Below are 227384 nucleotides of genomic sequence, written 5' to 3'. Positions count from 1 at the left end.
GGCGCCGCGCTCGGCCCAGGTCTCCAGATCGTCGACCGAATAGACGACGCGCCCGCCGAGTTTGTGATAGGCCGGACCAGTGCCGTAGGTGCGATGCTTTTCCAGGGTGCGCGCGGACAGGCTGAGAAATTCAGCGGCTTCCTTGGTCCGCAGGTAGCGTGGCGGGAGCGCGGCGGTATCGGGTCGCATTGGGCGGGCCTCCGTGGGGGTGCTGGGGGCCGCTGGCGATCAGCGGCTGTCAGCGACAACGGTGGCGGAGAACCTCCGGCGGGATGGATGGGGGACTTGGGATGGCTAAATTCCCCACCCCTCTTGTTGGAGCAGGCTAGGTGCGCCGACGATGCCGAAGCAGGTGTAGATAGCCGCCATCGATGAGGGCCAATCCGGCTTCGGCGAGGGCGATCACGGCATCCCGTAGCGGCGAGGTCTTCCAAGGGTCGGTATCGATGCGCGCCGCGCCATAGATTGCGATGGCGATGTCGCGATAGGTCGCGCCGTTCATGCGGCCGTCAGCAGCACGAAGTTTGAGGCGAAAGCGGCGGCGCTGCTCGGCGGTCATGCGCGTGTCGCGCAACGGCGGACGTTGGAGCCAGGCGCGCGCGAGGCGTGTCAGCGCATCAATGCGATCGAGGATGTCGTCATCGATGGGGACGACCGCTGCAAGCTGGTCGTGTGCGGATATGCCGGGTAGGAAGAGTAGCTGGAGGTCGTGCTCCGGAAGACCAGCATAGGCTCCTTCAGGGCCATCACGTCCCGCAGCGAACCTGTCGGCGAGGCTGTTTGAGCTGGACGGCAGAAAGTTCGGCCGCGCTGTCAGAAAGAGGACGGCGGGATCGCTCTGCGGCGACCACACCACCTGTTGCTGTAGGGCAGAACGACCTGGTCTTGCGGGGAAATCGCAACCCCCAGCGCCGCTGCCTGTCGTCAGGCAGCGGCTGAGTCTCGGCGCCAGCATCGACCAGACTGGCGTAATCGTCCTGATAAGGGCGGTATCTGCGAAGACACTCCCAGGCGAGACCTTCGATCGGCAGGGTATCGAAGAAATCGTAGCTGCGGTCGTCTCGCCAGTTCGATGTATCGGGCCTCATCGCATCAACTCTCCCGCGTGGTGCGCGTAAGTCGAGCGTGTGATTTTTCGGGGCGCGATGAGGGTGTTGGAAGCCCGGAGGAGGGCATTGCGTGATGTCGAAAGGGCATCACGCAGGTTCGCAAGCCTCTCAGCGGTGAGCCGGTCGCAGGAGATGCCGATAGCCGGTGTGGGTCATCCAGCGGGCGCGTTCGAGATGGCTGTCATGGATGCGTCGGCAGCGTTCGGGTTCACGGGCGGGATCGAGGTCGAACAGCACCCGCACGGCTTCCTCCCAATGCGCGCCGTCAGCGGCCGCATCCAGCAAGCGCATGTATAGTTTGGCATGCGAAATGTCGTAATCGGTGAGATCTTGCCCCGATGGCGCGAGGTCCTGGAATGGTGCGGTCATGGTGCAGACTCGGCGAATATTCGGTGCCCGTCTATTGTCCAAGTTTGATCCGAAATAGAGGCAGTGCGAATGATGAGGAGCCTGGCTGCCCACAGGTCAGCGTAAGCCTGTAGATCGGTTCTGCTTGTTTCCGCGATCATCGACCAGCAGCACTCCTTGCCCTCGGTCGGTCGACAGGAAGACGATTCCGGCAGCTTCCAAGGCCCTGCGTGCCTGATCGCGCGTCGTCTCGTACACATCGAGCCCGCTTTCGGATTCGAGGCGCTTGAGCGCGGTCAGCGATAGGCGGGCCTTGTCAGCGAGCGTCTCCTGTGTCCAACCCAGCAACGCGCGTGCGGCCCGTGATTGTCGGGCGGTGATCATGCATGATCACCTCCCATCGCAACCGGCGCGCGTTCCAGAACTACGGCTATTTTAGTCGTATTGGCCCTTTTCTGCCAGCTCAAAGAGGTTGCCGAAGGGCCGTGTTGTGCTGGCGCCGATTTGCTGATTCGGGCAATCGAGGCGTTGTCGTCAGTGAAGCGAAGGGTCTGCGGGCTGGCTTTTGCAGTAAAGCTGGAAGAGCGCGCCTTCGGTGTGACCCGACTATTTGGAACACGCATCTGCGTTTCGGTGCGATTTGAGCAGGAAGGCGGCCCCGACCTTTCGGCCGGGGCCTCGTGACGCCGCCTCAGTCTGCGCGGCGGCCGTTGGGGCGGGACCAGATCAGCGAGTAACCTTCGCCGTCCTCGTCATCGAAGAGGTTGGCGTAGATCGGAGCGTTGAAGCTCGGATCGTCGAGCTTGAGGCCCAGATAGTCGCGGCCCTCGTTGGAGCGTTTGGACCAGGCGGCGCCGATCTCGGCGCGGCCGACCAGGACCCGGTGGCTGGGGGCGTTCTCGCCACTGGCGCGCAGGTCGGGGACGATGCGCACGCCTTTGGCCTGGACGCTGAGGGTGACGATTTCGCCGCCGAATTCGTTCGAGCCGGTCTTCTTGAAGGTGCCGATGGTCGCCATTGTAAGTCTCCGTTTTCCGTTTCGAGCCCGCACCATTGCGGCCTCGATGGCGATCGACCGGACGGAGGCGAGCGACGACACATCGCTTGCGACCGTAGCAAAGCGGAGGATGGCGCAGGCGCGACTTTGTTGTTTCGCGAGGAATGACGGCGCAGCCGGCAGGGGAAGAAAGTCGGGACCAGCCGTTGTGGCTTAGGCGCTCGAGGCAAAGCCGTCCTTCGGCCAGATCAGGCCATTGAAGAGGCCGTTTTGGAGCGGCGGCTGGACGGATCGACGGCGGAGACGGCGGCGACCTTCGCATTGGCCCGGGAAGTCCGACCGGCGATCACAGGCGTAAACCTCCCTCGAACAGGCCTGCGCTGCGCATTTCGCCATTCCGCCAGCTCTGACGGAACGCCTCGACGCTGAGGGTCTGCCGGCCCCGATGTCGTTACCGCCCCGACGCGCTCCATCGTTCCGTGACAGGTGGGCGCAGCCGATGCTTCGCGATGCCGCTTCCCCATTGGGCGACCAGATGGCGTGGGGGACAAAGGCATGTGCTTCTGGATCCCGCCGCGATGGGCGCTGCGGGTTTAGGCGTGGGACACATGCCCGGCAGATGGGCCGGAGGCCGCCATCCCGGTGATGCGCGCGAAGGCGACGATGCCGACCGCGATCGCTCCGATGACCGAGAACACGGTCTGCCATGTCTCCGATGGCATGGTGTGTTTCACGATGCCATGGGTGGCATGGAAACCGGCGACGACGGCCGGGGCGACGAAGGCCGCTGCGATGAGCAGCCGTGCCCAGGTCGGACGGACGGTGGCGAGCAGGAATTGGCCGAAGCCGAAGGTCAGGCCGGCGGCGACAAAGCCGACGACAATCGCGCCGAGCCAGCCCGCGCCGGTGCCATAGGCCCATGTGCCGGCAGTCACGCCCGCGAAGAACGGAAGAGCGAACACCGCAAGCGTGAAGAGGAGCCAGCAGAGGAAGCCGATGGCGGCGATGCTGAGGAAAATGCCGATGAAGATCATGGTGGTGTCTTTCGTCAAATGTCAGACGGACGCGCCTCCACCACCACCACGGCGCACATGCGAGATTAGCAGAATTCGAGCCGCGGGGGGAGCAGAAGCGTGAAGCGTCCGCCGACGGCGCGACCCGGTTCGCCTCATGAGGCGAAGGGGTCGATTTCGCCGACGATGGCGTTTTCATCGCCATCATATTCCGAGGCCGGGGTGACGGAGAGCGTGCCGTCTCCGGCGCGATAGATGACGATGGCCGCCATCAGGGTGGTAGCGAGGCTGAAGGCGAAGGCGTGAGCGGTTTGGAAGGACATCGACCTGGCTCCTGTTTGAGCGGAGGTCCATCCCCCGCTGACAGGCGCCCGAAGAGTTCGGCCGGTGGCCGCAATCACCGCGTAGGCGAAGCCGGAGCGGCGGCACGCTATGCGTAGTCCGACCCTTTACGGGTTGATGGCGTCAGGCCATCGGCTGAACCCAAGGATCAGCGTCTTGAAGCGGGGGTGGTCGTCCGATCAGGAGACCGGATTGTCTGCATGCCGCGAGAACTGTTGCCGCCGGCTCGGCTGACCTCTCCTGCGCTGCCGGTGGCCGGATGTCAGCGCCCGGCCTTCCAGGGATCGATCACCGTGACATTCGCGGCCTCGAATGCGCTGCTGTCGCGCGTGGCGACGGCAAACCCCTTGGCGGCTGCAATCGCCGCGATGTAGCCGTCGGGAGTAGGGAAGCCTTTCCCGGCCGCTCGGGCTTTGACGGCGAGATCCGCATAGCGGCGCGCAGCATCGACATCGAACGGGAGGACGCGGTCTGCGAACAGTTCCATCACCCCATCCAGGGCTTCGGTGAGACGCTCCTTGCGCTTGCCGTCGGGGAGCGCGCCGATGCCGAACATCAGTTCGGCGATGGTGACGCTGGAGAGAAAGAGTGTTTCCGCCGCCTGCTCGTCGAGCCATGCGCGCACGGCCTCGTCGGGAGCGGGCTTCATCGCCTCCGATACGACATTGGTGTCGAGGAGGATCATTCGAAGCTCATCGGCTTGGCGGGCGCCTTGTCACGAGCCTGGTCGAGGGCCTCGACATCCTCATTGGTCAAGCCGAGGCGGCGGCTGCGTTCCGCGAGCGCCGTGCCGAGCCGGAGGCGCGTATCGGGGCGGACAGCCATTTCGAGGATGTCGCGCATTTCCGCTTCGGCGCTGCGGCCGTGCTGCGCCGCCCGCACCTTGAGGGCGCGATGCGTCGCGTCGGACAGATTCCTGATCGTAACTGCGGGCATGATAGCGCCTCCTGCAAGTTTGATGGCGGTGATAGCATAATACAAAAATTGCTATCATTTTTCAAGGCGGCGGGTCCCGGCGGCGCTTACGCGCCGCCCGAGCCGAACCGATAGACCGGGATGCCCATCTTGCGGGCCTTGTCGGCCAGGTTGTCCTGAATGCCCGTGCCGGGGAAGATCACGACCCCGATCGGCACGATGCTGAGCATCTGGTCATTGCGTTTGAACGGTGCGGCCTTGGCGTGCTTCGTCCAGTCCGGCTTGAAGGCGACCTGCGGCACCTTGCGGCTGTCGGCCCAGCGGGAAGCGATCTTTTCGGCGCCTTTCGGCGAGCCGCCATGCAGCAGCACCATGTCGGGGTGCTTGGTATGGATCTGATCGAGCTTGGCCCAGATCTGCTTGTGGTCGGCGGTGTCGCCGCCCGAGAAGGCGATCTTCGGGCCGGCGGGTACGAGTACATCGGTATCCGCACGCCTCCTGGCGGCGAGGAAATCCCGGCTGTCGATCAGCGACGCGGTGAGGTGGCGATGGTTGACCCGTGATCCGGTGCGTTGCGACCAGGGTGAGCCGGTGGCGACGAGGTAGCGGCCAGCGGCGGCTTCGCGGAAGGTTTCCATGCCGTCGCGGCGGTCGATCAGGTTCATGCCGATGTCTATGAGGCGCTCGAGCTGGAGGGACTTCACCTCGGAGCCATCCTGTTCGCGCTGAAGCTGCCTTTGCGCCTGCTCGTTGTCGTCGAGCTTCTGTTCGATGCGGTCCACGGCGCGGTGGAACATATTGACGGTGGACCAGAGGAGATCGGGGAGATCGAAGTCGAGGCTGGTGTCGGTGATCGTGGCGACCAGGGCGTCGAAGATATCGGCGACGGTGCCTTCGATGATGCGGTCTTCCGGTGGCGGGCGCTGGTCCAACTCGTCTTCGGAGGGACGGTAGCCATGGAGCTGCAAGTCCTGGATAAGATGGTCGGTCGGGGATGACTCGTGGTGTGGTTCGTAGTCGTCGTGTTCGCTCATGGGATGCTCCGTCGGCAAGGACCGCGACCGTCGCGGCCTTCATGGCGACGAAGCCGTCGGGCGGGACGGACCTGCACCCTGAGCGTGAGCCGAAGGGCCGAAGCGTCAGCGGAGGATGGCGAAGGCCGGCGATTTTGTTTCGCGATGGAAAGGCGCCGGTTCGGGGTCCCCGCGCGGCCTGCCGCGTGGGGTGGACATGCGCCGCCGGAAAATCGTCGGCCGCAGCCATTGCCTTGTCCGGCCCGGCTGATGGCCGATCGCCCTCTCGAAGGCCGAGGCGCGGTCCTTTTGCCGTCACTGGCGCATCGTTGCGGGCATGGCGGCTGTACGCCGCTCCCCAATCCTTTCCGGCTAAGCGGCCAGGTTCATGAAGCGTGCGACGTCGTCTGGAGCGAGCTGCACGCGAACGCCTGCCCGAAGCGCATCGATCCCGAGCCGCCGGAGATCCTCGTTGAAGTCCCCGAATGCCGGCGACAATGGGATGGCCTCGATTCCCTCGGCGTTCGCCCGTTCGATCAGCATGTCCCGCGCGCCGTCACCGGCCGGATCGTCGTCTCGGACGATATAGAGCCGCCGCAAAGTCGCCGGGAACAGGATGGCGGCCAGATGTGCTGCCGAAAGCGCCGGCGCCATCGCCATATCGGGCAGGACCTGCCGGAGCGACAGCATGGTCTCGATACCTTCGCCTGCCGCCATCACGCTGCCGGGCACACCGATGCGGACGGCATTGCCGAGGAGATCGCCCATCGCCTTGCGCGGTATGTCGATGGGGGCTTTGTCGGAGCCGTCCGGCGCGAGCCAGGTGCGGTGCGCGCCGGTGATCTTGCCAGCGAGGTCGGTGACGGCGGCGATCATGGCGGGCCAGGTCTCGGTCGGGCCATCGTCGGGCTTGTAGTAGCAGCGGGGGTGGAAGCGCAGGTTTCCGGTTCCGTGCAAAAGCGCAATGCCGCGTCTGCGCAGGTAGGTCTGCACAATGGTCCCGGTGATCGGCAGCGTCATGGCGATGAGACGGCGTGCCGCCTCGGGCGACCCCGATGGCGCTGGCGCCAGTCCACGGCGTGATGCCGGCTCGGGTTCGGGATGCGGCAGGCTGAGGAAGGTACGCGCCTCTTGAGCAACGTCTGCGAAGTCGATGAGGCCGAGCGATTCCCGGATGATGTCGAGAAGGTCGCCATGTTCGCCGGTGGCGGCGTCGGTCCATTTGCCCGCTGGTCCCTTCGGGGTGTCGCGCAGGCGCACGAACATGGAGCGACCTGCGGCATTGCGAGCATCGCCAACCTGCCAGTAGTTGCCCTGCCGGTCGCCGTTGGAGAGATAGTGACGGCACACCGCCTCGGCCTGTCGGCCGAGGCGGTGTTCCAATTCCGAAGCGTCCTGCCGAGCCATCACGCTGCCTCACGCTCGCTGATCCGCTCGACCGGATAGGTGGCGAGCAGCTTGCCGATGATGGCGGGACCAGAGGCATCGACCGGGACGAAGAAGCGCAGCTTCCACGAGATGATCTCGCTGAAGAGGCCATAGGCGCGCAGGCGATCCCGCATGGTGTCGGTGAAGCCGGACAGTTCGATCCGGTTCGCGCCCATGACGCGCGCGCGGCGAAGCTGGAGTCCGCTGGCCAGGTCGAGGATGGTGCGACCATCCACCAGAGCGGCATAGGCATCATCGCTGCTGAGGTTGGCCGTTCCCGTCGAGGCGGCATTCAGGGCCCAGGCGGACGAAACCCGCCGCCCGATGATGCGTTCGCCATCGTCGGTCTGGAGCCGATAGACGCGCGTCGACTCGTTCGGCAGGCGCTTCCACACCGGCAGGAGCAAACCGCTGACCATGTGGATGGCGCCATCGGTATAGGCCGGCACTTCGGCGACTTCCCGTTGCCAGACCGCTGCAAAGCTGTCGCGAGCGGCTTCCTGCCAATAGCTGTCTTCCATCATGGCGAGGCTTGCGTGGTGCTGTTCCATCGGCCGGATCAGGCGGACGCGACGTTCGATCTCGCCGTCGTCGAGCATGATGGACGGCGCCGGCACCTGGACAGCAGCGCGTCCCGACCGCGCGTTGATGAGCAGCCGGGCATGCGGATCGTCGAGCCAGTCGAGCGCCGTATCGAGCGTGGTTGGCTGGTTTCGGCGGCGCTCGGTGATCGTGAGCAGCCGCGTCTGTGCGCCCGTTGCCGGATGGGTGTAGATGGTCGTGCGCTCAGCGACGACGAAACTCTCCGCCGTCAGCGTTTCCAGCCCGACATCATAAACGCCGCTGGCGATGGCTCCGGCCACCTTGGCGTCGAGCAATTGCTCGAAGGCGGTGAAGAGGATGCCCTGAAGCTCGATGGTCAGCGCCAGCAGGCGGTTGAGGAACGTGGTGATCGGCGGCAACTCGTCCTTGATGCCGTTGTCATCGGTCAATTTCAGGCCGGTCGCGGACTCGAAGCGACCCAGCGAGCAACCCTCGACCTTGCCGCGCACGATCAGGAGATAGAGCTGCCGCAGCGCATCGCGGGCGTAGCTCGATTCCAGATTGTCCTCGGGCCGGAACAGGCCTTGGCCGCCGGTCTGGCGCTGACCGCGCGTGATCGCGCCCAGCGTATCGAGCCGGCGCGCGATCGTGGACAGGAAGCGTTTCTCGGCTTTGACGTTCGTGGCGATCGGGCGGAACAGCGGCGGCTGCGCCTGGTTGGTGCGATTGGTGCGGCCCAGACCCTGGATGGCGGCGTCGGCCTTCCATCCGGGTTCGAGCAGATAATGCACGCGCAGACGCCGGTTCTTCGCCGACAGTTCTGCGTGATAGCTGCGGCCGGTGCCGCCGGCGTCGCTGAACACGAGAACGCGCTTCAGATCGTCCATGAACGCGGCCGTCTCGGCAAGGTTGGCGGATGGCGCGCGGTTTTCGACGGCGAAGCGTTCCCCCTTGCGGACGATGCGCCGGGAGCGGCCCGTCACCTCGGAGACCATATCTGTGCCGAAGCGCTGTACGATCTGGTCGAGCGCCCCCGGAACGGGTGGTAAAGACGCAAGACGTTCGATCAGCTCGTCCCGGCGCGCGACAGCTTCGCGGCTCTCGACGGGGTGGCCATCGCGATAGACCGGGCGCGAGGACAGATTGCCCTCGCCATCCGTGAACGGCTCGTAGAGTTGGACCGGAAAGGAATGGGCCAGATAGTCCAGAACATATTCGCGGGGTGTGATGTCGACACGAATATCGTTCCATTCCTTGGTCGGGACTTCCGCCAGCCGGCGCTCCATCAGCGCTTCGCCGGTCGAGACGATCTGGACGACAGCGGCGTGGCCATCATCCAGGTCGCGTTCGATGGACCGGATCAGCGTGGGCGTTTTCATCGACGTGAGCAGATGGCCGAAGAAACGCTGCTTGGCGGACTCGAAGGCCGAGCGGGCGGCGGACTTGGCCTGGCGGTTCAGTGTGGCTCCCCCGCTATCTGGGTTGCCGGTGATGTTGGCCGCCTGCATCGCGGCGTCGAGATGATTGTGGATGACGGCGAAGGCGCTGGCGTAGGCATCGTAGATACGCCGCTGCTCGTCGGTCAGGTCGTGCTCGATCAGCTCGTATTCGACGCCATCGTAGGAGAGCGATCGGGCGGTATAGAGGCCCAGTGCACGCAGATCGCGGGCGAGCACTTCCATGGCCGCGACACCGCCGTCCTCGATCGCCTCGACAAATTCGGCGCGGGTGGCGAAGGGGAAATCCTCACCGCCCCACAGGCCGAGCCGCTGGGCATAGGCGAGATTGTGGACGGTGGTCGCGCCGGTAGCCGACACATAGACGACGCGCGCGTTGGCCAGGGCGTGCTGAAGCCGAAGGCCCGCGCGTCCCTGCTGTGAGGCGGAAACGTCGCCGCGTTCTCCCTTGCCGCCTGCGGCATTGGCCATGGCGTGGCTCTCGTCGAAAATGATCACTCCATCGAAATCGGAGCCCAACCATTCGACGATCTGCCGGACGCGGGAAACCTTCTCACCACGGTCGTCGGACCGTAGCGTGGCATAGGTTGCAAACAGGACGCCTTCCGACAGCGTGATCGGCCGCCCTTGCGCGAAGCGCGACAGCGGCGTGACCAGCAGGCGCTCCATGCCGAGCGCTGACCAATCGCGCTGCGCGTCCTCGATCAGCTTGTCGGATTTGGAGATCCAGACCGCCTTGCGGCGACCGCGCAGCCAGTTGTCGAGGATGATGCCGGCAGATTGACGGCCTTTGCCGGCTCCGGTGCCGTCGCCGAGCATAAAGCCGCGCCGGAAGCGCACGGCGTTTTCGGCATCGGGCTTGGCCGCCTGCACGAGATCGCAGGTCGCATCGACGGTCCAGGAGCCGGTGAGGAAGTCCGAATGGGCTTCGCCGGCATAGATGACGGTTTCGAGCTGGGCGTCCGACAGGAGATCGGTGATGTTCGCGGGCAGCATCGGCCGATAGGCGGGCTTGGGCGGTGCAACGCTCGCCATGGCCGCCGACTGCACGAGCTTGGTGGGGTGCGCCTGAGAACTGGCAATACGGATCGACTGCAATCCGTATTCTTCATAGATCGCATCCGTGAGGTGGGCGCCTTCCGGCGGCGTCCAGTCCATCGTGTCGTAGGCGAGTTCAACGCCCTGCGGATCCATGGTGGAGCGTGCGGCCGGACGCTCTGTGGCGGTGCGCGCGAGATAACCCCGCACGGTGCGGGGTGCCGAACCCGACACGGGCGGCGCGATGTCGGGCAGTGCGACCGGCAGGCGCGGTGGAATCCGCGCTTCGATCCATGCGAGCAGCGTGGCGACGTCGGGCGCAACGCCAGCGGACGCAGGGAACGTGGCCGGGTCTTCGGCCGGCAGCTTGTCGATGACGGTCAGCCGCGTTTCGATGCTCGTGCCATGCTTGGCATAGACCGAGCCGTGGATCGCCGCGGTGAAGACGACGCGGCCACGCACCTGAAGCCGGGCGAAGGTGTCGCGCCAGGCCGGTTGCTCGGGGCCGAAGTTTGCGCCGGTGATCGTCACCAGACGCCCACCATCGGCAAGCCGCGCCAGGGCCGAAGCAACATGACGCGCAGCGGCGTCGGCGACCCGGCCGGAGACGTGCTCCATCACCGAGAAGGGCGGGTTCATCACGATGACGGAAGGGACGGCGCACGCCGGAAGGTGGTCGTCGATCTGGGCGGCGTCGCATCGCGTGACGGCAAGGGCGGGAAAGAGCTGGCCAAGTAGATCGGCGCGGGTTTCCGCCAGTTCGTTGAGAAGCAGCGAGCCGCCGCTGATCTCGGCGAGGATGGCGAGAAGACCCGTGCCTGCCGACGGCTCCAGCACAATGTCGTGCGTTGTGATCGCGGCGGCCGCGATAGCGGCGAGGCCGAGCGGGACCGGCGTCGAGAATTGCTGAAGCGCCTGGGCTTCCTCGGAGCGACGGGTGTGCGTCGGCAGAAGGCCGGTGATTTTCGACAAAGCGGAAAGCCGTGCAGCCGGAGTGCCGGCTTTACGGAAAAGCGCACGTCCGTATTTGCGCAGGAACAGGACGGTCGCGCCTTCACAGGCTTCGTAGGCCGTCTTCCAGTCCCAAGCGCCGCTCGTGTCGGAAGCCTCGAAGGCCGTTTCCATGGCGATGCGGAGATCGGCGTTGTCCATCCGCTGGCCGCGTTCGAGCAGGGTGAGAAGCTGATGGGCGGCGGCGATGATGGCGGACGCGCGGGCAACGGGCGCAGCCGGACCGGCTACGGGGGACATGATGTTCATGGATCAGAACCTCGGGAGAGCGGGAACGGGAAGCCCGGACGGCGCTCTCTCTCGACCGCACGGACTCAAACCCGTCCCGGCGGCCCTCTCACTCTCCAACACGTCGCTGCCGACATGAAAAAAGCGCCTCGGCCGAGCGGCAGAGGCGCTTTGAGAGGTCAGGCCCAGTGTCCGTCGGTGATCTCGCGGGCGACGAGCCTGCGCGCCTTGCGGACTAGGTCATCGCCGCTGGTGTCGATGTGCCCGAAGAACCGAGCGCGCGCGCCGTTCGCAGTCCAATCGGCATAGGCGCAATATTCGCGAGCTTCGGCCCGGAAGGCCCGCATGTCGCTGGCCCAATGGGGCTTGGGCTCCACGATGACGGTGATCCCGTCTCTGGTTTCCAGCCAGGGGAGAGACCGCTCGGCTGGCGGCCGCTCGTGATCGGCGGCGAAGATGGCGTCGATGTCCATCATGACGCCTCTCCGGGCGTGCCCCGATGAATGAAGCCGCCAGGATCGCCGGGGTCGGGCGGTAGGTAGGCGTCATAGGGATTGCCGTCGGCGAGGTGGCCGAAGGGCGTGAAGACGAAATCACCATCGTTTCGTCCCACCGCGCAGATGACGTAACGCGGATCGCCGGTCACGGCATCGAGGCATTCCATGAGCGCAAGGTTGCCGTCACCGGCAGCGCGCAGCAGCGTCTGAAAATTGCTCTGGGCATGGGATGGAATGCTCATAGCGGGCCTCCCTCGTCGGAGAGGGTCTGGTCGAGCCAGCCATCGGTATAGATCCAGTCCACGGTCTCCCCGGTGGCGAGATCGAGGACATGCGCGCCGCCGCCGAAGCCGTCGAGCCGGGGCTTCGAGCAGGTGTTGGCATATTGGAACCCCCATCGGCCGCTCAGGCCGAACTCTGTGGCGCAGCGCTTCACGAACTGGATCAGGCGCTCGGGATCGCCAGTGACGTCGTCGTGCATCCAGAGCTGCGTGCCACCATGCTCGGGCTGGATCGACAGGAGGAAGCCCTCGGAAGGTGGTTCTTCCGATGCGCCGGCCTCGGAGAGGCGGTTGTAGAGGTCGAGCGCGCGGGCGGCGTTCTCGGGCGTGCCGACATCGAGCAGGCACGAGAAATGGGTGAAATAGTCGGCCATGACAGGCTCCTGAAACGAGACTGCCCGGCCCGCGCGTACAGCCGCGCAGGCTGTCGAGCGTGGGACCGGGCAGTGTGGAAGATCGGGGTGAGATGCGCGGGACGAACGGCGCCGACCCGCGCGATCCGCGCTATTCGGCGGCGACGGCGTGCTGGACTTCATCCTCGTCGGTGTCTTCGTCCTCGCCGTCCTCGGTGAGGAAGTCCGGCAAGGCGGTGTCTTCGCCGTTATCGGCCTGATCGTCGGGACCAGACTGATCGCCATCGATGGACGCGAGGCGCAGCGGCTCGGGCAGCCAGCCGCTGTCGGCCAGAAGGCGCTCGGCTTCCTTGGCCATGTCGCCCTTCTTCATGTGGTCGATGAGCTGCGCGGCCCGCTCTCCGGCACCTTCACGCACGGCTTCGAGAATGCGGGGCTTGGTCACGCGGCCGAGATAATTGCCGACAGTGGGCTTCCAGCCTGCGGCCACCATGTCCATGCCCGTAGCCCGTGCGAGCCGGTCGGCCTGCGCCAGACGCATATCGAGGCCATGCTGGCTGACGCCCGAGCCGGAATAGGGGTTCGGACGCTCGAATAGCGCATTGACGCCGTAGCTGACGCAAAGCGCCAGAAGTTCCAGGCGCGTGCCGTCATCGAGATCGGTCAGCCAGTCCCAGAGCGCCTCATTGTCAGCGGGGATGTGATCCCCCCAGCGTTCGTGGCGATCGTTGACCGCCTGCGCCGATGGGCTGTCCTTCAATTCCTCGGACTGGGCCGAGAAGAAGATGTGGCGGACATTGGCCTCGAGGCAACCGGACGGGTTGGTGTGGATGAAGGTGTCGCTCAGAAGCTTGTGCAGCAACATGGTCATGGCGACGTGCGGATGTTCCGCCAGCGCGTTGCGCAGCGCCAGGGTGCGATGGGCGGTCAACTCGATCACGAGACGCTCGGGCAACGGCTTGATGCCGTCTTCCTCATCGTCCTCGGGCTCGGCGGGCTGGCCACCGATGGTGATGACCGCGCGTTGGACGGCCGGCGTATCGGGCTGGTCGCCCCCGGACGCCTCGCCATCGGGCTCGGCCTGGGGCTCATCCTTGGCGCGGACATAACCGCGGTCGATCGACAGCGAACCGTCGGCGTCGAGGCTGACGAAGGCGCCGGCGATTGCGATGTCGGCCTGATCGTAGCTGACGGGGCGGTTCTCGAAGGCCTCCAGGGCCTGCTCGATCTCGCCGAGACGTTGATCGATCGCGTCGGGCAGCTCGTCGGCCTCGGAATATTCCGCTTCGATCCGGTCATATTCCTCGCGCAGCGCTTCGCGGGTCGCACGCTCCTCGTCGGTCAGATCGACCGCAACGCCGGCGAGTTCACGCAGGCCGTGGTCGTGGCCATAGGGGAAGCTCACCGCGACCTCGATCCACTTCCAGCCTTCCTCGGCGATCTGATCGGCGGTGGCTTTCAGCTTCTCCGCCACCATACGGTCGAGCAGGACGGGGTCTTGCAGCCAACCGCCGTCGTCGGACTGGAAGAGATCGCGCAGTACGATGCCGCCTGCGGCCTCGTAGGCATCGACACCGACGAAATTGGCCCGCTTGTCCGAGGCGCGAACCGCGGTCTCGGTCAGCATCCGCCGGATCTGGTAGGGCTCCTTCTGCCAGCTATCCTTGATCGCGTCCCAGACCTGCTCCTGACGGGCATGGTCGGGGCTGACGGTGAAGGCCATGAGCTGTTCGAGCGTCATGCCGTCATCGGCATAGGTTTCGAGCAGGGTCGGCGAAACGGAGGTGAGACGCAGGCGCTGCTTCACCACGGTGACGTTGACGAAGAAGGCGGCGGCGATGGCCTCCTCGGTCATGCCCTTGTCGCGCATGGCCTGAAAGGCGCGGAACTGGTCGAGTGGATGGAGTGGTGCGCGTTCCATGTTCTCGACTAGCGACACTTCGTCGACGAGGATGTCGCTGTTGGCGTCGCCGATGACGCAGGGCACCGTCGCCGTCTTGGCCAAACGCTTCTGCTTCACGAGCAGTTCGAGTGCGCGATAGCGGCGGCCGCCGGCCGGCACCTCGAACATGCCGGTCTCCGCGCCATCACCATCAAGGACCGGGCGGACATGGAGGCTCTGGATGAGGCCGCGCCGGCCGATGGACTCGGCCATTTCCTCGATCGAGACCCCGGCCTTGACGCGTCGGACGTTGGACTGGCTCAGCGCCAGCTTGTTGAAGGGGATGTCGCGCGCCGACGACAGGGTGATCTTCTGGATGGCAGTCGCCATGTTCGTTACTCCGCGACGGGCGGCCAGGAGACTCTCTCTCGACCTCCAACCCGTCACGAAGCGAAGCGCCGCCCTCTCACTCTAAGAAGGGCCGCGCCGCAGAAGCGGAAAGGCGTGAAGCCGGAGACCTGCTTTCCCGCCTTTCCGGTATTCATATTCGATCACGCCGCCTGCCGTTCGTCGCCGGCCATGGTGTCGTCCGGGCCGAGATCGGCGTCGGGCAGGAAGCCGAGCAGCCAATCGGCCGCCTTGCTCGCCTGGGAGGCGGCGCGGACGATGGCGCGATTGTCCTCGCGCAGCACCTCCAGCCAGGCGCCGATATAGTCGGCATGGCGGACGGTCGGCGCGATGCCGAGAGACGCGCAGCAGAAGGCGGCGTTGATTTCGGCCACCAACTCCTCGAAGGCGTATTTCTTCGTGCCGAAACCGCCGGTCAGATCGCGGCCGAGCCGGGAGGCATGGCCGCTGGCGTGCCCGAGTTCGTGCAGGGCCGTGCGGTGCCAGTTGATCGGCTCGAAATAGGCTTGCGGCGGCGGCACCTGCACATAGTCGTGCGCCGACACATAGAAGGCGCGATCGCCGCCGATGCGGAAATCGATGCCCGTCGCTTCGATCAGAGCCTCGACGCGCGGCTCGATGAGGCCAGGCGGCGGCGGTGGAGCGATGGCGGCGATGTTGTCCGGCAGGCCGTCGCATTGCGCGGCGTTGAAGACGGTGAAGCGCTTGAGGAACGGAATCGCGGCGGCGTCTTCGCCGGTCTCGCGGGCGCGACGCTTCTCGTCCTCCGGCGTGAAGCGGTCGGCATAGACGACGGTCGTGCCATGCTCACCCTTGCGGACATTGCTGCCCAGCGACAGCGCCTGGCGGAAGGTGAGCCAACTCTGGCCAGGGAAGCCGTGCTGGATCACCGCCCCCCAGAGGATGAGCACATTGATGCCGGAATAGTGCCGTCCGGTCGCAGCGTTGCGGGGCATGGCGAGCGGCGCCTTGGCCGCGGCCGATCCCCATGGCTGGACCCAGGGAGCACGGCCCGCCTCAAGCTCGGCGATGATCTTGTCGGTGATGTCGTCATAGAGGCTCGCCCGGCCTGAGCCGGCGCGGGCGCTGTGGTTTTTTCTGAACATCGCGGTTCTCCGCGACGGGCGCCGGAGACCTCTTCTCCAGCCCTCGACCCGTCACGGGAAACCCGTCCGCACTCTCACTCTAGGGGGGCGTTGCGGGGATCTCCCCGCAGAAGGGGTCGGGCGAGACCCTTTGGCTCGACCGCAGGGGAAGGCTTTCCCCCTTGTCCCAGCTTTCCGTCCCGGATGTGTTTCCTTGAAAACTGTCAGAAAACTGCGTATGTTCCTGACAGGAGAAAGACGATGACACGGCTGACCGAACAGATTCTGTCGCATATGACGGGTTTGCCCGAGGGCGCTTCTGTGTCCGCTAAGGGGCTGCTCCATCTCGGCAATCGCGCCGCAGTGGACCAGGCCTTGTCGCGTCTGGCCGAGCGCGAACAACTCATCCGGGCTGGGCGCGGTGTCTATCTCCGCCCCGTCGCCAGTCGATTCGGGACGCGCGCGCCGTCGGTGGAACAGGCTGTGGAAGCCCTTGCCAGCCAGCGTGGCGAGACCATCGTCTCGAACGGTGCGGCGGCCGCAAACGCCCTTGGCCTGACGACGCAGGTGCCGGTTCGCTCGGTCTATCTGACCTCCGGGCGCAGCCGGAAGATGAATCTCGGCAAGCAGGTCGTGGAATTGCGCCATGCCCCGCGCTGGCAACTGGCTCTGGCCAACCGGCCGGCGGGAGAGGCCGTCCGGGCCTTGGCTTGGCTCGGCCCGGAGAAAGCCGAAACTGCGCTCAGGACATTGAAGCGAAAGCTGCCGCCCGGCGCCTTTGGCGAATTGGTGGCGGCCGCGCCGCAGCTTCCGACATGGTTGGCGCAGAGTGTCGGGAAGGCGGCCTATGGCTGAAACCTTCCTGCTCCTCTCGGCTCAGGATCGCCGCGACGCCCTTGGCGTCGCGGCGGATCGTTCGGGGCGGCCCGCGCATCTGCTCGAAAAGGACGTCTGGGTGGTGTGGGCGTTGAGCACGCTCTACACGGCGCCGCTTGGTGAGCATCTGGTGTTCAAGGGCGGCACATCGCTGTCGAAAGCCTATCAGGTCATCCATCGGTTTTCGGAGGATGTGGATATGACCTACGACATTCGGGCCATCGCGCCCGACCTGGTCGGGGACAATGGCGAGGGCCTGCCGAAAACGCGAAGCGAGGAAAAGCGCTGGTCCAGCGAGGTTCGTCGCCGGCTACCGGAATGGGTTGGCGCTGTCGTGCAGCCGGTGATCTCCGACGCCCTGGCAACGGAAGGTTTGGCTGCGGCGATCCGCGTCGAAGGTGATCGGCTCTTTATCGACTACGAACCGACCGCAACCGGATCGGGCTATGTCGCCCCAAGTGTCATGCTGGAGTTCGGTGCGCGGTCGACGGGCGAGCCGGCCAGCTTGCGCGATGTTGCCTGCGATGCGTCCGGCCTGATCGATGGCCTGATATTTCCGACAGCACGTCCGCGCGTCATGCACGCCGAGCGGACGTTCTGGGAGAAGGCGACCGCCATCCATGTCTTCTGCCACCAGGACCGGCTGCGTGGGGACCGCTTCGCCCGGCACTGGCATGATGTCGCCCGGCTCGATGAAGCCGGTCTTGCGGACGCTGCCTTCGCGGATCGCGAACTGGCGAACGCGGTCGTTCGTCATAAGTCGATGTTCTTTGCGGAGAAAGCCGCTGATCGCTCGCCGATCGACTATGCAATGGCCGTCAACGGCGGCTTGCAGCTTGTGCCGGTCGGCGATGGCGCGAAAGCGCTGAAGGACGACTATATCCGCATGGTCGAGGATGGGCTGCTCTTCGATGACGCAGAACCGTTCGAGGCGCTCATGGCGCGATGCGCCGAGATGGCCGCGCGAGCCAACAACGCGGCCAGTTAAGAAACGACGATGAGGGGGCGTGTAGTGACGGTAATGGGTATGTCTGACATTCCGGCGAGCGTTGTAGTTCGGAGTGCAGCGAAATGATCGGAGATCACTCCGACAGCTTCAATTTCCTTCAGCGGTTCTGGCCAGATCTCCATGATCTCGGGAGAAAGGCGGAACAGGCTGGACCGCATGAGCCGGACCTCGTGGCCATCCGGCTGCGTGGGCTTACCGAGACGATGGTCGTCAAACTGTTTGGGCAACTGGGACTTCAGTACGACCCGGCGCATTCGCATTTCGACAGGTTGGTCCTGTTGGAGAATGCAGACCTGCTCGACGCCCGTCTCCTTTCCAAATTTCACGCTATCCGGAAGGTCGGCAACAATGCCGCACACAACGGGAAGGTTACGCCGGCACAAGCTGAAGCTCTTTTGGAAGATGCTTGGTCTCTTTCGTGCTGGTTCTGCCGCTTCATGCGTCCCGACATCGAATGGCTGACTCCAGCGAGGCAGAACGCCAATCCCCTCTCGGTTCCATCCATGGTGGAAACGCAGGACGTTTCTGCCGAGCGGCAGCCGACGGTCCCGGGTAAGTCATCGAACATACTCAAGTTTCCCGAGGAGCGCGTCCGGCGCATACGGGAGCAGGTCTCCCGCGCGATGGCGGAAGTCGATCCGAGGGTGCGCCAACTTCGGACCAGCATCACACTTCACGAGGCCTTTACGGAAAGTCTGTCGAGCGACCAAGCCGCCTGCCTCGACGCGCTTTCCACATTCCTCTCCAGTCCGACGCAGCATGTATTCCTGCTCAAGGGCTATGCGGGCACCGGCAAGACCTTCCTCGCCAAGGGCATCACCGAATATCTTTCGGCACAGGGTCGCGCTTTCCGCCTCGCAGCACCGACCGGGCGGGCGGCGAAGATTATCTCGGAGAAGACCGGGCGCGACGCGCGGACGGTGCATAGCCAAATCTACAACTTCAGCGACCTGAAGGAATATACGAAGGGGGATCAGGAGGTTGGGTCGGAGACGTTCAAGTTCTATGCGGAGATCGCGGCCAACCAAGATCAGGCCAATACGGTCTATATCGTGGACGAGGCGTCGCTTCTTTCGGACGTCTATTCGGAGAGCGAGTTCTTCCGATCGGGAACCGGATACCTGTTGCACGACCTGATTAGCTATGTCGGATTCAAGCATGGCGAGACCGACCGGAAGATTATCCTCGTAGGCGATCCCGCTCAGCTTCCCCCGGTGGGGATGTCCGTCTCCCCAGCGCTTGATACGGAGTACCTCCACAAGCACCTCGGGTTGGATGCGGCCGAATACGAGTTGAAGGAAGTACTGCGGCAGAAGGCGGATAGCGGGATTATCCGTAACGTCATGCCGCTTCGCGATAGCCTTTCAAAGGGCACATTTGGTAGCCTCAGCTTCGAATTCGACGAAGATGTCCTGCGTCTCCGCGCCGACGAGGTTCTCCCGTTATATATGGCGGCACGCTCTACCGGCGAAGCGAACATTCCGATTGTCATTACGCGGTCTAACAGCGAAGCGGCCAGTTACAACCGGGCGATCCGGGATGCACTTTTCCCCGGACGTGACTTCGTGGCGGCCGGTGATCGGCTGATCGTCACCGCCAACGCCGTTGTGAACGGCAGCTTCCTGGCTAACGGTGAGTTTGTCGATGTCGTCGATGCGGAAACCATGGTGGAGCGGCGGTCCGTCAATCTCCGATACCGTAACGAGGAGACCGGGGCAGTCGACGTCATCGAGGTGTCGTTAGTGTTCCGCGACATCCAGATAACCGTTTCGTCGCCAGATGGCGCCGAGACCGTTCTGACCGCGAAAATCCTCGACGATCATCTTCACGATAGCGGGGCCGGGCTCGACGCTGCGCAGCAGCGCGCGCTCTATGTGGACTTCCTCAAGCGTCACCCTGATTTGAAGCGCGGCCACGACCGAGAACGCCTCAGCCAGATCATACGCCAGGACCCGTACTTTAACGCGCTCCGCGTAAAGTTCGGCTACGCGGTGACTTGCCACAAGGCGCAGGGTGGCGAATGGGGGCATGTGTTCGTGAATTGCCCGTCTGGCCAGAATCCGAGATCGGCCGAGTATTTCCGTTGGCTCTATACGGCCATGACCCGCTCAAGCGGGAAGCTGTATATGATCGACCCGCCCGAAGTCAGGTTGAAGGTCGCCGGACCTGACTGGTGGTCGCCTTCGGAGGTATCGACGACATCGACGGATGGGCAGCTCTCGGCAGCTGCGCAGGCGGGAGGCACCGCCTCAATCATATCGCCCCAGGAGGCATTCCGCCTCGGTGTTCTGGCGCGCGTGCGGGACCTTCTCGGGGAGACGGGCATCGAGATCGACGATGTCGCGCATCACCAGTACCAGGAAGCCTTCTACCTGCGTCGTGACCTCGACACCGCCCGCGCTAACATCAGTTACAATGGCAAGTTCAAGGTTACAGCGGTGGCTGTTCCTCCCGCAGGCGCTTTCAGCGAGCAGCTAGGCGAGCTTCTTCGGCCGTTGGTCGGTCAGTCCATTGGCTCGGCACTGCCAGTCGCCGGCACGGGTGGCTCGTCGGGCCTGCAATCGCCAAGCCGCCCTTTCCTTGCACAGTTCCACGACCGCCTGTTGCCTCTTCTCAGGGAACGCCAAATCCACATTGTGGGATTGAAGGAACAGGCGTGGAGCCAGCGCTACACCTTCTCGCGTGGCGGTGATGCTGCCGTCGTCGATGTCTTCTACGACGGACGAGATCGGTTCACGAAATGCATGCCGATCAACGTCGGGGGAAGGCAGGGCGTCCCAGCGGGTACGTTGTTGCCCGAGGTGCTTGAGATACTCACCGCGCAGGTCATCCCGTGAAGCCGGGGCAGCAGGTCACGGCCTTGCGCAAGGGCGGCCAACTCGATGAAGCGTTCAAACTCGCCACGGAACTGGTTGCGGCGCCGGAGGCGAACGAATGGGAGGTCGGCGCCTACGGCTGGTGTCTGATCGATCTCGTGAAGCGGCATGCCGCCGACCGGGATCAGGCATCGCTGCATGGCTATCTGCGCCTGCTGACGAAGTTTGAGGTCCCTAGTGGAAATGAGCTTCTCGCCGAACACCGAGAGCGGGCGCTGGCATTGGTCGACGATGATCGTCGTGCCGTCATGGCAGCCCGAAAGCTCGGCAAGGATGGCCAGCACGACATGGCCGTTGGCGCGTTTGCGGCACTCATGGCGAAAGGCGGTCTGACCAAGGACGACAAGACTGCTTTCGGCTGGGAGCTCTACCGGGCCACCCAGGCGATCTTCCGAGCGGCTGGGGGGCAGGATTTGGCGCCGAGCGCCATCGATACCGTCAAGCGGCACCTCAACACCTATCTCAAGCTCGGCATCTCGGAGTCCGGTCTATTACATAGCTGCATGATGCAGCAGGCGGTCCGGTTGTCCCATGGCGACCATCTCCGCCTCGCCGCATTCGCACGCTTGTGGGGTCTGGATTCGTTCCGGCGCGAGGACTTCGAGGAGTCCCGACTCGACGACGGCAAGACCTTCCCCCCGCTTGCGGAAACGGTGCTGCAACGCGCATCCAAGGAAGCTGTGAAGGGCGGATCTCCAGCGGAGATGAACTATATCCTGCCCTACCTTGAGCGCGGGCTGGAGCTGTTCCCTGAGAACGTCTGGCTGAAGTTGAACATGGTAAAGTTGCTGCGCGGCCTCGAACGGCTAGATGAGGCTCGACTGCTCGCGACTGAGTTCGCCCGCAGCAAGGCAGGCGAATATTGGACCTGGGAGTTGATCGGCGACCTCGAGGTGGAGCCGGTTATGCGCCTTTCGTGCTATGCGAAGGCGCTGACTTGCTCGGAGGACGATACGTTCGTCAGCAAGCTGCGTCTCAAGTTCGCGGCCCTGGTCGCCGCCGATCATCCCGGTGAGGCGAGAGCCGAAGTGGAACGGGTGATCGAACATAGACGTCGCGAGGGCACCCGCATTCCCATCGACGCCCAGCGGATGGCGGAAAGCGCCTGGTTCCTTGCCGCGGCACCATCTACCCCGGGCCGTTCGTTCTACGATCGCTTCAAGTCGCGCGCCGAGGAGTTGCTCTTCGCCCATCTCCCTTGGACCGATGCATTAGTCGGCGACGAATTCGTGATCGAGGGGCAGGAAGGGCAGAAGGATCGGACACGCCGGCGGATATTCGTTAAGGCCAGCCCGCTGCCTTTAGAAATCAGCGTCTCTGCGGGGCACCCGGACGTGCGGGGCTGCCGGTCGGGCGCTCCGATCAGGGTGCAGATGGAGGTGTCGACCGCCGAACCATGGAAGGCGATGGTGCATCGGATTCAGCCACGGAACGGCGCCAGCGATGACGTTGTGCCGGAACTATGCGGCGTGATCGATCACATCAACCGGGCCAAGTCGCTCCTCCATTTTGTGGTGGCTAAGGGAATCGACGGCACGTTTCCATTGGCCGACTTTACCGGTTCAGCAACGATAGGACAGGCTGTCGCGGTTCGGGCGACCCGCTATCATAGCCGGAAAGGTGCGCGCACTCGGACGCTGTCGGTTTCCTCTACCACCCGATCGCCTGGAACGGATGTGCTGAAGCCTTTCAACGACGATGTCGAAGTCCGTAATGGCCTCGGCTTCACTTCCGCTGGCATCTTTATTCCGCCGGATATCGTTGCAGAATCCAGGGTCGTCGATGGCGATCGGGTGGAAGGCCTAGCCGTTATCAATTTCGACAAGAAGCGAAGCACATGGGGCTGGAAAGCTATCAGCGCGAAAAACGACTGACTTGGTGACGATGCGCGAGCCATTTGCGCTCCGGCCTCGCGTGACAATTAGCCGCTTTGATGATAGAGCTACATCGTGAAATCGGCGGAATGCATGGATCGAGTCGGATTGTTTCCTGCGTTCCTCGCTTGACGATAGATCCCGAAAGTACGGTTTTTCGGGGCATCCCGGAAAAATCCAATAATTTCAAAAGCCAGCCATTTTGCCGGGATAGCTGACGGTATATCGCCGTAAGAAATATTTTTAATGACGATATTTCAAGGCGTTATGCTGCCAATCAATAATCGAGTGGGAATAGCGGCTCGCGTCGCGTTGCCCAATCTCTGACGTCCGCTCTTGCGCAGCGAGAGCACCGCAACAGCAGCGATTGCCGTTAGTCCCGCAGTAGCGAAAGGGTGCATTTGCGCTTTCGCGGCAAGGCTGGTCTCGCGAATGTGGCCGCTCTGTTCGCCAAGTTTCCTCCCGCCGTCTCCCGGCTCATGCAACGCGGATTCGTCATGCTTCTTCTGCTTTTCGTCCCGCGCCGTCTTGAAAAAAGACCAGGCGAAAAGCCTGTCCGAGAGAGCAGGCGCAATGCCCGCCAGCATCGTCATCGCCAGACCGGCGCCACCCACAGTGATGTCGCGCATCGGATGCGTCGCAGCACGCAGAATGGCCTCCGCCACGACTTCTGGATGATAGACCGGCGGCGGCACGCGCGAAGCGGCATCCATGTAGTTCTTGGCATGATCACCGAACGGTGTCTGTATGCCACTTGGCTTGATCAGGGTAACCGACACCGGCGCCTTGTCGTGCAGCAATTCCAGCCGGAGTGAATCGGTAAAGCCTTTCACTGCATGCTTGGATGCCGTGTAGGCGCTGAGAATGGGCGCGGGCATGTCCGAACTGATGGAGCCGATATTGATAAGGGCGCCATGCTTGTACTTGAGGTGCTTCAGTGCCTCGAGGGACCCGTAGACGACACCCCAGTAATTGGTCTGGAAAATTTTCTGGTGATCCTCGTCGGATGTTTCCTCCAGTCGTGCGTAGATGCCGACGCCGGCACCGTTCACCCATGTATCGAAGCCGCCATGGCGCTCCACGACCGTATCGACGACATTCCTGACCTCATCGCGCACGCCCATGTCGGCGGCTACAAAATCCGCCTTGCCACCCGCTGAACGGATTTCATCGCGGATTTTCTTCAGTGCCATCTCATTCCGCGAGACAAGAACCACATTTGCACCGGCTCGCGCCGCCCGCTGCGCCGTCGTCAGGCCAATTCCTGAACTGGCGCCCGTAATCACGATAGTCTGCTCGGAAATAGGCTTGAGTTTCCTGGCCATGTTGCCTCCTTGCACGCGTCGCCCCTTGGGAAGCAACGGCTTGCCGGAAGGTTCTGTTCCGCGAAAATCGCACGCAATCCGGGCCCTGGGGTCGCGGGTGCGCCCGCATGGATTCTTGCCGGCCGTGTGAACCTCTTTGGCCTTCGGACGTTTCCTCACGGCATCCGAAGGAGTGGAGAAACTGTGCAGCACGCCGCATCTCCGATAGCCCCAAGCCTGAGCAGTGTTGCTGTCCCCTTCCTGCGGCGGACGGTAATTGAGCTGGGGCCGGCGCTCATTTTTTTCGCTGCCTTTTCCTGGCAGGGAATTATGGTGGGCACCGGGGCGTTCATGGCTGCCGCTCTCATATCCGTCGCCGTGACCTATGCCGAGCGGCGCACCTTTCCAATCACGCCGATCGTTACCGCCTTCCTTGTCCTTTGCTTCGGCGGGCTCACGCTCCTTTTCCATGAAAGCACCTACGTGAAGATGCAGCCTACGGCAGCAAACGCGCTTTACGCCGCGGTGCTGAGCGGGGCGCTACTGTCCGGCCACAATCTGTTGAAAAGAACCTTCTCGCCGGAACTCCACCTGGACGATGCCGGATGGGAAAAGCTGACTTGGCGTATTGTCGGCTATCTCGTCGCTCTCGCTCTTACCAATGAATTCGTTCGGATCGAATTTTCGACTGAAACATGGATCGCATTCAAAACCTTCGTTCTAGCCGGTTTGAACTTCGCGTTCCTGCTGCTTCAGTTTCCGTTGCTGCGTGCGCATTGGAGGCCCGCCCCATTTGTTGCCGTGCCGCGTTCTTGATGGATCAGCTTTTGCCTGCGGAACATATTTCGTGAGCATTCGTTGGATTATGGAGCGTCACATCACACCGCCTTGCTGGGAATCTCATGACACAACGCATCGCCATCGTGGGTAACGGCGTCGCCGGTCTGTCGTTGGCTTATCGCCTTGCCAACAGCGCACCCGCACCGAATGTAGTGATCTACGGACCGGGCGACCTTCAAGGCGCCTATGCAGGCAGTACCGCCGCGCCTGCAATGGTCAATGTCCTCGGTGAGGTCACCACAAGGGTCCGCACCTCCTGGGCCGCGCGTCATATGCTGGAGATCGGTGAGCAGGCGATGCGCTTGTGGCCGGAATTCGTCGAGAGGCTCAATCGCGATCTTGCGCCGCTCGGCGTCCCGCAAGTCAATCTCTACGGCGGAACCTACATACTCAGCCGCCGGGATGTTGAAGACGAGCGGCGCAATCTCCATGCGATATGCGAAACGCTGGCGGAGCGCGGCCACGCTTTCGAGGAAGTAAATCTGAAGAAGCCTTTGCGTCACCGCGTCGTGCGGCAGGATCGTTTCGAGCAGGGAATTTTCGTTCCTGGTGAAATGTTTCTGAATGCCGGCAAGCTGGTGAATGGCCTCCATGCCGCTCTGTCTGCACGTTCGAACGTCACCTTCCGTCTGGTGTTTGTGGAGAAGGTCGATGAACGGCGCGTCGTCCGCGACCGTGAGGGTGGTGAAGAGAGCTATGATGCCGTGGTGCTCGCCAACAGCTTTGGCTTCAACGATCTCACTGAAGGTCTAGGCGTAACAGATGTGCCGTTGATGATCCCGGTCTACGGTATCGGCTCCACCATGCCAGTGACATCCGACGAGCCGTTCACCGTCCGCACGCCGACCTTCGGCGCCAGCTGCGGCGACTATGCGGTCCATTATCCGGGACATCTTTATGTCGGTGCATCCGCCATCGCAAATACGCACCGGGTCGAAGTGACGACGCATCTGCAGCGCAGCCTCGATTTCTACGACCCCGATCTGAATCTCAACGAGCTGCAACTCACGGGGGGCATCCGTGCGATGTCGCAGGACACCTATCCCGTCCTCGGCTCGCTTGTCCCGGGCGTCTGGGCGGCCGCCGGTTTCTACAAAAGCGGGATCACGCTGGCGCCCTATGTCTCCGATCTTCTGGCGCGCGAGCTTCTCGGCGAGGAGCGCATCTACGGCAACCGCTTCCAGCCTTCCCGGCGCACCGAAGAAGAGCCCCCGTCCCTGGACGATCTGGTGGAAACGATCTGGGGCGAAATCGCCGCCAGTGGCACCAGTTCCGGCAGCCGTGCCTCCCTGAACAATTACCGCTGGCTCATCAAGCTTCTGGTGCGCCTCCGCACCCGCAAGGCGATCCGGTCTCTCGACGACGACGTCTACTACAACAGCGACATCATCCAGGCCTGCATCTACGACAGCTCTCTCAGCGAAAAGCTCAACCGCCATCGTCCGCGGCAGGCGGCTTGACAGCAGCCCGGTTTGGTAATATTAAACCAATTAGTTAAGTAACTAGTTGGTTTAATAATGGCCGCCGACCCCCTCAGCAACAAATTCGCTGCTCTCGCCGACCCGACGAGAAGGGCCATTCTCGCTCGCCTCGCACTTGGCGATGCCTCGGTGAAAGAGCTCGCCGAACCATTCGACATGAGCCTCCCGGCCGTTTCGAAGCATCTGAAGGTGCTGGAGCGGGCGGGCCTCATCGCGCGTGGCCGCGAGGCGCAATGGCGTCCCTGCCGGCTCGAGCCTGAGGCGATGAAGGAAGTGGATGCCTGGCTCGAGGAGTATCGACGCGTCTGGGCAGCGCGGCTCGACCGGCTGGAGGCCTTCCTGGCCCGCCCCCAGGAAGAGGCAGTGGCACCCGGCATCCGCAAGCCAAGGAAATAAATCACCGGGCGATGGTCGCATCGTCGCCCGAAGACCGCACCATCTTGGAAGGGCCGTATCATGCAGAAAATTTCCGCCTGCCTGTGGTTCGATACCCAGGCCGAAGAGGCAGTGAACTTCTACACCTCCATCTTCAGAAATTCGAAAAAGGGCAGGGTGCTGCACTACGGCGAAGAAGCGCCCATGAAGGCCGGAACGGTGCTCACCGTCGAATTTGAAATCGAAGGGCAGCAATTCACCGCCCTCAATGGCGGGCCGATCTTCCAGTTCAACGAAGCCGTCTCGTTCATGGTCGACTGCAAATCCCAGGACGAGGTTGACTACTACTGGAACAAGCTTCTGGAAGGCGGTCGGGAGCAGCAATGCGGCTGGCTCAAGGACAAGTTCGGCGTGTCGTGGCAGATCGTCCCCTCGGTCCTCATCGAGATGATGAACGATCCCAACGCTGAGAAAGCACAAAGGGTAACACAGGCGATGTTGCAGATGGTCAAGCTCGATATCGCGAAGCTTGAAGCCGCCTACGCTGCATAAAACACCGGACAAGGAACTGATCGATGAGCACCCCGAAGAATTTTCTCTGGTACGAACTGATGACGTCGGACACCGGCGCCGCCGCCGGCTTCTACTCGCATGTGGTGGGATGGAAAACCGGCGATGGCGGAACCCCGCGCAATCCCTACACGCTCTTCCTCGTCGAGGATCAGGGCATCGGCGGCATGATGGAACTCCCCAAGGAGGCCTGCGATCAAGGCGCGACGCCCGGCTGGGTCGGTTACATCGGCGTGGACGATGTGGACGAGGAAGTGAAAAATGTGCAGCAAGCAGGCGGGCGCCTTCTGCGGGAACCGGATGACGTCCCCGGCATTCTTCGCTTTGCCGTCGTTGCGGATCCGGCGGGTGCCGCTTTCGTCATTTTCAAGGGCGAGGGTGGACCGATGTCACAGCCGGCGCCGGGTACGCAAGGCACGGTCGGTTGGCATGAGCTGAATGGCGGCGATGTCGGCACCGCCTTTGCCTTTTACTCCCGCCTCTTCGGCTGGACGAAGGATCAGGCGATGGATATGGGCAATGGCGAGGTCTATCAGCTCTTCGCCGCAGGCGGCGAGGCCGTCGGCGCAATGATGAAAAGACAGGACAAGAACGCCGGTCCCCATTGGCTTTTTTACTTCTGTGTCGACGACATCGATGCCGCCATGGCGCGCATAGGCGAAAAGGGCGGCTCCGTCACGTCCGGCCCGCATCAGGTGCCCGGCGATGCATGGATCATCCAGGCACTTGACCCGCAGGGCGCATCCTTCGCACTTGTCGGCGCGCGCCGCTGATTTCAGCGAACCAGCAACTCGCCGATCTGCACCGCGTTGAGCGCCGCACCCTTGAGCAACTGGTCGCCCGCGACGAACATCGCGATCGACCGGCCCGAGGGGTCGGAAATATCCTGCCTTATGCGGCCAACGAGAATGTCGTCCTTGCCGGAAGCGTCTTTCGGCATCGGGAAATAATTCGCGCTCACATCGTCGACGATCTTCACACCCGGCGCCTTCGCGAGAATGTCGCGCACTTCCTTCGGCGTGATCGGGTTTTCGCACTCGAAATCGAGCGCTTCGGAATGTGCGCGCAAAACCGGCACGCGCACACAGGTCGCCGTCACGCGGATGTTGTCGTCGCCGAAAATCTTTTTCGTCTCCTTCACCATCTTCAGCTCTTCCTCGTTGTAGCCCGTTTCGGGGTCCACATTGGAATTGTGGCTGAAGACGTTGAAGGGATAGGGATGCGGAATGATCTTCTGCTCGAAGGGCTCGCCCGAGAGAAACGCACGCGTCGCCTGTTCGAGCTCTTCCATCGCCGCCGCGCCCGCGCCTGAGGCCGCCTGATAGGTCGCCGCGACGAGCCGCTTCACGCGGTTCACTTTGTGGATCGGCCAGAGCGGCGTGATCGCGATGATGGTCGAACAGTTCGGATTGGCGATGATGCCGTTGTGGTGAAGCGCCGCTTCCGGATTGATCTCCGGAATGACGAGCGGCACGTTCGGGTCCATGCGGTAGGCCGACGAATTGTCGATCATCACCGCGCCCGCCTCCTTCACTGCCTGTGCGAACTTCCGCGAAATGCCGCCCCCCGCCGAGAAGAAGGCGATGTCGACGCCCTTGAAGCTCGCTTCGGTCAGTTCCTCGACGACGATATCCTTGCCCCGGAATTTCATGGTCTTGCCCGCCGAACGCGCACTGGCAAGGAGCTTCAGCTCCTTCACCGGGAAGTTGCGCTCTTCGAGGCAGCGGATCATCTCGACGCCCACGGCGCCGGTCGCGCCCGCAATGGCGACGACGGGGTTCGGGTTCATGTCTCTCACTCCAGGCCGGGCCGGAAAAGGCCCATAAACAGCGCCGTGCCTATAACAGTGGCTGGGGGATGGAGCAAGAGGTTGGGGGCGGGGCGCGAGGTCGCAACCCCTCAGCGGAGCATTTCGACGATCTCCGAGACGCGCTTGAAAAAGTGCAGTCCCCGCTCGATTTCCTCATCGCTCATATGGTCGATGATCCGCTGCACATAGGCCTCGCCACCGGCGATCATCTTTCTCATATGGGCCTCGCCCTTCGGCGTCAGGATAACGATCTTCTCGCGGCCGGATTTCGGGTCCTCCACCAGCCGCACCAGCTCCAGCGGCGGCTGCGCCATGGCCCGGAGCGCCTTGGTAATAGCCGCGCCAGAGATTTCGAACCAGGTCTCCAGCGACCGTTCGATGGCCTTGCGGTTCATCTCCCGGCCGTTCGCCCCCTCCGAATGGATGAGCCACAGCATCGCCACCTGGTGACGGCTGAGCTGCCCCCCGCGCAACGCATCCTCGACGCCGATGCCGGCCTTGTAATGGATCGGATAGTAATATTCGAGAAAGCGCAGCGCCGCCTGCGGCACCGCTTCCTTGCCCTTGTTTCCCGCCTTTTTCGCCGCCACGCCGCCTCCTTGTTCGCGCGTCGAACGGCGCGAATCTCTCCCGCAGTCTATCGCGCCGGCCTTTTGGGAGGGAGCGCCTAAACTATTTACAAAAGAAACAATTTATGAAATGCATAATCCATGAGGCGCTGGGAGGCGTCCAAAAAGGGGAGGGAGTGAATGCAGGAAATCCGGAAATCCGACCGGGCGGACGATCTCGCGGCGCTTGTGGCGGCTTTGCCCGCAGGCGACACCATCGCCTCGCCTTATGCGCTCTATGACAGGCTCCGGCCCTATGGCCCCGTCTATGGCTACCGCGATTACCCGCCCGGCACCGTGCCGGATGCGGACGAGGCGGTAACGGCCTGGGTGCTTCTGAATTACGACCATGTCTCCGCCGCCGCGCGCGATCACCGCATATTTTCCTCGCGCGATCCGCTGCAGGAGCAGTCCTCAGCGCCGACGCTGATGCTCGTGAACCACGACAATCCCGAGCACGACCGCCTTCGCAGCATCGTCAATCTCGCCTTTTCCCGCCCTCGTATCGAGGCGCTCGATCCCTGGGTGCGCGAAATCGTCGGCGGCATGGTGGCAGGCCTTGGCGATGGCGATACCGAAGTGATGGAGGCGCTCGCCGCCCGCATCCCGGCCCGCATCATGGTCGGCCTGCTGGGTCTCCCCGAGGAAGTGGTAGACCGGTTTCGTCATTGGGCGACGGCCTTCATGCTGTCCGCCGATCTCGATCCCGCCGAACGTGAGGCGAGCAATGCCGAACTGGTCCGCTATTTCACCGAAACCGTGGATAGCCTCTATGGCGCTCTCGAGGCGGGCGATCCCGTTCCGGATGGCCTCATCGCCGCACTCCTGAAGGCGGAAGTCGATGGCGAGCAACTGACCCTCGATGAAGTGATCCGCTTCTGTATCACGCTCGTTGTCGCAGGCTCGGAAACGACAACCTTTCTCCTCGGCAACCTGCTGCACAATCTCGCTGTCATGCCGGACATTCGTGCGCAGCTTGCGGCGAACCGCGCTCTCATCGGTCCCTTCATCGACGAAAGCCTTCGCCATAGCGGTCCGCCGCAACGCCTCTTCCGCATCGCGACGCAGGATGTGGAGGTCGGCGGCGCCAGAATTTCGAAGGGCGATTGGGTGGCGCTCTTCTTCGCCGCCGCCAACCACGATCCCGCCATGTTCCCGGATCCGGAAAAGTTCGACATCTCTAGGCCTAACCTCAACAAGCAGCTCACCTTCGGCGTCGGCATCCACCACTGTCTGGGTTCGGCTCTCGCCCGCATGGAGGGCAGGGCCCTCATCGAGGCGATCCTCGACCGGATGGACGATGTCTCTCTCGGTGCGCTGCCGCCGGTGCCGCAGCGCGCCAGTCTTCTCAATCACGGCTTCGACAGTCTCACGCTCCGCTTCACCGCCCGGGAGGATGAAACGCAATGACAACGACGCAACTCGACGACACCGCGCGCAACATCGCCGTCACCAAGGCTCTCTTCCTCGCCTTCGGCGCAAAGGACATACCGGCTATTTTGGAGTTCCTTCACCCCGAAGCCGTGATCGAGTTTTACGGGCCGACCACCATTCCCTATGCAGGCATCTATCGCGGCAAGGATAAATGCGAGCGCTTCTTCGAGCGGGTGCTCAGTTCCGTCGACATTCATCAGTTCGACGCGGAGGAGTTCATTGCCGAGCGTGACAAGGTCGTGGTGACGGGACATCTGAACCTGACAGCCCGCTCGACAGGCCGCTCCATCGACTCCGATTTCGTGCATGTCATCACCCTGAAAGACCGGAAATGGCTCCGCTTCAGGGATTTCATGAACACATCCGTCGCGGTCGCCGCTTTCTCCTGAGCGCGGTAAGGGCTAGTCTCTCCCGAAACACAACTACCGGGTGGAGAGATGCGGGTAAGAGAGTACATGGCGGCATTGCTGGCGGCGCTCGCGTTCATGGCGCCTGCCGCTCTGCGCGCGGATGCGATAGACGACAACAATTTCTGCTACGCTCAATTCGCGACCGGCAACAATGAGGCCGCCATCGGCTACTGCACGAAGGCGATCGATTCCGGAGAGCTTTCGGAGCCGGACCTCATCTCCGCCCTCATCAATCGCGGCGTCGCCTACAAGAATGTCGGCAATCTCGAAGCCGCCATCGCCGATTACACCGCCGCGCTGCGTATCGCGCCGCGCGATGCGCTCGTCTACCGCAATCGAGCCAACGCATTGCGCGAGATGGGGGACTACGACGCCGCCACCGCCGATATCGAACAATCGATCTCTCTCGATCCGCAAAGTGCCGCCGCGTGGTATGTGCGCGGCGCCATCATGGAGGCGCGCGAAGACAAGGTGTCCGCGCGCAAGTTCTACATGACGGCCTTGGGCCTTGAGCCGGACAACGAGGCGTATAAAGACAAAATTCTGGGACTGGACGCGGAATGAACGCAAAGCTCGATGTCGTCGCCACTGTCAGGGAGGCCTACAAGGGCGCCTGGCAGCATTTCGGTGAAATGCTGCGCCTCATCTGGCTGCCGGGCCTGCTGTATCTCGTATTGTCGGTCGCCAGCGCCTTTGTCGACCGCGGGGAGCAGCTTTTCGTTGCCGTGCTGATCGACTTCATCTCGCTCTTCCTTTGGCCCATCATCGCCGTCGCCTGGCACCGCTTCATCCTGCTGGGCGATGCGCCTGCCGGAAGGTTCAATTTGTCCTTCGGCCGCCGAGAGGCGCGCTTTCTGCTGTTCTCGATATTCCTTGTCCTGCTCTTCATGCCCGGCGGCATCCTTATGGTCATCGCCGTCTCCATGCCGCAGACAATGACGACGTCGCTGTTGAGCTTTTTCGGTCTGCTTTTTCTTTTCGTCTCTCTCTACTTCTTTGTGCGGTTGTCGCTTCTCCTGCCGGCCGTCTCCGTGGACGACCCGGTCAATCCGCGTCTCGTGCTTGAGCGCACACGAGGGAACTTCTGGCGCCTCGCTGCGGTGCTCGTACTAGCGGTCCTGCCGGTCCTCGTCGTCGCGGGCCTCCTCGGCGGCCTCGTCACGCAAGGGCCCGCCGCCGCCATTGCCGCCCTGATCGCGATTGCGCTCGTCTCCATCTTCTTCGCCGTCGTCAACGTGGCGGTCCTCTCCATTGCCTATCGCGAACTGGTCGGGCCGCCCGGTACCCAGGCCCCGGATAGTGGCGACGAGGACTTCTGAGCCCTCTGATTGCGCTCCCGCCCCGTTTTTTGTAGGGTCCGCCTGTAAGGATCAGGAAAGGTGCCGGGAGGCACCTAAGGGCTTGTAACGTAAGCCCTTTTCGTCGCGGCATCCGGCCGCTGTCGCAATTCCCGGACAAAACCCCATCTTTGGGTAAGTGTCCGTGCCACGCGTAAGGGATGATCCGAATGTCTGTACAATCCAAGATCAAGCGCGTCACCGTGCCTGAAATTCGCGCCCGCAAGGGAGCGGAGCCCATCGTCTCCCTCACCGCCTATCACGCGCATACGGCGCGCTACATCGACCCCTATGTCGACTTCCTCCTCGTGGGCGACAGTCTCGGCATGGTCATGTACGGCATGGAGACGACGCTCGGCGTCACCCTCGACATGATGATTGCTCACGGCGCCGCCGTGGTGCGCGGCACCGAGCGCGCGCTGGTCGTGGTCGACATGCCCTTCGGCTCCTACGAGGAAAGCCCCGAAATTGCCTTCCGAAATGCCTGCCGGGTCATCAAGGAAACCGGCTGCACGGCGGTAAAGCTCGAAGGCGGCACCCGCATTGCCGAAACGATCCGTTATCTCACCTTGCGCGGCATCCCCGTCATGGCCCATATCGGCCTCACGCCGCAGAACATCCAGGTCATGGGCGGCTTCAAGACGCAAGGCCGCGAAGAGGGCGAATGGGCCGCCATCGAGGCAGATGCCAAGGCCGTCGCGGAGGCTGGCGCCTTCGCCGTCGTGCTGGAGGGCATGGCCGAGCCGCTCGCCGCCCGCATTACCGGTCAGATCGACATCCCGACCATCGGCATCGGCGCCTCGCCCAATTGCGACGGCCAGATTCTGGTGCTCGAGGACATGCTGGGCCTCTCGCCCCGCCCGGCGAAATTCGTCCGCGAATTCGCCACTCTGGGGGCCCAGATCGCCGGTGCGGCGGAGGCCTATGCCCGCGCCGTCCGCGAGCGCAGCTTCCCGGCGGCGGAACACACCTACAGCATGAAAAAGGCAAAATAGCTCAAGCCGTTGCGGGCTTTTGCCGTCCTGCCGGACGGGTTTGCCTTGTGCCGGTTGCCGGGCTATTTTACGCGGCCTGCAGGGGGCAGGTGCCGGGCGTGGGGCCCTTGTTCCCGCGCCCATTGATTTTCTCCGCGGAGTATTGTTTTGACCGATCTCTTTCGCGAAGTCGAAGAAGACCTTCGCCGCGAACAATTCAGCAAGCTTTGGGATAAGTACGGCGCCTGGCTTATCGGCGCCGTCGTCGCCTTGGTTCTCGTTGTCGCCGCCATTGTCGGCTGGCGCGCCTGGTCCCATTCGCAGCGGGTGGAGGCTTCCGCCCGTTTCGAGGAGACGGTCATAAAGGCTCAGGACGCCGCGCCGGCGGAAGCCGCCGCCGCCTTCGCCGAACTCGCGGAAAGCACCAGCGGCGGTTATGCCGTCCTCGCCCGACTGCACGAAGCGGACAAGCGCCTCGCGGCCGGCGAGCGCGATGTCGCGCTGGCGGTCTACGGCGAAGTGGCAAATGGCGGCGCCCCCGCCATTGTCCGTGGCATGGCCCGGATCAAGGAAGGCCTCCTCCTCGTCGATACCGCAAGCTACGACGATATGAAGGCGCGCATGTCGCCGCTCGTCGACAGCGCCTCGCCCTGGCGTGAAAATGCGCTGGAGCTGCTGGCGCTCGCCGCCATGCGCGACGGCGAATGGGAAGATGCAAACCGGAATGCGGCGGCGATCATCGCAAATCAGGCGACGCCCGCCGGTCTGCGCGACCGTGCTCACGTCATACAGGCCCTCGTCGCGCCGCACCTCTTGGCCGAAGAAGAAGCGCAACCTGCCGAGACAACACAAGAAGCCCCAGCCACAGAGCCCCCGGCCGAGACGGAGTAATCCTGAATGACCACGGAATTCATGCCGGCTGAGAACGCGAAAGCCGGATCGGCAATCGGATCGGCCCTTCGTATCGCACTGCTCGGCCTTGTCGTCATCGGCCTCGCCGGTTGCGACACCGTGGGCAACATGTTCTCGTCCGATGACAACAAGACGGTGCTTCCCGGCAAGCGCCTCTCCGTCATGGAGCTGGGTGCGGCCCTCGAAGTGGACCCGGAAATCGCCGACGAAGCGGTCGTGTTGCCGCAGCCTTACGTCAACGAAGCCTGGCCTCAGCCGGGCGGCACAGCCGACAATGTGATGCACCATCTCGCGGCGCCCGGCTCGCTTCAGCGCATTTGGTCGGTCGATGCCGGTGCCGGCTCCGGCCGCGTCGCGCAGCTCGTTGCGTCGCCGGTCATCGCCGATGGCAAGATTTTCGTTCTCGATGCCGAAACGAATGTCCGCGCTTTCGATCAGGCGACGGGAAAGCGTCTTTGGGCCGCAGAGCTCGTCCCCGATGGGGAAGACGGCAGGGAAGGGCGCGGCGGCGGCGTTGCCTTCGATGGCGGCCGCGTCTTCGTGGTAACCGGCTTCGGCACTGCCTTCGCGCTCGATGCGGCGGCCGGCACGGTGATATGGACCCAGAAGCTGGGCGAGCCCTTCCGCGCCGCGCCGACGGCGAATGGCGGCCGCGTCTTCGCCATCACCTCCGACAATCAGATGATCGCCTTCGCGCAGGAAACCGGCGACGTGCTATGGCGCCATCGCGGCATCGCCGAAAGCGCTGGCATCCTCAGCTCCACCAGCCCCGCCGTTGCAGGCGCAATCGTCATCGCGCCCTATTCGTCGGGCGAGCTGGTCGCGCTGCGCGTGGAAAACGGCAGCCCCGTCTGGAGCGACTCTCTCACCCGCACGGGCAACGTCACCTCGCTGGGTGAGTTGAACGACATCGCCGGCCGTCCGGTCATCGACCGTGGCCGCGTCTTCGCCATCAGCCATTCGGGCCGCATGGTCTCGATCGACCTGCGCACCGGCGAACGCGTCTGGACGCGTGAGATCGGTGGCGTGCAGACGCCGTGGCTCGCGGGCGATTTCATCTTCCTCGTCACGAACAATCAGGAAGTCCTGGCGATTTCCCGTCGCGACGGGCGCATCCGCTGGATCACGCCGCTGCCGCGCTTCGAGGACCCGGAAGACAGGGAAGGGCCGATTGAATGGTCGGGCCCGGTTCTCGTCAGCGATCGCCTGGTGCTCGTCTCGTCGGAAGGAGACGCAGTCTCGATTTCGCCCTATACAGGCGAAATGCTGGGACGCATCGACTTGCCGCGCGGTACGTTGATTGCGCCGGTCGTCGCAAATGAAACGCTCTATATTCTGACGCGCAACGCCGAGCTCGTTGCCCTGAAATAGCGCATACAAAGGCCACACGAAGTGTCATTCAAGGTCGCCATTGTCGGTCGGCCCAATGTCGGCAAGTCCACGCTGTTCAACCGGCTCGTGGGCAAGAAGCTCGCATTGGTGGACGATACGCCGGGCGTAACGCGCGACCGTCGCGAGGGAGAGGCGCGTCTTGGCGACCTGTCCTTCACCATCATAGATACGGCCGGGCTGGAAGAAGCCGCCACAGGCACCCTTGAAGCCCGCATGCGCATCGGTACCGAGCGTGCCATTGCCGATGCGGATCTTTGTCTCCTGCTGATCGATGCACGCGCGGGCGTGACGCCGCTCGACAAGAGCTTCTCGCAAATTCTCCGCAAGTCGCCGACGCCGGTCATCCTAGCCGCCAACAAATGCGAAGGTGGCGCGGGGAAGGCCGGCCGGATGGAGGCTTATGAGCTCGGCCTCGGCGCGCCGCTTCCGCTCTCGGCTGAACATGGCGAAGGGCTCGGCGACCTTTATGACGCGCTCGCCCAATTCGCGAAGGGCCTCGAAGCGGACGATGCCGGACAGGCGGTCGAGGATGCGCTCGCCGAGGAGCAGGATGCCGACGCAGGCTTCGATCCGGACGCGCCCTATGAGCCGGACCTCGAAGCCCCTCTCCGTGTCGCCATCATCGGCCGTCCCAATGTCGGCAAGTCGACCCTCGTCAATCAGCTTCTCGGCGAAGACCGGATGCTCACCGGCCCCGAAGCCGGTATCACCCGCGACAGTATCGGCATCGAATGGGAATGGCGCGGCCGCCGCGTCAAGCTCTGGGATACTGCCGGCATGCGGCGCCGCGCCCGCGTTACCGAAAAGCTCGAAAAGCTTTCGGTGGCGGACACACTCCGCGCCGTCCGCTTCGCCGAGGTCGTCGTCATCCTTCTTGACGCAACGCAGCCTTTCGAGCGGCAGGACCTCCATATCGCCGATCTCGTGGAGCAGGAAGGCCGCGGCCTCCTGATCGTCGTCAACAAATGGGACATGGTCGCGGAGCCGCAGGAAGTGCTTCGTGTGCTGAAGGAAGAGCTGGAGCGTCTTCTGCCGCAGATACGTGGCGTTCCCATCGTCACGCTGTCGGCGCTGACGGGCAGGGGAACGGACAAGCTCATGCCCGCCATCGAGCGTGTGCATACCTTCTGGAATGCGCGCGTCCCGACAGCGCGGCTCAATCGCTGGATGCAGGAAGCCGTTTCCCGCCACCAGCCGCCCGCCGCGCATGGCCGCCCGGTCAATCTGAAATATATATCTCAGGTGAAGTCGCGCCCGCCCACCTTCGCCGTCTTCTCCAGCCGCGCAGACGACGTGCCGACCTCCTATCGGCGCTATCTGGTGAACGGCCTGCGCGAAACTTTCGATCTGCCGGGTGTTCCCATACGCCTCTTTATGCGCAAAACGCACAATCCCTACGCAGACCGGAAAAAGCGGTCCTGAACGGGCAAGCCTAGGCGCCGAGCGCCATCAGCTGGTCGATGCACCGCTTCAGTTCGATCACCGCATAAGGCTTCGATACAACCGCACTGCGCAATATGCCGTCAGCGCCGTCGAGTTCCGCATGGCCGGTCGCGAAGATTACCGGTATGTCCCGCCTGGATTTCCGCAACGCCAGCGCAAGTTCCACGCCCGACATATCCGGCAGTCCCACATCGGTGATAAGAAGGTCGACCGCACCATTCTCGATTATGTCGAGCGCCTCTTGCGCCGTATCCGTCTCGATAACGATCAGCCCCACTTCGCGCAGCATGTCCGCTGTGCTCATGCGGATCAGCGCATCGTCCTCGCATAGCAGTATCGTCAGACCCGCAGCGGGCGTTGCTCCCGCTTCCTGCGCATTCGCGGCGGACGACGTCGCCATTGTCACTGTCGCCTTCTTCGGCTCCTTGCCGTCCAGGACCTGGCGCAGCTTCCGCGCCAGCGCCTCCCGCGTATAGGGCTTCGACAGAAGGTCGACGCCGGGATCGAGCCGTCCGCCATGCACGATCGAATTTTCGGTATAGCCCGATGTGAAGAGCACGCCGATACTGGGCAGCCTTTCGCGCGCCTTCCTCGCAAGGTCGGTGCTCTTGAGCGGTCCCGGCATCACCACGTCGGTAAAGAGCAGGTCCACCGGCACCCCGCTTTCCAGCACGGTCAGCGCGCTCGCCGCGTCCCGCGCCGTCAGCACCCGATACCCGAGATCGTTCAGCATCTCGACCACGACCGTGCGCACGGCCTCGTCGTCCTCCGCCACCAGAATGGTCTCCGTTCCGCCGGTTGGAACGCCAACCCCCGGCAGCGCGCTTATGTCTTCCATCTCGTTCACGCGCGGCAGGTAGAGCTTCACGGTCGTCCCGTGTCCGACCTCACTGTAAATCTTGATGTGCCCGCCCGATTGTTTGACGAAGCCATAGACCATCGAAAGCCCGAGACCCGTGCCCTTCTCCTGTGGCTTGGTCGAGAAGAACGGCTCGAATACCTGCGGCAACACATCCGCCGGAATGCCACAGCCCGTATCTGTCACTGCCAGAACCACATATTGGCCGGGCGCAATTTCCGGATGATCGAGCGCATAGACATCGTCGAGATAGGCGTTCCCCACCTCGATCGTCATGCGTCCCTGCTCGTTCATCGCGTCGCGCGCGTTGATGGCCAGATTGAGCAGTGCATTCTCGAGCTGCGCAGGGTCCGCGAATGTATTCCACAGCCCGCCCGACACCACGGTTTCAACTTCGACATTTTCACCGATGGTTCGCCGCAGCATGTCGCCCATGCCTGAAACCAGCCGCCCGATGTTGACGACCTTCGGTTCCAGCGGTTGCCGCCGCCCGAAAGCGAGAAGCTGGCTCGCAAGCTTGGAGCCGCGGTCGACACCGGCAAGCGCGTTTGTTATCCGCCGCTGCGCCCGTTCGTTTCCGTCCAGGTCCTTCAGCAGCAATTGCAGATTGCCGGAGACGACCTGCAGCAGGTTGTTGAAGTCATGCGCGACGCCGCCGGTCAGCTTGCCGATGGCTTCCATCTTCTGCGCCTGCCACAAGGCGTCTTCGGCCTTCGAGCGTTCGGCCACTTCCCGTGCCACGCGTTGCTCCAGGTTCGCATTGGCGGCGTGCAGCGCCTCTTCCGCTCGCCTCATCTCGGTCACGTCGACATTCACGCCGATCATGCCGGAAAACTTCCCGTCAGGCCCAAAGCGCGGCTGTGCATTCGTCCTGATGATCCGGTATTCGCCATCGGCGCGGCGAAACCGCACTTCCACGGAGAACGCGGTGTGCGCTTCCATGGCGGCACTGAATGGGCCGTGGAGCGTATCGCTGTCGTCGGGATGAACCGTCGTCGCCCAGTTGAAATCGGCCACGCCCTCGGCCGTCACATTCCAGAACCGGCGCAGCGCATCGTTCAGATAGATGCACTTGCCGGTCTCGTCGCCCATCCACAGCATCACCGGCGCGCTTTCGGCAACGAGGCGGAACCGCTCTTCGCTTTCCCGCAGCGCGATCTCGGCAAGCCGCCGCTCGGTCACGTCGTGCCCCTGCACGAAAATGCCGCGCACGTCGCTGCGGGCGGCTGCTACCGGATGGAAGACGAAATCGAGATAGCGTTCTTCCGGCGCCATTCCCGGTTCGCGCTGCAGCAACACGCGAATGCCGCGTCCGATATAGGGTTGCTGGGTGTCGCGCACGCGGTCGAGAAGCGAGGCGAAGCCCTGATCCACGATTTCCGGCAGCGCCTCGCGAATGGGTTTTCCCAGCGTGTCGCGATGGCCGATAAGCTGCATATAGGCGTTGTTGACCATGACGAAGGTGTGTTCTGGCCCCGCCAGGATCGCAACGAAGCCCGGCGCCTGCTCGAACATCCGCCGCAGCGTTTCGAAGCCCCGCTCGAGCTGTCTCTCCGCTTCCACGCGCCGCGTCGTTTCGACCACAATGGCGATCACGCCCACCGGCTTGCCGGTCTCGTCGGGAAGAGGCGAATAGTCGAGGTTCATCCACACTTGTTCCGGTTCGCCATTCCGGTAAAGCGTCAACTCCTGGTCGCGATAGGCGAGCGTTCCGCCCGCAAGGCCGACCTTCATCACATTGTCGTTGAAGTCAGCGACCTCGGGCCAGCCGTCGCGGACCTTCGAGCCGAAAATGCCGGGATGCCGCCCGCCCGCGAAAATCGAATAGGCATCATTGTAGATCATGATGCCGTCTCCGCCCCACAGCGTGACGATGGGAACGGGCGATCGCAGGATAAGGCCAATCGTGGCTTTGAGGCTGCTCGGCCAGGATGACATCGGCCCGAGAGGCGTCGCTGCCCAATCGAACGAGGCGATGATGTCGCTTGCTTCGCTGCCCGCCAGAAGGAACGGCGTTTCTCCGCTCTGCATCCCCGCCCCGATCCTCACCCGCAACTATTCAATTGTCGCCCTCATCCCCAACCACTTTATACGCAAGCACCGCCGCTGTCCGCCCGTTTGCGCCTTCTGGGGCAAGGCGTGGGGTTCGCTACCTCGCGCCTTGCTTGTCCTCCGCCCATTGAAGCAAGGCGTCCAGCGCCGGGCAGAGCGATTGCCCCCAATCCGTCAGCCGGTAATCCACCCTCGGCGGCACCTCGGGATAGACCGTACGCAGCACCAGGCCGTCCGTCTCCATCTGGCGCAATTGCTGCGCGAGCATCTTCTGCGAGACGGCGGGAATGGCGGCCTCCAGCTCCGAAAAGCGCTTCACCTGCCCGCCGAAAAGATGAAACAGGATGATGAGCTTCCATCGGCCGCCAAGCATGCCGAACGCGGCGTCGATCCCCGCCGCCGCGCTTTCCGGCGTATGCGCCTCGGGCTTACCCGGCGGTAAGTCACCCACTTTTTCGTGCGTTCTTGTCATTGCGGAAGCATGCCGCCATTTCTGGTGTCAGGCAATTGGACGATCCGCAACCGAAAGGAAACACCGTGACCGACAAACTCCCGGCTCCTCTCTCCGCCTATTTCACCGCGAAAAACCGCCACGAGATCGATGCCATGCTCGCGCCCTTCGCGGAAGATGCGGTGGTGAAGGATGAAGGGGCGACGATGACGGGGCAGGCCGCCATTCGCGATTGGATGATTGAAACGACGCGGAAATACGCCGTCACCGTGGACGTCCGGGAGGTCGCTGTCGCGGGCGAGAACGTGAAAGTGAAGGCGCTCGTCTCCGGCAATTTCCCCGGCAGCCCCGCCATGCTCGGCTATGACTTCACCCTTGCCGGCGGCCGCATAGCGCATCTGGCGATCGGCTAAGGCCTTACGCCTTCACCTTCTGATATTCCACGATCTCGCCATGCCGGGTGCAGCCGGGCATGGCCAGTTCGATAAAGAGCGGCACGAGGTCGGCGGGCTTCGTCAGCGTCGTCGGGTCTTCGCCCGGCATCGCCTTCTTGCGCATGGCGGTCCGCGTCGGCCCCGGGCTCACCGAGTTGACGCGGATGGCCGATGTCTCGACCTCCGCCGCCCATGTCTTCATCATCGCGTCGAGCGCCGCCTTGGTCACTGAATAGCTGCCCCAATAGGGCTTGCACTTCTGCGCCGCCCCGGAGGTCACGAAAATCGCGCGCCCCGCATCGGAGCGTTTCAGCAGCGGCTCAAGCGAGCGGATGAGGCGGTAGTTGGCGGTGACGTTCACGGCCAGCGTCTTGTCCCAGTCCTTGGGTTCGAGATGCGCCATCGGCGTCAGCGTGCCGAGCAGCCCCGCATTGCCGACAAGGATGTCGAGCTTCCCCCAGCGTTCGAAAATCGTCGCGCCCAGCCGGTCGATGCCGGGCATGTCGGTAAGGTCGAGAGGCACCAGCGTCGCCTTGCCGCCCACCTTGCGGATTTCATTATCCACTTCCTCAAGCCCGCCCACGGTGCGCGCGACGAGGATCACATGCGCCCCCTCCGCCGCCATGCCGAGCGCCACCGCTCTGCCAATGCCGCGCGAAGCGCCTGTGATAACCGCCAGGCGGTCCTGCAATCGTCCGGTCATGTCAGAAGTCCAAACTCGTCAAGGGCTCAGGCGATTTCCGCCAGAAGCGACAATTGCCGCGTCCGCTGCTCGCCGTCGCGGTCGGTGAGCGGTGTCGGATAGTCGCCGGTGAAGCAGTGGTCGGTCAGTTGCGGGTTCTGCTGGTCGCGATGCGTGAAACCCATCGCGCGGTAAAGGCCGTCGACCGAAATGAAGGCAAGGCTGTCGACGCCGATATAGGCGCGCATTCCTTCGAGGTCGTAATTGGAGGCGAGCAGTTGTTCGCGCTCCGGCGTGTCGATGCCATAGAAATCCGAATGCGTGATCGGCGGGCTGGCGACGCGCATATGCACTTCCTTCGCGCCCGCTTCATACATCATCTTCACGATCTTGATGGAGGTCGTGCCGCGCACCACGCTGTCGTCCACGAGAATGATGCGCTTGCCTTCCACAATGGCGCGGTTCGCATTGTGCTTGAGCTTCACGCCGAGCTGGCGAATGTGCTGCGTCGGCTCGATGAAGGTCCGCCCCACATAATGGTTGCGGATGATGCCGAGCTCGAACGGTATGCCGCTCTCCGCCGCATAGCCGATGGCGGCAGGCACGCCGGAATCCGGCACCGGTATCACGACATCGGCTTCCACCGCGCTTTCACGCGCCAGTTCCTGCCCGAGCCGCTTGCGCACATTATAGACGCTCTTGCCGCCGACCACGCTGTCGGGCCGCGCAAAATAGATGTACTCGAACACGCAGGGCCGCACCCTCTGCTGCGGGAACGGGCGAATGGATTCGATCCCTTCCTTCGTGCACACCACGATCTCGCCGGGCTCGATCTCGCGCACGAATTGCGCGCCGATAATGTCCAGCGCCACCGTTTCCGAAGCGAGGATCGGCGCCCCCGCCAGCTTGCCCAGCACCAGCGGCCGAATGCCGAGCGGATCGCGCGCGCCGATCAGCTTCTTGTTGGTCAGCGCCACCAGCGCATAGGCGCCCTGTATCTGCGACAGCGCCTCGACGAAGCGCTCCACCACGCGCGGCTTCCGGCTCCGCGCCACAAGCTGCAGGATCGTCTCTGTGTCGGAGGTCGACTGGAAGATCGCGCCGTCGCGCACCAGCTCGTTGCGGAGTGTGATGGCATTGGTGAGGTTGCCATTATGCGCGACCGCAAAACCGCCGCCCCACAGGTCGGCAAACAGCGGCTGCACGTTGCGCAGGATCGTCTCGCCCGTCGTCGAATAGCGCACATGGCCGATAGCCGCGTCGCCGATCAGCCGGTCGATGACCTTGGCGGAAGAGAAGTGGTCGCCCACAAGCCCGAGTCGCCGCTCCGAATGAAAATGTTCGCCGTCATAGGCGACGATGCCCGCCGCTTCCTGCCCGCGATGCTGCAGGGCATGCAGGCCGAGCGCCGTCAGCGCCGCCGCGTCGTTATGGCCGAACACGCCGAATACGCCGCATTCCTCGCGCAGCTTGTCGTCGTCCATCCCGTCATCCTGAAAATACGCCGGTTCGGGCGCCTGAGAAGGAAGCGGGAAGGGCAGCTGCATCTGGTCGGACATCGCTGGGACTCCAAAAGAAACGGGTACTAATCCCCGGTCGTGTTCTCGAACAATCGGTCGAGTCCCCTCCGTTCGGACGGGTTATACCCCGGGCCATTTCCCGTGTCAGCGCCCGAATTGGCGGGCGCGGGGGTCGCTTGGGCCGGTGCCGGCGCGGCCTCTTGACGCGGCGTCTCGCGGTAGCTCGGCGCCGGTATCGTTTCCCGCGCCGGTGCCGGGGATCGCGGCGCGACCTCGCGTCCGCCGGGGGCCGGCGCGAGCGAAAAGAGCAGGGCGGCCGTATCCTCGACCAGGGGCCTCGTCTTTGCGTATCTGATCCAGCCTGGCTGGTCGTCGGGGTTCGGCACCAGCCACGCGAAGAAAAGATAAGCGACCGTGACGATCAGCAATCCCCTCGCGGCGCCGAAAATAAGGCCAAGCGTCCGGTCGAGAAGGGCTGCCCGTTCATGCAGATCCATCAATCCGCCGGACCAGCGGGCGGTAAGCGCCGCGACGATCGCATAGGCGACGACGAAAATCCCGACCGCCGCCACGACCGAGGCAAGCCAGGGCGGCGAGATCACGTCTCTCAATATGGGCGTTACATAGGGAAACAGCCACAGCGCCGCAAGGGCGCCGACGATCCAGGCAAGGATCGACAAGACCTCGTTGGTGAACCCGCGCAACAGCGCCAGCACACTCGAAACCAGCAGCACACCTATGACGAAGAGGTCGAAAAGCGTCAAAACTCTCTCCCGGAAACCTGCCGCACTTTATCACACATCGCGTGCCCGGCGGTCGCCCTTGCCCTTGCCGTCCCCCGCCGTGAGATGGGCTATAAGCCCCGCAAGGTCCGAAATTTCAGTAAATTTCAGCGCCGTGGAAGGCCTTGTCCGCGCCGCGCTGGCGGGAATGATGCCCCGCGTAAAGCCCAGCTTTTCCGCCTCTTTCAGCCGAGCATCCATCTGGTTCACGGGCCGCACGGCGCCCGAAAGGCTGATTTCGCCGAAAATGACGCAATCGGGCGGCAGCGGCATCCCCGAAACGGATGAAACAAGCGCCGCCGCCACCGCAAGGTCCGCCGCCGGCTCGTTGATTCGCAATCCGCCCGCCACATTGAGGTAAACATCCTGCCCCGCCAGCGAGAGGCCGCACCGCGCCTCCAGCACCGCGAGGATCATGGAAAGCCGCCCCCCGTCCCAGCCGACAACCGCCCGGCGCGGCGTGCCGAGCGAACTTTGCGCCACCAGCGCCTGGATTTCGACCAGCACCGGCCGCGTCCCCTCGATCCCGGCAAAGACCGCCGAGCCGCTCGTCTCCCCGTCGCGCTCGCCGAGAAAGAGCGCCGATGGGTTCGGCACTTCGGCGAGCCCCATTTCCCCCATCTCGAACACGCCGATTTCGTTTGCCGGTCCGAAGCGGTTCTTCACCGCCCGCAGGATGCGGAACTGGTGTCCGCGCTCGCCTTCGAAATAGATCACCGCATCGACCATGTGCTCGACGACTCGTGGCCCCGCGATCTGGCCTTCCTTGGTCACATGGCCGACGAGAATGACGGCCGACCCGCGCTTCTTTGCAAAGCGCACAAGCTCCTGCGCCGAGGCGCGCACCTGCGCCACCGTGCCGGGCGCGGATTCCAGCACATCCGTCCACATCGTCTGGATGGAGTCGATCACCACCGCGTCCGGCGCCTGTCCGCTTTCCAGCGTGCCGATGATGTCCTTGAGGTTCGTCTCCGCGCCGAGCTGCACTTCGGCATCCGCAAGCCCGAGCCTGCGCGCCCGCATCCTCACCTGCGCAATTGCCTCTTCGCCGGAAATATAGACGACGGATTTTCCTTTCCGCGCCAGCGCCGCCATCACCTGCAAAAGCAGCGTCGACTTGCCGATGCCCGGATCGCCTCCGATCAGCAGTGCCGAGCCCGGCACCAGCCCGCCGCCCGTCACCCGGTCGAATTCGCCGACGCCGGTCACATGGCGCGGCGGGTCGGCCGTCTCGCCGCTCATCGCGACGAGTTCGATCTTCCGCCCCTTCGCCCGCGCGCCTGCGAGCGATTTCTGCGGCCCGCCGCCGACGCCGGCGCTGTCGGGCGCCTCCTCGACGATGGTGTTCCACTCGCCGCAACTCTCGCACCGCCCCGCCCAGCGGGCCGTCACCGCCCCGCAAGCCTGACAGACAAATGTGCGTGATGCGCGCGCCATGATGCGGTGTTTGCCTTTCAAAAATTCGTCATTGCGAGGAGGCGAAGCCGACGAAGCAATCCAGGGGCTACAGGCACAGGAGCAAGCCGCCCCTGGATTGCTTCGCTTCGCTCGCAATGACTGCCGTGGAGTGAAAACCCTTAAGGCTTCAGCACTTCCATCTGGATCGGGCCTTCCGCCCGCCCATGAATGAACTGGTCGACATACTCATTGCCGCTATTGTCCACTTCCGCGCGGCTGCCCGACCAGATGATCTTCCCCTTGTAGATCATCGCCACCTTGTCCGCGATCTTGCGTGCGCTCGCCATGTCATGCGTGATCGAGAGTGTCGTTGCGCCAAGGTCTTTCACGCTGTCGACGATCAGATCGTTGATGACGTCCGCCATGATCGGGTCGAGGCCCGTGGTGGGTTCGTCGAAGAAAATGATTTCCGGCTCCGTCGCGATGGCGCGCGCAAGTCCGACGCGCTTCTGCATGCCGCCTGAAAGCTCGGCGGGATAAAGCTCGCCCACTTCCGGCGCGAGCCCCACCTTGGCAAGCTTCTCGATGGCAATGTCTTTCGCCTGTTTGCGCTTCATCTTCCGCCCTTGTATCAGGCCGAAGGCGACATTCTCCCAGACAGGCAGGCTGTCGAACAGCGCCGCGCCCTGAAACAGCATGCCGAATTTGCGGAGCACCTTCTCGCGCTCGCCGCTATCCATTTTCAGCACGTTCTTGCCGTCGACGAAAATTTCGCCGCTGTCCGGCCGGATGATGCCGAGCACGCATTTGATCATCACCGACTTGCCGGTGCCCGAGCCGCCGATCACGACAAGAGACTCGCCTTTCGGCACAGTAAGGTTGATGCCGTCCAGCACCACCTTCTTGCCGAAGCGCTTGTGGACGTTCCTGAGTTCGATCTTGGCGTCGCTCATGATGTCAGCTCGCAAACAGCAGCGACGTCATGACGTAGTTCGCCGCAAGGATCAGAATGGAGGCCGTCACCACCGCGTTCGTCGTCGCGCGGCCCACGCCCTGCGCGCCACCCTTCGAGTTGAAGCCGTGGAAGCAGCCCATGACGGCGATGATGAAGCCGAACACCGCCGCCTTGATGAGGCCGGACGTCACATCGTCGAGCTTCAGGAAGTCCGCCGTATTCTTGATATAGACGCCGCCGTTGAAATCGAGCGACGCCGTGCCCACCACATAGCCGCCCATGATGCCGATGATGTCGGCAACGAGCACCAGCAGCGGCAGCGTGATGACGGCTGCCACCACGCGCGGCACCACCAGATATTTATGCGGGTTGGTCGAAAGCGTCGTCAGCGCGTCGATCTGCTCTGTCACGCGCATCGTGCCGAGTTCCGCCGCGATCGCCGCCGAAACGCGCCCCGCCACCATCAGGCCGCCAAGCACCGGCCCCAGTTCGCGTGTGATGCCGAGCGCGACGATGGTCGCGACGATCGATTCCGAATTGAACGAGTTGCCGCCGTAATAGATTTGCAGCGCCAGCGCGCCACCCGTGAAGAAGGCGGTGAGCGCCACCACCGGCAGCGAGAAATAGCCGATCCGCAGCATCTGCTGCGCCGTCAGCCGCCAGAAGAAGGGCGGCCGCAGGATGTGGGAAACCGACAGCCAGACGAATAGCGACAGCCGTCCGATCTCGCCAAGCAGCGCCAGCACGACCCGCCCGATAACCGCGAAAAAATTCAAACCCGTCCCCCGCCTTCAGTCATGGCCTTGCCGCCCGAAACATAGATCCGCATATATCTGCCGCCCAGGCTCGTCAGAATTTCATAGCCGAGTGTTCCCGCCTTGAGGCCCACATCGTCCACCGTGATATGCGGGCCGATCAGCTCCGCCATGTCGCCGCGCTTCACCGCCCCTTCGGGTAGCCCGCTCACGTCGACGATCAGCATATCCATGGAGATTCGCCCCGCGACGGGCGCAGTGTAACCCGCAATCCGCACCTGTCCGCCATAATCGTCGCCGCCATCGCCGTTTGGCCGGGGAGAGCTCAGCGCCCTCATATAGCCATCGGCATATCCCGCCGCGAGCACCGCCATGCGGGCCGTTCCGCGCGCCTTCCAGGTCGCGCCATAGCCGGCCGTCTCCTCCGCCGCCATCTCCCGCACCGCCAGCACCCGCGCTTCGACGGTCACGGCGGGGCGGAAGGGGTGTTCCCGCCCCGTAAAGGGGCTCCCCCCGTAAAGCGACACGCCGGGCCTCACCAGGTCGAAATGGTAGTCTTTCCCGAGATAGATACCGCCCGAATTGGCCAGGCTCGCCTTCGCCCCGGCAAAGCGCCCGGCCAGTATTGTCCGCAGCCCGCGAAACCGCGCCAGTTGCCTTGCATTCATCGGGCTCGCCGCATCGTCCGCACAGGCAAGATGGCTCATGATGAGCCGCACCTCGATCCCCGCCGTCAGCGCGCCCTCCGCCGCCAGCGCCGCCGCATCCGCCTCGCTCATGCCGAGCCGGTTCATGCCGGTGTCGAAATGCAGCGCCGCCTTCAGGCTCCCGCCCTTCGCCGCCTCCCGCCATTCGGCCACTTCCGCCATCGAGGCGAGGCAGGGCACGAGCCCATGCGCGGCATAAAACCCCGCCGTTCCCGGAAAAAGCCCGTTCAGAACATAAATCTCCGCGTCGGGCAGCAGCGCCCGCAGCGCCGCGCCCTCATTTGCCTCCGCCACAAAGAAGCTTCGGCAGCCCTCCGCCGCCAGCCGCCGGGCCACCGGCCCCATGCCGAGTCCATAGGCATTGGCCTTCACGACCGCCGAAACCTCGGCGCCGGCCGCCTCCGCCCGCAACATGTCGTAATTCGCCGCCACAGCATCGAGATCGATGGTGAGAAGGCCGCCCGCGGCAGCAAGATCTGTATCGGTACCGATGACTGGTGCTCGCTTCGTGAATCGGAGAAAGGCCCGCGCGATCATACTGGATCGCCGCGCCGGGGAAACCGTCCTTCATCGCTGACCCGGGTTGAGACAGCGAATACTTGAACCCTCGGAGATGAGGCGAAAAGAAAATCTGTCTTTCACTATATTTGGACAGGAATGGTTAATGCCCGTTGCTCAAAAGCTCCTTTACGCGTGAGAACTTCTTAAGAGTATTGCTCCACACTCGCCATCGCCCTTGGAGCGACCGCGATGGACCGGACCTCGATCAGACACAAGCCGATGATTGGCATGGCGGCCTTTCTCCTTGCCTGTCTTTTGGCTTGGGCCGCGCCGCTGCCCGCATCGGGCGAAACCGTCCTGCGGCCGCCATCCGCCGCCGGCCTCGCCAATGGCGATCCTCTGATGCTGGAGGAAGGCTGGACCGTCTATCGCGACGCCCTTGTGCCTGCGGCGCGCTTCGGCGGCGGCTGCTCCCTCTCCTTCGCAGGTCTCGAAGCCGAGCACGTGACACTTCCCGATATCTGGGGCCCCGCGCTCACCACCCGCGTTTCCACAGGCCACGGCACCGCCACCTATTGCCTCGATCTCGCCCTGCCGCAAACCTCGCAGGCGCTGGCCCTCTCCCTCGGCACCACGCGCTCCGTCTACGCGATCTATGCCGTCTCGAGAGGACGCTATGGCGAGTTGGAAGTGCAGTCCCTGCACCGCAATGGCGATCCGTCGCGCGCGGAAGGCATCGTTGCCGTCAACCCGACCGCGCCCGTCATCCCGCTGCCCCACGATCTCCGGCAGTTCCGCCTCGTCGTGCAGCTCGCCAATTACGTTCACAAGCAGGGCGGCATCGTCGACGTGCCCTCGATCGGCTTCCTGCAAAAAATGGATTCCGCCGAGCGCCGCGCCAGCGCGCTGCCGACGGCGCTCGCACTTGTCCTCGTCCTTGTCGCGATCCTCACGCTCGTCGTCGGCCGTTCCACCAGCAACCCGCGCGGCCATCTGATCTTCGCCGCCCTCTGCGCCACCTCGGCGCTTCGTGTCGTCCTTGTCAGCAATCTCATCTGGGACTATCTGCCCTCCTTCCCGGAAGCGCGCAAATACGACCTCGAATATTTCTCGCTCTTCCTTGTCGCCCCCGCTTACTACGCTTTCATCTGCTATCTCTTCCGCGAGGGCAGGGTGGTCTGGGTCGACAAGCTGATCTATGGCGTCTCGGCCGTCTTCTGCCTTTTCGCCCTTCTTGTCGCGCCCTTCATGGCGCCGGGCACCGTCACGCTGCTGCGCGAGCCGTTCCAGCTTCTCTGGGCCGTCATCATCCTCGCCGTCGGCGTCACGATCCTCCGTACGCTGCTGATGGAAAAGGAAGCGCGCCGCGATGCGCTCGCCGTCCTTCTCGCCGCCATGGTCTATTTCGCCTACGAAGTGCTGACGAGCATGAAGATCATCGGCGCCTCGATGGAGCTGTCGAACCTTCTCATCGTCTTCGTCACCATGCTCCACATCCGCGCCTTCATGCTGAAATACCGCCGCGTGGAGGGCGAGCGCGACACCCTCCACCGGACCCTGCGCGATGCGAACGCCGTTCTCGAGGCGCGCGCCGACGAGCTCACCCGCGCCCTCATGGCCGCCGAACAGGCATCCCTCGCCAAATCCGAATTCCTCGCCACCATGAGCCACGAGCTCCGCACGCCCCTGAACGCCATTATCGGCTTTTCCGAAACTATGAAGCTCGAAGTCTTCGGCCCTCTCGGCCACGGCAAATATGCGGAATATGCGAAGGACATCAACAATTCGGGCACCCATCTTCTCGATCTCGTCAGCGACATCCTCGACATCTCCCGCGTCGAATCCGGCACCGATGCGCTCAACGAAGAGGAAGTCTGCATCGAAAGCGTGGCAAGGGCGGTGCTCGCCGCCACCGCCGCTCAGGCCGGTAAGGCGGAAGTCGTCTGCCGCCTCGATGCGGATGCCGGCCTCCCGCCGGTCTTCGCCGACGAGCGCAAGATCAGGCAGATACTGACGAACCTCGTCGGCAACGCGATCAAGTTCAATGTCCCCGGCGGCACGGTCGCGGTCACGCTCGCGCGGGACGAGAGCGGCTACCGCATCGCCGTCGCCGACACCGGCATCGGCATCGTCGCCGAAGACATCCCCAAGGCGCTCGCCCGCTTCGGTCAGCTCGAAGACCAGTTCCGCCGCAAATACGAAGGCCTCGGCCTCGGCCTGCCCATCGTCCAGGTGCTGACCGAACAGCATGGCGGCCACTTCGCCATCGAAAGCACCCCCGGCCGCGGCACCACGGTCACCATTACCCTCCCGCGCGAACGCTGCCTGCCCTCCGCCCCGGACCTCGCCTGCGCTGCCGGGTAAGGGGCGCCTCGCCCGAGACCGCAACGCGGCGCAACAGGAAAGCCGAGGGCCTCGCTCCGCGAATGAAAATCCTTTATGCGCCTGCCTGCAATGCGATCGGCACCGCCAACACGTCGCAATCCACACTTTTGAGAACCGCGTCCGCCACGCTGCCGAGCAGCAGACGCTTGGCGCCCGTAAGTCCCTTCGTGCCGATGATGAGCAGATCGGCCTTCCTTTCCGCCACCGCCCTGGCGATGACGTCGAAGGGAGCGCCTTCCTCCAACTTCAGTTCATAGTCGTTCGGCGCGAGGTCGAGCCCCTCGATGAAGGTTTGGATGGCCTGTCCGGCTTCCGAGGATTCATGCGCCACGTAATCCGCGATCTTGTCCGGTTCGACATTCGCATAGACCATCATGCCTTTGGCCAGTGGGAGAAACGCATGCAGGAGCGTGACCTTGAGTCCGTCGAGGATTCCGAGCGCCCTGGCCGTGCGCAGGGCCCGGACCGAGGCGTCGGACAGGTCGGTTGCGACGACGACGTTGCGATAGGGACCCTCCGCTTCCGAATTTGCCACCAGAACGGGCAGGCGGCCCGTCCGGATGACGCGTTCGACGGTCGTTCCCGTGAAGACGTCTTTGAGAATCCGGCGGCGGTGGGCGCCCATCACGATAAGGTCGGCGTGCTTCTCCTCGCCTGCGCGGGAAATTTCCTGGAAGGGATCGCCTTTCGCCACGAACATCGCCGGTGCCGTGCCCGCCGCTTTTTCAAGTGCCGCCGCGCGCGTCTCGAGCAGCGCGCGCACTTGCTGCATTTCCCGCTCGATGATGTCCGCGGGCTGATCGTCGTCGACGACATGCAGCACGTCGAGAGAGGCGGAGAACTGTCCTGCAAGAAGCGCTGCCCGGTCGAGCGCCTTGTCCGACCGGTGCGACAAATCCGTTGCCGCGAGAAGATGTTTCATTATTTCTCCGTCAGGCGGGCCACTGCGTCCTTTTAAATCCTGTCCACCTCATTATTCTATACGAAAAGCATTTCAAACTTCCAGCGAGGGGGCGGGTGTACGGTCGGGCCATACTGTTCCTGAGAGAGATCGCGGGCAATCTGCGCGACCTTCTGCCTGTACTCGGCGTGGTGGCCTTGTTCCAGTTCCTTGTTCTCGGCGAGGAGATGCCTGACCTCTACCGCAGGTTCGCAGGAATTCTTCTCCTTCTTGTCGGAATGACGCTGTTCGTGCGCGGCCTTGCCATGAGCATCTTTCCGCTGGGCGAGGATTTGGCGGATCTCGTCGCCCGGCGCGGCAGCCTGCTCCTTCTCGTCGGCTTTGGCTTCGCCATCGGCTTCGGCAGCACGGTGGCCGAGCCTGCTCTCGGCATCGTCGCGCTCCAGGCGTCGAGCGCCCTTGCGGATACGCGCGGCCCGGCGCCAGGCGACGGCGCGGTCGGCGCCTTCGCGACGGTGTTGCGCTATGTTGTTGCCTGCGCCGTGGGTGCCGGCGTGGCGCTTGCCGTACTCCGCCTCGTGAAAGGATGGCCTATTGTCTGGTTCATCCTTCCCGGCTACACACTGGCGACGGTCTTCGCGCTCGCCAGCGGCTCCGCGCTCGGCGATATCGCGTTCGACGCGGGCGCCGCCTCCACCTCGGCTATCAACATTCCGCTGATGCTCGCGCTCGGCGTGGGGCTTGCCACTACCATTCGCGGGCGCAATCCTGTGGTTGACGGTTTCGGTTTCGTTGCTATGGCAAGCCTTGCGCCGATGCTCGTCGTTCTGGTCTTTTCGCTCTTCGCAGGCTGACGGATGGAATTTCTCGGAATTTTTGCCGGCGAAACGCTCCGCACGCTGGTGGACCTTGCGCCGCTGGTGCTGGTGATCGGGTTTTTCCAGTTTGTTGTCGTCCGCAAACCGGTCGGTAATCTCAAGGCTATCCTCGTCGGTCTCGCCTATGTCGCGCTTGGGCTCACGCTCTTTCGCATCGGACTCGAGCAATCGCTCATTCCGATAGGCGGAGACATTGCCCGCGCTCTGGTGATCCGCGGTTTCGTGGAGGGCGGAGGAGGGGTGGCCGCTTATCTGCCTCTTCTCGTCTTTGCCGGGTTCATCGGCTTCTCCGTCACGTTGATCGAGCCGACGCTTATTGCCGCCGGAGACCGCGTGCAGGAACTCTCGGGCGGCACGCTCCGTGCTCTTGCGCTTCGCCTCGTCATCGCCTGCGGAGTGGCGATCGGCCTCGTCATGGGTACTCTGCGGATCGTGGACGGTATTCCGCTTGCGTGGCTTCTTGCAGGCTTTGTCGCGATGCTCATTGTGGCGGTCGCGCTTGCGCCGAAGGAGATTGTGCCGCTCGCACTCGACAGCGGCGGCATGGCGACCTCGGTGGTCACCGTACCCATGATCGCCGCTTACGGAGTGGCGGTGGCGGAGGCCATGCCGAACGAGGCCACCGCCGCCGACGGGTTCGGACTTATCGTACTGGCGCTGTTGTCGCCGGCTGTATTGCTGCTTGCCTTCGCCTCAATTCAGGCCAGATTGGTGAGCGGAGGCAAAGGAGGAAAAGATGCAGTTTAAGTTGCTTCTCGTGCTGACGGACGACTCGCGCGTGGGCGCGGTGCTGGATGCCGCCCGCGAGGCGGGCTCGACCGGCGCGACGGTCATCACCGGTGCGCGCGGCGAGGGGTTGAAACAGGAAAAGACCTTTCTGGGGCTCGATCTCTCGCAGCATCGCAATGTCGTTCTGCTCGTCGTGGAGGAGCATCTGAGCCGCGGTATTCTCGAGCGGGTTGCCGAAGCGGGGCAGTTCGATGAGAAACCGGGCTCCGGCATCGCCGTCCAGATATCGATCGAGGATGCCGTAGGCCTCACCTCGCAAATCCGCGAGTTGGCCAGCAAGGTAGGAGATGAAATATGAACCAGTCCTTTTTCCTGCCCGTCCGCGAGGTAATGACGCGTGACCCGCAGCGCATCGATGGCATGGCCACGGTCAGGGAGGCGCTCGCCCGTATGGAAAATCGCGGCATCTCCTCGCTCGTGGTGGACCGGCGCGACGAGCGCGACGAATTTGGTCTGCTCCTCGCTGCGGATATTGCGCGCGAGGCGATCGGCAAGAATCGTCCGCTCTCCCGCACCAATATCTATGAGATCATGACGAAACCGGCCCCGACGGTCGATGCGGAGATGAACATAAAATATGCCGTGCGCTTCATGTCGCAGTTCGGCATGTCTCACTGCCTCGTGCTCGATAACCGCGATCTCGTCGGTCTCGTCACGCTGCGCGACATGACGATCCATTATCTAAGGGAGGCGGAGGGGAGATAAACGCTTCGCCCCCGTTTCGTCGGGGGTATCGATAGGCCCCGGCAATCCGGAGACAACTTTGCGGATTCTCCGGAACTCCGTCCCTCATACAGTCTCATACAGTGAGGTTGTCCCCCTCACTCGAACCCCTCCGTATGCACCTGATCCAGATCCGAAAACCTCGTCACATCCGCCTGGAACTGCAGCTTCACCGTCCCCGTCGGCCCGTGGCGCTGCTTGCCGATGATGCATTCGGCGAGGCCATGCACCTTGTTCATATCTTCCTGCCACTGAAGATGTTCCGGCGTGCCCTCGGTCGGCTCGCGGCGCGAGACGTAATATTCCTCGCGGAACACGAACATGACGACGTCGGCGTCCTGCTCGATCGAGCCGGATTCGCGCAAGTCCGATAGTTGCGGCCGCTTGTCGTCGCGCGCTTCCACCTGGCGCGAAAGCTGCGACAGCGCGAGGATCGGCACGTTCAGCTCCTTCGCCAGCGCCTTCAGCCCCGTCGTGATCTGCGTCACTTCCTGCACGCGGTTTTCGCCGCTCTTTCCCGAGCCCGCCAGCAATTGCAGATAGTCGATGACGAGCAGCCCGAGGCCGCGCTGCCGCTTCAGGCGGCGTGCGCGGGCGGCCACCGTCGCGATGGTGAGGCCGCCCGTATCGTCGATGTAAAGCGGAATGCTCTGCAGCTCGCGCGCCGCGTCGACAAGCTGGTGAAATTCGTCCTCATGGATATTGCCGCGCCGGATGCGTTCCGACGGCACGCCCGATTGTTCGGCGAGCAGTCGCGTCGCCAATTGTTCGGCCGACATTTCGAGCGAGAAGAAACCGACAATGGCGCCATCCGTCGCCGTCACCGTGCCGTCCGCGTGGTGCTCCGCCTTGTAGCTCTTCGCGGCCGAGAAGGCGATGTTGGTCGCAAGCGCGGTCTTCCCCATCGAGGGGCGGCCGGCAAGGATCAGGAGGTCGGAAGGCTGCAAGCCGCCCAGCCGCTGGTCGAGGTCGCGCAATCCCGTCGAGATGCCGGAAAGCCCGCCGTCGCGCTTGAAGGCTTCCGCCGCCATGTCGATGGCGATGTTGAGCGACTCGTGGAAGCTCTGGAAGCCGCCTTCGTATTTGCCGCGTTCGGCCAGTTGGTAGAGCGATTGCTCCGCATCGAGGATCTGCTGCGCCGGCGTGTCGTCGATGGGCGCGTCATAGGCGCGGTTGTGGATTTCCGTGCCGACATTGATGAGTTCGCGGCGGATCGCGAGTTCGTAGATGGTGCGGCCATATTCTTCCGCGTTGATGATCGTCGTCGCCGCGCCCGCGAGCCTTGCGAGATATTGCGGGCCGCCGATCTCGGCCAGCGCCGCGTCGCGCTCGAAGAAATTCTTCAGCGTCACGGGCGAGGCGAGGTGGCCTTGCGTGATGAGCTTCGCCGCCGCCTCGTAAATTCGTCCGTGTACGGCATCGAAGAAATGCGATGGCTCCAGAAAGCTCGCCACCCGGTCGTAGCTCTCATTGTTGACCAGCATCGCGCCGAGCAGCGCCTGCTCCGCGTCGATATTGTGGGGCTGCACCCGGTAGTCGCTCACGGCGTCTCCCTCGGGCTCTCGTGAATAGGCGGCTTGGCTGTTTTCCATGGCGTTGGTTCTAGTCGAAACGGGTGCGCGCGGGGGCGCGATTCCGGGGGCGGGGACAAGATTTCACAGGTTTTTTGTCCCGGCCCTGTGCATAAGTCGGCCTCCCGGCGCTAGTCCCTTGGTACAAAAGGACTTTCGGCTGCAAAGACCTGTGGGCGGTTTGAGTTTAACCCGAGTCGCGGCTTTTATCCCCGGCAGGCACCTTTATCCCCGTTTTGGCAAGCCGGGGAGGGCACCCGCGCATGCCGTTTCTGCGTCATGACGGTTTGATGACAGTTCGATGACAGTCGGTTCCATAACGCCGCTTTATCCCCGCCTGAAGCGAGCCTAAGCTTGCGCCGTTGCAATCATTTGGGGGGAGAACCATGAAGGTTTCCAACGATATCGTGATGCTCGCCGGCCGCGTCCTGCTCGCCGCTCTTTTCATCCTCGCCGGCCTCAACAAGGCCTTGGGCGCGGAGGGCACGATAGGCTTCATCGAATCCAAGGGTCTGCCGCTTCCGCAGGTGATTTATGTGCTGACTGTCGCGCTTGAGCTGGGCGGCGGCATCCTGCTGCTGGTCGGTTTCCAGGCGCGTCTTGTCGGTCTCGCCTTCGCGGTTTTCTGCGTGATGACGGCGCTGATTTTTCACCCCGGCCTGTCGGATCCGTCCTTCCTGAAGAACCTCGCGCTCGCCGGCGGCTTCCTTTATGTCTTCGCCTTCGGCGCCGGTGCCTACAGCATAGACGGCAGGCGCGGCGCGCCGGCAGTCGCTGCGGCATAAGCAACGGTTGCGTTTCAGTCGCCGGCCAGCAGGCGTCGTTGCGCCTGCGGTTCCGCGTTCAGTTGCCGCTCGTCCTCGACCATGTAGTCGCGGGTGAGCGGCAGCGTCGCGATCTGCTTGGCAAGCTGCATCTGGAAGACGACCATGCCCTCGTTGCGGAACGAGGTTTCGGATCCCGCGAGATAGAACTCCCACATCCGGCAAAATCTTTCGTCATAGATGCGCGCCGCCGTGTCGCGTTTCTCCATGAAGCGCCGCCGCCATTCGCGCAGCGTTTCGGCATAATGGAGCCGCAGGATTTCGATATCGGTCATGAAGAGGCCGGAGCGTTCGACCGTGCCCGACATCTCGCTCAGTGCCGGAATATAGCCGCCGGGAAAGATGTATTTCGCGATCCAGGGATTGGTCGAGCCCGGCCCGTCCAGCCGCCCGATCGTGTGAATAAGCGCGACGCCATCGTGACTTAGCAGCTTCATCACCCCGTCGAAATACTCACGGAAATGACCCACGCCGACATGTTCGAACATGCCGACGGAAACCACGCGGTCGAAGTTTTCCTTCAGCGAACGATAGTCCTGCAGCCGGAATTCAACCTGTCCCGAAAGCCCGCGTTCCTCCGCGCGCCGCGTCGCGACCTTGTGCTGCTCCTTGCTCAGCGTCACGCCGACGACATCCGCGCCCGTTTCCTCCGCCAGCGTCAGCGCCATGCCGCCCCAGCCGCAGCCGATGTCGAGCACGCGCATGCCCGGCTCGATGCGCAGCTTCGCGGCGATGTGGCGCTTCTTCGCAAGCTGCGCTTCTTCAAGCGTCATGTCCGGCCGCTGGAAGTAGGCGCAGGAATATTGCTTGTCCTTGTCGAGGAAGAGATCGTAGATGCCGCCGTCGAGATCGTAGTGGTGAGCGACGTTCTTCTGCGCCTTGCCGACGGGATTGTGCTGGTCGATCCGCCGCTTCGCGCGCCGCAGCGCGCCATAGAGTTCGAACGCAGGCCCCGCGAATTTGGTCCCGAGATTTCCCGTCAGCACATTGAGCAGATCATAGATCGTCGCCGGCGGGTCGATGGTCATCCGGCCGTCCATATAGGCTTCGCCGAGCTTCAGGTAAGGGTTGAACGCCATTTCGTGCGCCACGGTCTTGTCGTGAAGCCGCACCGTTACCGGTGTGCCGGTGCCGTCGCCGAATTCGCGTCTGCGGCCGTTCGCGCTGATGACGGTCAGCGATCCGCGGTGAACGACGTGGCTGAGAAGCATGCTGAAAAACATCGAACCCTCCTGTAGCGAGGATTGAAACTTCAGATCTTCCGCACCGTCATGGGCCCGTCGCTTGGGGGGAGAGCGGCGGCGCGTGAAGGCTTTCTGGAATATATCTAAAGTTAATCCTCCGCCCGATGCAAGGGAAACGCTTGCGGCATGAGGGAGTTCCAGCAAAAAGGGCGCCCCCGAGGAGCCAGCCCCTATGATAAATGTTGAAAGGCTGTGAGGCCGGTTCCCCAGCCCCTTTGGTCCCCGAATTGTCGTAGCCTTCTAACGCCAGCGTCCCCTTTCTGCCCTCTGCAGGGTGCTTATCTGCACACCGCTACGTTTCACAACTGGTTGCGGGATTTCAGAAATCCGATTTGAACCTCCGCTTGCAAGGCGGTTGATTTTGTTGAAGTGGGACAGTGCATGCAAAACAAAACCCCGATAACCGATTGGTTTTGCGGGGTTTTTGTTGTGTGATCTGGTTACGGTGGAGGCAACCGTCTCAACTTGTGGCTCCTCTTAACCTGCCGGCCAGTACTCGACCAGCTTGCCCAAGAGAGCTGTAGCGGATTGTTTCGTGCCGCAGCGTAGTATTTGCAACCCCCGCCACAAAACGACAATTATATAATATATTACATGTTTTTCTTGATAATCAGGATCGTCTTGCTCCCACGTATATACCTGTCCCGGTTAAGGCGGTGATACCCTTGCCGGGGAGACCGGCGGCGTTCGCCCGCATGCTCGCCGACGTGATGTCGGGCCAGCTCGTCATCTCGTCTCACAATGCCCGGATTAGGGATTGAAATTTCGGACTCTCTGATATACATTCCGATGCGTCGGAATATTTAATCAGGAGGTTCCCATGCCCGCAGTCGCGGAAATGCTGAAGGTCAGCGAGGTCGCCGTTGTCTCGCGCGTGAGCCTGCGCGACGTCAATCGTGCTCTCGACGAACACATCCTGCCGGACGCCTTCGTCTCGTTCGACAATGGCCGTTACGTCCTGGCCGGCGCCTGTTCGCTCATCACCTTCTATTTCGCGAGCGCCCGGCGCCTGACCTCGGAAGAGCGCCTGTCGGCCATCAGGACCGCAGAGCCTCGGCTTGCGCGGTCCCGCGCCCTGCCTTGGGCTGCGCTGTTGCGTGAGGATTGGACCGTCCGCGACGATTTCCTGACCATCGACCTGCTGCCCTTCATGAAGGGCGCGAGCGAGCGGCTGGACGATCTCGCCACCGCGCGGGAGATGGTCACGACCTCACCCGACATTCTCGGCGGCACACCCGTCATTCGGGGCACCCGTGTTCCGGTCTATGATGTCGCGGCATCCGTAGCCGCCGGCCATTCGACGGAGCGCATCCTCGCGACCTGGCCCAGCCTAGATACCGAAAAAGTCAGGCTTGCCACAATCTACGCGGAGGCAAACCCGCTGCGCGGTCGCCCACGCGCTCCCGCCGATCTTTGCGAAGGCTCGGTCATTATCACGGATCGCCGCATTCCTCGAGCCAGGAAGGCGGGATGAAGTTTCTGATCGACGAGTGCCTAAGTCCCGAACTGGCGAAGCTGGCATTGAAAAAAGGATATAACGAGACCAGCCACGTTGTCTGGATGAAGCTCGCCGGCCTGAAAGACTGGGAGCTGAAGCCGATCATTCTCGGCGGAGACTGGACGTTCGTCACCAGGAATTCGGTGGATTTCCGGGGTCCGAAAGATAAGCCAGGCACCAAGGGCCAGTATGCCGACGTCGCCATCCATGCCGGGTTGATCTGTCTCAACGGCCCACCCAGCATGAATCTCGACATGCACATCGAGCTGTTCGAGCAGGCGCTGGTCGAACTCAGTGCCGACGATGATCTCATCAACCAGGTTCTTGAAATCTTTCTGGAGGACGGGATTGAGCTTCGGGTGCTGCGCTACGCCTTGCCCAAGGATTGAGCAGCACCGGATCGGATAGAGAATCCGTCATCGTCGCTTAGACCATCAAGGTTTCCCCAGAAAGACGGGACGCCCACTCGTTCATGCTCACGCTGGGGGAGACTTCTCTCCTTGGCCCGCACTTCGTTGCAGTGCGGGCCGGGTTTCCGTGACGGGTTGGTTGCCGGAGAGATGCTCCCGAGCCTCGCGCTCGACAAGAAATTCCCTGCCTCGCCATCTGGGGAAGCGGCGCGATCCTTAGAGTTTCCATCGAAGAAGCTTCTTGACTCGGGATATCGCACATGTTTTTGTTCTTGTTATGTTCTAATGGTGCCCTTAGCCTGCCTCCGATCAACAAGGAGGACGGACATGGTCATCTATGTAGGACGGGAAGGTGTTCTGCGAACGAACCACCTGAATGAGGAACTGGCGCGGCTGAAAGAGCTCTGCGTCGATCTCGAATGGCTGAGAGCCGGCGTCCTGCCGTCATTCGAAGACCTCGAGGACGCTCCCTTCATCGACGATTATTCATTCGTCCAGCGTGGCGTGGTCGCGCTGCAGGGAAAGGTCACGGGTCATCCCCTTCTCGGAGCGACGACAGCCATGACGTCGGACCTCTGTGTGTTCGCCCCCGACCTCGGATGGGCCCGAACTCTCTCCCGCTTCTACAGGCTCGGATCGCCATCTCCGGCAATGGCGAAATGGATACAGGCCTGATGCCGGGCGGGATTTAATCTGCGGTTCCGGACAAAATATGTCCGGAACCGCAGATTAAAGCGCAGAGCAGGCGGAGAACGCCGGTAAAACAGCAATCGGCACGGCAAGCGCGCAGAAGCCGCCGCTATCCCGTCACCCGAATGGCAGGCCATGAAGAACCCGGCAATGTCATTCCCCAGCGCCGCAGGAGCGCTTCCATGTCAAAGGCATCCAGCACCGAACAAAAGGCCGCTGCCAGACTGGCTGAGCAGCTGGACAGGCTTCCCGCGGATATCCGGAGGGTTCTGATGGAGTCTTTTGCCGATGCCGCAGAGGCGATAGCGGAGCGATACGATCCGGGGCGCGAGCAAAACAAGCCTCTGACCGATGCCGAACGGAAAGCTCTCGAATCCGTCGGTGTATCGGTCGATCGCTCCGGGACGTTCTATCGTCCGATCGTGCGGACGGCCATTCTCGAGGGCACTCTCCTCGCAACAGCGCTGTCGCCGGCGCAGGCGGCGAGGGTTCTAGGTATTTCCGGCCGCCGGCTGCGCCAGCACCTCTCTGAGCGGACGCTGATCGGTGTCAAAAGAGCGAACGCGTGGCTCATTCCGTCATTCCAGTTTGCCGGGGAAAGCGAGTTGCCCGGGCTTGCCATCGTTCTGAAGGCAATCCGGGAAACGGCCCTGCCGATCGAGATCGCCGGTTTCTTCGAGAGCGAACAACCCGATCTCGTCGACGAATCCGAAGAACCCATGACGCCGAGGCAGTGGCTGATCGAGGGACGGGATCCTCAGGCCGTCGCCAGTCTCGCCAGGGGGATTTGATGGCGCGGGTATCGATGCCGAAGTTTACGCAGAGACTCGGAGTGCTCGTGCAATTGCTATGGGAAAGCCACACCCCAAGACCCACAAGACATAGAAACAGGTCACCTCAACCCGGTCGAATAACCTGAGTTTGGGTCATAGGTACATTCAGATAGTCTCGAACGAATGCGACGATTTCCGCCGCGTCTTCTTCTATTCCCATCACGAGCGCAGAGGCACGGTTGCGTTGCCAGGGCAAGCCAAGATGAAAAAGACCGGGGACGGAGGTTCGTCCGCCTTCGTGCTGGAAGCGGCCGTGTGGATCCTTCGTGCCGGGGATATCAAGCCATGCGTTGTCGCCATGATAGCCGGCACACCAGATGACACAGTTCAACTCCCGCGTCGATCCATCGGCAAAGAATGCGGTCCGGCCATCGGCACCGACGAGGCGGGGGACAACCGCGACACCCAGGACCCGTAAATCGTCGAGACTACGCCCCCGGTCGGGGAAGGGGTCGGTGCGGCGCATCAGGCGGCCCGCAAGCGAGCCCGGTTTCGCTTTCATCAATCCGAGAATCCTCAACCACCACCATGTGCTTTTGCCGAGGATGCGTTCGGGAAACAGCCGGCGTCTCCGGCCCGTTGCAAGCGCGACATTGTGGGTCACCGATAGCTCGGCGGCAATATCGCGCCCCGACGCTCCGTCTCCAGCCACCAGGACAGCGCCTCGCGGAACATCACCGGGATTGCGATAGGTGTCCGGTGTCAGTTGCTTGACGGTGTTGTCGAAATCGGCGGCAACCGGCGGAATCCGGGACTTCTGGAAGGCACCCGTAGCGACAATCACGGCTCTGGCTGCGATTTTCCGTCCATCGTCGAGCGTTGCCTCGAAGCGCCCGGCCCGTAACCGGAGTTGTTTCACCCCGTTGCCGGAAAGGACGGGCAGATCAAAATAATCTGCATAGGTCTCAAGATAGTCGGCGAACTCATCGCGTGTTGGATAGCCATCCGGCGCACCATCGAGAGAGAGCCCCGGGAGCATACTGAAAGCCCGTGGCGTAAACAGGGTGAGTGAATCGTAGCGTCCGCGCCAGCTGTCTCCGATACGGGCTTGGCGATCTACAATCAGAAAGGAGCATCCCGTTCCGGCAAGACGATACCCCGCGGCGAGGCCCGCCTGCCCGGCACCGATGACCAGCACATCGAACGTCTTCGCCCAAAGCTCCGCCGTTCGGCCATCATCGGGATGCACAACCTCCGGTATCATCCTCATGTCTTCCTGTTGTTGCACGTCGTCTCTTGCAGGACGCCTGGGCTTCCACAGCTCCTAACTCACCTATTTCGATGGCTCGCGAACAAGAAGACGCAGCGCGTTGGCTGTAACAAGCACAGTAGCACCCGTATCCGCGAGGATCGCCATCCACAACGTTGTGACGCCGAGAAGAGTCGTTGCGAGGAAGACGGCCTTCAATCCCAGCGCGATTGCGATGTTCTGCCGGATGTTGCCAAGGGTCGCCTGCGACAGGTCGATGAGATCGGCGACGCCCGTTACCCGATTTTTCAGGAGTGCGGCGTCCGCCGTCTCCAGCGCGACATCGGTGCCGACACCCATGGCAACGCCGACCGAGGCCGCAGCGAGCGCGGGCGCGTCATTGATGCCGTCTCCCACCATGACGACAGGGCCATCCTCTTTAAGCCGGCTGATTTCGGCGAGCTTGGCGTCCGGCAGAAGCTCGGCACTCGCCTCCATGCCGAGGTGACCCGCAATGGCGTTGGCCGTGCGCAGGTTGTCGCCGGTCAGCATCAAGGCACGGATGCCACGCTCCGTCAGCCTCTTCACGCCCTCCATCGCGTCTTCACGCGGTTCGTCGCGAAGTGCAATCAATCCCTCGACGGCTTTTTCCGACAGGAGCACGACAACCGTCTTGCCCTCGCTTTCCAGCGTCGCGATCTTCTCTGCGACCTCGGCGGCGATGGCAGTCTGCTCCGCAGCATAACGGGGTGAACCGACAGAAGCAAAGCCGGTTTCTAGCCGCACCGTCACTGCCTTGCCAGGTGTTGCGGTGCCGCCGCCGAAGGTAGCCGGCATGTCCAGCCCGCGCATCACCGCCACCTCGACGATCGCGCGACCGAGCGGGTGACTGGTGTTGCGCTCGACCGCTGCCGCTACCGCCAACACCGAATCTTCACTACCCATGACCGGCACGACATCCGTTACCTGCGGGCAGCCGCGTGTCAGCGTTCCGGTCTTGTCGAAAGCAACGGTCCTGACCTTGCCAAGCGTTTCGAGCGCCGCACCCCCCTTGATCAACAATCCCCGCCGCGCTCCGGCGGCAAGGCCCGAGGCGATTGCCGCGGGCGTCGAGATGACGAGTGCGCAGGGGCAGGCGATCAGCAGCGTGGCAAGTCCCCGATAGGTCCACGTCATCCAGTCGCCGTCAAAGGCGAGTGGTGGAACCATGACGATCAGAGCCGCCACAACCATTGCACCCGGCGTATACCACCGGCTGAAGCGGTCGATCAGGCGCGCGGTCGGCGCCTTTGATTCCTGGGCTTTCTCAACCATGTGGATGATGCGTGTAATCGTGTTGTCGGACGTGACACGGTCGATCGAGACACGCAGCTCGCCATTGGCGTTGATGCTGCCGGCATAGACCGTCGAACCTGCTTTCTTGAGTGCCTGCACGGACTCGCCGGTCACTGGCGCTTCGTCGACCTCCGATATGCCGTCGATCACCGTGCCGTCGGAAGGAACACGGTCGCCGGGCCGCACTACGACGACATCGCCAACAACCAGATCTTCCGCCGCGACTTTTTCGACCGTGCCGTTACGCTCGCAAAACGCCACGCGCGGCACGAGGTCGATCAGCGCCTTGATGCCCGCTCGCGCCCGGCCGGCCGCGACGGTTTCGAGCAGCTCTCCGACCGCGAACAGGAAAATGACGACGGCAGCTTCCTCGGCCTCTCCGATGACGACCGCACCGAGCACCGCAATCGTCATCAGCGTCTCGATAGTAAAAGGCGAGCCGGACATTGCTCCGGCAACAGCGCGCCTCGCAAAGGGAATGACGCTTAAAAGCGCGGCGCCCGAATAAAGCCATTGTTCCCGTTCGGGAAAGATCTGCGCCATCGCGAAGGCAAGTGCGAAGAGGGCGCCGGTCAAAAGGACGAGTCGGCTCTTGCGCCCCTTCCACAAAGGCTCCCTGGCGCGCTTTCGGGGTATTCTCGCTTCCCGCTCCAAATTATGATCTACAGACTTCCACTGGGGTCTGTAAGTCGTTGAAAAGAGGAGCTTCGGCTCCTTTTTTCATTCCAGCAAAAGCCACTGGAATCCACCGACAGCCAGCGTTTTTGAGGCCAAAAACAAGGCCAAAGAATGCGGGCGGTGCCGGTTCCGGTTTGTTGCTGGGGTTGGATCGGGATGACCAGCAGCATCGGGCCTAAGTCCAAGACTTAGGAGCTTCGATGATGGCACTCTCTGATCTGACTGTGCGGCAAGCCAAGGCCGCTGACAAAACCTACAGCCTCCCCGATACCGATGGCCTCGGCCTGGTGGTCGCCCCTACCGGCGGCAAATCGTGGCACCTGCGCTACTACTGGCTCGGCAAGCAAAAGCGCATCTCCCTGGGCAACTACCCCGAGATCGGCCTGCGTGAAGCGCGTACCTTGCGCGACGAAGCCCGCGCACTCTTGGCTAGGGGCATCAACCCTCACACCGACCGCAAGCAGAAACGCCATGCCGTGAAGCTGGCGGCCGACTACACGTTCAAGGCGGTCTTCGATGCCTGGGTCGAGCATCGGCGCAAGGAACTCAAGGAAGGCCGTCAAAGCACCCTCTCGCAGATCCTGCGGATTTTCGGCAAGGACGTGCTGCCCGCCCTCGGGAAGATGTCGATCTACGACATTCGCCGGCCCCAGCTTCTGGGCGTCCTGGCAAGAATCGAGGAACGCAAGGCTTTCACCACGGCAGAAAAGGTCCGCACCTGGTTGAGCCAGTTGTTCCGCTATGCCCTCGTGATCGTCGAGGGGCTGGAGGCCAATCCGGCTTCTGACCTGGATGTGGTGGCGGAGCCCAAGCCTCCGGTGAACCACAACCCGTACTTGCATTTGCCCGAGCTGCCGGAATTCCTTCAGAAGCTCCGGCTCTACAACCCGCGTGGCTGGCAGACCCAGCTCGGCATCCGGCTGCTGTTCCTGACCGGGGTGCGAACCGGCGAGCTGCGGCTGGCGACCCCGGATCAGTTCGACCTGGACCGCGGCCTCTGGATCATTCCGCCCCAGATCGTCAAGCAGCTTCAGGATGAGATGCGCAAGGCCGGCAAGCGCCCCCAGGATGTGCCGCCCTACATCGTACCGCTGTCCCTTCAAGCCATCGAGATCGTGAGCTACCTTCTGGGGGTGATACGGCCGGCCCAGCGCCACCTGCTGGCGCACCGCAGCGAACTCAAGAAGCGCATCAGCGAGAACACCCTCAATGCCGCCTTGAAGCGGATGGGCTACGAGGACCAACTGACCGGCCACGGCATCCGGGGAACGATTTCGACGGCGCTCAACGAGATCGGCTACCCCAAGATTTGGGTGGACGCGCAGCTCTCGCACTCCGACCCGAACAAGGTGAGTTCGGCTTACAACCATGCCAAGTACGTTGAGCCGCGCCGCCGGATGATGCAGGACTGGGCGGATCGCCTCGACCTGCTCGAACAGGGCCAGGTGGAGGCGGCCAGCGCGCACCTCACCATTCACATCGAGGGCGTGCCGGCCATGGCAGAGGAGGACAAGCCCGACGCCATCGTTGCAGCGTCCTCTGCGGCACCCGTTCCGTCGATGGTGACCGCTCCCATCGTCGTGACGCCGAACGACGGGAGCATCACGTTCCAGCGGCTGTCGCAGGTGCCGCCGCCTCCGACGCATGCGCCAGAACCGGAAGTATCTGCCATCCAGCGCGAGCGCGAGGAAATGCTGGCCATCTATGAATCGCCGAGCAGCCTGCCGGTCCCCCTGTTCGGCAAGTTGGCCGGGAAGTCCAAAGACCAGATCAACCGCGAGTTGAAGGCCGGCAAACTGCTATCCGTCAGCTTGGGCAACCGGGGCCAGCGAGTTCCCGATTGGCAACTGGTGCCGCTCAAGCACAAGCTGGCCCAGGTGCTCATGCGCCAGTGTCCGCAAGCGGATTCGTGGGAGCTTTACCGCATGCTGACCCGGCCACACCCGGACCTGGGCGATCGCGCGGCCATCGATTTGGTGACGCCAAGCAATCTGGGCATGGTGGTCCAGGTCATCGCAAGCGGCCAGTTCCATGCGAATGCGCCAGAGACAGTCCCACCGCGGCCTATCCCAGAGGAGGTGCGGCAGAGCGTTCGCCGAATGGTGGACAGCGCCGTGGTTCTGGACGGCGCATAGGGCTACCAGCCCTTGCGGGCGCCTTGCGGCCCCCGCGCTACGCTTGTACAGCCTGCACGAGTTCGCTCAGCGTGCGCGGGGCGGACGCAAAGAACACGGCACCAGTGTGCGCCGTCGAGAAATCGAGCAGGCGGTCGTTCATGCCCGGCGGATCGCCGAGGAACATGCGCTTCAGCATCTTCTGCGTGACGCACAGATGCCTGGAGTAGCCGATGAAGTAGGTGCCGTATTCGCCTTGGCCGGGGCGGCCAAAGGGCATGTTGTCGCGCAGGATGTCGTGCTCGGTACCGTCAGCACCCACGATCGTGGCGAGGGTCTTGTGCGACTTCTGGCCGCTCGTCGCATCGGGCAATTCGATATTGCTGACGATCTCCCGGCCGATGATCTGCTCTTGCTGGTCCTCGGGAAGCCGAGCCCACGGCTGCATTTGATGCAGATACATCTGCACCACCACGTAGCTCCCGCCGGCGAATTCCTGATCCTCACTGCCGACCAGCGTGGATGCGCCGATTTCGTGCCCGGTCGGATTGGCTGTGCCATCGACGAAGCCAAGGAGATCGCGGGAGTCGAAATAGCGAAAGCACGCCACCTCGTCGGCCACCGTCACGCTGCTGCCCAATTGGTCCAACAGCAGGCGCTCGAATTCAAAGCAGAGGTCCTCGCCCTCGGCCCGGATATGAGCCGGGCGTGGCCGGCGCGGTGTGCTTCGCGCCCTTGATGGGTGCGAAGGGACGCAGTTCTTTCGGGCGCCTTCCGGCCTGGAAACGGTCCCACAGCGCCGATCCCAGGGGGGTGATGCACGACAGCCGGCCGTTGAGATCGCGAAGAAAGCCCACCGTCTTGATCAGGTCGTCCAGGCCGTCCAGGACGCCGGCGACCGCCTGCAGGGACTCTCGGCCCTCGGCGACCGTCAATGTGAGAAACACCGCCGCGCGCGACAGTGGCGCATCGATGCTTTGCGAGTCGATGGGTACTCGGTCCCAACTACTTCCAACCATTGGCATCTCCATAAGGCCGGTTTAATTCGTCATGTTGCCAGAGATGAAAACGCGATGCTGGCGCATTGACAGCGCGTGCCGTTGCAATTACCAGGAAGCAGTGAATTCCCGCGCCGATTACGGATGCCTGGCGTCGGCATCTGAGTGGAGAGCACGCAGCGCGAGTGAGCTATCGGGTATTCGAGTAGGCCGCGCTATCTTTGGCAACCTGCATCGCCCTGCGCTCGAACAGCTCAGAAATGGCGCTGGCTCGCTCCCTGGGCCGCTGCAGATGTGTCACGACCTCGTAGGGAGCATCAGAAAGCGGCCGCATGGTGATGCCCCAGGCATGGGCGCGCTCAATACGCGATTGCGCAGAGATCCCGACGCCATAGCCAGCGGCGACCCATAGCGCCAAAATCTCAAACGAAGTGACATGCTGCATGCTCTGCTCGCTCAGCGGCGGGAAGGAGGACAACCGCTGATCCAGCAGCGGGCAGGTCTCTGCTTGCCAGCGAAACCCGGGGTAGTCCAGAACCTCGGCGGTCGTGAGCGTTGCCCGGCCAAGCAAGGAAGACCGCAATGGCATGGCGACAGCCATGTTATCGATCCACAAAGGCTGGCTTCTCAGGAACGGAGCACTCACGTGCCGAAGCGATATTCCTGCGTCATAGCGGCCTTCTTCAAGGCCGATCACCAGGTCGTCACCCGAGGCTTCAAAGAAGGCGATGGGGGTGTCCGGCTCTTCCGTGCGCTGCAGGGCGAGAAGCGTGGAGAGGCATGAGGACGGCACCCCGGGTGCTATAGCAAGCCTGAAATGAGAAAACTGGCTGGTGGCATGCATGAGGACCCCCAAGAAGCGATCTGGCCAGGAAGGCGAACCAACATCGTGGTTAAGAGTGAAGTTTAACGTCGTTAAAAATAACGTGGTTAATTTTGGAAGATTGTTTGACGCTTCTGCTAATGCAGAAATCAACAATCCAGCCAGGCCGCCCTACTGGCACATCAACGTATGAATCCGAGTCGGCGTTGGCCTTCGGACAGGCCGTGCGCGCTGCCCGCGTCGCTCAGGGAGTCGCGCAAGACGAGTTCGCGTCTCGGGCAGTCATCTCGCGCTCGCACATGGGCAAGATCGAGCGCGGTGAGCACGTGCCCACACTGCCTCTCATACTGAGAATTTCTACGGCGCTCAGGATAAGCGCGGCTGAACTGATGACGGCGACCGAACGCAATCTGCGTGCCGAAACCGATCCTTGAGGATGTCCGCCGGCAGGACTCCGTCAACCGTCGGACGAGTCGCGTAACCGAGCGATAAACCGCTCCAGCGAAGCCGACAAACTGTTGCTTTCAGGCCGAAGCAAGTAGGTGGTGATCACCGCGGAATCCATCGCCAAGGGACGAATCACCACATCCGGCCATTGGCAGACCGGAATCTTGGTCGCCGTCATGAAGCCGACGCCATATCCTGCACCGACCAGCGTGAGCATCATGTCCAGCGAAGACACTTCCTCGACGATGTTCAGCTTGTGCTCCAGCACCTGCAAGAGCCGCCCCAATTCGCGGCAGTACCCCTCGCATGCGTGAGGGTCGCACAAGACAAGCGGATGCCCCCGGAGTTCATGAAGTGGGACCTTCTTGTGGACGAGCAGCGCGTGCCGAGCTGGCACGGCGATCACCAACGGATCCCGCCAGATGGGTTCGGCAACAATGTCGTCACCGACTTCGGCCGTGTGCGCGAATCCGATCGTGAAGTCGCCTGACCGCAAGCCGCGTAGCTGCTCGGCCAACGGCACCTCGGATAGGCGTATCTCTATCTCCGGTTCCTCTGCGCGGCAGCGGACCAGAAATGCTGACAGTCGAGGATCGATCGCACCATCGGACACTGCAATGCGCAAGCTGCCTCGCAAGCCTGAGGCGACAGCCTTGGCGTTTTCTCGTGCCTGCTCCAGGACGGTGAGCAGGCGTCGAATATCCTGCAAGAAGGCAGCACCTGCTGCGGTCAGAACGGTTCCACGGCGATTTCGGTCGAAAAGTACCACCCCCAGTTCGTCTTCAAGCTCTTTGATGGCGCGAGATAAAGGGGGTTGCTCGATATGCAGGCGCTCGGCGGCCCGTGTGAAATGAAGCTCTTCGGCCAAAACGATAAAGCAACGCAGGTGTCGCAGTTCCATGAGCAATGTTCCTATTCAGACGCTGACGACCTCCTTCTATTTGCTCCACGCTATGCAGGTTGAAAACTGCTTTTAAGCGATGTATGTGGCATATGTTCTTTGAGCACGAGTCGTAGGCGTTCAACTTTTCCAAACGAGAGGCCGGGCTGTGTTTGACTGAGCATTCAAGAGCCCTGTTTATCTACGGCGCTAAGGTTCAATCTTTACGATGTCACCAATGTCATGCACGTATGCGAGTGCATAGGCCATCTCTCCAGAGGTTTGCGCATGCAAAAACATCAATGATTGTCCGCGTGTTACCTCGTCACCTAAGCGCACTTGCAATTGAATCCCTGCGGCTGGACTCTCAGGCGCTCCGGCTAATTTGGCTAAACGGGACAGCTTACGGTTGTCGATGTGTACTGCTCGGCCTGAAGTGGTTGCCAAAAGCGGTTCGACGTAAAGAGCTTGGGGTGGCTCACGAAATCCCCCCTGAGCGGCACAGATCCTCTGAAATTTTTCCCAGGCGCGGCCACTGCTGATCGTCTCGTGAGCCAATCGAATTCCATCCCCTTCTTTGGCGACGCCGCCAAGCTCAAGTACCGCACCCGCGACCAACGCCACGCGGTCACATAGGTCTTGCGGCGCATCCGCCTCGTTGCGCAATACGGCCAACACGTCGCGCGCCTCCAACGCCGGGCCGATACCTCTGCCGACAGGCTGATTCCCGTCTGTAAACAGGCAACGCAATACAAGGCCAAATGACGCGGCGACTTCCGAAAGGTGATGCGCAAGATGCTCGGCAGTTTCCCGGCTGCGGACTTTTGCGGTTGGCCCAACCGGAATATCGATCACGATGTGGGTCGCCCCTGCTGCAATCTTCTTGGATAACACCGAGGCAATCAGTTGTCCTTGCGTGTCGATATCCAGTTCACGCTCAATACGCACGAAGATGTCGTCCGCGGGGCTGAGGTGCATCGCGCCGCCCCACGCCACGCATCCACCCTCTTTCTCCACGACCTTTCTGAGCGTATCCAGGTCCAGGTCTACAGGAGCCAGCGTTTCCATGGTGTCCGCGGTGCCAGCGGGAGAGGTGATGGCGCGTGATGAGGTCTTGGGCATCACCAATCCATTGGCTGCGGCGATGGCAACCACCAACGGCGTGGTGCGATTTCCCGGTAATCCGCCCACGCAATGCTTGTCCACAACAATCGGAGCCTGCCATTGCAGGTGATCTCCGACATCGACCATCGCACGGGTGAGATGGATGGTCTCTTGCATATCCAGAGGCAGTACCGCCGTTGCGGTCAGGAAGGCCGAAAGTGCGACATCGGTATAGCGACCATCGACCACATCACGGACGATCGCCTGCAACTCCGTCGTTTGCAGTCGGTGGCCGTGAATTCGCGCACGCACGGCCGACAACGATTCGAGCAGCGGAGGATGCCGAACCTGCACAAGATCGCCCTCATGAATGTCCAGGGCATCCCAGGCGGCCTCGGACAGAGCGATCTGTCCGGTTTTGAGCAGATCGCTGTCGATTTGGTACAGTAGCGCTTGCACAGTGCGGTCGCCGGCAATGATCAGTACCTGTGACCGCGGTGCCAGCCCTTCGGCACGGCAGACATGGCAATCGGTACGCATCAAGACGACGGGTTGATGCTGGGCATGCAGTCGCATGCGCAATGCTTGCAAGGCGGGTGTCTGGGGAGTGATGCGGGCACTCACAGGGCGAACTCCTGGTTTTGCATGGGCACCGATGCGTGCCATTTGAGTTCGCGCTGAATACGTTCGCGCAGCGCCTCGGAGGCATTGGATTCACCATGAACAATGAACACCCCTTCCGGCGCCCGGGTAAAGCCGCCCAGCCAACGCATCAGTTCATCGCTGTCGGCATGAGCCGACAACATCGCAAGCTCGGCGACCTCCGCCTTGATCGGCATCCAGCGCCCATGAATTTTGACTTCGCGAGCGCCCTCAAGCAGCTTGCGTCCGCGCGTACCTGCTGCCTGGAATCCAGAGAACAGCAGCGTGTTCTGATGACTGCCGCCAAACGCTTCTATGTGATGCAGCACGCGGCCACCGGTGGCCATGCCGCTGGCGGAAATAATCACCTTGGGGTAGCGATTCGCCGATAGCGCCTTGGACTCTTCAACGTCGCGCATGTATGTGACTTCTGAGAATGCCGCCTCGAAATCGTGTTGTGCGAGCTTGTGGTCGTCGGCATGGCGGTGCAGCAGCGCAGTTGCGCTGGTGGCCATGGGACTGTCCAGATAGACGGGCACGGTGCGGAGCCGACCGCGCTGTCGCAACAGCCATAGGTCATAGATCAACGACTGCGCGCGTCCAACGGCAAAAGCGGGAATCACTACGGTGCCTCCGCGGCGAGTCGTGCGCTCGATGATGTCGCCCAGCGCTTCGACGGCATCGGAACGGTCATGACGACGATTGCCATAGGTGGACTCGATGATGATGTAGTCCGCTGCCGTGACGGGTTCAGGATCAGGCATGACCACATCGTCATAGCGCCCCAGGTCGCCGGAGAACACCAAACGCTTGCCGCCAATGTCGATCTGAACCGTCGCCGCCCCAAGAATGTGACCAGCGCTGCGCAGCAGTAGACGGGCATTGCCCGGCAATTCCGTCTCTTGATGCAGCGGCACCGGTTTGAACTGCAGGAGCGCACGTTCTGCATCCCGAACCCGATACAGCGGAAGGGCTGGCTTGTGTTTGGAAAATCCTTTTCGATTGGCGAACTCGGCGTCCTTCTCTTGCAACCAGGCACTGTCGAGCAGGATGAGTTCGGCGACATCTCGCGTGGCTGAGGTCGAGAAAATCTTCCCGCGGAACCCGTCCAGCACCAATCGGGGCAGATACCCACAATGATCCAGGTGCGCATGCGTCAGTACGACCGCATCGATGTCCTTGGGTTCAACGGCCAGGCGCTGCCAATTAAGTTCGCGCAGGTTTTTCAATCCCTGGAACAGTCCGCAGTCGATCAGGATGCGGGTATTGCCATGGGTGATAAGGTGCTTGGAGCCGGTGACGGTGCCGGCACCACCCAGGCTGGTCAATGAGAGCATGTATTTGTCTCCTCTCTTGTTGGTGGGTTGTGAAATCAGGAACCGGCGCGGTCGCCGCGGACCGCGTCAGAACCACTTGAAATTCGCGCGTCGGTCGCGGCCGCAGCAACCTGCGAACTGTTCCAGCCGGTCACTTGCGCAGCCGCATAGATGGCGTCCGCCCAGGTGCAGCGGTTGGCGATCAGCATTCCAGCCACATCGAGTGTGCCGCCGCGGTTGATGTAGCCCAAAGCCCGCGTCTTCGAGGGGCCGCTGTCAATGCGGCGCAGCACGCCCAGCATCGGCTCAGGGCGGGTATGGCTCATCAACACGCGCGGCAGGTGAGGCGGGAAGAGCGCTTGCAGTGCTTCGTCACCGAGCACGAAGGCGGCCTCAAGGTCGTCTCGTGGAATGCGCAGACGGCCGGGCTCGATCGCCACGGTGACGCACGACGTAAACCCATGGTGCCCCAGGCGGGCGTGGGCTTTGAGCGCTTCCTCCAACTGGTAGGCGCCAATCGCCACGAACTGCAGTTGTGCTGTAGCCGGATCGCCGGCTACATGGGCTGCGCCGTGCTCGATCAGCGATTGAGCGGCGGCGGCATTGAAGTGATTCGGCGTGTCGCGCTTGGAGACCACAACACAAGCCACTTGGCCCCGGCTGGCGTAGACCGCTCGCAGCGCGGCGCACGCCGTGTTGGCATCCACCGGGAACAACACGCGTGCGGTGTCCGACATCTCCCCCAGCAATGCTTCGCCAATGGTCGGGTCCTGGTGTGACTGCTCGTTCTTGCTGTTCTCCCAGGTGTGGGATGTGACGATCAGCGGGACGGAGATCCAGCCTGGCGGCTGGCCCAGTTCCTTCTGCCGACGCGCGAAGATGATCTCCTGGCGCATCAATCCAAGCATCTTGACCGCGAAGGCCTCGTAGCTGACGATCAGGTTCAGCCCCCCTTTGTTGGCGAGGGCGGCGGCCGCAACGGCTTCTTCATTGAGTGCGGTGACCACCGAGCCATCCGTCGATTCCGGGGCGCCGGGTTCGGGCACGTTGACGCGGTGCCTGAGCAGCGCCAGCGTGGCACCCATCTTGTTGCTGGCCAGTTCATCGGGATTGCCGATCCGGATGCGCAACTGTGGATTTGCCTGCACTAGCTCCACGAACCAACGGTCCAGTGCGGACATGGCGCTGCCCGACACCTCGGTTGGCACCCAGGCCGGCATCGGCAGATGAGGGCTCGCTGGATGGCGTCGGGCCATGGGGTGCTCGCTTTCGCGCGAGCGCTGGCTCTGGCCGTGATTCGCCAGGACGGTGAACGCGTTTGCCAGTTCGCTCTCAGGCACGAACAGCGCCGCAGCCCCTGCGTTGAAGGCCTCGCGTGCCTGCGCATCCTCGCGCGGATTGCCGTTCAGCGGCAGGTTGTGGGCGGCATTGGTCGCCGCGCCCGGGAAGCCAAAACCTTTCTCCGTCTCGGCGATCACGTAAGGCAGCTTGACCGGATAGCGCCGATCCGAGCGTGCAGCGAAGGCGCTCAGCGTGTCTTCGGCTTCAACAATGGCCCATGCGATCGCCACTGGATCGCGTCCATCGACGATGACGGGATCGAAGCCGTTGTGGCGCAGGTCTTCGGCCAGCCAGGCAGCGCCACCTTCCTGCACGATCTGGGTGCGCTGCTCGATGCGCCGTCCGTTGAGAATCATGACCGGGATGGCGAAGCCGCAGTCCTCGGCGCGCCACCAGCGCGGCGCCCAGTCCGAGCCACGTTGTTCCTCGAAAGCGCCATCACTGAGGAATGCCACCAGGCTTTCTCCCGGCAACGGCGTGTGCACATACTGCAGCCCGGCGAACCCCAGATAGCCGCCTTCGGAGATCGCGCCGGCCGTGTTCGGCCCGGCATGGCTACCCAGCGGTACCGCGGGCCGACCCTGCTTATCGATGGCATAGGAGTAGAAGTCCGCGATGAGGAGCGACAGGCCCGCCTCGCTGCGGTCGTAGCGTCCACGCTGGGCGGCGGATACATCGCCGGTCAGTGCGTTCACCGCCTCGATCGCGGCCACGCAGTGCCCCTGCCCCATGAGCCAGCCGCGTGTCGTCCCGGTCAGCGCGTTGGCCAACAGATAACCCACGAAGGCTGGCACCATGTTGAGCGAGCCGCCGGTGTGGCCTTCGGGCGTTTGTTTGAAATCATCGGAGCCCAGTGGGCAGCCGCTTCGGTCGATGCGCCGGGCATAGGTCATATGCGCCACTACGCTCATGGCCGTGCAGGCCACCCGGTCGGCTGCAGCCAGCAGCGCATGGGCCGAGGCTTCGTCTGCTATACGCCTTTGCGCGACCAGACGTTGCACTAGGGCCTGCATACGTTCGATGGTTTCAGACCTGTGCGCGATGGGCCCGTAACCAGCACGCCAATCGGTTGCGAGGTTAGCTTGAGAGGACATTTCAGGTCTCCTTGAAAATAGTTGGATCGATAAAAAGATCAGCCTCGCGGATCGGTTTTCCCGCTAGAGAGAGCGTCGGCAATCAGCGAAGCGAGACCAATCCGGTTGCTCGGATGCGGTACTGCGTCGGTGGACGTAATTCGGGCAAACAACGGTGTCAATTGGGCCCAGGCATCCTCGGCGAACAGGGCATGCACCACTACGCACTCCGGCTTGCGCATTCCTTGCTCGGCGAGCTTGCGCGCCGCGACGGCGAGCGTGCGGCCTGATGATGCGATGTCGTCCACAAGCACCGGCGTTCTGCCGCGCCAGATCGACAGGTCGGGAACATCGATGTCCACGCTGCGATCGCCATGGCGTGTCTTGCGAAGCACAGCGTGCGGTACGCCGATGCGGGACGCGATGGCGCCGGCCCACTGCTCGCTTTCCTCGTCGGGGCCCACGATCAAAGGTTCTTCGACATGATTCGCGATCCAGTCGGCCAGCAGTGGTGCGGCATGCAAGGTGATGGTGGGGATCGTGTAGACCGCTGATAGTGTCGGATAGCGGTGCAGATGCGGATCCACCGTGAGCAGCTTGTCGAAGGTCGATGAGACCAGACGTGCGAAGGACCGCGACGTCACGCTTTCTCCGTCATGGAATCGCTTGTCCTGGCGCATGTAGGCCAGATACGGTGCGATCAGGTTCACCTCTTGCGCGCCAAGTTCGCGCGCCGCGTCAGCGGCAAAAGCCAGAAGCAGGAACTGCGGATCAGGATGGGCCAGCGTGCAAATCACATCCACGATCCGATCGGCAGGTTCGCCATGCAACCGGACATAGCTCTCGCCATCGGGGAATCGGCGCGTTTCGATGCGGCCGGCTTCGCTGCCGCATGCCTGCGCGATGCCGCGGGCCAGATCTTCATTGCCGGGTAGGGCCAGGGTGAGTCGTTGCATCCATTTATCTCCTTATTTGTTGTCCTTGGTCTCTTATCGAGCGCGGGTGCCTTATCGTTCAGCTCGCTGTGTTCACCTTGCCAACTGGCTAATGACGACGGCATTGGCAGTACTGCGTCGACGTGGTAGCTCCACAAGCAACCAGGCTCTTGTCATGAACAGCAACAGAGTGGCTTGCATGGCGTTCAAGGAATCGATCTGCATCAGAATCGCCGTCCTACGGTGATCGTTCCGTAGACCGGGATTTCCTTTTGTCCACGAAATTCGCGGGTGCGGTGGTAGCGGGCTATCGCGATGCGCCAGTTGCCCTGAGTCATCGCGATGCCATAGCCCACATCGGCCACGAATGGCCGTTTATCAACACTATGACTGGACTTGAACGTATTGCCGTCCAACGTGATGTCGTGCAAAACCCAGCGACCGTCGAGTGCCACGAACAGGTGCCCGTTCCAGTTGCTGCCAGCGGTCTTACGCACGGGCGAGGTGTTTTCTCCAGCCGGGCGCAGCGGTGCGGTGCCTAAGTCGTCCGGCAGGCGTAGGCCATAGCGCAGTTCTCCGCCGACATTCGCGTAGGTGGCGAAATTGCCCAAGCTGCCGCCCCAGTGGCGGGTCAGATCCCAACCCCAACCGCTGACGTTTTCTTGCCTGATGACTCGTGTTCGGCGTTCGTGGAGCAACTGCAGCACGGGTTCGTCGCGCAGTTGATGTCTCCAGCCATTGAATCTGTCCACTCCGACGGTGTCATGCCACCAGTTCTGGACTTGCCTGGCCTGGGAGGAGGGCCCCACCACCCCCACGCGGAGTTGCGAAGTGCGCAGCGTATCGCCCCGCCTCGCGTTATAGCCAAGGCTCAACATCAAGGCGCCCGCGAAAGGACGATCATCCTTGATGAGATCGCTGCGCGTTTTGTCGTTCGGGGTGTACATCATCTGCCCGAAGCCGATGGTCATGTTCTGTTCGTCGAAGCCTTGGGGTTGGAGCATCGTGAGAAAGCGATTCAGCCCACGGACGAGACGCGGTAGACAAGGGTCATCGCTATAGTCCACGAGGTTGGGGGAAACCCAACTGGCGAGAAACCCGTTGGAGTACCCTTGATCCTGTCCCATGCCGCCGAACATGTCGTTGTCGATCCGCAGATTGAGCGTTCCGGTCGAGCGCAGCGGATTGTCACGGTGGCAGGACTGTGCCTGCGCGCAGGCACTCAGCGACAGCAGCAGCAAGGTAGCTGCGACTCTGAGCCTCCATTCAGCGAGGTCAGTGGGCTGAACTTTCGTCACGCTGGCATGCCACCGTGCCCAGGGGTTGCAGTAGCAATGACAGAATGGGGCTGGCGTACCAGCATCACGGGAACCGGTGCGATCCGAGCGAGCTGCTCGGCATCGCTTCCCAGCAGCAGCCTGTCCACGCCCCGACGTCCGTGGGTGCCCAGCACCACCAGCTCGCATCCGGTAGCCAGTGCCTGCTGCGCGATAAGTACCGAGACGCGCTCGCCCTTGCTCTCCAGAAGGACGGTCTCTACCGTCAAGCCTTCCTGTCTCAGCCAGAGCGCCGCCTCGTCGAGCAGCTTCTGCCCGGCCGCCAGGAAGCCTGGCCTTACTTCTTCAAGGTAAATTCTCGGCCTCTCGAAGCCGTTGCTGTGCTTCATTTCCTCGATAATGTGCAGCAAGATGATGGTTGCACCGCTTAGGCGTGCCAGCACCGCGGCGTGGTGGAGGGCCAAATTGGCGGTAGAACTTCCGTCGAGCGGAACCAGCAGTCTTGAGTACATGAATGTCTCCAGTTATCAAAGTAGGTGGGGTGTCGAATAGATATTGCGCATAGCGTGTCGCAATAGCGGACGCGGTATGCGCGTATTCAGCTGCGTACATATTTCCCCGGGGCGTCGCAAATAGTGGGATATCCACGGGATTCGGCCCCCATGAGCGGAGGCGCAACACCTTCACCAGAGCGCTCTCGAAGCCATGCTGACCATGCCGGCCACCACGAATCTAGATGCGTCTGTGCAGTGGCTTGCCACTCGTCCGGCGCCATGTATCCATCACCGGCCGCGCGGGTATGGATTTGATATTGGCGCTTACCTCGGCCGGGCTCGCTGACGATGCCGCCGTTGTGTCCTCCAGTGGTCAGCACGAAAGTCAGCTCGGCCGAAGACAGGAGATGCAGCTTGTAAACCGAGCGCCAAGGCGCAATATGATCCGAGGCAGTGCCGACGCAAAACACCGGCACAGCGATGTCTCCCACTGAAACGGGGCGACCCGTGACGGGATAACGCCCCGCGCTGAGATCGTTATTCAGGTAAAGGCGTCGGAGATACTGCGAATGCATCTTCGCGGGCAGGCGAGTCCCATCGGCATTCCAAGCCATCAGGTCGGTCATTGGCCGGCGATCGCCCAATAGGTATTCGTCAATCATGCGAGACCATATGAGATCGTAGGAGCGCAGTAGCTGAAAAGCTCCGCTCATCTGGTCGGAGGTCAAATAACCGGTTTGAGCCATGCTGGCTTCCAACAGCGCCACTTGACTCTCGTTGATGAAAAGACTCAGCTCGCCCGGTTCGCTGAAGTCCGTCTGTGCGGCAAGCAGGCTTACCGACACCAGCCGCGTATCGCCATCACGCGCCATGGCTGAAGCACCAATGGCCAGTAGCGTTCCGCCCAGGCAATAACCAGCCGCGTGGATTCCCTGCTCGGGGACGATGGATGTCACGGCGTCCAGCGCCGCACGCAAGCCGAACTCAAGATACTCATCCATGCCCAAGTCTCGATCACCAGCATCCGGATTTTTCCAGGAGATGCAAAAAACCGTATGGCCTTGCGCAACCAGATACCGTATCAGCGAGTTATGGGGAGATAGATCGAGTACGTAGTACTTCATGATCCAGGCAGGAATGATCAGTATCGGCTCAGGATGGACTTTCTCGGTAGTGGGCGTGTATTGAATCAACTCGATTAATTGATTCCTCAGTACGACTTTTCCTTCCGTCACCGCCACGTCGCGCCCAACGACGAAGTTCTCGGTTCCCGCAGGAGGCTCACCGGATAGTTGTCGGCGCAGGTCATCGAGAAAGTTGGACATGCCACGCGCCAGGTTGGCGCCTTGTTCTTCTATCGTTTTTTTCAGGACAACGGGGTTAAAAAGCGCAGAATTGGTCGGCGATACCATTTCCAGCCATTGCTTTGCGCCAAACGCCAATAGGCGTTCGTGTTGTGGATCAACACCCCATACACCTTGCGTGGCTTGCTCCCACCATTTGGATTGAATAAGAAAGGAACTGCGGAAAAGGTTGTAGGGCCATTGATCCCATGCCGGATCGTTGAAACGACGGTCATTGGTAGGTGATGGTTCAGGAGATGCAACTTCCTGGTCCGGACTGACCAAGCTCTTTTTCAGCAGAGACATCCATTGCTCAGACAAGGAGCCTGCAAAAGCCAAAAGCTCCGATTGCTTTCCGGGGCTGTTCGCTAAATGGCTTGCCCAATCAGTCCAAGCCAACAGCGACGATTCAGGTGAAATTGAGGACCAAGCCTGGGCCCAAGCCATATGCGCTTGCATATCCAGTGCCGGAACGATTGTCGATGAAGTATTACCTTTCTTATTTTTTGTCAAAACGCATTACCTCAATTGCTATTCAAATAGATGGAGCGCCCTCGTTTGAACACGGGGGTAGTTGTGCTCGCTTGTGTTCATGCACACCGGCACTCATGTCATCAGCGCTTTTGCGATGACACCGTGCCAGCGTGCTAGAGATGTCTCCGCCTGCCGGCGCATTCCGTTAATTCTTTCGTCTTAACCGGCCATCAGGCTGATCACCAGCGCGTTCGCAATGTCGATGACGAACCCGCACACCAGGGGCACCACAATGAACGCCTCGCGCGCAGCGCCATGCTCCCGAGTGATCGCCGTCATGTTGGCGATGGCGGTGGCGGTAGAGCCCAGCGCGATTCCGCCGAAACCGGCGCACATCACTGCGGCTTGGTAATCCCTGCCCATTGCCCGAAAAACGATCAGAAGCACGAATGCGATGACCAGGATGATCTGCACCAGCATTGCCACGGTGATGAAGGCAAGCACAGGCTGCAGCTCCCAGAGTCTGAGGCCCATCAGCGCCATGGTCAGAAACAGGCCCAATGACATGTCGGAGATCAAAGCGATGCCCGGCTGCATGCTCGGCCAGTTCCATAGACGCCCGCGCCCACTCGGCCTCATCCAGTCGCCAATCATGCGCAGGAGAATGCCGGCCAGCAGGCAGCCCACAAAGGCGGGTAGCGTGACAGGGGTAAGCGCGACCAAGGCATTGACTCCGGAGCCCAACATCAAGGCTAAGTTGAGCCAGAGCAATGCCAATAGCACACCGTAGTAGTCCAGACGGGCATGCTGTTCATCGCTGTGCAGCGTGCCAATCTCCAGTGTGCTGTCCCCGGAGGCTCGAAGTTGATATCTGCGCATGAGTAGGCTTGCGATCGGGCCACCGATGGTGCAGGCCGCGATCAGGCCGATCATGTTCGCTGCCAATCCCAGTTCCTGCGCTTGCGCAATGCCGAGGTTTTGAACGAAGTGATCGGACCAGGCCAAGGTGGTGCCCACGCCTCCGGTCAGGGAAATCGATCCCACCATCAGCCCGGCGCGCGGATCCAGGCCGAAGGCGCGTGCCATCTCCATCCCGGCCAGGTTCTGCAGCACCATGAACCCGATGGCCAACCCCGACAGGATCAGCAAGGGCCGCCCACCATGGCGCAGCGTGCGGGCGTCGGTACTCAGGCCAATGGCCGCAAAGAAGTACAGCAGCAGCGCGTCACGCGCTTCGAGATCGAAACTGACGACGATCCCCGCACCGTAGTACAGGGCGAAGACAACCAGGGCGCAGGCCAGGCCGCCCACCAGGGATTCCGGGATGCTGTATCGACGCAAGATGCCCCAACGCGCAACCAGGCCCTTGCCCACGAACAACAGCACGATGGCGAGCGTGAATCCATGGAAGGCATCGATCTTCATCGCACCTTCTCCCTGTCCAGGCAGGACAGTGCGTGGCTGGCGGCTATCCACTCTTCGTTGGTGGGCTCGACCGCCACGATGACCTGGCTGTGGTCGCTGGAAATCTTCGCCGCGTGGCGGGCGTTGGCGTCGGTATCCAGGGCAATGCCCAGAAAGCCCAGCGCCGCACAGATGCGCTCGCGAATGAACGCATTGTGTTCACCGACACCCGCCGTGAACACCAACATGTCCAGACCGCCCAGCACGGCGACCAGGGCCCCGATCTCGCGCACGATGCGTCGCACGTAAAGGGCCAGTGCCAAGCGCGCTCGCTCCCCCGTTTCGCCTGCATCGTTCTCGTGCCGGACAATGACGCGCGGCTCGGCCGAGATTCCCGAAACGCCGAGCAGACCGGACTCGTGATAGAGGACACGCCCCACTTGTTCCAGTGAAAGCTTCTCGATCTCCATCAGGTAGAGCACGGCGCCTGGATCGAGCGCACCGGTGCGGGTGCCCATCATCAGCCCGTCAAGCGCGGAGAAACCCATGGTGGTGGCCACGCTTTTGAGTCCTTGCATAGCACACAGGCTGGCGCCACTGCCCAGGTGGGCAACGATGGTGCGCCTGCGCGCCGCGTCGCCATGGCGTTCGGGCAAAGCCTCAGCCATGTACTCATACGACAGGCCGTGAAATCCGTACCGGCGCAGACCGCGCTCCCATGCGGCGTAGGGCAACGGCAGGAGCTGCTCGAGCTTGGGGATGGTGTGATGGAAGCCGGTGTCGAAGCAGGCCACCTGAGGCAGCTCCGGCTGTTCGCGCAGCAGAATATCGATGGCTTCCAGCGCGAACGGCTGGTGCAGTGGCGCCAGCGGGATGTATCCCTGCAGATCGGTGAGCACCTGGGCGTCCACCCGCACTGGCTCGAAATACCTGCTGCCACCGTGGACGATCCGATGAGCGACCGCACCTATCCGGCGGCCGTCGAGCCGCTGACTGACGCGATCGCGGATGATGCGCAGTGCGGCGCGATACGGATGTGCCGTGTCCAGTTCGATCGAGAACGGCGCAACTCCGGTCTCTCCGAAATCCGGGTTGGCGCCGCCGATTCCCTGCACCTTGCCATTCCACAATGCCTGACGCGGCAGTGGCGCGGCCGAGGAATCGAACACCGCAAACTTGATGCTGGATGAACCGCAGTTCAGCACAAGGATCAGTCCGTGTTCGCGGCGCCCGGAGCGGGCCATGGTGACGTCCATCAGGTCGTCCTCTCTGCGCGCCGTCCGCGCGACTTCGCCGAGGTGTGCGGGGGTGTCTGCTGTCTCATCGTCTTCAGACTCAGCGCGCCGTGTAGCCGCCATCGGCGATGAGCTGGGTGCCCACAAGGAAGCTGCTTCCTTCCGACAGCAAAAACGCCACGGCATGGGCGATTTCGTCCGATGTACCCAGACGACCGATCGGATGCAGGTCAACGGCCTTCTGGAGGGCCGATTCATCCAGGAAATCCAGGATGGGCGTACGCACGTAACCGGGATGAATCGAATTGATCCGGATTCCCTTGGACGCATAGGCCAGTCCTGCCGAGCGGGTCAGCCCGGTCACGCCATGTTTGGCTGCGACGTACGCAGGGTTCGCTGCGTCGCCCACCACCCCCAGGATGGAGGAGACGTTGACGATGGCGCCGCCTCCCGAGCGCAGGATGGCGGGAATCTGATGGCGCAGGCCATAGAACACGCCGTTCAGGTTGACATCGATCACCCGGCGCCAGGCGGCAGGGTCCAGTTCTCCCGCCGGGCTCTGGTCGCCACCGATACCGGCGTTGTTGACGGCAAAATGAAGGTCGCCGAACGTATCGACCGCGCAGGCCACGGCAGCCTGGACCTCATCGATGCGTGCCACGTCGGCCACATTGGCCACGGCTTGGCCGCCATCGGCGCTGATGAGCTTGGCGACGCGCTGCGCATTGTCGGCGCTGACATCCGAGACGACGACACTCACGCCGTTACTCGCAAGAAGTCGCGCGATGGCCTCGCCAATGCCGGATCCTGCACCGGTGACCAGGGCTACGCGGCCAGAAAATGAGTACTTCATAGTGTTTCCTCCAATGGGGTGGATACGTTGCTGATAAGTCGATTCACGGGGGTGACAGCCGATAGTGGTGCGCCAGCATCAGTGCAATCGCGCATGAGGCGATGCGTGTATCGCGCGAGTCGGCGCGGCTGGTCAGAATGACCGGCACTTTCGCTCCGAGGACGATTCCGGCGCTGGCTGCGCCGCCCAGGAATATCAACTGCTTGGCAAGCATGTTGCCGCTCTCCAGGTCAGGCACGACAAGGATGTCGGCCTGCCCGGCGACCTCGGAGACGATCCCCTTGGTGCGCGCAGCGGCGATGGAGATCGCGTTGTCGAAGGCCAACGGCCCGTCGAGCAGGCCGCCAGTGATCTGGCCGCGATCGGCCATCTTGCACAGCGCCGCCGCGTCGAGCGTGGCCGTCATCGTCGGGCTGACCGTCTCGACTGCGGCCAGGATTGCGACCTTGGGTTCGCGCACGCCGATCACCTGTGCCAGCTCGATGGCGTTGCGGATGATGTCTGCCTTCTGTTCCAGATTCGGGGCGATATTGATCGCTGCATCGGTGACGATGAACGGGCGCGGATAGGCCGGTGTCTGCAACAGGAAGCAATGGCTGACCCGGCGCTTGGTGCGCAACCCCGCTGCTGCCGAAACCAGCGCGGACATCAGCTCGTCGGTGTGCAGGCTCCCTTTCATCAGGGCTTCGACTTCACCTGCGGCTGCCAAGGCGACGGCTTGCTGCGCAGCGGCGTGGCTGTGCGGGACGTCCACAATGGCGACGTCGGCCAGATCCAGCCCGGCCTCGGTGGCGACTGCTTCGAGCCGCCCTCGTGGCCCGACCAGCACCGGCTCGATCAACCCCGCGTGGCGCGCTTCAAGCGCAGCGGACAGGCTGGGGACATCGCACGGATGGACGACGGCTACCCGAATCGGTTGCAAGTGCGCGACATGCGCCAGCAGGTGCTGCAGGCCTGTGCGGCCCTGCGCATCCGGATGGATTTCCGGCAACGCCGTGCGCGTTCTTTCAATGCGCTCAGTGGGCGCTACGACCTCTACCTGGCCTTGGAAAATCGCCACCCCCTCCTGGCTGGTGCAGGTGCAGTCCAGCGTGACGTGATGGGTGGCCGTGTCCTTGCTGCTCACCTGCATCTGCACGGTCAGCCTGTCGCCGGGCCGAACGGCTCCGAGCAAGCGCAGGTTCTGGCTGACATATTGGGTTCCAGGCCCCGGCAGGCGTGTTCCCAGCACAGCCGAGATCAGGACGTTTGCACAAATGGCCTCCGTGGTGTCCCGCGAGGGCGAAGACACCGAAGATTCCGGATCCACATCGCCCGATTGCAGCGCGAACATGTGGATGTCTTGCGGCGAAAACGTGCGTTCGAGGCTGGCGCTGTCGCCGATGGCGATCTCGTCGAAGGTGCGGTTGCGCAGAACCTGCAATGCGTCGGCGGCGCCATCGACCGGTGCGGAGGACGTCGTCATTTGCCTTTCCCTCGCCGTGTTTGACTTGTCCGCGGGGCGGCTGGCGTCTTGGACACAGTTTTCTGCGCAGCAGTTTTCTTCTGAGGCGCCTTAGGCTTTGGAGAGGATGTCTTGGAGGTCGTGTTTATGGCCGGAGCGGAGGTGTCACTGGCGGAGCTCGGCATGGCTGGCGCCGCATTCGCATCCTCGACCGCAGCGGATGTGCCACTGGCAGAGCGTGGCATGGCGGTTGTCGACTTCGCGTCCACGACCGTAGCGGAGGTATCAGTGGCGGGACTTGTCACGGCGGGCGCCGAAGCCGCCTGCGCTTGGCGCTCGGCCTGCTCGAACAAGGTAGAAACCTGTTCCAGCCTGGCTTGTTCTTGTGCGGACAGCACACCGCCGCTGCCAATCACTTGCACGATCATTCCCGCCACCTGGCGGATGTCATCGGGCGCTATGCCGTTGAGCAATCCGGGGATGGCGGACACCGTGGCGTCCTCGTCGAGCCTCATGAGCAAAGCCTGCCGACGAACGAGGTGGCGAAAGACCTGCATGTCGAAGTCGTTTGCCAAATGGGGGCGCGCGACTTCCTCTGCGTGCCGGAAGTGCCGCCCGTCGGCCTCGCCACGCGCTGCAAGCACAAAGAACAGCGCCCGTATGGAGGCTTCGGTGATCCCGCCGCTGTGAATATCCGCTTCGAGCCGTGTCAACTCTTGCGCCAGATACTGGCGATGCTCGGGCGTCTCGCTGGGATGGGGTCGCGGCGGTGCATCGTCGTGCAGGCTCTGTCCAGTCATGGCCTGCACCAGCGGCAGGCTGTACAGCGTGTCAAACGCCTGTGCGTAGATCTGGTCGCGGCAATCACGGAATTGATCCAGCATCTGTTCGACGGCGGCGGAAAACTGCGCCTGCAGTTGCAGGAAAGGGTTGGCCTCGGAGACGGGCTGACGATGGTCGCGCACGTGTTGCGCAGCCTCATGTACTGCGGCGGCGAGCGGATGCCTGTCAGACCACAATTCATAGCCCATGCGCAGCGGATGCAGCGGCTCCAGCCACTTCGCACCCTGGTCCGTGACCAGGGCACGCATCCATGGCTGCACGAAGCTGCGGTAGCAAGCCAGGTTGACCTCGGAGATCCGCGCAACGGCGGCGAACCGGCGATCGTTCTCAGGGTCGGGACGGACGATCTCACGGACTTCATCGATGTTGCTGCGCTGGATCCGAGTCAGGTAGGCGTTCCCGGTCGGCTCGCCTTCCTGCGACCCGTCGGGATTTTCATCGACCAGCATGCGGTGGATACCGGCCGGCAGCACGTCGATGACGTCGATGTTGGCGGCGAACTCCTGGTGCTCTTTACGCCCGACGCTGCCGGAGACGAAGATACCCAGATGCCCGATGCTGTCATGGGTGGCGTAGACGATGGTCTGGTCATGCCCCATCACGTCCAGATCGTTGCGGTACAGATCGGTGATCCAGCCCAGGGCCTGGGGCGGTGGCGTGATGTTGTCCCCATAGGAGCAGAACACCACGATCGGCGAGCGAATATTGCGCAGGTCGATGCGCACGCCATCAGACGTCACCAGCTGCGCCGTACTCAGTTTGTTGCCGATGAACAGGTTATCGACGATGTACTGTATTTCCACATCGTTCAGGAACACGTGGCCGCCCCAGTACTTCTCGAATTGCAAGTAGCGCGGGCCTTCCGTGTCGACCTTGGCGTACAGGTTGTACTGTTTGCTCCACAGCGTATTGGCCGGGTCCAGGTTCTCGAAGTTCTGTACCAGCCAGGCGCCGTCGAAGCGGCCGGCGCCCAGATCGCTGGTCAATGCCGTCAACCAGCTACCGCCGGTCAGACCGCCCGCGTAGCGCATCGGCATGTCGCCCGCCCAGTACGACAGCGGCGCACCGGCCACGATGATCGGTCCGAACAGTTCGGGCCAGACGGCGGCTGCCATCAGGATCTGCCAGCCTGCCTGGCAATTGCCGATGACCGCAGGCTTGCCGCGGCTGTCGGGGTGCAGCTCGCCGACCTTGCGCACGAAGGCCGCTTCGGCGCGCATGACGTCTTCGACGGTCTGGCCGGGAACGGGATCGGGCAGAAAGCCTACGAAGTAGCAGGGATGGCCAGCCTTGAGGGCCGCGCCGACCTCGCTATCGGGTTTGAAGCCGCCGATGCCTGGGCCGTGGCCCGCGCGTGGATCGACCACCACGAACGGTCGCTTGTGGGGATCGCTCGGCGTGTCGGCTGGCGGCAGGATACGTACGAGGCCATAGTTGACCGGCTGCGGAAGGTCCAGCCCGGACATGATGACCTCAGAGGCGAAGTCGAGTACGTTCGGCGTCTGCTCCTGCAAATGCTCCTGGTACTGGTTGCCGCGTTGGCGGCGAACGTCGGCATACAGAATGGACCGCTGCCAGGCATCCACTGCATACTCGCTTGCCATCGCCGATAGTCGCAACGGGTCCCACAGCAACTGCCCCCAATCGGCCGTTGGTGATGTCGTGGTGTCTCGATTCATGGCGATGGGCATTCCCTCTATGATGAAACTGAAAAATTGAATGGAAAGGGGCCGCAGGCACATCGTCTTGCCGGCCCTTCCTCACTCAGTACATGTGCTGGCCACCATTCATCGACGCATTGCTGCCGGTCATGAACCCCGCAGACTCGCTGGCGATGAATGCAACCAGTGCGGCGATTTCCTCAGGCCGTCCCAGACGACCCACGGGAATACCGGCAACCACCTGCTTGACCACTTCCTCCGACATGCTCGTCACCATCTTCGTATCCAGATACCCCGGCGAGACGGTGTTGACCGTCACGCCCTTGCGCGCCACCTCCTGCGCGAGGGCTTTGGTGAATCCATGCATCCCGGCTTTCGCGGCGGAGTAGTTGGTTTGGCCGAACTGCCCCTTCGAGCCGTTGATGGAGGAGATGTTGATGATCCTGCCCCAGCCCCTTTCGAGCATGCCGTCAATGAATGGCCGAGTGACGTTGAAAACGGAGTCGAGATTGACGCGCAGAACCGCATCCCAATCGGCGTAGCTCAGCTTGCGGAACGTAGCATCACGCGTGATGCCCGCGTTGTTGACCAGAATGTCGATGTGGTGACCGTCTGCTTGAATGAGGCCGGCCAGCTCCTGGCAGGAGGCATGGTCGGCCACATCCGCGCCGTAGGCGATGAAGTTGTAACCTTCACCCGCCTGGGCTTCCAACCACGCGCCGATGCTGGCATTGCCTGGCGAGTGGATGACGAGCACGGTATGCCCAGCATCGTGCAAGGCTCGGGCGATGGCCGCGCCCAGGCCACCGTTGCCGCCCGTGACCAGGGCGGTGCGTTGTTCAGCCGGCATTGCGGCCACCGGTCTTGCCCGGTGCCTCCTTGTCCTGGGCCGAGGCCCACACGGCCCCCCACTGTTTGAATATATCCTGGAACGGAAGTACCGCATCGCCCTGGCCTACGGCCTGCGTGACCGATTTCTGCCAGTCTTGAATGGCTTTTTGCAGGCCTTGGGTGAAGCTTGTCTGGTTTTTGATCGCGACTTGTGTCAGCGCCTGCGCGCCGCCCACGTGATGCTGAAACTGACGCCAGAAGGCTTGTGCGGGCAGCGTGGCCAGTTCCTGCCAGTTCTGGGCCTTGAGCAGGCTTTCGATTTCCGCGCCGGACTCGGCAATGCCGTCTTTGCCCGCGCGCGTGGCGTTCTCCAACCATTGCTGGCCGTTTTCCTGCACCAGGCGCTGGAGACGCAACTGCAGTTCCAGGTTCGCCTTGAACAGGTTGAGAGGGATGGTTTCATTGCTCATGGTCAAACTCCTTACTGGGTTGAGTGCCCACTCGGGCGGTCAAACGATCAGGCCATCTGGCCGATCGTTTTGCGAAAGCGTGCTAACGACAGGAAAAACAGAACTGTGCCGATCAGTGCCAGCGCCAGGAAGGGCTGCCACACCGTCTCCAGGCCGGCGCCCCGGTAGAGGATAGCCTGGCTCAGTTCCACGAAATGGGTGGTGGGTGCGATCAGCATGATGTTCTGCACTATCTCGGGCATGCTTTCGCGTGGCGTGGTGCCACCCGAGAGCATCTGCAGCGGCATGATGGTGAGCATCATCAACATGCCGAATTGGGGCATGTTGCGCGCCAGGGTGGCGATGAAGATGCCCATCGAGGTGGTGGCGAACAGACTGAGCGCCGCGCCAGCGAAGAACAGCGCAATGGAACCCTCGACGGGAACGCCCAGGACGCCGCGCACCATGAGATTGAGGGACAGGAAGGAGGCGATCAGCACGACCAGGGCCATCGACCAGACCTTGGAGAGCATGATCTGCGCGGGCGTGACCGGCATCACCAGCAGATGCTCGATAGTGCCGTGCTCGCGCTCCCGGATCAGCGCCGCGCCGGTGAGGATGATGGACAACAGCGTGATGTGGTTGATGATCTGCACCACCGAGCCGAACCAGGCCTTGTCCAGTGCGGGGTTGAAGCGTGCGCGCAAGGCCAGATCCACGGGTGGCGCGTCGGTGCCGCGGTAACGCTTGACGAACTCATTGACTTCACCGGTGAAGATCTGCTGGATATAGCCACTGCCGGTGAAGGCTTGACTCATTCGGGTGGCATCGACATTGAGCTGCGCGGCGGGCGATCGCCCCGCCAGCACGTCACGCTGGAAGTTGGGCGGAATAACCAGGGCGAAGGTGTACAGCCCCGCGTCCATGCCCGGGTCCACGTCTCTATAGTCGATCATGGCCGGCTGGGTGAACTGCGGGGGGTAGAAGGCCGAAGCAATCCGCTGGGACAGGGCCGAATTATCCTCGTCGATGATGGCGATGGGCGCGTTGTGCAGCGTCTCCGGCATGGAGGTCGCTGAGGTGTAGACCGATGCGGTGAACACATAGAGGATGAGCACGAGCATCATCGGATCGCGCCAAAGACTCCACAGCTCCTTGACACCCAGGTCGTAGATGTTGGCCAGGTTTCTTCTGCGCATCTCAGCGCTCCTGCTTCTTGAGTAGCAAAACGGCGGCGCCGAGAATGACCGGGACCGACAAGAGCATCGACCACAGCGGCCCCGTCAGGTCGGCCAGGCCGAGTGATTTGCTGAAAACGCCACGGCTGATGGAGATCATGTGCGTGGCGGGATAGATCTGCCCGATGAACTTGCTGGAGCCCTCGAGCGAAGACACCGGATCGATCAGACCTGCAAACTGGGTGGCCGGTATGAGCGTGCCGATCATGGCAAAGAACATGGCGGCGATCTGGCTGCGTGTGACGGCCGAGGCCAGCAGCCCCATGCCTGTCGCGGCGAAGGAGAAGATCAGCGCAGCCAGCGCCAGGGTGAAAAAGCTGCCCTTGACCGGAACGCCAAAGATGGTGACCGCGAGCAGCGTCATCTGCAGGAAGTTCACCATGGCCAGGCCGACATAGGGCAGTTGCTTGCCGAGCAGGAACTCGATGCGCGTGACCGGCGTCACGTACAGATTGGTGATCGACCCGGTTTCTTTCTCGCGCACCACCGCCAGCGCAGTCAGCATGGCCGGCAGCATGAGCAGCAGCAGAGGGATCACCGCCGGCACCATGGCTGGCAGACTCTTGACATCGGGGTTGTAGCGAAAGCGCGTCTCGACGCTCGCATTGCCTGCGGCGCTGGCGCCGCTGCGTTCGCTGGCCTGTACGAGTAGCCAGTGCTGGTGCATGCCTTGAACGTAGCCCTGCACGGTTTCCGCGCGTTGCGGCATGGCGCCGTCGAGCCAGGCGCCGATCTGCACGTTCTGGCCCCGCAACACGTCGCGGCTGAAGCCAGGGGGGATCTCAATGGCCAGCGACAGTTCGCCGCTACGCATCCGCCGGTCGAGATCGTCGTAGTCTACGATCGGCGCGTGCTCGGTGAAGTAGCGCGAGCCGGCCAGGTTCAGCGTGTAGCTCTGGCTGAGCGTGGTCTGGTCGCGATCGAGCACCGCATAGCTCAGGTCCTCGACGTCCATGGTGATGCCGAAGCCGATCACGAACATCAGCAGCAGCGAACCGCCCAGCGCCAGCGTGGCGCGTACCGGGTCCCGCTGCAATTCCAGCGTCTCGCGCCACAGATAGCTGAACATGCGCTGCAGACTGAAACCGCCAGAGCCGTGCCCGCCGTGTTCAGCGGTCGCCGCCGATGGTTGCTCCTCGTGATCGGCGGCCCCGGGCTGGCTGGCCGGCGCCGCCGTGCCGCCCTCGGCTTCGACGAGGTAGCCGATGAAGGCCTCTTCAAGGGTTTTGGCGCCGCGCTTCTCGACCAGTCTGGCGGGCACGTCGCTGTCGAGCACCTTGCCCGCATGCATCATCGACATGCGGTCGCAGCGCTCTGCCTCGTTCATGAAGTGGGTGGAAATGAAGACCGTCACCCGGTCACGCCGCGACAGCTCGATGAGCAGTCGCCAGAACGCATCGCGCGCCACCGGGTCGACGCCCGAAGTCGGTTCGTCCAGAATCAGCAGTTCTGGCTTGTGCACCATGGCGACCGCCAGCGACAGGCGTTGGCGTATGCCCAGAGGCAGACTGGCCGGCAGGCTGTCGATGACGTCCACCAGCCCGAAGCGCTCCACCATCTCATCGACGCGAGCAGGAATGTCCTCCGGGGACACACTGAAGAGTTTGGCGTGCAACTCCAGGTTCTGGCGTACCGTGATTTCGCTGTAGAGCGAGAACGCTTGGGACATGTAGCCGACGCGGCGGCGGGTGTCCAGATCATGCGGGTCCACTTCATGGCCGAACAGCCAGGCCCGACCCTCGCTCGCCGGCAACAGGCCGGTAAGCATCTTCATCGTCGTGGACTTGCCGCACCCGTTGGAGCCGAGGAAGCCGAAGATTTCACCGCGCCGGATGCGGAAGGACACGCTATCGACGGCAACGAAGTCGCCAAAGCGCATGGTCAGCCCCTCGGCCTCGATGGCGATATCGTCCGCGCCGCCATCCGACAAGGGGGGAATGACTACCGCTTGGTGTCCGCGCTTTTTCTCTTCCGGGAGCAGGCGGATGAATGCCTCTTCCAGGTTCGGGCTGCCTGTTCTTGCCAGCAATTCCTTCGGCGTGCCGGTGGCGAGGACCTTGCCGTCGTCGATGGCGGCCAGCCAGTCGAAGCGCTGGGCCTCATCCATGTAGGCCGTGGCCACGATCACGCTCATGCCGGGGCGATCGGCGCGGATACGGTCAATCAGATCCCAGAACTGCGCGCGCGCCAGCGGGTCCACGCCAGTCGTCGGCTCATCGAGAATCAGAAAATCCGGGTCATGAATCAGCGCGCAGCACAGGCCGAGTTTTTGCTTCATGCCCCCGGACAGCTTGCCTGCCGGGCGCTCCAGGAATTTGAACAGGCCAGTGGCCTGGGTGAGCTCATCGATCCGCTGGCGGCGCTCTGCGGCGCCATGACCGAACAGGCGCGCGAAGAATTGCAGATTCTCCTCGACCGAGAGCGTCGGATACAGGTTTTTGCCCAGTCCCTGCGGCATGTAGGCGATGCGCGGGCACACTTTATTGCGATGGGCCTTGCTGGCCATGTCGCCACCCAGCACCTCGACCGTGCCCTCCTGGATGATGCGCACACCCGCCAGCAATGAGAGCAGACTGGATTTGCCCACGCCGTCGGGGCCGATCAGGCCGACCATCCGTCCGGCGGGAATGTCCAGATCGATGCCATCCAGGGCGATGACGTCGCCGTAACGCAAGCGCACCTGACGGACGCTTGCAACGGTCGTGGGCTGCGCACTCGCACTGTGGCTCATACCTTACTCCGGCACGCGAACGGAGAGGTTTTGAGGCCACTCGGCATTGGCGTCGAGTTTGATCCAGGCCACGCCAGGCAACCCGGTCTTGACCTGATTGAGGTGCTCACGCAGCAACTCCTGCGAAATCTGCGCACGCACGCGAAACATCAGTTTCTGCCGTTCGCTGGCGGTTTCCACCGTTTTGGGGGTGAACTGCGCCGCGCTGGCGACGAAGGAAACGGTGGCTGGTATCACGTACTCCGGCGCGGCATCCAGAACGATGCGTACCTCGGAGCCGAGCCCGACACGCCCGGCCACGGTCTCGGGCAAGAAGAAGGTGAGGTATACGTCCGACAGGTCGATCAGGTTCAAGACACGTCCGCCCGAACCCAGCACCTCGCCGGGTTGCGCCACGCGCACCTGCACCCGACCGTCACGCGGCGAGCGCAGTTCGCTGTCGCGGATATCGGCTTCGATGCGATTGATACTGGCCGTGGCAGCGGACACGCTGGACCTTGCGCCGACCAACTGCGCTTTGGCGGCCTCGACCGCGGCGCGGGCAGCGGCGGTCTGTGCTTTGCTGGCCGCGAGCGTCGCCTGTGCGCCCCGCACGCGCGCCCGGTCATCGTCCAATTCTTGTATCGAGGCGGCGCCTTCTTGGGACAATGTCTGCGAACGTTTCAGCCGCCGTTGCGCGGCATCGAGCTCCGACTCGCGCTGACCGACGAGTGCCTGCGCCGCAACCACGTCGGCTTCACGCAGCGCCACCTGGGCCTGTGCTGCGGTCACAGAATGCTCGGCCTGTTCACGCATGGCGAAGGCTTCGTCGCGCTGCGCCTCAAGCGTTTCCAGTTGCATCCTGGCCAGCGGCTGGCCCGCTGCGACGAAATCGCCTTCACGTACAAGGATGTCTTCGATACGTCCGGGAAGCTTGGTGGCGATGTCGATCTCGGTGGCTTCGATGCGGCCATTGCCGTTGACGAATCCTTCGCCGGGGCCGGTGTCGGCAAATTTCGTCCAGCCCCACCAGGCCAGCGCGACAACAACCGCTGCGGCGGCAGCGACCAGGAGTTTTTTCTTGAGAGAGGGTGAGAAGGTCATGGGTTCGGCGTGCCTTAACGGATTGATGGGGTGGGAGCGGGCGTCGAGGTCGCACCCTGCGCCCCGTCGGTTGCAGCGAGGGTGCCGCCGCCGAGCGCGGCATACAGCGCCACCTGGCTGGACAGCAGCGCGCGGCGCGCCTGTACCAGTTGTTGCTGGGCACCCAGCAGATCGCGTTGGGCATCCAGCACCTCCAGGAAGGCGGCCGAGCCGTTGTCGTAGCGCAACTGGGCCAGCCGTGCGCGTTCGCTTTGCGCTTCCAGGTTGGCTCTCTGGATCGTCAACTGCTCAGCCAGCCAGTGCTTTGCGCTCAGCGCATCGGCCACCTCGCGGAAGGCTGTTTGAATGGTTTTTTCGTAACCGGCGACGGCGATGTCGCGGCGCACTTCGCTCAGTTCCAGATTGGCGCGTCGGCGCCCGCCATCGAAGATGGGCAGTGACAGGGTGGGCATGAAGGTCCAGGCGCGACTGCCGGAATCGAACAAGCCATTCAAGTCGGAGCTGGCCGTGCCGAAGCTGCCAGTCAGCGCAATGCGCGGCAAGAACGCCGCGCGGGCCGCGCCGATGTGGGCATCGCTGGCACGCAATTGGTGTTCGGCGGCAATGATGTCCGGGCGACTGACCAGCAGCTCCGAAGGCAGACCGGCCCGCAGCTCAGCCAGCACCGTCGTTTCATCGAAGGGCACCTTGGTGGGCAGCGGGCCAGGATCGGCGCCCACCAGCATCGCCAGCGCATGCCGTTGCGTGGCGCGGGCTTGCTCAAGCTGGGTTAGCAGCGCCTGAGCCTGGTTCAGCAAAGTTTGGACTTGAGTGAGGTCCAGCTTCGAGGTCGAGCCGACTTCAACGCGGCGCCGGAAAATGCGATAGGACTCCTCGCGGGTCGCGACGGTTTGACGGGCGATAGCCACGCGTTCGTCTATCTCGCGCAAGCCAAGATAACCGTCGGCCACCTGGGCGATCAGCGCCAGGTGGACGGCCTGGCGGGCCGCGTCGGAAGCCAGCCAGCTTTGCAGGGCGGCGTCTTCCAGGTTGCGGACCCGGCCCCACAGATCCAGCTCCCAGGTGCTCAAACCCACCTCGGCCCGATATTCGCCGCCCACCTGCGATCGGCCCGACATGTTCAGATCGCCAGGGACGCGCGCGCGTCCACCTTGGGCGCCCACGCCCACGGCAGGAAAACGATCCGAGCGCTGAATGCGGAATGTGGCGCTGGCTTCCTCGACGCGCAGCGCGGCCAAGCGCAGGTCGCGGTTGTTCTCCAGCGCGGTCTCGATGAGGCGTTGCAGCAGGGGGTCGGTGAAGTACGCCTGCCAGGCAAGCTCTCCCGCGTGGGCGCCGTCGGTGCCTGATCCAAGATGCGCAGGCCAGGCTTCGGGCACGGGCAGCGGCGGGGTGTCTGGCGCCGGAGCGAGCGACATGCAGCCGGTCAAGACGACGGCGCTCAGGGCCAACGAGGCAGTGCGCAAGCTGAACGCAGGAAACAACAGGGAAGCTGGGGGCATGGTCACGTTCCGTACGGGTATCGGGCTGAAGAGGGGCTGGTTGCAGAGGAGGGGATAGCTGCCACCCACGCAATGCGGAGTTCGTGGCCGATGTCCGCAGGCCTTCCTTTCCTGCTTGCAAGTGCTGTCAAGCCCACTTCATCTCCTTGTTGATATGTGCATCCCCGTGTCCCCTGGCTGGTTGATGAGGTGCTCTTCCTGTGTCACATCCCAATGTGCCGGGTTCGTTCGCGCCTCTGAGTTGGCTTGCATCGTGAAATTTGAAAACAAACGACTGGACGGTTGTTTTTAATTATACGTTACAATCCGGGAACCGCAATCAGCGGGCTCGTCGGTCATTGACGCAGATCAATTCGAGCTGCCGGCTTGGGTTCAAGGAAGGCCCTGATTTCTGGTAGAGCCGGTGACCGGCCCGTGGGAACACCCCTCAGATCTTTGAACAGAGCCTTTGAATGCTACCCAAGAAAGATGACGCGCCCGACAAGCGCCGCTACCTGTCCTCTGCCGCCAGAAAAGAAGAAATACTCGACGCGGCCTTGGTCGAATTCGCGGATCGGACGTACAACGCCGTGTCAATGGAGCGCCTGGCGGAATGCGCAGGCTTGTCCAAGGCTGGTATCTACGCCCACTTCAAAAGCAAGGAAGAAATTTTTCATGCCTTGCTCGAACGCACGACAAAGCAGATTTGCGATTTCCAGGGCTGGCTCCCGGATGAAGATCTGACGTTGCCAGAGCTGGTAGATGTCTACCTGGATCGCCTATACGCGACCTTTAGCTCCCCTGCCACGATGTCGATTACCGGCTGCTTCTGGCCGAAAGCGCCAGAACACCAGAGCTGGTGCAGCGTTGGCACAACGAAGTTGCTCACGGACTGAAAGAGCGGGCGCAGCTCATCATCCAACGCAACATAGAACGGGGCATCATTCGTCCGGGCGTCTTGACCGAGCACTTTTTCCCGCTGGCGCTCGCTCCCGCACTGCTATGGCTGAGCTCGTCAATGCTATCCAGGGGCAACCCTTCCATAGCGCTGGTGCAGTTACAGGATGCGCATCGGCAACTGCTGCTTGAGCTTTTGGAGCCTCGATGAGCAAGGTGACGCAAAAAGTCAGGCACCTCCCCATGCGCCTGGTGATCGGCATTGCGGTGCTATTGCTGACTGCGTGGGGCGCGCTGGCCCTGTGGCACCAGATGCCGCAACATCCAGCGGCTCGCTGGATCGCCACTCTGGCGTGGTCTGCCTCGGGGCTGTCCGTCGCCGTGTCGCTGGCAGGCTTGCTTGAAAGACGGACACGCAGGATCGCCGGATTCGTGTTCGGGGCCGCAACGGCAGCCCTGCTCATGTGGTGGGGAACGCTGCAGCCATCACACCAACGCCCATGGGCTGACGATGTCGCCCAGTTGCTGGAGGCCGGAATCGACGGCAGCCACGTTCACCTGAAAAATGTACGCAACTTCGAGTGGCGCAGCGAAACCGACTACACCCCGCAGTGGGAGAACCGCACATACGATCTGGACCGCTTGCGCAGTGCCGACCTGGTACTTTCCTACTGGATGGGGCCGCACATTGCGCACACACTGGTGTCGTTCGGCTTCGACGGTGGCGAGCGGGTAGTGTTCTCACTGGAAATACGCAAGGAGCGCCACGAGTCCTTCTCGGCGATCGGCGGATTCTTCCGTCAGTTCGAGCAGATCCTGGTAGCCGCCGATGAGCGCGACATTGTGCGTACGCGCAGCAATGCGCGAGGCGAGGACGTTTATCTCTATCGGTTGCAGATGAGTCAGGCGAATGTCCGCGCGTTGTTTCTGGAGTATCTGCACGCGGCCAATGAACTGCGGCGCACACCGCGCTTTTACAACACCTTGACCAGTAACTGCACGACCATCGTATTCGAGCTGGCTCGGCTCATTGCGCCAGCGTTGCCGGCGGACTATCGCCTGCTGCTGTCCGGACACTTTGCGGAATACATCCATGACCTGCACGGATTGACGCCCGGCCATCGCTACGCAGAACTGCAGGCACTGGGGCACATCAACGAACGCGCACTGGCCTCTGACGCATCAGGAGACGACTTCTCGATGTCGATTCGACAAGGTGTGCCCGGCGTGCCGGCCGACGAGGTATCTCCATGAGGTTCCAGCAGTCTTGCCGCATGGCAGTGTGGCTCGTCATTGCCCCGCTGTTGCTGGGGGGCTGCTCGATCCTGCGTGAGTTCGGCCCAGTGGTTGAGGTTCATACACTGGATGCGGGCGAGGCCATCGAACTCAAGCGCGGCGATATCCTGACACGCGGCAAACTCAGCGATGCGACGACCCAGACCATCAGGGTGGCGGCATTGGATGCGCAGGCTTGCGCAAAACCGATCTCAGCGGATTGCGTCGAGGCCCTGGCCGCCGTGACCGGCGTTGCCGCGGATCGACGCCTGGCTGCACTGTCCGAACTGTGGCTGGCGCAGGCTCAGGCCATGAAGCCCGGATCAGAGCAGCAAGCCGCCTGGCTTGAGACCATTCGTTATGCCTATGCCTACCTGTTCTTCGGTGACCATACGCCTGGGGAGCGAGCCTTCGAGGATCGCCAGACGCAAGTGCGGGATTGGTATAACTATGCGGTCGAACGTGCCGCCACCGGGATGTTCGAGGTTCGGCAACAAATGTCTACGCAGTTGCCAGCGCAGACCCGCTGGAACATTGCAGGCTGGGAGCTGCAGCTGGATATGCGCAGCGCGCGCTTGCCGGGCAGTACGGCGGTGCCAGCCGAACTCCTGCCAGCCTCGTCCCTGTCTTTCCGCGGACTGCGCAGCCTCTACCGGCGCGACGGTTTCGGCGCCGAGCTGGTGGCGGTCATGCCGGACGAACCCCTGACTTCCGCCCCCACCCGGGATGGCCATCCAGCGGCCAAACGCAATCAGCAGCCTCTACCCTGGAGCGAGATGCCCGCGCCGTCCATGACGATTCTGCTGCACCCGGACGGAGACGACCTGGACAGCGTGCTGCATACCCGCACTGTCCGTTTGACGGTGCATGACCCCTATGTGGAGTCGGCCATCATGCTGCGCGGGCAGCGCGTACCGCTGGCGGCCAATTTCACCGCCGGCTACGGACTGTGGCTGGCCCGCGCCAACTTCAACCGGCAGTCGCTGCGCAGCCTGCTTGGGCGCGAGGGTGGAATCGACCGTCCGCACGTCTACCTGATGCAGCCCTACGATCCGAACCGACGGATCATCGTCATGCTGCACGGACTGGCCAGTAGCCCGGAAGCCTGGGTGGAACTCGCCAACGAAATCCTGGGCGATGAGGCGCTGCGCCAGCATTACCAAATCTGGCAGGTCTACTACCCGACCAATATGCCGATCGCATTGAACCACGCGATGATTCGCAGGGCGCTCGGGGATACGCTGGCGCATTTCGATCCTTCCGGCCAGGCGCCGGCATCGTCCGACCTTGTACTGGTGGGGCATAGCATGGGCGGGGTCATCGCGCGGTTGATGGTGTCGTCAACCGACCAGTCGCTGGTGCAGCTGGCTGCGGATCGCAGTCGGCTGACGCCGCAGCAGATCAAACGCATAGATCCGATGTTGCGTTTCGAGCCCTTCCCGCATGTCGGCCGCGCCATCTTCATCGCAGCACCGCACCGGGGCACGTCGGTCGCAGGTGGACGCCTGGGGCGCTGGATGGCGGGATTCATTCGCTTCCCCGTTACGGTGCTCGAAGAACTCGCCCACACACTAGCACCCAATGCGGCGGCCAGCAGCCACGAAAGCCTGGGGCATATCCCCAATAGCGTCGACAACCTCGACGAGAACGATCCTTTCGTGCGCGCGGCAGCGGACTTTCCCATCTCTGCCCAGGTGAACTATCACTCGATCGTGGCCCAGGCTGACCCCGAAGTGGCCCTCGTTGATTCCGATGACGGCCTCGTGCCTTACCGCAGCGCCCACCTTCCCGGGGCGCAATCCGAGAAAATCATCATTTCAGGACACAGCGTGCAACAGAGCGCGGCGGCAGTGCTGGAAATCCAGCGCATTCTGAGAGAGGACATTGCTCTGCGGGAAGCGCATTTCATGCAGCCATAGACAACTGCCATCTGCTGTACGCAGCCGAGCTGATTTGGGCAAGCTTCTATCTTTCAGATGGGCGTAGTGCACTCCTCTGTAATGCGTAGGTCGTAGGTTCGATTCCTATTTCCGGCACCAGATTTAAGCTAACAAGCTGTAAGAAAGTATCGAAAAATCAAGGGGTTGGCCGGGTTCCCGTCCAGCCCCTTTTTTCATGCCCTCCCGGTCCGTCCCGGTGTTAGTGCCGACCCAAAACTGACCATCTGGGGGTGCGGACGAAAACTTGGACTACCAGGAGGTAGTTCATGTATTCCTACGAAGATCGAATTCGAGCGGTTGAGCTCTATATCAAGCTGGGCAGGCGCGTCAGGCCCACGATCCGCCAGCTGGGTTATCCAACAAAGAATTCTCTGAAGGGCTGGTACAACGAATACCAGCAGAAGCTCGACTTGCCAGCGGGCTATGCGGGCCGGAGACCCAAGTTCTCGAAGGAACAGAAGGCGGCAGCTATCGAGCATTACCTCGCTCACGACCGCTGCATTGCGGCCACCATGAGGGCACTGGGCTACCCCTGCAGAGGGACGCTAACCGCTTGGATTCGCGAGGCCCTTCCTGAAGCCAGAAGGCGTGTCGTCGGCAGTACGGTGCGACGAAGGTATTCCGGGGAGCTGATGCAAGCAGGAGTCATGGAACTCTGCACTCGCGAGGAAAGTGCCCAGGCTGTAGCCGACAAGTTCGGCGTGTGCCGGCCAACGCTGTACAACTGGAAGAACCAACTTCTGGGACGTGAAGCACCCGCATCCATGAAACGTACCAATCCATCTTCGCCTTCGCAGGAGCGCGATGAGCTCGAGCGCCAGGTTGAGTCCCTGCGCCGCGAAGTCAGGCAACTGCGCCTCGAGCAGGATCTTTTGAACAAGGCCAACGAACTGTTAAAAAAAGGCCTGGGCGTCGACCTGCAGCTCCTGTCCAACCGGGAGAAGACACTGCTGATTGACGCCCTCAGGGAGCACTATGGCCTGCCAGAGCTCCTTGCACAGTTGGATCTTGCGCGCAGTTCGTATTTCTATCACCGGGCCCGCGCAGCGGTGGGCGACAAGTACCTGAAGGTTCGGCAATCCATCACCGACATCTTTGAGTCGAACCACCGCTGCTATGGCTACCGCAGGCTGCAGGCATCTCTGACCAGGCAGGACGTCACGATCTCAGAGAAGGTTGTACAGCGGTTGATGAAGCAGGAAAGCCTGGTTGTTCCAAGGCCCAGAAAGCGCCGCTATGCGTCTTACCTTGGCGAAATCAGCCCAGCGCCTGAGAACCTCATCGATCGCGACTTCCAGGCCGCGGTGCCCAACGCGAAATGGCTCACGGACATCACGGAGTTCCAGATCCCGGCTGGCAAGGTGTACCTCTCGCCCATCATCGACTGCTTCGACGGAATGGTCGTCAGCTGGACCATTGGGACCAGTCCGGACGCGGAGTTGGTCAACACGATGCTGGACGCAGCCATCGAGACGTTGGCCGACACGGCTGATCGTCCCGTGGTCCACTCCGATCGGGGCGGCCACTACCGCTGGCCGGGTTGGCTCTCAAGAATGAGCAACGCGAACTTCATCCGCTCGATGTCTCGCAAAGCATGCTCACCTGATAACGCTGCCTGCGAAGGCTTCTTCGGTCGGCTGAAGAATGAGCTGTTCTATCCTCGGGACTGGAAGACCGCCACCATTGAGCAGTTCGTCGAGGCGGTCGACTCGTACATCCGCTGGTACAACGAGAAGCGGATCAAGATCGCACCCGTATTCTTGTCAGCGGTGACAGCGCAGGCGGCGGCCTCGCGGCGGCGCTGGCATTGCTCGCGCGCGATAGGGGTAAGTATGCGATCGCCTACCAGCATCTGGTCTTCCCAATGATCGATGACCGCACGGCGATTGATCCCGACGTATCACCCTATGCAGGGGAGTTCATCTGGACGCAGGCCTCAGATCTGTATGGCTGGACATCATTGCTCAATTGCGCGCCCGGCTCGCGCGAGGTGTCCTGCTACGCCGCTGCGGCACGGGCAGAAGATCTTGCGGGATTGCCACCCACATTCATCATGTGCGGGGCACTAGACCTATTCCTTGAGGAGAGCCTCGAATATGCCCGACGGTTAATGCGGGCTGGGGTGCCCGTCGAAATGCACATCTACCCTGGCGCTCCACACGGGTTTCAGATGGTGCAGACAGCAGTGGTGAGCCAACAGGCAGTTCGCGACTCCACGGCAGCGTTGTCAAAAGCATTACGAGGGACGAGACACGAATGAGCGGTGATCCGCTGCTCATTCGGCGCAAATGCGATCAGCATGGATTTCTTTGAAACTGGTCGTTTTGCGTCGTATTGACGCGCAGAAGCGGCGCTCCGCACTAGTAGCTATAGTGCGGCGCCCTTTCGCCTTGGGAAGGCGTGGCGACGGTGGCGAAACATTGTCTTAAGAAGGCGACAGTCATCAGGGCGGCCTCTACGTCGGTTTGTCGCTATATTGCGTTTGCTCAAGGAAATCCACAATCCGTTCGTGGTAGTCCTGTCGATGACTCGGACGTCCACTGCCCGCCAAGGAATGCGTGCCCCCAGGGTAAAGGACCATCGTGGCGTCGGCCTTGCCACTGCGCACTAGAGCGGATTTCACCCGTTGGGTGCTGGCCCGGCTGCGCCACCATCGCTTCGACACCGTCGCCCAGGTCGATGCAGCCATCACCGAACTGCTATCGAGCGTGAACGACCGGCCGTTTCAGAAGCTGCCCGGCAGCCGCGCCAGCGTGTTCGCCGAACTGGATGCGCCGACACTGATGTCGCTGCCGCGCCAACCCTATGAGCTTGCCCGCTTCAAGACGGTGAAGGTCCACATCGACTACCACGTCGAGATGGAGGGCCACCGCTACAGCGTGCCGCATGCGCTCGTCGGCCAGGCCCTGGAGGCGCGCCTCACCCGCCACGGCGTGGAGTTGCTGCTGCGCGGCCAGCGCGTGGCCGCCCACGCTCGCAACGAGCGCCGCGGCGGCTACACCACGGTGGAGGCCCACATGCCTGCTGCCCACCGCGCCCACCTGGAGTGGACGCCTCAGCGGCTGATCGATTGGGGCCAACGCATCGGCATGGCATGCGGCGAACTCATCACCCGGCTGCTGCAGACCTACAAGCATCCCGAACACGGCTACCGCTCCTGCCTGGGACTGCTGAACCTGTCGCGCCGATATGGCGAGGCACGGCTGGAGGCGGCCTGCGAACGGGCCCTCGCTCTGGGTGCCTTCCGCTACCACCATGTGCGCGACCTGCTGGCCAACAACCGTGACCAGGTGCCGCTGGATGCCGAAGCCGAATGGACCAGTCCGACGCACGCCAACCTGCGCGGACCGGGCTACTACCAGTGAGGACGACCGACCTCACCAGCCCAGAGCCCACCATGAACCCATCCAATCCATTGCACCCACACGCCATGCTCAACAACGCCACCCTGACCCAACTGCGCGCGCTCAAACTGCAGGGCTTCGCCGACGCCTTGCAGCAGCAGCAAGAACAGGCCGACTGCCTGAACCTGTCGTTCGACGAGCGACTGGCCCTGCTGGTCGAGCGCGAGGTCTACGCCCGAGGCGACCGCAAGCGGGCTCGGCTGCTGCAGCGTGCCCAGCTGAAGTACCCCACGGCCACCTTGGAGGACGCCAGCTTCGAGACGGTGCGCGGCATCGACAGGTCCACCTTGATGGGCGTCGCACTGTCGACCTGGATCGAGCGGGGCGAGACGCTGACCTTCGCCGGCGCCACCGGGCTGGGCAAGACGTGGCTGGCCTGCGCGCTGGCCCAGTACGCCTGTCGCCAGGGACACTCGGCGCTGTACCTGAGGGTGCCACGTCTGGCCGAGGAGCTTCGCATCCTCCACGGCGCAGGCACCTTCCGACGTTGGCTCGAGCAGCTTGCCAAGGTCGACGTGTTGATCCTGGACGATTGGGGGACGGGTCCGATGGACAGTGTCACCCGGGGTGACCTGCTGGAGGTCATTGATGACCGGGTAGGCCACCGCGCGACGATCATCACGCACCAGTTGCCCATCGAGCATTGGCACGCCTGGCTGGGCGACGCCACGATCGCCGACGCCATCCTCGACCGATTGATGCAAAGCTGCCGGCGCTTCAATCTCGAGGGCGAGTCGCGTCGCACCGGCAAGGCCGCGCGGGCGGCAGCCAAGTCAACAAGGGCAGTTCAGGAGGCCAGCCAATGATCTGAGCGAACCTGACCGCCCCTAAACTCTGCCCCCTGCGCAGCACCGCCATCGACCTGGGCGGTCACGATCACCGAAACGCGTGGTCACGTTGCCGAAATGACGCCGAATTCACCGCTCGGCGTGCCGGTCACGATGGACCGAAATGGGCGGTCACGTTCGCCGAAATACGCATTTTCTACCTGCGGCCTCCCATGGACGTGGAGATCGACCCGAAGACCGGGATCCTCCATGCCTACGCGAAGATCTTCGACAACTCCTGGTATCCCCACTCCCCAGGGTTTTTGCCCACGGCAGTGGTGGGTGCATCCCCGCTGGGAAAGGGATCAGCGGTGGTTGGGGTGGAGCACGGAGGCCGTTACCACGCTGCCTTGCGCCTGAAGCCTGAAGACGTGGCTGAGCTGAACCGGGTCGGGCGCGACGCTACCGGGGATCGAATCTTTTTCAAGGTCCTGAAGGGCGGCCTTCAGCCCAACGGCCTGCCAGACATCGTTCTCCAAGTCGACCGTTTGGAGATCGGCTACAAAAACCAGGTCATCGGCATTACCCCATCCAAAGACAAGGACGCTTGAATGAAGCCACAGACGAAGTTTGCCGCAGCCCTGGGGGTGCAGCCGGGTTGCCCCGTGCAGGTCACGTAAGGAACTGGCGCAAGCGCCGAGCTGCTGGGCCACTCCCAGCGATAGGGGTTGTTCGTCTTCCCCACCAGGTCGGATGCGCAGGCCTGGCGACAAACCGCCATGGATGTGCCCCCACCGGTCCAGTTGTAGTCGCAGTAGTGCATACCCGCGTAACCCTTCGGGCGCAACTTGACAGGTCGGTTGCGCTTGGGCTGTTCCCATCAGATCAACGACAGATACGGATTGTTTGGAGGCACCTCCGTAAACAACAAATGGGGGTCTTGCAAAAGGTAGCCATGCAGGCGCCGTGATTTTCGCGGACCTGTCACTTCGCTGGCCCAGATGTTCAAGCCGTTGGGATGCTTGCGATGCAACTGCACCCGCTCGAAGCGCTTTTGCACCCATTGCCAATCTTGTTGGCTCTCCTGCTTTGCCAGCATGCCCACTTGTGGGTGTTCTTGTGCGTACCGCTGGAACACGCCAGGGCTGACCAGATACGCGGTGTCGCTCACGGTATGCACGAGCGCCTTCGCATCATTGATGATGAGCTTGCGTAAAGCGATACCCTGGCGCAGCCACTCCATGAAATGCTCACCGGATGGCCGTGCGCTTAAGGGTGGCGGTGCAGCTATGGCCGTGGATACAGGCGACGTTGGCGAGGTCACAGCCATAGTCGGCATAGGAGCCTCGGAGCGTGCGGCAGATGTGTTGGCTGTATCGGCCTGCTCATTGTGAGAAACGTCGGGCGGATCGCCCATGCCTACCATAGCTAACATGTCTTCCATGGCATCGGGCATGGCCGGGGAAGCGGGCGGGGGAGCCTGGGCAGCGATGTCGCCGCTTTCCTCCCAACGCTTCGGCTCCTGACCCTCGGCGGCTGGCTTTGTCGCGATCGCGGCCGGGGGTACGAAAGCATCGGTATCTTTGGCTGCAGGCGCTACGTCGATTACCACGGTGCCAGCGAACGGTGTCGGCCGCTGGCCAGATTCCCAGATCAGCGCAGGAGCGATGCGCAGCAGCGTGAACGAGTGAGACCAGCCGCTGGGGCTGGTCACGGTCGCCCGCCAGACCGCCTTGTCGTCCGGTGTGGGCTGCAACATACCGTGGTCCTGCAGCACATTGAACACCGCCGTGTTGTTCGCCGGGATGCCATCGATGCCCTGGGATAGCAGGTGCGCACGCAGCTTGTCGGAGACCGTCTTGCTCACCAGCCACAGCGCGTCCTCGGTGAGCCAGCCATCGGAGGCCTCGGGCTGGTTCAGTTTCAACTCTTCCTTGAGCAGATAGCGCAGCCCGTCGAGTAGCTTGCGTTGCAGCGCATGCTTGGGTGCGGCCATGGCGCGCGCCGGATCGCCGCCCAGCTCCTGCGCTACCGAGGCACGGTCGGCTTGCACGACAAGCTCGCCCAGTATCCCGGCGTGCTCGTACTGGCCAGCCAGGACGTAGAGCAGCGGCGCCCATAGCGCCGGATAGCCACTGAGCCAGTCCAGGACTTGGCGGTCAAGCAGCTGGCGGTAGAGCAAGCCTGTCGCGGCACTGTGCAGGCGATACTCGCGATCGTCGCGGTAGCGGAAGCGGTACGGCTGGTGCAACGGGCCGTGCCAGGGATGCCAGGTGTTGCCGTCGGCCAGTTCGACGTGCAGATCGACCGCGATCTTGCCGATGTCGTGCAGCAGAGCGGCATAGGCGACGGCGGCCGTCCAGGCTTCGGCTTGCGCGGCCTGGTTCTCAGGGCTGGCGCCGATGGGCAGCAGATGGGACTGTCGCAGCTTGAGGCTATAGGCGACGATCTCCAGGCCGTGGTCCAGCATGCCGCCCGGGTAGGCATGGTGGTGGTTTTCGGAGGCGGGGAACTGCTGGACCAGCTCGGCGTAGCGCTCCAGCGGTGCGCGGTATAGGGTGGCGAACTGCCTGCGCGACAGCGACGTGCGCTGCCAGATGTGTTCCAGCAGTTTCTGCCGGCGCGGTGTTGCCAGCAGCGCTGCGGCGGCTTCTGGCCGCAGCAGCCCTTTCGGGAGATCGATGGCAGGTGCTGGCGACGGAGCGGGGGCGACAGAGACCCTTTTTCGCTGGAACAAGGAGAGCATGTAGGTGTCCTGTTGGCGGGCCGGCCGGGAGGCCTTTTCGCCTTTTCAGGTAGGGCCTTTCCCCTTGCGCCCCATTCCCTTGCCCTTTCGGCCCTTTGGCCTTTAACCATTTGGGTATAGGACGCCGGGCATCGATCGTCCATCGCCAATGCGGGGTGCGGGCGGTCGGATTGATGCATGAAGGCTCGCTATTCCCGGCCTACGATGGGCGATTCTTGGACGGGAGAACGCCATGAGGCATCACATTGACAAGGTAAGGAATATTCCTTACCATAGAGGCATCTCTATCAGGAGAACGGCCATGCCTGTCATTCATGAAGTTGCCACACTGACCTCCAAGGGCCAGATCACTCTGCCCAAGCCCATCCGGCAAGCGCTCGGTGTCGATGCCGGCGGCAAAGTCGCATTTGACCTGCGTGACGGCGAAGTCGTCGTGACCCGTGCCGACGCCGAGCACGAGGACCCCGCCATCGGTGCGTTTCTGAGCCTGCTGGCCCGCGACATCGAGGCTGGCCGGAACGTCCAAGGCCTGCCCGAGGATCTGGCTCGCGCCATGCTGAAGCACGCGGGGCACGGCGTGAAGCTGGACGAGGAAATCGACGGGGAAGTGGCGCTCTGATGCAACGGCATGGCTGGACGCTGCTATTCCATGACTGCGTGATCGAGCAGTTGCAGAAGTTGCATGCAGCCGCCCGGCGCGCGCAGGAGAACGATCCGAATGGCTTCGAGTCCAACGCCAACGTCAAGCTCTTCCGGGCCTTGAGTCAGTTGATGCTGGATGTGGTGCCGAGTGATCCGGCGCGCGACGAATACCGCCAGGGCAATACCTTGGGGCCGGCCCACCGCCACTGGCGACGGGCCAAGATCGGAAGGCGGTTCCGGCTGTTCTTCCGGTACGACTCCAAGGCGAAGATCATCGTTTACGCCTGGGTCAACGATGAGCAGACATTGCGGTCGTCGGGCAGCAAGTCAGACCCCTACGCCGTTTTTGAGAAGATGTTGGGGCGGGGAAATCCGCCGGACGACTGGAACGCATTGGTACTGGCAAGCAAGCAGGATTGGAGCAAACTGAAGTAGGCATCCCCCATGTAGCAGGAGACGACCATGAGCACGACAACACGCATCAGCACCGCAGAACGGCTTGGCCGCAGCGTCGGCCGCGGGTGGCGGGCCTATGCCCGCAGCGAACGGCGAGTGTCGAACTGGCTGGTTTCCAAGGGTGTGCCGGTGGCTGGTGCCACCGCGCTGCTGTGGTTGGTCAAGTTGGCCGTGCTCGGTGTGCTCCTGTACACCACTTTCTGGCTGGCTCTGCTGCTGGTGTTCGCAATAGCTGCCGCTTGGATGGCCCGCAATGCTGATCTGGATCACGAGTTACCCGAGCCGGAATGGAGAAACGGGCCTGCGGGATTTGGCCTGTACACCTATGACGGCTTTCGCGTTGATCCACATGTCGAGGATGATTAGCAGCACTCACTTTTTCGACACGGCGTTGAGCGCAATACCTCCTCCTTTACCCCCTGCAGCCTTGGCATCTCCCGTGGCTCCAGCGAGGCCTTGAAGGACGTTGCCGGCGCGAACGCCTGCCCAAGCCAAGGCCATGACCCAGAAGGTGGGCATTACGATGAACATTGTGCCCATGACGAAGTTCAGGAGCATGTCGCCGAACGCATTGTTCAACCCGACCAGTGGATCAAAGTTGTTGTGCGGCCGGTTCCAGCCCCAGCCCCACCCATAGAGCGCGTCGAGGATAGTGCTGTCGATCCAGCGTGCGAGCTGGAACCAAAAATCCACGAAGAACAGCGCGAATTGCACGACGCTGACGGTAACGACCGTCTTCAGGTCATAGGTGCCAATGACCAGCACGAGCGGGATGCAGATGACCAGCGCCATCTTGAGCAAGGCGAGCACCATGGGCAGCGCCTGGCGAACGACGTCCATGGCAGGGAACGCTGCGATTCCCCCGACTGCCATTCCTACGTCGCCGGCCGCGCGCGTGATGACGTTCGGCAAGGTCTTGTCGATCTGGCCACCGTAGTCCGTATAGACGCTCCCCTGGTTCAGTTTCTGCTGTCTCGGTGAAGCGATGGTGCGGATCACGGAGTCGTCCACCTCGGCGCGGCTCAGAAACCCGGCCCAGCCCGCCACCCGCGTGAGCAGATTTGGGTCCACTTGGCCCAACAGCCGCGCGCGCAAGCCATTGCTGCCGTCGGCCCACCATTGCCTGCAGGTCGGATAGCCACCGCCGCTGGACACTTGGGCCAGCCCAGCATCACGGTCACTGTCGTAAGGCCAGTCATCGCGTGGCGTGCTCGACCGATAGTTGTCGTAGTAGCCGGCCGTGTCCGTGAAAAAGCGGGAGCCAATCCAGGTCACGTCGTGCATCTGCGCCTCATCGAGGTTCGGGCGCTGCATGAACAGCTTGGCGCGGGCCGGCCCGTAGCAGTCGTGCGTGAAATCCGCGACCTCCTGAGCCAAAACCGGGTCGTCGATGCGCGTGGCGTCGATCTCCATCCGCATCTGCCGCAAATCAGTGCCGCAAGGGATCGCCGCCACGGAAGCTCCCGTGACCGCACGCGAGAGCGCGTGCATGAAGGCCCACCACACCGGCAGCTTGGCGCTCTGGTTGTTGAGCGTCGAGAAGGACTGCGACCAGCCCGTGCCGGTAGGCTGCGGCACGCTGACCTGGCACTGCGCCGAGCGCGAGCTGTCGTACTGGATGGTGTTGAGGTCCACGTCGATGAACGGAATGCCAGCGAACATCACCACCACGATGGCGACGAACACCCGGTTCTCAATGCGCGCAGCCGACAGCACGCCCTTGTTGCCCTCGTCCGCGCCTTCCGCGCGTGCCTTGAGCCATTCCTGCACGATGATCGCCACGAAAGGCAACGCGAATACCCCGCTGGACACCAGCACGGCCCAGATTCCGTTATGGACGATCCAGGAGACTAGGGTGAGGTAGTACTCCAGGTAGTCGGTCGTAAAAAGCGTCATTGCCTGAATCTCCCCTCAGCCCTGCATCAGCAGGCTGGCTTCCAGCGCTACGATTGCGATGACGCCAGCGATCTCGCTGCGCACCAGGCGGCGCCGTGCCTGCCCATCCGCGCCGTTCTGGGCCTCGCGCGCCAGCAACCGGCGGCGCATCCAGACCCATCCATAGGCTGTCGCGCCGTACAGGCACAGCCGCCACACCAGGAAGTAGCCCGCAGTGGCGGCCAGCCACTGCTCCCAGCCGTCAACGCTGCCGACCAGGTAGATGCCGACGACGTTGGCCCCCACGGCAGCCGCGATGATCACCACCGTCCATAGCAGCGCCTTCACCGCGTGCCGGCTGAACAGCCGGCCCAGCCAGTTCGCGCGCGGACTCATGGCCGGCCTCCCGGGTTGCCCTTCTGCAACTGGTCGAGGCGGTCGGGCACCGGGTCCCCCTCATAGACGCCGCGCGAACCCGCCGCGCGCGTACCGTGGCGCTGGATGATGGCCATCGGCGAGTTGTTGGCCAGCTCGCGGCGCAGCTCCAGCTCGGTCTTGAGGTTGCGGATCTCGCGGTCGAGCGTGTCGCTCTCGTGGTTCACCGCCTCGACCGCCAACTGGTTGGCCGCCACGTTGGGTTCCTTCTTGCCCGTCAGCAGGGTCCGCTGGAGCAGCAATGCTTTCTCCAGCACCGACGAGAGCGCGACCTCGGACGCTAGGCGTCGCGCGAGCAGGTCCTGGTCCGGCTCGTCGCGCAGTGCCTCGATCACGCCGCGCGTGATCGGCAGCGACGTGCTGCCGGCCTCGCGCAGGTTCTCGAAGGTCGTGTTGCGCGTCCCCGAGATCAGCTCCTGCAAGGTTTCCAGCTTCACCTCGTATTCTTCCTGGATCAGCGGCGTCAGTCCGACGCCGGGCACCGTCTCGGTCTTGGTGCAGGCATCGCAGGTGCGCTGCTCCTGCTCCCCGAGGACCCGTGTGGCCCATTCGATCGCCTGCTGCGGCGAGGTCCAGGTCTGGCACGACAGGCTCACGCAACTGGCTGATGCGATGGATGACGTGTCGGTCACGCCACGGCCGTTGACCAGGTTGTAGCCCGCGCGAGTGACATCGCCGACCACCCGAATAGCCGGCTGGCCTGCGCCACCGGCATTGCTGCCGCCCACCCAGGGCACGCCATCATTGCCCCGGCGCGTCTCGGCCTGCTCGATGGCCGACACGGCGTCCGTGCTCGACACCGCATCGCGCAGCGCCATGCCTTCGGCCATCTGGCTCCAGCCAAGCTGGCCGCCCGCCATCTCGGCCATCTTCTCGGCCATGGCGCGGCACGTCAGCTTGGAACGGTCGAAATCCAGCCGCGCTTGCAGCACGCCATTCGTGAGCAAGTTGTACAAACCGGGATCGGCGCGTTGGATGATCAGCGCCGGCAGGGATGCCACGGCACTCGTGGCGCTCTGGATCACGTTACCCATGATCTGCTGGAAACCATTCGTGATGCCATTGAGCTGATTGCGCAGGGTGGTCTGAAGGCTCATGTCACCGCAGATCAGGTTGCTGTTCCACCCCACGCCGACCCCGATCGAACGCATGCCGGCGGCGCGGCCCATGGACACTGCGCTGCCGCCGCCGATCGAGTACATGACGTCATCGCCGACGACGGGGCCGCTGTTCTGGTATCCGGCCTGTGCCCATGCCAGGCCGCAGCCCAGGGCGAGCGCGCCGGCCAGTGCCGTCGGACGCAGCAGGCGGTACGCCCTGGTGGAGAGATTCGTCGGTTCAGGACGCTTCATCGTGGCACCTCAGAGGAAATCAACGCTGCCAAGAAACACCTGCCCACGGCGTTCACAGCACGCATAGGGCCGCCACAGCGCCCACGCGTAATCGCCTTGCTGGGCCTGTGTCAGGGAGCCGTTGCGCGGGAAGACCGAGCATGACGATGACAGGACGGGTGTGAGTTCCTGCCACTTGCCCGTCGAGGCGTCGCCTTCGACCAGCTCGCCAGCCGGCCAGTAGCCATCACGGGCGTTGGCGAGCAGCGGCTGGTACACGTGCAACTGCCCGCGGCGAGTGACGACATCGCCCGCACGCTGGGCCACCACGGCACCAGCCTTGTGGTCGTCTGTCTGATGCAGGAAGCCGCCGCGCGGATACACGTTGCCCCAGAGGTTCAACGTCGAGCGCACGCCGATCTCGCGCGTCCCGGGGATCAGTGCCTCCGGGTAGGCCATCTCGGGCACGTTGTAGCGCCAGGCCAGCGTGTCCAAGGTGCTGAGCAGATACGGCATGAACGCCGTGCCCGCGCCCTCGCAGAAGTAGCCCGATGAGGAGACGAACTGGTTGAATACCTCGACGCCGGGATGCCCGATGACATCCGCGTTCTTGAATTTGGCGAGGTTGTTCTCGTGGTCTTCGTTGGTGGTGCCGTCACCACCGGCCTGAGCTGAAGGATTGGGCGTGCTCATCGCCCGAACCTCGGCCCAGGGGTTTTCTCCGGTATTGCTGTAGCTGGAGACGACCGCATCCGGGATGTAGTGGCGCACTTTGACCGACGTGCGCACCGTGCAGCCGGTCCAGGTGCAGTACAGCCAGTAGCAGATCCCGACGACGCGGTATTCGAGGCAGTCTGGCGATGCCACCGAGCCGACGATGGTTGCGGTGTTGAGCGCATAGCTGCCCGTGGCGCTGAGCAGCAGCACGGATGCCACGCCAGCACGCAAGCGGCGCATCAGGTCGAATGGGCGGGTCACGGCTGGGCCCTCCGGTGCTGCTCGATGCGCGCGACAGCGCGGGCCACATCGGGTTCGCCATAGACGACGTAGCGTTGATCCACCACGACGGCCGGGATGCTGGTGATGCCCAGGCTCCATGCGTCGGCAACGCCCTGGTAGGCGGAAGCGATGCGGCGTTGGAGGTCGGTGCCGCCGCTGTTCAGCCGACGCTTGACGAGGGCGGTCGCCTGTTCGGGTTCGGCGGGCAGTTCCGCAGAAAGCTCCGCTTCAATCCGGTACGCTTCGTCCAGCTCGATCAGCCGCTCGCCGCCCATGGTCTTGACCGGATGGCGGCTGTCGGTGATGACCAGCACATCGGCAGCGAATGTGGCCGGACTGAAGACACCCAAGGACACCGGCAGTACAACGGCCAGGCCAAGGGCTCGCCAGCTTGGAGCGGACCTGGGAAAAGATGCTGGCATGACGCGTGCCCCGGAAGTTGATCAGGGCCATAGTCAAACGCCGAACCCGGTCCGGCCCCCACAAACAATGCGCATCGCGGACACCCCGCATACCTGCTTGCTTCTCGGCAAGGAAGAAGCGGAGGCCGAAGCCCCCGCTGTGATCAATGAAGCGATGTGCTACAGCAGGCCGTGCTCCGCGAAGGAGTACGGAATTCCCTGGCCGACGATGATGTGATCCAGTACCCGAACATCGATCAGCGCCAGCGCGGCCTGCAGTTGCTGGGTCAGCGCGCGGTCGGCGCTCGACGGCTCAGTGGCTCCCGAGGGATGCTGGTGCGAAAGAATGACCGCGGCGGCATTCAGCTCCAAAGCACGCTGCACGATGACACGCGCGTGCACCGTGGCCGAATTGATCGTGCCTCTGAACATCGGCTCGTAGGCCAGCACCTGGTGCAGGCTGTCCATGAACACAACGACGAATACTTCGTTGGGCTCGGCGACCAGTTTCAGACGCAGGTAGTCCCGCACGGCTGCTGGCCGGTCGAGCCGGGGGCCGGCTTTGAAAACCCGCTGTTCCAGCAGCGCGATGGCTTGCTGGATGATCCAGTCTTCGTGCTGGGCTGCGACGACGGAAAGCGACTCCACGCAGGAGTCATTGACGACGAAAGACATGACGAACCTCCGGGTGATGAGATCGGAGGCGCATGCCCAGGGAGGGCAAGCCCTCCTGGGGATGGGAACAACGGAACATGATGCATCCACCACCGCGGGTGCGGTGATCGTTCGCGGCCAGGATGCGAGGCGAACGGGTAGCGATCAGCGCAGAGGACTGCGCCGTAGCCTCAAGGACCGCAGGCTACCTGGGCATGTCGCCGACAACGTCGGCAGGCATTTCGGTGGTCGGTGCGGCGGCCGAGTCGTCAGCCGACAGCATGTCCATGGCCGAAAGCAAGGAGTCGCCCTCGATCGGCCCTTGCAGTAGGATTGCCTGACCGGTCTGGCGATCATGCAGCCGGATAGATGGCGTGGCGGTCACGCCGCCCTTCGTGGCTTCCTCGGCCTGGGCGCGGATCACCGCATCCGGCCGCTTGCTTGCCAGACAGTGCTCGATGGCGGGCGTAAGGTCTGGATAGCTCAGGCCGTCGGGCAAGCCCTGGCCGTCGCTGCGTGTATGGGCATAGACCCATTCGATGGCCCGCCAGAAGGCAGCTTGCCCGCCGACCTCAGCGGCGCATTCGGCCAGGCGTGCTTCGGCGGACGCGGCCGGCTCATGCGCGGCCAGCGGCTGGTGATGCCATTGCAAGGCAACGTCGGTATTGGCTCCCACCCACTGCTTGAGCCTCGGAAAATAATCCCGGCAGAACGGGCATTCCAGGTCGGCATAGAGCGTCAGCGTAAAGCGGCCGTCCTGGTTGCCCATCTGCCACGGCGGCCCCGCCGCCTGCGCAGCGCTGTGCGGGGCGGACGACTGCGTTAAGGATTCGCCGGACGACTGGAACACGAGCCAGATCAGCAGTAGCGCGACCAGCGTAGCGGCCGAGACCCAGATCCAGCGCTTCCGCGAGCGATGGCGACGGAACGCCTGCACTTGCATCGGAATGAAGGGACGTTTCGGCTCCATGGCGTTCTCCGGCTATTGCGGCAGGTCCAGGGCCGGCGACTCGATGCCGCGTGCCTGGTCGATGTTCTCGGCCACCTTGAAGGCCGCCTCCAGTTCGGTGATGCCGTACTGCTGCATGAGCTGGTAGCGTTCGGCCTTCTCCTCGGGTTCGGTCTGCGCGAGTGCGAGGTAGAGGCTTGGCGGTACGGCCCGAAACAGCACCTCCATCGACTTCGACAGGATCACGCCTTCGGTGAATTTCCCTGCTTCCTTGCGTGCGGAAAGCATCAACGCCTTCTGCGCGGGCGAGAGTTCGCGAAAGCGCGCGATCTTCTCCACCTCGTCCGGCGGCATCGACAGGCAGATCCACCACTCGATCATGTTGAGCATGGGTTCTGCGGCACGGGGCAGATCGTCAATGTTCTGCGTCGCGAGCCAGAACCACGCGCCCAACTTGCGCCACATCTTCGTGATCTTCACGACGTAGGGCGCGAGCAACGGGTTCTTGGTGATGATGTGGCCTTCGTCGGTCACATTGACGATCGGTCGGCCCAGATACTGGTCGCGCTCGGCGATGTTGTTCACCGTGCTGATCAGGCTGATGTACGCGATGGAGAGCTGCGCGTTGTAGCCCTCGCGAGCATAGGTCGCGAGATCCACCAGAGTGATGTCGGCCTCGGGCCAAGGGGAACCGTCCCGATCGAACATCTCGCCATCCGTGCCCTGGCAGAACATGTCCATTGCGTCCGCCATCTCCAGCAGCCGCACGCGCCGCATCTCTGGCAGCGTGCTGTCGTTGCCCCGCGCGCGCAACGCATCACGCACATCACGCGTGAGCACCGTGCGCCTCTTGGCCACGCAGCGCTCGGCAGCATCCAGAATGCACTGGCGGATCAGCGAGCGGTCGGCCCGCGTCATGCGGGCTTCTTCCTTGTCTTCCCCACCTGTGATCATCAACCGCGCGGTGATCTCCAACTCGCCCAGTACGTCGCGTTGCTCGTCCGGCTCCATGGCCGAGGCATCGGGTGGCAGCTCTTCGTCCAGCGCATCGGCATCGAGCGTTTGCACGTCGCTGGGTGTCTCGATCAGCCGGCGCGCATCGGCAAACGGCGCCAGGGTCACGCCCGAGCCAGGGGCCAGCTTCACGCGGTTGACCGTCAGACCCAAACGCCTGGCAAATTCGCTGAACAAACCGAAGCTGTTGCCAGCCTCCACGATGAAGAGCCGCGGCCGGTAGATGGCCGTGACCTGGTTCAGCAGGTTGTTGAGCGTGGCGCTTTTGCCCGAGCCGGTTGGGCCGAACAGGAACAGATGGGCATTCATCTGTCGGTCCAGGCGGTTGAGCGGGTCGAAAGTGATCGGGCCGCCGCCGCGGTTGAACATCGTGATGCCGGGGTGCCCGGTGCCCTGAGCACGGCCCCATACCGGCGACAGATTCGCCGCGTGCTGGGCGAACATGAGTTGCGTGTACCACTTGCGCCGGTCTTGGCTGGGGTTGTAGCAGCACGGCAGCCAGCGCAGGTAGCTGTTGAGCGGCGCCACCTCGTCGTCCTCGCGCACCGGCTGCAAGCCGGCGTTGAGCATCACGTTCGCCAGATCCAGCCCGCGACGGTTCAGCTCGGCTTCGTCACGCCCGCGCAGGTAGAACGCCAGCGTGCCCCGGTAGAGCTTGTGCGCGCTGCCGATGAGCGAACGGGCCTCGTGCACATCCTTGAGCGTCTGCTCGGATGCCAGGGTTTCGCCCACGGCCTTCTTCGCCAGGTGATTCAAATCCGATTCGAGGACATCCTGCGGTGTGGCGACCATCGTCAGGCACATCAAGGTGTCTTCGGGCATCTGGTCGAACAGCGTGTTGATCGCATCGCCCTTGCGGGTCTCTCCGGTCAGATGCCCGGCGCCGGGTGGCATCCGTAGCCGGTCGGTGATCAGCACGCGGTGCGGCATGCCGTCGAAGGTCCAGGTACCGCGCGCTACGTCGGAGCGCGGTTGCCCAAAGAACAACCGTTGGCTGAAATCCCGTCCGCTCGCCAGTTCGATCTCGCCGTCTTCGGTCTCATCGGGATAGCGTGCCAACGCATAGAAGCGCTCGCGGTCCTCGACCGCAGGCCCGAGCAACGCGGGATTGGGGTTGAACCACCGCAGCAGCCAGTCGTGAACGTCGGTTGCGACCATACGCCGGGCCTGAATACCGGCGTTGGCCAAGCCACCACACAGGCGATCGCAGACGATATTGAGCATCTGCTCCGGCGTCTGGCCACGGCGGCTCGCCTGTCCGCTGGAACGCCGATAGACCACCATCCGTACACGCCGGCTTTGGCCGCGCCAGCGCAGGCGCGTGACCACGGTGTCCTCGAACAGGCCACCCGGCTTGGCCACCGCGCGCAGGTGATGACCGAAAAAGCGCAGGTAGAACTCGGTGAAAGCTGTATCGCGTGCGCGCGGCTGCACGTAGTCGCGCAGGGTCTGCATGTACTGGTCGAAGCTGGCCTCGTCCTGGGCGTAGAGCTGGAGTACCCAGGGGTGCTCGTCCAATTCATCGAAGCTGTCTTGCAGCGCATTCTCCAGGGCATCCCGGGCATGTGCGAGCCAGCCGGGTTCCCGGCCCTCGGTGCCCAGCGGCACCAACTCGTAGAAGGCCGCGACCGATTGCCCGTCCTCCAGCAGCATGGCCTTCGACTCGGGCAGGAACTCCACCCAAGGCAGCAGTTCCACGAACGAAGGCGCGACGTCGTACAGCGCCTGCTCGTCGGCCACCGTTGCCGACCTGCGCCCGCGGACCGCCGAGCCGGGTTCGGGAATACCGGCCTGGCGCAAGGCCTCAACATGGCGCTTCCAGCCGTCCGGTTGCTCTTCATCGCCAGCACTGGATGCGGCCAGCTTCGGCCAAGAGAGTTTCCAGCGCATCAATAATCCTCCACGCGCTCGCCCGGCATGGCGTACTGGGTACGCTGGTACAGGGGGAAAACGGTCGTGTAGCCCGGCACAGGTATGGGGTCGGTGCCCGCCAGGTGGGGGAACACATACATCACAAGGTCGGGATTCGGCAGGCGCTGAAATTGGCGATAGACTTCGTTGCGCGCCGTGCGCGTGTAGCGCATCTGCTCAGAAGGTGCGGCCTGCACGTCCGCTTCGGTCAGCGGCCGACGCAGGCTTTGACGCGCATCGAGCAATTGCCTGCGCGCTACCTGGCCAGCACCGCCGCCACCGTCGCCGGCTTCCTGCTGCCAAATGTCCATCATCGTGCTGCTACCGTGGGGCAGCAGCTTTTCCTTGCTGGTGGCGCAGCCGCCGAGCACCGCAACGGCAACGGCCAGCGCAAGGCCACGGGTCAAGTCAGTCAAGTTCGAGAGCATGGCTTTCTCCTGCGCGGTGATCGACCTTGCGACCCTCGGGGTCGAAGTCGATGGCAAGGGGTTTTTCGAGGTGGACAGCGACTTTCGCGCCGGGCTGCACATAGACGGCGGCGAAGGCCTGCCCGTAGAGCTTGTTGACCCAGTTCGACATTTCCTGGACGCCACCGGCGAGAATCCGGCCCACGGCCTCCTGACCACTGATGCCCACAGTGCCGATGGAGCCGTCCGAGCCGACGTAGGACATCTGGCCGCTGTCGCTTTCGATGAGCGAGGCCACGCCGGCACCGGCCGCGGTGATCAGGGCCTGCGAACCGAGGTACTGCTGGGCGTTGCTGCGCCGCTCCCCACTGACGCAGGGAATGCCATAGGGATCGCTGATCCAGCCCAGGCCATCGCGTTGCTGGTTGTTCTGCTGGTTGCCCTCGCGGTCCTCGGGAATGGTGCGGATGGTTCCGTCATGAAAGACGAACGTAATGCTGCGCACCTGGCCGCGCACGCACGAGAGCGTCCAGTCGCCCGAGGCTGTGCCGCTGAACACGGCGCCCGCCACGTCGGGAATATCGATGCCGTTGGCCGTGAGGTTGTCGGGGCCCACCAGGACTTTGAAGGGGTACGGGTCGTTCACGGTGCCGTCGATCGGCACACGGCCGATTAGCGCGGTCATCGCCACCGATCCCATGAGGGTGGAGTTTGTCGGAACCGTATAAACAGCCTTGGCGGTCTTGACGCCGGCGGCGCGTGCGCCCGCGTTCGCCACGGTTTCCGCCGTGGTTTCCAGCGTGCGCTGCGCCGGTCCAAAGCTCGTCGGAAAGCTCATGGCGCCACTGGACGAGCCGCGCGCCTCAGCCTTCTTCGCGTCGTCCGGTTCCACCCAGCGCACGCCGCCTTCCATCCCGGCCTCGTCGCCGTCGCGCAGTCCCAGGCCCACCGGCAGGTCGGCATGGCCGCCGCCACGACCGCCGATCGCCTCCAGGCGTCGCTGCAAGTCCGCGAGCAAGCCTTCGGTTTGCTGGCGCTCGCTCGCGGCTTGCTGCTGGTCGCGCCGCAGGTTGGAACGCTCGGCTTCGAGCGCGGCGTTGATGCGCTGATCGATCGAGTTCTCGCGCTGGCGCAGGCGTTGGTTTTCCTCGCGCTGAGACTTGTTGTCGGACAGCGCGGTCTGAAGCTCGGTGCGCAGTTGCTTGACCTGCGCGACCAGCGTGGCGACGGTATCGCGCGGGGTATCGCCCTCGATGCCCAGCGCCTTCATCTCTTCGGGCGTGAGCTGGCTCCCCGCGTCGGCTTGGGAAAGTGTCGAAGGTCCGCCGCCCGAGAACAGACGGACGCCGATGAACAGCACCAGGAGGGCCACTGGGATCATCAGCCACTTCAGGAGTCCGTTACTGCGCATGACGGGCCTCCTTGCCGTTCTCATCCGCATTCGGTTGCGGCAGATGCACGGCCGGGTCGAAGCGGTGAATGGCGGGCAGCAGCGATTGCGCAAGGCCCCGCCCGCGCGTTACCAGGTACACGGTGGTGGTGTCCTCCGGTGTGCCGCGCGGGCCCAACGCCTCATGCTGGAAAGTGGCGGTGAGGAAATCGCCTTGCAGCACGCGCGGGTCGAGCGTGATCCAGGCGGCACTGCTGTTCGTGAGACGCACGGCAGTGACCCACTGATCCTCCAAGCGCCAGGATGCGAGCGCGACGGCGCGCACCGACAACGTCGGCATCAGCGTGCCGAGGTCCAGGTTGCGGCGCAGGTTGACGCGCATCACGCCCGCAAGTGGCTCAACCGTACGCAGCGGTGCGTACAGGTTCTGCGCGGCAAACCGCGTCAGCACGACCGCGACCGGCGTTTCGCGCCGGGCCGGCGGCGCGCCCGTCGAATCACCAGAGCGTGCCGACACTTTATCGGCGCCCGCTGGCTGACCGCCATAGCGCGCTGAAGCGGTATTGCCCTCGACGATGCGCACCGGCTCCAGCTCCGCTTCGCCGTCCTTGGGCGGCTCGGCCGCAATGTCCAGCAGGATCAATGCGCCCGTGTCGGCGTCTTGCAGTTGCAGCCGTGCGGGCTCGATTGGCTCGCTGGCGCGCAGGTACACCGCGCCGCCCGCGCTCTGCACCCGCAGGCGCTCGCCCACGGCGGCCGGCACGCCCACGCGCACGTTCCGGTCGATGAACACAATGCGCTCCTGGCCGACCTTCAGGGGAACGGCCAGCGGCATGCGCTCCCAGCGCAGGATCTCCACCGCCTGGGCCGCAGATGCCAAGGCCACGGCCAGCAGCCCCAGCAAGGCGAGGGAGTAATGCTGTAAGGAGTGCTTCATGGGGTTTCTCCTTGAGGCGCTTGCGAAGGCAACCTGCCAGATGTCGGGCGCGTCGGCTCCGGGACGTTGATGCGCTGGGGCGTGCCGTCGTAGCAATCGAGCGCCAGGCCGAACGGGTTGCGTGAGGGATCGACGTCCACCCGCGTGACTTTGATGGGGTAGCGCACCAGGGCGCGCTTGACCTGCTCAGCGCCGTAATACTCGTCGGCGCTGATGTCTAGCGTCACCACCCAGTCGCGGTCGGAGACGACGCGCACGCGGGCGGTGGGATCGTCGCCATAACCACGGCCCGGGATTTCATAGATGCCGCGCACGCGCTGGCGCAGCTCGCCGGTGCTGCGCCGGTAGTCGTAGTCGGCACGCAGAAAGGCGTGACAGGCTGGCGTGAGGTATGGCGAGAGCGCGTGCAGGTTGCGCGGGTAGTCTTCCTCGCCATTGGTCGGCCAGCGGTTGAGCTGCTGGAACACGTAGAACGTGAAGGCATAGACCGATTCGGGTGGCACTTCCCACCACTTGCGGGTGCTGCCGGAGCGCAGGTCAGGCGGGACGTGGATGGTCAGATCGCGCGGGGCACTCCACCAACCGCCACCCATGACCAGCGCGACGATGACCAGCGCGCCCGCGCCCAGGCGCAGCGTCTTAATGTGCGCCTGCAGGTGGGTGATCTCGTTCTTGAAACGGCTCATCGCGTCCCCCTTGCAACAGACCTTCGGGTGGTCCAGAAGCCGGAACGCGAGATCAGCACGTGGCCGCCCACCCAGCCGGCAGCCAACGGATGCTTCGTGGCGATGCGCCACTGCAACTGCCGGTACAGCCAGGTGTCGGGACGGCCGCGCTTGAGCCGACGTAGGATACCGCCGCCCACGAACACACCAAACGCCACGCCCAGCACGATGAATGTGGGCGCCAGCGCAATGGTGCGGGACACCCAGGACAGCGGCGCGCCGATCAGCAAGCCGGCGCCGCCAGACAAGCCGCAGCAGATCCACAGTTCGTCTGCGGTAAGGCCGCGCACCACAATGGGATGGCGGTTGAGCCGGTGTGGAAGGAACGTGACCGTCCCGTCCGCACGGACGTGCTGCTGCTCGGACATACCGACCTCGCTTACAGGATGCCGGTGGCTTCGGTGAGCAGCCAGATGCCGATCACGAGCAGCACGGCGCCAATGGCGACCGTGAGGCCGAACTGGCCCCAGGTCTTGCGGCCGGTGTGGATCTCCGCGTAGGTGCCGTAGGCGTGATAGCAGACACCGATGAACATCGACGCCACCACCAGGAGGGCCACGAGCATGATGATGTCGTAGCCGTAGTTGCGGATCGTCTCCATGATGCCGTTGCCCGTGCCGCGAGTCGGGTTCTCCAACTGCGGCAGACCCTGCGCGTACGACAGCGCAGGCAGCGCGGCTGCACCCAGGGCCACGGCGGCGCGCTGGGCAAAACGGGAAGTGAGGATGCGGTTATGCATGGTCAGGCCTTTCAGGTCAGGAGAGGAGGAAGAAAGTCAGGACGAGGTACATCGCGACGAAGCGGATGCAGACGCCGAGGAACTGGCGTTGGTTGAGGCGGCTCTCGGACCACCCCACGTAGGCCGTTCGGATGGCCCAGACGCCCCAGACGAGCAGGACCGCGAGCACGACACCGACCAGGACGGTCGCCATCGCGGAAGGCGCGATGCCGCTATTGGCTTGAAAAGCCGAGACCTGGGCGCCGTTCATGGCTTGCCCTCCGCAGTCGTAGCCGGCAGCGGCTCAGCCGGCCGCTCGGTGCGATAGTCGCCGGCCAGTTCGGAGGGGTCGCGCGGCTGGGCGCGCGACGGTGTGAGATGGGCCTGGATGCCAGCGCGCACGCGGGCCAGGTCGGCCAGCAGCCGCGGGTAGTCGAAGTGGTAGCGCTCGCCCGGAATGACGGCGGTGTGCGCGGCGCTGTCGGTCACGGTGCGCTCCAGCGCGTCGAGCTGGCGCAGCGCGCCGGCCAGTTCCTGGCGCTGTGCCGGGGACTCGGCCACCGCCATCGGGGACTGACCCATCAGGAGGGCCGTCACGAGAAAAGTGGGCACGCCGCGATGCGCGGCGCGCAGCCAGGTTGAAGCCACCATCGCGCCATTCCTGTGTGATCAGCAATGGCTCGATCGTGGAGATCAGGGCGACTTCAGGCCGCAAACAATAGGAACTCGCGGGCGACCGGATTGATGGTCTAGAGATACTTTTTGAAGCTGCCGGCGGTCAGGCTCACGGCCAAGCCCAGCAAGGCGGCACTCGGCAGGAGGATCAGCAGCGGATGCACCGAGATCGGCAGTGCCAGGTAGGTGATCCACGGCAGCACGGCCAGCGGCATCAGGCTGGCTTTCGCACGATGGTAGATGAAGCCCGATTCACGCCCGGCGCCAAATCGACGCACGTCACGCCGAACCAAGCCGTCGATCAGCCCGACGAATGCCGCCGTGAAGATCAAGGGCAGCGTGAGCGCCAGAACCAACAGCCGCACAAGAAAGGTCAACGTCGTGAACGCGGCGGCAATCAGGTAGCTCTCGGCCCAGACATAGACCTGGCTGATGAAGTACCGAAAGTTCCGCGTCTGTCCCTGGCTGGGCGTGCGGGCGCGCTCAGCGGTCTGACTCATGCGTTCCAGCAGCCCCGAGCGCACGAACACCCATTCGTAGCCGGTATCCACCAGCTCGTGCGCCGTGCGCCCCGGCTCCTGCACGACCACGCTGCGCGTGAAGTGATTGGACAGGTGCCCCAGTTCGTACTGCAACATCTGCTGAGAATGGCGCCAGCCCTGTTCCTTCCAGAACAGGTGCATGCCGACGCACTCCACCACGATGGAGAACAGCAGCGAGCCGATCAGCACCCCGAGCAGCCGGAACGGCAAGGTGATGGTGCCGACGATCAGACCTTGGCGCTGGTTCTGCTCCCGCTGCGCGGTCGAGGCGGCATCTTTCATGGCGAGGCCTCGTTTTCGGCGCTGTCGTCGGCGCCGGTGGCCGCCGCGGCAGACTCGACCGGCTTGGCCAGCTCGGCGTCATCGAGCAGATCGTCGGGCAAGGCCGCATCCTGTAAGGCTGGGGAACTGGTGAACTCCCACCATTGGGTGGCATCGGTGTAGCTCTGGCGCATGTAGCCCGCCAGTTGTTGCAGATCCTGCGGCATGGCCTCATCGGGGTCCGGCGCCGGCAGTGGCATCCTGATTTTCCAGAGTTGGCCGCCCTGCAGCAGCGCGAAGCACTGCCCCTTGGGCAGGCCGACGATGTGGGAGGGCTCGATCATTGGCACGCTGGACATGCTGATACGGTCCTGCGTGTTGCTGGTGAAATCCGTCGCGCCGCGGATGTCCGAACTGTCGGTCGCACCGGAGACGATGGTGGTCGTATAGACCTCGACCTTCGGCAATTGCCGGGTCAGCAGTTCGGCGGTGGCCGTCTCCCGGACCCTGAGCATGAACAGGTTGTTGAAGTTGCCGATCACCTGGCCGGCTTTCGCGCGGTTGCCAATGCGGGCTTCAATGTCCGAGAGCGTCTGCGTGTACGCAGTAACTTGCAGGCCGGCGCCGCCACCCTTGTTGATGAGCGGTATGAACTCGTCGCCCATCAACTCATTGAATTCGTCCGCGTGCACGTTGATCGGCACGCGTGTGCCTGCCGATGCACCGGGTAAGCCATCATCGATCCCGTGCTTGTAGATGTGCCCTGCGACGGATACTAGATCCGAGAACATGGAATTGCCGACCGCTGCGGCGACTTCAGCGTCCGAGAGCGCATCCAGGCCCACATAGACCACGGCGCGCTTTCTGATGACTTGCATCCAATCGAAGATCGGGCGCGGATCGGCCAGGTCGGAGTAGTTCGGGGCCAGGAGCTGGGCGATCTTGCCGCTGGTGAGCTTCTCCAGCAGCGGCAGCAACGATGCGACGATCTTGTCGAAGTACGTCTTGTCGTAGCGGACTGCAGAGCGCAGGCCGTCGAGTACCGGGTCGTAGTTGCGCGCCTGGGAAAGGTACTGCTCCAGCGCCACCACGCGCTTCTCGCGCCCGATCATGTTGCGCGGGATGTTCTTCTCATTGAGCTTGGCCTCGATCTGGACGATCACCTCCCAGGCCTTGGGCTCGGTCTTGGCGAAGAAGTGCTGGGCGTACTCGATGAACAGCGCGTCGATGTTGATGACGTGCCGCTGGATCAGCATGTAGTCCGGGCGCTGCCCCAGTTCCACCAAGGCGCGGGCGATGATGTTGACGAAGCGCCATGCGAACTCGCGGAATGCCGCGCTGTTGCCTTCGCCGGAGAGCTGTCCCGCGATGCGTGTCGCCACTTCCGAGATCCGACCGAAGCGACCCACCGCGTTGTAGCGGGCGCTGATTTCCGGCCAGCCCAAATGGAAGATGTAGAACTCACCCTCGCGGCCCACGCGCTTGGCCTCGACGTACATGCGCTTCAGGAGGTCGGCATCGCCCTTGGGGTCGATGACGATGACGACCTCATGCTCGCCGGATGCGTTCTTGCGCCGGATGTCCTGCGTCACGAACAACTCGGCCAGCCGGGTCTTGCCCACGCGGGTGGTGCCCAAGACCAGCGAATGCCCGACGCGCTCGCCCAGCGGCAGGCTGACGTCCACCTCCTCCGGCTCGATGCCGTGCAATCGCGGCAGGCCCCCCACGGGCGGCAACGGCCGAACGGGGTTGAAAGGCACATCCCAGCCTGTGAGCCTCGGCAGGCGTGAAAGCGGAAACGGCGCGAACTCCAACCGTTCTTCCAGACGCCGCGCCAGCCGATAAGCGGGTGTCGGCTCAACGTAGCGGCGAAACTCCGGCCGGTACGTCTGCATCAGCCGATGGGTGTGCTTCTGCTCCCAGAGAAAGCCCCGACCGATGAAGAGCCGCTGCTGGCTGACCGGCACGTCGCGGCTGGTCATCACGTACCGCGGCAGGCGGCGGATGTTGCGCCGATAGCACAGGATCACGCGGGCATCGCGGTAGCGGATGGCACCGTAGGCGCCGAACGCCAGCGCGCTGCCGACGCCCATGCCGGGGCTCAGTGCGAGCGACCACGGGGCCACCAGGGACAGAAACGCGGCACCTGCACACGCTGCGACGGTATATAGCTCCACCGCAGGGCGAAGCAGAACCTCAACCGGCTGTTTGCCCGACATGGCTTCATTGCTCGATGCCGGTGGCCGTGATCAGCGCCGGGTAGTGCCTCAAGCCCAGACGCTCAGCCAGGTCATCGCCCGCCACGGGTGCCAGTGGCACGCCGGGCGCCAGTGCGCGCAGCCGCGCCAAGGTTTGTGCGGTCTCGACATTGACCACCAGGCCGACCGCGCCGCGCTCGTGCAAGGAGCCCGCATGGCGCTGCAGCCAGTCCCGGGAAGCCTTGTCGTCGCCAATGACCACGAACGGCCGCAGGCCCGGTGCCTCGATCACCCGTCGCGCGACGGTGCCGGGCGTGAGCTTGGCGCTGCGCACCGGCAGCATCGCAGCCTCATCCGCGGGTGTCGCGGGAACCTGCGGCATCGGGATGGGCGACCGCGCTGCACCGTTGTCCCGCGGCTGGAGGTTGAGTGCTTCGTAGTACGGCAGCGCCGATGCACCGCCACGGTCCTCGACCACGATCAGCGGCACGCCGGCACGCGAGGCCAGCGGCAGGATCGTCAGCAGCATGAGCAGGCCCTTGAACGTGAGATGGGCCAGATGGGATTTCGTCATGGGGAGGTCTCCTGGCGCGCGGCGGACGCCGCAGTGGTTGAGCGCGCACCCTGCACGCGGGCGAGGTGGCGGGATACGCTGCGCCGGTAGCGGGCGGCCGGCTCACCACCCGCGGGGCGGTGGTAACGGCCGACCGCCACCAGCCAGTCCTCACCGGGGGTGTGCTGTTCTTTCAGAATCTCGGCGGCGATGGCGAGGTTGCGGTACGGGTCAAGCAGGTCGCACGCGGTGCTGTAGCGCTGCTGGTGGTAGCCGAGGTTGATCTGCCCAAGGCCCGCGTCGATGCGCGTATGAGGCGTCGAGCGCATCGCCCGCTGCAAACCCGCGCAGGCGTCGGCTCGGGTCGTGTAGCGGCGCGACTGGCCGGCGACGTTGAGGGACCAAGGCCACGGGACGATGCGCCCGTTGCGTCGGATACCGCTCTCTTGCAGGGCCACGGCGTAGAGCACCGTCGAAGGGATGCCCGCGCGCTGGGCGGCAAGCTGGTAGGCCGGCGGCGGAACCTCCTGGGCATAGACGGTGCTGACGTACAGGCCAGCAGCGACCACCAGTGCGCGCAGCGGCGCCGTCAGGGTTGGCGCTGCCATTGGCCGTTCACCTCGCGTACGACCGCTGGTAAGTCGCCGGGCAGGCCCAGCGACAGCCAGCGGCCGCCGTCGTGGTTGAGCGTGATGCTGCCGCTGCGCACGCGGGCCGGATCGATTTGCGCGCGCTTGGCCCAATCACGGATGCGTGCATCGTCCTGGCGGCTGCCGACCATGTACAGGTCGAACTCGGTACCCGAGGATTGCAGGCGCTGCACGAGCTGTCCGCAGGCCGCGCAGCCGTCCTTGACGAACACCGCCATGCGGCCGCTGCCGCGCACTGCGCCGGCGCTGGGCTTATCGTCAGGCAGGTTCACCCGTTGCATGCCGGGGTTTAAGCGCTGCCAGGCTTCGTCGTAGGCACGTTGATAGGCAAGCAGCTTCTCGACGCGGCGCGCTTCGATTTGCACCTGCAGTTCTGCGTAGCGCCGCCGTTCCTCGTCGGTGCGGGCCTCAATACCCAAGGCGGACAGCGGGTCCAGGTTGGGCGAGTAGATGCCTAGCGGCCCGTCCATCAACTCGCGATAGCGCGTCCATTCCTGCGGTTGCAGGCCCCAGTCGCTTGCTACCTTGTCATCTGGGGTTCGGGCGACCAGCGGACGCTCCTGGCTCTGCGCATTGCGGGCCGGGGCGGTGGCCGGCTGCTGCGCCCAGGCGGGCAACTGGGCGGATGCCAGCAGGAGCGCGAAAAGGATGATCGACGGCTGCATGTCGTGTGCTCCGGTCAGGGAATCGCCACGCGACGGGTCCGATCGCCGGCCAGGAACACGGCGGTGTTGCCCTCGACAGCCCGCAAGCGCCACGGGCCGAGCGCATCACCTGGCAGCAGCACCTGAAGCTGGTCGGGCGTGGAGTCCGCGCTGCTCGGCGCGACGGACACGCTGCGCTGGCCAGCGCGCAATTCGGCGCCGACGACACGGAACGGCAGCGACGGCGGTTCGGGCTTGGCAACGGCCTTGCCCGATGTGCGCCGCCGGGCGGGTGCTGCGGCGCGCGGAACAGGCGCAGCGGTCTGGCGCGCCTTGATCTGCTCGACCTCCGCGCGCAGCGCCTGGAGGTCGTCGGCAGCGGCATAGCCGCTCAGCGTTTTCTCAACTTGGGCAGCGCGTGCTTCCAGGACTTGGCGGGTGTCTTTGAGGTCTGCCGCCGTTGCGACGGCCGGACGCTGCTGGATGGCCTCGATGGTCTCGGCCAGGCCCGTCGCCTGCGCTTCCAGGCGTTGCAGGCGGGAATCGAGCCGCTCCTGGTCGGCTTGGTCGTTCATGGTCTGGTAGCCCAAAGCTACGAAGACGCTGAGGCCGATCAGCCACAGCCACAGAAGGCTCTGCACCACCACGGCGGCGGCCGAGCGCCGGGCAGACCGCGGGGCGTTCATAGCTGGCCTCCCGAAACCGAAGGCTCCACCGGGAACGTCTGCACCGCGTCGGCGGCGGATGGCTCGGATGCAGGTTCGATAGCCGCGCTGTCGGCGGGCCGTTCGAAGCAAATCTGTCGTGCGCGATCATCCGCGTGCAGTTCCCAAGCCGGGCCAGCCAGTGTGAGCAGCGCATCGCGTAAGGTCATGGGGCCGAGGTGCAGGTGCGCCGCCGGCAGCGGCAGGGCATACAGCTCGGTCACCGCGTGCGCCGTCTGGCACAGGCCGTAACCACTGCGCTTGAGCACATGCCGCAGCCCATCGCCGACGGTGGCGCGGGCATCTTCGGGCATGGACACGTCGATGGTCTGCAACAGCAGGTCCCGCTGTGCAGCCGGGGGTGCTAGCTCGACTAGCGTGTAGCGACCGTAACGCACAACGGGGATGTACTCGGGCGTCTCGGGTTCGGGTGCGGCCGAGACTTCCTCGATGACATCAGGCGCGGGTGGCGCAGTCGTCGTCGCGCAACCGCCAGCCAGCACCGACCAGAGCAGGCCGAGGACTCCCGCCAGCAGGCGGCGTTCGGGATGGTGAAACCAAGGTGGAGTTGGGCACATAAGCTCGGCGTCCTGAAACATCGAGCCCTCACCATCGCCGCTTAGGCCGGGAGCAGCAGCAAACAATGCGGACCACGCTGCGTCCGATTTACCGGCAGCGGTCTAGTCGAACAAAATCGGCCTCGAGGGGGGGCTGTAACGGAAAAGCTCGGTCGTGGTCGGCGGATGGAGGCCGGCCGCATGACTGCTACAATTTGTTAAAACACCAATGGATGGGGACGTAAATGAGGGTTTCTCGGGTCAGGTTGATCAATTTCGCCAATTTCTCGGATGTTGATGTCGAGACGGGGGAAAGCATCGTCATCGTTGGAGAGAACAAGGTTGGCAAGAGCAATTTCATTCGCGGCCTGCAGTTGATCCTTGATCCAGGTTTGTCTGAACGCGATCGACAACTGGGGCTTGAGTATTTCTGGGACGGACTTGGCGAAGACAAGGTTGGTGCGACCATTGAGGTCTCTGTGGATCTAACGGACTTCACAAACGATCCCCGGTTGATGGCCCACCTCAACGACTGCGTGATTAATCCTGGCCCTCCTATGGTGGCCCGACTCACCTATCGCTTCCAGCCTAAAGCGGGACTGGGGCGCGCCCCAGAATCGTTGAAAGACTATGAGTACATAATCTTCGGTGGTAACGATCCCGATATGCTCATTGGTGGCGCACTTCGCCGAATGTTGCCAATAGATGTTCAGGTAGCGCTGCGCGACGCTGAAAAGGACCTTGCGAGCTGGCGTAATTCGCCATTGAGACCGCTCATTGAGGATCTCGCAGCATCCCTGGATGATGACGCCCGCGAGGAGATCCAGAATCAGGTCGATGAAGCACAGCGAGAGCTGGCCGGTCATGAGGAAGTGGTCGCGACAGCGGAACGAATCAGCGAACGGTTGATCGCCATCGCCGGTGGGCAGCATGCCGTCCCGGTATCGCTCGGACTTGCACCTACGCGAGTCGATGCGTTGCTGCGTAGCCTTCGGCTGCTCATCGACAACGGTGTTCGCGGTGTCGGCGATGCCAGCCTAGGAACGGCAAATCTGATCTTCCTGGCCTTGAAGAGCCTCGAACTCGACCGCTTCGTCTCCGAGGGGGAGCGCGACCACACATTCTTCGTCGTCGAGGAGCCCGAAGCGCACCTGCATCCGCATGTCCAGCGTCTTGTCTATCGCTACTTCCTCGGCACAAGAGCTGAAGATGAGGACGAAGCCCCTCCGCTGACGACAATTCTCACTACTCACTCACCGCATATCGCAAGCGTTGCACCGATTAGGTCCATCGTTCTCCTGCGCCATAACGCAGCGGACGGAAAAACCATCGCGGTTTCAACCGCAAACGCACCTTTCACACAGAGGGATGAAGACGACCTCCAGCGCTACATCGACGTCACTCGCGGAGAAATATTCTTTTCCCGGGGAGTGATTCTGGTTGAAGGGGACGCTGAGCGCTTCATCATCCCCGCGTTCGCCGAGGCCCTCGGGATTCCTTTCGACATACTTGGAATCACTGTGTGCTCGGTCGGGGGGACGAACTTCACTCCTTATGTGAAGCTTTTGGGCCCTAAAGGGCTAAATATTCCACATGTAATTTTGACAGATCGCGACCCGGTCAATGGCAAACCTCCACTGGCCCACAGGCGATTAATTAATCTCTTGAACGAGGTCGATGAAGAATATGGCTACGATGACCTGGATATAGATGATGTGCTCAAGTACGCCGCGGAGTTTGGATACTTCGTCAACGAGAGCACGCTGGAATCCGACCTATTCGCTGCCGGAATGGCCGAGGCGATGAAGGCGGTAATCGAGCAGGAGTTGCCGCTGAGGCAAGTCACCCGGGACGCATTACAAGAGTGGGTGGCTGATCCGGATCAGGTCGATGAAGACCGGCTGCTGAAGTTGATTGAACGGATTGGCAAGGGGAGATTTGCACAGGCACTTGCGCCGTCGGTGTCTGAGGGCGTTTGCCCGGCCTACATTCGCTCTGCGCTGGAGCATATCCGCGATGCCGTCGCGTAACGTCGGTACAGCCTACCTGGCTCAGGCTGCCGAGTTGGCTGGAAATCCAGGGCAGTTGGCAGCTTACAACTCTCAAGGACATTGTGTGGTACTCGCCGGTCCCGGGAGCGGTAAGACCAAGACGCTCGTCCTAAAGCTCGCCCGAATCCTGGCCGAAGACGTCGAGTCCCCTCGTGGCGTTGCGTGCATCACGTACAGTCAGGAGTGCGCTCGCGAACTCGTTCGCCGAATTGAAAGCTTGGGACTTCAGCAGGCACCTAATCTTTTCATTGGTACAGTCCATGGGTTCTGTCTGCGTCATCTCTTGATGCCGTATGGACGCTTGGCCGGCCTGCCCATATCCTTCCCGCTTTCGGTGGCCACTCAACGAGTCAGTGATCGGTTGTTGAAGCAAACTGGAGACGCAATTTTCGGGCAGAACCATCCGTACAAGGTCATTGACCTCGGGCGGCATCGCCGTTCCGTGCTCAATCGAAATAGCGTCGCTTGGCGTAGCGAGGAGGAGCTCGCTGCGTGGGCCGAGGCCTACGAGGCCGCTCTGCGCGACGAGGGGCTGATTGACTACGATGACATGGTCGTCTTCGGCCAGCGTTTGATCGCCGAGCACGACTGGGTACTACCTCTGGTTCAGGCAAAATTCCCCGTGCTCGCGGTGGATGAGTACCAGGATTTAGGCGTGGCACTGCATCGCATCGTCAAACGCCTTGCCTTCGACGGGGGTGTCCGACTTTTCGCGGTCGGTGATGCGGATCAGTCGATCTATGGATTCACGGGCGCTGACGGCGCGTTGCTCATGGAGCTGGCCGCACGCGGAGACATCGAGCCTGTTAGGCTCCAACTGAATTATCGCTCTGGCACAGGGATCGTGACGGCGTCGGAGATGGCGCTCGGAGAAGTCCGGGGCTATCAAGCGAGCGATCCAGCTCGACAAGCGACCATTGAATTCGTCCTGCGGCCAGGTGGTATGGCCGATCAAGCCGCGCACGTTGTCGCGCAAATTATTCCGGCAGCATTGGCTTCTAAGCCGGGACGAACACTGGGTGATATCGCAATCTTGTACAAAGACTACCGCGCAGGCGATATCGTCTCCGAAGCTGTGACCGCCGGCGGTTTAGATTACATCCGCGTGGACACTGCGGCGCCTTACCGCAAGGTTTCCCTGACGAGCTGGGTGGAAGATTGTGCGGCGTGGTGCGCGGGCGGCTGGCGTGTCGGACGCCCACAATTGCGCGGACTGATCGACCGCTATCTCGCATTTCATCGAGCGAGCTTGGACGATGCACAAGCTAGGCGCGAGGGACAAGAGCTAACCGCTTTGCTATGGGCGTTACGCTCCGACCAGCAACCTGCGCGTGATTTTGTCGCTTCGCTGCGTAGCGGCATCGTTGACCGTCTGTTGGCTGCTGAATTGGCGCTTGCCGATCAGAAGGAACAACTCGATCGCATGACGGCAGCGCTCGCCGAAGGCGGCGCACTGGCTACGCTGGACATGACGAGTTTGGGCGGTAGGGACGGTTCGCCTGATCATCTAAATCTGCTGACACTCCACTCCGCAAAAGGGTGCGAGTACGATGTGGTCATCATGGTCGGTCTCGACCTCGGAAATCTACCGTGGCGCAACGAGAGTCCAGAGAAGTTGCGAGAAAGCCGCCGGCTGTTCTACGTGGGTCTCACACGTGCGCGTGACGAGGTCCACATGTTGTATTCGGGGTTCGTTGAGGGGCGCTATGGCCCGATGCGCCTTGGGCGCTCGCCATTCTTAGATGAGCTAGAGGCTCGAATGCGTGCCACCGGCATTTGAGTACTGGCCATAGGAACTGAGGAGCCCGGGCGTTTCTTCGGCACATGACAAGGAGCACCACAGCCGAACTACGTGTTTGCCGCCACGCGCTTGGCTGCGGCGAGCTCGTGTGAGCGTTTGGCGGCGCTACTCATCGAGTCCAGGTTATTAATACACCAAAGACCGTCAATGCAGAGAAAGCGATTGCTTAGCACTGCCTCAAGCAGGTCTGGAAGGGTCGCAGTAAAGAATCCGGCACCTTTGATCGTGGGCACTGGCTCTAGCTCAAGCATCGCGACGGGTAGATCAGGAAGGCACGGGCCGAAGTGTCCGCCTGGCGGGAACTTACCCCCAAATTCGGTGCGCAAGCGCTCCTTGCCCATGCTCTTTGCGAGAGTGCTGTATCGCTCCTGCCCCAACAACCAAAGCGACTTGACGCCCTCGTCGCTGTACCGCCCTTGGCGTTTACGGTAGTCGCGGAGCGACTGATACGACCTTTGGATCTCGACGGCCAACCTAACACCATTGCGCTCACCCCAAACGTCAGCCTGCCAGCGGCCTGCGTCACCCGAACCCGGCATTTCAACCGAAGCGCGGCAACCCAAGTCTTCGAGCACGCTGCGCACAAGTATCTTGGCCGCCAGATGCCATTGGCTTTCTTCGGAAGTAGTGCACGCACCTCCTAGATGTGCGAAGAATGGGTAGCCATTAGCACTGACCTTGGGGACCGCTGGAGCGCTGCAGCAAGGCATCTGCAGATCACCAACGCGGTAATTCCGTTGCAACTCGTGCCACTGCACCTGAGACATACGCAGTGCATTGGCTACACCAGTGCCGTCTGCATATGCGGCTTCGATCACCATAGCCATAGTGCCTCCTTAGATTTCGATATTGTCCGATCAGTTTAGCCTTCCCGGCGTTGGAAACGGGGGCGGCGATCAAATCCTCCGAGCAGCAATTTCCTAGAAAAACCGCCGGCACCCCAAAAGGGATGCCGGCAGACAGAGGATCAGGCGGTTACCAGTTGCCGGGCCAGTGCAACCTCGACGGAATCACCATCCTGGTTCAGGACATCGAGCCCGGATTCGGGCACATCGCCCGAGGTGGACTGCGAGACCATGATCTTCTTGGCCATCAACTCAAGGCAGGTCATCTGCGAGGAGCCGGCGTAGCCGAGGTAGATCACGCGCACAGGCTGTTTCTGCCCGATGCGCCAGGAGCGGCGTGCCGCCTGTTGGAGCGAGTACACGTTGTAGCCCGACTGCATGAACACGATCGTCGGAAACTCCAACAGGTCCAATCCCGTCTTGACGAGTTCGGGGTTGGTGATGAGCACGTCGATGCCACGGTCCAACTGCTCGGCGATCCAGTCCTCGCGGCGGCTGGCATCCACGCTTGCGCGCAGTACCGCCACTTTGAAGCCTTCCTGCTCCAGCAGCACCTTCAGGCGCGACGTGGTGTCGCGCGTGCCGGTATAGACCGTATAGGCCAGAACCTTGCGGCCCTGCGCCTTCTCCTCTTTGCAGACGTCGATCAGCTCGCGCTCTTTCGGCGTCAGCTCGAACTCAGAGAACTGAGCCGGGACGAACGCCAAGGTGTTGCGCGTGCGCGGATGCACCACGGTCTCCGACCGGAAGCAGCAATCCGGCCAGGCCAGCAGCACGTTGAGGACCACGCCCAGCAAGGTCGTATCGCGTCGCGCCAGAGCCTGTTTCAGCTCCGCGGTGAGCCGACCCGCCAGATCGCGGTAGGCCGCGGCTTGCGCCGTGTCCATCGCGACTTCACGGAACTCCTCGTCATACGGCGGCAGGACGTTGCCGCCGATGTCCTTGAGCTTGAGAAAGATCGTGAACGGCAGGATGCAACGCAACACGCCCTTGGGGCCGAAGCCCGGAGCCTTGACCGTTCTGACACTGACTTTCGTGCCTTTCGCGGTCTTGTGCGCCGTGCCAGTGCTCTCGGAATAGATGTCCTTGAGGACACCGTGATCGCGCATGAACGCCATCGAGGCCGAGGTCATGCTGCCGCTCGTGGTCGGGCGGTAGCCGTCTTCGATCATTCGCCCGGGTAGGGCTCGGAACAGCAGGTAGAACAGGTCGTCGCCGTAGCCGCCCATCAGCGTGCCGGTCAGCAGCAAGGTCTTGCGAGCCTTCGCCGCCAACACGCCCATGGCCTGGCCCTGGGCGCTTCCGCCGTTCTTGTACTCGTGTGCCTCGTCGGCGATGAGCAGGTCGAACGTGCCTTGCGGTAGGTAGCGCTTGATGAACTCGGACGGCTGGTAGCCGCCCTCGCCGAAGCCGAACTCCATGTTGGCCATCGCACGTTCCATGCGCGTGGCCTGACGGTCGGAAAACACCAGCTCGCCGCTGCCATCCATGAGGTTGATGAACTCATGGATGTTGTCGCCCAGCATCGAGGCCAGGAAGCCATCACCGAACTTCTGCATCAGCCTCTGCGCGGTGACTTCCCCGATGGTCGGGATGCGCTTCAAGGCTTTGAGGACAGCCGAGGACTGGTCACTGCCGGACAGGCTTCTCGGACGGATCAGCGTCCACAAGGGCGCGGCGCAATGGCTGCACTTCCTGCGGTACTCCTCGGCTTCGAGTGCGATCGGGTTGACCGGCTCGCCGTCAAGGTCGGTGATGACAGTGCCGCAGTCCGGGCAGGCCGCCACGTCTCCGTGGCGGGTGCGCCGCCGGGTGAAGACAGGCTTCCAATGGAACCCCATCCGCATCCTGACGCGCCCCAGGACATAGAACTCCTGGCCCGTGGGCTGCACACCCAACTGCTCGCGCAGCCTGATAAGTTTGACGAGGGTATCCGGACCATTGAGGACCCAGACCTTGGCGCCCGTCACCGTCTCCTGGATCTCGCGTCGCCACTTGTAAACCAGGTGTGGCGGCGAAAGCACCAGGGTGCGGCGGTAGCCTTCGGCGTTGAGGACGGCGGCCGTGGCGATGCCGACGGTCGTCTTGCCGCACCCCATCTCGCCATTAACGATCGCGGCGCGTTCGCCACGATCGACCAGCAGCTCGGCGGCGGCATAGACGACTTCGGCCTGGGCCTCAAACAGCTTGCGTTTGAGGCTGGCGACGATGAGCTGGCGGTGCGCCTGTGGCTGGCCGGTATAGACCGGCGGGTTAGCCCGATTGAGAGAGTCCAGCAATTCGTCGCCGAACTCACCGACGAAATCCTGAAGGCTCAGGGTCAGAGGAGAAGGTGCCGCGTCGAGCAGTTCACCCTGCACGGGAGTGGCTTCTGCGGCAGTAGATTCAAGATCGAGGGACATAGTGATGCTCCGAAGAAAAATGGGGCATGCACCACCCCCACAGGGGCAATGGCATGCCCCGTGGTGGGAGAAGAAACGCCGAACCGTCGGCGGTGGAAAGAGGTCAGCGAATGGTCAACACCTCGCCCCGAGTTGGGGAGCCAGGCGTCATGTCCCACGCGCGGATGACGGGAACGAACTTGTCGGTGAAGATGCGGGTCTCGGCGATGGAGCCATCGTCGCGTTCGGTGAATTCCCGCTGGAGCGTCTTGTCCTTGTGGGTGTCCCCCTTGACGACAAGCACACGCCCGGTCTTGGAGCGCACCACGCCGGAGATCGCACCCGCGGCCAACGCCAGGGCAAGATGCCAGTGGGAAAGAGCACGCGCCGGTGGACGCAGCGACTGCTGCGCGGCCCCCAGGTGCGTGTCCAGCGACGGCCAGAGGCCTTGCAACCGGCCAACTTCGTCGGCGAACTGCTCGGGCTCCATCGTCACGCGAAAGAAATGCTCCGGCTCGGCCGGAGTGGCGGGGACGATGTACGGCAGGAACGGCCAATCGCTCGGCAGTTCCTCGGCTTCGACTTCGCCAAGCCCCACCTGCAGCAGCAGATTGCGCATGGCCTTGACGCCATCGAGGGCCTGCTCGCGCTGGCGTGCCCTGCGGCCGAAGATCACCACCTGCTTGAACTGCGTCTCCACCGCTCGGTAGATCCGCAAATCGGTGTAGTGGCGTGTCAGCCAGCCGACCAGCTCCGCGTCGAGCACGTAGCCGGGGACGATGAAGACCAGCACGCCGCCGTACTGCAGCAGCGACAGGGTGCGTTGGTAGAACAGCTTTTCGAGGCGGGCACGGCCCTGGCCTTGATAGCCGATGTTGCCATTGACATCCTTGGATAGGTCGCCATACGGCGGGTTGAGCCAGAGCAGTCCGAACGACTGCTTGGAGACCATTGTGTCCATCAGGTCCGCGTGCAGGCAATGATCGACGAGGCCGCGGGCATGGCGTGCCCGCTCCGCGTCGAACTCGACGGCGAACGCCTTGGTCTGCTCGCGCCCGAGGGCATGGGCGGCTTCGGCGACAGCCACGCCTTCGCCGGCGCAGGGATCGAGGATGCACATCGTCCCGTCGCTGGGCATCAGTGCGTTGAGGGCTCTTTCGAGCGTGGGTTCGTCGGTCGGGTAGTAACCGTTCTTGGCGAAATTGCGGGCGAGCCGCGGGAACATGCGGGCCATGGAAGTCTCCTGGTTGGCGGGAAGGAATGGCGGAAGCACGCCAAGGCGTGCCTCCGCGGGTGGATCAAGCCGCTACCGCTTTCGGCGTCCAAATCTTGGCCGGATAGGGATAGGCGGTGAGTGCGTCACTGCGGATCAGAGAGCCCAGCGCCAGGGTCAGCGCCGGCACGTCGATGGCGAGCCGATGGCCTTCCAACGGCCCAAGGGCGAACGGAAGGCGGGCCAGCATCTCGCGGGTCTGCAGCAGCTCCAGCACGGTTTCGCGCCAGTGGTCGAGTAGCGGCAACGGGCAGGTGTCGCGCACCAGCGTCCACAGGCGGTCAAGCCGGTGGGCGCTGTCGCGTGGCAGCAATGCCAGTGCGCTGGCGTTGGCCTTGTCGGGCTTGACGCAGCGCCGGTCGAACAGCCACACGTTGGAGAGGGAGCCGAACAGCGTGCGCCGGTAGGCCCGCGTGATGCGCTTCTCCAGATGATCGACGTTGCCGATGAACACCGGGACGCTGCCGCCCTGGTCGGTGAGGATGTGGAACTGGTCCAGTCCCTGCTCGTCGCGCCCGAGGGTCAGGCGGGCGAGGAACTGCTGGACGGCGGTGTCGCGCGCCCAGATGGACAGGAAGATCAGGCTGCCCTGGTCGTCGCCGACGCAGGCGTCGGCCATCAGGTCCGGGCATTCGTCGATGTGGAACAGCGTGGTGGATGAAGTGTGTGCGTGCATGGTGGTGTCCTCGATGAAATGAGGGGCAGCACCGCCCGCAGGGGCAGCGAATGCCCCGTTAGGGATGAAGGAATGCGGATAAGGTGTTCGATCCGCTTGGGCGTTCAGAACGTCTGTTCGGTGAACGAGCCGTCGGCCTGATGCTTGACTACACGGTTGCCAACGTTGCCCTCGCAGTCCTGTTGGACTTCGGTGAACATGCTTTCGGGCACGTCGATGTGGAAATGGCGCAGGACCACTCGGTAGTAGTCCAGGTAGTGGTTGAACGGGTCGCTCTCGTGCAGGTTGCTGTACAAGAAGTCGTCGCTCTCGACCTTCGCGGTATCGTCGATCAGCTCGGCCGGCTTTTCGATGAATAGGAAGAAGTAATTTGCCGGCCGGTCCCAGCCCAGTACGACGGTGATGGGAAAGCCCTTGTGAACGGTGTCGAAGTAGTGCCGACTCATGGTGATGTCCTCGGTGAATCGGAAACAGCACCGCCCCTGAGGCAGGTGCTGCCCCAAGGGGTGGAGAAAAGCCGCGCAAGCGGCGATGACGTGTGCCGGACCTCAATAGTCCGAATCGCAACCGGACGGGCAATAACCCAGTTCGATTCCGTGCGAGCAGTAGCCGTTTTCGGCGTTCCAGTCCTGGGTTTCCTGCCTTTCGGCCGGTGTGGCGTAGCCCCATTCCTGTGCGATCTGCAGCGCCTGTGCGCGTTGCTCTTCCGGCAATCGACTGGCTTGCGCGTCGATCTCCGAACTGAAAAGCGTGACCCAGTGGTCCCAGGACAGGCCACAACCACGCTGGGCGTGCTCGGCGGCTGTCTTGCAAACAGCTCGCCACGCGGGTTCACCCAGCGAAGAACGGGGTGTATCGCAATCGATGGTGGACATGATGGAGACCTCCAGAAGAAAGCCGGGGGCCTCCCCGCATAGGGAAAGAGCCCCGGCGGGTGGATGAAGAACACCGCGCATGCGGTGTCTGCGATCACGCAGGTTGCAGTTCGGCCTGGCGGCTCCACTCCTGCGTTTTGAAGTCCAGCGCGTAGCCCAGATCGCCCAGGCGGGCGATCTGCGCGCGCAGGGCGCGGCGGTCGATGGTCGAATCCAATTTCACGGAATCGCCCAGCGGCCAGAGCAAGCCGAACAAAGCAACGTCGCCCTCTTCGGTGCTGCCAGGGGCAGCCGCCGCAGCGGGCGTCGGTGCATCCACACCGAAGGGCGTGGTATCGACCAGCGGGTCCGCCGAGGCCTGCACGGGTGCGGGCTTGGCGGGTCTGGAGGCCTTGGCGGGCTTGGCCGGCGTTTCCGCAGGCTGCGTCCCCAGCTCTTCATCGAGTGGATCGACTTCCTGGGTGGCGAAGCTGCGGGCCTCATCACGACTCAGTTTGTCGATGCCGTTGAGCGTCATGCCGTCGAGGTTTGCGCGCACTTCAAACCGCGCGCCGCCCGCGACCGGATAGGACTTCGCGAAGATGTAGCGAATGACGAAATCCCCGTCGTACTTTCCTTCGGGGTACTGCTCCAACTCCGCGTCTTTAACCGCGAACTCGCCGATGGGGGTAGAAAGGCGCCCAACCGTGAACGGGCCGTTCTTGCCCCGGATGGTCCGCAACGTGAGCTGGCCCGGGACGACGATGGGTAGGGCTGATCTCGTAGGTGCCGATGTGGCTGCCATGATGGTTCTCCTTGGACGAATAGGAAAAAGGCAAGGCCCCGTGAGGGGCCGTGCCGGATCAGAACGAAGCAGCCAATGCCGGCTCCTGCTCCTCGACTGCACATTCGGGCTCGCGCTCGGCGGGCTCGGCAGATTGGTAGGAAACGGCGTCGGCGGCAGTGTCGATGGCGTTGGCGGCTTCGGACGCGGGTGCGTCCTCCGCTGGCGCTGCCTCGGCATGCGCCTGGCTCGTCGGATAGACCTGGGTGCCGTCGATCTTGATCAGACCGATGTGGACCAGCGTCGATTCCAGGCTTGCGGCCGGTTCCCCAGCGTGCTCGCCCTTGGTGCGGATGTACGGATCGATCTTCATGTCGTTCAGACGAAAGGCGATCAGCACCTTGCGATCCCCTTCGATGGCCTGCACGCATCGGCGAACCAGATGCTCGGCTTCAGGGGTGGCGACGATCGTGTCGAAGTACCGATATTCCGGTTCATCGACAGGTCCGGCCAGCGCGGCGATGGAGCACGACAGGAACGGGTCACCATCCTTGGGGGTGACGTCCTTCGGACGGTTGAGGTAGCCGATGCCACGGGTGATCAACTCGTGCTGCTCGATCGAAGCCAGTTCGGCCCGCTCGATCAGCTCGGCCTTGAGCAGTCGCGCCTTGAGGGATGCGGCGGCCTGGCCTTTCTGTTCGCCCTTGTCGCGGATGTAGGCATCGCCCCAGAGGTCGCCGAGGCGAAAGCGCACCAGCGGTCGCTGCTTGGAATCGTCAACGCCGATGTAGCGCTGAACGAGCTTCTTGGCCTCGGCACCCGAGACCTTGACGTCGAAGTAGCGGTAGCTCGGGTCCCTGGCGGGGCCGACCAGCGCGGCGATGGTGCAGGCCAGGAAGGGCTGCGCACGGCGGCCGCCCCTGACGGGCACCTCACGGACACGCTGGAGGTAGCCGATGCCCGAGGTGTGGAGGTCGAAATACGATTTCTCGTTGGAAGTGGTGTTCATGGTGAATCTCCATAGGGAAAAGCGGAGACACACCGAGCCCACGCATGCGGGGAAAGGTGCGTAACCCCGCGGTGGGTTGATAAGGCGAAAGCATCCGCCACCAGGGACTGGTGGCCGCTCGCGGATGGATGCGGTGCGAGCTGGCTCGGTCACGCAGTGGAAACTGCGCCGCAACCTCGAAGACCGATGGTTGCCTGGCATGTCGCTGACAGCGTCAGCAGGCATGGGGTCAGCATGGCCGGGCCTCGCGCGCGCGACAGCAATCAATTGGCATCCGCGCGTTTCCCTTTGTCCACGCAGCCCGGCTCAGCGCAAAAGAAAGCCCCCGGTGTGGGGGGCTGCGAGAGTCGAGTGGCGGTTGCCGCGCTATGCGGGAGGCACCACCTCCAGCGACAGATGTGTGGCGGTGGCCGACAGCATCAGGTCGTCTTCGGTGTGCAGGATGCGCGTGAATACGCCGTCCTTCGGGTCGAAGTACTCCCCGAAGTCGTCGCCGCCCAGTTCGGCGCGCGCCAGTTCCCACCAGTCGTCGAACGGGTCGGTATCCGGGTTGCAGCCGACGGCATAGGCCAGCAGCTTCACACGCCCATCCGGGCGGCGCTCTCCCTGCTCGGCGAGGAAGTACACGCCCTGGTCCTTGACCAGGATGACGCGGCATTGGCTGGCAATGGCCTCGGTCAGCACGGGGCGCAGGTCGGAGCCTTTGAATCGCAGTGACATGGTTGAAATCTCCTATGTGGAATAGAGAAAAGGCCCTCCATCCGCATGGATGGAGGGCCTGTGGGCACATGGCCCATGGGCGAAACTTCGTGGCGGGACCCACGGGTCAGCCGTAGAACCGGCAGGATTCAGTTTCCGGCGTCATGCCGGCACCGCCTGGCGCTGCCGGGTAGCCTTGGCGTCGATCACGCTCACATCGATCAGGCGCCAACGTCCGTCGTCGATGAGTCGCTCCAGCACTTCGCCGAGCATGTCGAAATACACCTCGTCATGCCGATCGACCAATTCGCCGTCGCGATGCAGCTCCACCACGTAGGTGTCGCCGCCTCGGTCGTACAGCACCGTCACCCGGCCCTCGAACTTCGCGGTCGAGACCGTGAAGCTGATCGCCGGAGGCGTCTCGATGATCTTGGACGGCGTCGGATCGACCCAGGTGAAATCCCGGGCACCCGCATCGACCAGCATGTGGGTGATGCGCCGGAAGCCATCGGGCGCCGGCATTTCCTCCAACTGCTGGATGAGCTGACCCAGCTCCATGCACTGCGGCTCGGGAATGGGCAGCTTGGCCGGCGCGGAGCCGAGGATGTGCGTCTTGACGGTGTAGGGAATGCCGTCGGACGTCATCTCGGTGCGCTCTTCCGGCGTGTCCGCCCGCAGCCCATCGAAACGGCGCCGTGCGTAGGGTTGGACATGCACCTTGGCGCCTTCGTCGGGGACGGTGGTCACCAGCTTGGAATCGAGCACAGCGAACTCGCTCGGCTTGAGCTTGACGACGATGGCATCGTCGGTGATGGCGACTACCTTCCCGTCGAAGGGCTGGGGGTCGACGGCGAAGCCCAATGTCGAAGATTGCGGCTGATCGTCGAACACGCGGTACTTGAACGACCGCACGTTGCGGGGCACGTGGCCTGCGACTAGCGAAGGCATCATGGATTTGATGAGGGAACGGTCCATGGGAATCTCCTTGAGGAAGAAACAAGGGATTCCCCGCCCGCAAGGGAGAGGTCCCTTGTGGGTGGTGTGGATGGACGCGGTACGTCCGTGGAAAACATCGACCAGCACGGCTTCCCGTGCTTGCAGCCTTGAAGGTCTTGGCTGCCTGGGCATGTGTCGGGAACGCCGACGAACATGGGGCAAGAATGGCCCGGGAGTAAGCGGCCCGCTTGCAGGAAACGGCACCCCATCGCACCCGCTTTCCAGCGCTGCGGGCGAGAAAAAGCCCCTCGAAAGGGGCTTGGGGGTCAGGCTTCGTACACGAAGTAGTGTTCTCGCTGACGCGGGAAGAACACGTGCTTCCACGTGTCGCCGCTTGTGTTGCCACCGTCGAATACGACCATTTCGTAGTCGTCAATGTCGGTGTCCACCAGATCGGCGCTGTCGATATGGCGCATGTGCAGCGTACCGCTCATGCGCTCGAACACCAGGATCTGGCCGATGGCGTCGTCCTGGCTCATGGCGTTGACGCAGGCTCCAAGCTGATTCTCGAAGTCGGGCGTGGGCAAGATGAGATCGGGGAACATGAGATTGCTCCTATGGAATTGAACCAGCCCGGCTCCTGGTGGGAGGCGGGCTGGCATATGGGGGATAAAGGGGAAGGCTTGCGCGTCGCGTGTCTGCTAGGTCTCGGCCAGTGGCAAGCCCAGTAGCGCGGGTGCGTCGGCATCGAGGATGAGGATGCGCACATCTGCCTGGCCGGCCAGTTCAAGGATGTTCGCCAGGTCGTCAGGCATGCCCTTGTCGCGGTGCTCCTGTCGAAGCTGCTCAGCACTGATGCCCTCGGCATATTCCAGGTTCTTGTCTGTCCAGGGCGTGGAGATCAGCTTGACGCCAATCGCCGGGCTGTACGGAACCCGAAAGGCGATGAACAGAAAAGCCTCCGGCGTGGCGAGGTCTGCCAGGTTGGCGAGGTACTGGCCGGTTTCCTGGCAGATGTGCGCGCTGCTGACTTCCCAGCACCGGCTGTAATAGCCGGTCTCGAAACTCAACCGCTGCACCACGTCTCGCGCGGCTTCGGCCGAATAGGTATCACCGACATGGACCGGGCGGCCGTCGAGGTCGTCGCCATGGATGGCATAGACCACGGCGCCCACCACGCCTTCGCCGTTGATGCCTTCAACAGCATCACATTCAGCAATCAGCTCGTCGCTGATGGCGTCAGTGCCGCTTTTGATCAACGCGAAGTCGCTGGTGACGATGCAAGGCGATGAGATCAGGTCGTTGTCGGAAAGATGCGCTTGGCTCGTGTGGATGGATCGCCAGACATGCGGGCTTCCGTCCCCGTAGCAGATGCACAGCGTTCGGACGACTCTCAGATTCCAGTAGCCGCGTACAAAGGGATTGGGATTCTGGGTCATGGAATTTCTCCAGATTGAATAATGGAGCCAATTCCCGCCACCGGGAATTGAACCCCGGTGGGTTGAAAGTGGAAAAAGCGTCAGGCGGCACTGATCGAGGGCTTTGGGCCAATCGGCGCAGGCTGACGGAAGAAAAATCGAGGGACATGGCCGCGTGGACGCATGTCCCTCATGGGCAGTGAACAAAAAGACGGTGGTATGCCGCAGACCGGCTCACCAACCGCTGTAGTTCACCAACAGATCGGCGATGACCTTGCGGCGTTGCAGATCGAGACCATCGAAGTCCGACAGTCCTTGGAAGTGGCAGCGCTTGAGCATGGCACCGCCCTCGCGCGCGTTGTAGAAGCTGAACATGGCGGACAGGAACATGCGTTCCCCGCTGCTCAGGACGCCGAGTGCGTCGTTGGCACGCAGCATGTCGGGACGCAGATCCCACTTGCTCTTTGCCTGGTTCAGGCCTTCGCGCGTGCCGTCGCCAAACCATTGCGGGCCTGCGATCTCGACGCCGCGCTTCCAGACCTCGAAGAAGGCTTGGGGCGCGGCGGCGAAATGCTGCTCTTCCCGCATGATCTGATCGACGACTTCCTGGGGCAAAAGCTGGTTCATGACGTGGTTCCTCCAGTTGGATCAGGGTGTGGCGAGCTGGGACCAGCCGCCTCTTTCGAGGGCACGTTGAGCCGCGGCATAGCTGCGGAAGTACTGGCAGGATTCCCGCGAAACGGGACCTTCTGTATCGCGCGTGCCGATGTAGTGGCCGGCGGCGCTATGCAGGATTTCGAGCGGCAGGAACTTGCCGCAATGGATCAAGGCCAACTGGCCGAAAGAGGCTTGCTGGGACATGGACGGGCTCCTTGGAAAAAGCGGGGCCTCGTCCCTCACGGGATGGCAGCTCCCGCACGCGGTTGAGAAAAAAGCATCGGCGTCACGGGTGACGCGCGTCCGCAGACTCGATGCGATGGCGGACTGGCGGGTAGCGCGGAAAGAATCCGCGGCAGCCTGGAAACTCTGGCTGCTGGCATGGTGCTGACGAATCAGCGACACATGCGGGCAGCTTCATGCGCGAGGCGAGCCGCGTCAGCCGGAAATCGGCATTTGCAACAGCCCCGATTGGCGAACGCGGAAAAAAGAAAGCCCCGCAATAAGTGCGGGGCTGTCAGGAGGATGAGGCGAAACTGGGTCAGCGAGGCCTGTCGCCCAGTACATGCTGCTTCCACAGGGCGAATGCCTCGTCCGGTCCCAGCTCTGCGAGGATGACGATGGGCTGGCCCCGACGGGCACGCAGCGATGCGAAATACGCTGGCCGGTCGGCGATGGCGTTGAGCTTGATGCCCTTTAGGAACAGCAACTGGCGGGGGCGAACTTTGGTGGTAACGCAGGCATGATTGCGCTTGTTTGGGGCAAAAGGGCCAGCGAAGCGGGCGGACACGGCCAGAAAACCGCGACGAACTACTTGTACTTGCCAGGCGAGGCGAACGGGTGACATCAGCATATCGCTATGCGGTAAAGAAGACCGTCCTAAAGCTTGCAGGATCCCGGCATAGCTTCATCATCACCTCTCCGTGACGGCTCATTGGAACGAAAAAGGCCAGCATCGCCGTGATGGACTTTCATAATTGCCAGGTCAACTGGCTTGCGTGCTGTTTATTCACAGCAAGGCATTGCGACGTCGTTGCAGCAATCGCCGCCATCGCAACAGGGCGTTGCAGCAAAAGCGGCGGTGGGCGCTAGCATGAGGGCCAAGCCGCGGCCGCTCATGCTGGGGGCCGTTCTCTTCAGATTGGTGTCCTGCACCGTGTGCATTGCGAATTTCCGGATCGTCCCAATGTCACTGGGACTCCTTTGTGGCGGCCGGGTTCTCCACGCTCATGAACGACTGGGCCACCAGCGCGATCGCCCCGCCCACGATGGCCATGTCAGCGATGTTGAAGGCGGGCCAGTGCCAGCCGTGCAGGTGAAAGTCGATGTAGTCGATAACGTGCCCGCGCGTGGCGCGGTCGAACGCGTTGCCCAATGCGCCGCCCAGAATGAGGCTGTACGAAAGGCCTTCCGTTTTGCGCAGCGGCCGGGAGAGCAGCCATGCGAGCCATGCCGATATTGCGAACGCGATCGCCAGAAAAAACCACCGCTGCCAGCCGCCCGCGCCAGCAAGGAAGCTGAACGCCGCGCCGGGATTGAGAGCGTGAACTAGGTTGAAGAATGACGCCACCTCGTGCGACCAACCCAAGGGAGTTGTCGCGTCAATGTAGCTCTTAGCTGCCTGATCGCCGGCGAATATAACGATCGCGAGTGAGTACCACTGCGTCTTGCGAAGAGATGGTTCATCCATTGTTCATGCCGCCTTGAACTTCAGGAGGCGCAGCCCATTGACGACAACCAAAAGACTTGCCCCCATGTCAGCGAACACAGCCATCCACATGGTGGCATGCCCTGTGAACGTCAACGCAAGGAACACCGCCTTGATGCCAAGGGCCAGAACGATGTTCTGCGTGAGGATCGCCGCAGTGCTACGCGACAGCCGGATGAAGGCGGGGATCTTGCGCAGGTCGTCGTCCATCAGGGCGACGTCGGCTGTTTCGATCGCGGTGTCGGTGCCGGCCGCGCCCATGGCGAAGCCGATGTCGGCACGGGCGAGCGCGGGCGAATCGTTGATGCCGTCGCCCACCATGCCCACCTGGCCCTCGCCGCCGACCAGGCTTTCGATGGTCTTGAGCTTGTCTTCGGGCAGTTGGTCACCACGGGCTTCAGAGATTCCGACCTGGGCAGCGATGGCCGCGGCCGTGTGCTGGTTGTCCCCCGTCAGCATCAGCGTGCGCACACCCAGCGCCTGCAGGTCGGCCACCGCCTCACGGCTGGTTTCCTTCACGGTGTCGGCCACTGCAAAAATGCCGAGCACGGTCGCATCGTCCATCAGCAGGATCGCTGTCTTGCCTTGGCGCTCCAGGGTCTCCAGCCGAGCCTGGAGCGTCGCTTCGCTCAGGCCCAGCTCCTGGGCGAGCCTGTGGTTGCCCATGTGCAACATGCGCCCGGCGACGCGGCCGCGCACGCCGCGGCCAGGCAGCGCCGCGAAGTCGTCGACCTCGTGCAGCGCGATGCCGTCACGGTTCGCCTTGCGGGCGATGGCCTGAGACACAGGATGGTCCGAGCGTGCCGCGAGGCTTGCGGCCCAGGCGGCAACTTCCTGCGCCTCGCCGATCAGCGGCACGAAGTCGGTCTGCTCGGGCTTGCCATGTGTGAGTGTGCCGGTCTTGTCCAGGGCCAACGCCTTGAGCTTGCGCCCGCCCTCCAGGTAGACGCCACCCTTGATCAGGATGCCGCGTCGGGCGGCAGCGGCCAAGCCGCTGACGATGGTGACCGGCGTGGAGATGACCAGAGCGCAGGGGCAGGCGATCACCAGCAGTACCAGGGCCTTGTAGACCCAGTCAAACCATGCGCCGCCGAAGGCGAGCGGCGGCACGACGGCAACCAGCACGGACACCGCGAACACCGCCGGCGTGTAGACGCGGGCGAACTGGTCGACGAAGCGCTGCGTGGGCGCACGGCTGCCCTGCGCGGACTCCACGGCATGGATGATGCGCGCGAGCGTCGAGTCGCTGGCGCCTGCGGTCACCTTGTATTCGAAAGAGCCGGTCTCATTGATGGTTCCGGCGAAGACCTGGTCACCTTCGGCCTTCTCGACGGGCAGGCTCTCGCCGGTGATGGGCGCCTGGTTGATGGCCGATCGACCCGAGGTGATCAGGCCGTCCAGTGCGATGCGCTCGCCAGGACGCACGCGGACCACCGCGCCCTTTGCGACCTCCTTGGCCGGCAGCTCTGTCCATGAGCCATCGGCCTGCCGCACGGTCGCGGTCTCGGGCGCCAAGTCCATCAGCCCCCGAATGGCGTTGCGGGCGCGGTCCAGCGACTTCGCCTCGATCACTTCCGCCAACGCGAACAGGAACATGACCATGGCGGCCTCCGGCCAGTGGCCGATCGCCATGCCGCCGGTGACCGCGATGGCCATCAGGGCGTTCATGTTCAGGTTGAGGTTCTTCAGCGCGATCCAGCCCTTCTTGTAGGTGCTGAGGCCGCCGGTGAAGATCGAAACCAGTGCCAGCACGATCACGGCCCAATGATTGCCGTCGTTGACCCAGTACACGCCTTCGGCGGCCACCGCCGCAACGCCCGAAACCGCCATCGGCCACCAATTGGTCTTGTGCGCGGCCACCGGGGCATCGCGCGGCTCATCAGTCCTCTGGACCTCGGCTTCCATGCCCAGCGATTCGATGGCTTCGACTGCCGGCTTGATCGCGTCGGGTGTGTGCCGAACCGTGAGCGTGCGCTGCATCAGGTTGAAATCCATTCCCTGCACGCCCGGCATGCCTTGCAGCTTGCCGCGGATCAGACTTTCCTCGGTCGGACAGTCCATCTTCGCGATGCGAAGTACCGTGGTGGCTGTCTGCATGTCCTGCCGCGCAGCCTGCATTCCAATGGAAGCAAGCGCCTTCTCGATCGGCGCTGAGGTCGCCAGCGTGTGCTGGACTCCCAGCACACGCTGCATCAGATTGAAGTCGAGCGCGGTCACACCCGGCAGCTTGCCCAGCCGGTCGCGGATCAGCGCTTCTTCCGTCGGGCAATCCATGTTCTCGATCCGGTACGTCACCCGCTCGCCGATCGGCGGCGCGGAAACGGCAGCGGTTGGTTGCTGCTGCAGGGCCGAGGATGGGATCACAGCCGCGGCTTCGATCGGCCCCGTGTGGCCGAAGGTCTGCTCCTTGGCGCGCATGCCGATCGAGGCCAGGACCTGCTCCATCTGCGCGCGTGCCTGAGCGAGGTGTTTCACCGACAGGGTGCGCTCAGCGAGGTCGAAGTCGAGGTCCTGAATTCCCTCGACTGCCCCGAGGTGCGAGCGGATGAGTTTCTCCTCGCTCGGGCAGTCCATGTTCTCGATGCGGTAGGTGGTCGACACGGCGGCGTCTCGGACAGCCTGAGCCTTCATGCCCACCGAATTCAGCGCTTGCTCCAAGGCATCGGCCGAGACTTCGCGGTGCGAAATGGTCAACAAACGCTGCGGAAGATCGAACAGGAGCCGCTCGACACCGGGCATGCCCTCCAGCGTTCGCCGCACCAGTGCTTCCTCATTGCGGCAATCCATGTTGCTCACGTGGAAAACGGTGGTTTCAGTGCTGGCCTGCTCACTGGCGCACGCCGTCTGTTGGCCATTGCCGCCGGAGCAGGCGCATGGGCTGGAAGGTTCTTTGTTCATAGATCGCTCTTCATTGACAAGGTTTTCCCCGGATGCCATCATTAGAAAACCTCTAGTAGATATAGAGTCAAGTTTTTTATAGGAAGCAACCATGATGCGGATCGGTGAACTGGGCAAGAAGGCAGATTGCTTGGTGCAGACCGTGCGCTTTTACGAGTCAGAAGGCTTGCTGCCCGAGCCTGCACGTAGCGAGGGCAACTTCAGGCTCTATGACGAAGTCCATTTGCAGCGCTTGCTGTTCATCCGCCGCTGCCGGGCGAAGGACATGACGCTGGATGAGATCCGTCAACTGCTGAACTTACGGGATCGGCCAGAGTTGGGCTGCGGCGAGGTGAACGCGCTGGTCGACGCTCATATCGCGCAAGTGCGGACCAAGATGAAGGAATTGCGCGCCTTGGAGCGCGAGTTAATGGATCTGCGACGCTCCTGCGATAGCGCCCGAACCTCGCGCGAGTGCGGCATTCTCAACAGCTTGGCCGAGCCCGCCTGAAGCTCGAGCGTGTCATCGGTGCTGGAAGTGATCGGGTCCAGTTCTGAGAGCCACGTGCCGCGCTCCATCATGCGAAAGCGCGCGGTTCTGACGTTTTGAGACGGCGTGCGACCGAGGGCGTGGCCCACAGGAGCCAGCGCGAGCCGGACGACCTGCGCGCCGCAATCTCCGCCACCTTACGGGTTCTCCAGGCCAGACCGAGCATCGCGGCGTGGCTGCGCAGGTGCAGGTGCAGGTGCAGGCCAAGGTAGCAGTGCGCCACGACGCGGCCCGACTCATGGGCACGCCACGCAACTCGCGATCGCTTCGCAAGAAGCCGCAAGGCCCGACTCGCGCAAGAATGCGACGTGGGCAAGATCGTATAGCCAGCAGCGCAAGCGTTTGCCGCTGCTGGCCGGCTCCGGAAGGGATAGACAAGCTGCGGGCCGTAGTCCATTGGAAAGTCCATCTTTCTTGAGTGTCACTCTTTGGCGCCCAGCGTGTGCTTTTGCGACCGGAAAGCGCTGAACAAGTGGCCCCCGGGCATCCAGAAATCGCCGTAGTTGACTTGGGCGTCTTCGTGCTCACGCTTGTGATGCCAGCGATGGGCTTCAGCCACCCCGATCAACAATCCCAACGGCCCGACCCGGTATCCCAGATTGGAGTGCTGGAAGGCCAGATGCACGACCAAGAAGCCGAGCCATGCGCCGACGGCCAACCACAGCTTGGAACGCCGCTACTGGCTCAACGGGGAGTGGAAAGGCCGCCCGCCCTCTAGCAAGGCGGCACAAGCGAGCGCGACGATCACTGTGAGTAGCTCCGTCGGAAAAGACGGCCGGCCGGTCGCGAGCTCGCCGAAGAGCACAACCGCAGTGGCGCCACGGATCAGTGGATAGCAGCCATATCGGATGACAGTCGCAATGAAGGGGGCGCATTGGTGCTCATCTGTTCTGTCCTAAAGCTCTGACTGGATTGGAAAACCTTCTAGCTACGGTAGAGTCAAGGGCGTCCGGGAAGACCCTGTGGCAAGTTCGTTGCATCTGCGCCTTGACTCTCCAGCCGCTACAGGCTTCAGCATCCATCGATTTGGAAGGAACAATGCATGGCTGAAAACCACAGAAATCACGAAAACGACGAGTTGGGCCGCCTAGATGCGAGCGATGCGAAGGACCGAAAGATTCTTCTGACTGTGTTGCTGATCAACCTGACGCAGTCCGCCGCCGGCATTGCCCTTGGCATCTGGGCTGGCTCTACGGCGCTGATGGGCGCCGGGTTGGACAACCTCGCCGATGCGTCGGTCTATGCGGTTAGCCTGTATGCCGTCGGTCGTGCGGCAACGGTCAAGGTGGGCGCGGCCCGCTTGTCGGGTTTCTTGCTAATCGGCCTGGCCGCGCTGCTGCTGTTGGAAGTCCTACGCCGCTTCGCTGGAGGGGAAGAGCCTGTCGGCCCAGCCATGATGGCCATGGCCGCGCTGAACGCGGCTTTGAACCTAGTGTGCCTCAGACTACTGCGCCGCCATCGCGGGGAAGATGTGAACTTCAAGGCGTCAGCGATCTTTACCAGCAACGACTCCATCGTCAATGGTGCGATTGTGCTGTCCGGGGTGCTGGTGATGGGGTTCGGGTCGAACATCCCGGATCTGGTGCTGGGCGTCATCGTGGCCGCAATCGCAGCGAATGGGGGGCGGGAAATCCTGCGCGAAGCATCGGAAACAGCTCGCCGTAAGGCGGGCACATAAGGCATGTTTTCGCCCAGTTCATCCCGAGGTTTACCTCTGCAAAAGAGGTAGTCCAGCCTTTGGGCTACGGCCTCGGCTGCAGCCGAGCGTACCATTGGCGATGGCCGCGCGATAGGCGGGCATGCCGTTCTCGACCTCCGTCTGCCGTACAGCAGCGGTGCGCAAGGTTGAGGGTGCATGTCGTCTCTCCTGTTCGTGTGGCCCAGGCCAATGGCCGGGCCGGGACGTTGATGGGCAGGAGAATGGCGCCGAAGGCCCAACGGCCTTCGGCTCGGGAGAAAAGAGGAACCACCCGTGGGCTGATTGGCAGGCCCGGTCGTCGCTAGAACCGTCTGCTCATCAAGCAATCACACCCGGCCCATGTCGTGGCTGGGGCCGGCATCGTCTGGCGCACATCCGCGCACAAAGGGAGCCCGTTTTTGCACCGGCGGGCACCGGCACCGATTACCGCTGACCACGAAGGGTCTCCCGGTGGCTCGTGCAGCCTGGCAAGCCACCGGGAGACCCTTCGCAGAGGGCGGAAGAAACGCAGATCAACAGAACGCGCGTGGTGCGGCTCGCAGAGAAGCTACCTTCAGGTCCCGCGGCCGGGGACGGCTGGGCGGGACGCGCACACGGATCAAGAAGGCGTTGCGCGCTGGGCGTCCCGCAGGGCATGCGGCGGAGTGCGGGACAGGGGCCACGCCGCCGAAGGCGGGCACGGCTCACGGGGAACGGGGGCGGTCAGGAGCCTTTGCGGCCGCTACGGCGCGGGCGCGAGGCGCCGCGCTTGGAGCTGCCGGATTCGACTGGCAGCGTGCCTTTGCAGTCCGGGTAGCGGCTGCACGACCAGAACGGGCCGCTCTTGCCGCTGCGCTGGCGCGTGGGTGCGCCGCACTGCGGGCATGCCGGCCCTTGGGGAACCTTGATGGACAGGGAGGCGCTGCCGTACTGCGCAATCAACTGCGAAATCCACGCGGCCTGCTTGCCGATGAACACGTCCAGGGTGAGCTGTCCGGCCTCGATCATGTCGAGCGCCTGTTCCCAGACGGCGGTGGTGCCAGGGTCGGCAATCGCCGCAGGCACGGCATCGATCAAAGTGAAAGCCGCATCCGAGGCGCGGATGGCGCGCCCCTTCTTCACGAGGTAGCCGCGAGCGATCAGGCCGCCGATGATGTTGGCCCGCGTCGCTTCGGTGCCGATGCCAACCGTATCCTTGAGCTTCTGCTTCAGGCGGGGATCGGACACCAGCTTGGCGACGCCTTTCATGGACTTGACCAACTCGCCTTGCGTGTACGGTTTGGGCGGCAGCGTCTTGAGTGCCTTGAGATCGACGTCGGCCACCTGGCATGCCAGGCCCTCATACAGTTTCGGCAGCGCGGGCAGCACCTGGGCGCGGACCGCAGTATCGCCCTCGCCATCACCGTCTTCGGCCTGCGGCTCGGCGAGCACCTGGCGCCAACCCGGGATGACAACCTGCTTGCCCGTGGCCGCCAGGTTCTGCCCCCCGCACGAAAACTTGGCCACAGTGCGGTCGAACTCGTGGTGAGGGAGGAACTGCGCCAGGTAATGCGACCGGATGAGCCTGTACACGGCCAGTTCCTTCTCGCTCATGGCGGAGAGCTTCGCCGGTTCGAGCGTCGGGATGATGCCGTGGTGCGCCGTGACCTTGCCATCGTTCCAGGCGCGCGAGCGCTGCGAGCGGTCGAGCTGGCCCATGATCGAGCGCAGCGAGGGATCGGTCTTGAGCAGGCTGTCGAGAACGGTGGGCACTTCGGCAAACATGCTCTCGGGCAGGTAGCCGGAGTCCGAGCGGGGGTACGTCGTGGCCTTGTGCGTCTCGTACAGGGCTTGGGCAATCTCCAAGGTTTCCTGCACGTCCAGCCCAAGCTGCTTGGAACACACTTCCTGCAAGGTGCCCAGGTCGAACGGCAGCGGCGGGCCTTCGCGGACACGCTCAGTCTCCACCGACACGACGTGGGCACTGCCCGCAGCGCGGATCTGCTGCATGGTCTGCTGTGCGACCGGCTGCCGCAGGCAGCGGCCTGCGTCGTCGGTGCACGCATCGGGTGGAACCCATTGCGCGGCGAAAGTCGAACCGCCTGCGAACAGGGACACGGCGATGGCCCAGTATGGTACGGACACGAAGCGCGCGATCTCGCGGTCGCGGTCCACAACGAGCTTGAGCGTCGGGGTCTGTACGCGGCCGACCGACAGCACGCCGTCGTAACCCGCCTGTCGCCCCAGCACCGTGAACAGCCGGCTCAGGTTCATGCCCACGAGCCAATCCGCACGGGAGCGCGCCAGCGCCGAGTGGTACATCGAAAGCGTCTCGGCCGAAGGCCGCAGCTTGCCCAGTGCCGCCCGAATGGACGCATCGTTGAGCGCCGACAGCCACAGGCGTTCGATGGGGCCGCGGTAGCCGCAAAGCTCCACGATCTCGCGGGCGATCAATTCGCCCTCGCGGTCGGCATCGGTGGCGATAACCAGGTGAGTCGCCTTCGCCAAGAGCGCCTTGACGACCTTGAATTGCGTGGCGGTCTTCGGTTTGACCTCGACCCGCCAGTGCTGGGGAATGATGGGCAACTGCTCAACGGACCATCGTTTGAGCTGCTCGTCGTAGGCCTCGGGCGGCGCCGCCTCCACGAGATGGCCGATGCACCAGGTGACCGTGACGCCGGAACCGTTGAGGCAGCCTTCACCGCGCTGCGTGGCGCCGAGAATCCGGCCAATGTCTTTGCCCTGGGAGGGCTTCTCGCACAAGAACAGCCGCATATCCGTCCATCCCGATTCCTGTTGTTCATGGAGTTGCTGGGATCGAGGATGCCGAGCGCAGCCCCTGGCAGCAGCAAACAAGCCGCATGCGGCAGCGACCGCTTTCACGCCGATGAAATGGCGAGTGCGGGGAAGGTGCGTGGCCGGAAGTGTGCGGGCCGAGAGCCGCGATTTCCGGGAGCGCGCGTGGAACTCGGTGGACGTTGGTGGAGCTATCCCCTGGGGATAATTCGCAGCGCATGGAGGGCGGCGAAGCACTGCGGCAGCCGCCCTCCATGCCCGATCACTTCCTGCGCTTGGTCTCTTTCGGCGCCGTCGATTCCTGGGTGGCCTGGGGCTTCGGCTCTGCCTCCTGTGGCTTCGGGCTGAGGGCCACAGACTCGATGCGGTACGGCAGGATGCCGACACTGCGCGCGTTGACCTGCCAAGTCTCACGCGGCTGATCTTCGTTGTCCGTCCAGGGGTCGCGCTCCATGCGGCCGACGACCAGCACCCGCATGCCCTTCTGGTAGAGCTGCTGCCAGCGGTCGGCGTCGTGGTGCCAGAGTTCCACCGGCGCCCAGAAGCCGCCGCGGTCCTCGAACTCGCCGCCCTTGGTGGGGACGGGGTTGTCGAAGTACACGTTCAGCCGGAGCAACCGGCGAGGATCGTCGTTGCCATTGGGGAATTCGCGGTACTCGGGAGGCGATCCGATGTTGCCCTCGCCGATGAATTGTGTGCTCATGTTGGAATCTCCGTGGTGGTTGAAATACCCGTGCCTCGTTGGGCTCGGGCGCGTGCTCGGATGGCAGGCGCAATCACCGATCGCGCACTGCGGCAGGAACGGACGCGAGCCGGCGCAGGTAGGTGTTGTCCGCCTGCGCGGCCTTGCTGGCGCATTCCTGTGCTTGCCTGCCCAGGGTGTGCAGCAGGCTGATCTGCATGTTCAGCATGACGCGCTGCAGTTCGATCTCGTGCAGGTCGTGCAGCAGGTTGACCGGCGTGCTGGGGCTCGCCATCAGCTCCTGCCACAACGCCACGCCCATGGCCGATCGATCGTGCTTGCGCCAGCGAAGAAAGGTCGTGCCTGCGCCAGTGGTCTGCTGGGCCAGCTCGACGGGAAGCAGGTGGAAGGGATGCCCGCACGCCTGTGGCAGCACCTGTCGCTGCGCCAGGGCAATCAACTCGTCGCGCATGGCGAAGCACTGGCTGGCCCAGGCCTCGAAGTCCCCTTTACCTTTAAAAGGCTTTAAAAGGCCTTTTAGAGAGGCCGCGTGTTCCAGCCGCATGAAGGCTGGCTGTTCCAGACGACGGAAGTAGCGCGGTTCGCGGTTCGGGTCGCTCATGCCGGTTCGTCCTCGCCGGCGGCTGTGGACTTGGCCTCGGCCGAATCGGCGGCAGCGCCTTCGTCGGTGGGAGATGCGGCTGCGGCAGCGCTATCACCACGCTGTTGCAGACCACGGCGCACGACGGGCGGCGCAAACTTCGAGCGGCGCATGCCTTCGAGCACGTCCTGCGGCAGTTCGCCGAACTTCTCCAATGCTGCCCGAGCTGCGGCGTTCTTGGCCGCGAAGTCGTCGCGGGTGCAGCCCGAGTAGCGGTATTGCTGGGCCAGGCTGAACAGGCTGCGCAGCGCGTGGGCACCTTCGTTGAGCCAGCGCTCCAACGTCGAGCGATCGATCAGCGCGGTGTGGTGGGCGAGGATCAGCTTGCGGGCGATGTCGTCGTAGTCGGCCAGCAGATAGACGGCGGCAAAGCCGAGCTGCGCGTTCACGAACAAGGGGAGCTTCACCGGCTGCACGTTGAGGTTCTCACCCAGGCTCAACGCCGCAGGCACGCCGGCCAGTGCCTGGTCAACCTGCTCGCGCAGCGATTGCAACGTGGTCCTGGTCTGGTCGAGCTTTTCCTCGATGCGCAACATCCACCAGTCGCTGTACGGGTCGTCCTGCTCCGAGCCGCGCTTCATCTTGTTCATCACGGCGATGTAGCCGTTCAGGCCGACGATGCCGGGTCGCCCCTCGGCGGCGGCGCGGCCATGCCAGATGCGCGAGGCGTGGTGGGTGTGAAGCGTCAGCGACATCGCGCTGCGCAAAGAGCCGAGATTGAGTTGCAGAGGTTCGTTGGTTGCCATGGCGTCCGCTCGCTTGGGAAAAGGAGCGGTCAGGATCGGCACGCAACGGAAGGCAGTCAGTCAACAAACCGAAATGAACCGGGACCCGGTTGTCGTGGCAGCGGTGGCCTGTGACACGAGCTATCCCCAGGGGATAGCTCCATCGAAAGCCATGGAGCGCTGCTCGCGCAAATGGTGCGTGCGCTCATGCAACCGACGCCATTACGGCCCCCCTGGACCGAAGTGCCATGCCGTGCCTGTCGGCGTTACAGCTTGTAGTACATCTATCCCCTGGGGATAGCTCTACTGACGGCCATCGACGTCTGCTTCACGCCCTTGTCGCTCGTCGCGCTCAGCTACTGCGCAGAAGGTCGCGCAGCCGGTCAATGTGCTGCCGGGCCACCTCGGGTGGAACCACATTGCGCGGTGGTTCAGGCGGTGCATCTCGTGCAGGGGCAGGTGGCGGTGCTGACCCGGCTTGCTTGGCCCAGGCGTTGAACTCGCCACGGATGGCGCGCTGGATGATGCCGAACAGGTAGCCTGCCGGGTTGCGGATGGTGCTGCCGCGACAGCGATCCGCCCATTCGTCCAGCACGGCCTGGCGTAGCGGAGCATCGACCTGCTGCAATGCCACGATGGCGGCGGCCTGCTGCTCTTCCTTCAAGCCGAGAAAGCGATCAGGCAGGCGAACTCCTGGCATCGCACGCGCCTGCCCACGCTCACGCGCGGTAGTACGTACTTCATTCATACGACTACTACGTACAGTACGGTCCTGCTTCGGATTCCGAAGAGCGCCGTCTGACGCGGGTTTCGGCCCTGCTTCGGAATCCGAAGAGGGGTCATCAGAATTCCGAAGAAGGCTCGGCGCCCCTTCTTCGGAATCGTGAACCCTATCCTTCTGTGGATAACTCTCCTGCGACCCAATGCCCTGGCTCGCGAGGCGTTCGGCAAGGACCTGCAGCCGCGAGGGCAACGTGCGGCCAGACAACAACGGGTCTTCGGCGATTTCCTTGAGGGTGTGCAAGCCCACGACCTGGACGGCCTTGGCCGAATGGCCCAGGGCTTGGCTGACGAGCTCCAAGTAGTCCGGGTCGAGCTGCATCGCCTCGAAAGGCGTCAGGGGCTCATCGTGCAGGACGTAGAGGTTGCCGAGGATGCGCCCGGTCTTGGGGTCACGCCTGCGGCGCACGAGACTCAACCAGCGAGTCAGGCGCAACAGCGTCAGCGCCCGTGCCACGGTCTCGTGAGAGGCCTGTCCGGCGCAGGGCATTGACGCGAGCCACGGGCGAAGTTGCTCATACGTCGGAAACGCCGTGACCCCATCCTCGTTGAGCATCATCCGAAAGACTTGCCAGGCATTGCGTTCCAGCGGCGTCAGGCGTCGGTCCAGGAACAGCCGTCGCGGCACGCTCTCGTGCCGATTGCCGCTGAACAGAAAACCGTCGCCGGTTGCGGAGACAGGAGATGTTGCGGATGCGGGAGCTGGCGCGGACGCGGGCGGGCGAGGTTTCGGTGCAAGGTCTTTCAGCGCGCTGTCGAACAGATCAGCGAGGGCGACCGGGCCTTGGCGTGGTGCTCGTGGTGCAGCGTCGTCCACGGCCATGACTCAACCCAATCCCTGATCGATCCAGTTCTTGATCGCAGCCCAGACCACCGACAGCGGCAGTTCCATGCCTTCGGCGAGGTCCATTGCCGCATCAAGAACCGAGGTCTCATCCTCCAGCTCGACATTCCTGCTGCTGGTCACGGCCTTCCAGCGTCGCCACAGCTCGGTGTCCTGCTCCTCGTCCAGAACCGGATGGCGCCCCTTGCGTTTGGGCAGGCCGAGAACTTCACGCCGTAGCGCGACTTCCTGGTGCGTCAGCCCATAAAAACGGCTCGCCATTTCCGTACTGGCCCCCAGGCGCAACATGCGATCGACGGTGGCGATCTCCTTCTCCACGTCCTGCGCCTGTTTGAGCAATCGCCGGAGCACTTCCCGGTTCACCGAGACAGAGCACCACGAGACGCTGGCATTGGCCAGTACGCTGATCAGCGCCGGATGCTTGAGCGCATCCAATTCTTCCTCACCGAATCCCATCGCCTTGCAGCGGCGCAGTTGCCCGTTGCGCAGATCGTAGAGCGCCTGCGCGATGACGGCCTGGTTGAGTGGGTTAGGTGCGGACATGCGGGCCTCCCTCGCTCAGGTCCCAGGACCGAGAGCGCCGGCTTCCAGATCCAGCAGGCGCCGGGCCAGCCGCAGCAGACGAAACAGCTTGACCAGCGCGGTGTCGCTCAATCGCCGGGCCCCGTCGGCATGACGTTGGCCTTGGCCGTGCAACAGCGCTGGCAGGTCGGTGACGAAGTGCCCGCCGTCCAAGCCCACGTCGGCCGACTGCTGACCGGCCAGGGAAACCAGCAGCGCGAGCACGGCACGTGCGAGCGGCGACGAAACCTGGGTCGGGGCACGACACGCGAACCCGATGCCATCTGAACGATCCTCGACACACGCGTCCAGGTCGACCTCGCCCGCGATCTCGCGCGCGAACTGCGCGATGTGGACGCGCAGGCGGCCGGGTGCGTCGAGACCTGGGTCGATATGCCAGATGTCCGAGATGGGATAGAGGCCACCGGCCTGCACGGGAATCGACTGCAGCACGTTGGCCGAGAAGTCGGGCGGAAGCGCATCGCCCAACTGGTCGGCGACCATGCGCTGGATGGACTGGAGCCGCTGCGTCGTGGGTGCCGGAGAGACGATGTGCTCGTCAAGTAGATCGCCAGCCGCTGCCGCAGGGGTGGCTGCGGATGCCTCACGCGGGGCCGCATCGTCCTGGGGCCTTGTCGGCGCGGCGGCAGAGTGGCCTGCAGAATGTGCTGCTGTGGCGGGGGACGGTGCCGGTTCAATCGGCGGCCGTGCGATGGCCCCAGGCTCAGGCAATGCCGGCGGCGCCGATGGCGGGGTTGGGTCGCTGACCAGGGCGCGGTGGCGGCTCTCGGATTCGGTCAGGTCCAGGGCAAGCACGTCGTAGTCGATGCCCAGCAGCTCGGACATCTGACCGATCAACTCGTCCTGCACACGCTGCGGCGAGAACTCGTCGGCCTGGGTATCGAACTGCGACAGCACTTCTTGGAAGAAACTGTCGAAGTCGAGCGGCAGGGAGCGGCCCTTGGCATAGTGCTCCCACGTGCGCTCACTGGCCTTGCGCATGACCGACAGCCGCTCGACCTGGTGGCGACCGAGGCCACCATACAGCACGGTCGGGATCGCAGGCAGCAGGTAGCGCACCGCATCGGCCATGCGGCTGATGTGTGACTGCTGCACGGGGAAGCCGTCGGCGCCCAAGCGACGGGCCAGCTCGGACTGGCTCAAGGTCGTGCTGCTTTCCGCTTCATAGAACTCGCGCGCCTTCTCGACGCCGAGGGCGCGCTCGATGAACGTCAAGCCGCCACGCAGTTCGTTCTCGGCGAGGTGCCCGGTCAGCGCGACGATCTCCCCGCGCGCAGGCCACGGCCGGAACAGGCACGATATGCGGAAGAAGCGCTCGTCCTTCGTTTCTGTCCAGAGTTCGCGCAGGATCGCCAGCCTGGTGTTGCCGCCGTTGCGGATGATGTAGTGCGCCTCGCCAGGACGGCGTGTGATGGCTGGCGCCGCATCCAGGCCGCGCTCGCGGATGGAGGCCTTGATTTCATCGTAGGCCGAGTTGCGCTTTTTGCGGGGATCGTGGTCGTAGGGCCGCAACTGGTCCAGCGTCACGACCATCGGCGTGTCGGCGATGGGGTCACTCAAAGCCGTGGCCGATGGCCCACTGCGCTCGAACCCGGCGGCAAGCAGCTTGCCGGCCATGTCCTGGGAGGTCATCTCAGCCATGGCCGCATCCCTCGGCGTTGGCGGGCCGGGCCATGCGGGCCTCGCGCTCGGCTCGGCGGATCTGCGCACGGGCATTGAGGTCTGCCCGGTAATCGCTCGCTGTCGAGCTGGTGTAGATGGCGGCGCAGCCGGTCTTGGTGAATTTGAGGTGTCCACCCCGAGTACGTTTGACGTGCCAGCCTTCGCTCACCGCAAACTCGATCAGGGCGCGCAGTCGCTTGTGGCCACGGGACAGTTCATGTGCGCTCGCCACGGGACCTCCCGGTTTCAATAGAACGTGGAGGACGGCCGGACACGCGGGCGAATCTGTCTTGCCACTGCGGGAACAGTTCGCCGGCGAGCGTGCGCATGGTGTCGAGCGCAGCGGGCGCAACTCTGCCTGGTGGCTGTCGATACTCGACGCGATGCACCGGCATGCCGCGGGTTGCAGCGCGCGGATAGGCTTCGATGGCCGGCACGTCGGTGCCCAGCACGCGGATGCCCGTGTGATCCTGAAATAGGTCGTGCAGCGCCTGCTGGATCATGCGTGCGTTGGCGGACACGGGGTGGACACGATTGATGAGTAGGTGCAGCGGTGGCGGTTCGATGCCAAGGTGCCGATACGGCGCGATGTCCTCCAGCAACTGCATGGTGCCGCGCCGCAGTTCGCGGGCCGCAAGGATTTCCGGGGTCACGGGTGACAGCGCCAGGCCGGAGGCGAGCACCGCCATCTCCAACAGCACCGAGCGCGCGCCTTGGGTGTCGATTAGCACCAGGTCATAGAGCGGCGCCAGCGCCGGCAGCAGGTGGCGCAACCGCAGGCGCCCGTCTGGCGCGTGCAGCAGCAAGGTGTTCAGTTCACCCCGGTGGTCGTTCGAGAGCACCAGGTCCAGGCCCGCGATGATGGTGCGGGACACGAGCTGGTCGAGACCGCGCTCGTTGAACGCCAGCAGCTCATAGATGCCGCCGGGCGCGCGGTGAGCCAGATCGTAGTAGGAGGACAAGGTGGGCTGCACGTCGAGATCGAGCAGCAGCACGCGCAGCCCCGCGTCCGCGGCGAGCCCGCCGAGGTTGGCGGCCGTGGTCGTCTTGCCGACGCCACCTTTCGTTGAAATGATGGATACGACCTGCATGGCGCTCTCCGTTTGGCGATGGGAAGTCCGAGGGGGAGCGAGTCAGGTGCGGTTGTTAAGGCGTTCGGCGATCCACTGATCGATCTCGACCGAATCCCAGCCCACCGCGCGCACGCCAAGGCGCAACGCCTGTGGAAACTGGCGCTTCTTCATCAGGTTGTAGATGTGGGCGCGTTTGAAGCCGGACTTCGCTTCAACTTCATCGAGCCGCAGGATGCGGCGCTCGTGCGGTGGCAGTACAGGTACTTGCGACATGGCGGTCACTCCTGAACGCTCAGTGGCGTTTGTTGGCGTGACCTCTATTCAATAGACATGGCTGCAAAAAGACATTGCAAATGCAATCTCCGAGACTGCACATACAAGATGGAAGAATTCACGCGGCTGCGCTACGCACATTCTTCCTGGCGTTGGCGAACTTGCCGTTCAAGGTTCGCTCCGTGATGCCCATGGTGCCGCCATAGTGGGCGAGCAATGCGGTGACGATTGCCTCCTGCGTCTTGAAGCTGGAGTACGGCACACCCGATGGGGATTGACCCAGCATCAGCGTCAGCATGCCACCGATGATGTTCAGGTACGTGGTCTCCGCTCGATCACTGATCGCGCACTGCTTGGATGCCAACAGCACCGCGGACTGCTTGAGCAAGGCTTCGTGTTGCGCTTGAAGTTTGCGCATCTCACGCCGGCTATGGTCCAGCGCGGCCTGCAGAGCCTGCCGTTCCAGCAGGATTGCCTGTCCTGTTTCCAGGGTGATGGAGGGATGCGCCATGCGCTCGCTGCGGCTGAACAGGAATCCGGGTCGATGCTCAGGATAGTGAGTGCGCATCCAGCGTTTCAGATCGACGTGGCGGATGGTCAGATCGGGTGAACTCACCAACTCTGGGTCATTGAGCGTGATCCCGTTCTTGCCAAAGGGCAGTTCCGAGTTGAGGATGCCGTCGTAGATGCGTTCCGAGTACAGCCGACACTCGTTCCATCGCGGGCAGTCCAATGTCTGCGGCAGGCACCGCGGTGATGCGATCGAGGCGAGGATCGACGCCTTGTACCGCAACAACCCAGCCCACCGTATGGCAGCTTCGATGGGACGATAGAACACCTTTGATAATGGTGGCTCCTTGTGCATGTTTTCGTCTCCTTTCGGAAGCGCTACATCACCGGCTCCTTTCTCGCCCTGCCAAGGGCTGTTGTGTCGTTATGCCTGTGGCGGATGCCAGGGACGAATGCCCCGGAACGTGGGCGGACGAGATCATGGCATCCGCCACAGGTGGCCCTCTCTTGCTCAATGTGCAAGAATCGACCAGTTGCCGGCCCGTCGAGTAACAAGGAAGAAGCACGCTCGACAATGGCGCTCACGGTGCCAGCGTCATGGGGTGCGTCAGGCGTATCAAGACCGATTCGCTATGGTCTGATATCCCTACGGTTTCACAAGTCGCGCTGGGGCGCAGTCGTTGCTCAACGTCCAGAGGGACGCAGAGAAAACCGCGCGTGTGATGCTTGTTCTGGCATCCTGATATATCGACATAGCATCCAGCGATCCTGGGCTGTGGCCAGTTTGAGGCTGTTGCGCGCCGCTCCCACACGGTCGCCAGCTGACCAGGTGATGTGAACATGCGCCCCATCTTTCCTTGCTCGCCGCTTGGCCTTCATCACGAACAGCCTTGGGCTGTGGTGCGCACGGCATCAAACCAAGCGCGGTCTCAACGTTCGATGCTGATGCCATTCCTGACGCAAGGAGACCTGAGTGTCGAGCGGCGTTGCAGGGGCGGGCCTCTGGTAGCCGTGTATTCTGCGTCGGTTGTCAGGGGATGAAATGGCAGTCCTTGGACGCTGATGGAAGTTGTTGGATGAGTTTTGTTGCCGAGGGCGAAGAACAAGGCTATAATTCAGGCCTTCGCTGCTCACGGCGGCGAAGAATGTGATTGGGAAACAAGGATTTAGCGCCCTAGTGCCTGTCTCGTTTCCGGCTCCACATGACCGGCCAATGGGATGTAGCCAAGCGATCGAACTCTCTCCTCTATGAGGAACGATGCGGTACGATCCTCATCCAGTTGCAGCGCAAGCGTTCCGTTTGCATGGCTGACATCGACATCGCTCACGCCGGGCAGGTGGTACATCGCCTTTTCGATTTTCAATGCGCAGGCGGCGCAATCCATGCCGTCGATATACAGCTTGTAGGGGCGTGTCGCCGCCATGATGTCACCTCGACAAACTCGATGTGACGCACTAGATAGACCCTGTAGTAACTACAGGGTCAAGCGATGAACCGGGAAATCCTGACAATCGGCCATCTGGCGCGGCAGACGGGCACCAAAGTCGAGACGATCCGCTTCTATGAGAAGAACGGTCTCTTGCCGGAACCTTCGCGCACCGACGGCAATTATCGTGCCTATGAACAGGAACATCTCGACCGGTTGAGCTTCATCAGGCGTGCCCGCGACCTCGGCTTCTCGCTCGACCAGGTCAGGACGCTATTGATGCTCGCCGACGACCGCAGCCAGTCCTGTGCGGCCGTCGATGCAGTTGCCAGGGAACGTCGAAACGAGGTCGAGAGAAAGATAAGCGACCTTATCGCGCTCAAGGGTGAACTCGACAGGATTATAGATCGGTGCGAATGCGGGATAGTTGCCGACTGCAGAATCATCGAGTCGCTATCAACAGCAGGCTCGTAGTCTCCCACACCGGTATGTCCTTCACGCATTCAGGTTGATAACGCGCTCCCGGGTTCCATATGTGGCTTTTCGCAACGTTCGGCTGAACGGGTTGAAATTTCGCGAGAATTGGTCAGTATCGCATGATGTCCCGTTTCCTCGCCCAGCTCATTGTCGTCAGCCTTTTGTGGGGGTGCCTGTCCGCTGGCGCATCCGCCGACTCGTTCTATGGTGAGGCGAACGAGGCCATCGTTCATGCGACAGGAACGGAGCGCGCTGCGGATTCCACTTCCGGCTCGATCTGCGATGTCTGCCACATTCTCCAGCATGTCGTGCTTGTGCCCCGAAGCGAGTTCCTGGTGACGCTCGCGACGAGCCATGTTCCCGTTTCCGGTGACGAAAGTGCTGCAAGCCGGCTGCTTTATCCCGAAGGTCCCCCTCCAGAAATAGCGATCGCCTGAGCCTGAACGCGTTCCCGTCCGGGGACGCCCGATGTCTTTTATCTACAGGTGATCCATGAAAGGTTCATTCCGCCCTTGGCGGAGAGCCCTGTCCGGCATTTTTCTGTCGGCGGGACTCGCGATGCCGGTGTTCGCGTCGGACACGGCATCGGTAACGCTCGACGAAGCCATCGCCATCGCGCTGTCGCAGAACACGCAGGCGCGCATCGCTTTCGAGGCAATCGGTGAACGAACCGCAGAAGCGCGGCAAGCGGGGCTTCCGCCCAATCCCGAACTCGGCCTCGAAGTCGAGAATGTGCTCGGCTCCGGCCTCTATCGCGGCACGGAGGAGGCGGATGTCACGCTCGGCCTCACGCAGCGTATCGAAACGGGCGGCAAGCGCGAAAACAGGAAGCGTCTCTCCCGCCTTTCGGAAGCGGTCGCCGCCGCAGAAAGAGATGTTGTGGAGCGCCGCCTGCGCGAGGCGGTAACGCATGCCTTCAACGGATTGCTTGCCGCACAGCAAGAAGCGGAAACGACTTCGGCCGCGGCGGAGCGGGTCCGCGGCCTCGTGCCGGCGCTGCGTCAGCGCTTCGAACGGGGAGCTTCTTCAGAAGCCGATCTCAATCGCGGATTGCTCGCACTCGATCTCGCCGAGATCAGGGCGGGGACGAAACAGGCCGAGTTGCGCACGGCACAGCAAACACTGCTCGCCCTCTGGTCGGAGAGCGCCTATCGTCCGTTACGCGCCGAGGGCGCTTTCGCCGTTCCGGCAACGCCGCTTCCCGGCCTCGACGAACTCGAAGCCATGCTCGACAGCCATCCGGCGGTGCTGGGCGGACAACAGACCGTGAGTGTGCGCCGCGCGGCCTTCGACCTGGAAAAGTCGAATGCCTATCCGGATGTGACGCTGGGCGCAGGCGCCCGCCATTTCGCAGGAACGGACGAAAGCGCGTTCCTCTTCTCCGTCTCCATTCCTATCTCCGTCTTCGACCGCAATCAGGGCAATATCGACGCCGCATCGAGCCGCGTCGTGCAAGCCGATCTCGATGCGCGGCGAACGAGGGTGGAACTCGCCCGCGAATTGCAACAGTCGCATCAGACCTACAGCAGCCGTTGCCGTGAAGCGGAGCGGCTTGGCAGATCGGTCGTCCCCACATCGGCAAAAACATCCGCCGCAATCCGCGAAGGCTATCTCGCGGGCCGTTTTGGCGTACTCGATCTTCTCGATGCGCTGCAGACCAGCGCCGACAGCCGGATGCAGGAAACGGAGGCCCTTCTCGCCTGCCGTAATGCGCTGGCCTCCATCGAAATTCTGACCGGCCTTTCCGGCAAGGAAGAAGCGGCCGAAGGAGATGCACAATGAAAACGATCAAGACGGAAATCCTGGCGCGCCGGTTGCTCGCTTCGGGCCTGGCTGTCGCCCTCGCCATATCGCCCGCCCTGGCACAGGGCGACCGCGATCATGACCATGGCGGCGACAAGGCCGTGGAGGAACATCACGACCATCGTGATGGGAGTGAAAGCGAAGAGGAGCACGACGCTCATGGCGAGGACGCCCATGACGGTCACGGCCACGACGAAGAGGATGGACATGACGAGAGCGGCCACGGGCACAGCCATGACGACGAGCATGACGAGCATGAAGATGGTCATGTAACGCTGACGCCTGCGCAGATCGGCAACGCACGGCTGGAAATCGCCGAGGCGGGGCCGGGCATGCTCCGCCCCTCGCTCAATCTTTTCGGTATCGTCAGGCCCGATCTCGACAGGCTTGTCCATGTCGTGCCGCGCTTTCCGGGGATCGTGATCGGTGTGAACAAGCGCCTTGGCGACCGCGTGGAGCGGGGAGACATTCTGGCGACCATTGAAAGCAACGAGAGCCTGCGCGCCTATCCGCTCATCGCTTCCGTTTCCGGGCGCGTCATCCTCGGAAATGTCGTGCCCGGCCAGTTCGCGGGAACGGACGATCCGCTGATGGTCGTCGCCGATCTTTCGACCGTCTGGCTCGATCTTCAGGTTCATCGCCACGATGCCGGCCTCATCCGCGAGGGACAGCGTGTCGTTTTTCCATCGGAGAATGGCGGCGGCGAGGTCGAGGCGGTGATTTCCTATGTGTCGCCTATCGCCGCGCAGGACACGCAGAGCGTACTCGCCCGCGCGACGGTCGCGAACCCGGAGGGCCATCTTCAGCCCGGACTTTTTGTTACGGCCTCGGTGATGCAGGAACCCTTAGCGGCGCCGGTGACGGTGAAGCGCGAGGCGATCCTCCATGACGGTGCGGCGGCATTCGTCTATGTGCCGGGCGAGGAAGGCTCCTTCGAGCGGGCGCCGGTGAAGACCGGCCGGAGCGACGGCGTCCGCATCGAAATCCTCGAAGGGCTCGATGCAGGCGCATCCTATGTCGCGGGCAATGCCTTCCTCCTCAAGGCCGAGGCGGGCAAGAACGCCGCCGCGCATTCGCATTGAGGAGATGAAACATGATACCTGCAATCGTCTCCTTCTGCGTCAGGCACCGCTGGCTGGTGCTGCTGACGGTCGCCTTCGTCGCGGGCTTCGGCGCCTATAATTTCACGCGCCTGCCGATCGACGCCGTGCCGGACATCACCAATGTCCAGGTGCAGATCAACACCTCCGCGCCCGGCTATTCTCCCGTCGAGGTGGAGCAGCGCATCACCTTTCCGCTGGAAACGGCGATGGGCGGCCTGCCCGGCCTCGACTACACGCGCTCGCTTTCGCGCTACGGCCTGTCGCAGGTCACGGTCGTCTTCGTGGACGGCACGGACATCTACCGCGCGCGGCAGTTGATTGGCGAACGTATTCAGGCCGTTTCCGGCGAGTTGCCGCCCGACGTCGAAACGGCCATGGGCCCGGTTTCGACCGGCCTCGGCGAAATCTACATGTACCGCATGGAGGCCGCTCCGGATGCGCGCAATGCTGAAGGCGTGCCCTATACGCTCTCGGACCTGCGCGCGATCCATGACTGGATGGTGCGTCCGCAACTGCGCACCGTTCCGGGCGTGGTCGAGGTAAATGCCATCGGCGGTTATGAGCGGCAGATCCATGTCGTGCCCGACCCTTACCGGCTCACCTCCTTCAATCTCTCCTTCGCCGATGTCGCGAAGGCGCTCGAGGACAACAACGTCAATCAGGGCGCGGGCTATATCGAGCGGAACGGAGAGCAATATCTGATCCGCCTGCCGGGCCAGCTTGGCGATGCGGCGGAGTTCGGCGAGGTGCTGCTCGGCACGCATAATGGCAGGCCAATCTATATCCACGATGTCGCGGAAGTGACCTTCGGCAAGGAGCTCCGCACCGGCGCGGCGACGCATGACGGCGAGGAAACCGTTCTCGGCACCGCTGTGATGCTGATGGGCGAGAACAGCCGCGAAGTGGCAAGCGCCGTTCGCGGCAAGCTGAAGCAGATCGAGCGAAACCTGCCCGACGGCGTGACAATCGAAACGCTCTACGACCGCACCGATCTCGTCCAGAAGACCATCGCCACCGTCCGTAACAATCTCGTGGAAGGCGCGGTGCTCGTCATCGTTGTCCTTTTCATGCTGTTGCGAAGTATCCGGGCGGCGCTCATCACCGCCGCTGTCATTCCGCTTTCCATGCTGATCGCGGTGACGGGCATGGTGGAGTACCGCATCAGCGCCAACCTGATGAGCCTCGGCGCCATCGACTTCGGCCTGATCGTGGATGGCGCCGTCATCATCACAGAGAATTGCTTGAGACGTCTTTCCGAAGAACGGAAGCATCTGGGGCGCACACTCGGCCTCGACGAACGCTTCGCTGTGGTGGTGGACGCGACGCGCGAGGTGATAACGCCGGCCATGTTCGGCTCCTTCATCATCACGGTCGTCTATCTGCCGATCCTCACATTGACCGGCGTGGAAGGAAAAATGTTCACGCCTATGGCGGTCACGGTCGTCCTCGCGCTTCTCGGGGCAATGGCGCTGGCGGTCACTTTCGTTCCGGCGGCCATCGCCATTTTCGTGCGCGGCGATGTGGAGGAGAAGGAGAGCCTCATCATGCGCTGGGCGCAGAAGGGTTACCAGCCAGCACTTCGCTTCGCGCTTGGCCGTCAGAAGACAATCGCCATCGCGGCGGCGGCGCTCGTGCTCGTGGCCGCGCTCGGCGCGACGCGCTTCGGCACCGAGTTCATCCCGAGGCTCGACGAGGGCGACGTTGCGGTGCAGGTGCTCCGCATGCCGGGCACGAGCCTTACGCAATCGGTGGAGATGCAGAAACAGGTCGAAAGGGCACTGATCGAGCTTCCCGAAGTGCGGGAGGTCTTCGCAAGGACGGGCACGGCGGAAGTTGCAACCGACCCTATGCCGCCCAGCATCTCGGACGCCTATGTGATGATCGAACCGCGCTCCTCCTGGCCGAACCCGCGCAAGCGGAAAGCCGAGCTTCTGCAGGAGATAGACGAGAAGCTCGCCGCCATACCGGGAGCGAATTACGAGGTCTCGCAGCCCATCGAGCTCCGCTTCAACGAGCTCATCTCGGGCGTCCGTTCGGATGTCGGCATCAAGATATTCGGCGACGATATGGACAAGCTCCTCGCCTCTGCGAACGAGGTGGCCGCTATCGTTCAACGGATCGAAGGCGCGACCGACGTGCAGGTGGAGCAGGTGGAGGGGCTTCCCGTCCTCTCCATCGAGGTGAAGCGCGATGTGGCGGCCCGCTTCGGGCTCTCCGTCGCGGAGATACAGACGGTCGTGCAGGCGGCGATAGGCGGCGCGCGGGCAGGTACCTTTTATGAAGGAGATTGGCGTACGCCCGTTTTCGTGCGCCTGCCTGAGACACTCCGGCAGGATATGGACCGCCTGCGGGAACTGCCGATTCCGCTACCGCCGGCACATGAAGCGGAGGACCGTTTCGCGCCTGCCTCCTATTCACCCTTCGGCGAAGGCATGCCGCGCGTCGTACCGCTCCGCGAGGTGGCGGAGATCGCCCTCGCGCCCGGACCGAACCAGATCAGCCGCGAGAACGGCAAGCGGCGGATCACGGTGACGGCCAATATCCGCGAGCGCGACCTCGGCTCCTTCGTGGACGAGGCGCGGGCTGCCGTGGCGGCGCAGGTGCAATTGCCGCCCGGCTACTGGTTCGAATGGGGCGGGCAGTTCGAGCAGCTCGTCTCGGCGGCGAAGCGGCTTTCCATCGTCGTGCCCGCAGCGCTGGTGCTGATCTTCGCTTTGCTCTTCGCGAGCCTCGGCACGGCGAGGGACGCGCTGCTCGTTTTCTCGGGCGTACCGCTCGCGCTCACGGGCGGGCTCGCGGCGCTGGCGCTTCGGGGCATGCCGCTCTCGATCTCGGCAGGCGTCGGCTTCATCGCGCTCTCGGGCGTCGCGGTGCTGAACGGCCTCGTCATCATCAGCTTCATCAAGAACCTGCGGGCGCGGGGTCTTCCCCTCGATGAAGCGATCCGGCAGGGGGCCATGACGCGGCTCCGCCCGGTGCTGATGACGGCGCTCGTTGCCTCGCTCGGCTTCGTGCCTATGGCGCTGGCGACAAGCGCGGGCGCGGAGGTGCAGCGCCCGCTCGCCACGGTGGTGATCGGCGGCATCCTGTCCTCCACCATCCTCACGCTGCTCGTGCTGCCCGCGATCTACCGCCTCGCCCATGCGCGGGACGAAGAAGAACGAGCAGCCTGACGGGTCCGTGCGGACCCGATGGCGGCACCCCCGGCCGGGCTTCCGTGTCCCGGCCGGGGGGCATCTTTCGACGCTTCTCCGAGGATCCGGAATGAAAAGAAAAGGCGCAATTCTACTTAAGTGTGGATAACGCCTCATCGATGAGGGCCTCCGGCGAGAAGTCGGGCCTCCGGAGCGCCCGAAGCCAGCCGAGATAGAACGGAAGATGCCGGGTCGAGACGCCGCGCACCTGCCGGTTGACGAAGGTCTTCGTGCGCTCGTGATGGGCATTCACATGACCGAGCCCGAGCCGTCCGGGGCGGCGAGGTTTTCCGCCAACGGCCTTCGTTGCCTGCGTCTTCTTCGGGGTCATGATGCGGCGATGTTCCGAGCCCGCTTTCACCGCTGCGCTGACATAGGCCTTGTGCCCGTCGGAGCAGAGAACGGAGCCCGGCGCGATACGCCCCTGAAGCGCGGGAGCGATGGCGGCGCGGTTTGGCAGCACTTCCTCGATGATGCCGCCGGCGTTGTCGAGCGCCGTGAGCACGGGGATTTGCTCGCTGGAGAGTCCCCTGTTGATGGCCGGGCCTCCGCGGTAGCGCGGCGGGCGGTTCTCCGGCGGATTCCCGTTCTGCCAGCCCCGGTGTCCCTTGTAGGAACTCAAAAAGTAGGTTTCATCGGCCTCGATGACGCCTCCCACCCGTTCGGCCTGCCGCAGCGCCTGGGCGCGCAAGAGGCGATGACGCCAGCGCCAGGCGGTCAGCCGCGAGATGCCAAGCCCGCTCGTCTTCACGTCGTCGACCGACTTGAAGCCGGTGGCCATCATGCGGGCGTAGGCAGCCCACTTCTCCGGCTTGCGCATACGGGTGAAGGCGGTGCCGGTGAGGGCGTTGAAGGTTTGGCCGCAGCCGGATGAGCCGCTCCGGCGGCAGCGAAATCGCTGCCTGCCTCCGCGATCGCGGCCGTGTTTCACGATGTCGTCATGACCGCAATGCGGACATCCGCGTCGGCTGCTCACGGCCGCCGAACGGCGCGCAAGCGCGACATCGGCCAGCCGCGATGCGGCGGCGGCCTGGACCACCTCCCCGAGCTCGACGCACTGCTCGGGCGTCAGTTCTCTCGCAACTCGCGCCTTCAGGCGTTCGAACCGGACGGCGTCCATGGGCCCCTCCGTAAGCGGAGAGACAACGCTATGGCCCAAACCTTTCTAAAACAATACATTCTGGCGCTCATCCACACTTAAGTAGAATTGCGCCAAAGAAAATCAATCGCCTGGCTCGTCTGGATCAACAATGGTCGATTGAATCACATTGGACCTGCTTCTAAGAACCCGAACCCGCGCTGGCAAGAGGATAGGCAAGCATGACCGAGAAACTTCGCCTGGACATTCCGATCCTGTTGCCGGAGGTCAACACCGCCGCCGACGCCTGCGTCCAGATCCTGATTGAGCAGATTGCGGGGAAGGAAGGAGTGGAAGACGCGCATGTCGTGGCGGGCGTGGACGGCGAACCGGCGCGGCTTTGCATACATTACGATCCTGACATCCTGCCGCTGCCGCGTATCCGCGACCTGATCGCCGCCGCGGGCGCCAGGATCTCGGAACGGTATGGGCACGCGGTCTGGCAGCTTGATATTCCGCACCAGCGGCGAGCGCGGTCCATTGCCGAACGGCTGAGAACGCTCGACGGCGTGATAGAGGCTGAAGCGAGCGCCACCGGCACCGTGCGCGTGGAGTTCGATAGATCAGCCACATCCGAGGCGACACTCAAGGGCAAACTCGACAAGTTGCAAACCGGCGGCGCAAGGCCGGAAAGGGATTCCCGGGCGGATGAGCATGCCGGTCATGATCACGAAGGCGGCGCATTCGGAGCGAACACCGAGCTGATCTTTTCCTTGCTTTGTGGTGCTCTGCTCGCCGGGGGCTATCTCATCGGGAAGCTTCTGACGGTCCCGGCCTGGCTACCCTTCGCCTGTTATCTCGGTGCCTATTTCTTTGGCGGTCTCTTCACCTTGCGTGAGGCGATAGAGAACCTGCGCCTGAAGAAGTTTGAGATCGACACCCTGATGCTGGTGGCGGCGGCCGGCGCCGCTGTCCTTGGTGCCTGGGCGGAGGGGGCTCTGCTGTTGTTCCTGTTCAGCCTTGGTCATGCCCTTGAGCACTACGCCATGGGACGCGCGAAGCAGGCAATCGAGGCTCTGGCGAAGCTCGCGCCAAGGACCGCACTGGTACGGCGCGACGGCGAATTGCGAGAGGTACCGGTAGAGGATCTCGCCGTCGGCGACATCGTGATCGTCAAGCCGGATTTGCGGCTACCCGCTGACGGTTTCCTGATCAAGGGCGTCAGCAGCGTCAATCAGGCGCCGGTCACCGGCGAAAGCATCCCCGTGGACAAGCGGCCGGTGAGCGATGCGGACGCGGCGCGGGCCAATCCCGACAAGGTCAATGCGGCCCACCGCGTCTTCGCGGGCACCATCAACGGCAATGGCGCTATCGAGATCGAAGTTACGCGCAAGTCTTCCGACACGACCCTCGCAAAGGTCGTGAAGATGGTCAGCGAGGCCGAGACCCAAAAATCGCCGACGCAGCGCTTCACCGACAAATTCGAGCATATCTTCGTGCCGGTGGTACTGGCGTTGGCGGTCATTTTACTGTTCGCCGGACTGGTGATCGACGAACCGTTCCGCGACACCTTTTATCGCGCCATGGCGGTTCTGGTCGCCGCCAGCCCCTGCGCGCTTGCGATCGCAACCCCGAGCGCGGTTCTCTCCGGCGTCGCGCGGGCCGCGCGCGGCGGTGTGCTGGTCAAGGGCGGCGCTCCGCTGGAAAATCTGGGATCCCTGACCGCGATTGCCTTCGACAAGACCGGCACGCTGACGTCCGGAACCCCGCGGATCACCGATATCGTGCCGGCTCATGGCGTGACCGAAAATGAATTGCTGGCGGTCGCGGTTGCCGTGGAAAGCCTCAGCGACCATCCGCTCGCCCGCGCCATTGCGCGGGATGGACGCGAGCGGCTGGGCGGCAAGCCGGTGCCGGAGGCGGACGGCCTCGACAGCCTGACCGGACGTGGTGTGTCGGCGCGCGTCGGTGGCGAAACTGTGTTGATCGGCAAGGCGGAAATGTTCGGGGCCGAGGGCATCGCGCCACTGTCGGATGCCATGCAGAAGACTATCGCGAGGCTGCGTGAGGGGGGCCGAACGACAATGGTGGTCCGGCGCGGCGACCGCGACATCGGCGCCATCGGGCTGATGGATACGCCGCGCGAGGCCGCGAAGATCGCGCTCGCCCGCCTTCACGAACTCGGCATCAAGCGGCTGATCATGATATCTGGCGACCATCAAAAGGTTGCCGAGGCCATTGCCGGTCAGGTTGGCATAGACGAGGCATGGGGCGATCTGATGCCGCAGGACAAGGTCGAGGCGATCAAGAAGCTCCGATCCGAAGGCAAAGTCGCCATGGTTGGCGATGGCGTCAATGACGCGCCCGCCATGGCGACAGCGACGGTCGGCATCGCCATGGGCGCGGCCGGCTCCGACGTTGCCCTGGAGACAGCGGACGTGGCGCTCATGGCCGATGATCTCTCTCATCTTCCTTTTGCGGTGGGGCTGAGCCGGACCGCACGGGCCGTGGTCCTGCAGAATGTGATCGTGAGCCTCGGCGTGGTTGCGCTGCTAGTTCCGTTGACGATCATGGGCCTTGGCATCGGTGCCGCTGTCGCTGTCCATGAGGGATCGACGCTGCTCGTTGTGTTCAATGCGCTGAGGCTGCTCGCATACCGGAAAGAAGTATGAGGCTGAGCGACCACTGATCAGAGACAGGCCACACGCATGCCAAGCCTGAAGCGAGAATGCGGGACCGTTACACAGATTTCCATACTGATGCGTGTCGGAACATGGGAATCTTCGGGCAAGAAAAACTTTGGCACAGGAGTCAATTCCATGAGTTTTCGTGACATTGTCGTTGATGCTTGCCCCAGAAACGACATTCCGCGGACGCTTGAACTGGCGCGTGAAATGGCCATCGCATTTGACGCAAGGCTGTTCGTCGTCGCTTATGCTTGGCCGGTCACAACTGCCGCAGATGTGCTTGCCGGGAACAGGCTCATCGCCGAGAGGCAGATGCAGGAGGCGCTATACGTCACGCGCGCCGCCTTCGATCGCGTTTTCGAGGATACGTCGATTAACGTTGAATGGTGTTCGGGAGTCGGTGATCCGACCACAGTGTTGGGTGAGCATCTCTTGACCGCCGATCTCCTGATCACGAGCGCAGCCGAAGGCCATGGTAACGTTGCGCCCGAGCCGGCAAATCTCGCGCTAGGATCTGGCGCGCCCGTTTTACGACTAGGCTCCGCCTCAGTGACAGGTCGCTTTTCCAGCGTTCTTGTGGCGTGGAAAGGGTGCCCGCAGGCACGTCGCGCTTTACATGACGCATTGCCTATCCTGAAGCGCGCTGACAAGGTGACCGTCGTCGGGGTTGGAAACGAGACAACCGTTGCACAACTCGAAGCGGTTGCCGAACATCTATGCCGGCATGATGTGACGGCAAGCCACCTGCACCTTTCGCATTCGGAGCAAGACGTCTGCGCCGAGCTCATCGGCCATGCACAGCGGGAGAACGCGGACATGATTGTCGCCGGAATTTACAGTCGCGGTCCCCTTGCCCAGCGCGTTTTGGGCGGCGTGACCAGAGAATTGCTCAAGACGTCCGATCTGTCCTGGTTTATGGCCCGTTAATCCCCTCGGTGCCGAAAAACGCCTACAAGGCGGGCAAACAAGGAATTGGCCCGACGGAATCGCCAAACTTCGCGCGGGCCTCCGATTATTCTGGCTCATTGAAAGATTGGCAGCAGGCTGAGGGTCCTGTCTCTCAAGCAGCCACTACCCCGGCATTGTGGGCTCTTCGCTTTCATCAATGGAATTCGGATGAACGGTCTGGAAGACCCCGGCGATATCGACAGGCAAGGCCGTTTTCCGATTGTCGTTTCGCACCACTACCTTCTTCCAGTTCCGCGCTAAATCTCCGGTTCCGGACATATTTCGTCTGGAGCCTTAGATTTAAGTGCGAAGCCGGAAAAAGTTGAAACGAACTGGTAGCGGGCGACCTGCGCTTCGACCCGGTTGCCCCTGCGGCAGGAGGATCGCCGTCGGAGCGATTGCCGGCCTCGTTCCCTGTTCGCTCACTCTCTTCGTCATGACGTATTCGGTATCCTGCGAGACGCCCGGAGCGGGGCTCGCCTTCGCCGCCATCATGATGATCGACGTGGTCGTGACCCTGTGCTTCGTCGCATGGGCAAGTATTTTTGCGCAGCAAGACCTTCTGACATTTATTGCGGAACAGCCTGTGCTTATTGACCGGGCGACGCGATCGCTCGAAGGAGGCGCTGGTGTCGTATTTCTCGCCGTCGCAGTCTTTGAGTTCCTCTAATCCTCTCCTATAAAAACCAGGTTGCGAGGCACCCCATAGCCAACACTCGACAGCGCCGACACGATATATTCCCTCCCACAGTGAATCGAGCACCTGTCACCGCGAGGAGAATGGAAGATTCAAACCTGCGATAGACCGGCGGCAGCATAGTGCCCGAGCCCTGATCAACCGGGTAGTGCTTATCGCACCTGTTATCCAAAACCGAACAGATCGCGTTCATAGACAATGCCTCTCGCCAACCCGAGCTTCATCGCCGGCGTCGCTTTCTCTTTGCCTCGCGGCAGCATGTAGTTGTGATAGAAGCGCAGGATCGTCGCAAGCTTGGGCACCATCTCGGGATTGTAGAAGCTGTAGGCGTGCCAGATGCGCTGCCTGTTCGAGGCCGTGGGAAGGCCGCGCTCGAAGCCCGCGATGCGGCGGCGGGCAAGGTTGAAATAGGCGTCGACCGGATGGATGCTTGCGCGCGTCATGAACTTCGCGAGTCCGTCCCAGTCCATCAGGCCGATATCCGTTTTCAGCCGGATGGTCTTTTCCGGCTCCGCCTTGGAATGATATGGCCAGTCCAGGCCAATTGTCGCCAGCATCTTGCCGCGCGCCGGTTGCGGACCCGGGCCGCAGGTGAGGCGAAGGATGTGGACCGCAAGCGCTTCCTCGTCTTCGATATCGGGATACTCGACCTGGATTTGCGCAATCTCGGCCGCGAAGCGCTTCAGCTCCTCGCGGTAGCGCTTGCGGCCTTCAACCGCCAGTGCCGCCCGCTCATCGTTGGTCAGGCCTTTCGAGAATGAAATCTCCGCGATATTGACCTTGCCGGCTTTCACCTCATCGACCAAAAGCGCCGCGATTGCATTTGCAAGTCCCGATTCCGCATCGACGCAGAAATTCGCAACGCGATACGAGCGTCCGACCAGCTTCCTGACGAGCATCATATGGGCGTAGTGGAAGATGTCGCCCCGCACACGCGAGCCCCGGCCGGGCAGTTCGTATTTGCCGCCAGCAGCCAGGTCTTCCCTCGTGAAGATGTGCGGCAAGCGTTTCACGACCGATGCCCGGTATTCGCTCGCTGGCCAGAGGCGCGCGAACCGGCGCATCGACCGGGGCCTGGCGAAGTCGCCCGCGGCGTCCATGGCCTTCTCCAGCTCGTCCGGGTCGACATCCGGGTCGTAATCGATGGTTGCCGCCACCACGAACTGCGATGATTTGTGAACGGTCGCCATGTGAAGGAGCGGGACTGTTCCTCGCCGGTTCTTGATCGGCCAGTTCACAAGGATTGTCTGGGCGTCGGTCGAGAAGAAGGGCTCCTTGCCGTCGAAGCACTGGTGAAGCCGCGCTTCCCGCTCTCCGGCGAAGGCCAGGCATTGGTTGAAGAGGAAATCTATCTTGGAATGGATGTGCGGAAAGGTGACCTGCGCTGTTTCGCATAGCCGGCTCATGGCCATCTTGTTCACCAGCCCGCGCATGATGGCGCCCGTCTTGTCCGTCTTCTTGTGCCGCCTGGTGGGAAGCCCGATGGAAAAGGTCTTGCGACAGGCCTTGCATTGATAGCGGGCATCGCCCTTCGCGGTCTTCCCGAACAGTCTGTAGGCGGACGGCATCAGGCCTATCGGGAGCCGATGATTGCCGCAGACGGCATTCGGACAGGTTTCCCGTTTTGTTCTCCTATACAGGTCCGAGAGGCGGGAATACTCTTCCGCTATCGCGTGATTTGATTTGATCGCGTGGGCAAGACCGCAAGCCGGGCAGAAGAACGAGCGGTCATCGCCCGCGCCTGTAATCTTCCCGTGAGGCTGATTTCCGGGAGACGGGCTTTGGCCGGTGCGCCGATACGGGTCCGGCGCAATGCCGAACAGCCGGCATTGCGCGTTGCGGCAGAAATTGACCGAAAACACCCCTACATTGCGAGGGAGGCGGCGCGTTTGCGCTCTCGAAGATTTCTTCGGGGCATTTGCCGCCGGTATCGACTCGCCCTCGGACACTAAGCCCCCGATTCAAAACAGGAAACGCCGACAGGTTACTGTCGGCGCTCCGTCGAATCAACATTTAGCTTAGGGGCTGGCCCCGAGGAGCGCCCTTTTGAAGTTCGTTCGCGGATGAAAAGGCTTATTCCTTGGCGTCTTCTTCTTCGCCGGCGGCCTCTTCTTCCTCGTCGCCCGGAGCCAGTTCTTCGGACTCGAAGAATTCCGCCGCCTCGACGGCCTCTTCTTCCTCATCGTCCCGGCGCTGTGTCAGGTCTTCGCCCGCGGCCTGGCGTTCGGCCTCTTCCTGCGTGCGCGCCACGTTGATGGCGATCGTGGCCGAGACTTCCGGGTGCAGCACGATGCGCACATCGTGAAGCCCGATCGTCTTGATCGGCTTGTCGAGAACCACCTGGTTGCGGGCCGCTGTGAAGCCGCCATCCGTCATCGCCGTGGCGATGTCGCGCGTGCTCACCGAACCGTACAGGATGCCGGTTTCGCCGGCCTGGCGCAGAATGATGAAGGACTGGCCGTGAACCTTGGTGTGAACCTGTTCGGCTTCCTTCTTCAGCTCCAGGTTGCGGGCTTCAAGCTGCGCCCGCTGTCCTTCGAAGCGTTCGATATTCGCCTTCGTTGCCCGCAGCGCCTTTTTACGGGGCAGCAGGAAGTTGCGCGCGAAGCCGTCCTTTACTTTGACGACATCGCCCATTTGACCGAGCTTTTCCACCCGTTCCAGAAGTACGACTTGCATCGTGGTGTCTCCTTTACCGGGCCTAGCTGATCACGTAGGGGATGAGCGCGAGGAAGCGCGCCCGCTTGATGGCGCGTGCAAGCTCGCGCTGCTTCTTGGCCGAAACGGCCGTGATGCGCGAAGGAACGATCTTGCCGCGTTCGGAAATGTAGCGCTGAAGCAGCTTCACATCCTTGTAGTCGATCTTCGGGGCGTTGGCGCCGGAGAACGGGCAGGTCTTGCGGCGGCGGAAGAAGGGCCGGCGCGCGGGCTGTGCTGAAGTGCTCATTATTCCTGACCTCCATCCGAATTGTCATCGCGGCGCGGGCGCTCGCGGTCGCCGAAGCGGCTGCTGCCGCGGTCGCCACGATCGCCACGGTCGCGATCGCCGAAGCGGTCGCCGCCACGGCGGTCACCGCGGTCGCCACGATCGCCGCGGCTCTGCATCATCGCGGAGGGTTCGGTTTCGTGTTCTTCGACACGGACCGTGATGAAGCGCAGTACGTCTTCGCTGATGCCCATCTGGCGTTCCATCTCGGCCACGGCCGCATGCGGCGCGTCGATGTTCACCAGCGTGTAGTGGCCCTTGCGGTTCTTCTTCACCTTGAATGCAAGGTTGCGAAGACCCCAATATTCGGTCTTGCCGACCTGGCCGCCCTGTTCCTTGATGATGTTCGAGAACTGCTCGGTGAGAGCCTCGACCTGTTGCTGCGACACGTCCTGCCGCGCAATGAATATATGCTCGTAAAGAGCCATTGAGCCTTTTCCTTTTTTAACCGGCCCCGGCGCAAAGCCCCCTTTGAGCCCATAGGCTCGAAAGGACCACCAAAGAAGCGGAGACACCGGAACCCGGGGTTCGACCCCTGCCGCCTCTCGCGAAGCGGTATTCCGTTCAGCCTCCAGCCGAAGCCTTCAGAAGCCGCGCAATATACGGAAAAGGCCCGGCGAAGCAAGGCTTATGTCCTTGTCGGGTCGGCTTGACTTGAGGCGGGCACGGGGTATCACTTGGCGCTCATCAGCCGGCACGGGCCGGGGGCACAGAAGACCGGGAATCCGCCAGTTTTGGCGGCGCCGGCGCGAGTCAGGGAGCAGGGATGTCGAGAGCTTTCACCTTTCCGGGACAGGGGTCGCAGGCGGTCGGCATGGGCCGTGAACTGGCGGAAGCCTTTGCCCCCGCGCGCGAGGTCTTCGACGAGGTAAACGACGCACTTGGCGAAAACCTCTCGAAGCTGATGTGGGAAGGGCCGCAGGAAGAGCTGACCCTGACGGAAAACGCCCAACCGGCGATCATGGCCGTCAGCCTCGCCGTTATCCGCACGCTGGAGCGGGAAGGCGGCTTCAGCCTTGCCGGCAAGGCAGCTTTCGTCGCAGGCCACTCCCTGGGCGAATATTCGGCCCTGGCGGCCGCGGGCGCCTTCACACTGGCTGATACGGCCCGCCTCCTGAAGCGGCGCGGCCTTGCCATGCAGCGCGCCGTGCCGGTGGGCGAGGGCGCCATGGCGGCGCTGCTCGGCCTCGAGTTCGAGCAGGCGGCAGAGGTTGCGGCAGAGGCGGCTCAGGGCGAGGTTTGCGCCGCAGCCAACGATAATGGCGGCGGCCAGGTTGTCGTCTCCGGCGCCAAGGCGGCGGTCGAACGGGCCATCGAAATTGCCAAGACCAAAGGCGCGAAGCGCAGCATGCTGCTGCCCGTCAGCGCCCCCTTTCATTGCTCCCTGATGCAGCCGGCGGCCGACGAGATGGCCGAGGCGCTCGCCGCGGTCGACATCAAGGCGCCCTCCGTCCCGCTCGTCGCGAATGTCACCGCTTCCCGCGTCGCCGATCCGGCCACCATCCGGGATTTGCTGGTGCAGCAGGTCACGGGCATGGTCCGCTGGCGCGAAAGCGTTCTTTATATGGAAGCGCAGGGCGTCGTGAATTTCGTCGAGGTGGGCGCGGGCAAGGCGCTTTCCGGCATGGTGAAGCGCATCGTCAAGGAAGCCGACCTCGTTTCCGTCGGCACGCCGGCCGATGTCGAGGCGTTTCTCAAAACGCTCTGATCAAAAGGAACCCCTATGTTCGATCTTACAGGCAGGAACGCGCTGGTCACGGGCGCATCGGGCGGCATCGGTTCCGATATCGCACGTGTTTTTCATGCGCAGGGCGCGACGGTCGCCTTGTCGGGAACACGCAGGGAGGCGCTGGATGCCCTGGCATCCGAACTCGGGGATCGCGTGCATGTATTGCCATGCAATCTTTCCGACGGAGCCGCCGTCGACGCGCTGCCGAAGCAGGCCGAAGAGGCCATGGGCACGCTGGATATCCTCATCAACAATGCCGGCCTGACGCGCGACAATCTTTTCATGCGGATGAAGGATGAAGAGTGGGATGAAGTCATCCGCGTCAACCTCACCGCCGCTTTCCGTCTCTCGCGCGGCGTCCTGCGCGGCATGATGAAGCGCCGCTGGGGCCGCATCATCGGCATCACCTCCGTTGTCGGTATCACGGGCAATCCGGGGCAGGGGAACTATGCGGCATCCAAGGCCGGCATGATCGGCATGACGAAGTCTTTGGCACAGGAAGTGGCGAGCCGTAACATAACGGCGAACTGCATCGCGCCGGGCTTCATCCGCAGTGCCATGACCGATGCATTGAACGAGGAACAGCAGGGACGCATTATGTCCACGATTCCCGCTGCGCGCCTCGGCGAGGGTGCCGAAATCGCCGCGGCGGCAGTCTTTCTCGCAAGCGAGGAAGCCGCCTATGTCACGGGTCAGACCCTTCACGTCAATGGCGGCATGGCAATGATCTAGCTATGAAGGTCTTGCCAAGCTGCGGAAATATAAGCAGTTTCAGGAGTATAGTAGGATATTCGGCGCCTCCGCGTTCTCTGGCACAGCGCCGAAAAGTGTGTTACCTAAACCCTCGATTTGGCTTGCGGTCCGGCCTTGAAATGGGCCAGAAGAGGGGCATCCTTTCCTCCGAATTCGATCACATCCAGTCCTCGATGCCTGAAGCGAGCAGCGGGATGTGCGAGGTCGGTTAAAACCATAAGATCTGAGGACTTAAAATGAGTGATATCGCTGAACGCTTGAAGAAGATCGTGGTCGAGCACCTGGGTGTCGACGCGGATAAGGTCACCGAGAACGCGAGCTTCATCGATGATCTGGGCGCGGACAGTCTCGACAACGTCGAGCTGGTGATGGCGTTCGAAGAAGAATTCGGCGTGGAAATTCCCGACGATGCCGCCGAGAAAATCCTTACCGTCAAGGACGCCATTGAGTTCGTCAAAGCGAACGCCAAGTCCTGATCTGCTGATCGAATAACGGGGGCTGGGTGCTATGGTGCGCCCGGCCCCTGCCTTCTTAGGTTCGTTCCGGCCTCCGGACTTCAAGGTGGAGTGTTGTCGATATGAGGCGAGTTGTCGTCACGGGTGTGGGTATGGTGTCGCCGCTGGGCTGCGGCGTCGAAACCACTTGGAACCGGATGCTCAAGGGTGAATCCGGAGCCCGCAAGATCGAGAAGTTCGACGTCTCCGATCTCCCCTGCAAGATCGCCATGCCGGTTCCACGCGAGGGCGAAGGCGCTTTCAATCCCGACGACTGGATGGAGCCGAAGGAATCGAAGCGTGTCGACGACTTCATCGTCTACGCCATGTCCGCCGCTACTCAGGCTCTGAGCGATGCGGGCTGGAAGCCGGAAACCGAAGAAGAAAAGTGCCGCACCGGCACCATGATCGGCTCGGGCATCGGCGGTCTCGAAGGCATTGCCGAAGAAGCCTACACCCTGCGCGACAAGGGTCCGCGCCGCGTCAGCCCCTTCTTCATCACCGGCCGTCTCATCAACCTCGCCTCCGGTTACGTCTCCATAAAGCACGGCCTCAAGGGGCCGAACCATTCCGTCGTCACGGCCTGCTCGACCGGCGCTCATGCCATTGGCGATGCGGCGCGTCTGATCATGCTCGATGACGCGGATGTGATGGTCGCCGGCGGCGCCGAATCCGCGATTTGCCGCATCGGCATCGCGGGCTTCGCGGCCTGCCGCGCCCTCTCCACCGGCTTCAACGACACGCCGGAGCGCGCCTCGCGTCCCTATGACAGCGATCGCGACGGCTTCGTCATGGGTGAAGGCGCCGGCGTCGTCGTCCTCGAGGAATACGAGCACGCCAAGGCCCGTGGCGCGAAGATTTACGGTGAAGTCGTCGGCTATGGCCTCTCGGGCGATGCCTATCACGTGACGGCGCCGCCGGAAGATGGTGACGGCGGTTTCCGCTCGATGCAGGCCGCGCTCAAGCGTGCCGGCATTTCGCCTTCCGATCTCGACTACATCAACGCCCACGGTACCTCGACCATGGCGGACACGATCGAGCTCGGGGCCGTCACGCGCCTTCTGGGCAATGCCGTTGAAACGGTTTCGATGTCGTCGACCAAATCGTCGGTCGGCCACCTGCTTGGCGCGGCCGGCGCCGTGGAGGCGATTTTCTGCCTGCTCGCCATGCGCGACAGCAAGCTGCCGCCGACGATCAACCTCGACAATCCCTCGGTGGACACAAGGATCGACCTCGTGCCCAACAAGGCGCGCGACAAGAAAGTGAACTACGCCTTGAGCAATTCCTTCGGCTTCGGGGGTACCAACGCGTCGCTGGTGCTGAAAAAGGTTGATGGTTGACGAACGGGGACGATACGCCGGACGCGTCTGAGCAAGCCTCTGCGCCGAAGAAGTCGCGGTTGGGCCGCTATCTTCTGCTTTCCGCGCTCGTCCTGCCGCTCCTCGCTGCCCTTCTGGCTGCAAGTATTTTTCTGTACGGGAAATACCGGTTCGAGGCGCACGGGCCGCATGAGGAAGCCGTCGTCGTCCTGCTTGCGCCCGGTACAGGCGTCCGCGCCATCGCGTCGCTGCTGGACCGGGAAGGCGTTATTTCCGACCCCATGATCTTCCTCGCCGGTGTCCGCTTCCACCGCGCGGAGGGAGACCTCAAGGCCGGCGAATACCGCATACCCGCCCACGCCAGCATGGCCGCGATCATGGGCATTCTGCGCGAAGGCCGCTCGATACTTCACCGCATCACCATCCCCGAAGGCTTGACCAGCGAGCAGGCAATGCTGCTCGTCGCCGCCAATCCTGTGCTGCTCGGCGAGATGCCGCCCGTCCCCGCGGAAGGCAAAATACTGCCCGAGACCTACAGCTTCACGCGCGGCGCCACGCGGGCGGAAATCGTTGCCGAGATGCAGAAAGCGGCGAGCGACCTGCTGGAGCGCTTGTGGGAAGCCCGCGCCGAAAATCTGCCGGTCAAAACGAAGGAAGAAGCGGTCATTCTCGCATCCATCGTGGAGAAGGAAACAGGCGTCGCTTCCGAGCGTCCCCGCGTCGCGGCCGTCTTCACCAATCGCCTGCGCAAGCCCATGCGCCTCCAGTCCGACCCCACGATCATCTACGGTCTGGTCGGAGGCAAAGGCGCTCTGGGCCGTCCGATCCGCCGTAGCGAGCTCGACCGGCTGACCCCCTATAACACCTATCTCGTGGACGGCCTGCCGCCGACGCCCATCTGCAATCCCGGCAAGGCCTCGCTCGAAGCGGTGCTCAATCCCCCCGATACCGATGAGTTCTATTTTGTTGCCGATGGCACCGGCGGCCACGCCTTCTCCCGTACGCTGGCCGAACATTTGGAGCGGGTCCGTGAATGGCGGCAGATCGAGCGCCAGAAGGCGCAGTAGGCCGTGCCGAACCGCGCTATAGTCGGGCAAAACCCGGGGAACGATTCTATGGAGGCTCAATGTCGCTTAACAGCATGACAGGCTTTGCCCGCGTCGAGGGCGCGGCCGGGCCTGCGCGCTGGCATTGGGAAATGCGCAGCGTGAACGGCAAGGGCCTTGATGCGCGGCTCCGTCTGCCCGCTGGTATGGACGCGCTGGAAGCGCCGCTCCGTACCGAGCTCGCGCGGCATTTGAAGCGCGGCAACTGCCAGATCACGCTGACGATCGACCGTGCGTCAGATGCGGTCCCGCTCCGCGTCAACAAGGAGGCGCTGCGGGTGGTGCTCGATGCCATCGCCGATCTTCAGCAGACGATGGAGGTGATGCCGCCCCGACCGGAAGGCATTCTCGCCCTCAAAGGTGTGCTGGAAAGCGCGGAGACTGTCGAGGAAAGCGACGAGGCGAAACAGGCATTCGAGGCGGCGCTGATCGAGTCCTTCAAGGCGGCGGCGGCAGCGCTTGCCGCCGCACGTGCGCAGGAGGGCGCAAAGCTTGAGGCAATTCTGCGTGCCCAGGTAGATGAAATCGAACGGCTGACGCGCGAAGCGGCGGCTTGTCCCGCGGCAGCGCCGGAAGCCATCCGCGCTCGTCTCGCGGCCCAGGTGAATGATCTGCTCGGCGCTTCATCCGTCTCCGAAGAACGTCTTTCTCAGGAAGTGGCGCTGCTGGCCACCAAGGCGGATATCCGCGAGGAGCTGGACCGCCTGATGGCGCACGTCTCCCAGGCGCGTGAACTCATCGACGGAAGTGAAGCTGTGGGCCGCCGCCTCGATTTCCTCACACAGGAGTTCAATCGCGAGGCGAACACCCTCTGTTCCAAGGCTTCCGATGTGAGCCTGACGCGCATAGGCCTCGATCTGAAAACGGTGATCGACCAGCTTCGTGAACAGATTCAAAACGTGGAGTGATCGGGGATGACGGAAATCGCCATTCATCGCCGTGGCCTGATGCTGGTTCTGTCGTCGCCCTCCGGCGCCGGAAAAACGACGCTTTCGCGCCGCCTCCTCGACAGCGACCCTGAAATCGAAATGTCCGTCTCCGCGACGACCCGCAAGCCGCGTCCGGGCGAAGTCGAAGGAAAGGACTATTTCTTTCTCGATACGGAAGATTTCGGCATTATGCGCAACAGGGGCGAATTCCTGGAAAGCGCGAAAGTCTTCGGCAACTACTACGGTACGCCGAAAAAGCCGGTAGAGGATGCACTTGCGCGCGGCCGCGACGTCCTGTTCGACATCGACTGGCAGGGAACGCAGCAACTGGATGAAAGCGCACCTGAGGATCTGGTGAAAGTCTTCATCCTCCCGCCCTCCGCGCAGGAGCTGGAAAAGCGGCTTGAGCGCCGCGCACAGGACCCCGCGGACATCGTCGCCGCCCGGATGGCCAAGGCGTCCGATGAAATAAGCCACTACCAGGAATATGAATACATCATCATCAATGATGATGTGGACAGGGCCTTCGCCGAATTGCAGGCGATCCTCCGCGCCGAGCGGCTTCGCCGGCGCCGGTTGACCGGCTTGTCCAACTTCGTGAAGCAGCTTCGCGAAGCACTGTAGGGGGAAGGGCGGATGACGAAAGTTGTGATATTGGCGGGTGGCCTCGGCACCCGCATTTCGGAGGAAAGCCAGCTCCGCCCGAAGCCCATGATCGAAATCGGCGGCCGCCCGATCCTGTGGCACATCATGAAAATCTACACCCATTTCGGGCATACCGATTTCGTCATCTGCGTCGGCTATCGCGGATATATGATCAAGGAATATTTCGCCAACTATGTCCTGCACTCGTCCGATGTGACGATTGATGCGGCAAACGGCGACATCGTCTTCCATCAAAAGGCGCGGGAGCCGTGGCGCGTCACGCTGGTGGATACAGGCGCGGACACATTGACCGGCGGGCGTTTGAAGCGGGTGCGCGACTATCTCGATCCCGGCGAAACCTTCTTCATGACCTATGGCGACGGCGTCGCGAATGTCGACATTGACGCTCTCCTCGCTTTCCACAAGAAGCACGGAAAGGAAGCAACGCTGACCAGCGTGATCCCGCCCGGCCGCTACGGCGCGCTCGAGCTGGAAGGCGATGTCGTGCAGCGTTTCATTGAAAAGCCCCCGGGCGACAATGCCTGGATCAATGGCGGCTTCTTCGCGCTCGAACCGTCGGTTCTCGACCGGATCGAAGGCGACGCAACCCCCTTTGAGAGCGAGCCGCTGATGGGGCTCGCGCGAGACCGGCAGCTCATGAGCTTTCGCCATGCCGGCTTCTGGCAGCCGATGGACACGCTGCGTGAAAAAAATCATCTGGAAGAACTGTGGGCCGGCGGAAACGCGCCATGGAAGGTCTGGAGGGATTAGGTGCGCATTGACGGGCTCGACAAGGATTTCTGGCGCGGCAAGCGCGTCCTGTTGACCGGACATACGGGCTTCAAGGGCTCGTGGGCGGCGCTTTGGCTCTCGCGTCTTGGTGCGGATGTGACGGGATTTGCGCTTGAGCCCGATGCCGAGCCCAATCTCTTCGCTCTGGCGCGGGTAGGGGAGGCGGTGCACTCGCATATCGGCGACCTGCGGGATGTGGAGGCCGTGCGCCGCGTCGTGGCCGATGCCGATCCGCAGATCGTGATCCACATGGCGGCTCAGCCTCTCGTCCGCCGTTCCTATGCCGATCCCGTGGAAACCTTCGCCGTGAACGTGATGGGCACCGTCAATCTTCTGCAGACGCTTCGCACCGTGAACGCCCTTCAAACTGTGCTCGTCGTGACGACCGACAAGGTCTACGAAAATGCCGAGCAGGGCATTTCCTTTTGCGAGGATGATCCTCTCGGAGGTCACGATCCCTATGCCGCGTCGAAGGCGGCAACGGAGCTCGTCGCCGCGTCTTATGCGCGCTCCTTCTTCGCCGCGCGCGGCGTCCGGCTGGCAACGGCGCGCGGCGGCAACGTGATCGGCGGCGGCGATTTTTCCGAAGACCGTCTGGTGCCGGATATCTGGCGGGCGCTTCGCAAGAACGAGCCGCTCCTCCTGCGCAATCCGGAGGCCGCCCGCCCATGGCAGCATGTGCTGGATTGCCTCTGCGGCTATTTCACCTTTGTGCGCGGGCTGGCCGATCTGCCGGATGCACCCGCCGCCCTCAATTTCGGTCCCCCGCACGATGCGCCCGTGCTCACCGTCGCCGAACTCGCAGGCGCGGTTCAGGCCGCGCTTGGCAGCGGCGCCATGTGGCAGCCGGCAGCTGACCGTGGTCCCCATGAGATGGCGACGCTGGAAATCGACAGCCGCCGCGCCCGCTCCCTCCTTGGCTGGCGGGACCAGCTCGCCGGCGCGCCCTGCGTCCAGTGGCTGGCGGACTGGTACCGCGCCTTCAACATGGATAGCGACATGCGCGCGGTCACGCTTGATCAGATTGCCGCTTACGAGGCGCTCTCTGCCAGGGTGGGGCAATCATGACCGGCCGCTTCGAAATCGTCGACACGCCGCTTGCGGGGCTGAAGCTGCTGCATCGCCGCCGGATGGGCGATGACAGGGGCTGGCTGGAGCGTCTGTTTTGCGCGGATGAGTTGGCGTCCGCTGGTTGGGTGTGGCCCATTGCCCAGATCAACCGCACACTGACCGTCAACAAGGGCACGGTGCGCGGTATGCATTTTCAACATCCGCCGCACGAAGAGGCTAAGCTCGTCACCTGCCTCAGGGGCGAAGTGCTGGACGTGGCGGTGGACCTCAGAAAAAACTCTCCCACCTATCTCGGATGGCACGGAGAAATTCTGTCGGGAAAGAATGCCGCAAGCCTTCTCATTCCGCCGGGATTTGCCCATGGCTTTCAGACGCTGACATCCGATGTCGAAATGTTCTATGTCCACTCCGCGCCCTACGCGCCGCAAGCTGAGGACGGGGTAAGGGCGGACGATCCGGCAATTGCCATTGCATGGCCGCTGGAGATCGCCGAGCGTTCGGAACGTGACCGGAATTTTTCATTGGTCGAAGAAAGAGAAGCAAAGTGAAGTGCCGTCATTGTGGAGCGCCGCTGGCCTTGTCGCTGATCGACCTCGGCTCCGCTCCGCCGTCAAACGCCTATCTGACCGCCGAAACGCTCAATGGTCCCGAGACCTGGTATCCGCTCCGCGTGCTCGTCTGCACCACTTGCTGGCTGGTCCAGACCGAAGACCATGCGGGCCGCGAAGAGTTGTTCTCCGCTGAATACGCCTATTTCAGCTCGACCTCGACAAGCTGGCTTGCTCATTCAAAGGCCTATGTCGGCGCGATGGTTGACCGTTTCGGCCTCGGCGCAGACAGCATGGTCGTGGAAGTGGCCGCCAATGATGGCTACCTGCTTCAATATGTGAAGGAGCGCGGCATCCCCTGTTACGGCGTCGAGCCGACGGCGAGCACCGCCGCGGCGGCGCGGGAAAAAGGGATCGAGATCGACGAACGCTTTTTCGGCGTTCAGCTCGCAACGGAACTTGCCGCAGCCGGCAGGCAGGCGGATCTCACGGCGGCAAACAACGTCCTTGCGCATGTGCCGGACATAAATGATTTCGTATCGGGCTTCGCCGCGCTGCTGAAGCCCTCGGGCGTATCCACTTTCGAATTCCCGCATCTGCTGAAGCTCGTTCAGGAAAACCAGTTCGACACGATCTACCACGAGCACTATTCCTACCTCTCCTTGACGGCGGTAAACCGCATCTTTGCCGCCAATGGCCTTCGGTGCTTCGACGTGGAGGAACTGCCGACACATGGCGGCAGCCTGCGCGTCTATGCGCAGCGCGCCGATAGCGGCCGGCATGAGGCCTCGCCGCGCCTCGCTGCCATGCTTGCCCGCGAAGAAGAATGCGGCGTCGCGAGCGAGAGCTTCTATGAAGGCTTCCAGGCCCGCGCCGGAAAAATGAAGGACGATTTCCTCGAATTCCTGATCGACGCAAAGCGAAAGGGATTGAAGGTCGGCGCCTATGGTGCGGCGGCGAAGGGAAACACCCTCATGAACTTCGCCGGCATCCGCCCCGATCTCATCCCCTATGTCGTGGACCGCGCCGCCGCGAAGCAAGGCAAGTTCATGCCCGGCAGCCGCATCCCGATCGTCGGCGAAGCCCGGATAAAACAGGACCGCCCGGACGTCATCGTCATCCTGCCCTGGAACATCCGCGAAGAGGTAATGGCGCAGCTCGCCTATGCGCGGGAATGGGGCGCCGTGTTCGTAACGGCCGTTCCCGAATTGACCGTCCAGCCGGGACGATAGGGAGCGGCGCATGGCGACGGTTACAATCGGTGTGCCTGTCTATAACGGCGCCGCCACGCTTGCGAAAAGCCTGGAGTGCCTGCGCACCCAAACCTACCGAGACATCGAGGTAATCGTCGCCGACAATGCGTCCACGGATGACAGCGCGGACATTGCTCAAGGCTTCGTCGACCGGGACCCGCGCTTCCGTCTCATCAGAAGGGATAGCAATATCGGCCCGGTGCCGAATTTCTTCTCTCTGCTTGGGGAAGCATCATCGGAACTCTTCATGTGGCGCGCCGACGATGATTGGTCGGATGCGGACTATATTGAAAAACTGAAAGAGCTCTTCGACAGGGACGCGAAGGTCCGGCTGGCGGCGAGCGAATGCCTCCTGGTTCGCCACAATGGCGAAGTCCTCGAAACAAGGAGCTTCTCCAGGCCGGAGAAGGGCTCGCGCATTCGCCGCATCGGACACGTTCTGATGCACCTCAGCTCGAACAGCATCTACGGCCTCTGGCACCGCAAAACCCTTGTGGAAATACTGGCGCGCACGCAGAAGAACTATCCCTACATATGGGCGTGGGATCATCTCGCAATGTTCCCGGTCATCCTCGCTGAAGGGGTCGCCGGGACAAATGAAACCCGGCTTTACGCCGGCCGGGACGTCGCCCGGAGATATTCCGCCAGCGAGCCCGCCGCGAAGATGTGGGAGATGCGGCGATCCTTCCGCGCCGCATGTTTCGCCGAAATGCGCATGCTCGACCTCACATTTTCGGAGCGCATACTTCTGTCAGTATACGTCATGCGATATGCGAATATCCGTGTGTACCGCTTCTGGAAAACGGTTCGCCGTCAGATTCGCGAGACGTTGGGCGTTGGCGGGAAGGCGTGAAGCGGGCGAGATAAAATTGGGAGGAAACCGGCAATTCTGCTAAAAATCCCCAAGTTTGGGTCGGCGATCGACGGGCGGCGAGCGTAAAAGATGCGAATATTGTTGACCGGAGCGTCCGGTTTCGTTGGCCGTCACGCGCTCGCGGCGCTCGTTCGGATGGGCGCCGAAGTTCATGCCGTATCGCGCCGCCGGCCGCCCGTGCCGGGGGACTACGCCTGGCATGAAGGCGACCTTCTGGTGGCGGGCGAGGCCGGAAGGGTGATGGAAGAAGTGCGCCCTGATCGGGTCCTTCATCTCGCCTGGTGCGTCGAACATGGAAAATTCTGGAACGACCCCGCCAACCTCGCATGGACGGCGGCGACACTTGAGCTGGCGGAAGCGGCGCGGCGGTCCGGCGTCGGCCGCTTCGTCGGGGTCGGCACCTGCTTCGAATATGATTGGCCGGAGGAGGGACTTTGCGACGAATTTTCGACCCCTCTCGCGGGCCACACTCTCTATGACACCTCCAAGGATGCAACTCGAAGGCTTCTTGCCGCCTTCTTCGAGGATGCGGGCATAGGCTTCTCCTGGGCGAGGCTGTTTTTCCTCTATGGACCGGATGAGTCGCCGGGCCGGCTTGTCTCGTCGATAGCCCGCTCTCTCCTGTCGGAGGAACCGGCCTTGTGCTCTCGCGGCTTGAGCGTGCGCGATTTCATGGATGTACGCGATTGCGGTCACGCGCTCGCGGTTTTGGCCTTGTCCGGCGTGGCAGGGCCAATCAACATAGCCACGGGCGAGGGAACAAGCGTTGCTGAAATTGCGACCATGATGGGGGAGATGGCCGGACGGCCGGACCTCATTCGCCTTGGCTCTCTGCCCGAACGTACAAACGAAGCGGCCCGCATTGTTGCCGCGACAGGAAGGCTGAAAGACGAACTTGGATTCAAGAGTGCACGCACGATCGAGCAGGGGCTCCGGGAAGCGTTGTCCTTTTGGCGCGGGGCCGTGAGGGGCGCGTGATCGGATGAGCGAGCAATGTCCAGTATGCGGAGGAAATTCCGTGACCGCTTTGGGGCGGCCGCAGGATATGCCGTTGCTCATGAACAAGGTCTATGCCTCGCCGGAGGCTGGGCGCGCCGCTGCCCGTGGCGTTCTCGATTTCGCGGCCTGCCGCCAGTGCGGCTTCACCTGGAACCGGGCCTTTGATGCCTCCCTCGTCATCTATGACGAGGAATACGAGAACGATCAGGCCTACTCGGCGGCCTTCCGGGATCACATGCAGGCGCGCGCGGAGGATGTAATCGCCGCCATACCTGCCGGAGAACCTGTCGACTATCTGGAAGTCGGGTGCGGGCAGGGGCGTTTCATCGCCTGTATTCAAGATGTGGCGGGCGGCCGCGTGCGCTCCGCCACCGGCTTCGATCCCGCCTGGCGTGGTGCCGATGGTGAGGGTGCATCGGGAAGCCGCCTGTACCGGAAATATTTTGAACCGGCAACCGCCGCACTGTTGCCTTATCCGCCCAATGCCGTTGTGACGCGTCACACCATCGAACATGTGCCGGATCCCGTTGGTTTTCTGACAACGATCAGAAGCGCGCTCGGCCCGGATTCGACGGCGCGCATATGGGTCGAGACGCCGTGCGTTTCCTGGATACTCGAAAACCGGGCCATGCAGGATTTCTTCTACGAGCATTGCTCCTTGTTCACGGCGGAATCCCTCGCTGCCGCTCTCCGCAAGGCCGGCTTCAAAGCGCCGCGCGTCACGCATGTTTTTGGCGGGCAGTATCTCTGGGCGGAAGCCTTCTGCGGCGGAGAGGACAATGAACCGTCGCTGGAGCGTCCGGCGGAGTTCGACTCGTTAGAGGGCGTCCGTCGCGATTTCATAGAGCACTGGCAATCGGAATTGCGTGCCGCGCGCAAGGAGGGGGTGGTTGCTCTCTGGGGTGCGGGCGCCAAGGGCGTCAGCTTCTCCGTCCTCATTGATCCTGACCACGACCTGATCGACCATGTGGTCGACATCAATCCGGCCAAGCAGGGATTTTACCTGCCGGGTTCAGGTTTGAGCGTCCTCTCCCCGGAAGAATCCGCCAAAAGGAATCCGGGCACGATTTTCGTTATGAATCCGAACTATATTCGGGAAGTTGCCGAGACCGCGCGCGAGGCGGGTATCTCCGGACGCTTGCTGCCCATCGAGTAGGAAAGCCTTATGAAGATAAGTATCGATACGGAATCCCGCACCATCGAAGTGGGAGACAACGAAAAACTCGATCTGTACAGCGACGCCGCTTTTCGTGTTCTGTCGGATCTCTGGGTCAAGGTCGGGTGGAATCAAAAATATTCCTACAGCTTTTCATGGCTCGGCGTTCCGATTATTCAGTTGCCGGAAGATATGATCCGCTTCCAGGAAGCGATCTTCGAGCTCAAACCCGACGTGATTATCGAGACGGGCGTCGCGCATGGCGGTTCGGCTATTTTCTCCGCCAGCCTGTGTCACCTGCTCGGTCATGGCCGCGTCGTTGCGGTGGATATTGAAATCCGGCCGAAAAACCGGCAGCGGATAGAAGCGCATCCCTTCGCGCATCTCATCACGCTCATCGAAGGCTCCTCCACTGCGCCGGAAATCGTTGAGCAAGTTCGCAGCCATATCAAACCCGGCGACAAGGTCGTGGTCGTCCTCGATTCCGATCATAGCTACAAGCATGTGACGGACGAACTGGCCGCCTATGCGCCCATGGTTTCGGAAGGCTCGTGGATTATCGCGACCGACGGCGTGATGCAGGACCTGCCGGATGTTCCGCGTGGCCAGCCGGGCTGGGACAAGGATAATCCGGCCGCTGCCGCGCGCGATTTCGTGGCCGCAAATCCGGGCTTTGTGCTGGAGACGCCGGCATGGCCGTTCAATGAATCCACACTCTCGGACAACATCACGCATTGGCCGGATGCCTGGGTCCGGCGCGCGGGAAAAGCGTGAGCCAATAAAAATGCAGGCCTCTGGCAGGGGCCTGCATTTTCACTGCTGGATATTTCCGGCGCCGGGCGCCTCGGTTTTGATTACGGCTTCAGGACGACGCGCCCCATCACGCTGCCTTTCCGCAAATCGTCGAGCGACTTCGACCCTTCGCCGAGGCGCCGCTCGCTGACCGGAATGGGATCGATCTTGCCGGCCTTCACCAGCTCCATCATCTCTTTCGTCTCGGTGAGCGATCCGACATAGGAACCGCCGATTGAAAGCGCGCGCATCGGGAACAGCGGAATCGGCATCGAGAAGCCGCCGCCGAAAAGCCCGACGACAATCACCTGGCCGCCCTTGCGCACAATGCTGGTGGCGAATTTGAGCGAAGCTTCCGAGCCGACGAAATCGACCGCCGCCGGCACGCCGCCATTGCTGTCCGCCAGCACCTTCTTGATCGCTTCGGGGTCTTTCGGATTGTAGACCTCATGCGCGCCCGCGCCCTTGGCCGACTGAAGCTTGTTGTCGTCCACATCGGCGCCAAGCGGCGCGGCGGGAAACATCGCCTTTGCGAATTGCAGGCCCATCATGCCGACGCCGCCGAGGCCGACCACCATCACGCGTTCTTCGGGGCTGATATCGCCGAGCTTCTTCATGGCGCCGTAAGCTGTGAGGCCGGAGCACATATAGGTCGCCGCCAGGCCGTCCGCGACGCCCTCATAGTCGAGCAGGTAGCGCGGATGCGGCACCAGCACATGCGTGGCGTAGCCGCCCGCAACCTGAATGCCGAGATTGCGCGGCTTGTTGCAGAGATGCTCGTCGCCGCGATTGCAGGTCGGGCATTCGCCGCAGCCGATCCACGGATAGGCAACCCGGTGGGCGCCGATCTCGACTTCCTTGGCGTCGGGGCCCGTCGCCACCACTTCGCCTTCGATCTCATGGCCCAGCGTGAATGGCAATTTGCGCCCGGCACGAACGTCCAGCTGGTTGCCGCCGCCCATGTCGAAATAGCCGTCATGGATATGCACATCCGAATGGCAAACCCCGCAATGGGTTACTTTGAGCAACACCTCCGTGCCTTTCGGCTGCGGTGTTTCTCCCTCCAGAATCTGGAGCGGCTGGCCATACTCGACGATTGCTTCGGATTTCATTTTGTTTTCCTTGCGGGATATTGGCGCCCTGAGAAGGACGATTCAGGCTCGAAGTTCTCGACAACGGCGAGGGGCTTCGTCCGGCAGATTTGAACTTAAGGATATACGTTGATCAGGGCCGCGACAATTTCCTTAGTGCGTCCAGATTGCCAAGGGCTGCCGCGCGCCTGTTGTGGTCGAATTTTACGGTCGCGAAGACCAGTCGCTGCAGGGCTTTCCGTTTCTCCGCATGGAAGTCAAAGGGAAGACCGTATTTTTGCATGACATAAGCCCTCGACAGCAGCTTCTTCTCATGCTTGAAGCGGATGATGTGCCGCGCGCCGCCGCTCGACCGCCCGAACTCATGATAGACCTCGGCTTCGGGAACATAGATGAGCGAATGGCCCGCTGATGTCAGCCTTCTGCAGATATCGTCGTCTTCGTAATAGAGAAAAATATTCTCGTCGAAGCCGCCGGCTGTTTCAAAAGCATCGCGGCGGCAGAGAATTGCCGCGCCGGTGAGAAGAGGAAGGCAGCAATTGCCCTCCGGTTCGGCGGGAGGATAAACAATCCCTTTTTTCAGTGGATGAAGTATCGATTGGAACCGCCATGTGCCGCCTCCCGCTCCGTCCACGAATTTTGGACCTGCGGCGCAGGCGCCCGGATTGTCGTCCACCGTGGAAAGCAATTTGTCCAACGCATCGTTCAGGAGAATGGCGTCGGGATTGAGGAACAGAATATAGTCACCGCGCGATTCCGCAGCGCCTAGATTGCACGCTGCGCCATAACCGAGATTCACTTCGCTTCTTATGCAGCGCGCGCCATTTTTCTCCGCGATGCGCAGGGAATCATCGGTGCTCGCATTGTCGACGACGATGACTTCCGGGCCTTGCGGAATAGATGTCAGGGCTCGCGCGATGACATCGGCACTGTTGAATGTCACCAGAACGACTGACACGTTTTTGCGAACGAATTTCAATAAAACTTTCCAGAGTCTCAGTATAGAAATGCATCCGCATTATGGAATGCCTGTCACTATACATCCAGTTTGCGGCGCTCCGCCCGTGTATACAACCTCATTTCTCCGCGAAAGCTCGCGCCAATGCGCAGAATTGCTCGACCGAAAGTTCTTCTGCCCTCTGCGTCGGATCGATACCGGCTTTTTCAAGCAGGGGAAGAGAATGCGGAGTCAGTGTCCGCAGACTTGACCGTAGCATTTTGCGACGCTGCCCGAATGCCGCGGCGACAACCGCCTCGAGTACACGCGGATTCGCTTCCGCCAGCGGTACTGCGCGTGGAATCAATTCCACAACAGATGAGGTGACAGAGGGCGGCGGCGTGAAGGCGCGGCGGTCGACATCGAAAAGAATCTGCGCTTTTGCCCGCCACTGCGCCAGCACAGCCAGCCGGCCATAGGCCTTCCCGCCGGGCTGCGCCACAATCCGTTCGGCCACCTCCCGCTGAAACATGAGCGTCAGGCTGTCGAACCAGGCCGGCCATGGCTCCGTCTGCAACCAGCCGACCAGCAGCGGCGTGCCGACATTGTAGGGAAGATTGGCGACAATTCTGGCGGGAGAGGTAACGAGGGACTTCATGTCCACTTCGAGAGCATCGCCCTCGACGATGACGAGCCGCCCGGGATAGGCGGCGGAAATTTCCTCCAGCGCCGCTATGCAGCGCCGGTCGCGTTCGATTGCGATGACGCGCCGGGCGCCATTGTCGAGCAGCGCGCGCGTCAGTCCTCCGGGGCCGGGGCCAACTTCCACAACGTCGTAACCATCGAGAACACCGGCCGCCCGCGCAATGCGCCCGGTCAGGTTGAGATCGAGAAGAAAATTCTGACCAAGGGATTTCTGCGGCGCCAGCCCATATCGCGCGATCACCTCTCTCAGAGGCGGCAGGGGCGGAGAGGCGCCGCTCATGCTCCCGCCCGGTGTCGCGTTATCTCGTCGGCCACAAGGATAGCTTCGATCAGGCTTTCGGGATCGGCAACGCCGCGCCCGGCGATGTCGAGCGCCGTCCCGTGGTCGGGCGATGTGCGAACGATCGGCAGTCCGAGAGTGATGTTGACGCCGCGCGCGAAATCGATGGTCTTGAGCGGTATCAGCGCCTGATCGTGATACATGCAAAGAACGGCGTCATGGCGCGCTCTCGCCGCAGCATGGAAAAGCGTATCGGCGGGCAAGGGGCCGCTTATCTCCGCCCCGGGCAGCGCCTCGGCAAGCAACTTCGCAGCCGGTGCGATGATGTCGATTTCCTCTCGCCCCAGATGGCCTTCCTCGCCCGCATGCGGGTTGAGCGCGGCGATGGCGATGCGCGGTTTGGAAATGCCGAAATCGGCAGTGAGCGACCGGCTGAGGATGAGGCCATGCTCGACGATTTCCGAAGTCGTGAGCACGGCAACCGCATCCTTCAGCGAAAGATGAACCGTCACCGGCACCACGCGAAGCCCGGGGCAGGAGAGCATCATCACCGGCTTGGCGCCGCCGGTCCGCTCCGCCAGATATTCCGTATGCCCGGGAACGTGGAAACCTGCATCGTAGAGCACCCGCTTGTGGATCGGGTTCGTCACAAGGCCCGATGCCTTGCCCGCCGTCACCGCGTCGCAAGCCGTATCGATCGATGCGAGAACGGCCGCAGCGTTCGCCCCCGACAATTGTCCGGGAGTGGCCGCCTCATGCAGCGGAACCGGCAGGACGGGCAGGGCGCCCGGAAAAACCTCCGCCGCCTCCGAAGGATCTGAAATTTCCCGGATAGCGGCCCCCGCACCGAGCCTTTCCGAAGCGGTGCGATAAAGCGCCGGGTCGCCGGCAACGAAGAAAATCGGCAAGGATTTCTCCGCGCGGGCGGCCCACGCTTTCAATGTGATTTCCGGCCCTATGCCCGCCGGTTCGCCCATGCTGAGCGCGAGTGGAGGCAGGGCGGCCTTGTCTCGGGTCATGGCACCACTGTCCTGCGCCGCCTGAGGCAACTGTTCCTTGTCAGCGATAGACGACCACGGCGTCACGGCGCAGATCGCGAAGGTGGCGTCGCCCCATCATCGACAACTGCTGTTCGTAAAGCGAGCTGTCGATCTGCTCGCGCGTGGGTCTTTCGCCTTCCGCGGCCTTGTGACCGCACACGACGACCATCTCGATGCCGCGCTCCGAACGGATAGGCGCCGTCGTGTTGCCGGCTTTCAGCCCGGAAAGCGCCTGGCGCAGCCTCGGGTCGAGCTGTCCGGCGATGACATCCCGCTTCGGGCTCGCCGCGCCGCTCAGATATTTGGTGATGTTCCTCGCCGCATCGTCGCAGGAATTTGTCTGCCGGCGAAACTCCTCGGCCTCCCGCGCCCGCCTGCTCACCGCCTGCGGCTCCGCGTCGGGCGTCAGCGGCAGCAGAACCTGCATGAGCGAATACTGGTCGCGCATCGGGTCCGCGCCCGAGCCCGTCTGCATCGCCTTCAACTGCATGATATAGAAGCCGTTCAGCGTGCGGATGGGATCGGACACCATCCCCGGCTGCATCTTCGCGACAACCGAGCCGACGCCTTCGGGAAGCTGGCTGGCATGCACCCAGCCGATTTCGCCGCCATTTGCCGCCGAAGCCGATTGGCTGAACTGATGCGCCACCGCCTCGAACGGCGCGCCCTGCCTGATCTGCTCGACCAGCCGCTGTGCACCGCCGGCTATTTCCTCGGCATGTTGCGGGCTGTCGAAGGTGATGAGAATTTCGGAGACGAGATAGCGGGGCTGGTCGGACTCTTCCTCCAGCCTGCGCAGCACTTCGTCGATTTCCACATCGCCCACCGTCACCGACGGACCGAACTGCTGCTGGATGACGCGGTTCCATGCGATGTCGCTGCGGATCTGCGCCTCGAGCGCCGCCCGCGATACGCCGCCATCCTTCAGGAAAGCCTCGATCTGGTCGACCGACATGTTGGCGCGCTGCGCGATGCGCTGAAGCGCGCTGTCGATCTCTTCCTGCTGAACCTCGATGTTGAGCCGCGCGGCTTCCTGCTGTTGCAGATACTCGTCGACCAGCGATCTCAGAACCTGCCCGCGGATACGCGAGATGTTTTCGGGCGTATCGGGAATGCCGGAGCTCAGCATGACGAGCTTCACGCGCTGGTCGAGATCGTAGGACGAGATGATGCGATCGTTCACGACGGCGGCAATGCCCTGCGTATTCGAGGGAGCGTTCTGCGCCAGCGGCATGTCCGCGGGCGTCACCGCAAGGCCGGCCAGAAAGATGAAGGCTGTCCCCGCCACGAGCCGGAATATCCGGCGTCCGCCCCGGGAGACCGCACTCACGAAAATGTCTGCTGACTTCATAGCGTCTTTCTTCTGTGCCTTCGGGCACGCCACCTGCCGGCGCCCGGCCGACAGAATACTTGAAACAGGACCCTAATCAACCGAGAGACGGAAGCAAAACCGCCTGTTTTTTCAATCGGTTGGCTCGCCGTCCGGCCATTTTAGTTCGAGCCGGCGGAGCCCGAGACCTGGGCGCTTCCCAGCGTCTTGAAGGTAATCTGAAGGATCACCGAATTTTCCGGTTCTATGTCCCTGTCCCGGTAAAACGACTGATACAGGCCGAGCGAGACATCGAGGCATTCATCTCCGTAGCCTACTCCGAGCCTGTTTGCCACCGTGCGGTCGTTTTCGATATCCCGCCGCGTCTGGCCGAATACCCGCCAATACCGGTCGAGCCTCAGCACGCTGCCGATATAGGCCTCTTCGCGCGCCTGGAAGGTCAGGGACTGGTCCGGCGCAAAATACGCATAGCCGATATCGCCGGTCAACGGGCCGAACCGGCCGAGGAAGTTGAGTTCGTTGCGCCGGATCTTGTAGTTCTCGTCGTCGAGCCGGAAGCGGTAGACCAGCAGAAAATCATCGGAAGGCGCAACCATGACCCGGCCGACATAATCCGATGTATCGTCCTGCAGCCCGGTCGATGCGGCTACGCTGTCATTATTGTTCACTCGAAAGCTCTGGCCAAACAGCACGTTCGCCTGGCCGCCTCCCTGCGTGTAAACCGAGTAACGGACGCCGAGATTGGCCCGCGCCCCCGTTTCCCAGCGGTCGAAGCCGACGAAGCGGTCTTCCGAAAAGAGGTTGGTATCGTCGAACTCGAAGCTCAGCGAATCCTCGTTCGGTATTTCCTCGGTATTGCCGACATTGGGCGAATAGATGAGCTGCGCGATCGGCTCCAGCACCTGCCTCAGGCCGCTCTCTGAGCGGACGAGAGGATAGCTCCATTCCGTGCCGATGGTCGGCAATGCCCGGGTGATCGTCGAGCTGTCGAAGGTCGCGGCCGGAAAGGCGGGGTTCGGCACGTCTTCGACCGAATAGACATCGCCGCGCAGGCTGCCGAACAGGCGATAGACGAAGCCGCTCGCGGATGTCTCCCGGCGGTCCCATCTGACGGAGCTTGATACCCGGCGCGACTTCGCGCCTTCGCGGCGTTGCAGCACCATGGCATTGGCCGAAAAGCCGATGCGCCCGCCGGCGACCTGATCTGGATAGGAATACTCATATTGCATCAGCGGCGCGACCCAGGGCGTGGTCGCCGTGTCGTCCGCCGCCAGCAGGCCGCGGAAATAATAGGCGTCCGCCGTGAAGCTGTTGCGCCCGTCTATATAGGTCGTGTTCACATTGCTGATCAGGTCGGTCGCCGACGACAGGTCGTAGCGGCGCAGATAGGTGTCGTCCGAAGCGAGCTCGGAGCGAAAGCCCCAGCGCCAGTTTTCATCGAGCGTGAAATCGCCCTGACCGAACAAGCTGCCGCGAAAGTCGTTTTCCGCCGGCGTGCCCACTTGCTGGTTGCGCGGCCAGGTGGCCGTGCCGAACATCTCGAACTGGCCGCTCTCGAAGCGCTGCCGGTATTCGCCCTGATAGACCGTGCCTTCCTTGCTCGTGAAGCGCGGCGAGATCGTCGCGTCCTTGTCCGGCGCGATCGCCCAGTAATAGGGAATTTCCACCTGCTGCCCGAGATCCGAAGAGCTACCGAAGGAAGGCGTGAGAAAACCCGACTGCCGCTTCACGGTCGGGTCAGGCTGCGAGAAATAGGGAACATAAAAAACGGGAACGCCGAAGAACTCCATGAAGGCGTCTTCATAGATAATCCTCTGCTTCTCCTTGTTGTGGATGACGCGGAAGGCCTTGATCTGCCAGATCGGCGTCGTCTGTCCTTTTTTCTCGCAGATGTCGCACGGGCTGTAGACGCCCCGGTGGAGCGTCGTCATGTTGCCGCCGCTGCGCACCACGTCATGGCCCGCAAGCCGCGAATTGTCGCTCAGCAGCACGCGCAGTGTCTGGATCACGCCGTCGCGCATTTCATTGCGCAGCACCAGGTGGTCGGCAAAGGCCACGTCGCCTTGCGGGTCGAGCAGCGACACATTGCCGTCCGCGGTCACGACGCCGGTCGTCTCGTTATAGGTGACGCGGTCGGCAAGCAGCACCCGCTCGCCATAGGCAAGCTCCACATGGCCGCTCGCCGTCACCACGCGTGCATCCCTGTCATAGGAAAGCTGGTCGGCCTGCATCAGCACTTCGCCGGATTCGGGAAAGGCTTGCTGCCGGGCGGGGGCGGGCTCTTGCGCGCGGGCCGGCCCCCCGGCCAGCGTGACCGCTATAAGCACAGCTATCGGCCACAGGATGCCGCGCCCCTTGCCCAAACCCATCCAGAGCCCCTCACTCAAGTGCAAATCTCGCCCCCCGGCCACATCCAGAATCGCCCTGTATCCGGGCCCCGCACCCTGATTTCTAACCGTCTTCGAGGTGAAAGAGAACCGCAAGTCCCAAAAGTGTCGCCACGAGCGATGGAGCCCAGGCGGCAAGCGCCGCCGGCAGGATGCCGGACAGGCCCAGCGCGATAGCCAGATTGCCGAGGAAATAGATCAAAAAGCCAGAGAATATGCCGCCAAGGACCATTTGCAGCAGCCCCCCCATCCGCGTCACCCGCAGCGAGAAGGCCGCGGCGATCAGCACCATGGTGCAGAGCAGGGCAGGCGTGGCCAGAAGCTGGTGGAAATAAATCTGATACCGGCGGGCCGAAAAGCCGGCCGCTTCGGCCGTGGCGATGAAATGCGGCAGTTCCCAGAAGGAAATGGATTCCTCGCGCGCGAAGCTCTCCTCGATCTGCTTTTGCGTCAGCGACGTTTCCTGCCGGTAGGTGTCGTATTTGCGGGACTGCTCGCCATCCATCATGACCCAGACATCGGCAAGCTCCCAATAGCCCGGTCGCAGACGGGCCGTCGCCGCGTCGATGCGGCCGCTGAAGCGGTTGCCCTGGTCGTAGAGAAAAATGGTAACCCGCCGCAGCCGGAACCCGTCATCCATGCGCAGGGCGTGGACGACCGATTGCCCGGTCGAATCCGCTTGCCGGAGCCACAGCCCGTTTGCCGAAACCGCGACAAAGCTTGCCTGCCGCGAAAGATATTTGGATTCGAGCTGCTCGGCCCGCGTCGTCAGCGTCGCCGATACGGGGTTGAAAACGGTGGTGACGAAAGCGCCGATGACGAACGCCACCGCCAGCGCCGGCGCAATGAATTGCCACACCGAAACACCGGCCGCGCGCGCAACCACGAGTTCATTGTTCCGGCTCAGCCGCAAAAACGCGGCCATGCCCCCGAAGAGAACGGCAAAGGGCAGCGTTTGCGCGCCGATCCGGGGCACCTCCATCAGCGCGATGGTCACCACAAGCCCGAATGTCACGTCGGGCTTGTCCGCGCTGCGCCGCAGAAGCTCGACAAGCTCGATCATGAAGATGAGAACGATGAACACGCCGAACGTGAGCAGGACGACGCCCAGAAACTGACGGCCGAGATAGCGCGAAAGGGTCCATGAAAGGTTCATCGCGCGGCCCCGCTCTGCCCTGCGCGCCCCGACAGGATGCGGCGTGAAAGCCTGCGCCACAGAATGTCGAACCGGACCCCCGCGATCACGGCAAGGCATATGCCGCAGACCGCTATGGGAAGGATATACATGAGCGGCGCCAGCGCGAGATTGTTCCCTACCGCGTTGGAAAGCGCGAAGCCGAGGATGCGAACCGTAAGCGCCATGGCCGCCGCCGTCGCCATTCGCGAGGCATATCCGCGCCGGTTGAAAGGCGCCGGCAGCAGTGCCGCAAGCCCGATCAGCGTCAGCATCACGGGATAGAAGCCTTCCACCAGCCTTTCATGCGCGTCGGCGAGAAGCTTGTCGCGGTTCTGCTGGCCGTAAAGATCGTCGCTGGCCGGGTTGACCAGCTCGTGGAAATACCGCTCGCGCCCTTCATATGAAAGCGTCGGCTCGTCTTCCATGTATTGCGAAAGGTCGTAGGTATATTTGTCGAAGTAGAGAAATGTCGCGGCGCTTGTTTCCGTGCCGCTGCGCGATGCGCGCTGGATGTTTCCGTTGAACATGACGAGCAGCGGCCCGTTCGGTCCCCTGACAAGGCTCCCCGTCTCCGCCATGTAGGTAACCGGCGCGGATGGAATGCGCCCGTCATGCACCAGCACGCCATAGGTGGTTCCGTCGGCGGCGCGTTCGCGCACGAATACTGTTAGGCCGGTCGCCGGATTGGAGAATGTGCCCTCGCGGATCATCGCGGTGGCGACGTCGCTGCGGATTTCGACCAGGCGGCTCTTCAACTCGCGCATCCCGGCCGGCGCGATATAGATGCTGAACGCGAGAATGATGACGGAGGTGCCCATCGCGATCGCCAGCAGCGGCAGCGCAACCACCCAGCGGCTGACGCCGGCTGCAAACATCACGACGATTTCGCTGTCGCTGATAAGCTTGTGAAGGGAGTAGAGCACGGCGCAAAAAAGCGAAATCGGCAGCACGATCATCAGCGTGCTTGGCAGCGCCAGCACCGTCAGCTCGAAAAAGGTGAGAAGCGTCTGTCCTTGCGTGATGAGGACGTCGAGCATCCGCAGCGCCTGCGTAAGCCAGATGATGCCGCTCAGCACGACGCTCGCGACGACGAAGGGGCCGAGTGTCTGGAAAAACAGATAGCGTGACAGGCTCTTCAGCATCGGGCCGGGTGCTCTCGCGCAGGTCTTTCGTCTTGGCGCATGCCGGGCAGTCCCTCGCGTTGATTGTCCGGTCTTCGATTATCCGGTGGCTTCCGCGCCGCGGCCGCAAAGGGTGGCTTTCCCTCCGCTCCGATTCAGTTAGGATACGCGCCGTAATTGCCGGACGCACCGTAGGAAATGGTTATCCCATTTCGCCAGCCGGGGAAAGGCGCGTCGACGGCTCGAGTTGCACCTGGCTCACCGAATCGCACTTGTTCAGGCCGAATGAGGGCCGGACAGGATCAGACCGGACAGGATCAGAAAGGTCCCGCTATGAATATTACGTTCGCCGACATCTCGCTCGCCAAGCCCGGCGCGCTCGCCGTCCTCGTCACCGAGGGTGCGACGCTGCGGGGCATCGCCGCCGATCTCGACGGCAAGCTCGGCGGCGCGCTCAAGCGGGCGATGAAGGCGGCAGGCTTTACCGGCAAGGCGGGCAGCGTGCTGGAGGTTGTCGGGCCGCAGGGCGTGAGCGCGGGCCGTGTGCTTCTCGCCGGGCTCGGCAAGTCGGCGGACCTGTCGGCGGCAAGCCTCGAAAAGGCTGGCGGCGAATTGGCGGGGCGTCTGGAGAAGACGAAGGAAACGGCGCTGTCGATCGTGCTCGACGGTATTTCGGGACCGAAGCTCCCGGCAGGCGAGGCCGCGGCCCGCGTCGCTCTCGGCGCCAGGTTGCGCTCCTACCGTTTCGATAAATACAAGACGAAGAAAAAGGAAGGCGACGACAAGAGCGGTTTGAAAACGCTCACCGTGATGACGCGCGCCGCCGCTTCCGCGCGCAAGGATTACGCGCCGCTGTCCAAAGTCGCGGAAGGCATGTTCCTCACGCGCGATCTCGTCAACGAGCCTGCAAACATTCTCTTTCCCGGTGAATTCGCCAAGCGCGCCCGCGCCCTTTCCAAGCTCGGCGTCAAGGTCGAAGTGCTCGGCGAAGCGCAGATGAAGAAACTCGGCATGGGCTCGCTGCTCGGCGTCGGCTATGGCAGCCAGCATGAAAGCCAGATGGTCGTGATGCGCTGGAATGGCGGCAAGCCGGGCGAGAAGCCGGTCGCCTTTGTCGGCAAGGGCGTTTGCTTCGACACCGGCGGCATCTCGCTGAAGCCTGCCGCCGGCATGGAAGACATGAAGGGCGACATGGGCGGCGCCGCCTGCGTCACCGGCCTGATGCATGCGCTGGCGGCGCGCAAGGCGAAGGTCAATGTCGTCGGCGTCATCGGTCTCGTCGAGAACATGCCGGATGGCAAGGCGCAGCGGCCGGGCGACATCGTGACCTCCATGTCCGGCCAGACCATCGAAGTCATCAACACCGATGCTGAAGGCCGCCTCGTGCTGGCCGACGCGCTCTGGTACACGCAAAGCCGCTTCAAGCCGAAATTCATGATCGACCTGGCAACGCTCACCGGCGCCATCATGGTGGCGCTCGGCAAGGAATATGCGGGCCTCTTCTCCAATGACGACAAGCTCTCGAAGCAATTGTCGGAGGCCGGTGAGGTCGAAGGTGAAAAGGTCTGGCGCCTGCCGATGGGCCCCGCCTACGACAAGATGATCGACTCGCGCTTTGCCGACATGAAAAACGTCGGCGGCCGCGATGGCGGCTCGATCACGGCGGCGCAGTTTCTTCAGCGTTTCGTCAACAAGGTCACATGGGCCCATCTCGATATCGCGGGCACGGCCATGGCATCGCCGCAGACGGCGACGAACCAGAGCTGGGGCTCGGGCTGGGGCGTGCGCCTTCTCAATCGTCTTGTGGCGGATAATTACGAAGGCTGAGGGAACGCATCGTGACGGAGGTTCTGTTCTACCATTTGCAGAACGCGCCTCTGGAACAGGTGCTGCCGCAATTGCTGGAGCGTTCGCTGGAGCGCGGCTGGCGCGCGATTGTCAGGGCTGGCGGTCCGGAGCGGCTCGACGCGCTCAACAATGTCCTCTGGACCTACAGCGACGACAGCTTTCTGCCGCACGGAACGCTGGATGACGGCCCCGCCGCGCTGGAGCCCGTCTTTCTGACCGTCGATGACGAAAACCCGAACAACGCCAACGTCCTCTTCCTTGTCGATGGCGCTGCCCCCGGCAATATCGGCCCCTATGAGCGCTGCGTGCTGATGTTCGACGGCCGCGACGAAGCGGCGCTCGCCGCCGCGCGCGAACACTGGAAAACGCTGAAGGCGGAAGGGCACGACGCCACCTATTGGCAGCAAAGCCCGGAAGGCCGGTGGGAAAAGAAGGCGTGAGGCTCTGCAAAAAGGCATAGTCCGCATACGGGGTTCGTGGATTGATCCCGGCCAGGCCGGGGATCATTATCGCGGCTGCAAAAAACTGGGGGGAAATACATGTCTGTCTGGCTCAAGAGAAGTCTCGTCGCCTTGGCGGTGCTCGTCGCCATCCTTGGTGCCGCTTATTACTGGTTCATCGTCGAAAGCCGGATGCCGTCCGACGCGGCCTACGCCCTCGACATCAATGAAGTGCGCCGCATGGTCGCCGCCGTTCCCGGCGACAAGCCCGCAACCGTCGAAGTGGAGCGCGTCGGCGCTTTCAGCTTCCCCGCAACGGCGATCGTGGCGGGTGACGGCTGGTCGCAACGCGATCTGCCCGTCTTCTCATACCGGCTGGTGACGCCGGAAAGCAGCATCATCATCGACACCGCGCTCAATGCCGAACTGGGCGGCGACAATCTCGTCGGCTTCGATGCGGAGGCTTATGCACGCATGGAGCGGGCGATGCAGACGGCTTCGCTCATCGTCATCACGCATGAGCATATGGACCATATCGGCGGCCTTACCGTGCATCCCGATCTGCCGGCAGTCCTGCCCGCGATGCAGTTGACGCAGGAACAGGTCGAAAACCCGGAACTCAGCGTGCCCGCGAAGTTCCCGGACGGCGCGCTCTCCGCCTATGAACCGCTTGTTTACGAGAAATACAAGGTGGTCGCGCCGGGTGTCGTGCTCATCAAGGCGCCGGGGCATTCGCCGGGCAGCCAGATGGTTTATGTTCAGCGTGCTGACGGTTCTGAAATGCTCTTCATCGGCGACGTCGCCTGGCACTACCGCAACATCGTGACCCAGCGGGAGCGCGCCCGTCTCGTCACGCAATTTTTCCTGGAGGAAGACCGCACCGCCGTCTTCGGGCAGCTCGCGGCGCTGAAAAAGCTCAATGAGGCTGAACCGGAGATCGCCATCGTGCCCGGCCATGACGGCGAAATCGTCGGTGAATTGATCGAATCGGGGGTGCTCGCGGAAGGCTTCACCGGCGCCGCCGAAACGGAGTAGGCCGCAAACCGGGGATTAGTTTTTTTCGGCCTCCGTTCGGGCACTTTCCGGTGCCCGGCGGAGGCCGTTTTTGCGTACCCGGATTCGGTAAAAATCACTCGATGACGGTTTCATGACGGTTGAGTGACAGTCGGCCCGTTTTAGTCCGCCATCGCCTCCTCATAGGCCGAGCTTGCCTCCAGCCAGGCCTCCTCCGCCCGCGCCAGCGCCTTCATCGCATCGGCCCGTTCCTTCGCCGTCGCGGCGCTCGCTCCGGGGTCTCCGGCGACCTTCGGATCGCCAAGTTTCGCGGTCAGCGTTTCGATGATTTTCTGAATGCGCGCAACCTCTTGCTCGGCGGCCTGAGCTTTTTTCTTTAACGGCGCCATCTGCTCGCGCTTCTGCGCGGCAAGGCGTCGTGCTTCCTTCTTGTCGTTCGATGGGCGAGGTGCCGGCGCAGGCGCGGCCTCTCCTTCTTCGTCTTCCGCGACCAGGGGTTTGATGCGCCGCGCCGGATCGAGCAGCCATTTCCGGTAGTCGTTGAGATCGCCATCATAAGGCGCAACGGTTCCGTCCGCGACAAGCCACAAACGATCCGCGCATGTTTCGACAAGATGCCGGTCATGCGAAATCAGAATGAAAGCGCCGTCATATTCGTTGATCGCCATGACCAGCGCCTCGCGGCTGTCGACGTCCAGATGGTTCGTCGGTTCGTCGAGGATGATCATGTGCGGCTTGTGAAAAGTCGCGATGGCGAACAAAAGGCGTGCCTTCTCGCCGCCTGAAAGCTTCTCGACTTTCGTATCCGCCTTGTCCGCGCCGAACCCGTAGGAGCCTGCAATGGCGCGCACTTGTGCCTGCGTCGCATCCGGTTTCAGCTCGCGGAAATGCTCGTAAGGCGTATCGCCCATATTGAGTTCGTCGAGCTGATGCTGCGCGAAATAAGCGATACGCAGCTTCTTTGAATCGTATTTGTGTCCGCCCGTCACCTGCAACCGGTCGCATAGCAGTTTCGCAAATGTCGACTTGCCGTTGCCGTTCGCACCGAGAAGCGCGATGCGGTCGTCCTGGTCGATGCGGAGATCGAGATCCTTCAGCACCGGCTTGCCGGGCTCGTATCCGACGCTCGCATGTTCTAGCCGGATGATCGGCGAGGCGAGCGGCTTGTCTGGCGCCGGAAAACGGAACGGCAGCACGCGCTCGTTCAATATGTCGGCGATGGGTTCCATCTTCGCGAGCGCCTTCATGCGGCTCTGCGCCTGGCGTGCCTTCGACGCCTTCGCCTTGAAGCGTTCGATGAAGCTCTCCATGTGGCGGCGCGCATCGTCCTGCTTCTTCTTCATCGAAAGCTGCAGCATCAGCTTTTCGCGCCGCGTCCGGTCGAAGCGGTCGTAATTGCCGCTATAGACCGTGAGCTTCTTGTGTTCGAGATGCAGGATGTTCTGCGCGACATTGTTCAGGAGGTCGCGGTCATGGCTGACGATGAGCACGGTATAGGGATAGGACCGCAGATAGTCCTCAAGCCAGATCGTGCCTTCGAGATCGAGATAGTTGGTCGGCTCGTCGAGCAGCAGCAGGTCGGGCTCCGAAAAGAGCACCGCCGCAAGAGCCACGCGCATCCGCCAGCCGCCCGAGAAATCCGAGCAAGGCCGCGCCTGCGCCGCCTCGTCGAAGCCGAGACCGGAAAGAATGGTGGCCGCGCGGGCAGGGGCCGCATGGGCGCCCATATCGGCCAGCCTCGTATGGATCTCGGCAATCCGGTGAGGGTCGCTCGCCGTCTCCGCTTCGGCGAGCAGCGATGACCGCTCGAGATCGGCGGCAAGCACCGTGTCGAGAAGCGACGTCGGACCGGCCAGCACTTCTTGCCGGACCATGCCGATGCGCCAGCTTTTCGGAAAGCTGATACCGCCCGTCTCGGGCGTATATTCGCCCGTGATGAGCTTCAGCAGCGTCGATTTACCGGTACCGTTACGGCCGACAAAGCCCGTCCGTTGCCCGGGGGGCACGGCGGCGGTGACATGGTCGAGGAGCAGGCGCCCCTCCATTCGGAAGGTCAGATCGTTGATATGCAGCATGATGGCGGGCTTTTAGCACCCCCTGTTGCCCGCGTCACCAACCCCCGCTATAAACCGCGCCAATTCCCTGACCCTTCAGATACAGGAAGCCCCGATGGCTCTCGAACGCACATTCTCGATCATCAAGCCGGACGCGACCCGGCGTAATCTCACCGGCAAGATCATCGACCGCTTCGAAAGCGCGGGCCTGCGTGTGGTCGCCTCCAAGCGCATCCACATGACCAAGGCCCAGGCGGAAGGCTTCTATGCCGTCCACAAGGAGCGCCCCTTCTTCAACGATCTCGTCTCCTTCATGATTTCCGGCCCGGTCGTCGTCCAGGTGCTGGAAGGCGAGAACGCCGTCGCGAAGAACCGCGAGATCATGGGCGCCACCAACCCGGCCAATGCCGATGCCGGCACGATCCGCAAGGATTTCGCGGAATCGATCGAGGCGAACTCGGTCCACGGTTCCGACGCCCCGGAAACGGCCGCCGAAGAGATCAAGTACTTCTTCAAGGACGAAGAAATCGTCGGCTGATTTTATCGGCTGTTGAATACGGAAAAGCCCCGCTTGATGAGCGGGGCTTTTTTGTTTGGCCTAAACCGCAGGCACGAATAACGGCCCCGCCAGTGTCTCGCCATCATAGTCGATCACGACCTGTTCGCCGGCGACGCGGGCGCGGCCATCGACAATGAGGCGCAGCGCCAGCGGATAAAGCTTGTGTTCGGCTTCGAGTACGCGCGCGGCGAGCGTTTCCGCGGTGTCGCCCGGCAGGACCGGCACGGCGGCCTGCGCGACGATGGGGCCCTCATCCATTTCGGCGCGCACGAAATGGACCGTGCAGCCGGTGATCTTCACGCCCGCGTCGAGCGCGCGCTGATGGACATGCATGCCCTTGAACGCGGGAAGGATCGAGGGGTGGATGTTGATCTGCCGGTCGCGCCACTTCTCGACGAATTCATCCGTGAGGATGCGCATGAACCCGGCATTGCAGATGAGTTCGACACCCGCCTTGCGGAGCGCCTGATCGAGTTCCGCATCGAAAGTCGTGCGGCTTGCATATTCCTTGTGATCGATGACGAGCGTCGGGATGCCAGCCGCCTCGGCAATGGCAAGGCCAGGCGCCCCGGGGCGATTGGAAATGACGAGAGCAATACGTCCGCGAAAGCCGGGTTCGGCGCAGGTGTCGATCAGGGCCTTGAGGTTCGAGCCCCGGCCCGAGATGAGAATGCCGATCCTCACTTGCCGGACCCGAGCGCGCCCTTCACAGCAACGCGCGCCGCGCCGGGCACAGTCTCGATGAGACGGCCGATGCGGAAAACCGTTTCACCAGCCTCCGCCAGCGCGTCCGAAACTTCGAGCGCCTGATCCTCGCGGACCACCACAACCATGCCGATGCCGCAATTGAATGTGCGGCCCATCTCCGTGTCGTCGATGCCGCCGAGTTCCATCAGCCAGCGGAAGACAGGCGGCATGGTCCATGAGGCGCCGTCGATCTCGACATTGATGCCTTCCGGCAGCACGCGCGGAATGTTCTCGACGAAACCGCCGCCGGTGATATGCGCCACCGCCTTCACCGCAGCGGTCTCGCGGATCGTCTTCAGCATCGCCTTCACATAGATGCGCGTCGGTGCGAGCAGGACTTCGCCGATGCTGGCGCCGTCGCCGCCGGGGAAGGGCGCGGAGTAGGAAATGCGATTGTCCTCGACGATCCGGCGAACGAGCGAAAAGCCGTTGGAATGAAAGCCGGAGGAGGCGAGGCCGAGCAGCACGTCGCCGGGGGCGACATCGCCGCGCGGCAGGACACCGTCGCGCTCGACGGCGCCGACAGCAAAGCCCGCAAGGTCATAATCGCCCTTCGCATACATGCCGGGCATCTCGGCCGTCTCGCCGCCGATCAGCGCGCAGCCCGCCTGGCGGCAGCCTTCGGCGATGCCGGCGACCACATCGCGCGCGACATCGACATGCAGCTTGCCCGTCGCGTAATAGTCGAGAAAGAAGAGGGGCTCCGCGCCCTGCACCACAAGGTCGTTGACGGACATGGCCACGAGATCGATGCCGACAGTGTCGTGGCGGTCAGCCTCGATCGCGACCTTGAGCTTGGTGCCGACGCCGTCATTGGCGGCGACCAGAACCGGATCCTTGAAGCCGCAGGCGGCCAGATCGAACAACCCGCCGAATCCACCCAGCGCCGCATCCGAACCGGGCCGCTTCGTGGAGGCCGCCAGCGGTCCGATCATCCGGACCAGCTCGTTGCCGGCGTCGATATCGACCCCCGCCTGTGCGTAGGTATAGCGGTTGGGGCGGTCCTTGGGGGGCGTGGGGGCCATGTCGGTTTCTGGTCGCTCTCTCTGAAGACTCAAGGGGCTGACGGGCGCTCAAATCACCTGAAATTCTCCCCGGGTGCAAGAGAAAGCCGAAAATTGCGTGTCGCCCGCCTTCGCGGACCTTCGCCGATGTTATAGTGTGCGGTGCGGCGATTTGCCGGGGCATGGATTATCGAGACAGATCAAGGGCCTATCAATGTTTGCTGACTTCAGGCTTTGGCGCGCGGCGGCCGTGGTTTTCGCGGTCGCAGGTTTTTTCGCCCAGCCCGCCGCCGCTGCGGATGTCTTTACCGTGCGGGGCATCCATGTCGACAAGACCGCCGAGAGCGCGACTGCCGCCCGCACCGCCGCGCAGGCCGAGGGCCAGCGCCTCGCCCTGACGGAAATGATGATGAAGCTGACGCTGCCCGAGGATTGGGCGTCGCTGCCCCCCGTCGACGACGCAACCGCCCAGCGCGCGGTGCGCGGCTTTCAGGTTGCGAGCGAGAAGACGAGTTCGACCCGCTATATCGCCGAGATGATCGTCAGCTTCCAGCCGGAGGCCGTGCGCCGGCTTCTGCGGGGCGCCAATGTCCCCTTCGGGGAAACGCAAGCGAGGCCGGCGCTTCTGCTCGCGGTGCTGAACCGCGACGGGCGCAAGCTGCTGTGGGAAGAACAGAATGCGTGGCGCGAAGCCTGGGCCGCGCTTGAACCGGCAGACGAACTGACGCCCCTTATTCTGCCGCTCGGCGACATCATGGAAATCAATTCCCTTTCTGCCGAGCAGGCCTCGACTGGCGAAGAAGCTGCGCTGGCGTCGCTGGCCGCCAATTACGGGACCAGCGAAACCGTGGTGGCGGAAGCCACGGTCGAGGGCGAGACGCTGAAGGTGACCGTAAGGCGGATCGGCGGGCCGGCCGCCAGCGAGCCGGTCAGCGGCACCTATGCCAGGGAAGGCCGGGACGAGGCCGCGACGATGCAGGCGGCAGCCGCCGATATGCTGAATGCGCTCGCAGTCGCCTGGAAGCGTCAGATCATCGTCCGGGACGGACGGCTCTCGACCCTGGCGGCGCAGGCGATATTCATGAACCTCAATGAGTGGGAGACGATCCGCAAGGGGCTCACCTCGACGCCGCTGGTGCAGAACATGGAAGTGGCGGGTATCTCCTCGCGCGGCGCGGAAATCCGTATCTCGCACAAGGGCACGGCCGAAATGCTGGCTCTGTCTTTGGCGCAGCAGAACGTGACCCTGACTGACGCCGTTGCCGAGACCGGCGCGCCGGCGGACGGCTCAACGGGGCGGACGCCGCGTTGGCGTCTTGGCGTTAGGCAATAGACGAGCGGAGAATAGAGGCCATGACCATTCAGCGGCAGGCGATCATCTGGGCGCTTTTCATCGCGCTTTTCGTCGCGGGCCTGTGGCTGCTCAAGGGCATACTGTTGCCTTTCGTGGCGGGCATGGCGATCGCCTATTTCCTGGACCCGCTGGCCGATAAGCTTGAAAGCTATGGACTGTCGCGACTGGCGGCAACGGGGATGATCACGATCGTCTTCCTGCTCCTTGCTATCGTGATGCTCATCGTACTCGTGCCGGTTCTCTACAATCAGCTGATCGCGCTTGTCGAAATCTTTCCGGCGCTGATGCGCCGGGGGCAGGAATGGCTGCTGACGATTGGTGATGGCCGTCTGGGACGGCTTCTCGGGGTCGAGGGACAGGATGTCGAGCAGGCGATCAGGCAGAGCCTCGGCGGCTCGCTTGATTGGCTGGTGAATATCCTCACTTCGGTGGGATCGCAGGGTCTGCAGATAGTCGCACTTCTCTCGCTGATCGTCGTGACGCCGGTCGTTGCATTTTATCTGCTGCTCGATTGGGACCGTATGGTGGAGCGCGTCGACGCATTGCTGCCGCGGGACCATGCCGAGACAATCCGGCGTCTTGCACGCGAGATCAACGAGGTGCTGGCAGGCTTCATCCGCGGCCAGGTGATTGTCTGCCTGGTGCTCGGTACGATTTATGCGGTAGGCCTGACGCTGGTCGGCCTTCGTTTCGGGCTTATTGTCGGCATTGTTGCCGGCATTATCAGCTTCATTCCCTATCTCGGGACCATTCTCGGTTTCGTGGTCGGGCTGGCGCTGGCCCTATTCCAGTTCGGCACCGATTTCGTGCAGGTCGGCATGGTGATTGGTGTCTTCGCCATCGGCCAGTTCATCGAAGGGAATTTTCTGTCGCCGAAGCTCGTTGGGGACCGGGTGAAGCTTCATCCGGTATGGGTGATGTTCGCGATCTTTGCCTTTGCCGCCCTCTTCGGCTTCGTCGGGGCGTTGCTTGCGCTGCCGATTGCCGCTGCCCTCGGTGTGCTCGCGCGTTTCGGCGTCGCGCAATACCGCAAGAGCCAGCTCTATCTCGGAACATCGTCTGGCCGCGTCATCCCGCCGCGCGATACCGACAGCTGAAGATGCCTCGCCAGCTCGCTTTTGAACTCGGGCACCGGCCGGCCTTCGGCCGTGAGGATTTTCTCGTTGCGCCGCCAAACGAGGCCGCCGTGGCGCTGATCGATGCCTGGCCGGACTGGCCGGACCGCGTGGTGGCGCTCTCGGGGCCGGAGGGAAGCGGCAAGACCCATCTCGCCGAAGTCTGGCGGAATGCGGCTGGCGCCGTGTCGCTGGCGCCGTCAGCGCTGGCAGGGGCGGATGTCCCGGCGCTGGTGGCGGCGCGAACGATCATCCTCGAAGACCTTGCAGCGCCAGATGCGGCTGCCGAGCGGGCCCTTTTCCATCTCGTCAATCTGGTGCGGGAGGAGGGTGCCTTCCTTCTCATTACCGCCCGTGTGCCGCTGTCCCGCCTGCCACTGGCGCTGCCGGACCTTGCCTCGCGGCTGAAGGCGGTTCCACAGGCGGAATTAGGCCCGCCCGACGATGCGCTGCTGGCGGGCATCCTCGTGAAGCTCTTCGACGACCGTCAGCTTCGGGTCGCCCCCGCCGTGATCGCCTGGCTTGCCGCGCGGATCGAGCGTTCGGTAAGGGCCGCCCGCGATGCTGTGGCGGAACTCGACCGCGCCTCGCTTTCAGGCAAGCGCCCGATCACCGTGCCGCTCGCCGCCGAAATCCTCGGGACGCAGGACGAGATGAAGTTCTAGCCTCCGAACCGCTTCCGCGCTGGAGATGCGCGGAACAAAAATATGCCGATTCCCAGATAGGCCGCGTATTCGAGCGCCATGGCGAGCCAGCGACCGTCATGGACGAGAAACTGCGTCGTCTCGACGAAGCAGACTATGGCCATGGCGCCATAGCCCAACGCCACGGCCAAGGGCGTGTGGCGCCAGCCCGCGGTATAGCCGGCCAGAAAGGCGAGAGAGGCAGCCAGCACCGAGAACCAGTGGGCGAGGAGCATGGGGCGGGGAAGGAGCGGATTGGCAACGCGCGGCCATGGGACAGTGGGCAACACCAGCTCCATGAGCCCGGTCAACGCCCAGAGCAGCAACCCTGCGTGAAGAACGACCAGCAACTGAAGGAAAAGCCCTGGAATCCTGCCCATCCCTGCCTCCTGGGCATTTTGACCGAAAATCGCCCAGCCTTCGCTTCCTTTTGCTTCGCAGTCATGACTCAGTCATGTGTTTGACATAAACTTAAGCGATAGCAGAGGCTTACTCCGTTTCTTGCAGAAGTGATCTCATGACCACCGCGCCGAACAGCCATGCCACAGAACCTTTGGCCGAGGAGCCCTCGCTGCCCCTACCTGCCGGAGGACCGCTGATCGGCGCGCATAGCCCGGACCGCTTCATCAATCGGGAAGCCTCGTGGCTCGCTTTCAACCGGCGTGTGCTGGAAGAGGCGCAGAATACCAATCACCCGCTTCTGGAGCGGCTTCGCTTCCTGTCGATTTCGGCATCGAACCTTGATGAGTTCTACATGGTCCGCGTGGCCGGCCTGAGGGGCCAGGTGAGCGCCGGGGTGACGACCCTTAGCCAGGACGGCTGCACGCCCGCCCAGCAGCTCGACCTTGTGAACACAATGGCGAATGACCTGATGGGCCAGCAGCAGCGCCAGTGGGTCGCGCTTTGTATAGAGATGCGCGCGGCTGGCATTTTCGTGCTGGAGCCGGATGAGGTCACACCGGATGAATTCGCCTGGCTGGAGACACGCTTTCTCGAGCAGGTCTTTCCAGTGCTGACGCCGCTGGCGATCGACCCGGCGCATCCTTTTCCGTTCATTCCCAATCTCGGCTTTGCGCTGGCGTTGCAACTGCGCCGCGTTTCCGACGGCAAGCTGATGGATGCGCTGTTGCCTGTTCCGACACAGGTGAAACGCTTCATCCGGCTGCCTGCGAGCGACAGGGAAGAGGGCATCCGTTTTATCAGCCTCGAAAACATGATCGGCCTGTTTCTCGACCGTCTCTTCCCCGGCTATACGGTGATCGGGCAGGGCGCCTTTCGCCTGTTGCGCGATAGTGACATTGAAATCGAGGAAGAAGCCGAAGACCTGGTTCGCTTTTTCGAAAGCGCCCTGAAGCGCCGCCGTCGTGGCAGCGTGATCCGGTTGAAGATCGAGGCGCGCACACCGGATTCGCTCCGCCAGTTCGTGGTGCACGAGCTTGGCGTGACGGAGCGTGAGCTTGTCTCGGTACAAGGCCTGCTTGGTCTCGCGCAAACGAGCCAGCTTATCGTCGATGACCGATCGGACCTGAAGTTCCCGCCCTATAATGCGCGCTTCCCGGAACGCATCCGCGACCACGGCGGCGACTGTTTTGCGGCGATCCGCTCCAAGGACATCATCGTCCATCATCCTTACGAGTCTTTCGACGTGGTGGTGCAGTTCATCCGGCAGGCAGCGGCCGATCCCGATGTCGTGGCGATCAAACAGACGCTCTACCGCACCTCGAAGGACAGCCCTATCGTGCAGGCGCTGATCGAGGCGGCAGAGGCCGGCAAGTCGGTGACGGCGCTGGTGGAGCTGAAGGCACGCTTCGACGAGGCGGCCAACATCGTCTGGGCGCGGAACCTTGAACGCGCGGGCGTGCAAGTGGTGTTTGGTTTTATCGAACTGAAGACCCACGCCAAGATTTCGCTTGTCGTGCGCAGAGAAGGCGGCGCATTGCGCTCCTATGTTCACTTCGGCACCGGCAATTACCACGCGGTAACGGCGAAGATCTACACCGACTGCTCGATGTTCACCTGCGATCCGCGCCTCGCGCACGATGCCTATCAGGTCTTCAACTACATCACGGGCTATGCCGAACCGAAGGACCTCGAACTTCTCGCTGTGTCGCCGCTCAACATGCGCTCACGCCTCTTGTCCGACATCGAGGCAGAGATCGAACACGCGCGCGCCGGCCGCCCGGCTGCGATATGGGCGAAGCTGAACTCGCTTGTGGATGCGCAGATCATCGATACGCTCTACAGGGCAAGTCAGGCTGGCGTCCATATCGAGCTGGTGGTGCGCGGCATTTGTTGCCTGCGTCCCGGCGTTCCGGGGCTTTCGGAAAACATTCGGGTGAAGAGCATCATCGGCCGCTTCCTCGAGCATTCGCGCATCGTTTGCTTCGGTAACGGTTACGGACTGCCGAACGACCAGGCAAAGGTCTATATCGCGTCCGCCGACTGGATGCCGCGTAACCTCGACCGGCGTGTCGAGATACTTGTCCCCATCCTGAACCCGACGGTTCATGACCAGGTCATGGACCAGATCATGGTTGCCAACCTGAAGGACAACCAGCAGAGTTACGAACTGCAGCCGGACGGGTCGTACCGGCGAATCGCCGTGCGCGAAGGGGACGAGCCTTTCAACGCGCACACCTATTTCATGAACAATGCGAGCCTTTCCGGGCGTGGCACCTCCCTCAAGAAAAATCTTCCGCCCAAGTTCGACATCAAGTCTGCGTAAGGATAGCTTGCGGCAAACGGCGGAGGAGGTGCTGTGAGCCGCGCAAAGCAAGGTGGCAGGTTCGGGATCGTCGATCTCGGCTCGAATTCTGTTCGTCTCGTCGTCTACGCGAGTGCCGAACGAAGCCCCGTACTCGTCTTCAATGAAAAGGTGATGGCGGGCCTCGGCAGGTCGCTGGCCTCTACGGGCCGCCTCGACCCCAAAGGCATCGACCGGGCACTGGACGGGCTGCGCCGCTTTATGGCCTTGCGGGAACAGATAGGTGTGCCACACCTCGTAGTCGCGGCAACGGCGGCGGTGCGCGACGCGGAAGACGGGGCCGAGTTTTTGGCCCGGGCAGAGAAGATTTGTGGCTTCAAGATTGAGCTCCTGTCGGGCGCCGATGAGGCGCGCATATCCGCCCAAGGCGTACTTTCCGGCATACCGGAGGCGGATGGCCTCGTGGGTGATCTCGGCGGTGGCAGCCTGGAGCTCGTTCCCGTTTCAGGCGGAAAGTCGGGAACGGGGGCTACATTGCCGCTAGGCCCGCTCCGGCTGATCGATCTCGCGCATGGCAGCCTTGCGGAAGCCGAGGCGGTAGTCGACCGTGCGCTGGGCGAGCAGGACTGGCTGAAGGAATTCCAGGGCAGGCCCTTCTATGCGGTCGGCGGCGTCTGGCGAAATCTGGCGCGCATCCATATGGCGCAGCGCAGCTACCCGATCCATGTGCTGCATCAATATGTAATTCCGGCGCGCGATGCGACCGACATCTCGAAAGTGATCGAGAAACTTGGACCGAAATCGCTGGCCCAAATTCCCGATGTGTCGGAAAGGCGCGTGGAAGCCCTTCCTTTCGGTGCGCTCGTGCTCGACAAGCTGATTGCAGTTTTGAAAGCGAAGGAAGTCATCATCTCAGCTTACGGGCTTCGCGAGGGCATCCTCTTTGACCGGCTGGACAAGAAGGAGCAGGCCAAGGACCCACTGCTCGCCGGCTGCCGGGACCTTGCCGGGCGGCTGGCGCGCTTTCCGCAGCACGGGAATGAGTTCAACAAATGGACGGCGCCGCTTTTCGCCGACGATGTTTTCGGAGAAACGCCGGCGGAAGCTAGACTGCGCCATGCTGCCTGCATTCTCGCCGATATCGGCTGGTACGTGCATCCCGACTACCGCGCCCACCACGCGATGACACAGATATTGCTGGCGCCATTTTCCGGCATCGATCACGCTGGACGGCTTTTCCTCGCGCGCGTTGGCTATCACCGGCACGAGGGTAAGGGCGAGCCCGAACTTCTTGGCAATCTCTCGGGGATCATCACGGAACGGGACCATGAACGCGCGCTGGTGTTGGGCCTCGCGCTCCGGCTTGCCTTCACGCTTTCCGGCGCAACGCTCGGCATGCTCCCGAAGACCTGCTTCGAAATTGGCAAGAACACAATCACGCTGGTGGTGCCAAAAAAATATGAGGCGCTGGTCGGGGAAATTGTCGTGAAGCGCCTCGCGGCACTCGGCCGGGCAATAGGTCGGAAGGGTGATATACGGGTGGGGAAGTGAGGGGGCGCCTGTGGCTTTGTGGGGCGGCAGTCAGAAGGGGAACGCTATCGCTTCGTCTCGATCAGCACGATCCGCTTACCCTTGACGCCGATGGCAAGTTCTCCGCGCTTAAGGCGTAGCGCGTCTTCACCGAAGAGTTCCCGCCGCCAGCCCTTGAGCGCCCCTACATCTGCTTCCGAATGAGCGGCAATGAGTTCGAGGTCTGCGACATTGGCTACGAGCTTTTGCGCAACGTCGTGCTCTTCACATTTGATCTTGAGGAGAACCTTGAGGAGTTCGACCAACGGGCCGATGCCGGGGGGCAGAGGTTCCGGCCCCTCAACGACCGGAATATCCTCTTCCTTCATGGCGAGACCGCGCTCGACGGCTTCCATCAAGCTTGCCGCCGAGCGGCTGTTTGAGAAGCCCTTCGGGACGGCGCGAAGCCCATCGAGGTCAGAGATTGTGCGCGGGATTTGCGTCGCGATTTCTGCCAGAGCGTCATCTTTCATCACGCGTGAGCGCGGGAGGTCGCGCTCTTGTGCCTGACGTTCGCGCCACGCCGCCACCTCGACAAGCACCGCGAGACCACGCTGGCCGCGGAATCGGGCCTTGACGCGCTTCCATGCATTCTCCGGCCGCATCGCATAGGTTTCGGGATCCTGGAGTACCGCCATTTCCTCGGCCACCCAATGGGCACGCTTCGTATGGGTCAGTCGCTTCGCCAGTACCTCGTAAATAGTGCGGAGATAGGTGACGTCGGCCATCGCGTATTGAAGCTGCTTGTCGGAAAGCGGCCGCCGCGACCAGTCCGTAAAGCGCGATGACTTGTCGACACTGCCGCCGGCAAGCTTGCGGACCAGTGTTTCGTAGCCGACGGAATCCCCGAAACCGCAAACCATAGCCGCGACCTGTGTATCGAACAGGGGGTCGGGGATCGCCTTGCCCTCATGGCAGAAGATTTCGATGTCCTGCCGCGCGGCGTGAAAAACCTTAACCACGTTCCGATTCTTCATCAGCGCATAGAAGGGGGCGAGGTCAAGATCGGGGGCCAAGGGATCAACGATAAGTTCGTCGCTCGGTCCCGCCAGCTGGATCAGGCAGAGAATCGGCCAAAAGGTCGCGTCCCGCATGAATTCGGTATCGACCGTGACAAAGCCGGCTGTGGAGAGCCGGTCGCAGGCGGCCCTCAAGGCCTCATTCGTCGTAATGATTTCCATGAAAAGCTCTATAGCCGATCCCGTGGCGTCTGTCGCGGGCATGCCGTCCGAATAGGGGCGGAGCCAAGGGTGCCGATATCGCGTCCGGACATTAAGTAAAGCCTTCTTTTTTTCAAGTGGGTACGACATGAGGGAGAGCTTTATCTCTCCCGTATCGTCGGTTCAGGGGAGCGGAAGATGAAGGATTATTTCTTGCGCCAGCTGGAAATCTAGACCACTAAATGAGCTGGGTCGGCTTGTCCTGCGCGGGCGGCAATGGATAAAAGCTACCCTCGAAAAGGCACGCTGTAGACCGGTTCGTCGGGATGGAAATAGTGCATATGGATCGAATGCTTTGGATTACGGCCACGCTGGGCCTGTCGCTTTATGGCCAGCTCATCATGAAGTGGCGGTCCGGTTTTCATGGAACCGATGCACCGGACGCGGGACGTCTCGGTTATATCTTCGGTATGCTGACGGATCCATGGGTGCTGACAGGGTTGGCCGGTGCCTTCCTAGCCAGTATTGCCTACATGCTTGCTATCGACAAGCTGGGGCTTTCCTACGCCTATCCGCTAATGGCCCTTTCCTTTGTTCTGGTGCCAATTGGCGCTGTGGTTTGTTTCGGAGAACGCATACCGATGATGCAGGCGGCGGGCCTGACCTTGATCGTAATGGGCGTAACGCTGTCGGCGCTCTCGAAATAATATAGTATCCGTCTGAACGATGTTTCCGCGGAGGAGGGGCGACAGGGGGAAGGGAAATGACGGCCATTTTAGAAAGTCCATCTACCGGTGCATGGCCGCATGGTTTCCGCTTGTGTCCCGGGTGCGGCGCAGCCGAGCCCCTTGATGCATCCGCACTCTGCTGGCCTCCCGGATGGACCTGTGATGCCTGCAGCCATGCATTGACATTTGATGATGGTATTGCGCTAGCTGCTCCGGACCTTGCGAATACGATCTCTGGATTTGATCCCGCCGATTTCGATTATCTTTCCCTCGCCGAGCTCGGTCATTTCTGGTTCGCCGCCCGCCGTCGCCTTATCGTTGCGCTTGCAAGAAAATACGCGCCGGACGCGCGACGCTTTCTTGAAATCGGCTGCGGATCGGGCAATGTCATTGCTGCGCTTGCCTTATCGCGCCGTTGGGACCGCATACTGGGTACTGAAATCCATCCTCGCGGATTGCATCTTGCTCGGCAGCGTCTGCCGGGCAATGTCGAACTGATGCAGCTCGATGCACGGCGGATTCCCTTCAAAGATAGCTTCGACCTAGCAGGCGCCTTCGATGTGCTAGAACATATAGCGGAAGACGAACATGTAATGGCGGAGATAGCGAAGTCGTTGGTGAGAGGAGGCACTTTTCTGGCTACCGTGCCCCAGCATCCATCGTTATGGAGCGCCTCGGACGAGGTGGCACATCACGAACGCCGTTATCGCCGCGGTGAAATGGAAGAAAAGCTCGAACGGGCCGGTTTCAGCGTCGTCTTTTCAACAAGTTATACCGTGGGCCTCCTTCCTGTTATGGCACTGAGTCGTGTCCTCTCTCGCGGCGCGCCGGACACCCGCGACCCGCGCGAGATCGCGCGCCAGGAATTCGAAATTTCACCTTTGATAAATTCGTTGCTTGCGATCATCACTACAGCCGAGGTGGCAATGACGGAGAGGGGAATTCGTTGGCCGGCCGGCGGGAGCCGCGTGGTGGTCGCTAGGAAACTTTGAAAGAAACTTAATGGCCCAGGATACGTCAGGCATTCTTGCCATCCTTTCAAACCCGACGGTTTATGATTTTGCGCAGACCTTGATGGGCGCGCGCCGGAATCGGGTATGGATGCAACGCGAATTCATCAAGGCCCGGCCAGGTGAACGAGTGCTGGATGTCGGCTGCGGCACGGCTGACATTCTATCGGTAATGCCGGATGTACAATATCTCGGATTTGACATAAGCGAGCCCTATATCGAGAAGGCCCGCAACAGGTGGGGAGAGAGAGGGCAATTTCAGGCCAGTCTTCTGGACAAGGCAGCGCTCGCGAAATTTGGTACCTTCGATCTTATCTTGGCGACGGGCCTCCTTCACCATTTGGATGACCCGGAAGTCGACGAATTATTTGATGCCTTCGCTTCCGGGCTGAAACCGGGGGGGCGTATCATCACGGTGGACGGTACCTTCGTGCCCGGCCAGAATCCGCTGGCGCGGTTCATCGTTGGGCAGGACCGGGGAAAGAGCATCCGTAGTCCGGAGGGATACACAGAGCTGGCGCGGCGCCATTTTGGGGACGTGACTGGGTGGCTCAAAGAACGGGCATGGATTCCGTATACTTACTGGATCATGCAAATACGCTCCTGAAATATGATACGAATCGCGCAATGTCGGTCGCATCCGCCGGGGGATGCATTTGGGGAAGTGCATGAGGAAGACACAGACAATCGGTGCGTGGTGCCGGGACGGAGCGCGATGGCCGTAGTTCCATTTAACGTCGCTTCGGTGCTCGGGCGCGAGATGGAGTACATTGAGGACGCCATCAGAAGCCAGCATATTTCCGGCAACGGAAAATATACCTCACTGTGCAGTTCCTATCTGGTTGATCACATCGGCAGTTCGGCATGTTTCCTCACTCCATCTTGTACCGATGCTCTGGAAATGTCCGCCCTGCTCGCGGATCTACATGTCGGCGACGAAGTCATCATGCCGTCCTACACCTTCACCAGTACTGCCAATGCTGTGGTGCTGCGTGGAGCCGTTCCGGTTTTTGTAGATATTAGACGCGATACGCTGAATATCGACGAGACCTTGATAGAGCAGGCCATCACCTCCCGAACCAAAGCGATCATGGTGGTTCATTACGCTGGCGTTGGATGTGAGATGGACGCCATTCTGGAGATCGCCAGGCGATACGACCTGATTGTCATAGAGGACGCCGCGCAAGGTCTCTATGCAGATTATCGTGGCAAGCCACTCGGATCGTTCGGCCATCTCAGCGCCTTCAGTTTTCACGAAACAAAAAACATAGTTTCGGGTGAAGGCGGAGCATTGATGATTAACGACTCTAAATTCATCGATCGCGGAGAGATACTGTGGGAAAAGGGAACAAATCGCGTCAAATACAAGCGTGGCATCGTCAACAAGTATAATTGGGTGGATGTCGGATCGTCGTTTTTGCCAAGCGAGATTACGAGCGCATTCCTGTATGCTCAGCTTGAGGTGGGCCGCCAGGCAACAGATCAAAGGCTTGCACTCTGGCAGGCCTATCACGACGCCTTCAGACCTCTGCAGGAAACGGGCAAGCTGTCGATTCCCAATCCGCCAGACCATTGCGCGCATAACGGTCATATTTTCTACATCCTGGCTCCCACGGCCAAGCACCGCGAGATCTGGCTCGACCAGTTAGGCGTGCGGGACGGGATCAATGCAGTCATTCATTATGTCCCATTGCATTCTGCACCCGCAGGCCTCAGGTTTGGACGGAGTTGTGGGGAGATGACCGTGACCGACGAAATTTCGGCCCGGCTGGTCCGTTTGCCACTGCATCTGCAGTTGTCGCCAGATGATGTCAGCAGGGTTATTCAATCCGTGGAGCGATTGCCGGTTTGATGTATTCCTTATCCAGTGATCGCCCCCGGCGGACCGACGCCTGATGAGCACCAAATCGCAAATAGATCTTTCCGTTGTCCTGCCGGTTTACAAATGCGGCGCCGCCCTTAGCGAGTTGCACCAGCGCCTTACGCGCATTCTCGCGACGATGTCCGTTTCCTATGAAATAATTCTGGTCGACGACGGGTGTCCGGATAATGGCTGGAGGGGGATAGTAGACCTTGCCCGTCAGGATACTCATGTCGCGGGCATCAGACTCAGCCGTAATTTCGGGCAGGCGATCGCCATTGCCGCAGGACTGGCCGAGAGTCGCGGCGAAAAGGTCATCGTCATGGACGCTGATCTTCAGGACCCGCCTGAAGCGATACCGATTCTCTGGGACAAGGCACAAACTGGAGCCGCACTTGTCTACGGCAGGCGCGATGAAGAGCATCAGTCGATGATGCGCATGGCGGCCGGCAAGTTATATTTCGCGTTCCTTAGAATGATTTCCGGACGCGCAATCGATCCGCGCTATGGGACTTTCACATTGCTATCCCGTCCCACCGTGGACGCCTATCTGCGATTTACTGAACCAAACAGGCATTACCTCTTCATCCTCTACTGGTTAGGCTTTGACGGCGTCGATGCGGATTACAAGAGGCACAAACGTGAGATCGGACAATCCAGCTACCGGTTCGGGAGCCTTCTCCGGCATTCCTTTCAGGGTGTGTTGTTCTACTCTCAGTCGTTGAGACGTTTGCTGGCAGCCTGTGCCATAGGGATGGGCGTGACGGCGCTCCTATTGTTCGGGGGGGCTGGCAGCCGGCGCCGGGGACTTGTTCTGGAAACCGCTGGCGGCACTTTATGGCTTGCTGTTGGCGGGGGCAGTTTTAGTTATGGGTGTGCTCGCAGGCCAAGTATACGAACAGACCAAGCGACGGCCGCTCTATGTTGTCATGAAAAGGACAACTCGCGCTGGCTGTGAGTGATAATACTGACGTGGGATCAGCCGCCGAGTATTAGGTCATCCCATTGAACGACTTTGTTTCCATCATGTGTGAGCCGGTTTGCGACGGCGCCCTGAATCTCCGGCCGGACGGCGAGAAGAAGAGTGCGTGGTTGTCCGTCAGTGGAAGGACCATAAATGCGGACCGGCTGCCGATCAAAGGAGCCTGGCACGTCCGAAAGAACTCCCGCGACACGGGACCATGTTTCTGGTGCATAGGTGCGAAGCATCTGTGCGCTTTCACCGCCTCCAAATGCCCAAACATTTCCACCTGCCGACTCGATACGTTGAACAAGTGCGGAATCGAGCTGATGCCACGCCAGCAGAAAGCGATATCTCCATTCATAAAGACCTTGGGCAGGCGCACCAATGCGCGCAGATTCGTCTGCTTCGCTTGACCTTCGCAGTAGAAGAGCTTGGAACGGGCCTAGAGAGACCGGTGCGATAACGCGCTGGGTGATCGTTAACCCCGCCTTTCTTGCGATGTTGTCAATGGCAAGCGCAGTGAAGGAGTGCAGATGGTCATAAACCAGAAGCTCTGACGATGGGCGCTCACCGTCCGGACAGACGACGATAAGGCATCCGTTGTCCGCAACGGCAGTCACTGCATGAGAGAGAAATGCCGTCGGATCGTGCGCATGCTCGACGACATTGATTGCGAGAACTATGTCCGCATCAGCACCGGATACGTCGATGTCCTGAAGCAAGCCGGTCTGGATGTCGAAGCCAGATTCGCGGGCATGGCCGGCGGCGATCGGTGAGGGTTCGAGGCCCTTGAGCCGCCAGTCAGGCATTCGGCGATGGAGCTCTGTCAAAAACGAGCCATTGCCTGCTCCAATCTCAAAAACAGTTTCGACAGGCCGCGCGCCGATCAGCGCCAGAATCCAGTCCGCATATCTTCTCTGCCGTTGCATTTCGAAACTGTCGCCGGCCGGATGTGCATAGAGCTCGTATCCTTCTTTGAAGATGGCCTCAAGCTGGTCCTTCGATGGTGGGCTTACATGCCGCACAAGGCGACAGTCACGGCAATGTTCCTTGTTGAGTTGGGCTTCGAGAAAACGTCCGTCGGAAAGCATTGCGGAACGCGACCAGCCGGGCAAGGGCAGCCAGTCGTTACCGTCGCATGATGGGCAAGATTCGCTTCTCTGCATCCGTCGAAAACCCCGCTATCTGGCTCGAAAAGCTGTCGCCGTAATTCTGCGCTGTTCGCAACTTTGTTGTGTGACATAGTTCCAGACAAGGGCCAAGAAGGCTATCGTCGTGAATCGACGGTTATTCGGCGCGCGTACCCGTTCAATAGCGCCCAGGCGGCGGTCCCATACAAAGAAACGACGATGGACAAAAAGAAGCAGGTCTGGCGCAGGTTGGGGCGTGTGATTGCTCCAGAGGCTTCAGCGCCATGGTGGCAAAGCCACGCAAGCTATCCGACGGCATTGGTGAGAAGTGACGGCCTGATCGATGTGTACTTCTCAGTCCGGGATGCAACGAGCAGGTCGTCGCTAGCCAGCGTCACACTCTCGCTCGACGGTGAAGGTTTCCAGAGAGAGTCAGCCCCGAAAGGGCCTCTCCTCGGACCGGGTATGCGAGGGGCTTTCGACGCTGATGGAGTTTCGGTTGGTTGTGTGATCGAGAAGGACAACGAACTAATTGCTTACTATCTCGGCTGGTCGGTCGGGGTGTCGGTACCTTTTTCAAACTTCATCGGAATCGCCACCGCTCCCCGGACGGGTGACGCAGTTTTTCGCCGCCGGGAAATTGTCCCGGTCATCGGTCGTTCCGCCGTCGATCCTTTTACGCTCGGCTATCCATGGGTCATGCGTAGTGGCTCGGAGTATCGAATGTGGTACGGCAGCCATCTCGCATGGGGAGAGGTGGGCCTTGAGATGAAGCATGTAATCAAGGAAGCGAAATCCTCCGATGGATTTTCCTGGTCCGCTATCGGGAAGGTGGCTATTCCGTTGAAAGGTGCTGAGGACCCGCAAGAATTTGCGGTGTCCAGACCTAGCGTCGTCGCGGAGGCCGATGGAATTTGGTCTATGTGGTATGCGCGGCGGCGGCCGGGGTATGAATTGGGTTTTGCAATATCAGATGACGAAGGTGCGACGTGGCAGCGTCAAGATGAACGAATTGCGTGGACGGGCAGTCCGGATGATTGGGATGATCGTGAACAGACTTATCCATGTGTCTTTGATCACCACGGCCGTCGCTACATGCTATATAACGGCAACGGATATGGTCGGACCGGGTTCGGTCTAGCCGTCCTGGAAACTAGCTGAACTCTTTCTTTTTCGTACGCGACCTATAGTACGCGGCAACATCCAGCGGGACAGTTGAGTCGTAACCGAGAAGCTGACGGACGCCGGGATCGTCGCTGAATGTGTCACCCAATGCCGCAGGCAGGTCTATCTGCTGTTTGAGCATAGGGATCGAATAGACGTGATTGACAGCACGTCTTTCGCGATCGGTCCTGTTGACCCCACCTGAATGATAAAGCATGCAGTCGAGAATGATAAAACTGCCGGCAGGAGCGGGAATTTGGACCTTGAGCGCGTCTACCGTCGCATCTGAAGGGTAGGCGGACTGTTTGTGGCTTCCAGGCAGGACGTAGGTCGCGCCATTTTCCGTCGTGAAGTCATCGAGGCAAAACAACGCATTAATCGCCAGCGGCCGATCCGAAACAAAGTGTTGGTAAGGCAGATCGCGGTGAAACGCTCCTTGATTATAGCGCGTCGAATTGCCTGGATTCGATATGCCATTCTGCTGATTGAGAATAAAGTAATCTCCGATCATGCGACGGCACAGCTCGATAATGGCTTGATTGAGCGCGAGATCGAGAAAGACACGCTCATACATCATCGGTATCCGGATCGTGTTATGTTCGTCTATTTTCTCAAGTGAGTCTTTGCCACCGAAGTGCTCCTCCATCTTCCTTCTCGCGGCGCAAAACGCCTCCTGTAGTTGGGTGAGTTCTGCCCTGCTATAGGATCCGTCTAGAACGGCATAGCCAAGAAGTCTGAGCTGCTCGATCGCCCGGTCGATGGCCGTCACGGAAAGTGTCTGCTCTTTTACACCGTAGTGTGATGTCTCTGACATGTTCCCTTTCTGAAAGCCGGTGTATCGGATTCTACCGGCTATTCGCGGTACGCTGCTGCCAGACGTTGTAGCTCTCTGGCTTGAGTATATGTTCGAAATAGAGTTGCCTTGCGGAAGCGGCAGACCTGATGCAAAGATTCGTTTCTCCGCGTTCCTGTGCCTCAAGGGCGGAGGTACGAAGTGCTCCGACGCTTTCGTACAAATTTTTATCGGGAGTCGCCGCTTCGGCGAGCGCTTCCACAAGCGCGACTCCCGCTTGGCAGAGCGAAGGGGAGGCGTTCCTTTGTATATATAAATCGAGGTCCGGCTGGGCCTGCATGATGGCAATGGTTCTGAATAGGCAGTTAATCTGAAACTCGCCATAGCGCGAAACCAGCAGCTCCCTTGATGAAGCCACAAATTCGGACTGCCTTAATAACTCCCCGTCGGTGTCGATCAACGTGTTCAGCCATCCGGCGTCTGCAAGACATGGATAGTTGAGAGCCACAAGAACTGAGTCCGATTTGAGAAACTCAGGCAATTCCATGCGACGCAGCGCGCGATCTACTCCATTCTGATCGAACTCAAGGCTTATTAGATTGCCGGTCTCGATATCAATGCGCCCGTGGCAGAGGTCATAGACATCGGGCGACAAGGCCGTATAGCTCTCCAGGTCTTTCGCGGATGGCCATGATACCTTGCCGATTGTTACGACCAAGTCCGCGTAGGGAACAACCTGGACCGCAGTCAAAAGAGATTCCACGTACATGGGTGATACATCGCGCCAGAAGTCCATGTCGCAGCCCAGGTTCATACGTGACATTCGCCGGGCGTGTTTGATGATGAAATACCGCTGCCGATCGCTCATGTTGAAGAGATGAGGGGACGACAGAGGCTTGGTCAAAACATTGCCCTCCGGCATATCCAGCGACGGCTGCATCGTCGCCGAAAACCGTAGTGTAAAAAGCGCGAGGTCGCTTTCGTTGAAGACATTGATTTTTCCAATCCCGAAACCGAGAGGGGCCGCGCCGAAGGCTGATGCCGCCCACCGGCCGGGAGCAATTTCATCGGCTGCGGTAGTGAATGTTGGCAGACGCAGCAAGAAAGCCGTCGAAAGGACGACAAGGGTGACCAGCACGGCGTGAATGGCCGCTGAATATGCCGGCGCACCAGACTGCGGATCAATATTCTTGGAATGTCCAAAACGAGAAAACTTGTCGGGAATTGTAGAAAACTCGCAGACACCAAAAAGCCGAGTGCGGCGGTCGGCGATGAAACGATAAACGGCAGGACCGATCCATAGCTTACGACCGAGCCAGAGGACAGGCCACGCAGGCCAGAGAAGAAAAACTCGTGCAGCGACGGTTTCGTAGAGCCGGTAGCCATCATATCTTTTACCAGTCGCTTCCTCAATCCCGACGAGATCGGTAAGCCCTTCCTCCAACGAAACACCGAACTTTTCCGCCGTCACCATGTTTCGGTGAATGGGCATAAAGACAAGCCGACCAAAGATGTCGAACCAAGAAAGCGTCTTCACTGTCCGGTCGCACAGATTGCAACGGTCGTCGAACAGTACGGAAAGCTTCTTGGTCTCATTACTTCCGAAGACTGGTCCTGTCGCAAAGACCGCGAACCAGAAGATCAACTCGTACCAGCCCAGATAGCTGAGCGGCAGGACGAAGGTGCTGATCAGGAAGAAGGCGATGCCCCACAAGATGATGAAATAGCGAACTATGGCCCCGAGAAAGAGGCCTGGCAGGAGCAGCACATACCAGAATGCCATGCCGACAATCGCGAGGCGGCAGAAATTCACGAAAAACCATGGTGCCGCTTGATAAGCGTCCCATGCGAGATCGACAAAATGTGGATTGGAGGCCGGTGACAGGAGGACCCAGTTAATGACAAGGCCTGAGGTCCACGCCTCATCATGAATGTGCCAGCTGATCGAATAGAGGCAAAGACAATAATAGGCGAGCAGGGCAGCGAGCTTGGCAATCAGAATTCGGTCGGCGGAAACCGAACCGAAGAAGCGATACATTGCATCGACTCCCCATGCGAAGGTGCCGTTGCCTTTGTGGAGGAGACTGTCGATGGAAAGTGTGC

Annotated in this window: 213 protein-coding genes and 2 pseudogenes (2 of these 215 cut by a window edge); 83 read left to right on the top strand and 132 right to left on the bottom strand. The window is 62.6% G+C overall.

Translation table 11 applies throughout. The features are described 5' to 3' along the window. The 18 genes from PLAV_RS17910 to PLAV_RS17830 all read right to left on the bottom strand — a co-directional run. Positions 1-189, bottom strand: partial view of a helix-turn-helix transcriptional regulator gene (locus PLAV_RS17910; protein WP_012110094.1) — the 5' portion only. The gene continues 93 nt to the left of window position 1, outside the view; the window shows 189 of its 282 coding nt (coding positions 1-189); the start codon lies at positions 187-189; its stop codon lies beyond the left edge, outside the window. Positions 190-325: 136 nt separating this feature from the next. Further along, positions 326-853: a DUF2285 domain-containing protein gene (locus PLAV_RS17905; protein ID WP_245545181.1), complete on the bottom strand. Its 528-nt coding sequence runs from the start codon at positions 851-853 to the stop codon at positions 326-328. Beyond that, the gene (locus PLAV_RS19940; RefSeq protein WP_245545180.1) at positions 747-1088 is read right to left on the bottom strand and encodes a transcriptional regulator domain-containing protein; all 342 of its coding nucleotides are present in this window, start codon (positions 1086-1088) and stop codon (positions 747-749) included. The genes PLAV_RS17905 and PLAV_RS19940 overlap by 107 nt, the downstream gene beginning before the upstream one ends. 129 nt (positions 1089-1217) lie before the next feature. Then, positions 1218-1478 (bottom strand): DNA -binding domain-containing protein, encoded by a 261-nt coding sequence (locus PLAV_RS17900; RefSeq protein ID WP_012110096.1) that lies wholly within the window; start codon positions 1476-1478, stop codon positions 1218-1220. A gap of 96 nt (positions 1479-1574) precedes the next feature. Further along, entirely contained in the window at positions 1575-1841 is a 267-nt protein-coding gene (locus tag PLAV_RS17895) for a helix-turn-helix domain-containing protein (RefSeq protein WP_012110097.1), read from the bottom strand. A gap of 307 nt (positions 1842-2148) precedes the next feature. Further along, positions 2149-2475 (bottom strand): DUF736 domain-containing protein, encoded by a 327-nt coding sequence (locus PLAV_RS17890; protein ID WP_041535876.1) that lies wholly within the window; start codon positions 2473-2475, stop codon positions 2149-2151. 572 nt (positions 2476-3047) lie between these two features. Then, entirely contained in the window at positions 3048-3488 is a 441-nt protein-coding gene (locus tag PLAV_RS17880) for a hypothetical protein (RefSeq protein WP_012110100.1), read from the bottom strand. 134 nt (positions 3489-3622) lie between these two features. Continuing rightward, entirely contained in the window at positions 3623-3790 is a 168-nt protein-coding gene (locus PLAV_RS19715; protein WP_012110101.1) for a hypothetical protein, read from the bottom strand. Between the two features lie 281 nt (positions 3791-4071). Beyond that, positions 4072-4494 (bottom strand): type II toxin-antitoxin system VapC family toxin, encoded by a 423-nt coding sequence (locus PLAV_RS17875; protein ID WP_012110102.1) that lies wholly within the window; start codon positions 4492-4494, stop codon positions 4072-4074. Beyond that, positions 4491-4745, bottom strand: a complete 255-nt coding sequence (locus PLAV_RS17870; protein ID WP_012110103.1) for a FitA-like ribbon-helix-helix domain-containing protein — start codon at positions 4743-4745, stop codon at positions 4491-4493. The genes PLAV_RS17875 and PLAV_RS17870 overlap by 4 nt, the downstream gene beginning before the upstream one ends. 86 nt (positions 4746-4831) lie before the next feature. After that, positions 4832-5758: a DUF2493 domain-containing protein gene (locus tag PLAV_RS17865; RefSeq protein WP_012110104.1), complete on the bottom strand. Its 927-nt coding sequence runs from the start codon at positions 5756-5758 to the stop codon at positions 4832-4834. A gap of 351 nt (positions 5759-6109) precedes the next feature. Beyond that, entirely contained in the window at positions 6110-7144 is a 1035-nt protein-coding gene (locus PLAV_RS17860) for a DUF7146 domain-containing protein (RefSeq protein ID WP_012110105.1), read from the bottom strand. After that, positions 7144-11463 (bottom strand): strawberry notch family protein, encoded by a 4320-nt coding sequence (locus PLAV_RS17855; RefSeq protein ID WP_012110106.1) that lies wholly within the window; start codon positions 11461-11463, stop codon positions 7144-7146. Before PLAV_RS17855 ends, PLAV_RS17860 begins: the two co-directional genes overlap by 1 nt. Positions 11464-11621: 158 nt before the next feature. Further along, complete coding sequence (locus PLAV_RS17850; RefSeq protein ID WP_012110107.1) at positions 11622-11918, bottom strand: hypothetical protein; 297 nt, start codon at positions 11916-11918, stop codon at positions 11622-11624. Then, positions 11915-12181 (bottom strand): DUF6117 family protein, encoded by a 267-nt coding sequence (locus tag PLAV_RS17845; RefSeq protein ID WP_012110108.1) that lies wholly within the window; start codon positions 12179-12181, stop codon positions 11915-11917. Before PLAV_RS17845 ends, PLAV_RS17850 begins: the two co-directional genes overlap by 4 nt. Then, positions 12178-12594 (bottom strand): hypothetical protein, encoded by a 417-nt coding sequence (locus PLAV_RS17840; protein WP_012110109.1) that lies wholly within the window; start codon positions 12592-12594, stop codon positions 12178-12180. Before PLAV_RS17840 ends, PLAV_RS17845 begins: the two co-directional genes overlap by 4 nt. Positions 12595-12724: 130 nt before the next feature. Further along, positions 12725-14845 (bottom strand): ParB/RepB/Spo0J family partition protein, encoded by a 2121-nt coding sequence (locus PLAV_RS17835; protein ID WP_012110110.1) that lies wholly within the window; start codon positions 14843-14845, stop codon positions 12725-12727. Between the two features lie 161 nt (positions 14846-15006). Continuing rightward, positions 15007-15969: an ArdC family protein gene (locus PLAV_RS17830; protein ID WP_012110111.1), complete on the bottom strand. Its 963-nt coding sequence runs from the start codon at positions 15967-15969 to the stop codon at positions 15007-15009. A gap of 240 nt (positions 15970-16209) precedes the next feature. Here PLAV_RS17830 and PLAV_RS17825 point away from each other — a divergent pair, with 240 nt between their 5' ends. From PLAV_RS17825 to PLAV_RS17810, 4 genes are all read left to right on the top strand, one after another. Continuing rightward, positions 16210-16803, top strand: a complete 594-nt coding sequence (locus tag PLAV_RS17825; RefSeq protein ID WP_012110112.1) for a DUF6088 family protein — start codon at positions 16210-16212, stop codon at positions 16801-16803. Beyond that, entirely contained in the window at positions 16796-17812 is a 1017-nt protein-coding gene (locus PLAV_RS17820) for a nucleotidyl transferase AbiEii/AbiGii toxin family protein (RefSeq protein WP_012110113.1), read from the top strand. The genes PLAV_RS17825 and PLAV_RS17820 overlap by 8 nt, the downstream gene beginning before the upstream one ends. A gap of 83 nt (positions 17813-17895) precedes the next feature. Further along, positions 17896-20670, top strand: coding sequence for an ATP-dependent DNA helicase (locus tag PLAV_RS17815; RefSeq protein ID WP_012110114.1), 2775 nt, complete (start codon positions 17896-17898; stop codon positions 20668-20670). After that, complete coding sequence (locus tag PLAV_RS17810; RefSeq protein WP_012110115.1) at positions 20667-22583, top strand: DUF7017 domain-containing protein; 1917 nt, start codon at positions 20667-20669, stop codon at positions 22581-22583. The genes PLAV_RS17815 and PLAV_RS17810 overlap by 4 nt, the downstream gene beginning before the upstream one ends. Positions 22584-22840: 257 nt before the next feature. Here PLAV_RS17810 and PLAV_RS17805 read toward each other — a convergent pair whose 3' ends face one another. Beyond that, on the bottom strand, positions 22841-24100 hold the full coding sequence (locus tag PLAV_RS17805) for an SDR family oxidoreductase (RefSeq protein ID WP_245545178.1): 1260 nt from the start codon (positions 24098-24100) through the stop codon (positions 22841-22843). On the opposite strand from PLAV_RS17805, the gene PLAV_RS19445 reads away from it, so the two are divergent. The 5 genes from PLAV_RS19445 to PLAV_RS17780 all read left to right on the top strand — a co-directional run bounded on the left by PLAV_RS19445 (position 24092) and on the right by PLAV_RS17780 (position 27926). Beyond that, positions 24092-24703 carry an inner membrane-spanning protein YciB gene (locus tag PLAV_RS19445; RefSeq protein ID WP_168713216.1) on the top strand — a complete coding sequence of 204 codons (612 nt, stop codon included), beginning with the start codon at positions 24092-24094 and terminating at the stop codon, positions 24701-24703. The two genes, PLAV_RS17805 and PLAV_RS19445, sit on opposite strands and share 9 nt — an antisense overlap. Before the next feature lie 86 nt (positions 24704-24789). Beyond that, positions 24790-26187: an NAD(P)/FAD-dependent oxidoreductase gene (locus PLAV_RS17795; protein WP_012112417.1), complete on the top strand. Its 1398-nt coding sequence runs from the start codon at positions 24790-24792 to the stop codon at positions 26185-26187. 57 nt (positions 26188-26244) lie between these two features. Continuing rightward, on the top strand, positions 26245-26604 hold the full coding sequence (locus tag PLAV_RS17790) for an ArsR/SmtB family transcription factor (RefSeq protein WP_012112416.1): 360 nt from the start codon (positions 26245-26247) through the stop codon (positions 26602-26604). A 60-nt stretch (positions 26605-26664) separates the two neighbouring features. After that, complete coding sequence (locus PLAV_RS17785; RefSeq protein ID WP_012112415.1) at positions 26665-27135, top strand: VOC family protein; 471 nt, start codon at positions 26665-26667, stop codon at positions 27133-27135. Between the two features lie 23 nt (positions 27136-27158). Next, positions 27159-27926, top strand: a complete 768-nt coding sequence (locus PLAV_RS17780) for a VOC family protein (protein ID WP_012112414.1) — start codon at positions 27159-27161, stop codon at positions 27924-27926. Positions 27927-27928: 2 nt separating this feature from the next. Here the strand turns inward: PLAV_RS17780 and PLAV_RS17775 are convergent, their stop codons facing one another. Both PLAV_RS17775 and PLAV_RS17770 read right to left on the bottom strand, forming a co-directional pair. Further along, positions 27929-28942, bottom strand: a complete 1014-nt coding sequence (locus tag PLAV_RS17775; RefSeq protein WP_012112413.1) for an aspartate-semialdehyde dehydrogenase — start codon at positions 28940-28942, stop codon at positions 27929-27931. Positions 28943-29052: 110 nt separating this feature from the next. Beyond that, positions 29053-29553, bottom strand: coding sequence for a MarR family winged helix-turn-helix transcriptional regulator (locus PLAV_RS17770; protein ID WP_012112412.1), 501 nt, complete (start codon positions 29551-29553; stop codon positions 29053-29055). 159 nt (positions 29554-29712) lie between these two features. On the opposite strand from PLAV_RS17770, the gene PLAV_RS17765 reads away from it, so the two are divergent. The 8 genes from PLAV_RS17765 (at position 29713) to der (ending at position 37452) form a co-directional block, all read left to right on the top strand. After that, a complete protein-coding gene (locus tag PLAV_RS17765; RefSeq protein ID WP_012112411.1) occupies positions 29713-30981 on the top strand; it encodes a cytochrome P450 in 1269 nt (422 codons plus the stop codon). Further along, positions 30978-31394 carry a nuclear transport factor 2 family protein gene (locus tag PLAV_RS17760; protein ID WP_012112410.1) on the top strand — a complete coding sequence of 139 codons (417 nt, stop codon included), beginning with the start codon at positions 30978-30980 and terminating at the stop codon, positions 31392-31394. The genes PLAV_RS17765 and PLAV_RS17760 overlap by 4 nt, the downstream gene beginning before the upstream one ends. Before the next feature lie 66 nt (positions 31395-31460). Further along, positions 31461-31979, top strand: a complete 519-nt coding sequence (locus PLAV_RS19140) for a tetratricopeptide repeat protein (protein ID WP_049767829.1) — start codon at positions 31461-31463, stop codon at positions 31977-31979. After that, entirely contained in the window at positions 31976-32734 is a 759-nt protein-coding gene (locus PLAV_RS17750) for a hypothetical protein (protein ID WP_012112408.1), read from the top strand. Before PLAV_RS19140 ends, PLAV_RS17750 begins: the two co-directional genes overlap by 4 nt. A gap of 188 nt (positions 32735-32922) precedes the next feature. Beyond that, entirely contained in the window at positions 32923-33747 is an 825-nt protein-coding gene (panB, locus tag PLAV_RS17745) for a 3-methyl-2-oxobutanoate hydroxymethyltransferase (protein WP_012112407.1), read from the top strand. Between the two features lie 147 nt (positions 33748-33894). Then, positions 33895-34617 carry a tetratricopeptide repeat protein gene (locus tag PLAV_RS17740; protein WP_012112406.1) on the top strand — a complete coding sequence of 241 codons (723 nt, stop codon included), beginning with the start codon at positions 33895-33897 and terminating at the stop codon, positions 34615-34617. A 6-nt stretch (positions 34618-34623) separates the two neighbouring features. Further along, positions 34624-36009: a PQQ-like beta-propeller repeat protein gene (locus PLAV_RS17735; protein WP_012112405.1), complete on the top strand. Its 1386-nt coding sequence runs from the start codon at positions 34624-34626 to the stop codon at positions 36007-36009. Between the two features lie 21 nt (positions 36010-36030). Then, entirely contained in the window at positions 36031-37452 is a 1422-nt protein-coding gene (gene der, locus PLAV_RS17730) for a ribosome biogenesis GTPase Der (RefSeq protein WP_012112404.1), read from the top strand. Between the two features lie 10 nt (positions 37453-37462). Here the strand turns inward: der and PLAV_RS17725 are convergent, their stop codons facing one another. Further along, positions 37463-40363, bottom strand: coding sequence for a hybrid sensor histidine kinase/response regulator (locus PLAV_RS17725; protein WP_012112403.1), 2901 nt, complete (start codon positions 40361-40363; stop codon positions 37463-37465). A gap of 118 nt (positions 40364-40481) precedes the next feature. Further along, positions 40482-40856: a winged helix-turn-helix transcriptional regulator gene (locus PLAV_RS17720; protein WP_012112402.1), complete on the bottom strand. Its 375-nt coding sequence runs from the start codon at positions 40854-40856 to the stop codon at positions 40482-40484. A 65-nt stretch (positions 40857-40921) separates the two neighbouring features. On the opposite strand from PLAV_RS17720, the gene PLAV_RS17715 reads away from it, so the two are divergent. After that, positions 40922-41248: a nuclear transport factor 2 family protein gene (locus PLAV_RS17715; RefSeq protein ID WP_012112401.1), complete on the top strand. Its 327-nt coding sequence runs from the start codon at positions 40922-40924 to the stop codon at positions 41246-41248. A gap of 4 nt (positions 41249-41252) precedes the next feature. Here the strand turns inward: PLAV_RS17715 and PLAV_RS17710 are convergent, their stop codons facing one another. The 7 genes from PLAV_RS17710 to alr form a co-directional block, all read right to left on the bottom strand. Next, the gene (locus PLAV_RS17710; protein ID WP_012112400.1) at positions 41253-41972 is read right to left on the bottom strand and encodes an SDR family NAD(P)-dependent oxidoreductase; all 720 of its coding nucleotides are present in this window, start codon (positions 41970-41972) and stop codon (positions 41253-41255) included. Between the two features lie 26 nt (positions 41973-41998). Continuing rightward, positions 41999-43435, bottom strand: coding sequence for an amidophosphoribosyltransferase (gene purF / locus PLAV_RS17705; RefSeq protein ID WP_245545287.1), 1437 nt, complete (start codon positions 43433-43435; stop codon positions 41999-42001). A gap of 101 nt (positions 43436-43536) precedes the next feature. Next, entirely contained in the window at positions 43537-44235 is a 699-nt protein-coding gene (locus PLAV_RS17700) for a CvpA family protein (RefSeq protein WP_012112397.1), read from the bottom strand. 30 nt (positions 44236-44265) lie between these two features. Continuing rightward, positions 44266-45690, bottom strand: a complete 1425-nt coding sequence (gene radA, locus PLAV_RS17695; protein WP_012112396.1) for a DNA repair protein RadA — start codon at positions 45688-45690, stop codon at positions 44266-44268. 140 nt (positions 45691-45830) lie between these two features. Continuing rightward, on the bottom strand, positions 45831-46604 hold the full coding sequence (locus PLAV_RS17690) for an ABC transporter ATP-binding protein (protein WP_012112395.1): 774 nt from the start codon (positions 46602-46604) through the stop codon (positions 45831-45833). Positions 46605-46608: 4 nt separating this feature from the next. Then, complete coding sequence (locus PLAV_RS17685; protein WP_012112394.1) at positions 46609-47382, bottom strand: MlaE family ABC transporter permease; 774 nt, start codon at positions 47380-47382, stop codon at positions 46609-46611. After that, positions 47379-48605 (bottom strand): alanine racemase, encoded by a 1227-nt coding sequence (gene alr / locus PLAV_RS17680; protein WP_012112393.1) that lies wholly within the window; start codon positions 48603-48605, stop codon positions 47379-47381. The genes PLAV_RS17685 and alr overlap by 4 nt, the downstream gene beginning before the upstream one ends. 213 nt (positions 48606-48818) lie before the next feature. Between alr and PLAV_RS19135 the strand changes: the two genes are divergently transcribed. Further along, positions 48819-50933, top strand: a complete 2115-nt coding sequence (locus PLAV_RS19135; RefSeq protein WP_012112392.1) for a sensor histidine kinase — start codon at positions 48819-48821, stop codon at positions 50931-50933. Between the two features lie 73 nt (positions 50934-51006). Here the strand turns inward: PLAV_RS19135 and PLAV_RS17670 are convergent, their stop codons facing one another. Beyond that, on the bottom strand, positions 51007-51876 hold the full coding sequence (locus PLAV_RS17670) for a universal stress protein (protein ID WP_012112391.1): 870 nt from the start codon (positions 51874-51876) through the stop codon (positions 51007-51009). Positions 51877-51971: 95 nt separating this feature from the next. Between PLAV_RS17670 and PLAV_RS17665 the strand changes: the two genes are divergently transcribed. From PLAV_RS17665 to PLAV_RS17650, 4 genes are read left to right on the top strand one after another with little or no spacing between them, the layout of a single operon-like run. Next, a complete protein-coding gene (locus tag PLAV_RS17665; RefSeq protein WP_012112390.1) occupies positions 51972-52709 on the top strand; it encodes a DUF1538 domain-containing protein in 738 nt (245 codons plus the stop codon). A 3-nt stretch (positions 52710-52712) separates the two neighbouring features. Then, complete coding sequence (locus tag PLAV_RS17660; RefSeq protein WP_012112389.1) at positions 52713-53480, top strand: DUF1538 domain-containing protein; 768 nt, start codon at positions 52713-52715, stop codon at positions 53478-53480. Beyond that, a complete protein-coding gene (locus tag PLAV_RS17655; RefSeq protein WP_012112388.1) occupies positions 53470-53820 on the top strand; it encodes a P-II family nitrogen regulator in 351 nt (116 codons plus the stop codon). The genes PLAV_RS17660 and PLAV_RS17655 overlap by 11 nt, the downstream gene beginning before the upstream one ends. Then, positions 53817-54227 (top strand): CBS domain-containing protein, encoded by a 411-nt coding sequence (locus tag PLAV_RS17650; protein WP_012112387.1) that lies wholly within the window; start codon positions 53817-53819, stop codon positions 54225-54227. The genes PLAV_RS17655 and PLAV_RS17650 overlap by 4 nt, the downstream gene beginning before the upstream one ends. Positions 54228-54343: 116 nt before the next feature. Here PLAV_RS17650 and PLAV_RS17645 read toward each other — a convergent pair whose 3' ends face one another. Beyond that, positions 54344-55837 carry a replicative DNA helicase gene (locus tag PLAV_RS17645; protein ID WP_012112386.1) on the bottom strand — a complete coding sequence of 498 codons (1494 nt, stop codon included), beginning with the start codon at positions 55835-55837 and terminating at the stop codon, positions 54344-54346. A gap of 365 nt (positions 55838-56202) precedes the next feature. On the opposite strand from PLAV_RS17645, the gene PLAV_RS17640 reads away from it, so the two are divergent. Further along, entirely contained in the window at positions 56203-56601 is a 399-nt protein-coding gene (locus PLAV_RS17640) for a DoxX family protein (protein WP_012112385.1), read from the top strand. Between the two features lie 14 nt (positions 56602-56615). On the opposite strand, the gene PLAV_RS17635 is transcribed toward PLAV_RS17640, so the two are convergent. After that, entirely contained in the window at positions 56616-57863 is a 1248-nt protein-coding gene (locus tag PLAV_RS17635) for a cyclopropane fatty acid synthase (RefSeq protein WP_012112384.1), read from the bottom strand. A gap of 841 nt (positions 57864-58704) precedes the next feature. Between PLAV_RS17635 and PLAV_RS17630 the strand changes: the two genes are divergently transcribed. The 4 genes from PLAV_RS17630 (at position 58705) to PLAV_RS17615 (ending at position 61273) form a co-directional block, all read left to right on the top strand. Next, on the top strand, positions 58705-59358 hold the full coding sequence (locus PLAV_RS17630) for a DUF433 domain-containing protein (protein ID WP_012112383.1): 654 nt from the start codon (positions 58705-58707) through the stop codon (positions 59356-59358). Beyond that, a complete protein-coding gene (locus tag PLAV_RS17625) occupies positions 59355-59771 on the top strand; it encodes a DUF5615 family PIN-like protein (RefSeq protein ID WP_012112382.1) in 417 nt (138 codons plus the stop codon). Before PLAV_RS17630 ends, PLAV_RS17625 begins: the two co-directional genes overlap by 4 nt. Positions 59772-60119: 348 nt before the next feature. Beyond that, a complete protein-coding gene (locus PLAV_RS17620; RefSeq protein WP_012112381.1) occupies positions 60120-60467 on the top strand; it encodes a DUF6634 family protein in 348 nt (115 codons plus the stop codon). Between the two features lie 287 nt (positions 60468-60754). Beyond that, positions 60755-61273: a hypothetical protein gene (locus PLAV_RS17615; RefSeq protein ID WP_143710250.1), complete on the top strand. Its 519-nt coding sequence runs from the start codon at positions 60755-60757 to the stop codon at positions 61271-61273. A 106-nt stretch (positions 61274-61379) separates the two neighbouring features. Here PLAV_RS17615 and PLAV_RS17610 read toward each other — a convergent pair whose 3' ends face one another. Together PLAV_RS17610 and PLAV_RS17605 are read right to left on the bottom strand one after the other, a co-directional pair. Beyond that, on the bottom strand, positions 61380-62543 hold the full coding sequence (locus PLAV_RS17610; protein WP_245545176.1) for a flavin-containing monooxygenase: 1164 nt from the start codon (positions 62541-62543) through the stop codon (positions 61380-61382). A gap of 45 nt (positions 62544-62588) precedes the next feature. Further along, the gene (locus PLAV_RS17605; protein WP_483466559.1) at positions 62589-64415 is read right to left on the bottom strand and encodes a heavy metal translocating P-type ATPase; all 1827 of its coding nucleotides are present in this window, start codon (positions 64413-64415) and stop codon (positions 62589-62591) included. 302 nt (positions 64416-64717) lie between these two features. On the opposite strand from PLAV_RS17605, the gene PLAV_RS17600 reads away from it, so the two are divergent. After that, entirely contained in the window at positions 64718-66652 is a 1935-nt protein-coding gene (locus PLAV_RS17600; protein WP_012112377.1) for a tyrosine-type recombinase/integrase, read from the top strand. Positions 66653-66689: 37 nt separating this feature from the next. On the opposite strand, the gene PLAV_RS20095 is transcribed toward PLAV_RS17600, so the two are convergent. From PLAV_RS20095 to PLAV_RS17590, 3 genes are all read right to left on the bottom strand, one after another. Beyond that, a complete protein-coding gene (locus tag PLAV_RS20095; RefSeq protein WP_281364924.1) occupies positions 66690-67271 on the bottom strand; it encodes a Dyp-type peroxidase in 582 nt (193 codons plus the stop codon). Between the two features lie 25 nt (positions 67272-67296). Further along, a complete protein-coding gene (locus PLAV_RS20090) occupies positions 67297-67650 on the bottom strand; it encodes a Dyp-type peroxidase domain-containing protein (RefSeq protein WP_425357293.1) in 354 nt (117 codons plus the stop codon). 169 nt (positions 67651-67819) lie between these two features. Next, on the bottom strand, positions 67820-68608 hold the full coding sequence (locus PLAV_RS17590; RefSeq protein ID WP_425357292.1) for a substrate-binding domain-containing protein: 789 nt from the start codon (positions 68606-68608) through the stop codon (positions 67820-67822). Between PLAV_RS17590 and PLAV_RS17585 the strand changes: the two genes are divergently transcribed. Beyond that, positions 68593-68886: a helix-turn-helix domain-containing protein gene (locus PLAV_RS17585; RefSeq protein ID WP_012112375.1), complete on the top strand. Its 294-nt coding sequence runs from the start codon at positions 68593-68595 to the stop codon at positions 68884-68886. The two genes, PLAV_RS17590 and PLAV_RS17585, sit on opposite strands and share 16 nt — an antisense overlap. A gap of 23 nt (positions 68887-68909) precedes the next feature. On the opposite strand, the gene PLAV_RS17580 is transcribed toward PLAV_RS17585, so the two are convergent. The 19 genes from PLAV_RS17580 to PLAV_RS17490 all read right to left on the bottom strand — a co-directional run bounded on the left by PLAV_RS17580 (position 68910) and on the right by PLAV_RS17490 (position 95052). After that, positions 68910-69800, bottom strand: coding sequence for a LysR family transcriptional regulator (locus tag PLAV_RS17580; RefSeq protein ID WP_012112374.1), 891 nt, complete (start codon positions 69798-69800; stop codon positions 68910-68912). A 189-nt stretch (positions 69801-69989) separates the two neighbouring features. After that, a complete protein-coding gene (locus PLAV_RS17575) occupies positions 69990-71507 on the bottom strand; it encodes a thymidine phosphorylase family protein (protein WP_012112373.1) in 1518 nt (505 codons plus the stop codon). Next, positions 71504-72862: an MBL fold metallo-hydrolase gene (locus tag PLAV_RS17570; protein WP_012112372.1), complete on the bottom strand. Its 1359-nt coding sequence runs from the start codon at positions 72860-72862 to the stop codon at positions 71504-71506. The genes PLAV_RS17575 and PLAV_RS17570 overlap by 4 nt, the downstream gene beginning before the upstream one ends. 35 nt (positions 72863-72897) lie before the next feature. Continuing rightward, entirely contained in the window at positions 72898-75276 is a 2379-nt protein-coding gene (locus PLAV_RS17565) for a phosphoketolase family protein (RefSeq protein WP_012112371.1), read from the bottom strand. 38 nt (positions 75277-75314) lie between these two features. After that, a complete protein-coding gene (locus PLAV_RS17560) occupies positions 75315-76211 on the bottom strand; it encodes a ribose-phosphate pyrophosphokinase (RefSeq protein WP_003050021.1) in 897 nt (298 codons plus the stop codon). A gap of 203 nt (positions 76212-76414) precedes the next feature. Further along, positions 76415-77431 carry a lipid A deacylase LpxR family protein gene (locus PLAV_RS17555; protein ID WP_003296535.1) on the bottom strand — a complete coding sequence of 339 codons (1017 nt, stop codon included), beginning with the start codon at positions 77429-77431 and terminating at the stop codon, positions 76415-76417. 53 nt (positions 77432-77484) lie between these two features. Next, positions 77485-77979, bottom strand: coding sequence for a universal stress protein (locus PLAV_RS17550; protein ID WP_012112369.1), 495 nt, complete (start codon positions 77977-77979; stop codon positions 77485-77487). Positions 77980-78065: 86 nt separating this feature from the next. Further along, on the bottom strand, positions 78066-79817 hold the full coding sequence (locus PLAV_RS17545; protein WP_012112368.1) for a PHA/PHB synthase family protein: 1752 nt from the start codon (positions 79815-79817) through the stop codon (positions 78066-78068). A 180-nt stretch (positions 79818-79997) separates the two neighbouring features. Then, positions 79998-81203, bottom strand: coding sequence for a sodium/glutamate symporter (gene gltS, locus PLAV_RS17540; RefSeq protein ID WP_012112367.1), 1206 nt, complete (start codon positions 81201-81203; stop codon positions 79998-80000). After that, positions 81200-82438: an acetate/propionate family kinase gene (locus PLAV_RS17535; RefSeq protein ID WP_012112365.1), complete on the bottom strand. Its 1239-nt coding sequence runs from the start codon at positions 82436-82438 to the stop codon at positions 81200-81202. Before PLAV_RS17535 ends, gltS begins: the two co-directional genes overlap by 4 nt. A gap of 79 nt (positions 82439-82517) precedes the next feature. After that, positions 82518-83270: an SDR family NAD(P)-dependent oxidoreductase gene (locus tag PLAV_RS17530; protein ID WP_012112364.1), complete on the bottom strand. Its 753-nt coding sequence runs from the start codon at positions 83268-83270 to the stop codon at positions 82518-82520. Positions 83271-83313: 43 nt separating this feature from the next. Further along, positions 83314-84735 (bottom strand): bifunctional enoyl-CoA hydratase/phosphate acetyltransferase, encoded by a 1422-nt coding sequence (locus PLAV_RS17525; protein WP_012112363.1) that lies wholly within the window; start codon positions 84733-84735, stop codon positions 83314-83316. Then, complete coding sequence (locus tag PLAV_RS17520; RefSeq protein WP_245545174.1) at positions 84732-87248, bottom strand: DUF3141 domain-containing protein; 2517 nt, start codon at positions 87246-87248, stop codon at positions 84732-84734. Before PLAV_RS17520 ends, PLAV_RS17525 begins: the two co-directional genes overlap by 4 nt. A 73-nt stretch (positions 87249-87321) precedes the next feature. Further along, the gene (gene phbB, locus PLAV_RS17515; RefSeq protein WP_012112361.1) at positions 87322-88068 is read right to left on the bottom strand and encodes an acetoacetyl-CoA reductase; all 747 of its coding nucleotides are present in this window, start codon (positions 88066-88068) and stop codon (positions 87322-87324) included. Next, a complete protein-coding gene (locus PLAV_RS17510; protein WP_012112360.1) occupies positions 88058-88519 on the bottom strand; it encodes a phasin family protein in 462 nt (153 codons plus the stop codon). Before PLAV_RS17510 ends, phbB begins: the two co-directional genes overlap by 11 nt. Before the next feature lie 47 nt (positions 88520-88566). Continuing rightward, on the bottom strand, positions 88567-89697 hold the full coding sequence (locus PLAV_RS17505) for an ABC transporter permease (RefSeq protein WP_012112359.1): 1131 nt from the start codon (positions 89695-89697) through the stop codon (positions 88567-88569). Between the two features lies 1 nt (position 89698). Beyond that, complete coding sequence (rbbA, locus tag PLAV_RS17500; protein WP_012112358.1) at positions 89699-92467, bottom strand: ribosome-associated ATPase/putative transporter RbbA; 2769 nt, start codon at positions 92465-92467, stop codon at positions 89699-89701. A gap of 3 nt (positions 92468-92470) precedes the next feature. Further along, complete coding sequence (locus PLAV_RS17495; protein ID WP_012112357.1) at positions 92471-93550, bottom strand: HlyD family secretion protein; 1080 nt, start codon at positions 93548-93550, stop codon at positions 92471-92473. Between the two features lie 14 nt (positions 93551-93564). Then, positions 93565-95052, bottom strand: a complete 1488-nt coding sequence (locus PLAV_RS17490; protein ID WP_012112356.1) for an efflux transporter outer membrane subunit — start codon at positions 95050-95052, stop codon at positions 93565-93567. Positions 95053-95504: 452 nt separating this feature from the next. Here PLAV_RS17490 and PLAV_RS17485 point away from each other — a divergent pair, with 452 nt between their 5' ends. From PLAV_RS17485 to PLAV_RS17450, 8 genes and pseudogenes are all read left to right on the top strand, one after another. Continuing rightward, positions 95505-95927, top strand: coding sequence for a TetR/AcrR family transcriptional regulator (locus PLAV_RS17485; protein WP_245545172.1), 423 nt, complete (start codon positions 95505-95507; stop codon positions 95925-95927). A 208-nt stretch (positions 95928-96135) separates the two neighbouring features. Then, positions 96136-97182 carry an Lnb N-terminal periplasmic domain-containing protein gene (locus tag PLAV_RS17480; RefSeq protein ID WP_012112355.1) on the top strand — a complete coding sequence of 349 codons (1047 nt, stop codon included), beginning with the start codon at positions 96136-96138 and terminating at the stop codon, positions 97180-97182. Between the two features lie 20 nt (positions 97183-97202). Further along, complete coding sequence (locus tag PLAV_RS17475) at positions 97203-99122, top strand: esterase/lipase family protein (protein WP_245545169.1); 1920 nt, start codon at positions 97203-97205, stop codon at positions 99120-99122. 287 nt (positions 99123-99409) lie between these two features. Continuing rightward, positions 99410-100915, top strand: a pseudogene (locus PLAV_RS17470) (IS3 family transposase); the annotation flags it as partial. After that, complete coding sequence (locus tag PLAV_RS20085; RefSeq protein ID WP_083762631.1) at positions 100864-101403, top strand: alpha/beta hydrolase fold domain-containing protein; 540 nt, start codon at positions 100864-100866, stop codon at positions 101401-101403. The pseudogene PLAV_RS17470 and the gene PLAV_RS20085, both read left to right, overlap by 52 nt. Before the next feature lie 364 nt (positions 101404-101767). Next, positions 101768-102508: pseudogene (locus PLAV_RS17460) on the top strand (Mu transposase domain-containing protein); the annotation flags it as partial. Positions 102509-102540: 32 nt separating this feature from the next. Further along, positions 102541-103353: an IS21-like element helper ATPase IstB gene (gene istB / locus PLAV_RS17455; protein WP_275065860.1), complete on the top strand. Its 813-nt coding sequence runs from the start codon at positions 102541-102543 to the stop codon at positions 103351-103353. 194 nt (positions 103354-103547) lie between these two features. Next, positions 103548-103925: a hypothetical protein gene (locus tag PLAV_RS17450; protein WP_012112351.1), complete on the top strand. Its 378-nt coding sequence runs from the start codon at positions 103548-103550 to the stop codon at positions 103923-103925. Between the two features lie 269 nt (positions 103926-104194). Here PLAV_RS17450 and mobH read toward each other — a convergent pair whose 3' ends face one another. Continuing rightward, positions 104195-106060, bottom strand: coding sequence for a MobH family relaxase (gene mobH, locus PLAV_RS17445; RefSeq protein WP_012112350.1), 1866 nt, complete (start codon positions 106058-106060; stop codon positions 104195-104197). A 301-nt stretch (positions 106061-106361) separates the two neighbouring features. Here mobH and PLAV_RS17440 point away from each other — a divergent pair, with 301 nt between their 5' ends. From PLAV_RS17440 to PLAV_RS17430, 3 genes are read left to right on the top strand one after another with little or no spacing between them, the layout of a single operon-like run. Further along, positions 106362-106679 carry a type II toxin-antitoxin system PrlF family antitoxin gene (locus PLAV_RS17440; protein WP_041536097.1) on the top strand — a complete coding sequence of 106 codons (318 nt, stop codon included), beginning with the start codon at positions 106362-106364 and terminating at the stop codon, positions 106677-106679. Then, entirely contained in the window at positions 106679-107137 is a 459-nt protein-coding gene (locus PLAV_RS17435; protein ID WP_012112348.1) for a type II toxin-antitoxin system YhaV family toxin, read from the top strand. Before PLAV_RS17440 ends, PLAV_RS17435 begins: the two co-directional genes overlap by 1 nt. 27 nt (positions 107138-107164) lie before the next feature. Then, a complete protein-coding gene (locus PLAV_RS17430) occupies positions 107165-107524 on the top strand; it encodes a DUF3742 family protein (RefSeq protein ID WP_012112347.1) in 360 nt (119 codons plus the stop codon). A gap of 6 nt (positions 107525-107530) precedes the next feature. On the opposite strand, the gene PLAV_RS17425 is transcribed toward PLAV_RS17430, so the two are convergent. From PLAV_RS17425 to pilL2, 23 genes are all read right to left on the bottom strand, one after another. After that, positions 107531-109054: a conjugal transfer protein TraG N-terminal domain-containing protein gene (locus tag PLAV_RS17425; protein ID WP_012112346.1), complete on the bottom strand. Its 1524-nt coding sequence runs from the start codon at positions 109052-109054 to the stop codon at positions 107531-107533. A 15-nt stretch (positions 109055-109069) separates the two neighbouring features. Further along, entirely contained in the window at positions 109070-109429 is a 360-nt protein-coding gene (locus PLAV_RS17420; protein WP_012112345.1) for a hypothetical protein, read from the bottom strand. Further along, entirely contained in the window at positions 109426-110820 is a 1395-nt protein-coding gene (locus PLAV_RS17415) for an integrating conjugative element protein (protein ID WP_012112344.1), read from the bottom strand. Before PLAV_RS17415 ends, PLAV_RS17420 begins: the two co-directional genes overlap by 4 nt. 9 nt (positions 110821-110829) lie before the next feature. Then, positions 110830-111777 carry a TIGR03756 family integrating conjugative element protein gene (locus PLAV_RS17410; RefSeq protein ID WP_012112343.1) on the bottom strand — a complete coding sequence of 316 codons (948 nt, stop codon included), beginning with the start codon at positions 111775-111777 and terminating at the stop codon, positions 110830-110832. After that, entirely contained in the window at positions 111774-112148 is a 375-nt protein-coding gene (locus PLAV_RS17405; RefSeq protein WP_425357291.1) for a TIGR03757 family integrating conjugative element protein, read from the bottom strand. The genes PLAV_RS17410 and PLAV_RS17405 overlap by 4 nt, the downstream gene beginning before the upstream one ends. 231 nt (positions 112149-112379) lie before the next feature. Continuing rightward, positions 112380-112874, bottom strand: a complete 495-nt coding sequence (locus PLAV_RS17400) for a JAB domain-containing protein (protein ID WP_012112341.1) — start codon at positions 112872-112874, stop codon at positions 112380-112382. 184 nt (positions 112875-113058) lie between these two features. Continuing rightward, the gene (locus PLAV_RS17395; RefSeq protein ID WP_012112340.1) at positions 113059-113823 is read right to left on the bottom strand and encodes a DsbA family protein; all 765 of its coding nucleotides are present in this window, start codon (positions 113821-113823) and stop codon (positions 113059-113061) included. Positions 113824-113835: 12 nt separating this feature from the next. Continuing rightward, the gene (locus PLAV_RS17390; RefSeq protein WP_012112339.1) at positions 113836-116706 is read right to left on the bottom strand and encodes a conjugative transfer ATPase; all 2871 of its coding nucleotides are present in this window, start codon (positions 116704-116706) and stop codon (positions 113836-113838) included. Continuing rightward, positions 116706-117155: a TIGR03751 family conjugal transfer lipoprotein gene (locus tag PLAV_RS17385; protein ID WP_012112338.1), complete on the bottom strand. Its 450-nt coding sequence runs from the start codon at positions 117153-117155 to the stop codon at positions 116706-116708. Before PLAV_RS17385 ends, PLAV_RS17390 begins: the two co-directional genes overlap by 1 nt. Further along, positions 117136-118545 carry a TIGR03752 family integrating conjugative element protein gene (locus PLAV_RS17380; protein ID WP_012112337.1) on the bottom strand — a complete coding sequence of 470 codons (1410 nt, stop codon included), beginning with the start codon at positions 118543-118545 and terminating at the stop codon, positions 117136-117138. Before PLAV_RS17380 ends, PLAV_RS17385 begins: the two co-directional genes overlap by 20 nt. Next, positions 118535-119461 (bottom strand): TIGR03749 family integrating conjugative element protein, encoded by a 927-nt coding sequence (locus PLAV_RS17375; protein WP_012112336.1) that lies wholly within the window; start codon positions 119459-119461, stop codon positions 118535-118537. The genes PLAV_RS17380 and PLAV_RS17375 overlap by 11 nt, the downstream gene beginning before the upstream one ends. Continuing rightward, on the bottom strand, positions 119458-120147 hold the full coding sequence (locus PLAV_RS17370) for a PFL_4703 family integrating conjugative element protein (RefSeq protein ID WP_012112335.1): 690 nt from the start codon (positions 120145-120147) through the stop codon (positions 119458-119460). The genes PLAV_RS17375 and PLAV_RS17370 overlap by 4 nt, the downstream gene beginning before the upstream one ends. Then, the gene (locus PLAV_RS17365; RefSeq protein WP_012112334.1) at positions 120144-120554 is read right to left on the bottom strand and encodes a TIGR03750 family conjugal transfer protein; all 411 of its coding nucleotides are present in this window, start codon (positions 120552-120554) and stop codon (positions 120144-120146) included. Before PLAV_RS17365 ends, PLAV_RS17370 begins: the two co-directional genes overlap by 4 nt. Before the next feature lie 11 nt (positions 120555-120565). Further along, on the bottom strand, positions 120566-120925 hold the full coding sequence (locus PLAV_RS17360) for a TIGR03745 family integrating conjugative element membrane protein (protein ID WP_012112333.1): 360 nt from the start codon (positions 120923-120925) through the stop codon (positions 120566-120568). Positions 120926-120941: 16 nt separating this feature from the next. After that, on the bottom strand, positions 120942-121175 hold the full coding sequence (locus PLAV_RS17355) for a TIGR03758 family integrating conjugative element protein (RefSeq protein WP_012112332.1): 234 nt from the start codon (positions 121173-121175) through the stop codon (positions 120942-120944). After that, complete coding sequence (locus PLAV_RS17350; protein ID WP_012112331.1) at positions 121172-121555, bottom strand: integrative conjugative element protein, RAQPRD family; 384 nt, start codon at positions 121553-121555, stop codon at positions 121172-121174. Before PLAV_RS17350 ends, PLAV_RS17355 begins: the two co-directional genes overlap by 4 nt. Before the next feature lie 98 nt (positions 121556-121653). Further along, positions 121654-122403, bottom strand: coding sequence for a TIGR03747 family integrating conjugative element membrane protein (locus tag PLAV_RS17345; RefSeq protein WP_012112330.1), 750 nt, complete (start codon positions 122401-122403; stop codon positions 121654-121656). Beyond that, on the bottom strand, positions 122400-124601 hold the full coding sequence (gene traD / locus PLAV_RS17340; RefSeq protein WP_012112329.1) for a type IV conjugative transfer system coupling protein TraD: 2202 nt from the start codon (positions 124599-124601) through the stop codon (positions 122400-122402). The genes PLAV_RS17345 and traD overlap by 4 nt, the downstream gene beginning before the upstream one ends. A gap of 4 nt (positions 124602-124605) precedes the next feature. Next, positions 124606-125154 carry an integrating conjugative element protein gene (locus PLAV_RS17335; RefSeq protein WP_012112328.1) on the bottom strand — a complete coding sequence of 183 codons (549 nt, stop codon included), beginning with the start codon at positions 125152-125154 and terminating at the stop codon, positions 124606-124608. Further along, on the bottom strand, positions 125151-125741 hold the full coding sequence (locus PLAV_RS17330) for a transglycosylase SLT domain-containing protein (RefSeq protein WP_012112327.1): 591 nt from the start codon (positions 125739-125741) through the stop codon (positions 125151-125153). Before PLAV_RS17330 ends, PLAV_RS17335 begins: the two co-directional genes overlap by 4 nt. After that, positions 125723-126448, bottom strand: coding sequence for a TIGR03759 family integrating conjugative element protein (locus PLAV_RS17325; protein WP_012112326.1), 726 nt, complete (start codon positions 126446-126448; stop codon positions 125723-125725). The genes PLAV_RS17330 and PLAV_RS17325 overlap by 19 nt, the downstream gene beginning before the upstream one ends. 14 nt (positions 126449-126462) lie before the next feature. After that, on the bottom strand, positions 126463-127113 hold the full coding sequence (locus tag PLAV_RS17320) for a hypothetical protein (protein ID WP_012112325.1): 651 nt from the start codon (positions 127111-127113) through the stop codon (positions 126463-126465). After that, the gene (gene pilL2 / locus PLAV_RS17315; protein WP_012112324.1) at positions 127110-127730 is read right to left on the bottom strand and encodes a PFGI-1 class ICE element type IV pilus protein PilL2; all 621 of its coding nucleotides are present in this window, start codon (positions 127728-127730) and stop codon (positions 127110-127112) included. Before pilL2 ends, PLAV_RS17320 begins: the two co-directional genes overlap by 4 nt. A gap of 224 nt (positions 127731-127954) precedes the next feature. On the opposite strand from pilL2, the gene PLAV_RS17310 reads away from it, so the two are divergent. Then, positions 127955-129718, top strand: coding sequence for an ATP-dependent nuclease (locus PLAV_RS17310; RefSeq protein ID WP_227335318.1), 1764 nt, complete (start codon positions 127955-127957; stop codon positions 129716-129718). Further along, a complete protein-coding gene (locus PLAV_RS17305; protein WP_012112322.1) occupies positions 129705-131519 on the top strand; it encodes an ATP-dependent helicase in 1815 nt (604 codons plus the stop codon). The genes PLAV_RS17310 and PLAV_RS17305 overlap by 14 nt, the downstream gene beginning before the upstream one ends. Before the next feature lie 68 nt (positions 131520-131587). Here the strand turns inward: PLAV_RS17305 and PLAV_RS17300 are convergent, their stop codons facing one another. From PLAV_RS17300 to PLAV_RS17220, 17 genes are all read right to left on the bottom strand, one after another. Next, entirely contained in the window at positions 131588-132367 is a 780-nt protein-coding gene (locus PLAV_RS17300) for a competence protein CoiA (protein WP_012112321.1), read from the bottom strand. Positions 132368-132507: 140 nt separating this feature from the next. After that, positions 132508-134787: a helicase-related protein gene (locus tag PLAV_RS17295; protein WP_012112320.1), complete on the bottom strand. Its 2280-nt coding sequence runs from the start codon at positions 134785-134787 to the stop codon at positions 132508-132510. A 103-nt stretch (positions 134788-134890) separates the two neighbouring features. Further along, on the bottom strand, positions 134891-136039 hold the full coding sequence (locus PLAV_RS17290) for a DUF6094 domain-containing protein (RefSeq protein WP_227335317.1): 1149 nt from the start codon (positions 136037-136039) through the stop codon (positions 134891-134893). A gap of 25 nt (positions 136040-136064) precedes the next feature. Continuing rightward, the gene (locus PLAV_RS17285; RefSeq protein ID WP_012112318.1) at positions 136065-136715 is read right to left on the bottom strand and encodes a hypothetical protein; all 651 of its coding nucleotides are present in this window, start codon (positions 136713-136715) and stop codon (positions 136065-136067) included. Between the two features lie 104 nt (positions 136716-136819). Beyond that, positions 136820-137161 (bottom strand): hypothetical protein, encoded by a 342-nt coding sequence (locus tag PLAV_RS17280; protein WP_006226014.1) that lies wholly within the window; start codon positions 137159-137161, stop codon positions 136820-136822. Positions 137162-137263: 102 nt separating this feature from the next. Beyond that, entirely contained in the window at positions 137264-137590 is a 327-nt protein-coding gene (locus PLAV_RS17275; RefSeq protein ID WP_006226013.1) for a hypothetical protein, read from the bottom strand. 94 nt (positions 137591-137684) lie between these two features. Beyond that, complete coding sequence (locus tag PLAV_RS17270; protein ID WP_006226012.1) at positions 137685-138374, bottom strand: DUF3275 family protein; 690 nt, start codon at positions 138372-138374, stop codon at positions 137685-137687. Positions 138375-138432: 58 nt separating this feature from the next. Next, positions 138433-139362: a DUF3577 domain-containing protein gene (locus PLAV_RS17265; protein ID WP_006226011.1), complete on the bottom strand. Its 930-nt coding sequence runs from the start codon at positions 139360-139362 to the stop codon at positions 138433-138435. Positions 139363-139728: 366 nt separating this feature from the next. After that, entirely contained in the window at positions 139729-140082 is a 354-nt protein-coding gene (locus PLAV_RS17260; protein ID WP_006226010.1) for a DUF3085 domain-containing protein, read from the bottom strand. Between the two features lie 141 nt (positions 140083-140223). After that, entirely contained in the window at positions 140224-141036 is an 813-nt protein-coding gene (locus PLAV_RS17255; RefSeq protein WP_006226009.1) for a hypothetical protein, read from the bottom strand. A 287-nt stretch (positions 141037-141323) separates the two neighbouring features. Further along, positions 141324-141602: a hypothetical protein gene (locus PLAV_RS17250; protein ID WP_003108989.1), complete on the bottom strand. Its 279-nt coding sequence runs from the start codon at positions 141600-141602 to the stop codon at positions 141324-141326. 96 nt (positions 141603-141698) lie between these two features. Then, a complete protein-coding gene (locus PLAV_RS17245; protein ID WP_003098947.1) occupies positions 141699-142436 on the bottom strand; it encodes a DUF5983 family protein in 738 nt (245 codons plus the stop codon). Positions 142437-142649: 213 nt separating this feature from the next. Further along, a complete protein-coding gene (locus PLAV_RS17240) occupies positions 142650-143042 on the bottom strand; it encodes a hypothetical protein (protein ID WP_003098949.1) in 393 nt (130 codons plus the stop codon). Between the two features lie 21 nt (positions 143043-143063). Continuing rightward, on the bottom strand, positions 143064-143276 hold the full coding sequence (locus PLAV_RS17235) for a hypothetical protein (RefSeq protein WP_003116833.1): 213 nt from the start codon (positions 143274-143276) through the stop codon (positions 143064-143066). Between the two features lie 337 nt (positions 143277-143613). Beyond that, positions 143614-143925, bottom strand: coding sequence for a hypothetical protein (locus PLAV_RS17230; RefSeq protein ID WP_003108988.1), 312 nt, complete (start codon positions 143923-143925; stop codon positions 143614-143616). 336 nt (positions 143926-144261) lie between these two features. Further along, entirely contained in the window at positions 144262-144762 is a 501-nt protein-coding gene (gene lspA, locus PLAV_RS17225) for a signal peptidase II (RefSeq protein ID WP_003098955.1), read from the bottom strand. 3 nt (positions 144763-144765) lie between these two features. Continuing rightward, positions 144766-147678, bottom strand: coding sequence for a heavy metal translocating P-type ATPase (locus PLAV_RS17220; protein ID WP_003098961.1), 2913 nt, complete (start codon positions 147676-147678; stop codon positions 144766-144768). 91 nt (positions 147679-147769) lie between these two features. Here PLAV_RS17220 and cadR point away from each other — a divergent pair, with 91 nt between their 5' ends. Then, complete coding sequence (cadR, locus tag PLAV_RS17215) at positions 147770-148168, top strand: Cd(II)/Pb(II)-responsive transcriptional regulator (RefSeq protein ID WP_003098965.1); 399 nt, start codon at positions 147770-147772, stop codon at positions 148166-148168. 460 nt (positions 148169-148628) lie between these two features. Here cadR and PLAV_RS19805 read toward each other — a convergent pair whose 3' ends face one another. Beyond that, entirely contained in the window at positions 148629-148865 is a 237-nt protein-coding gene (locus PLAV_RS19805) for a sterol desaturase family protein (protein WP_003098970.1), read from the bottom strand. Positions 148866-149249: 384 nt separating this feature from the next. Here PLAV_RS19805 and PLAV_RS17205 point away from each other — a divergent pair, with 384 nt between their 5' ends. Further along, positions 149250-149885, top strand: coding sequence for a cation efflux transmembrane domain-containing protein (locus PLAV_RS17205; protein ID WP_003098972.1), 636 nt, complete (start codon positions 149250-149252; stop codon positions 149883-149885). A 723-nt stretch (positions 149886-150608) separates the two neighbouring features. Here PLAV_RS17205 and PLAV_RS17200 read toward each other — a convergent pair. From PLAV_RS17200 to PLAV_RS17145, 12 genes are all read right to left on the bottom strand, one after another. After that, positions 150609-152639, bottom strand: coding sequence for a DNA topoisomerase III (locus PLAV_RS17200; protein ID WP_003116834.1), 2031 nt, complete (start codon positions 152637-152639; stop codon positions 150609-150611). A gap of 283 nt (positions 152640-152922) precedes the next feature. Then, a complete protein-coding gene (locus tag PLAV_RS17195) occupies positions 152923-153363 on the bottom strand; it encodes a single-stranded DNA-binding protein (protein WP_003098976.1) in 441 nt (146 codons plus the stop codon). A gap of 73 nt (positions 153364-153436) precedes the next feature. Then, a complete protein-coding gene (locus tag PLAV_RS17190) occupies positions 153437-153964 on the bottom strand; it encodes a DUF3158 family protein (RefSeq protein ID WP_003098978.1) in 528 nt (175 codons plus the stop codon). Beyond that, complete coding sequence (locus PLAV_RS17185) at positions 153961-154749, bottom strand: PFL_4669 family integrating conjugative element protein (RefSeq protein ID WP_012112316.1); 789 nt, start codon at positions 154747-154749, stop codon at positions 153961-153963. Before PLAV_RS17185 ends, PLAV_RS17190 begins: the two co-directional genes overlap by 4 nt. Before the next feature lie 331 nt (positions 154750-155080). After that, the gene (locus PLAV_RS17180; protein ID WP_012112315.1) at positions 155081-156331 is read right to left on the bottom strand and encodes an STY4528 family pathogenicity island replication protein; all 1251 of its coding nucleotides are present in this window, start codon (positions 156329-156331) and stop codon (positions 155081-155083) included. Between the two features lie 3 nt (positions 156332-156334). After that, complete coding sequence (locus PLAV_RS17175; RefSeq protein ID WP_012112314.1) at positions 156335-156895, bottom strand: DUF2857 domain-containing protein; 561 nt, start codon at positions 156893-156895, stop codon at positions 156335-156337. Between the two features lie 15 nt (positions 156896-156910). Continuing rightward, positions 156911-158575, bottom strand: a complete 1665-nt coding sequence (locus PLAV_RS17170) for a ParB family protein (RefSeq protein WP_012112313.1) — start codon at positions 158573-158575, stop codon at positions 156911-156913. Next, the gene (locus tag PLAV_RS17165) at positions 158568-158828 is read right to left on the bottom strand and encodes a hypothetical protein (RefSeq protein WP_012112312.1); all 261 of its coding nucleotides are present in this window, start codon (positions 158826-158828) and stop codon (positions 158568-158570) included. Before PLAV_RS17165 ends, PLAV_RS17170 begins: the two co-directional genes overlap by 8 nt. Then, positions 158812-159687: a ParA family protein gene (locus PLAV_RS17160; RefSeq protein ID WP_012112311.1), complete on the bottom strand. Its 876-nt coding sequence runs from the start codon at positions 159685-159687 to the stop codon at positions 158812-158814. The genes PLAV_RS17165 and PLAV_RS17160 overlap by 17 nt, the downstream gene beginning before the upstream one ends. A 42-nt stretch (positions 159688-159729) precedes the next feature. Next, positions 159730-159942, bottom strand: coding sequence for an AlpA family transcriptional regulator (locus PLAV_RS17155; RefSeq protein ID WP_012112310.1), 213 nt, complete (start codon positions 159940-159942; stop codon positions 159730-159732). A 118-nt stretch (positions 159943-160060) separates the two neighbouring features. Then, positions 160061-160807 (bottom strand): hypothetical protein, encoded by a 747-nt coding sequence (locus tag PLAV_RS17150; RefSeq protein WP_012112309.1) that lies wholly within the window; start codon positions 160805-160807, stop codon positions 160061-160063. Between the two features lie 811 nt (positions 160808-161618). Then, positions 161619-161876, bottom strand: coding sequence for a heavy-metal-associated domain-containing protein (locus PLAV_RS17145; protein WP_012112308.1), 258 nt, complete (start codon positions 161874-161876; stop codon positions 161619-161621). Between the two features lie 66 nt (positions 161877-161942). Here PLAV_RS17145 and PLAV_RS17140 point away from each other — a divergent pair, with 66 nt between their 5' ends. The 5 genes from PLAV_RS17140 (at position 161943) to PLAV_RS17120 (ending at position 168435) form a co-directional block, all read left to right on the top strand. Then, the gene (locus tag PLAV_RS17140) at positions 161943-162353 is read left to right on the top strand and encodes a MerR family transcriptional regulator (RefSeq protein ID WP_012112307.1); all 411 of its coding nucleotides are present in this window, start codon (positions 161943-161945) and stop codon (positions 162351-162353) included. A 122-nt stretch (positions 162354-162475) separates the two neighbouring features. Beyond that, on the top strand, positions 162476-162793 hold the full coding sequence (locus tag PLAV_RS17135) for a hypothetical protein (RefSeq protein ID WP_012112306.1): 318 nt from the start codon (positions 162476-162478) through the stop codon (positions 162791-162793). A 55-nt stretch (positions 162794-162848) separates the two neighbouring features. Further along, positions 162849-164138 carry a TolC family protein gene (locus PLAV_RS17130; protein ID WP_083762629.1) on the top strand — a complete coding sequence of 430 codons (1290 nt, stop codon included), beginning with the start codon at positions 162849-162851 and terminating at the stop codon, positions 164136-164138. Then, complete coding sequence (locus PLAV_RS17125; protein WP_012112304.1) at positions 164135-165241, top strand: efflux RND transporter periplasmic adaptor subunit; 1107 nt, start codon at positions 164135-164137, stop codon at positions 165239-165241. The genes PLAV_RS17130 and PLAV_RS17125 overlap by 4 nt, the downstream gene beginning before the upstream one ends. A gap of 11 nt (positions 165242-165252) precedes the next feature. After that, entirely contained in the window at positions 165253-168435 is a 3183-nt protein-coding gene (locus PLAV_RS17120; RefSeq protein ID WP_012112303.1) for an efflux RND transporter permease subunit, read from the top strand. 112 nt (positions 168436-168547) lie between these two features. Here PLAV_RS17120 and PLAV_RS17115 read toward each other — a convergent pair whose 3' ends face one another. After that, on the bottom strand, positions 168548-169576 hold the full coding sequence (locus tag PLAV_RS17115; protein WP_012110165.1) for an IS1595-like element ISPla1 family transposase: 1029 nt from the start codon (positions 169574-169576) through the stop codon (positions 168548-168550). 200 nt (positions 169577-169776) lie between these two features. On the opposite strand from PLAV_RS17115, the gene PLAV_RS17110 reads away from it, so the two are divergent. The 3 genes from PLAV_RS17110 to PLAV_RS17100 all read left to right on the top strand — a co-directional run bounded on the left by PLAV_RS17110 (position 169777) and on the right by PLAV_RS17100 (position 173839). Next, positions 169777-172206, top strand: coding sequence for a heavy metal translocating P-type ATPase (locus tag PLAV_RS17110; protein ID WP_012112302.1), 2430 nt, complete (start codon positions 169777-169779; stop codon positions 172204-172206). A 147-nt stretch (positions 172207-172353) separates the two neighbouring features. After that, a complete protein-coding gene (locus tag PLAV_RS17105; RefSeq protein WP_012112301.1) occupies positions 172354-173148 on the top strand; it encodes a universal stress protein in 795 nt (264 codons plus the stop codon). 457 nt (positions 173149-173605) lie between these two features. Then, complete coding sequence (locus tag PLAV_RS17100) at positions 173606-173839, top strand: hypothetical protein (RefSeq protein ID WP_049767825.1); 234 nt, start codon at positions 173606-173608, stop codon at positions 173837-173839. 191 nt (positions 173840-174030) lie between these two features. Here PLAV_RS17100 and PLAV_RS17095 read toward each other — a convergent pair whose 3' ends face one another. From PLAV_RS17095 to rpsF, 4 genes are all read right to left on the bottom strand, one after another. Further along, on the bottom strand, positions 174031-175815 hold the full coding sequence (locus PLAV_RS17095; RefSeq protein WP_012112299.1) for a hypothetical protein: 1785 nt from the start codon (positions 175813-175815) through the stop codon (positions 174031-174033). A gap of 124 nt (positions 175816-175939) precedes the next feature. Further along, a complete protein-coding gene (rplI, locus tag PLAV_RS17090) occupies positions 175940-176545 on the bottom strand; it encodes a 50S ribosomal protein L9 (RefSeq protein ID WP_012112298.1) in 606 nt (201 codons plus the stop codon). Positions 176546-176567: 22 nt separating this feature from the next. Further along, positions 176568-176813: a 30S ribosomal protein S18 gene (rpsR, locus tag PLAV_RS17085; protein WP_012112297.1), complete on the bottom strand. Its 246-nt coding sequence runs from the start codon at positions 176811-176813 to the stop codon at positions 176568-176570. Next, the gene (rpsF, locus tag PLAV_RS17080; protein ID WP_012112296.1) at positions 176813-177280 is read right to left on the bottom strand and encodes a 30S ribosomal protein S6; all 468 of its coding nucleotides are present in this window, start codon (positions 177278-177280) and stop codon (positions 176813-176815) included. The genes rpsR and rpsF overlap by 1 nt, the downstream gene beginning before the upstream one ends. A gap of 338 nt (positions 177281-177618) precedes the next feature. Between rpsF and fabD the strand changes: the two genes are divergently transcribed. The 15 genes from fabD (at position 177619) to PLAV_RS17005 (ending at position 191294) form a co-directional block, all read left to right on the top strand. After that, entirely contained in the window at positions 177619-178560 is a 942-nt protein-coding gene (gene fabD / locus PLAV_RS17075) for an ACP S-malonyltransferase (RefSeq protein WP_012112295.1), read from the top strand. Between the two features lie 15 nt (positions 178561-178575). Further along, on the top strand, positions 178576-179313 hold the full coding sequence (gene fabG, locus PLAV_RS17070; protein ID WP_012112294.1) for a 3-oxoacyl-[acyl-carrier-protein] reductase: 738 nt from the start codon (positions 178576-178578) through the stop codon (positions 179311-179313). Between the two features lie 257 nt (positions 179314-179570). Next, the gene (locus tag PLAV_RS17065) at positions 179571-179810 is read left to right on the top strand and encodes an acyl carrier protein (RefSeq protein ID WP_012112293.1); all 240 of its coding nucleotides are present in this window, start codon (positions 179571-179573) and stop codon (positions 179808-179810) included. Positions 179811-179911: 101 nt separating this feature from the next. Then, positions 179912-181168: a beta-ketoacyl-ACP synthase II gene (gene fabF / locus PLAV_RS17060; protein WP_012112292.1), complete on the top strand. Its 1257-nt coding sequence runs from the start codon at positions 179912-179914 to the stop codon at positions 181166-181168. Positions 181169-181227: 59 nt separating this feature from the next. Beyond that, the gene (gene mltG, locus PLAV_RS17055; RefSeq protein WP_245545167.1) at positions 181228-182214 is read left to right on the top strand and encodes an endolytic transglycosylase MltG; all 987 of its coding nucleotides are present in this window, start codon (positions 181228-181230) and stop codon (positions 182212-182214) included. 59 nt (positions 182215-182273) lie between these two features. Beyond that, positions 182274-183161 (top strand): YicC/YloC family endoribonuclease, encoded by an 888-nt coding sequence (locus PLAV_RS17050; RefSeq protein WP_012112290.1) that lies wholly within the window; start codon positions 182274-182276, stop codon positions 183159-183161. A gap of 6 nt (positions 183162-183167) precedes the next feature. After that, positions 183168-183806: a guanylate kinase gene (gene gmk / locus PLAV_RS17045; protein WP_012112289.1), complete on the top strand. Its 639-nt coding sequence runs from the start codon at positions 183168-183170 to the stop codon at positions 183804-183806. A 12-nt stretch (positions 183807-183818) separates the two neighbouring features. Next, positions 183819-184598: a glucose-1-phosphate cytidylyltransferase gene (rfbF, locus tag PLAV_RS17040; RefSeq protein WP_012112288.1), complete on the top strand. Its 780-nt coding sequence runs from the start codon at positions 183819-183821 to the stop codon at positions 184596-184598. Next, on the top strand, positions 184599-185687 hold the full coding sequence (gene rfbG, locus PLAV_RS17035; RefSeq protein WP_012112287.1) for a CDP-glucose 4,6-dehydratase: 1089 nt from the start codon (positions 184599-184601) through the stop codon (positions 185685-185687). Continuing rightward, the gene (locus PLAV_RS17030) at positions 185684-186238 is read left to right on the top strand and encodes a dTDP-4-dehydrorhamnose 3,5-epimerase family protein (protein ID WP_012112286.1); all 555 of its coding nucleotides are present in this window, start codon (positions 185684-185686) and stop codon (positions 186236-186238) included. The genes rfbG and PLAV_RS17030 overlap by 4 nt, the downstream gene beginning before the upstream one ends. Beyond that, positions 186235-187470 carry a class I SAM-dependent methyltransferase gene (locus tag PLAV_RS17025; protein WP_041536095.1) on the top strand — a complete coding sequence of 412 codons (1236 nt, stop codon included), beginning with the start codon at positions 186235-186237 and terminating at the stop codon, positions 187468-187470. Before PLAV_RS17030 ends, PLAV_RS17025 begins: the two co-directional genes overlap by 4 nt. 10 nt (positions 187471-187480) lie before the next feature. Next, entirely contained in the window at positions 187481-188344 is an 864-nt protein-coding gene (locus PLAV_RS19130; protein WP_012112284.1) for a glycosyltransferase family 2 protein, read from the top strand. A 90-nt stretch (positions 188345-188434) separates the two neighbouring features. Beyond that, positions 188435-189343: an NAD-dependent epimerase/dehydratase family protein gene (locus tag PLAV_RS17015; protein WP_012112283.1), complete on the top strand. Its 909-nt coding sequence runs from the start codon at positions 188435-188437 to the stop codon at positions 189341-189343. Positions 189344-189422: 79 nt separating this feature from the next. After that, the gene (locus tag PLAV_RS17010) at positions 189423-190520 is read left to right on the top strand and encodes a class I SAM-dependent methyltransferase (protein WP_168713215.1); all 1098 of its coding nucleotides are present in this window, start codon (positions 189423-189425) and stop codon (positions 190518-190520) included. A gap of 9 nt (positions 190521-190529) precedes the next feature. Beyond that, the gene (locus PLAV_RS17005; RefSeq protein WP_012112281.1) at positions 190530-191294 is read left to right on the top strand and encodes a cephalosporin hydroxylase family protein; all 765 of its coding nucleotides are present in this window, start codon (positions 190530-190532) and stop codon (positions 191292-191294) included. Positions 191295-191374: 80 nt separating this feature from the next. Here PLAV_RS17005 and PLAV_RS17000 read toward each other — a convergent pair whose 3' ends face one another. The 8 genes from PLAV_RS17000 to lptF all read right to left on the bottom strand — a co-directional run bounded on the left by PLAV_RS17000 (position 191375) and on the right by lptF (position 201401). Next, positions 191375-192424: an alcohol dehydrogenase gene (locus PLAV_RS17000; protein WP_012112280.1), complete on the bottom strand. Its 1050-nt coding sequence runs from the start codon at positions 192422-192424 to the stop codon at positions 191375-191377. Positions 192425-192536: 112 nt separating this feature from the next. Next, positions 192537-193382, bottom strand: a complete 846-nt coding sequence (locus PLAV_RS16995; protein ID WP_049767823.1) for a glycosyltransferase family 2 protein — start codon at positions 193380-193382, stop codon at positions 192537-192539. 97 nt (positions 193383-193479) lie between these two features. Beyond that, positions 193480-194325, bottom strand: coding sequence for a 16S rRNA (adenine(1518)-N(6)/adenine(1519)-N(6))-dimethyltransferase RsmA (gene rsmA / locus PLAV_RS16990; RefSeq protein WP_012112278.1), 846 nt, complete (start codon positions 194323-194325; stop codon positions 193480-193482). Beyond that, complete coding sequence (gene pdxA, locus PLAV_RS16985) at positions 194322-195344, bottom strand: 4-hydroxythreonine-4-phosphate dehydrogenase PdxA (RefSeq protein WP_012112277.1); 1023 nt, start codon at positions 195342-195344, stop codon at positions 194322-194324. The genes rsmA and pdxA overlap by 4 nt, the downstream gene beginning before the upstream one ends. 40 nt (positions 195345-195384) lie before the next feature. Continuing rightward, on the bottom strand, positions 195385-196716 hold the full coding sequence (locus PLAV_RS16980) for a peptidylprolyl isomerase (protein WP_012112276.1): 1332 nt from the start codon (positions 196714-196716) through the stop codon (positions 195385-195387). Positions 196717-196856: 140 nt separating this feature from the next. Next, positions 196857-199064, bottom strand: coding sequence for an LPS-assembly protein LptD (locus tag PLAV_RS16975; RefSeq protein WP_049767822.1), 2208 nt, complete (start codon positions 199062-199064; stop codon positions 196857-196859). Positions 199065-199146: 82 nt separating this feature from the next. Continuing rightward, positions 199147-200238: an LPS export ABC transporter permease LptG gene (gene lptG / locus PLAV_RS16970; RefSeq protein ID WP_012112274.1), complete on the bottom strand. Its 1092-nt coding sequence runs from the start codon at positions 200236-200238 to the stop codon at positions 199147-199149. Further along, entirely contained in the window at positions 200235-201401 is a 1167-nt protein-coding gene (lptF, locus tag PLAV_RS16965; RefSeq protein WP_012112273.1) for an LPS export ABC transporter permease LptF, read from the bottom strand. Before lptF ends, lptG begins: the two co-directional genes overlap by 4 nt. Before the next feature lie 312 nt (positions 201402-201713). Here lptF and PLAV_RS16960 point away from each other — a divergent pair, with 312 nt between their 5' ends. From PLAV_RS16960 to PLAV_RS16950, 3 genes are all read left to right on the top strand, one after another. Further along, positions 201714-203207 carry a leucyl aminopeptidase gene (locus tag PLAV_RS16960; protein ID WP_012112272.1) on the top strand — a complete coding sequence of 498 codons (1494 nt, stop codon included), beginning with the start codon at positions 201714-201716 and terminating at the stop codon, positions 203205-203207. A gap of 11 nt (positions 203208-203218) precedes the next feature. Continuing rightward, positions 203219-203668 carry a DNA polymerase III subunit chi gene (locus PLAV_RS16955; protein WP_012112271.1) on the top strand — a complete coding sequence of 150 codons (450 nt, stop codon included), beginning with the start codon at positions 203219-203221 and terminating at the stop codon, positions 203666-203668. A gap of 99 nt (positions 203669-203767) precedes the next feature. Continuing rightward, the gene (locus PLAV_RS16950) at positions 203768-204703 is read left to right on the top strand and encodes an MBL fold metallo-hydrolase (RefSeq protein ID WP_012112270.1); all 936 of its coding nucleotides are present in this window, start codon (positions 203768-203770) and stop codon (positions 204701-204703) included. Positions 204704-204843: 140 nt separating this feature from the next. Here PLAV_RS16950 and PLAV_RS16945 read toward each other — a convergent pair whose 3' ends face one another. Beyond that, positions 204844-206757: an ABC-F family ATP-binding cassette domain-containing protein gene (locus PLAV_RS16945; RefSeq protein ID WP_012112269.1), complete on the bottom strand. Its 1914-nt coding sequence runs from the start codon at positions 206755-206757 to the stop codon at positions 204844-204846. 94 nt (positions 206758-206851) lie between these two features. On the opposite strand from PLAV_RS16945, the gene ndk reads away from it, so the two are divergent. Beyond that, positions 206852-207274, top strand: a complete 423-nt coding sequence (ndk, locus tag PLAV_RS16940) for a nucleoside-diphosphate kinase (RefSeq protein WP_012112268.1) — start codon at positions 206852-206854, stop codon at positions 207272-207274. A 60-nt stretch (positions 207275-207334) separates the two neighbouring features. Here ndk and purN read toward each other — a convergent pair whose 3' ends face one another. Both purN and purM read right to left on the bottom strand, forming a co-directional pair. Beyond that, on the bottom strand, positions 207335-207979 hold the full coding sequence (gene purN, locus PLAV_RS16935) for a phosphoribosylglycinamide formyltransferase (protein WP_012112267.1): 645 nt from the start codon (positions 207977-207979) through the stop codon (positions 207335-207337). After that, positions 207976-209067 carry a phosphoribosylformylglycinamidine cyclo-ligase gene (gene purM, locus PLAV_RS16930; protein WP_012112266.1) on the bottom strand — a complete coding sequence of 364 codons (1092 nt, stop codon included), beginning with the start codon at positions 209065-209067 and terminating at the stop codon, positions 207976-207978. The genes purN and purM overlap by 4 nt, the downstream gene beginning before the upstream one ends. Before the next feature lie 193 nt (positions 209068-209260). On the opposite strand from purM, the gene PLAV_RS16925 reads away from it, so the two are divergent. Genes PLAV_RS16925 through PLAV_RS16915 form a run of 3 tightly spaced genes read left to right on the top strand, consistent with a single transcriptional unit; the run spans position 209261 to position 212180 of the window. Further along, entirely contained in the window at positions 209261-210379 is a 1119-nt protein-coding gene (locus PLAV_RS16925) for a DUF2066 domain-containing protein (protein ID WP_012112265.1), read from the top strand. Between the two features lie 20 nt (positions 210380-210399). Beyond that, positions 210400-211497 carry an AI-2E family transporter gene (locus PLAV_RS16920; RefSeq protein WP_012112264.1) on the top strand — a complete coding sequence of 366 codons (1098 nt, stop codon included), beginning with the start codon at positions 210400-210402 and terminating at the stop codon, positions 211495-211497. Positions 211498-211499: 2 nt separating this feature from the next. Next, positions 211500-212180, top strand: coding sequence for an HdaA/DnaA family protein (locus tag PLAV_RS16915; protein ID WP_012112263.1), 681 nt, complete (start codon positions 211500-211502; stop codon positions 212178-212180). On the opposite strand, the gene PLAV_RS16910 is transcribed toward PLAV_RS16915, so the two are convergent. Next, entirely contained in the window at positions 212177-212578 is a 402-nt protein-coding gene (locus tag PLAV_RS16910) for a hypothetical protein (protein ID WP_012112262.1), read from the bottom strand. The genes PLAV_RS16915 and PLAV_RS16910 overlap by 4 nt on opposite strands. A gap of 137 nt (positions 212579-212715) precedes the next feature. Between PLAV_RS16910 and PLAV_RS16905 the strand changes: the two genes are divergently transcribed. Then, complete coding sequence (locus tag PLAV_RS16905; RefSeq protein ID WP_012112261.1) at positions 212716-214923, top strand: RNA degradosome polyphosphate kinase; 2208 nt, start codon at positions 212716-212718, stop codon at positions 214921-214923. A gap of 33 nt (positions 214924-214956) precedes the next feature. Then, a complete protein-coding gene (gene ppx, locus PLAV_RS16900) occupies positions 214957-216453 on the top strand; it encodes an exopolyphosphatase (RefSeq protein WP_012112260.1) in 1497 nt (498 codons plus the stop codon). 44 nt (positions 216454-216497) lie between these two features. Here ppx and rnd read toward each other — a convergent pair whose 3' ends face one another. Then, complete coding sequence (gene rnd, locus PLAV_RS16895) at positions 216498-217652, bottom strand: ribonuclease D (RefSeq protein WP_041536094.1); 1155 nt, start codon at positions 217650-217652, stop codon at positions 216498-216500. Between the two features lie 320 nt (positions 217653-217972). Here rnd and PLAV_RS16890 point away from each other — a divergent pair, with 320 nt between their 5' ends. The 5 genes from PLAV_RS16890 (at position 217973) to PLAV_RS19125 (ending at position 222188) form a co-directional block, all read left to right on the top strand. Further along, positions 217973-218338, top strand: coding sequence for a DMT family transporter (locus tag PLAV_RS16890; RefSeq protein ID WP_049767821.1), 366 nt, complete (start codon positions 217973-217975; stop codon positions 218336-218338). A 56-nt stretch (positions 218339-218394) separates the two neighbouring features. After that, entirely contained in the window at positions 218395-219351 is a 957-nt protein-coding gene (locus tag PLAV_RS16885) for a class I SAM-dependent methyltransferase (RefSeq protein ID WP_012112257.1), read from the top strand. A 10-nt stretch (positions 219352-219361) separates the two neighbouring features. Further along, positions 219362-219976, top strand: a complete 615-nt coding sequence (locus PLAV_RS16880) for a class I SAM-dependent methyltransferase (RefSeq protein WP_012112256.1) — start codon at positions 219362-219364, stop codon at positions 219974-219976. A gap of 108 nt (positions 219977-220084) precedes the next feature. Continuing rightward, positions 220085-221221: a dTDP-4-amino-4,6-dideoxygalactose transaminase gene (rffA, locus tag PLAV_RS16875; protein ID WP_012112255.1), complete on the top strand. Its 1137-nt coding sequence runs from the start codon at positions 220085-220087 to the stop codon at positions 221219-221221. 43 nt (positions 221222-221264) lie between these two features. Further along, positions 221265-222188 carry a glycosyltransferase family 2 protein gene (locus tag PLAV_RS19125; protein WP_012112254.1) on the top strand — a complete coding sequence of 308 codons (924 nt, stop codon included), beginning with the start codon at positions 221265-221267 and terminating at the stop codon, positions 222186-222188. 20 nt (positions 222189-222208) lie between these two features. Here PLAV_RS19125 and PLAV_RS16865 read toward each other — a convergent pair whose 3' ends face one another. Further along, entirely contained in the window at positions 222209-223285 is a 1077-nt protein-coding gene (locus PLAV_RS16865) for a class I SAM-dependent methyltransferase (protein WP_168713214.1), read from the bottom strand. A gap of 258 nt (positions 223286-223543) precedes the next feature. Between PLAV_RS16865 and PLAV_RS16860 the strand changes: the two genes are divergently transcribed. Then, positions 223544-224485: a glycoside hydrolase family protein gene (locus PLAV_RS16860; RefSeq protein WP_012112252.1), complete on the top strand. Its 942-nt coding sequence runs from the start codon at positions 223544-223546 to the stop codon at positions 224483-224485. Here the strand turns inward: PLAV_RS16860 and PLAV_RS16855 are convergent. Both PLAV_RS16855 and PLAV_RS16850 read right to left on the bottom strand, forming a co-directional pair. Beyond that, the gene (locus tag PLAV_RS16855; protein WP_012112251.1) at positions 224478-225302 is read right to left on the bottom strand and encodes a phytanoyl-CoA dioxygenase family protein; all 825 of its coding nucleotides are present in this window, start codon (positions 225300-225302) and stop codon (positions 224478-224480) included. The genes PLAV_RS16860 and PLAV_RS16855 overlap by 8 nt on opposite strands. A gap of 31 nt (positions 225303-225333) precedes the next feature. Next, positions 225334-227384: the 3' portion of a thiol-disulfide oxidoreductase DCC family protein gene (locus PLAV_RS16850; RefSeq protein WP_012112250.1), read on the bottom strand. Its footprint extends 355 nt past the window's final position; 2051 of the gene's 2406 nt are visible here — the last part of the coding sequence; the start codon falls outside the window, past its right edge; it ends in the stop codon at positions 225334-225336.

It is taken from the genome of Parvibaculum lavamentivorans DS-1, assembly GCF_000017565.1.
Lineage (GTDB): Bacteria > Pseudomonadota > Alphaproteobacteria > Parvibaculales > Parvibaculaceae > Parvibaculum > Parvibaculum lavamentivorans.
This window is presented reverse-complemented; position numbering and strand designations above follow the sequence as displayed.

Coding starts and splice junctions, on each gene's coding strand:
- PLAV_RS17205 (WP_003098972.1), top strand. CDS start 149,250: ATGGCTGAAAACCACAGAAATCACGAAAACGACGAGTTGGGCCGCCTA.
- radA (WP_012112396.1), bottom strand. CDS start 45,690: ATGGCGCGCGCATCACGCACATTTGTCTGTCAGGCTTGCGGGGCGGTG.
- PLAV_RS17795 (WP_012112417.1), top strand. CDS start 24,790: ATGACACAACGCATCGCCATCGTGGGTAACGGCGTCGCCGGTCTGTCG.
- PLAV_RS17655 (WP_012112388.1), top strand. CDS start 53,470: ATGCAGTTTAAGTTGCTTCTCGTGCTGACGGACGACTCGCGCGTGGGC.
- PLAV_RS17300 (WP_012112321.1), bottom strand. CDS start 132,367: ATGGCTATGGTGATCGAAGCCGCATATGCAGACGGCACTGGTGTAGCC.
- ndk (WP_012112268.1), top strand. CDS start 206,852: ATGGCTCTCGAACGCACATTCTCGATCATCAAGCCGGACGCGACCCGG.
- PLAV_RS17625 (WP_012112382.1), top strand. CDS start 59,355: ATGAAGTTTCTGATCGACGAGTGCCTAAGTCCCGAACTGGCGAAGCTG.
- PLAV_RS17415 (WP_012112344.1), bottom strand. CDS start 110,820: ATGAAGCGTCCTGAACCGACGAATCTCTCCACCAGGGCGTACCGCCTG.
- PLAV_RS17365 (WP_012112334.1), bottom strand. CDS start 120,554: ATGTCCGAGCAGCAGCACGTCCGTGCGGACGGGACGGTCACGTTCCTT.
- PLAV_RS17420 (WP_012112345.1), bottom strand. CDS start 109,429: ATGAGTCCGCGCGCGAACTGGCTGGGCCGGCTGTTCAGCCGGCACGCG.
- PLAV_RS17065 (WP_012112293.1), top strand. CDS start 179,571: ATGAGTGATATCGCTGAACGCTTGAAGAAGATCGTGGTCGAGCACCTG.
- PLAV_RS17330 (WP_012112327.1), bottom strand. CDS start 125,741: ATGGCAGCGCCAACCCTGACGGCGCCGCTGCGCGCACTGGTGGTCGCT.
- fabF (WP_012112292.1), top strand. CDS start 179,912: ATGAGGCGAGTTGTCGTCACGGGTGTGGGTATGGTGTCGCCGCTGGGC.
- PLAV_RS17320 (WP_012112325.1), bottom strand. CDS start 127,113: ATGAACGCCCCGCGGTCTGCCCGGCGCTCGGCCGCCGCCGTGGTGGTG.
- PLAV_RS17560 (WP_003050021.1), bottom strand. CDS start 76,211: ATGCAACGACTCACCCTGGCCCTACCCGGCAATGAAGATCTGGCCCGC.
- PLAV_RS17450 (WP_012112351.1), top strand. CDS start 103,548: ATGGACGTGGAGATCGACCCGAAGACCGGGATCCTCCATGCCTACGCG.
- PLAV_RS17690 (WP_012112395.1), bottom strand. CDS start 46,604: ATGAGCGACGCCAAGATCGAACTCAGGAACGTCCACAAGCGCTTCGGC.
- PLAV_RS17890 (WP_041535876.1), bottom strand. CDS start 2,475: ATGGCGACCATCGGCACCTTCAAGAAGACCGGCTCGAACGAATTCGGC.
- PLAV_RS17785 (WP_012112415.1), top strand. CDS start 26,665: ATGCAGAAAATTTCCGCCTGCCTGTGGTTCGATACCCAGGCCGAAGAG.
- PLAV_RS17180 (WP_012112315.1), bottom strand. CDS start 156,331: ATGGCCGTGGACGACGCTGCACCACGAGCACCACGCCAAGGCCCGGTC.
- PLAV_RS17840 (WP_012110109.1), bottom strand. CDS start 12,594: ATGGCCGACTATTTCACCCATTTCTCGTGCCTGCTCGATGTCGGCACG.
- PLAV_RS17825 (WP_012110112.1), top strand. CDS start 16,210: ATGACACGGCTGACCGAACAGATTCTGTCGCATATGACGGGTTTGCCC.
- PLAV_RS17855 (WP_012110106.1), bottom strand. CDS start 11,463: ATGAACATCATGTCCCCCGTAGCCGGTCCGGCTGCGCCCGTTGCCCGC.
- PLAV_RS17100 (WP_049767825.1), top strand. CDS start 173,606: ATGACGTATTCGGTATCCTGCGAGACGCCCGGAGCGGGGCTCGCCTTC.
- PLAV_RS17190 (WP_003098978.1), bottom strand. CDS start 153,964: ATGAGCGACCCGAACCGCGAACCGCGCTACTTCCGTCGTCTGGAACAG.
- PLAV_RS17195 (WP_003098976.1), bottom strand. CDS start 153,363: ATGAGCACACAATTCATCGGCGAGGGCAACATCGGATCGCCTCCCGAG.
- PLAV_RS16915 (WP_012112263.1), top strand. CDS start 211,500: ATGCCTCGCCAGCTCGCTTTTGAACTCGGGCACCGGCCGGCCTTCGGC.
- PLAV_RS17005 (WP_012112281.1), top strand. CDS start 190,530: ATGAAGATAAGTATCGATACGGAATCCCGCACCATCGAAGTGGGAGAC.
- PLAV_RS16980 (WP_012112276.1), bottom strand. CDS start 196,716: ATGAAGTCAGCAGACATTTTCGTGAGTGCGGTCTCCCGGGGCGGACGC.
- PLAV_RS17175 (WP_012112314.1), bottom strand. CDS start 156,895: ATGTCCGCACCTAACCCACTCAACCAGGCCGTCATCGCGCAGGCGCTC.
- PLAV_RS17140 (WP_012112307.1), top strand. CDS start 161,943: ATGAACCGGGAAATCCTGACAATCGGCCATCTGGCGCGGCAGACGGGC.
- PLAV_RS17345 (WP_012112330.1), bottom strand. CDS start 122,403: ATGAAAGATGCCGCCTCGACCGCGCAGCGGGAGCAGAACCAGCGCCAA.
- PLAV_RS17775 (WP_012112413.1), bottom strand. CDS start 28,942: ATGAACCCGAACCCCGTCGTCGCCATTGCGGGCGCGACCGGCGCCGTG.
- PLAV_RS17865 (WP_012110104.1), bottom strand. CDS start 5,758: ATGAGCGAACACGACGACTACGAACCACACCACGAGTCATCCCCGACC.
- PLAV_RS17425 (WP_012112346.1), bottom strand. CDS start 109,054: ATGACGCTTTTTACGACCGACTACCTGGAGTACTACCTCACCCTAGTC.
- PLAV_RS17145 (WP_012112308.1), bottom strand. CDS start 161,876: ATGGCGGCGACACGCCCCTACAAGCTGTATATCGACGGCATGGATTGC.
- gmk (WP_012112289.1), top strand. CDS start 183,168: ATGACGGAAATCGCCATTCATCGCCGTGGCCTGATGCTGGTTCTGTCG.
- PLAV_RS17565 (WP_012112371.1), bottom strand. CDS start 75,276: ATGTCCTCTCAAGCTAACCTCGCAACCGATTGGCGTGCTGGTTACGGG.
- PLAV_RS17630 (WP_012112383.1), top strand. CDS start 58,705: ATGCCCGCAGTCGCGGAAATGCTGAAGGTCAGCGAGGTCGCCGTTGTC.
- PLAV_RS17360 (WP_012112333.1), bottom strand. CDS start 120,925: ATGCATAACCGCATCCTCACTTCCCGTTTTGCCCAGCGCGCCGCCGTG.
- traD (WP_012112329.1), bottom strand. CDS start 124,601: ATGTCGGGCAAACAGCCGGTTGAGGTTCTGCTTCGCCCTGCGGTGGAG.
- purF (WP_245545287.1), bottom strand. CDS start 43,435: ATGGACGACGACAAGCTGCGCGAGGAATGCGGCGTATTCGGCGTGTTC.
- PLAV_RS19130 (WP_012112284.1), top strand. CDS start 187,481: ATGGCGACGGTTACAATCGGTGTGCCTGTCTATAACGGCGCCGCCACG.
- PLAV_RS17400 (WP_012112341.1), bottom strand. CDS start 112,874: ATGTCTTTCGTCGTCAATGACTCCTGCGTGGAGTCGCTTTCCGTCGTC.
- PLAV_RS17270 (WP_006226012.1), bottom strand. CDS start 138,374: ATGGCAGCCACATCGGCACCTACGAGATCAGCCCTACCCATCGTCGTC.
- PLAV_RS16960 (WP_012112272.1), top strand. CDS start 201,714: ATGAATATTACGTTCGCCGACATCTCGCTCGCCAAGCCCGGCGCGCTC.
- PLAV_RS17480 (WP_012112355.1), top strand. CDS start 96,136: ATGAGCAAGGTGACGCAAAAAGTCAGGCACCTCCCCATGCGCCTGGTG.
- PLAV_RS17510 (WP_012112360.1), bottom strand. CDS start 88,519: ATGAGCAATGAAACCATCCCTCTCAACCTGTTCAAGGCGAACCTGGAA.
- PLAV_RS17000 (WP_012112280.1), bottom strand. CDS start 192,424: ATGAAATCCGAAGCAATCGTCGAGTATGGCCAGCCGCTCCAGATTCTG.
- rpsF (WP_012112296.1), bottom strand. CDS start 177,280: ATGGCTCTTTACGAGCATATATTCATTGCGCGGCAGGACGTGTCGCAG.
- PLAV_RS17355 (WP_012112332.1), bottom strand. CDS start 121,175: ATGAACGGCGCCCAGGTCTCGGCTTTTCAAGCCAATAGCGGCATCGCG.
- PLAV_RS17495 (WP_012112357.1), bottom strand. CDS start 93,550: ATGACCTTCTCACCCTCTCTCAAGAAAAAACTCCTGGTCGCTGCCGCC.
- rpsR (WP_012112297.1), bottom strand. CDS start 176,813: ATGAGCACTTCAGCACAGCCCGCGCGCCGGCCCTTCTTCCGCCGCCGC.
- PLAV_RS17650 (WP_012112387.1), top strand. CDS start 53,817: ATGAACCAGTCCTTTTTCCTGCCCGTCCGCGAGGTAATGACGCGTGAC.
- PLAV_RS17395 (WP_012112340.1), bottom strand. CDS start 113,823: ATGGAGCCGAAACGTCCCTTCATTCCGATGCAAGTGCAGGCGTTCCGT.
- PLAV_RS17120 (WP_012112303.1), top strand. CDS start 165,253: ATGATACCTGCAATCGTCTCCTTCTGCGTCAGGCACCGCTGGCTGGTG.
- rsmA (WP_012112278.1), bottom strand. CDS start 194,325: ATGAGCGGCGCCTCTCCGCCCCTGCCGCCTCTGAGAGAGGTGATCGCG.
- mobH (WP_012112350.1), bottom strand. CDS start 106,060: ATGCTCTCCTTGTTCCAGCGAAAAAGGGTCTCTGTCGCCCCCGCTCCG.
- PLAV_RS17150 (WP_012112309.1), bottom strand. CDS start 160,807: ATGCACAAGGAGCCACCATTATCAAAGGTGTTCTATCGTCCCATCGAA.
- PLAV_RS17640 (WP_012112385.1), top strand. CDS start 56,203: ATGAAGGTTTCCAACGATATCGTGATGCTCGCCGGCCGCGTCCTGCTC.
- PLAV_RS17440 (WP_041536097.1), top strand. CDS start 106,362: ATGCCTGTCATTCATGAAGTTGCCACACTGACCTCCAAGGGCCAGATC.
- PLAV_RS17295 (WP_012112320.1), bottom strand. CDS start 134,787: ATGTCCCTCGATCTTGAATCTACTGCCGCAGAAGCCACTCCCGTGCAG.
- PLAV_RS19940 (WP_245545180.1), bottom strand. CDS start 1,088: ATGAGGCCCGATACATCGAACTGGCGAGACGACCGCAGCTACGATTTC.
- PLAV_RS17230 (WP_003108988.1), bottom strand. CDS start 143,925: ATGCTGATGTCACCCGTTCGCCTCGCCTGGCAAGTACAAGTAGTTCGT.
- PLAV_RS17520 (WP_245545174.1), bottom strand. CDS start 87,248: ATGCCCATCGCCATGAATCGAGACACCACGACATCACCAACGGCCGAT.
- PLAV_RS17735 (WP_012112405.1), top strand. CDS start 34,624: ATGACCACGGAATTCATGCCGGCTGAGAACGCGAAAGCCGGATCGGCA.
- PLAV_RS17010 (WP_168713215.1), top strand. CDS start 189,423: ATGAACAAGGTCTATGCCTCGCCGGAGGCTGGGCGCGCCGCTGCCCGT.
- PLAV_RS17525 (WP_012112363.1), bottom strand. CDS start 84,735: ATGACGACGTCCTCCGCACCGGTCGATGGCGCCGCCGACGCATTGCAG.
- lspA (WP_003098955.1), bottom strand. CDS start 144,762: ATGGATGAACCATCTCTTCGCAAGACGCAGTGGTACTCACTCGCGATC.
- PLAV_RS17125 (WP_012112304.1), top strand. CDS start 164,135: ATGAAAACGATCAAGACGGAAATCCTGGCGCGCCGGTTGCTCGCTTCG.
- PLAV_RS16925 (WP_012112265.1), top strand. CDS start 209,261: ATGTTTGCTGACTTCAGGCTTTGGCGCGCGGCGGCCGTGGTTTTCGCG.
- PLAV_RS16890 (WP_049767821.1), top strand. CDS start 217,973: ATGGATCGAATGCTTTGGATTACGGCCACGCTGGGCCTGTCGCTTTAT.
- PLAV_RS17750 (WP_012112408.1), top strand. CDS start 31,976: ATGAACGCAAAGCTCGATGTCGTCGCCACTGTCAGGGAGGCCTACAAG.
- panB (WP_012112407.1), top strand. CDS start 32,923: ATGTCTGTACAATCCAAGATCAAGCGCGTCACCGTGCCTGAAATTCGC.
- PLAV_RS17130 (WP_083762629.1), top strand. CDS start 162,849: ATGAAAGGTTCATTCCGCCCTTGGCGGAGAGCCCTGTCCGGCATTTTT.
- PLAV_RS17660 (WP_012112389.1), top strand. CDS start 52,713: ATGGAATTTCTCGGAATTTTTGCCGGCGAAACGCTCCGCACGCTGGTG.
- PLAV_RS17850 (WP_012110107.1), bottom strand. CDS start 11,918: ATGATGGACATCGACGCCATCTTCGCCGCCGATCACGAGCGGCCGCCA.
- PLAV_RS17790 (WP_012112416.1), top strand. CDS start 26,245: ATGGCCGCCGACCCCCTCAGCAACAAATTCGCTGCTCTCGCCGACCCG.
- pilL2 (WP_012112324.1), bottom strand. CDS start 127,730: ATGTTTCAGGACGCCGAGCTTATGTGCCCAACTCCACCTTGGTTTCAC.
- lptG (WP_012112274.1), bottom strand. CDS start 200,238: ATGAACCTTTCATGGACCCTTTCGCGCTATCTCGGCCGTCAGTTTCTG.
- PLAV_RS17720 (WP_012112402.1), bottom strand. CDS start 40,856: ATGACAAGAACGCACGAAAAAGTGGGTGACTTACCGCCGGGTAAGCCC.
- PLAV_RS16885 (WP_012112257.1), top strand. CDS start 218,395: ATGACGGCCATTTTAGAAAGTCCATCTACCGGTGCATGGCCGCATGGT.
- gltS (WP_012112367.1), bottom strand. CDS start 81,203: ATGAAGATCGATGCCTTCCATGGATTCACGCTCGCCATCGTGCTGTTG.
- PLAV_RS17370 (WP_012112335.1), bottom strand. CDS start 120,147: ATGAGCCGTTTCAAGAACGAGATCACCCACCTGCAGGCGCACATTAAG.
- PLAV_RS19125 (WP_012112254.1), top strand. CDS start 221,265: ATGAGCACCAAATCGCAAATAGATCTTTCCGTTGTCCTGCCGGTTTAC.
- PLAV_RS17820 (WP_012110113.1), top strand. CDS start 16,796: ATGGCTGAAACCTTCCTGCTCCTCTCGGCTCAGGATCGCCGCGACGCC.
- PLAV_RS20090 (WP_425357293.1), bottom strand. CDS start 67,650: ATGGTTGGAAGTAGTTGGGACCGAGTACCCATCGACTCGCAAAGCATC.
- PLAV_RS17780 (WP_012112414.1), top strand. CDS start 27,159: ATGAGCACCCCGAAGAATTTTCTCTGGTACGAACTGATGACGTCGGAC.
- istB (WP_275065860.1), top strand. CDS start 102,541: ATGAACCCATCCAATCCATTGCACCCACACGCCATGCTCAACAACGCC.
- PLAV_RS17350 (WP_012112331.1), bottom strand. CDS start 121,555: ATGGTGGCTTCAACCTGGCTGCGCGCCGCGCATCGCGGCGTGCCCACT.
- purM (WP_012112266.1), bottom strand. CDS start 209,067: ATGGCCCCCACGCCCCCCAAGGACCGCCCCAACCGCTATACCTACGCA.
- PLAV_RS17250 (WP_003108989.1), bottom strand. CDS start 141,602: ATGTTCCCCGATCTCATCTTGCCCACGCCCGACTTCGAGAATCAGCTT.
- rffA (WP_012112255.1), top strand. CDS start 220,085: ATGGCCGTAGTTCCATTTAACGTCGCTTCGGTGCTCGGGCGCGAGATG.
- PLAV_RS17380 (WP_012112337.1), bottom strand. CDS start 118,545: ATGCGCAGTAACGGACTCCTGAAGTGGCTGATGATCCCAGTGGCCCTC.
- PLAV_RS17835 (WP_012110110.1), bottom strand. CDS start 14,845: ATGGCGACTGCCATCCAGAAGATCACCCTGTCGTCGGCGCGCGACATC.
- PLAV_RS17275 (WP_006226013.1), bottom strand. CDS start 137,590: ATGTCCACCATCGATTGCGATACACCCCGTTCTTCGCTGGGTGAACCC.
- PLAV_RS17235 (WP_003116833.1), bottom strand. CDS start 143,276: ATGTCCCAGCAAGCCTCTTTCGGCCAGTTGGCCTTGATCCATTGCGGC.
- PLAV_RS17620 (WP_012112381.1), top strand. CDS start 60,120: ATGGTCATCTATGTAGGACGGGAAGGTGTTCTGCGAACGAACCACCTG.
- PLAV_RS17615 (WP_143710250.1), top strand. CDS start 60,755: ATGGAGTCTTTTGCCGATGCCGCAGAGGCGATAGCGGAGCGATACGAT.
- PLAV_RS17505 (WP_012112359.1), bottom strand. CDS start 89,697: ATGCGCAGAAGAAACCTGGCCAACATCTACGACCTGGGTGTCAAGGAG.
- cadR (WP_003098965.1), top strand. CDS start 147,770: ATGATGCGGATCGGTGAACTGGGCAAGAAGGCAGATTGCTTGGTGCAG.
- PLAV_RS16905 (WP_012112261.1), top strand. CDS start 212,716: ATGACCACCGCGCCGAACAGCCATGCCACAGAACCTTTGGCCGAGGAG.
- PLAV_RS17030 (WP_012112286.1), top strand. CDS start 185,684: ATGACCGGCCGCTTCGAAATCGTCGACACGCCGCTTGCGGGGCTGAAG.
- PLAV_RS17200 (WP_003116834.1), bottom strand. CDS start 152,639: ATGCGGCTGTTCTTGTGCGAGAAGCCCTCCCAGGGCAAAGACATTGGC.
- PLAV_RS17580 (WP_012112374.1), bottom strand. CDS start 69,800: ATGGAACTGCGACACCTGCGTTGCTTTATCGTTTTGGCCGAAGAGCTT.
- PLAV_RS17860 (WP_012110105.1), bottom strand. CDS start 7,144: ATGGCTCGGCAGGACGCTTCGGAATTGGAACACCGCCTCGGCCGACAG.
- PLAV_RS17535 (WP_012112365.1), bottom strand. CDS start 82,438: ATGGACGTCACCATGGCCCGCTCCGGGCGCCGCGAACACGGACTGATC.
- PLAV_RS17435 (WP_012112348.1), top strand. CDS start 106,679: ATGCAACGGCATGGCTGGACGCTGCTATTCCATGACTGCGTGATCGAG.
- fabG (WP_012112294.1), top strand. CDS start 178,576: ATGTTCGATCTTACAGGCAGGAACGCGCTGGTCACGGGCGCATCGGGC.
- PLAV_RS17710 (WP_012112400.1), bottom strand. CDS start 41,972: ATGACCGGACGATTGCAGGACCGCCTGGCGGTTATCACAGGCGCTTCG.
- rnd (WP_041536094.1), bottom strand. CDS start 217,652: ATGGAAATCATTACGACGAATGAGGCCTTGAGGGCCGCCTGCGACCGG.
- PLAV_RS17765 (WP_012112411.1), top strand. CDS start 29,713: ATGCAGGAAATCCGGAAATCCGACCGGGCGGACGATCTCGCGGCGCTT.
- fabD (WP_012112295.1), top strand. CDS start 177,619: ATGTCGAGAGCTTTCACCTTTCCGGGACAGGGGTCGCAGGCGGTCGGC.
- PLAV_RS17725 (WP_012112403.1), bottom strand. CDS start 40,363: ATGCAGAGCGGAGAAACGCCGTTCCTTCTGGCGGGCAGCGAAGCAAGC.
- PLAV_RS17895 (WP_012110097.1), bottom strand. CDS start 1,841: ATGATCACCGCCCGACAATCACGGGCCGCACGCGCGTTGCTGGGTTGG.
- PLAV_RS17015 (WP_012112283.1), top strand. CDS start 188,435: ATGCGAATATTGTTGACCGGAGCGTCCGGTTTCGTTGGCCGTCACGCG.
- PLAV_RS16880 (WP_012112256.1), top strand. CDS start 219,362: ATGGCCCAGGATACGTCAGGCATTCTTGCCATCCTTTCAAACCCGACG.
- PLAV_RS17220 (WP_003098961.1), bottom strand. CDS start 147,678: ATGAACAAAGAACCTTCCAGCCCATGCGCCTGCTCCGGCGGCAATGGC.
- PLAV_RS17390 (WP_012112339.1), bottom strand. CDS start 116,706: ATGCGCTGGAAACTCTCTTGGCCGAAGCTGGCCGCATCCAGTGCTGGC.
- PLAV_RS19140 (WP_049767829.1), top strand. CDS start 31,461: ATGGCGGCATTGCTGGCGGCGCTCGCGTTCATGGCGCCTGCCGCTCTG.
- PLAV_RS17285 (WP_012112318.1), bottom strand. CDS start 136,715: ATGCACGCACACACTTCATCCACCACGCTGTTCCACATCGACGAATGC.
- PLAV_RS17815 (WP_012110114.1), top strand. CDS start 17,896: ATGATCGGAGATCACTCCGACAGCTTCAATTTCCTTCAGCGGTTCTGG.
- pdxA (WP_012112277.1), bottom strand. CDS start 195,344: ATGACCCGAGACAAGGCCGCCCTGCCTCCACTCGCGCTCAGCATGGGC.
- PLAV_RS17645 (WP_012112386.1), bottom strand. CDS start 55,837: ATGGAAAACAGCCAAGCCGCCTATTCACGAGAGCCCGAGGGAGACGCC.
- PLAV_RS17155 (WP_012112310.1), bottom strand. CDS start 159,942: ATGTCGCAAGTACCTGTACTGCCACCGCACGAGCGCCGCATCCTGCGG.
- PLAV_RS17485 (WP_245545172.1), top strand. CDS start 95,505: ATGCTACCCAAGAAAGATGACGCGCCCGACAAGCGCCGCTACCTGTCC.
- PLAV_RS17135 (WP_012112306.1), top strand. CDS start 162,476: ATGATGTCCCGTTTCCTCGCCCAGCTCATTGTCGTCAGCCTTTTGTGG.
- PLAV_RS16865 (WP_168713214.1), bottom strand. CDS start 223,285: ATGCTTTCCGACGGACGTTTTCTCGAAGCCCAACTCAACAAGGAACAT.
- PLAV_RS17245 (WP_003098947.1), bottom strand. CDS start 142,436: ATGACCCAGAATCCCAATCCCTTTGTACGCGGCTACTGGAATCTGAGA.
- PLAV_RS17240 (WP_003098949.1), bottom strand. CDS start 143,042: ATGAACCAGCTTTTGCCCCAGGAAGTCGTCGATCAGATCATGCGGGAA.
- rbbA (WP_012112358.1), bottom strand. CDS start 92,467: ATGAGCCACAGTGCGAGTGCGCAGCCCACGACCGTTGCAAGCGTCCGT.
- PLAV_RS17870 (WP_012110103.1), bottom strand. CDS start 4,745: ATGCCCGCAGTTACGATCAGGAATCTGTCCGACGCGACGCATCGCGCC.
- PLAV_RS17845 (WP_012110108.1), bottom strand. CDS start 12,181: ATGAGCATTCCATCCCATGCCCAGAGCAATTTTCAGACGCTGCTGCGC.
- PLAV_RS17170 (WP_012112313.1), bottom strand. CDS start 158,575: ATGGCTGAGATGACCTCCCAGGACATGGCCGGCAAGCTGCTTGCCGCC.
- PLAV_RS16860 (WP_012112252.1), top strand. CDS start 223,544: ATGGACAAAAAGAAGCAGGTCTGGCGCAGGTTGGGGCGTGTGATTGCT.
- PLAV_RS17115 (WP_012110165.1), bottom strand. CDS start 169,576: ATGGACGCCGTCCGGTTCGAACGCCTGAAGGCGCGAGTTGCGAGAGAA.
- PLAV_RS17185 (WP_012112316.1), bottom strand. CDS start 154,749: ATGGCAACCAACGAACCTCTGCAACTCAATCTCGGCTCTTTGCGCAGC.
- alr (WP_012112393.1), bottom strand. CDS start 48,605: ATGATCGCGCGGGCCTTTCTCCGATTCACGAAGCGAGCACCAGTCATC.
- PLAV_RS17160 (WP_012112311.1), bottom strand. CDS start 159,687: ATGCAGGTCGTATCCATCATTTCAACGAAAGGTGGCGTCGGCAAGACG.
- PLAV_RS17050 (WP_012112290.1), top strand. CDS start 182,274: ATGTCGCTTAACAGCATGACAGGCTTTGCCCGCGTCGAGGGCGCGGCC.
- PLAV_RS17490 (WP_012112356.1), bottom strand. CDS start 95,052: ATGCCCCCAGCTTCCCTGTTGTTTCCTGCGTTCAGCTTGCGCACTGCC.
- rfbF (WP_012112288.1), top strand. CDS start 183,819: ATGACGAAAGTTGTGATATTGGCGGGTGGCCTCGGCACCCGCATTTCG.
- PLAV_RS17375 (WP_012112336.1), bottom strand. CDS start 119,461: ATGAAGCACTCCTTACAGCATTACTCCCTCGCCTTGCTGGGGCTGCTG.
- PLAV_RS17530 (WP_012112364.1), bottom strand. CDS start 83,270: ATGAAGTACTCATTTTCTGGCCGCGTAGCCCTGGTCACCGGTGCAGGA.
- lptF (WP_012112273.1), bottom strand. CDS start 201,401: ATGCTGAAGAGCCTGTCACGCTATCTGTTTTTCCAGACACTCGGCCCC.
- PLAV_RS17880 (WP_012110100.1), bottom strand. CDS start 3,488: ATGATCTTCATCGGCATTTTCCTCAGCATCGCCGCCATCGGCTTCCTC.
- PLAV_RS17475 (WP_245545169.1), top strand. CDS start 97,203: ATGGCAGTGTGGCTCGTCATTGCCCCGCTGTTGCTGGGGGGCTGCTCG.
- PLAV_RS17550 (WP_012112369.1), bottom strand. CDS start 77,979: ATGTACTCAAGACTGCTGGTTCCGCTCGACGGAAGTTCTACCGCCAAT.
- PLAV_RS17335 (WP_012112328.1), bottom strand. CDS start 125,154: ATGACGAAATCCCATCTGGCCCATCTCACGTTCAAGGGCCTGCTCATG.
- PLAV_RS17260 (WP_006226010.1), bottom strand. CDS start 140,082: ATGTCACTGCGATTCAAAGGCTCCGACCTGCGCCCCGTGCTGACCGAG.
- PLAV_RS16950 (WP_012112270.1), top strand. CDS start 203,768: ATGTCTGTCTGGCTCAAGAGAAGTCTCGTCGCCTTGGCGGTGCTCGTC.
- PLAV_RS17900 (WP_012110096.1), bottom strand. CDS start 1,478: ATGACCGCACCATTCCAGGACCTCGCGCCATCGGGGCAAGATCTCACC.
- PLAV_RS17255 (WP_006226009.1), bottom strand. CDS start 141,036: ATGGACCGTTCCCTCATCAAATCCATGATGCCTTCGCTAGTCGCAGGC.
- PLAV_RS19715 (WP_012110101.1), bottom strand. CDS start 3,790: ATGTCCTTCCAAACCGCTCACGCCTTCGCCTTCAGCCTCGCTACCACC.
- PLAV_RS17760 (WP_012112410.1), top strand. CDS start 30,978: ATGACAACGACGCAACTCGACGACACCGCGCGCAACATCGCCGTCACC.
- PLAV_RS16945 (WP_012112269.1), bottom strand. CDS start 206,757: ATGCTGCATATCAACGATCTGACCTTCCGAATGGAGGGGCGCCTGCTC.
- PLAV_RS17265 (WP_006226011.1), bottom strand. CDS start 139,362: ATGAACACCACTTCCAACGAGAAATCGTATTTCGACCTCCACACCTCG.
- PLAV_RS17635 (WP_012112384.1), bottom strand. CDS start 57,863: ATGTTTTTCAGCATGCTTCTCAGCCACGTCGTTCACCGCGGATCGCTG.
- PLAV_RS17280 (WP_006226014.1), bottom strand. CDS start 137,161: ATGAGTCGGCACTACTTCGACACCGTTCACAAGGGCTTTCCCATCACC.
- rplI (WP_012112298.1), bottom strand. CDS start 176,545: ATGCAAGTCGTACTTCTGGAACGGGTGGAAAAGCTCGGTCAAATGGGC.
- PLAV_RS17670 (WP_012112391.1), bottom strand. CDS start 51,876: ATGAAACATCTTCTCGCGGCAACGGATTTGTCGCACCGGTCGGACAAG.
- PLAV_RS17305 (WP_012112322.1), top strand. CDS start 129,705: ATGCCGTCGCGTAACGTCGGTACAGCCTACCTGGCTCAGGCTGCCGAG.
- PLAV_RS17830 (WP_012110111.1), bottom strand. CDS start 15,969: ATGTTCAGAAAAAACCACAGCGCCCGCGCCGGCTCAGGCCGGGCGAGC.
- PLAV_RS17430 (WP_012112347.1), top strand. CDS start 107,165: ATGAGCACGACAACACGCATCAGCACCGCAGAACGGCTTGGCCGCAGC.
- PLAV_RS17875 (WP_012110102.1), bottom strand. CDS start 4,494: ATGATCCTCCTCGACACCAATGTCGTATCGGAGGCGATGAAGCCCGCT.
- PLAV_RS16855 (WP_012112251.1), bottom strand. CDS start 225,302: ATGTCAGAGACATCACACTACGGTGTAAAAGAGCAGACACTTTCCGTG.
- phbB (WP_012112361.1), bottom strand. CDS start 88,068: ATGCCGGCTGAACAACGCACCGCCCTGGTCACGGGCGGCAACGGTGGC.
- PLAV_RS19135 (WP_012112392.1), top strand. CDS start 48,819: ATGGACCGGACCTCGATCAGACACAAGCCGATGATTGGCATGGCGGCC.
- PLAV_RS16975 (WP_049767822.1), bottom strand. CDS start 199,064: ATGGGTTTGGGCAAGGGGCGCGGCATCCTGTGGCCGATAGCTGTGCTT.
- PLAV_RS16910 (WP_012112262.1), bottom strand. CDS start 212,578: ATGGGCAGGATTCCAGGGCTTTTCCTTCAGTTGCTGGTCGTTCTTCAC.
- PLAV_RS17570 (WP_012112372.1), bottom strand. CDS start 72,862: ATGCTCTCATTGACCAGCCTGGGTGGTGCCGGCACCGTCACCGGCTCC.
- PLAV_RS16920 (WP_012112264.1), top strand. CDS start 210,400: ATGACCATTCAGCGGCAGGCGATCATCTGGGCGCTTTTCATCGCGCTT.
- PLAV_RS17585 (WP_012112375.1), top strand. CDS start 68,593: ATGCAGAAATCAACAATCCAGCCAGGCCGCCCTACTGGCACATCAACG.
- PLAV_RS17325 (WP_012112326.1), bottom strand. CDS start 126,448: ATGCAGCCGTCGATCATCCTTTTCGCGCTCCTGCTGGCATCCGCCCAG.
- PLAV_RS17110 (WP_012112302.1), top strand. CDS start 169,777: ATGACCGAGAAACTTCGCCTGGACATTCCGATCCTGTTGCCGGAGGTC.
- PLAV_RS17385 (WP_012112338.1), bottom strand. CDS start 117,155: ATGCTCTCGAACTTGACTGACTTGACCCGTGGCCTTGCGCTGGCCGTT.
- PLAV_RS17105 (WP_012112301.1), top strand. CDS start 172,354: ATGAGTTTTCGTGACATTGTCGTTGATGCTTGCCCCAGAAACGACATT.
- PLAV_RS17600 (WP_012112377.1), top strand. CDS start 64,718: ATGATGGCACTCTCTGATCTGACTGTGCGGCAAGCCAAGGCCGCTGAC.